Source organism: Marinobacter shunpengi (assembly GCF_045449715.1).
In the GTDB taxonomy this organism is placed as follows: domain Bacteria; phylum Pseudomonadota; class Gammaproteobacteria; order Pseudomonadales; family Oleiphilaceae; genus Marinobacter.
Genome location: NZ_JBJJLA010000018.1, coordinates 1 through 227,792, shown reverse-complemented (window position 1 = coordinate 227,792; position 227,792 = coordinate 1). Strand labels below are relative to the sequence as shown.

The 227,792-nt window shown below is 60.5% G+C and carries 210 protein-coding genes, 6 tRNA genes and 1 other RNA gene (1 of these 217 running past the window's edge); 134 read left to right on the top strand and 83 right to left on the bottom strand.

All coding sequences use genetic code 11. The features are described 5' to 3' along the window. The 4 genes from ACJO3T_RS13485 to ACJO3T_RS13470 all read right to left on the bottom strand — a co-directional run. Positions 1-1,862, bottom strand: partial view of an adenosylcobalamin-dependent ribonucleoside-diphosphate reductase gene (locus tag ACJO3T_RS13485; RefSeq protein ID WP_406978774.1) — the 5' portion only. The gene continues 277 nt to the left of window position 1, outside the view; only the first 1,862 of its 2,139 coding nucleotides appear in the window; it begins with the start codon at positions 1,860-1,862; its stop codon lies off the left edge, out of view. Between the two features lie 342 nt (positions 1,863-2,204). Continuing rightward, complete coding sequence (locus tag ACJO3T_RS13480; protein WP_406978773.1) at positions 2,205-2,999, bottom strand: ABC transporter ATP-binding protein; 795 nt, start codon at positions 2,997-2,999, stop codon at positions 2,205-2,207. A 21-nt stretch (positions 3,000-3,020) separates the two neighbouring features. Beyond that, positions 3,021-3,929, bottom strand: a complete 909-nt coding sequence (locus tag ACJO3T_RS13475; protein WP_406978772.1) for an ABC transporter permease — start codon at positions 3,927-3,929, stop codon at positions 3,021-3,023. A 64-nt stretch (positions 3,930-3,993) separates the two neighbouring features. Continuing rightward, a complete protein-coding gene (locus ACJO3T_RS13470; RefSeq protein ID WP_406978771.1) occupies positions 3,994-4,977 on the bottom strand; it encodes an ABC transporter substrate-binding protein in 984 nt (327 codons plus the stop codon). Between the two features lie 339 nt (positions 4,978-5,316). Between ACJO3T_RS13470 and ACJO3T_RS13465 the strand changes: the two genes are divergently transcribed. Further along, positions 5,317-6,984, top strand: coding sequence for an AMP-binding protein (locus ACJO3T_RS13465; RefSeq protein WP_406978770.1), 1,668 nt, complete (start codon positions 5,317-5,319; stop codon positions 6,982-6,984). A 99-nt stretch (positions 6,985-7,083) separates the two neighbouring features. Then, positions 7,084-7,551, top strand: coding sequence for a thioesterase domain-containing protein (locus tag ACJO3T_RS13460; RefSeq protein ID WP_406962907.1), 468 nt, complete (start codon positions 7,084-7,086; stop codon positions 7,549-7,551). A 3-nt stretch (positions 7,552-7,554) separates the two neighbouring features. On the opposite strand, the gene ACJO3T_RS13455 is transcribed toward ACJO3T_RS13460, so the two are convergent. Beyond that, the gene (locus ACJO3T_RS13455) at positions 7,555-9,249 is read right to left on the bottom strand and encodes an ABC transporter permease (protein ID WP_406978769.1); all 1,695 of its coding nucleotides are present in this window, start codon (positions 9,247-9,249) and stop codon (positions 7,555-7,557) included. A 119-nt stretch (positions 9,250-9,368) separates the two neighbouring features. After that, a complete protein-coding gene (locus ACJO3T_RS13450) occupies positions 9,369-10,385 on the bottom strand; it encodes a Fe(3+) ABC transporter substrate-binding protein (protein ID WP_406978768.1) in 1,017 nt (338 codons plus the stop codon). A 196-nt stretch (positions 10,386-10,581) separates the two neighbouring features. Between ACJO3T_RS13450 and ACJO3T_RS13445 the strand changes: the two genes are divergently transcribed. The 5 genes from ACJO3T_RS13445 to queF all read left to right on the top strand — a co-directional run bounded on the left by ACJO3T_RS13445 (position 10,582) and on the right by queF (position 15,106). Next, positions 10,582-10,854 (top strand): PilZ domain-containing protein, encoded by a 273-nt coding sequence (locus tag ACJO3T_RS13445; RefSeq protein ID WP_406978784.1) that lies wholly within the window; start codon positions 10,582-10,584, stop codon positions 10,852-10,854. A gap of 202 nt (positions 10,855-11,056) precedes the next feature. Beyond that, a complete protein-coding gene (locus ACJO3T_RS13440) occupies positions 11,057-12,403 on the top strand; it encodes an HD-GYP domain-containing protein (RefSeq protein ID WP_406978767.1) in 1,347 nt (448 codons plus the stop codon). A 136-nt stretch (positions 12,404-12,539) separates the two neighbouring features. Beyond that, on the top strand, positions 12,540-13,508 hold the full coding sequence (locus ACJO3T_RS13435; RefSeq protein ID WP_406978765.1) for an ABC transporter ATP-binding protein: 969 nt from the start codon (positions 12,540-12,542) through the stop codon (positions 13,506-13,508). Continuing rightward, the gene (locus ACJO3T_RS13430; protein WP_406978764.1) at positions 13,505-14,278 is read left to right on the top strand and encodes an ABC transporter permease; all 774 of its coding nucleotides are present in this window, start codon (positions 13,505-13,507) and stop codon (positions 14,276-14,278) included. Before ACJO3T_RS13435 ends, ACJO3T_RS13430 begins: the two co-directional genes overlap by 4 nt. Positions 14,279-14,287: 9 nt before the next feature. After that, a complete protein-coding gene (queF, locus tag ACJO3T_RS13425) occupies positions 14,288-15,106 on the top strand; it encodes an NADPH-dependent 7-cyano-7-deazaguanine reductase QueF (protein WP_406978762.1) in 819 nt (272 codons plus the stop codon). Positions 15,107-15,142: 36 nt separating this feature from the next. Here the strand turns inward: queF and ACJO3T_RS13420 are convergent, their stop codons facing one another. Beyond that, positions 15,143-16,573 carry an adenylate/guanylate cyclase domain-containing protein gene (locus ACJO3T_RS13420; RefSeq protein ID WP_406978761.1) on the bottom strand — a complete coding sequence of 477 codons (1,431 nt, stop codon included), beginning with the start codon at positions 16,571-16,573 and terminating at the stop codon, positions 15,143-15,145. Positions 16,574-16,789: 216 nt separating this feature from the next. On the opposite strand from ACJO3T_RS13420, the gene ACJO3T_RS13415 reads away from it, so the two are divergent. The 19 genes from ACJO3T_RS13415 to secF all read left to right on the top strand — a co-directional run bounded on the left by ACJO3T_RS13415 (position 16,790) and on the right by secF (position 36,420). Then, positions 16,790-17,344, top strand: a complete 555-nt coding sequence (locus ACJO3T_RS13415) for a nitroreductase family protein (RefSeq protein WP_406978783.1) — start codon at positions 16,790-16,792, stop codon at positions 17,342-17,344. A 214-nt stretch (positions 17,345-17,558) separates the two neighbouring features. Then, positions 17,559-17,957, top strand: a complete 399-nt coding sequence (gene flgB / locus ACJO3T_RS13410) for a flagellar basal body rod protein FlgB (RefSeq protein WP_406978759.1) — start codon at positions 17,559-17,561, stop codon at positions 17,955-17,957. 29 nt (positions 17,958-17,986) lie between these two features. Next, the gene (gene flgC, locus ACJO3T_RS13405) at positions 17,987-18,436 is read left to right on the top strand and encodes a flagellar basal body rod protein FlgC (RefSeq protein ID WP_406978758.1); all 450 of its coding nucleotides are present in this window, start codon (positions 17,987-17,989) and stop codon (positions 18,434-18,436) included. A gap of 32 nt (positions 18,437-18,468) precedes the next feature. Next, entirely contained in the window at positions 18,469-19,149 is a 681-nt protein-coding gene (locus ACJO3T_RS13400) for a flagellar hook assembly protein FlgD (RefSeq protein WP_406978757.1), read from the top strand. A gap of 12 nt (positions 19,150-19,161) precedes the next feature. After that, a complete protein-coding gene (locus tag ACJO3T_RS13395) occupies positions 19,162-21,078 on the top strand; it encodes a flagellar hook protein FlgE (RefSeq protein ID WP_406978755.1) in 1,917 nt (638 codons plus the stop codon). A gap of 163 nt (positions 21,079-21,241) precedes the next feature. Beyond that, positions 21,242-21,994 (top strand): flagellar basal body rod protein FlgF, encoded by a 753-nt coding sequence (locus ACJO3T_RS13390; protein ID WP_406978754.1) that lies wholly within the window; start codon positions 21,242-21,244, stop codon positions 21,992-21,994. 80 nt (positions 21,995-22,074) lie between these two features. Continuing rightward, a complete protein-coding gene (flgG, locus tag ACJO3T_RS13385; RefSeq protein WP_406962938.1) occupies positions 22,075-22,863 on the top strand; it encodes a flagellar basal-body rod protein FlgG in 789 nt (262 codons plus the stop codon). A 24-nt stretch (positions 22,864-22,887) separates the two neighbouring features. Beyond that, the gene (gene flgH / locus ACJO3T_RS13380; RefSeq protein ID WP_406978782.1) at positions 22,888-23,595 is read left to right on the top strand and encodes a flagellar basal body L-ring protein FlgH; all 708 of its coding nucleotides are present in this window, start codon (positions 22,888-22,890) and stop codon (positions 23,593-23,595) included. 14 nt (positions 23,596-23,609) lie between these two features. Then, the gene (locus ACJO3T_RS13375) at positions 23,610-24,689 is read left to right on the top strand and encodes a flagellar basal body P-ring protein FlgI (RefSeq protein WP_406978781.1); all 1,080 of its coding nucleotides are present in this window, start codon (positions 23,610-23,612) and stop codon (positions 24,687-24,689) included. A gap of 8 nt (positions 24,690-24,697) precedes the next feature. After that, positions 24,698-25,735, top strand: a complete 1,038-nt coding sequence (flgJ, locus tag ACJO3T_RS13370) for a flagellar assembly peptidoglycan hydrolase FlgJ (RefSeq protein WP_406962942.1) — start codon at positions 24,698-24,700, stop codon at positions 25,733-25,735. A gap of 5 nt (positions 25,736-25,740) precedes the next feature. After that, positions 25,741-27,753 carry a flagellar hook-associated protein FlgK gene (gene flgK / locus ACJO3T_RS13365; protein WP_406978753.1) on the top strand — a complete coding sequence of 671 codons (2,013 nt, stop codon included), beginning with the start codon at positions 25,741-25,743 and terminating at the stop codon, positions 27,751-27,753. Positions 27,754-27,773: 20 nt separating this feature from the next. Continuing rightward, positions 27,774-29,336 (top strand): flagellar hook-associated protein FlgL, encoded by a 1,563-nt coding sequence (gene flgL, locus ACJO3T_RS13360; RefSeq protein ID WP_406978752.1) that lies wholly within the window; start codon positions 27,774-27,776, stop codon positions 29,334-29,336. 84 nt (positions 29,337-29,420) lie between these two features. Continuing rightward, positions 29,421-29,507: transfer RNA gene (locus tag ACJO3T_RS13355), tRNA-Leu, on the top strand. Between the two features lie 280 nt (positions 29,508-29,787). Next, on the top strand, positions 29,788-30,738 hold the full coding sequence (locus tag ACJO3T_RS13350) for a hypothetical protein (RefSeq protein ID WP_406978750.1): 951 nt from the start codon (positions 29,788-29,790) through the stop codon (positions 30,736-30,738). Positions 30,739-30,918: 180 nt separating this feature from the next. Further along, positions 30,919-31,989, top strand: coding sequence for a tRNA preQ1(34) S-adenosylmethionine ribosyltransferase-isomerase QueA (gene queA, locus ACJO3T_RS13345; protein ID WP_406962950.1), 1,071 nt, complete (start codon positions 30,919-30,921; stop codon positions 31,987-31,989). A 10-nt stretch (positions 31,990-31,999) separates the two neighbouring features. Beyond that, complete coding sequence (gene tgt, locus ACJO3T_RS13340) at positions 32,000-33,115, top strand: tRNA guanosine(34) transglycosylase Tgt (protein WP_406963010.1); 1,116 nt, start codon at positions 32,000-32,002, stop codon at positions 33,113-33,115. Positions 33,116-33,170: 55 nt separating this feature from the next. Continuing rightward, positions 33,171-33,533 (top strand): preprotein translocase subunit YajC, encoded by a 363-nt coding sequence (yajC, locus tag ACJO3T_RS13335; RefSeq protein WP_406962952.1) that lies wholly within the window; start codon positions 33,171-33,173, stop codon positions 33,531-33,533. 60 nt (positions 33,534-33,593) lie between these two features. Continuing rightward, positions 33,594-35,468, top strand: coding sequence for a protein translocase subunit SecD (secD, locus tag ACJO3T_RS13330; protein WP_406962954.1), 1,875 nt, complete (start codon positions 33,594-33,596; stop codon positions 35,466-35,468). Beyond that, positions 35,461-36,420 carry a protein translocase subunit SecF gene (secF, locus tag ACJO3T_RS13325; RefSeq protein WP_406962956.1) on the top strand — a complete coding sequence of 320 codons (960 nt, stop codon included), beginning with the start codon at positions 35,461-35,463 and terminating at the stop codon, positions 36,418-36,420. Before secD ends, secF begins: the two co-directional genes overlap by 8 nt. Positions 36,421-36,514: 94 nt before the next feature. Here secF and ACJO3T_RS13320 read toward each other — a convergent pair whose 3' ends face one another. Beyond that, a complete protein-coding gene (locus ACJO3T_RS13320; RefSeq protein ID WP_406978748.1) occupies positions 36,515-37,315 on the bottom strand; it encodes an inositol monophosphatase family protein in 801 nt (266 codons plus the stop codon). A gap of 217 nt (positions 37,316-37,532) precedes the next feature. Between ACJO3T_RS13320 and trmJ the strand changes: the two genes are divergently transcribed. From trmJ to der, 13 genes are all read left to right on the top strand, one after another. Beyond that, positions 37,533-38,378, top strand: coding sequence for a tRNA (cytosine(32)/uridine(32)-2'-O)-methyltransferase TrmJ (gene trmJ, locus ACJO3T_RS13315; RefSeq protein ID WP_406978747.1), 846 nt, complete (start codon positions 37,533-37,535; stop codon positions 38,376-38,378). Continuing rightward, positions 38,371-39,150, top strand: a complete 780-nt coding sequence (gene cysE / locus ACJO3T_RS13310; RefSeq protein ID WP_406962961.1) for a serine O-acetyltransferase — start codon at positions 38,371-38,373, stop codon at positions 39,148-39,150. Before trmJ ends, cysE begins: the two co-directional genes overlap by 8 nt. A 111-nt stretch (positions 39,151-39,261) precedes the next feature. Next, the gene (iscR, locus tag ACJO3T_RS13305) at positions 39,262-39,762 is read left to right on the top strand and encodes a Fe-S cluster assembly transcriptional regulator IscR (RefSeq protein WP_406962962.1); all 501 of its coding nucleotides are present in this window, start codon (positions 39,262-39,264) and stop codon (positions 39,760-39,762) included. Positions 39,763-39,775: 13 nt separating this feature from the next. Further along, entirely contained in the window at positions 39,776-40,948 is a 1,173-nt protein-coding gene (locus tag ACJO3T_RS13300) for an IscS subfamily cysteine desulfurase (RefSeq protein ID WP_406962963.1), read from the top strand. 120 nt (positions 40,949-41,068) lie between these two features. Then, positions 41,069-41,497, top strand: coding sequence for a nucleoside-diphosphate kinase (gene ndk / locus ACJO3T_RS13295; RefSeq protein ID WP_328186832.1), 429 nt, complete (start codon positions 41,069-41,071; stop codon positions 41,495-41,497). Between the two features lie 53 nt (positions 41,498-41,550). Continuing rightward, positions 41,551-42,663: a dual-specificity RNA methyltransferase RlmN gene (gene rlmN, locus ACJO3T_RS13290; protein ID WP_406962965.1), complete on the top strand. Its 1,113-nt coding sequence runs from the start codon at positions 41,551-41,553 to the stop codon at positions 42,661-42,663. A 27-nt stretch (positions 42,664-42,690) separates the two neighbouring features. Then, on the top strand, positions 42,691-43,521 hold the full coding sequence (gene pilW, locus ACJO3T_RS13285; protein WP_406962966.1) for a type IV pilus biogenesis/stability protein PilW: 831 nt from the start codon (positions 42,691-42,693) through the stop codon (positions 43,519-43,521). Beyond that, positions 43,508-44,605 carry a RodZ domain-containing protein gene (locus tag ACJO3T_RS13280; RefSeq protein WP_406978746.1) on the top strand — a complete coding sequence of 366 codons (1,098 nt, stop codon included), beginning with the start codon at positions 43,508-43,510 and terminating at the stop codon, positions 44,603-44,605. Before pilW ends, ACJO3T_RS13280 begins: the two co-directional genes overlap by 14 nt. An 80-nt stretch (positions 44,606-44,685) precedes the next feature. Beyond that, positions 44,686-45,804, top strand: coding sequence for a flavodoxin-dependent (E)-4-hydroxy-3-methylbut-2-enyl-diphosphate synthase (gene ispG, locus ACJO3T_RS13275; RefSeq protein WP_406962969.1), 1,119 nt, complete (start codon positions 44,686-44,688; stop codon positions 45,802-45,804). 42 nt (positions 45,805-45,846) lie between these two features. Further along, the gene (gene hisS, locus ACJO3T_RS13270; RefSeq protein ID WP_406962971.1) at positions 45,847-47,130 is read left to right on the top strand and encodes a histidine--tRNA ligase; all 1,284 of its coding nucleotides are present in this window, start codon (positions 45,847-45,849) and stop codon (positions 47,128-47,130) included. Positions 47,131-47,213: 83 nt separating this feature from the next. Then, the gene (locus ACJO3T_RS13265) at positions 47,214-47,873 is read left to right on the top strand and encodes a YfgM family protein (protein WP_406962973.1); all 660 of its coding nucleotides are present in this window, start codon (positions 47,214-47,216) and stop codon (positions 47,871-47,873) included. Further along, entirely contained in the window at positions 47,873-49,042 is a 1,170-nt protein-coding gene (gene bamB / locus ACJO3T_RS13260; protein WP_406962975.1) for an outer membrane protein assembly factor BamB, read from the top strand. Before ACJO3T_RS13265 ends, bamB begins: the two co-directional genes overlap by 1 nt. 28 nt (positions 49,043-49,070) lie before the next feature. Beyond that, a complete protein-coding gene (gene der / locus ACJO3T_RS13255) occupies positions 49,071-50,489 on the top strand; it encodes a ribosome biogenesis GTPase Der (protein ID WP_406962977.1) in 1,419 nt (472 codons plus the stop codon). Between the two features lie 73 nt (positions 50,490-50,562). Here the strand turns inward: der and pta are convergent, their stop codons facing one another. The 3 genes from pta to ACJO3T_RS13240 form a co-directional block, all read right to left on the bottom strand. Beyond that, positions 50,563-52,710: a phosphate acetyltransferase gene (gene pta, locus ACJO3T_RS13250; RefSeq protein WP_406978744.1), complete on the bottom strand. Its 2,148-nt coding sequence runs from the start codon at positions 52,708-52,710 to the stop codon at positions 50,563-50,565. 19 nt (positions 52,711-52,729) lie between these two features. Then, positions 52,730-53,941: an acetate/propionate family kinase gene (locus ACJO3T_RS13245; RefSeq protein ID WP_406978743.1), complete on the bottom strand. Its 1,212-nt coding sequence runs from the start codon at positions 53,939-53,941 to the stop codon at positions 52,730-52,732. Between the two features lie 104 nt (positions 53,942-54,045). Next, on the bottom strand, positions 54,046-56,451 hold the full coding sequence (locus ACJO3T_RS13240) for a bifunctional diguanylate cyclase/phosphodiesterase (RefSeq protein WP_406978742.1): 2,406 nt from the start codon (positions 56,449-56,451) through the stop codon (positions 54,046-54,048). A gap of 311 nt (positions 56,452-56,762) precedes the next feature. Between ACJO3T_RS13240 and ccoM the strand changes: the two genes are divergently transcribed. Beyond that, a complete protein-coding gene (gene ccoM / locus ACJO3T_RS13235; protein WP_406962985.1) occupies positions 56,763-56,900 on the top strand; it encodes a cytochrome c oxidase subunit CcoM in 138 nt (45 codons plus the stop codon). Between the two features lie 11 nt (positions 56,901-56,911). Here ccoM and ACJO3T_RS13230 read toward each other — a convergent pair. The 3 genes from ACJO3T_RS13230 to ACJO3T_RS13220 all read right to left on the bottom strand — a co-directional run bounded on the left by ACJO3T_RS13230 (position 56,912) and on the right by ACJO3T_RS13220 (position 58,380). Next, positions 56,912-56,987: transfer RNA gene (locus ACJO3T_RS13230), tRNA-Glu, on the bottom strand. 114 nt (positions 56,988-57,101) lie between these two features. Further along, positions 57,102-58,010 carry a TIGR01777 family oxidoreductase gene (locus tag ACJO3T_RS13225; protein ID WP_406962987.1) on the bottom strand — a complete coding sequence of 303 codons (909 nt, stop codon included), beginning with the start codon at positions 58,008-58,010 and terminating at the stop codon, positions 57,102-57,104. Next, entirely contained in the window at positions 58,003-58,380 is a 378-nt protein-coding gene (locus tag ACJO3T_RS13220; RefSeq protein WP_406962989.1) for a sirohydrochlorin chelatase, read from the bottom strand. Before ACJO3T_RS13220 ends, ACJO3T_RS13225 begins: the two co-directional genes overlap by 8 nt. Positions 58,381-58,466: 86 nt before the next feature. Here ACJO3T_RS13220 and ACJO3T_RS13215 point away from each other — a divergent pair, with 86 nt between their 5' ends. The 5 genes from ACJO3T_RS13215 (at position 58,467) to ACJO3T_RS13195 (ending at position 63,484) form a co-directional block, all read left to right on the top strand. Next, positions 58,467-59,075 (top strand): DUF924 family protein, encoded by a 609-nt coding sequence (locus ACJO3T_RS13215; protein ID WP_406962990.1) that lies wholly within the window; start codon positions 58,467-58,469, stop codon positions 59,073-59,075. A 136-nt stretch (positions 59,076-59,211) separates the two neighbouring features. Beyond that, positions 59,212-59,287 (top strand) — tRNA-Gly (locus tag ACJO3T_RS13210). 278 nt (positions 59,288-59,565) lie between these two features. Next, the gene (locus ACJO3T_RS13205) at positions 59,566-60,582 is read left to right on the top strand and encodes a class I fructose-bisphosphate aldolase (protein WP_406962992.1); all 1,017 of its coding nucleotides are present in this window, start codon (positions 59,566-59,568) and stop codon (positions 60,580-60,582) included. A gap of 146 nt (positions 60,583-60,728) precedes the next feature. Beyond that, the gene (locus ACJO3T_RS13200; RefSeq protein ID WP_406978741.1) at positions 60,729-61,553 is read left to right on the top strand and encodes an MOSC domain-containing protein; all 825 of its coding nucleotides are present in this window, start codon (positions 60,729-60,731) and stop codon (positions 61,551-61,553) included. After that, on the top strand, positions 61,541-63,484 hold the full coding sequence (locus ACJO3T_RS13195) for an ATP-binding cassette domain-containing protein (protein WP_406978740.1): 1,944 nt from the start codon (positions 61,541-61,543) through the stop codon (positions 63,482-63,484). Before ACJO3T_RS13200 ends, ACJO3T_RS13195 begins: the two co-directional genes overlap by 13 nt. 21 nt (positions 63,485-63,505) lie before the next feature. Here ACJO3T_RS13195 and ACJO3T_RS13190 read toward each other — a convergent pair whose 3' ends face one another. Both ACJO3T_RS13190 and ACJO3T_RS13185 read right to left on the bottom strand, forming a co-directional pair. Continuing rightward, a complete protein-coding gene (locus ACJO3T_RS13190) occupies positions 63,506-63,937 on the bottom strand; it encodes a universal stress protein (RefSeq protein WP_406962997.1) in 432 nt (143 codons plus the stop codon). Between the two features lie 166 nt (positions 63,938-64,103). Further along, a complete protein-coding gene (locus ACJO3T_RS13185; RefSeq protein WP_406962999.1) occupies positions 64,104-64,916 on the bottom strand; it encodes a hypothetical protein in 813 nt (270 codons plus the stop codon). A 424-nt stretch (positions 64,917-65,340) separates the two neighbouring features. Between ACJO3T_RS13185 and fadB the strand changes: the two genes are divergently transcribed. The 3 genes from fadB to topA all read left to right on the top strand — a co-directional run bounded on the left by fadB (position 65,341) and on the right by topA (position 71,723). Beyond that, positions 65,341-67,488 carry a fatty acid oxidation complex subunit alpha FadB gene (gene fadB / locus ACJO3T_RS13180; protein WP_406978739.1) on the top strand — a complete coding sequence of 716 codons (2,148 nt, stop codon included), beginning with the start codon at positions 65,341-65,343 and terminating at the stop codon, positions 67,486-67,488. Between the two features lie 84 nt (positions 67,489-67,572). After that, complete coding sequence (gene fadA / locus ACJO3T_RS13175; protein WP_406963003.1) at positions 67,573-68,748, top strand: acetyl-CoA C-acyltransferase FadA; 1,176 nt, start codon at positions 67,573-67,575, stop codon at positions 68,746-68,748. A 341-nt stretch (positions 68,749-69,089) separates the two neighbouring features. Then, the gene (gene topA, locus ACJO3T_RS13170) at positions 69,090-71,723 is read left to right on the top strand and encodes a type I DNA topoisomerase (protein WP_406963005.1); all 2,634 of its coding nucleotides are present in this window, start codon (positions 69,090-69,092) and stop codon (positions 71,721-71,723) included. Positions 71,724-71,782: 59 nt separating this feature from the next. Here topA and ACJO3T_RS13165 read toward each other — a convergent pair whose 3' ends face one another. Together ACJO3T_RS13165 and gltA are read right to left on the bottom strand one after the other, a co-directional pair. After that, on the bottom strand, positions 71,783-72,652 hold the full coding sequence (locus tag ACJO3T_RS13165) for an NAD(P)-dependent oxidoreductase (RefSeq protein ID WP_406963006.1): 870 nt from the start codon (positions 72,650-72,652) through the stop codon (positions 71,783-71,785). Positions 72,653-73,097: 445 nt separating this feature from the next. Next, positions 73,098-74,372 (bottom strand): citrate synthase, encoded by a 1,275-nt coding sequence (gene gltA, locus ACJO3T_RS13160; RefSeq protein WP_406963011.1) that lies wholly within the window; start codon positions 74,370-74,372, stop codon positions 73,098-73,100. 509 nt (positions 74,373-74,881) lie between these two features. Here gltA and sdhC point away from each other — a divergent pair. From sdhC to rluB, 13 genes are all read left to right on the top strand, one after another. Continuing rightward, on the top strand, positions 74,882-75,259 hold the full coding sequence (gene sdhC / locus ACJO3T_RS13155; protein WP_406963013.1) for a succinate dehydrogenase, cytochrome b556 subunit: 378 nt from the start codon (positions 74,882-74,884) through the stop codon (positions 75,257-75,259). Next, positions 75,244-75,597 (top strand): succinate dehydrogenase, hydrophobic membrane anchor protein, encoded by a 354-nt coding sequence (gene sdhD, locus ACJO3T_RS13150; RefSeq protein WP_406978737.1) that lies wholly within the window; start codon positions 75,244-75,246, stop codon positions 75,595-75,597. Before sdhC ends, sdhD begins: the two co-directional genes overlap by 16 nt. A gap of 3 nt (positions 75,598-75,600) precedes the next feature. Beyond that, on the top strand, positions 75,601-77,373 hold the full coding sequence (gene sdhA, locus ACJO3T_RS13145; protein ID WP_406963015.1) for a succinate dehydrogenase flavoprotein subunit: 1,773 nt from the start codon (positions 75,601-75,603) through the stop codon (positions 77,371-77,373). A gap of 14 nt (positions 77,374-77,387) precedes the next feature. Next, entirely contained in the window at positions 77,388-78,092 is a 705-nt protein-coding gene (locus ACJO3T_RS13140) for a succinate dehydrogenase iron-sulfur subunit (RefSeq protein ID WP_406963017.1), read from the top strand. A 316-nt stretch (positions 78,093-78,408) separates the two neighbouring features. Beyond that, a complete protein-coding gene (locus ACJO3T_RS13135; RefSeq protein WP_406963019.1) occupies positions 78,409-81,243 on the top strand; it encodes a 2-oxoglutarate dehydrogenase E1 component in 2,835 nt (944 codons plus the stop codon). Between the two features lie 26 nt (positions 81,244-81,269). Next, positions 81,270-82,514, top strand: a complete 1,245-nt coding sequence (gene odhB, locus ACJO3T_RS13130) for a 2-oxoglutarate dehydrogenase complex dihydrolipoyllysine-residue succinyltransferase (RefSeq protein ID WP_406978736.1) — start codon at positions 81,270-81,272, stop codon at positions 82,512-82,514. A 72-nt stretch (positions 82,515-82,586) separates the two neighbouring features. Beyond that, positions 82,587-84,029: a dihydrolipoyl dehydrogenase gene (gene lpdA, locus ACJO3T_RS13125; protein ID WP_406963023.1), complete on the top strand. Its 1,443-nt coding sequence runs from the start codon at positions 82,587-82,589 to the stop codon at positions 84,027-84,029. 233 nt (positions 84,030-84,262) lie between these two features. Further along, a complete protein-coding gene (sucC, locus tag ACJO3T_RS13120) occupies positions 84,263-85,429 on the top strand; it encodes an ADP-forming succinate--CoA ligase subunit beta (RefSeq protein WP_328189845.1) in 1,167 nt (388 codons plus the stop codon). Then, the gene (gene sucD / locus ACJO3T_RS13115) at positions 85,429-86,301 is read left to right on the top strand and encodes a succinate--CoA ligase subunit alpha (protein WP_406978735.1); all 873 of its coding nucleotides are present in this window, start codon (positions 85,429-85,431) and stop codon (positions 86,299-86,301) included. The genes sucC and sucD overlap by 1 nt, the downstream gene beginning before the upstream one ends. 159 nt (positions 86,302-86,460) lie before the next feature. Then, positions 86,461-87,675, top strand: a complete 1,215-nt coding sequence (locus tag ACJO3T_RS13110; protein WP_406978734.1) for a tryptophan--tRNA ligase — start codon at positions 86,461-86,463, stop codon at positions 87,673-87,675. Between the two features lie 19 nt (positions 87,676-87,694). Continuing rightward, positions 87,695-88,537, top strand: a complete 843-nt coding sequence (locus ACJO3T_RS13105; RefSeq protein ID WP_406963027.1) for a segregation and condensation protein A — start codon at positions 87,695-87,697, stop codon at positions 88,535-88,537. An 11-nt stretch (positions 88,538-88,548) separates the two neighbouring features. Continuing rightward, positions 88,549-89,238, top strand: a complete 690-nt coding sequence (scpB, locus tag ACJO3T_RS13100) for an SMC-Scp complex subunit ScpB (RefSeq protein ID WP_406963029.1) — start codon at positions 88,549-88,551, stop codon at positions 89,236-89,238. A gap of 18 nt (positions 89,239-89,256) precedes the next feature. Beyond that, positions 89,257-90,252, top strand: a complete 996-nt coding sequence (gene rluB / locus ACJO3T_RS13095; protein ID WP_406978733.1) for a 23S rRNA pseudouridine(2605) synthase RluB — start codon at positions 89,257-89,259, stop codon at positions 90,250-90,252. Between the two features lie 16 nt (positions 90,253-90,268). Here rluB and ACJO3T_RS13090 read toward each other — a convergent pair whose 3' ends face one another. After that, on the bottom strand, positions 90,269-91,222 hold the full coding sequence (locus ACJO3T_RS13090; protein ID WP_406978732.1) for a GGDEF domain-containing protein: 954 nt from the start codon (positions 91,220-91,222) through the stop codon (positions 90,269-90,271). 265 nt (positions 91,223-91,487) lie between these two features. On the opposite strand from ACJO3T_RS13090, the gene smc reads away from it, so the two are divergent. The 3 genes from smc to ligA all read left to right on the top strand — a co-directional run bounded on the left by smc (position 91,488) and on the right by ligA (position 98,262). Next, positions 91,488-94,985: a chromosome segregation protein SMC gene (gene smc / locus ACJO3T_RS13085; RefSeq protein WP_406978731.1), complete on the top strand. Its 3,498-nt coding sequence runs from the start codon at positions 91,488-91,490 to the stop codon at positions 94,983-94,985. 176 nt (positions 94,986-95,161) lie between these two features. After that, on the top strand, positions 95,162-96,193 hold the full coding sequence (gene zipA / locus ACJO3T_RS13080; protein ID WP_406978730.1) for a cell division protein ZipA: 1,032 nt from the start codon (positions 95,162-95,164) through the stop codon (positions 96,191-96,193). Positions 96,194-96,231: 38 nt separating this feature from the next. Beyond that, positions 96,232-98,262, top strand: a complete 2,031-nt coding sequence (ligA, locus tag ACJO3T_RS13075; protein ID WP_406978729.1) for an NAD-dependent DNA ligase LigA — start codon at positions 96,232-96,234, stop codon at positions 98,260-98,262. 24 nt (positions 98,263-98,286) lie between these two features. Here the strand turns inward: ligA and ACJO3T_RS13070 are convergent, their stop codons facing one another. The 6 genes from ACJO3T_RS13070 to flgA all read right to left on the bottom strand — a co-directional run bounded on the left by ACJO3T_RS13070 (position 98,287) and on the right by flgA (position 103,379). Continuing rightward, positions 98,287-98,919 (bottom strand): CBS domain-containing protein, encoded by a 633-nt coding sequence (locus ACJO3T_RS13070; RefSeq protein WP_406963041.1) that lies wholly within the window; start codon positions 98,917-98,919, stop codon positions 98,287-98,289. An 83-nt stretch (positions 98,920-99,002) separates the two neighbouring features. Next, positions 99,003-100,892: a bifunctional tRNA (5-methylaminomethyl-2-thiouridine)(34)-methyltransferase MnmC2/FAD-dependent 5-carboxymethylaminomethyl-2-thiouridine(34) oxidoreductase MnmC1 gene (mnmC, locus tag ACJO3T_RS13065; protein ID WP_406978728.1), complete on the bottom strand. Its 1,890-nt coding sequence runs from the start codon at positions 100,890-100,892 to the stop codon at positions 99,003-99,005. Positions 100,893-100,895: 3 nt separating this feature from the next. Continuing rightward, a complete protein-coding gene (locus tag ACJO3T_RS13060; protein ID WP_406963045.1) occupies positions 100,896-101,528 on the bottom strand; it encodes a peptidylprolyl isomerase in 633 nt (210 codons plus the stop codon). A 123-nt stretch (positions 101,529-101,651) separates the two neighbouring features. Then, a complete protein-coding gene (locus tag ACJO3T_RS13055) occupies positions 101,652-102,122 on the bottom strand; it encodes a flagella synthesis protein FlgN (RefSeq protein WP_406978727.1) in 471 nt (156 codons plus the stop codon). Positions 102,123-102,130: 8 nt separating this feature from the next. Then, positions 102,131-102,460 carry a flagellar biosynthesis anti-sigma factor FlgM gene (gene flgM, locus ACJO3T_RS13050; RefSeq protein WP_406963049.1) on the bottom strand — a complete coding sequence of 110 codons (330 nt, stop codon included), beginning with the start codon at positions 102,458-102,460 and terminating at the stop codon, positions 102,131-102,133. Positions 102,461-102,674: 214 nt separating this feature from the next. Next, the gene (gene flgA, locus ACJO3T_RS13045) at positions 102,675-103,379 is read right to left on the bottom strand and encodes a flagellar basal body P-ring formation chaperone FlgA (RefSeq protein ID WP_406963051.1); all 705 of its coding nucleotides are present in this window, start codon (positions 103,377-103,379) and stop codon (positions 102,675-102,677) included. A gap of 293 nt (positions 103,380-103,672) precedes the next feature. Between flgA and ACJO3T_RS13040 the strand changes: the two genes are divergently transcribed. The 8 genes from ACJO3T_RS13040 to ACJO3T_RS13005 all read left to right on the top strand — a co-directional run bounded on the left by ACJO3T_RS13040 (position 103,673) and on the right by ACJO3T_RS13005 (position 110,440). Then, positions 103,673-104,602 carry a chemotaxis protein CheV gene (locus ACJO3T_RS13040; protein ID WP_406978726.1) on the top strand — a complete coding sequence of 310 codons (930 nt, stop codon included), beginning with the start codon at positions 103,673-103,675 and terminating at the stop codon, positions 104,600-104,602. A gap of 56 nt (positions 104,603-104,658) precedes the next feature. Further along, positions 104,659-105,492 carry a CheR family methyltransferase gene (locus tag ACJO3T_RS13035; RefSeq protein ID WP_406978725.1) on the top strand — a complete coding sequence of 278 codons (834 nt, stop codon included), beginning with the start codon at positions 104,659-104,661 and terminating at the stop codon, positions 105,490-105,492. Positions 105,493-105,573: 81 nt separating this feature from the next. After that, on the top strand, positions 105,574-106,506 hold the full coding sequence (locus ACJO3T_RS13030) for a LysR family transcriptional regulator (RefSeq protein WP_406978724.1): 933 nt from the start codon (positions 105,574-105,576) through the stop codon (positions 106,504-106,506). Between the two features lie 58 nt (positions 106,507-106,564). Then, the gene (locus ACJO3T_RS13025; protein ID WP_406963059.1) at positions 106,565-106,936 is read left to right on the top strand and encodes a DUF7352 domain-containing protein; all 372 of its coding nucleotides are present in this window, start codon (positions 106,565-106,567) and stop codon (positions 106,934-106,936) included. A gap of 108 nt (positions 106,937-107,044) precedes the next feature. After that, on the top strand, positions 107,045-107,989 hold the full coding sequence (locus ACJO3T_RS13020) for a sodium-dependent bicarbonate transport family permease (RefSeq protein WP_406963061.1): 945 nt from the start codon (positions 107,045-107,047) through the stop codon (positions 107,987-107,989). 163 nt (positions 107,990-108,152) lie between these two features. Then, positions 108,153-109,214 (top strand): endonuclease/exonuclease/phosphatase family protein, encoded by a 1,062-nt coding sequence (locus tag ACJO3T_RS13015; RefSeq protein ID WP_406978723.1) that lies wholly within the window; start codon positions 108,153-108,155, stop codon positions 109,212-109,214. 92 nt (positions 109,215-109,306) lie between these two features. Further along, complete coding sequence (locus ACJO3T_RS13010) at positions 109,307-109,513, top strand: DUF2905 domain-containing protein (protein WP_406978722.1); 207 nt, start codon at positions 109,307-109,309, stop codon at positions 109,511-109,513. A gap of 9 nt (positions 109,514-109,522) precedes the next feature. Beyond that, a complete protein-coding gene (locus ACJO3T_RS13005) occupies positions 109,523-110,440 on the top strand; it encodes an ROK family protein (RefSeq protein WP_406978721.1) in 918 nt (305 codons plus the stop codon). Positions 110,441-110,447: 7 nt separating this feature from the next. On the opposite strand, the gene ACJO3T_RS13000 is transcribed toward ACJO3T_RS13005, so the two are convergent. The 3 genes from ACJO3T_RS13000 to ACJO3T_RS12990 are packed head-to-tail and all read right to left on the bottom strand — an operon-like array spanning position 110,448 to position 115,758. Further along, on the bottom strand, positions 110,448-111,395 hold the full coding sequence (locus ACJO3T_RS13000) for an AEC family transporter (protein ID WP_406963069.1): 948 nt from the start codon (positions 111,393-111,395) through the stop codon (positions 110,448-110,450). A 55-nt stretch (positions 111,396-111,450) separates the two neighbouring features. Beyond that, positions 111,451-114,570 carry an AAA domain-containing protein gene (locus ACJO3T_RS12995; RefSeq protein WP_406978720.1) on the bottom strand — a complete coding sequence of 1,040 codons (3,120 nt, stop codon included), beginning with the start codon at positions 114,568-114,570 and terminating at the stop codon, positions 111,451-111,453. Positions 114,571-114,579: 9 nt separating this feature from the next. After that, complete coding sequence (locus tag ACJO3T_RS12990) at positions 114,580-115,758, bottom strand: toxic anion resistance protein (RefSeq protein ID WP_406978719.1); 1,179 nt, start codon at positions 115,756-115,758, stop codon at positions 114,580-114,582. 254 nt (positions 115,759-116,012) lie between these two features. Here ACJO3T_RS12990 and ACJO3T_RS12985 point away from each other — a divergent pair, with 254 nt between their 5' ends. Next, positions 116,013-116,801 (top strand): fructosamine kinase family protein, encoded by a 789-nt coding sequence (locus ACJO3T_RS12985; protein ID WP_406978718.1) that lies wholly within the window; start codon positions 116,013-116,015, stop codon positions 116,799-116,801. Positions 116,802-116,824: 23 nt separating this feature from the next. Here the strand turns inward: ACJO3T_RS12985 and ACJO3T_RS12980 are convergent, their stop codons facing one another. From ACJO3T_RS12980 to ACJO3T_RS12950, 7 genes are all read right to left on the bottom strand, one after another. Then, positions 116,825-117,391, bottom strand: coding sequence for a DUF6843 domain-containing protein (locus tag ACJO3T_RS12980; RefSeq protein WP_406978780.1), 567 nt, complete (start codon positions 117,389-117,391; stop codon positions 116,825-116,827). Positions 117,392-117,470: 79 nt separating this feature from the next. Further along, entirely contained in the window at positions 117,471-117,716 is a 246-nt protein-coding gene (locus ACJO3T_RS12975; RefSeq protein ID WP_406978717.1) for a hypothetical protein, read from the bottom strand. 68 nt (positions 117,717-117,784) lie between these two features. Then, positions 117,785-118,456, bottom strand: a complete 672-nt coding sequence (locus ACJO3T_RS12970) for an alpha/beta fold hydrolase (protein ID WP_406978716.1) — start codon at positions 118,454-118,456, stop codon at positions 117,785-117,787. Positions 118,457-118,546: 90 nt separating this feature from the next. Continuing rightward, positions 118,547-118,690: non-coding RNA, RtT sRNA (locus tag ACJO3T_RS12965), on the bottom strand. 31 nt (positions 118,691-118,721) lie between these two features. Beyond that, positions 118,722-118,812 (bottom strand) — tRNA-Ser (locus tag ACJO3T_RS12960). Positions 118,813-119,101: 289 nt separating this feature from the next. Next, positions 119,102-119,440: a branched-chain amino acid transporter permease gene (locus ACJO3T_RS12955; protein WP_406978715.1), complete on the bottom strand. Its 339-nt coding sequence runs from the start codon at positions 119,438-119,440 to the stop codon at positions 119,102-119,104. After that, positions 119,433-120,131, bottom strand: coding sequence for an AzlC family ABC transporter permease (locus tag ACJO3T_RS12950; RefSeq protein ID WP_406978714.1), 699 nt, complete (start codon positions 120,129-120,131; stop codon positions 119,433-119,435). Before ACJO3T_RS12950 ends, ACJO3T_RS12955 begins: the two co-directional genes overlap by 8 nt. Before the next feature lie 195 nt (positions 120,132-120,326). On the opposite strand from ACJO3T_RS12950, the gene ACJO3T_RS12945 reads away from it, so the two are divergent. The 5 genes from ACJO3T_RS12945 (at position 120,327) to pgsA (ending at position 125,749) form a co-directional block, all read left to right on the top strand. Beyond that, positions 120,327-121,940, top strand: coding sequence for a methyl-accepting chemotaxis protein (locus ACJO3T_RS12945; protein WP_406978713.1), 1,614 nt, complete (start codon positions 120,327-120,329; stop codon positions 121,938-121,940). A gap of 55 nt (positions 121,941-121,995) precedes the next feature. Further along, positions 121,996-122,259, top strand: coding sequence for a hypothetical protein (locus ACJO3T_RS12940; protein ID WP_406963086.1), 264 nt, complete (start codon positions 121,996-121,998; stop codon positions 122,257-122,259). Positions 122,260-122,669: 410 nt separating this feature from the next. After that, entirely contained in the window at positions 122,670-123,326 is a 657-nt protein-coding gene (uvrY, locus tag ACJO3T_RS12935; RefSeq protein WP_406978712.1) for a UvrY/SirA/GacA family response regulator transcription factor, read from the top strand. After that, positions 123,310-125,181, top strand: a complete 1,872-nt coding sequence (uvrC, locus tag ACJO3T_RS12930) for an excinuclease ABC subunit UvrC (protein WP_406978711.1) — start codon at positions 123,310-123,312, stop codon at positions 125,179-125,181. The genes uvrY and uvrC overlap by 17 nt, the downstream gene beginning before the upstream one ends. Before the next feature lie 7 nt (positions 125,182-125,188). Then, on the top strand, positions 125,189-125,749 hold the full coding sequence (gene pgsA, locus ACJO3T_RS12925) for a CDP-diacylglycerol--glycerol-3-phosphate 3-phosphatidyltransferase (protein ID WP_406963092.1): 561 nt from the start codon (positions 125,189-125,191) through the stop codon (positions 125,747-125,749). On the opposite strand, the gene ACJO3T_RS12920 is transcribed toward pgsA, so the two are convergent. The 4 genes from ACJO3T_RS12920 to ACJO3T_RS12905 are packed head-to-tail and all read right to left on the bottom strand — an operon-like array spanning position 125,743 to position 129,224. Then, the gene (locus ACJO3T_RS12920; RefSeq protein ID WP_406978710.1) at positions 125,743-126,378 is read right to left on the bottom strand and encodes an ABC-type transport auxiliary lipoprotein family protein; all 636 of its coding nucleotides are present in this window, start codon (positions 126,376-126,378) and stop codon (positions 125,743-125,745) included. The two genes, pgsA and ACJO3T_RS12920, sit on opposite strands and share 7 nt — an antisense overlap. After that, the gene (locus ACJO3T_RS12915; protein ID WP_406978709.1) at positions 126,375-127,313 is read right to left on the bottom strand and encodes an MlaD family protein; all 939 of its coding nucleotides are present in this window, start codon (positions 127,311-127,313) and stop codon (positions 126,375-126,377) included. The genes ACJO3T_RS12920 and ACJO3T_RS12915 overlap by 4 nt, the downstream gene beginning before the upstream one ends. Before the next feature lies 1 nt (position 127,314). Further along, positions 127,315-128,106, bottom strand: coding sequence for an ABC transporter ATP-binding protein (locus ACJO3T_RS12910; RefSeq protein WP_406978708.1), 792 nt, complete (start codon positions 128,104-128,106; stop codon positions 127,315-127,317). Further along, positions 128,100-129,224 carry an MlaE family ABC transporter permease gene (locus ACJO3T_RS12905; protein WP_406978707.1) on the bottom strand — a complete coding sequence of 375 codons (1,125 nt, stop codon included), beginning with the start codon at positions 129,222-129,224 and terminating at the stop codon, positions 128,100-128,102. The genes ACJO3T_RS12910 and ACJO3T_RS12905 overlap by 7 nt, the downstream gene beginning before the upstream one ends. 441 nt (positions 129,225-129,665) lie before the next feature. Between ACJO3T_RS12905 and ACJO3T_RS12900 the strand changes: the two genes are divergently transcribed. Then, a tRNA-Gly gene (locus ACJO3T_RS12900) sits at positions 129,666-129,741 on the top strand. A gap of 87 nt (positions 129,742-129,828) precedes the next feature. Next, a tRNA-Cys gene (locus ACJO3T_RS12895) sits at positions 129,829-129,902 on the top strand. Between the two features lie 128 nt (positions 129,903-130,030). On the opposite strand, the gene ACJO3T_RS12890 is transcribed toward ACJO3T_RS12895, so the two are convergent. The 6 genes from ACJO3T_RS12890 to ACJO3T_RS12865 form a co-directional block, all read right to left on the bottom strand. Beyond that, positions 130,031-131,149 (bottom strand): ABC transporter permease, encoded by a 1,119-nt coding sequence (locus tag ACJO3T_RS12890; RefSeq protein ID WP_406963101.1) that lies wholly within the window; start codon positions 131,147-131,149, stop codon positions 130,031-130,033. A 2-nt stretch (positions 131,150-131,151) separates the two neighbouring features. Further along, positions 131,152-133,890 carry a ribosome-associated ATPase/putative transporter RbbA gene (rbbA, locus tag ACJO3T_RS12885; protein ID WP_406978706.1) on the bottom strand — a complete coding sequence of 913 codons (2,739 nt, stop codon included), beginning with the start codon at positions 133,888-133,890 and terminating at the stop codon, positions 131,152-131,154. Next, entirely contained in the window at positions 133,883-134,884 is a 1,002-nt protein-coding gene (locus tag ACJO3T_RS12880; protein WP_406963105.1) for an HlyD family secretion protein, read from the bottom strand. The genes rbbA and ACJO3T_RS12880 overlap by 8 nt, the downstream gene beginning before the upstream one ends. A gap of 344 nt (positions 134,885-135,228) precedes the next feature. Further along, entirely contained in the window at positions 135,229-136,785 is a 1,557-nt protein-coding gene (locus tag ACJO3T_RS12875; protein WP_406978705.1) for an FGGY-family carbohydrate kinase, read from the bottom strand. Beyond that, on the bottom strand, positions 136,782-138,332 hold the full coding sequence (locus ACJO3T_RS12870; protein ID WP_406978704.1) for a glycerol-3-phosphate dehydrogenase/oxidase: 1,551 nt from the start codon (positions 138,330-138,332) through the stop codon (positions 136,782-136,784). Before ACJO3T_RS12870 ends, ACJO3T_RS12875 begins: the two co-directional genes overlap by 4 nt. Further along, positions 138,329-139,954 (bottom strand): FAD-binding oxidoreductase, encoded by a 1,626-nt coding sequence (locus ACJO3T_RS12865; RefSeq protein WP_406963111.1) that lies wholly within the window; start codon positions 139,952-139,954, stop codon positions 138,329-138,331. Before ACJO3T_RS12865 ends, ACJO3T_RS12870 begins: the two co-directional genes overlap by 4 nt. Before the next feature lie 370 nt (positions 139,955-140,324). Between ACJO3T_RS12865 and ACJO3T_RS12860 the strand changes: the two genes are divergently transcribed. Continuing rightward, positions 140,325-140,738, top strand: coding sequence for a TA system antitoxin ParD family protein (locus tag ACJO3T_RS12860; RefSeq protein WP_406963113.1), 414 nt, complete (start codon positions 140,325-140,327; stop codon positions 140,736-140,738). Beyond that, positions 140,728-141,297: an ATPase gene (locus ACJO3T_RS12855; RefSeq protein ID WP_406978703.1), complete on the top strand. Its 570-nt coding sequence runs from the start codon at positions 140,728-140,730 to the stop codon at positions 141,295-141,297. Before ACJO3T_RS12860 ends, ACJO3T_RS12855 begins: the two co-directional genes overlap by 11 nt. A gap of 20 nt (positions 141,298-141,317) precedes the next feature. On the opposite strand, the gene ACJO3T_RS12850 is transcribed toward ACJO3T_RS12855, so the two are convergent. The 8 genes from ACJO3T_RS12850 to ACJO3T_RS12815 all read right to left on the bottom strand — a co-directional run bounded on the left by ACJO3T_RS12850 (position 141,318) and on the right by ACJO3T_RS12815 (position 149,626). Then, a complete protein-coding gene (locus ACJO3T_RS12850; protein WP_406963117.1) occupies positions 141,318-142,211 on the bottom strand; it encodes a hydroxymethylglutaryl-CoA lyase in 894 nt (297 codons plus the stop codon). A 3-nt stretch (positions 142,212-142,214) separates the two neighbouring features. Next, entirely contained in the window at positions 142,215-144,221 is a 2,007-nt protein-coding gene (locus ACJO3T_RS12845; RefSeq protein WP_406978702.1) for an acetyl/propionyl/methylcrotonyl-CoA carboxylase subunit alpha, read from the bottom strand. Further along, complete coding sequence (locus tag ACJO3T_RS12840; RefSeq protein WP_406963121.1) at positions 144,218-145,012, bottom strand: enoyl-CoA hydratase-related protein; 795 nt, start codon at positions 145,010-145,012, stop codon at positions 144,218-144,220. The genes ACJO3T_RS12845 and ACJO3T_RS12840 overlap by 4 nt, the downstream gene beginning before the upstream one ends. A gap of 10 nt (positions 145,013-145,022) precedes the next feature. After that, the gene (locus ACJO3T_RS12835; protein WP_406978701.1) at positions 145,023-146,630 is read right to left on the bottom strand and encodes a carboxyl transferase domain-containing protein; all 1,608 of its coding nucleotides are present in this window, start codon (positions 146,628-146,630) and stop codon (positions 145,023-145,025) included. A gap of 7 nt (positions 146,631-146,637) precedes the next feature. Further along, positions 146,638-147,804, bottom strand: a complete 1,167-nt coding sequence (locus ACJO3T_RS12830; RefSeq protein ID WP_406978700.1) for an isovaleryl-CoA dehydrogenase — start codon at positions 147,802-147,804, stop codon at positions 146,638-146,640. 29 nt (positions 147,805-147,833) lie between these two features. Then, positions 147,834-148,223, bottom strand: a complete 390-nt coding sequence (locus tag ACJO3T_RS12825) for a MerR family transcriptional regulator (RefSeq protein ID WP_406978699.1) — start codon at positions 148,221-148,223, stop codon at positions 147,834-147,836. 77 nt (positions 148,224-148,300) lie between these two features. Next, positions 148,301-148,951, bottom strand: a complete 651-nt coding sequence (locus tag ACJO3T_RS12820) for a transglutaminase-like cysteine peptidase (protein WP_406963129.1) — start codon at positions 148,949-148,951, stop codon at positions 148,301-148,303. A gap of 15 nt (positions 148,952-148,966) precedes the next feature. Beyond that, positions 148,967-149,626 (bottom strand): type II secretion system protein N, encoded by a 660-nt coding sequence (locus ACJO3T_RS12815; RefSeq protein ID WP_406978698.1) that lies wholly within the window; start codon positions 149,624-149,626, stop codon positions 148,967-148,969. A gap of 280 nt (positions 149,627-149,906) precedes the next feature. Here ACJO3T_RS12815 and gspE point away from each other — a divergent pair, with 280 nt between their 5' ends. The 11 genes from gspE to gorA all read left to right on the top strand — a co-directional run bounded on the left by gspE (position 149,907) and on the right by gorA (position 159,885). Further along, the gene (gene gspE / locus ACJO3T_RS12810) at positions 149,907-151,421 is read left to right on the top strand and encodes a type II secretion system ATPase GspE (protein ID WP_406963133.1); all 1,515 of its coding nucleotides are present in this window, start codon (positions 149,907-149,909) and stop codon (positions 151,419-151,421) included. Continuing rightward, positions 151,421-152,632, top strand: a complete 1,212-nt coding sequence (gspF, locus tag ACJO3T_RS12805; protein WP_406963134.1) for a type II secretion system inner membrane protein GspF — start codon at positions 151,421-151,423, stop codon at positions 152,630-152,632. Before gspE ends, gspF begins: the two co-directional genes overlap by 1 nt. 94 nt (positions 152,633-152,726) lie before the next feature. Then, entirely contained in the window at positions 152,727-153,161 is a 435-nt protein-coding gene (gene gspG, locus ACJO3T_RS12800; RefSeq protein WP_406963586.1) for a type II secretion system major pseudopilin GspG, read from the top strand. Positions 153,162-153,171: 10 nt separating this feature from the next. Next, positions 153,172-153,723, top strand: a complete 552-nt coding sequence (gene gspH, locus ACJO3T_RS12795) for a type II secretion system minor pseudopilin GspH (RefSeq protein ID WP_406978697.1) — start codon at positions 153,172-153,174, stop codon at positions 153,721-153,723. Beyond that, complete coding sequence (gspI, locus tag ACJO3T_RS12790; RefSeq protein WP_406978696.1) at positions 153,723-154,103, top strand: type II secretion system minor pseudopilin GspI; 381 nt, start codon at positions 153,723-153,725, stop codon at positions 154,101-154,103. Before gspH ends, gspI begins: the two co-directional genes overlap by 1 nt. 17 nt (positions 154,104-154,120) lie before the next feature. Next, a complete protein-coding gene (gspJ, locus tag ACJO3T_RS12785; protein WP_406963139.1) occupies positions 154,121-154,885 on the top strand; it encodes a type II secretion system minor pseudopilin GspJ in 765 nt (254 codons plus the stop codon). Beyond that, a complete protein-coding gene (gene gspK / locus ACJO3T_RS12780; protein ID WP_406978695.1) occupies positions 154,882-155,901 on the top strand; it encodes a type II secretion system minor pseudopilin GspK in 1,020 nt (339 codons plus the stop codon). The genes gspJ and gspK overlap by 4 nt, the downstream gene beginning before the upstream one ends. A gap of 18 nt (positions 155,902-155,919) precedes the next feature. Beyond that, a complete protein-coding gene (gene gspL, locus ACJO3T_RS12775) occupies positions 155,920-157,224 on the top strand; it encodes a type II secretion system protein GspL (RefSeq protein WP_406963143.1) in 1,305 nt (434 codons plus the stop codon). A gap of 2 nt (positions 157,225-157,226) precedes the next feature. After that, on the top strand, positions 157,227-157,754 hold the full coding sequence (locus ACJO3T_RS12770; protein WP_406963145.1) for a type II secretion system protein M: 528 nt from the start codon (positions 157,227-157,229) through the stop codon (positions 157,752-157,754). 74 nt (positions 157,755-157,828) lie between these two features. After that, positions 157,829-158,494, top strand: coding sequence for a GNAT family N-acetyltransferase (locus ACJO3T_RS12765; protein WP_406963147.1), 666 nt, complete (start codon positions 157,829-157,831; stop codon positions 158,492-158,494). Between the two features lie 29 nt (positions 158,495-158,523). After that, positions 158,524-159,885 carry a glutathione-disulfide reductase gene (gene gorA / locus ACJO3T_RS12760; RefSeq protein ID WP_406978694.1) on the top strand — a complete coding sequence of 454 codons (1,362 nt, stop codon included), beginning with the start codon at positions 158,524-158,526 and terminating at the stop codon, positions 159,883-159,885. Positions 159,886-159,915: 30 nt separating this feature from the next. On the opposite strand, the gene ACJO3T_RS12755 is transcribed toward gorA, so the two are convergent. The 3 genes from ACJO3T_RS12755 to ACJO3T_RS12745 all read right to left on the bottom strand — a co-directional run bounded on the left by ACJO3T_RS12755 (position 159,916) and on the right by ACJO3T_RS12745 (position 165,038). Further along, on the bottom strand, positions 159,916-161,892 hold the full coding sequence (locus ACJO3T_RS12755; RefSeq protein WP_406978693.1) for a hybrid sensor histidine kinase/response regulator: 1,977 nt from the start codon (positions 161,890-161,892) through the stop codon (positions 159,916-159,918). Next, on the bottom strand, positions 161,889-162,629 hold the full coding sequence (locus tag ACJO3T_RS12750) for an ABC transporter substrate-binding protein (protein WP_406978692.1): 741 nt from the start codon (positions 162,627-162,629) through the stop codon (positions 161,889-161,891). The genes ACJO3T_RS12755 and ACJO3T_RS12750 overlap by 4 nt, the downstream gene beginning before the upstream one ends. A gap of 264 nt (positions 162,630-162,893) precedes the next feature. Further along, positions 162,894-165,038, bottom strand: coding sequence for a TonB-dependent receptor plug domain-containing protein (locus ACJO3T_RS12745; protein WP_406963155.1), 2,145 nt, complete (start codon positions 165,036-165,038; stop codon positions 162,894-162,896). A 278-nt stretch (positions 165,039-165,316) separates the two neighbouring features. Between ACJO3T_RS12745 and ACJO3T_RS12740 the strand changes: the two genes are divergently transcribed. Beyond that, the gene (locus ACJO3T_RS12740; protein ID WP_406963157.1) at positions 165,317-166,045 is read left to right on the top strand and encodes a J domain-containing protein; all 729 of its coding nucleotides are present in this window, start codon (positions 165,317-165,319) and stop codon (positions 166,043-166,045) included. A 10-nt stretch (positions 166,046-166,055) separates the two neighbouring features. Here ACJO3T_RS12740 and ACJO3T_RS12735 read toward each other — a convergent pair whose 3' ends face one another. After that, on the bottom strand, positions 166,056-167,042 hold the full coding sequence (locus ACJO3T_RS12735) for a bile acid:sodium symporter family protein (RefSeq protein WP_406963159.1): 987 nt from the start codon (positions 167,040-167,042) through the stop codon (positions 166,056-166,058). Then, the gene (locus ACJO3T_RS12730) at positions 167,039-167,725 is read right to left on the bottom strand and encodes a FadR/GntR family transcriptional regulator (RefSeq protein ID WP_406963161.1); all 687 of its coding nucleotides are present in this window, start codon (positions 167,723-167,725) and stop codon (positions 167,039-167,041) included. The genes ACJO3T_RS12735 and ACJO3T_RS12730 overlap by 4 nt, the downstream gene beginning before the upstream one ends. Before the next feature lie 153 nt (positions 167,726-167,878). On the opposite strand from ACJO3T_RS12730, the gene ACJO3T_RS12725 reads away from it, so the two are divergent. Beyond that, entirely contained in the window at positions 167,879-168,109 is a 231-nt protein-coding gene (locus ACJO3T_RS12725) for a DUF2789 domain-containing protein (RefSeq protein WP_406963163.1), read from the top strand. A gap of 31 nt (positions 168,110-168,140) precedes the next feature. On the opposite strand, the gene ACJO3T_RS12720 is transcribed toward ACJO3T_RS12725, so the two are convergent. Next, complete coding sequence (locus ACJO3T_RS12720) at positions 168,141-168,449, bottom strand: Mpo1-like protein (RefSeq protein WP_406963164.1); 309 nt, start codon at positions 168,447-168,449, stop codon at positions 168,141-168,143. Between the two features lie 139 nt (positions 168,450-168,588). Further along, on the bottom strand, positions 168,589-169,557 hold the full coding sequence (locus tag ACJO3T_RS12715; protein ID WP_406963166.1) for a beta-ketoacyl-ACP synthase III: 969 nt from the start codon (positions 169,555-169,557) through the stop codon (positions 168,589-168,591). Positions 169,558-169,806: 249 nt separating this feature from the next. Between ACJO3T_RS12715 and thpD the strand changes: the two genes are divergently transcribed. The 3 genes from thpD to ACJO3T_RS12700 all read left to right on the top strand — a co-directional run bounded on the left by thpD (position 169,807) and on the right by ACJO3T_RS12700 (position 172,624). Continuing rightward, a complete protein-coding gene (gene thpD, locus ACJO3T_RS12710; RefSeq protein ID WP_406963168.1) occupies positions 169,807-170,775 on the top strand; it encodes an ectoine hydroxylase in 969 nt (322 codons plus the stop codon). A 105-nt stretch (positions 170,776-170,880) separates the two neighbouring features. Continuing rightward, entirely contained in the window at positions 170,881-172,038 is a 1,158-nt protein-coding gene (locus ACJO3T_RS12705; RefSeq protein ID WP_406978691.1) for an alcohol dehydrogenase catalytic domain-containing protein, read from the top strand. A 37-nt stretch (positions 172,039-172,075) separates the two neighbouring features. Continuing rightward, positions 172,076-172,624, top strand: coding sequence for a YdeI/OmpD-associated family protein (locus ACJO3T_RS12700; protein ID WP_406978690.1), 549 nt, complete (start codon positions 172,076-172,078; stop codon positions 172,622-172,624). Between the two features lie 37 nt (positions 172,625-172,661). On the opposite strand, the gene ACJO3T_RS12695 is transcribed toward ACJO3T_RS12700, so the two are convergent. After that, complete coding sequence (locus ACJO3T_RS12695) at positions 172,662-173,141, bottom strand: 2-thiouracil desulfurase family protein (RefSeq protein WP_406963174.1); 480 nt, start codon at positions 173,139-173,141, stop codon at positions 172,662-172,664. Positions 173,142-173,397: 256 nt separating this feature from the next. Here ACJO3T_RS12695 and ACJO3T_RS12690 point away from each other — a divergent pair, with 256 nt between their 5' ends. Then, complete coding sequence (locus tag ACJO3T_RS12690) at positions 173,398-174,855, top strand: malate:quinone oxidoreductase (RefSeq protein ID WP_406978689.1); 1,458 nt, start codon at positions 173,398-173,400, stop codon at positions 174,853-174,855. A gap of 115 nt (positions 174,856-174,970) precedes the next feature. On the opposite strand, the gene ACJO3T_RS12685 is transcribed toward ACJO3T_RS12690, so the two are convergent. Then, complete coding sequence (locus ACJO3T_RS12685; protein ID WP_406963178.1) at positions 174,971-175,783, bottom strand: aminotransferase class IV family protein; 813 nt, start codon at positions 175,781-175,783, stop codon at positions 174,971-174,973. A gap of 83 nt (positions 175,784-175,866) precedes the next feature. On the opposite strand from ACJO3T_RS12685, the gene ACJO3T_RS12680 reads away from it, so the two are divergent. From ACJO3T_RS12680 to ACJO3T_RS12670, 3 genes are all read left to right on the top strand, one after another. After that, positions 175,867-176,232, top strand: coding sequence for a MerR family transcriptional regulator (locus ACJO3T_RS12680; protein ID WP_406963180.1), 366 nt, complete (start codon positions 175,867-175,869; stop codon positions 176,230-176,232). Positions 176,233-176,642: 410 nt separating this feature from the next. Beyond that, complete coding sequence (locus ACJO3T_RS12675) at positions 176,643-177,971, top strand: PilZ domain-containing protein (protein WP_406963182.1); 1,329 nt, start codon at positions 176,643-176,645, stop codon at positions 177,969-177,971. 19 nt (positions 177,972-177,990) lie between these two features. After that, a complete protein-coding gene (locus ACJO3T_RS12670) occupies positions 177,991-180,552 on the top strand; it encodes an EAL domain-containing protein (protein WP_406978688.1) in 2,562 nt (853 codons plus the stop codon). A gap of 180 nt (positions 180,553-180,732) precedes the next feature. Here ACJO3T_RS12670 and ACJO3T_RS12665 read toward each other — a convergent pair whose 3' ends face one another. The 3 genes from ACJO3T_RS12665 to ACJO3T_RS12655 all read right to left on the bottom strand — a co-directional run bounded on the left by ACJO3T_RS12665 (position 180,733) and on the right by ACJO3T_RS12655 (position 182,972). Further along, complete coding sequence (locus ACJO3T_RS12665) at positions 180,733-181,320, bottom strand: antibiotic biosynthesis monooxygenase (protein WP_406978687.1); 588 nt, start codon at positions 181,318-181,320, stop codon at positions 180,733-180,735. A 77-nt stretch (positions 181,321-181,397) separates the two neighbouring features. Continuing rightward, a complete protein-coding gene (ycaC, locus tag ACJO3T_RS12660) occupies positions 181,398-182,021 on the bottom strand; it encodes an isochorismate family cysteine hydrolase YcaC (RefSeq protein WP_406963188.1) in 624 nt (207 codons plus the stop codon). A gap of 81 nt (positions 182,022-182,102) precedes the next feature. Beyond that, entirely contained in the window at positions 182,103-182,972 is an 870-nt protein-coding gene (locus ACJO3T_RS12655; protein ID WP_406978686.1) for a pirin family protein, read from the bottom strand. 113 nt (positions 182,973-183,085) lie between these two features. On the opposite strand from ACJO3T_RS12655, the gene ACJO3T_RS12650 reads away from it, so the two are divergent. Beyond that, a complete protein-coding gene (locus ACJO3T_RS12650) occupies positions 183,086-184,009 on the top strand; it encodes a LysR substrate-binding domain-containing protein (protein ID WP_406978685.1) in 924 nt (307 codons plus the stop codon). A 31-nt stretch (positions 184,010-184,040) separates the two neighbouring features. On the opposite strand, the gene ACJO3T_RS12645 is transcribed toward ACJO3T_RS12650, so the two are convergent. Continuing rightward, positions 184,041-184,499 carry an SRPBCC family protein gene (locus tag ACJO3T_RS12645; protein ID WP_406963193.1) on the bottom strand — a complete coding sequence of 153 codons (459 nt, stop codon included), beginning with the start codon at positions 184,497-184,499 and terminating at the stop codon, positions 184,041-184,043. Between the two features lie 256 nt (positions 184,500-184,755). Here ACJO3T_RS12645 and ACJO3T_RS12640 point away from each other — a divergent pair, with 256 nt between their 5' ends. From ACJO3T_RS12640 to ACJO3T_RS12630, 3 genes are all read left to right on the top strand, one after another. Next, the gene (locus ACJO3T_RS12640) at positions 184,756-186,117 is read left to right on the top strand and encodes a glycine cleavage T C-terminal barrel domain-containing protein (protein ID WP_406978684.1); all 1,362 of its coding nucleotides are present in this window, start codon (positions 184,756-184,758) and stop codon (positions 186,115-186,117) included. 74 nt (positions 186,118-186,191) lie between these two features. Continuing rightward, entirely contained in the window at positions 186,192-187,121 is a 930-nt protein-coding gene (locus ACJO3T_RS12635) for a methylenetetrahydrofolate reductase (RefSeq protein ID WP_406978683.1), read from the top strand. Continuing rightward, positions 187,102-188,838, top strand: coding sequence for a formate--tetrahydrofolate ligase (locus ACJO3T_RS12630; protein ID WP_406963196.1), 1,737 nt, complete (start codon positions 187,102-187,104; stop codon positions 188,836-188,838). The genes ACJO3T_RS12635 and ACJO3T_RS12630 overlap by 20 nt, the downstream gene beginning before the upstream one ends. Here the strand turns inward: ACJO3T_RS12630 and gbdR are convergent. Continuing rightward, complete coding sequence (gbdR, locus tag ACJO3T_RS12625) at positions 188,830-189,960, bottom strand: choline metabolism transcriptional regulator GbdR (protein ID WP_406978682.1); 1,131 nt, start codon at positions 189,958-189,960, stop codon at positions 188,830-188,832. The genes ACJO3T_RS12630 and gbdR overlap by 9 nt on opposite strands. Positions 189,961-190,269: 309 nt before the next feature. Here gbdR and ACJO3T_RS12620 point away from each other — a divergent pair, with 309 nt between their 5' ends. Beyond that, the gene (locus ACJO3T_RS12620) at positions 190,270-191,652 is read left to right on the top strand and encodes an L-serine ammonia-lyase (protein ID WP_406978681.1); all 1,383 of its coding nucleotides are present in this window, start codon (positions 190,270-190,272) and stop codon (positions 191,650-191,652) included. A 27-nt stretch (positions 191,653-191,679) separates the two neighbouring features. On the opposite strand, the gene ACJO3T_RS12615 is transcribed toward ACJO3T_RS12620, so the two are convergent. From ACJO3T_RS12615 to ACJO3T_RS12590, 6 genes are all read right to left on the bottom strand, one after another. Continuing rightward, a complete protein-coding gene (locus ACJO3T_RS12615; protein WP_406978680.1) occupies positions 191,680-194,250 on the bottom strand; it encodes a GcvT family protein in 2,571 nt (856 codons plus the stop codon). A 132-nt stretch (positions 194,251-194,382) separates the two neighbouring features. Then, positions 194,383-194,616, bottom strand: a complete 234-nt coding sequence (locus ACJO3T_RS12610; protein WP_406963200.1) for a formate dehydrogenase subunit delta — start codon at positions 194,614-194,616, stop codon at positions 194,383-194,385. Next, positions 194,609-195,460, bottom strand: coding sequence for a formate dehydrogenase accessory sulfurtransferase FdhD (gene fdhD, locus ACJO3T_RS12605; protein ID WP_406978679.1), 852 nt, complete (start codon positions 195,458-195,460; stop codon positions 194,609-194,611). Before fdhD ends, ACJO3T_RS12610 begins: the two co-directional genes overlap by 8 nt. 16 nt (positions 195,461-195,476) lie before the next feature. Continuing rightward, positions 195,477-198,392, bottom strand: coding sequence for a formate dehydrogenase subunit alpha (gene fdhF / locus ACJO3T_RS12600; RefSeq protein ID WP_406978678.1), 2,916 nt, complete (start codon positions 198,390-198,392; stop codon positions 195,477-195,479). A gap of 24 nt (positions 198,393-198,416) precedes the next feature. After that, entirely contained in the window at positions 198,417-199,955 is a 1,539-nt protein-coding gene (locus tag ACJO3T_RS12595; RefSeq protein WP_406963203.1) for a formate dehydrogenase beta subunit, read from the bottom strand. Positions 199,956-199,971: 16 nt separating this feature from the next. Next, on the bottom strand, positions 199,972-200,463 hold the full coding sequence (locus tag ACJO3T_RS12590; RefSeq protein WP_406963587.1) for a formate dehydrogenase subunit gamma: 492 nt from the start codon (positions 200,461-200,463) through the stop codon (positions 199,972-199,974). A 138-nt stretch (positions 200,464-200,601) separates the two neighbouring features. On the opposite strand from ACJO3T_RS12590, the gene ACJO3T_RS12585 reads away from it, so the two are divergent. After that, entirely contained in the window at positions 200,602-201,678 is a 1,077-nt protein-coding gene (locus ACJO3T_RS12585) for a substrate-binding domain-containing protein (RefSeq protein WP_406963204.1), read from the top strand. 130 nt (positions 201,679-201,808) lie between these two features. On the opposite strand, the gene ACJO3T_RS12580 is transcribed toward ACJO3T_RS12585, so the two are convergent. Beyond that, on the bottom strand, positions 201,809-202,411 hold the full coding sequence (locus ACJO3T_RS12580) for a TetR/AcrR family transcriptional regulator (RefSeq protein ID WP_406978677.1): 603 nt from the start codon (positions 202,409-202,411) through the stop codon (positions 201,809-201,811). A gap of 102 nt (positions 202,412-202,513) precedes the next feature. On the opposite strand from ACJO3T_RS12580, the gene ACJO3T_RS12575 reads away from it, so the two are divergent. Together ACJO3T_RS12575 and ACJO3T_RS12570 are read left to right on the top strand one after the other, a co-directional pair. After that, positions 202,514-203,254: an SDR family NAD(P)-dependent oxidoreductase gene (locus ACJO3T_RS12575; RefSeq protein WP_406978676.1), complete on the top strand. Its 741-nt coding sequence runs from the start codon at positions 202,514-202,516 to the stop codon at positions 203,252-203,254. Between the two features lie 36 nt (positions 203,255-203,290). Continuing rightward, positions 203,291-204,277: an oxidoreductase gene (locus ACJO3T_RS12570; RefSeq protein ID WP_406978675.1), complete on the top strand. Its 987-nt coding sequence runs from the start codon at positions 203,291-203,293 to the stop codon at positions 204,275-204,277. A gap of 23 nt (positions 204,278-204,300) precedes the next feature. Here ACJO3T_RS12570 and ACJO3T_RS12565 read toward each other — a convergent pair whose 3' ends face one another. The 3 genes from ACJO3T_RS12565 to ACJO3T_RS12555 form a co-directional block, all read right to left on the bottom strand. After that, positions 204,301-205,557: an aspartate aminotransferase family protein gene (locus ACJO3T_RS12565; RefSeq protein WP_406978674.1), complete on the bottom strand. Its 1,257-nt coding sequence runs from the start codon at positions 205,555-205,557 to the stop codon at positions 204,301-204,303. A 76-nt stretch (positions 205,558-205,633) separates the two neighbouring features. Beyond that, positions 205,634-205,741 carry a hypothetical protein gene (locus tag ACJO3T_RS12560; protein ID WP_406963209.1) on the bottom strand — a complete coding sequence of 36 codons (108 nt, stop codon included), beginning with the start codon at positions 205,739-205,741 and terminating at the stop codon, positions 205,634-205,636. Beyond that, positions 205,728-206,471, bottom strand: coding sequence for a glutamine amidotransferase (locus tag ACJO3T_RS12555; RefSeq protein WP_406978673.1), 744 nt, complete (start codon positions 206,469-206,471; stop codon positions 205,728-205,730). Before ACJO3T_RS12555 ends, ACJO3T_RS12560 begins: the two co-directional genes overlap by 14 nt. A 35-nt stretch (positions 206,472-206,506) precedes the next feature. On the opposite strand from ACJO3T_RS12555, the gene ACJO3T_RS12550 reads away from it, so the two are divergent. Then, complete coding sequence (locus ACJO3T_RS12550; RefSeq protein ID WP_406963211.1) at positions 206,507-207,823, top strand: aminotransferase class I/II-fold pyridoxal phosphate-dependent enzyme; 1,317 nt, start codon at positions 206,507-206,509, stop codon at positions 207,821-207,823. 103 nt (positions 207,824-207,926) lie between these two features. Here the strand turns inward: ACJO3T_RS12550 and ACJO3T_RS12545 are convergent, their stop codons facing one another. After that, complete coding sequence (locus tag ACJO3T_RS12545; RefSeq protein WP_406978672.1) at positions 207,927-208,163, bottom strand: thioredoxin family protein; 237 nt, start codon at positions 208,161-208,163, stop codon at positions 207,927-207,929. A gap of 142 nt (positions 208,164-208,305) precedes the next feature. Between ACJO3T_RS12545 and ACJO3T_RS12540 the strand changes: the two genes are divergently transcribed. The 3 genes from ACJO3T_RS12540 to ACJO3T_RS12530 all read left to right on the top strand — a co-directional run bounded on the left by ACJO3T_RS12540 (position 208,306) and on the right by ACJO3T_RS12530 (position 211,438). Further along, complete coding sequence (locus tag ACJO3T_RS12540) at positions 208,306-208,644, top strand: winged helix-turn-helix transcriptional regulator (RefSeq protein WP_406978671.1); 339 nt, start codon at positions 208,306-208,308, stop codon at positions 208,642-208,644. A 74-nt stretch (positions 208,645-208,718) separates the two neighbouring features. After that, the gene (locus tag ACJO3T_RS12535) at positions 208,719-209,669 is read left to right on the top strand and encodes a 2-hydroxyacid dehydrogenase (RefSeq protein ID WP_406978670.1); all 951 of its coding nucleotides are present in this window, start codon (positions 208,719-208,721) and stop codon (positions 209,667-209,669) included. 53 nt (positions 209,670-209,722) lie between these two features. Continuing rightward, the gene (locus ACJO3T_RS12530; RefSeq protein ID WP_406978669.1) at positions 209,723-211,438 is read left to right on the top strand and encodes a protein adenylyltransferase SelO; all 1,716 of its coding nucleotides are present in this window, start codon (positions 209,723-209,725) and stop codon (positions 211,436-211,438) included. Positions 211,439-211,591: 153 nt separating this feature from the next. On the opposite strand, the gene ACJO3T_RS12525 is transcribed toward ACJO3T_RS12530, so the two are convergent. Further along, positions 211,592-211,930: a helix-turn-helix domain-containing protein gene (locus ACJO3T_RS12525; RefSeq protein WP_406978668.1), complete on the bottom strand. Its 339-nt coding sequence runs from the start codon at positions 211,928-211,930 to the stop codon at positions 211,592-211,594. Between the two features lie 179 nt (positions 211,931-212,109). Here ACJO3T_RS12525 and ACJO3T_RS12520 point away from each other — a divergent pair, with 179 nt between their 5' ends. The 20 genes from ACJO3T_RS12520 (at position 212,110) to ACJO3T_RS12425 (ending at position 222,934) form a co-directional block, all read left to right on the top strand. Beyond that, complete coding sequence (locus ACJO3T_RS12520) at positions 212,110-212,457, top strand: hypothetical protein (RefSeq protein ID WP_406978667.1); 348 nt, start codon at positions 212,110-212,112, stop codon at positions 212,455-212,457. Further along, entirely contained in the window at positions 212,454-213,008 is a 555-nt protein-coding gene (locus tag ACJO3T_RS12515; protein WP_406978666.1) for a hypothetical protein, read from the top strand. Before ACJO3T_RS12520 ends, ACJO3T_RS12515 begins: the two co-directional genes overlap by 4 nt. 275 nt (positions 213,009-213,283) lie before the next feature. Continuing rightward, a complete protein-coding gene (locus ACJO3T_RS12510) occupies positions 213,284-215,029 on the top strand; it encodes a hypothetical protein (RefSeq protein WP_406978665.1) in 1,746 nt (581 codons plus the stop codon). 286 nt (positions 215,030-215,315) lie between these two features. Further along, a complete protein-coding gene (locus ACJO3T_RS12505; protein WP_406978664.1) occupies positions 215,316-215,696 on the top strand; it encodes a hypothetical protein in 381 nt (126 codons plus the stop codon). Between the two features lie 23 nt (positions 215,697-215,719). After that, complete coding sequence (locus ACJO3T_RS12500) at positions 215,720-216,202, top strand: hypothetical protein (protein ID WP_406978663.1); 483 nt, start codon at positions 215,720-215,722, stop codon at positions 216,200-216,202. Beyond that, positions 216,168-216,803 carry a hypothetical protein gene (locus ACJO3T_RS12495; protein ID WP_406978662.1) on the top strand — a complete coding sequence of 212 codons (636 nt, stop codon included), beginning with the start codon at positions 216,168-216,170 and terminating at the stop codon, positions 216,801-216,803. The genes ACJO3T_RS12500 and ACJO3T_RS12495 overlap by 35 nt, the downstream gene beginning before the upstream one ends. A gap of 126 nt (positions 216,804-216,929) precedes the next feature. Next, positions 216,930-217,079: a hypothetical protein gene (locus ACJO3T_RS12490; protein ID WP_406978661.1), complete on the top strand. Its 150-nt coding sequence runs from the start codon at positions 216,930-216,932 to the stop codon at positions 217,077-217,079. 3 nt (positions 217,080-217,082) lie between these two features. Beyond that, entirely contained in the window at positions 217,083-217,910 is an 828-nt protein-coding gene (locus ACJO3T_RS12485) for a major capsid protein P2 (RefSeq protein ID WP_406978660.1), read from the top strand. A 13-nt stretch (positions 217,911-217,923) separates the two neighbouring features. After that, on the top strand, positions 217,924-218,211 hold the full coding sequence (locus ACJO3T_RS12480; RefSeq protein WP_406978659.1) for a hypothetical protein: 288 nt from the start codon (positions 217,924-217,926) through the stop codon (positions 218,209-218,211). Then, a complete protein-coding gene (locus ACJO3T_RS12475) occupies positions 218,211-218,426 on the top strand; it encodes a hypothetical protein (RefSeq protein ID WP_406978658.1) in 216 nt (71 codons plus the stop codon). Before ACJO3T_RS12480 ends, ACJO3T_RS12475 begins: the two co-directional genes overlap by 1 nt. Next, entirely contained in the window at positions 218,402-218,788 is a 387-nt protein-coding gene (locus ACJO3T_RS12470; protein ID WP_406978657.1) for a hypothetical protein, read from the top strand. The genes ACJO3T_RS12475 and ACJO3T_RS12470 overlap by 25 nt, the downstream gene beginning before the upstream one ends. Then, a complete protein-coding gene (locus ACJO3T_RS12465; protein WP_406978656.1) occupies positions 218,778-219,272 on the top strand; it encodes a hypothetical protein in 495 nt (164 codons plus the stop codon). Before ACJO3T_RS12470 ends, ACJO3T_RS12465 begins: the two co-directional genes overlap by 11 nt. Positions 219,273-219,275: 3 nt before the next feature. After that, a complete protein-coding gene (locus ACJO3T_RS12460) occupies positions 219,276-220,700 on the top strand; it encodes a hypothetical protein (RefSeq protein WP_406978655.1) in 1,425 nt (474 codons plus the stop codon). Then, the gene (locus tag ACJO3T_RS12455; RefSeq protein WP_406978654.1) at positions 220,700-221,116 is read left to right on the top strand and encodes a hypothetical protein; all 417 of its coding nucleotides are present in this window, start codon (positions 220,700-220,702) and stop codon (positions 221,114-221,116) included. Before ACJO3T_RS12460 ends, ACJO3T_RS12455 begins: the two co-directional genes overlap by 1 nt. Next, the gene (locus ACJO3T_RS12450) at positions 221,116-221,697 is read left to right on the top strand and encodes a hypothetical protein (RefSeq protein ID WP_406978653.1); all 582 of its coding nucleotides are present in this window, start codon (positions 221,116-221,118) and stop codon (positions 221,695-221,697) included. The genes ACJO3T_RS12455 and ACJO3T_RS12450 overlap by 1 nt, the downstream gene beginning before the upstream one ends. Next, positions 221,694-221,819, top strand: a complete 126-nt coding sequence (locus tag ACJO3T_RS12445) for a hypothetical protein (RefSeq protein WP_406978652.1) — start codon at positions 221,694-221,696, stop codon at positions 221,817-221,819. Before ACJO3T_RS12450 ends, ACJO3T_RS12445 begins: the two co-directional genes overlap by 4 nt. Continuing rightward, the gene (locus ACJO3T_RS12440; RefSeq protein WP_406978651.1) at positions 221,819-222,118 is read left to right on the top strand and encodes a hypothetical protein; all 300 of its coding nucleotides are present in this window, start codon (positions 221,819-221,821) and stop codon (positions 222,116-222,118) included. The genes ACJO3T_RS12445 and ACJO3T_RS12440 overlap by 1 nt, the downstream gene beginning before the upstream one ends. Then, a complete protein-coding gene (locus ACJO3T_RS12435) occupies positions 222,115-222,327 on the top strand; it encodes a hypothetical protein (protein WP_406978650.1) in 213 nt (70 codons plus the stop codon). Before ACJO3T_RS12440 ends, ACJO3T_RS12435 begins: the two co-directional genes overlap by 4 nt. Further along, on the top strand, positions 222,327-222,524 hold the full coding sequence (locus ACJO3T_RS12430; RefSeq protein WP_406978649.1) for a hypothetical protein: 198 nt from the start codon (positions 222,327-222,329) through the stop codon (positions 222,522-222,524). The genes ACJO3T_RS12435 and ACJO3T_RS12430 overlap by 1 nt, the downstream gene beginning before the upstream one ends. Beyond that, positions 222,521-222,934 carry a 3TM-type holin gene (locus ACJO3T_RS12425; RefSeq protein WP_406978648.1) on the top strand — a complete coding sequence of 138 codons (414 nt, stop codon included), beginning with the start codon at positions 222,521-222,523 and terminating at the stop codon, positions 222,932-222,934. The genes ACJO3T_RS12430 and ACJO3T_RS12425 overlap by 4 nt, the downstream gene beginning before the upstream one ends. 10 nt (positions 222,935-222,944) lie before the next feature. Here the strand turns inward: ACJO3T_RS12425 and ACJO3T_RS12420 are convergent, their stop codons facing one another. The 4 genes from ACJO3T_RS12420 to ACJO3T_RS12405 all read right to left on the bottom strand — a co-directional run bounded on the left by ACJO3T_RS12420 (position 222,945) and on the right by ACJO3T_RS12405 (position 227,718). Further along, entirely contained in the window at positions 222,945-223,412 is a 468-nt protein-coding gene (locus ACJO3T_RS12420; protein ID WP_406978647.1) for a DUF3653 domain-containing protein, read from the bottom strand. A 338-nt stretch (positions 223,413-223,750) separates the two neighbouring features. Further along, positions 223,751-225,097, bottom strand: coding sequence for an anti-phage END nuclease (locus ACJO3T_RS12415; RefSeq protein ID WP_406978646.1), 1,347 nt, complete (start codon positions 225,095-225,097; stop codon positions 223,751-223,753). A 216-nt stretch (positions 225,098-225,313) separates the two neighbouring features. Continuing rightward, on the bottom strand, positions 225,314-226,561 hold the full coding sequence (locus tag ACJO3T_RS12410) for a hypothetical protein (protein ID WP_406978645.1): 1,248 nt from the start codon (positions 226,559-226,561) through the stop codon (positions 225,314-225,316). Between the two features lie 45 nt (positions 226,562-226,606). Beyond that, a protein-coding gene (locus ACJO3T_RS12405; protein WP_406977608.1) for an IS3 family transposase occupies positions 226,607-227,718 on the bottom strand; the annotation gives its coding sequence in 2 pieces (ribosomal slippage) (positions 226,607-227,457 and positions 227,457-227,718; 1,113 coding nt in all). Positions 227,719-227,792: the final 74 nt, after the last annotated feature.

The window sequence follows — 227,792 nt, the reverse complement described above, 5'->3', positions numbered from 1 at the left end:
ACGTTGGCGGTCTTGGAGATGGACGAGTCCACCCACTTCTGGGCCGCGGCCTGGATGTCCACGTGCTGCTTCGGGCTCACGTCGTCGGACGTGGTGAAGTACTCCGGCAGCTTCTTGTCGGCGTCTTCGGAGAAGGGCATGGCGCCGCTGTTGATCAGGTGGCGGTAGGCCAGCAGCTCGAAACTGAACACATCCACCTTCTCCTTGGTCTTGCGACCCTCCCGGATGATGTTGCGGGAGTAGTGATGCGAGAAGCTCGGCTCGATGCCGTTACTGGCGTTGTTGGCCAGTGACAGGCTGATGGTGCCGGTGGGCGCGATGGAGGTGTGGTGGGTGAAACGGCCACCTTTCTCGGCCAGCTTCTCAACCAGTTCCGGCTCTACCTCGGCAATGCGCTTCATGTAGTTGCTGTACTTGGCGTGCAGGAGGCGGCCCTTCACCTTGTCGCCCAGCTTGTAGCCGTCCTCGGCCAGTTCCGGGCGCCAGGCCAGCATCTTCGGGGTGATCTCGAACTCTTCGTCCATGATCGGCGCGGCGCCTTTTTCCTCGGCCAGGGCCAGGGACTGGCGCCAGCCTTCCACAGCCATCTCGCGGACCACGTCTTCGGTGAACTGCACGGATTCCTCGGAACCATAGGGCATGCGCAGCATGGCCAGGGTGGAGCCCAGGCCGAGGATGCCCATGCCGTGGCGGCGTTTGTTCATGATCTCGTGGCGCTGTTCCTTCAGGGGCAGGCCGTTGATTTCCACCACGTTGTCCAGCATGCGGGTGAAGATGGCCACCACCTGGCGGTACTTCTCGTAGTTGAAGCTGGCCTTGTCGGTGAAGGGGTTCTCCACGAACTTGGTCAGGTTCACCGAACCCAGCAGGCAGCTACCGTAGGGGGGCAGGGGCTGCTCGCCGCAGGGGTTGGTGGCACGGATTTCCTCGCAGAACCAGTTGTTGTTCATCTGGTTCACCTTGTCGATGAGGATGAAGCCGGGCTCCGCGTAGTCGTAGGTGGACGTCATGATGGTGTCCCAGATCAACTGGGCCTTCAGGGTCCGGTAGATACGACAGGCGACCTTGCCTTCGTCGTTGACCACGTAGCCTTCCTGCACCGGGAAATCACGGTAGACGAACTGGCTGGTGTCGTTCAGGTCCAGGCCTTCGTCCTCGGCTTCCTTCTGGGTGACCGGGAAGGACAGGTGCCAGTCGTCGCCGTTGCGCACCGCTTCGATGAAGTCTTCGGTGATCAGCAGTGACAGGTTGAACTGGCGCAGGCGGGCGTCTTCACGCTTGGCCTGGATGAACTCCAGTACGTCCGGGTGGTGCACGTCGAAGGTGGCCATCTGGGCACCGCGACGACCACCGGCAGAGGACACGGTGAAGCACATGCGGTCGAAGATATCCATGAACGACAGCGGGCCGGAGGTGGTGGCGCCGGCGCCGGCCACGTATGCACCGCGGGGGCGCAGGGTGGAGAACTCGTAGCCGATACCGCAACCGGCCTTCAGGGTCAGGCCCGCCTCGTGGTTCTTCTCCAGGATGTCGTTCATGGAATCCTGGATGGTGCCGGACACGGTGCAGTTGATGGTGGAGGTGGCCGGCTTGTGGGCCTCGGCACCGGCGTTGGAGGTAATCCGGCCCGCCGGGATGGCACCGTGCTGCAGGGCCCAGACGAACTCCTTCATGTACTTGTCGCGCTTGGCCTTGGGCTCGACCTCAGACAGGGCCTTGGCCACCCGCTGGTAGGTCTCCTGGATGTCGCGGTCTACAGGTTCACCGGTCTTGGTCTTCAACTGGTACTTGCTGTTCCAGATGTCCAGAGAGGCATCCTGCATCGGAATATCAGTGGTTACTACCTGTAGTTTTGCGCTCATCTCCACCCTCGATTTGCATGATTTCTTATGGTCAGAACACCGCGACTGCGGCGCTCACGGCGGGTTTGACGGTCCTGTCGGGGTTTGCGTCAAACACTATATCTAGTTGGGATAGGTGCGAGTATAGACACTATATAGTGTTGTGTGAAGAAAGGAGGAGCTATTAAACGGGGGTAAGTGGTGCAAAAAAATTATCAGGAAAACCTTGCAACGCCGGGAAGCCAGAAGCCACAAGGCCTGGGACAAAACCGGCCAGAATCGATACGGGTTTCAGGTGTGTGAAACAGGGCGCTGATGCTGGTCAGGCCCTGTTCACATTGGTGACTTTATCGCCGCGAAGGGTCAGCTCAGCAATAAAGCGTCGTCTTCCACCGCCAGGCCGCGCTGTTTCTCGAACAGGTCCAACAGGTCTTTCACTTCCAGTCCCTGGCGTTCCTCGCCGGCGATGTCGAACACCACCTGGCCCTGGTGGAGCATCACCGTGCGGTCGCCCACTTCCAGCGCCTGTTTCATGCTGTGGGTGACCATCAGCGCCGTGAGCTTCTGCTCGGCGATGATCTCCTGGGTCAGTTCCAGCACGAAGGCGGCGGTTTTCGGGTCCAGGGCGGCGGTGTGCTCGTCCAGTAGCAGGATGGCGGAGGGTGTCAGGCTGGCCATCAGCAGGCTCACGGCCTGGCGCTGGCCACCGGACAGCAGCCCCATCTTGTCCCCCAGGCGGTTCTCCAGGCCCAGGTTGAGCTTGGCCAGGGCCGTGCGGAAGCGGTCCATGTAGCTGCGTTTGACGGCGGCACTCAGCCACCGGCGCTGGCCCCGCTTGATGGCCAGGGCCAGGTTCTCCTCGATGGTCAGGCCCTCGCAGGTGCCGGCCAGCGGGTCCTGGAATACCCGGGCCACGCGGTGGGCGCGCTTGTGGGTGGGCAGCCGGGTGACGTCCTGGCCATCCACTTCGATGCGGCCGGAATCCACCATCACCTCGCCGGCGAGGGCATTGAGGAAGGTGGACTTGCCCGCGCCGTTGCTGCCGATCACGGTGACGAACTCGCCCTGGTGCACGGTCAGGCTCATGCCCCGCAGGGCCGGGTTTTCCAGGGGCGTGCCCTGGCCGAAGGTGAGCTTGAGGTTGTCTGCACTGATCATGTATCGCTCCTTTCTCCAGCTCTAGGCCTTATTGCGGGTCATTCTGGCCTGCAGCTTCGTGCGGAAGCCGGGCAGGACAATGGCCAGGGTGACCAGGATGGCGGTGATCAGGTTCAGGTCCTGGGCTTGCAAGCCAAGCACATCCGCGTTCAGGGCGAAGGCGATGGCCAGGCGGTAGACAATGGCGCCCACCACGGCGGCGATCAGTGCCCGTACCACGGTGCGGGGTGTCACCAGGGCCTCACCACCAATCAGCGAGGCCAGGCCGATGACGATCACGCCCACGCCCATGGTGACATCCGCCGCGCCCTGGCTCTGGGCGAACAGGGCGCCGGCCATGCCTACCAGTCCGTTGGACAGGGCTACGCCCAGCACGATCATGGCGCCGGTGGCGATGCCCTGGGCCCGGGCCATGCGGGGGTTGGCGCCGGTGGCCCGCATGGACAGGCCAACCTCGGACTTCATGAAACGCCACAGCAGTACCAGCACCACCAGGGCGACCACGGCGAAGAGGGCGACCGGGGCCATGTAGTAGTTCTGTGGGGAGAACAGGCTTTCCCACCAGGTAACCACGGTGGTCTCGCCCAGCAGCGCCAGGTTGGGGCTGCCCATGATGCGCAGGTTCACGGAGTAGAGCGCGATCATGGTGAGGATCGAGGCCAGCAGGTTGAGGATGCCCAGCTTGACGTTCAGCAGCGCGGTGACGGCCCCGGCGGCCATGCCGGCAACAATGGCCATCAGGGTGGCCAGCCAGGGGTTCCAGCCACCGAGGATCAGCACGGCAGCAACGGCGGCACCCAGGGGGAAGCTGCCATCGACGGTCAGGTCCGGAAAGTCCAGCACCCGGAAAGAGATGTAGATACCGAAGGCCACCAGACCATAGATCAGGCCGGTCTCCAGGGCACCAAAAAAGGCAATTTCACTTAGCATGAGCAGGCTATCGCTGAGGCTTGGCGCGGGGACCCGGCGCTACCGGCCGGGCCCGCAAAGGAGTTTAGTCGTTGCCGATAACTTTGGTGGCTTCGGAGATCAGGTCGTCATCCAGGGTGACTCCCATTTTCTCGGCGGCACCCGGGTTCACGAACAGGTCCAGCTTGTCCACGGTCTCAACCGGAATGTCCGCCGGGGTTGCACCTTCCAGGATACGGGCCACCATGGCGCCGGTCTGGCGGCCAAGGTCGTAGTAGTCGAAGCCCATGGCGGCCACGGCGCCGCGCTCGACGGTGGCGGTGTCGGCGGCGAAGACCGGGATCTGTGCGCGTTCACCCACGGACACCACGGCCTCGGCGGCACTGATCACGGTGTTGTCGGTGGTCAGATAGATGGCGTCCGCCTTGCCGGCCAGGGAACGGGCGGCCCCCAGCACTTCCGAGGTCTTGGTGGCGGCGGCCTTCTCCAGGGTCAGGCCCCGGGCTTCCAGTCTTTCTTCCAGCAGTTCTACCAGGGCAACGGCGTTGGCCTCGCCGGGGTTGTAGACGGTGCCGATGCGTTTGGCATCCGGTACCACCCGCTGCACCATGTCCAGGTGCCGGTCGATGGGCAGCATGTCGCTGACACCGGTGATGTTGCCGCCCGGGGCTTCCAGGCTGTTCACCAGTTTGGCGCCCACCGGGTCGGTGACGGCGGAGAAGACCACCGGCAGGTTACGGGTGGCGGCGGCCATGGTCTGGGCGGACGGTGTGGCAATCGCCACGATCACGTCCGGCTGCTCGCCGGCGAACTTGCGGGCAATCTGGGCGGCGATGGCGGTGTTGCCCTGGGCACTTTCGTGCATCAGGCTGAGGTTGGAACCCTCTTCGTAGCCCCGTGCCGCCAGTTCATCCTTGACGCCTTCGTGGACCGCATCCAGCGCGGGATGCTCTACAATCTGGGTAATGGCAACCGTCTTGCCGTCCTCTTTACCGTCCTCTGCCTGGGCCAGGCCGAAGCCGGTCATCAGCAGGGCGCTTGCCAGAATTCGCAGAAAAATCTTGGCCATTAGCCGTTTCTCCAGAATAGTGGGATTGTGATGAGGCCCCATAACGCCGCGCGACCTTAGGGTGCCCCTGAAAAAGAGGCGGGAGTTTATCACATGGTTGGCCAGTTTGCGCGGGCCCGGGTATACCGGGTTATCCCGTATAATGGTTCGCAAATCGCCACTCCGGAATGACGGGGCTACATAAATTTTATATGGATCACACTTTGACGGCTGTGGCCATGTTGCAATAGTCTTCAGTTCATCCGGCGGGAATTGCTGGAAATCTCAACGATAACAACAAACAGGCGCTGTCCTTCGATGGCATGGGCGCCTCTCAGCCAGAGGTCTTAGGGAAGACGCATGAGTAAACAACAAAAACTACCACTGGATATGATTTACCACTGGGAAACGGCCAGGGCCGAAAAGGTCTACATGACCCAACCCGTGGGCAACGGCAAGACCGTGGATTTCACCTGGCGCCGGGCGGTGGGGGAGGCTCGTCGTATGGCCACCTACCTGAAGTCCCTGGACCTGCCGGAGAAGAGCCGCATCGGCATCGTGTCCAAGAACTGCGCCCACTGGATCATGTCCGACTGGGCCATCTGGATGGCCGGGCATATTTCGGTCCCCCTGTATCCCACCCTGAACGCCGATACCGTCAGCTACATCATCGAACACGCGGAGATCCCCGTGCTGTTCGTGGGCAAGCTGGATGACTGGGAAAGCATGAAACCCGGCGTGCCGGACTCGGTGGAATGCATTACCTATCCCCTGAGCCCGTCCACCAGCTTCAAGACCTGGGACGACATTGTGGCGGAGCATCCGCCCATGACCGAAAACACCGAGCGGGATCCGGAGGAACTGGCGACCATCGTGTACACCTCCGGCAGTACTGGCCGACCGAAGGGGGTAATGCTCAGCTTTGCCAACCTGTCTTACGCGGCCACCGGCGCCGCGGACCGGCTGGAAGTCACCCACGAGGACCGTTACCTGTCCTACCTGCCGCTGGCGCATGTGTTTGAGCGTTATGTGGGTGAGCTGACCTCCATGAACAAGGGGTTCCACCTGTTCTTCGCCGACACCCTGGATTCCTTTGTGGAGGACCTGCAGCGGTGCGAACCGACCCTGTTCATTGCGGTGCCGCGTATCTGGACCAAGTTCCAGCACGGCGTGTTCGAGAAGATGCCCCGTGAAAAACTTGAAAAACTGCTGAAGATTCCCCTGCTAAACCGTTTGATCAAGAAGAAGATTCTCACCAATCTTGGGCTTCAGCATGTGCGTTACGCCGGCTCCGGTTCCGCCCCCTTGTCCCACGATATCCTGGAGTGGTATCGCAACCTGGGGCTCGAACTGCTGGAAGGTTACGGCATGTCGGAGAACATCGCCTATTCCCATACCACCCAGCCGGGTCGTGCCCGGACCGGTTACGTAGGGGAGGCTCTGCCGGGTGTGGAGTGCCGGATTGGCGAGCATGGCGAGGTCCAGGTGAAGAGCCCCGCCACCATGATGGGCTACTACAAGGACCCGGAGCGCACGAAGGAGGCCTTTACCGAGGACGGCTTCCTGAAGACCGGCGATGTGGGTGAGATCGACGAACTGGGACGCCTGAAGCTCACCGGTCGCCTGAAAGAGATCTTCAAGACCAGCAAGGGCAAGTATGTGGCCCCGGCGCCCATCGAGAACAAGCTGATGAGCGACGACCACATCGAGGCGGTGTGCGTGTCCGGTGAGAACCAGGTATCGCCGTTCTGCCTGGTGATGCTCTCGGAGGCGGCCCAGGAGAAGCGTGACGATCCGGCCTTCCGGGAGGAACTGGAAAAGGACTTCGTGGAACTGCTGAAGGACGTCAACCAGACCCTGGACCCCCACGAGCACCTGCGGTTCCTGGTGGTGGTGCGGGAGCCCTGGACCATTGAGAACAACTTCCTGACGCCCACCATGAAGCTCAAGCGCAACGTGGTGGAGGATGCCTACCGCGAGAAGGTGGACGACTGGTATGCTCAGGAAAAGACCGTGATCTGGGAATAATCTCCGTTGCAGGCCGCCGGTATTGTCGGCGGCCTGTTTGGGTAAACCTTATGGCACCGGCCTCTACTGGCCGGTTTTCTGTTTGTGCAGGACCCTTTCATGAGCCGACTGGACGACTTTCAGCAACGTATCCACGACGTTATACCCCTGACCCGCGCCATGGATGCCGGGCTGGAACACTACGACGGACGGCAACTGCTGGTCCGGGCCCCGCTGGCACCCAACAGTAACCACCAGGGCACCGGATTTGGCGGCTCCATCTATTCCGTGGCAGTGCTGGCGGCCTGGGGGTTGATCGAACTGGCGGTGGAGGATGCGGGTGTGAAGGGTACCGTGGTTATCCAGAGTGGCAGCATGGATTATGGCCAGCCGGTGGATGGTGACTTCTTCGCCCTGTGCCAGTTGCCGGAGGCCGGGGAGTGGGATCGCTTCCTGACCATGCTGCGTCGCCGTGGCCGGGGCAGGGTGACGCTGAAATCCGGGCTCTACAGTGGTGAGCCGTCGCTGGAGCCGGAGCAACCCGCCGCTGCCTTTTTCGAGGGGCGTTTCGTCGTTATTGCAGCCTGAATCTTATTGCGGGTTGTAAGCCTGGGCCGACCCGATGGACCGGCTCATCAGGATAATAGGCACGATACCGGCCAGCACGATGATCAGCGCGGGCAGAGCGCTGATGCCCAGCAGTTCGTCCGAGGCGTACTGGTAGACGTGGGTGGCCAGGGTGTCGAAGTTGAACGGCCGCAGTATCAGCGTGGCGGGCAGCTCCTTCATGCAATCCACGAAAACCACCAGCGCCGCCGTCAGCATGGTGCCCCGCAACATCGGCAGGTGAACCCGTAGCAGGGTGGCGGTGGTGCTCTTGCCCAGTGAGCGGGCAGCCATGTCCATGCTCGGGGTGATCTTCTGCAGGCCGCTCTCGAGGCTGCCGGCGGAGACCGCCAGGAACCGCACGGTGTAGGCGAACACCAGGGCGAAGGCCGTGCCGCTGAGCAGCAGCCCGGTACTCACACCGAACCACTCCCGCATCCACGCATCCACCTGATTGTCGAAGGCCGCCATGGGCACGATGACGCCCACCGCCAGCACCGCTCCGGGCATGGCATAACCCAGGCTGGACAGACGCATCAACACCTGCATGGGGCGGGTGTCATGGAGCCTTCGGCTGTAGGCCAGTATGAGACCGATCACCAGGGTGGCGATGGCGGCTGCCGTGGACAGGAACAGGCTGTTGAAGGCGTTCTCCAGGAAGTCCGTGGTCCAGCTCTGGTCGAAATAGATCACCGCGTAGCGAGCCAGTACAAGGGCCGGTATGGCAAACCCCAGCAGGATGGGGGTGGCGCAGGTAATCACACAGACCCACTGGCGCGGGCGGTTCAGGACGAAGCGGTGGATCGGGGCGCGGTTGTCGCGGGCGGCGTACTGTTTCTGACGGCGGCGGGAGTAGCGTTCCAGGGTCACCAGGATCACCACGAAGGTGAGCATGATCATGGCAATCTGCGCTGCCCCACCCAGATTGCCCAGGTTCATCCAGGTATCGAACAGGCCGGCGGTTAGGGTCTGCACTGCGAAGAAATCCACCGTGCCGAAGTCATTGAGGGTTTCCATCAACACCAGTGAGAGCCCCACGGCGATGGCGGGGCGCGCGATGGGCAGAACCACCCGGAAAAAGGTGCTGATCGCCGAATGACCGAGGCTGCGGCTGACCGAGAACAGCGACGGCGACTGCTCCAGGAAGGCAGCCCGGGCCAACAGGTATACATAGGGGTAGAGCACCAGGCCCAGCATCAGGGTGGCACCCCACAGGCTGCGAATCTCTGGAAACCAGTAGTCCCGGGCGCTCTGCCAGCCGAACCAGTCCCGCAGGGCGCCCTGGAGCGGCCCGGCATACTGGAGGAGATCGGTATAGACGTAGGCAATGACATAGGCCGGCACCGCAAAGGGTAGCAGCAAGGCCCACTCGAACACCCGGCGCCCGGGAAACTCGCACATGGTGACCGCCCAGGCGGTGGCCAGGCCGATAAACAGGGTGAGGGCAGACACGCCGGCCATCAGGACCAGGGTGGTGCTGATATAGCGGGGCAGGGTGGTGCTGATCAGGTGGGGCCAGATGTTCTCGTCCGGAAACAGCGCCAGCCAGGCCACGGAGAATACCGGCAGGGCCACGATGGCGGTGATCACGATGGCGGAAATCAGCCATCGGCTGGAGGTACGGCGGGGTGTCAGCGGTGATGGGGTGACCGGGTGCTCGACAGCGTCCGCCTGGTTCATGGCAATCCTGTTCAGTTGGAAAAGGACGGAAGTGTAGCCATCAGCCGATCCCGCTTCAATTCATCCTGTCATTCCGGAGCCCCATTGCAGGGCTCCGGAACCGGTTTCAGGCAAGGCGATCAGTTGTCATAGTCGACCCGGTCCACCATGCGCACGGCCTTGTCGGCGTTCTCGGCAATGGTTTGCAGGGACAGGGTGTCGGCGTTCAGCTCGCCCCATTCCGCAACGATACCGGTGGCCGGTACCTCTGGGTTGGCCGGGAACTCGGAATTGGCCTCGGCGTAGATCTGCTGAGCCTCGTCGCCGGACAGGAACTCCATCAGCTTGATGGCGTTGTCACGGTTGGGGGCGCTTTGGGTCAATGCAATACCACTGATGTTGACGTGGGTGCCGCGGTCTTCCGCGTTGGGGAACACGATGCGAACCTGCTCGGCAATCGGGCGTTGCTCCTCATCCTGCAGCATTACGCCGTAGTAGTAGCTGTTGCCCACGGCCACGTCGCAGACACCCTCGGTGACGGCGCGGATCTGGTCACGGTCGCCCCCCTGGGGTTTGCGGGCCAGGTTGTTCTTCAGGCCCTGCAGCCACTCCTCGGCCTGTTCCTCGCCATGGTGGGCGATCATCGAGGAGAACAGCGCAATATTGTAGGGGTGCTTGCCGCTGCGGGTGCAGATACGGCCTTCCCATTCCGGCTCCGCCAGTTCTTCGTAGGTGGTGATCTCACCTTCTTCCACCCGGTCCAGGGAGGTGAAGATCATCCGGCCCCGGGTGGTCAGGGCAAACCATTTGCCTTCCGGGTGGCGCAGGTTCTCCGGAATGTTCTGCTCCAGGGTGTCATTGTCCACCGGCGCGGTCAGGTCCCGCTCCACCAGTTCGGAGATGCGGGAAATGTCCACCGTCATCACCACGTCCGCCGGGCTGTTACGGCCCTCCCTTTCCAGGCGTTCCGCCAGGCCCTTCTTGGCGAACACCACGTTGGTCTCGATACCGGTTTCCTCGGTAAAGGCATCCAGCAGCGGCTTCAGCAGGAACTCCTGGCGGTAGGAGTAGATGTTGACCTCGCCACTGGCGGCGGCGGGCAGGGGGGCGAATATCAGGGTGGAGGCCGCAGCGAGCGCGGAAAGTTTCTTTTTCATCATGTTATTCCTGAATATTAAGTTGAGAAACACATGCATTCTCGTTTGCAAACACAAGACTGTCAACGACTGTAAAAAGAAGCGCTCCACTTCAAGTTTTCAGCGACAGGGCTCTGTCCTTCGGAAGCTTTTCCGGTTAGCTTGCCGACTGTAAGGCCTACTTACTGACTGGAATCAAGCAGCGACCATGACCACGATGAAGCAGAGCGACCGACGCGAACACATCAGAACAGCCCTGAACGCCAAAGTGAAAGTGTCCCACGACTCTCTGGGGGAAGGGGTGTTCTCCACCCGTGATATCTCCGATGGTGGTATTTTTGTAGTGGTTGAGGACAGCGGCTTCGCGCCTGAGATTGGGGATGTGGTGACGGTCCAGGTCCAGGGGCTTCCGGTTCCCGCCCCGGAGCTCACCATGGTCGTCGTACGCAAGAGCAATGACGGGTTTGGTCTTCAGTTCGCCGGAGATTGATCCGCCGCTAATGGCCGATTAGGTATCCTTTCTACCCCTTTCTTCACATTTTTCTGCAAACCTGACAGGTTGCTTGGCATTTTGTGAATTGTGTCACAGTATTACGTTATGTTGCGGAACGACAATATACGTAACAGTGTGTGGCAATTGGTTACTCTTCAATATCCATTTGTAATGGATTAAAGACAGGGAGGTGGCGACAATGGAAGTTGTCAGAGATCGTCCAGGACAGAGGTGGAAGGTGGGAGTATCCCAGAAAAAGGTCTACACACAGGACCTGGAGGTTGGCATGTTCGTGTCTGACCTTGATAAGCCGTGGCATCGCACTCCCTTTCCCATTCAGGGTTTTCATATCCGGTCGCAGGATGATATCCGTGCCCTGATCTCCCATTGCCGCTGGGTAATGATCGACGTGGCCGAGGGCCGCGACAGTCTGGAATACGACCAGGCCGGCGCCCCCAGCTTTGCCCGCCGTGCCAGCCGCAAGATCAAGCCCCAGGATCTGATCAAGCTGCCACCGATCCAGGTGAAAAAGCCCGTACGGCACCAGGCCAAACGCTCGCTGAAGCGAGAGCTCCGGGCCAGTGGCCCGCTGCTGCGTTCCGCCGAGGATGCCATCCGCAAGGTGGCGGGCAGCCTGCGAAATGACATGGTTCCCGACCTGCGGCCGGTGGCCAGAGTTGCCCGCCGCATGACGTCCAGCGTGATCCGTAACCCGGACGCGTTGTTGTGGCTGGCCCGGGTTCGCCAGCAGGACGACTACACCTACCAGCACTCCCTGAAGACCGCGGTCTGGGCCCTGGTGCTGGGGCGACATCTTGGTCTGGATGAGTCGCTACTGAATACCCTGGCCACCGGATGCCTGCTGGCCCATGTGGGCAAGGCGGAGCTGCCCCGGGAGGTGGTATTCAACGAATACCAGCTTGATGCCGGGCAGTTTGAGGAATTTCGTACCTACGTGGACAGGGGTGTACGCCGGCTGGAAGAGGCGGGTGTGTCCCGGGGGGTGATTGCCGTGGTCCGGGGACACCGGGAGCGGCACAACGGTTCCGGTTTTCCCGCCGGGGTCCGTGGCGACCGTATTCCGTTGCTGGCCAAGATCGCCGGTCTGGTGGATTACTACGAGTCGCTGATCGCGCCCCGGGAAGGCTACCAGCCCCTGTCTCCGGCCCAGGCGGTCAGCCAGCTTTTCGAACTGCGTAACGTGGAGTTCCAGGAAGACCTGGTGGAACAGTTCATTCAGTCGGTGGGTATCTATCCCATCGGCACCCTGGTACAGCTTACCAATGGCCAGCGTGGGGTGGTGGTGTCCCATTCACCCAAGCGCCGGTTGATGCCCAAGGTCATGCTGATGACCGACATCGACCAGCAGCCCCTCAAGGCCGCCCGGATGGTTAACCTGGCGACCTGCAATGAAGGCCGGCTGGTCAGCGACTCCCTCCGGGTGGAGGGTTGTCTGCCCAATGACACTGATGGCCTGGATCCGTCACGGTACGATGTGACCGGTGCCGAATCCCGTTGGAATCTGCGTCGGCTGATAGGTGCCTGAGCGGCACCCGCATCCTTCCCTGGTTGTTATTGCCGGTCATATGTCTGCCGTTCAGGCAGCCACGCCCTTGAAATTCTCATAGGGCGGCTCAACATATAGCGCTTTCGCAATCGACATTCCCTGTCTGGAAGCCGCTATGACCAGCCAACCGTCCCCGTCCGACGCTCCCGTGCTGGCCCTGGAAATCGAAGGGCTCAGGAAACGCTATGGTAGTGGTTTCGAGGCCCTCAAGGGCATCGACCTGCACGTGCGTGAAGGGGACTTTTTTGCCCTGTTGGGGCCGAACGGCGCGGGCAAGTCCACCACCCTGGGTATTGTCTGTTCGCTGGTGAACAAGTCTTCCGGCACTGTCAGGGTGTTCGGCCACGATATCGATACCGACCTGGCGGCGGCCAAGCTCAATCTTGGCGTGGTGCCCCAGGAGTTCAACTTCAACCAGTTCGAGAAAGTGTTCGATATTGTCACCACCCAGGCCGGGTACTATGGCATTCCGCTGCGCAAGGCGCGGGTATCGGCGGAGCATTACCTGAGGAAACTGGGGCTCTGGGACAAGCGCGATGCGCCGGCGCGCCAGCTCTCAGGCGGCATGAAACGCCGTTTGATGATTGCCCGGGCGCTGGTGCATGAGCCGCGCCTGCTGATCCTGGACGAGCCCACCGCCGGTGTGGATATCGAGTTGCGCCGCTCCATGTGGACCTTCCTCGAGGAAATGAATCGCAACGGCACCACCATTATCCTCACCACCCACTACCTGGAAGAGGCGGAAGCCCTGTGCCGCAATATCGCCATTATCGACCATGGCGAGATTCTCCGGCACACCAGCAAGAAGGATCTGCTGGCCCAGCTTCATGTGGAGACCTTCGTGCTGGACACTGAGCAGGCGCTGACCCAGGCGCCGGAACTGGATGGGTTCACCACCCGCCTGGACGGTGAGGGCGCACTGGAGGTGGAAGTGGCCAAGAGCCAGGGCCTCAATGGTGTCTTTGCCCAGCTTGACCGACTGGGTATCCGGGTGCTGAGCATGAGGACCAAATCCAACCGCCTGGAGGAGCTGTTCCTGCATATGGTGGAAGAAAACGCCCGTCAGGTGGAGGTGACCAAATGAATCCGGCCGCCATCCTCACCGCCTTCATGACCATTGTTACCCGGGAGATCCGCCGTTTTACCCGGATATGGCCCCAGACCCTGCTGCCGCCGGCGGTCACCATGACCCTGTACTTCGTGATCTTCGGCAACCTGATCGGTTCGCGGATCGGCACCATGGGAGGCCTCGACTATATGGCCTTCATTGTGCCGGGGCTGATCATGATGGCGGTGATCACCAGTTCCTATGGCAATGTGGTTTCGTCTTTCTTCAGCATGAAGTTCCAGCACAGCATCGAGGAACTGCTGGTGTCGCCCACCCCCAACTGGGTGATCCTGGCCGGTTACGTGGCCGGTGGCATGGCCCGCGGCCTGGGGGTGGGGCTGATTGTGACGCTGCTGTCCCTGGGCTTTACCCGGCTGCAGGTCCATCACCTGCCAATGATGGTGCTGACGGTGATCCTGACCTCGGCGCTGTTTTCCCTGGGTGGGTTCATCAATGCCATGATGGCCACGAAGTTTGATGATATCTCCATCGTGCCGACCTTCGTGCTGACACCGCTGACCTACCTGGGCGGGGTGTTCTATTCCATCGACCTGCTGCCGGGGTTCTGGCAGGGGGTGTCCATGATCAACCCGATCCTGTATATGGTGAATGGCTTCCGGTATGGCATCCTCGGCGTGTCCGATGTGAATCCCTTCCTGTCGCTGGGCATGATCCTGGCGTTTATCGTTATCCTGTCCATGGTGTCCCTGCGCATGTTGCAGCGGGGCAAGGGCATTCGTCACTGAGGAACGGCCATGGCACTTGACCATGCTCCGCTGGGCAAGACCAGCGACTACCCTGAACACTACGCGCCGGAACTGCTGTTTCCGGTGCCACGGGACGACAACCGGCGCCGGATCGACCTGGAGGACGGTCGCTGGCCCTGGTTTGGCGAGGATCTGTGGCAGGCCTGGGAGTTGTCCTGGTTGCGCCCGTCCGGCGTGCCGGAGGTGGCCTGGGGAGAGTTCCGGTTGCCGGCGGCATCCCCCAGCCTGATCGAATCCAAGTCCCTGAAGCTGTACCTGAACTCCCTGAACCAGGAGGTGTTTTCCTCCCACGACCAGGTACGGGACACTATCCAGGGGGACCTGTCCAGCGCTTGTGGGGCACAGGTGACGGTGACCCTGTTCAGTATCGACCGGGGCATGGCGGCGGCGGGGCGTCCGGACGGCGCCATCCTGATCGACGACGAGCCGGTGGACTCGGTGGCCTACGACTATTGCCCGGACGTGCTCAGGGCGGATGGCGACACGGTAACCGAGAGCCTGTGTTCACACCTGCTCAAGAGCAACTGCCCGGTGACCGGCCAGCCGGACTGGGGCACGCTGCACATTGAGTACACCGGGCCGGCCATCGACCGTTCCGCGTTGCTGCGCTATGTGGTGGGGTTTCGCCAGAAGCAGGACTTCCACGAACATTGCGTGGAGACGGTATTCACCGATCTGATGGAAGCCTGCCGCCCCGAACACCTGACGGTCAGCGCCCGTTACACCCGCCGTGGCGGGCTGGATATCAATCCCTGGCGCAGCACCGGTCCGGGGGAGGCGCCCCGGCTGAGGCTGGTACGGCAGTAGTCACGCAGGTGGCTGGGGGAAGGGGAGGTGTGCGACCTACTGGTCGGTTTCCTCTTCCCGCAGCCGGTCCGCCGCTTCTTCCAGTGCGCTGAGGATGGACTTGCGGTCCCGTTCGCAGATCTTGCCGGAATCCAGGTACATGGCGAAGCCGGCGTGTTCATGCTCCACAAAGCTCCGGTTCGGCCCCAGGTCACGGCGGAAGTCGATCACCTCGTAGATGGCCACCGGGCGCCCGAATCCCTTCACCGTAATCTCCCCCTTGTCCCGGCACATGATCCGTTCCTTGATCAGCGAAAAGGTCTCATAGGACACCAGGATCTGCCCTGGCTCCGCCAGTTGTTCCAGGCGGCTGGCCAGGTTTACTTCCTTGCCGATAATGGTGTAGTCCATACGGTTTTCGGCGCCGAAGTTGCCTACCGTGACAAAGCCGGAGCTGATCCCCATGCGGATTTCCAGGGGTGTGCGGATGCCCTGGCTGCGCCAGCGCTGACGCATGATCTTCATGTGGTTGCGCATGTCCACGGCCATGGACACGCAGGCCAGGGCGTCCTCCTTCTGCCCCCGGGAGGACGGGTCGCCGAAGAAGATCATGATGGAATCGCCCACGAATTTGTCGATGGTGCCGCCGTATTTCAGGGCCACTTCCGACATTTCGTTGAAGTAGTTGTTCAGTAGCTCGGTGAGGGCCTCCGGTTCCATTTCCTCGGACAGGTCGGTGAAGCCCTTGATGTCGGAGAAGAACACGCTCAGCTTCTTGCGCCGGGTTTCCAGCCGCACATCCCTTTCACCGGTAAAGATGGACTGCCAGACCTGGGGCGACAGGTACTTGGAGAGCTTGTCGGAGAGGGCGATGGACTGCTCCCGCTGCTTCTGGATCTGGGCCTTGGCGGCAAGAAGGATGCGGGCCTGCTGGTGGGTGTAGTAGGCGGTCACGCAGATAAAGGTACCGGTGCCCAGCAGCGACACCAGGCTGGTGAGCAGCGGCGTGCTGAAATCGTCCGTAACCCCCATCAGGCCCACCACCAGGCCAGCGGCCGCGCACAGCAACAGTGACCCATAGAACCAGAGGTAGAGGCCGCCGACGATCAGGCAGGTGAACATCAGCATCAGCCCCATGGCCAGGGAGGGCACGACAGTCAGGCCGGTCAGACCGATCACGGCGCCGGATATAATGCACTCCACCAGCACCAGGTACTGGCGGATGCGCGGTTCCCGTCCGGCGCCGATATAGCGGCTCAGCAGCAGGACAGTGTGGGGCCACAGCAGTCCTCCGGCCAGCAGCCAGAGCATGTTCTGATGGAAGATGCCGTCCACCACGCCGGCCACGATGATGCCGCAGAATGCGGCGGATCCCAGCACCCGTCCGTTGAAATCCGGCAGCGGCGGGATGGCCCTAGGGGTATCCTCGAAGGGCTTTTCCGGGGCGGATTTACGAGTGGAATCCGGGGTGCTGACGTAGCCTGACATGCTCCATCCCTGTGGAAAACTGATAGGATCGGGAATCCGGTGTGCCGCCACATTGGGAGTGCGTCTCATTCACTCCCTTGTTATTCTGCCGTTCCGGCGGTCGGGTTTCCTGGAAGGAAACCATGGAATCCAACGCTTGAGATTAACAGTAAAGACCATGACGGACAACGCAGGGCACACAGGCTCCACACCTGAACGGGGAGATGTCACTTGACCATGAACACCATTACCCGGGCCATCCTTGATCGCAGTTCCGAGCCCAGGCTCAAGGCGCCCGCGCCCCCCCGGGACGTGCTGGACCTGGCCCTGGCCTGTGCAGCCCGGGCGCCGGACCACGCCCTCCTGCGCCCCTGGCGCTATCTGGTGGTGGAAGGGGAGGCCCTGAAGCAGCTCGGTCGGCTGTTCGAAAGCAGCGCCCCGGAAGACGCCAGCGATGCCCAGCGGCAGAAACTGCGCCAGTCGCCGCTGAGGGCGCCAATGGTATTGGTGGCCATTGCCTCGCCGGTGAGTCATCCGAAGGTTCCCGCCCATGAGCAGGCATATTCCTGCGCCGCCGGGGCCGCCTACCTGGTGCTGGCCCTGCAGGCGGAAGGATACGGTGCCATGTGGCGGACCGGGGCGGTGGCGGAGAGCCCCGTGGTGCGGGATGGGCTCGGCCTGAAGGACGGCGAGTCCATCGTCGGCTTTATCTACACGGGCACCGTGGATGGCGGGAAGCCCACGGTTCCCCGACCGGAGCTCTCTGACTTCGTTTCAGACTGGCCAGGCTGAAGCGGGCCGCCTGTACTGATGACGGCAAGCCAAGGGAAAAGGCTTGCCGCCCCTCATTCCGCCGTGTTTGTTGCTGTCCCTTCCGTAATTCACATCCTGTTGAAAAATAAAGAAATAACAGTTTTTTCGGACTCTGGCATCCTGATTGCTACAGTCATTGCAAACGATCCCTGACCGGCAAAAGCGGCAGGGTGATGCAGTTACTGGAGGCATTATGGCAATCACCTTCGACAAGGCATTGGGTATCCATGAGCAGGCGCTGACCGCCCGCAGCCGTCGCGCGGAAGTGCTGGCGAACAATCTGGCGAACGCCGATACCCCGGGTTTCAAGGCCCGGGATGTGGATTTCCAGGCCATGCTGAATCAGGCCACCGAGGCCAGTCAGGGGGTGTCGATGACCCGCACCCACGATTCCCATATGGATGTGTCCGGTTCCGGCATGTCCGCCGAGTTGCTCTACCGCATGCCCCACCAGCCGTCCATTGATGGCAATACCGTGGATGCACAGCAGGAGCAGACCCGGTACATGCGTAATGCCATGGACTTCCAGGCCAGTTTCCAGTTCCTGGACAGCAAGTTTTCAGGTCTGAAGAAAGCCATTACGAGCCAGTAAGCCGGCACAAGGTGTAGAGGAGAACAACCATGTCCCTGGGAAACATTTTTGATATCGCCGGCTCCGGCATGACCGCACAGCAACTGCGGCTGAACACCACCGCATCCAACATTGCCAATGCGGAGACCGCCAGTTCCAGCATCGACCAGACCTACCGGGCCCGTAAGCCGGTGTTTGCCGCCATGCAGCAGCAGATGCTCAACCCGGACCGGGCCAGCGGCCATTTCCCGTTCGGCGAGGAGGCCGGTGCCGGTGTCAACGTACAGGGCATTGTGGAAAGTGAGAAGGAATTGCAGATGCGCTATGAACCCCACCACCCGGCGGCGAATGAGGAAGGCTATGTCTTCTATCCCAACGTCAACGTGGTAGAGGAGATGGCGGACATGATGTCGTCTTCCCGCAGCTTCCAGATGAACGTGGACGTGATGAATGCCGCCAAATCGATGATGCAGAGGGTGCTGACCCTGGGGCAGCAGTAATCGCCAGTCATTCTTGTTCGGGGATTTGACCAATGAGCATAGTGAATACCACCAACGCGACCACCGACGTACTGGCGGAGTATCGGGCAAAGCAGGAAAGCAGTGCCAGCGGCAGTGAGGAACTCGGTAAGAATGAGTTCATGGAACTGATGATCGCCCAGTTGAAGAACCAGAACCCGCTGGAGCCAAAGGGCAATGGCGAGTTCATCGCCGATCTGGCCCAGTTCAGTTCGCTGGAGGAGATGCAGAACCTCAGCTCCACCGTCGACAGCGTGGTGGGAGAATTCCGTTCTACCCAGGCCCTGCAGGCATCCGCCATGGTGGGCAAGAGCGTGATGGCACCCGCCAATTTCGGCACCCTGGATGAGAGTGGGAAGATGGAAGGCATCGTGAACGTACCAGCCAGCACCGGCGGCCTGCGCATTACCGTCGAGAACGAGCAGGGCGAAATGGTGCGGCAACTGGACCTGGGTGAGGCCTCTGCCGGCCAGCAGAAGTTCAGTTGGGATGGTGAAGACGGCAACGGCAATACCATGCCGCCTGGACGCTATTACATTACCGCCCAGGGCAGCTACCCCAGCGGTACCGAGCAGTTGCAGACCCTGATGAGCGCCAATGTGGACAGCGTGTCCCTGGGCCAGGGCGGCAATATTACCCTGAATCTGGCAGGCATGGGATCGATCCCGCTGTCAGACGTACAGCATATCAACTGAGTGAGGTAAACCATGGCATTTAATATCGGACTCAGCGGGCTGCGTGCCTCACAGGTTGATCTGGATGTGACCGGCAATAACATTGCCAACGCCAGCACTGTGGGCTTCAAGGGCAGCCAGGCCCAGTTTGGCGACCTGTATTCCAGCGGCTTTCTCAGCTCCGGCAACATGGCAGTCGGCGGTGGTGTGAAGGTGCAGGATATCAAGCAGAGCTTTGGGCAGGGCAGCATCAGCGGCACCCAGAACGGCCTGGACATGGCCATCGACGGTGACGGCTTCTTTATCCTGAGCAATCAGGGGCAGGTGGAGTATTCCCGCGCTGGCCAGTTCAGCATCGACAAAGACGGGTTCGTGGTTAACAACCAGTCCATGCGGGTACAGGGCTACCAGGCGGATGACGAGGGGAATCTGAGCGGCGTGCGGGGCGACCTGCAGATCGACGCCGGTAACCTGGAGCCCCGCCGTACTACGCGGTTTGATTCCGAGTTGAACCTGGATTCCCGGGAGTCGGTGCTGGAGGTGATCCGGCAAACGTACCCAACCCCCTGGTCGGACCCCAATAATCCTCCCGCTGGCCTGGCGGCGGATGAGACCCTGACGTTCACTTACCCGGACGGTCGCACCATTGATGTGGACTTCCAGGCCGGTGATCGTGCCCAGACCATTGCCGAGCGGCTGAATGAACTGAGCGGTGTGAGTTCGTCTTCCCGCACACGGCTTGATATCGTCGACGGCGTGATCCAGCCCGGCACCAACTATGAGGTAATGGGAGAGACCTTTTCCGTTCCCGGTGCGGGCGGCGGCATCACCAATTCCGAGGAGGCCCGGGACTGGCTCCAGGATGCGATCAACGATTCGCCCCTGAATACCCTGAACGCCACGGCCCAGGGCACCTCCGGCATGCGGCTGATCGACAGTCGCGGCAACGAGGTGACGGTAACGGAAGTGGATGGTTCCGGCAACCCGGTGGGCGGTGGCTACAGCGATACCGGCGTGGAGGAGATCACCAACATCTCCCTGGAGCAGGGCATTGTCGCCACCACCGATGCCGGGGGCACGTCACCGATCCTGGGGTCGGACTCACCGGATATCACCCGTACCAACACCTTCGACCCGGAGGATCAGCGCACCTACAACCACGCTACCTCTTCGACGATCTATGACAGCCTGGGTAACCCCCACACCATGACCCAGTACTTCGTGAAGGAGCCGGTCAGCGGGGGTGACAGTGTGTGGGCCATGTACGTACAGATTGATGATGAGGATGTGGGGGACCCGCCCTTTACTACCGGCGAACCTACCCGGGCCCGGTACGAGCTGGAGTTCAATACCGATGGCAGCCTGGCTTCGGTTGATGGTGATCCGAATGGACAGATACTCATTTCCAACTGGACGCCCAAGGATGATTCCGGGCAGCCAAACGGGGCAGACGGCCCGTTGCCGATTGCCAGCGGCGGAGAGTTGCCCATTGCCGAGCCGCCCGTGTCGTCCAACTTCATGGTGGACATGAACGAGACCACGCAGTTCGGCTCGTCCTTCGGGGTGATTGACCAGCAGCAGAATGGCTACACCACCGGCAGGCTTTCCGGTCTGGACGTGTCCGACGAGGGGGTGGTCTTCGCCCGCTATTCCAACGGTCAGTCCCAGAACCTGGGGCAGGTGGCGCTGGCAAGCTTTGCCAACACCGACGGTTTGTCTCCGGTGGGTGATACCAACTGGGTGGAAACCTTCGAGTCCGGCCAGCCGATCTTCGGCCAGCCGGGTACCGGCACGCTGGGGGGGATTTCCGCCAGTTCGGTGGAAGAGTCCAACGTGGACCTGTCCCAGGAGCTGGTCAACCTGATCATCGCCCAGCGGAACTACCAGGCGAACGCCAAGACCATTGAGACCTCGGATGCGGTGACTCAGACGATCATCAACCTGCGTTGACGCTGGGTTGGGATAGTCTGGAAGTTGTGGAGTGGGGCCCCGGCTCCAGCCCCCACAACCAGAATGCCTATCTGAAGTACAGCCGGTCCGACCTTCTGGCATGACTCCTGCAGGAACCCTGAAAACGGCGTAAAAACGTCAGATATCCGGCAGGAGTTTTCCCATGGACAAGTCCCTCTACATCGGTATGTCCGGTGCCAAGCAGAACATGCTGGCCCAGCAGGCACACGCCAACAACCTTGCCAACGTCAATACCACCGGCTTCAAGAAAGACTTTGCCCAGGCTCGCAGCATGCCCGTGTTCGGCGAACACCATCCGACGCGGGCCTACGCCATGACTGAAAGGCCCGGCACCGATTTTACCCCGGGGTCACTGCAGCAAACCGGCCGCGACCTCGATGTGGCCGTTGAGGGTGATGGCTGGCTTGCCGTCCAGAACCAGCAGGGCGAGGAAGTACTGACCCGTTCCGGCAGCCTCCAGGTGGACGTGAACGGCATCGTTCGTCTCACCTCCGGTGAAGCGGTCCTCGGCAACGGCGGTCCCGTGGCGCTGCCGCCGTACGAGCGGTTGCTGGTCGGGGCCGATGGCACCATCTCCATCAAGCCTGTTGGCGGCCCGGCGGACCAGTTGGTGGAAGTGGACCGGTTGAAGCTGGTCAATCCTCCCCAGGACGCTCTTATGAAAGGCGATGACGGTTTTATCCGTCGCAAGCCCGGCGAGGCGCTGGATGGCCCGGAAGCCCCCGATGCCGACGCCCGGGTGGTGTCCGGCTATCTGGAGAGCTCCAATGTCAACGCCGTCGAGGAAATGATTGCCAACCTGGAGCTGTCGCGGCAGTTCGAAATGCAGGTGAAGGTTATGCAGCGCGCCGACCAGAACGCCGAGTCAACGGCACGACTGTTGCAAAACCTCTGATAACGACACGATTACCGGTCTGACCACCCGGAAAGCGGCAAAACCTGGCCGCCGGGTGGCAGCCATAGAGGAGTCCAGACATGCATCCAGCACTTTGGGTCAGTAAGACCGGCCTCAGCGCCCAGGACACGAAGATGACCACCATCTCCAACAACCTGGCGAACGTGAATACCACCGGTTTCAAGAAAGACCGGGCGGTGTTCCAGGACCTGCTGTACCAGATTGAACGCCAGCCCGGTGGTCTCAACACCCAGAACGCCGAACTACCGTCCGGCCTGCAACTGGGTACGGGGGTCCGTGTGGTGGGCACCACCAAGCAGTTTACCCAGGGTAACCTGCAGGTGACCGAGCAGCCGCTGGATGTCGCCGTCAACGGCCGCGGCTTCTTTCAGATCCAGATGCCCGACGGTGAGGTTGCCTATACCCGGGATGGCCAGTTCCAGCTCAACTCCGATGGGGACATGGTGACACCGGACGGCTACCTGCTTGAGCCCAACATCAACATTCCCGAGAACGCCACCAGCGTCACCATCGGCAAGGACGGCACTGTATCAGCGATGGTTGAGAACCAGGCTGACCCGGTGAATCTGGGCGAGATCCCGCTGGTGGACTTCATCAATCCCCAGGGGCTGCAGGCGATGGGGAATAACCTGTTCCGGGAAACCGCCGCCAGTGGTGATCCCCAGGAAGGTGAGGCCGGCATAGGCGGCTTCGGCACCATCGAGCAAGGCTCGACAGAGGCCTCCAACGTCGAGGTGGTCGAGGAAATGGTGAACATGATCACCACCCAGCGCGCCTACGAGATGAATTCCAAGGTGGTGTCCGCATCCGACCAGATGCTTCAGTTCATCACCAACAACATCGGTTAAACGGTCAGCAAGGTGACTGCCATGATGCGCCTCAACCCCACACGTCCTGCCAGGCTCCACCGCCGGGGATTCACCCTGGCGCTGGTGTGCGGCCTGGCACTGCTGCAGGGCTGCCAGTCCATGACGAGGGAGCGTCCGAAACCCAATGATCCGGCCTATGCGCCCGTTCGTGCGCCATCGATGACCGCGCAGGATGAGCACACCGGAGGCATCTATCGCAAGTCCCGGAACTATAGCCTCTACGGTGACAGCACCGCCCTGAATGTGGGGGACATACTGACCGTGACGCTGCAGGAGTCCACCACCGCCAGCAAGAGCGCCGAGAGCAGCATCTCCAAGAACAATGAGATTGGAATGGGGACACCGAGCTTCTTTGGCCGCACCTTCGACAAACTGGGGGGCAGTGCCAACATGGAGCGGGACTTTGAAGGCGAGGCGGAAGCGGACCAGAGCAACAGCCTGGCCGGCAGCATCACCGTAACCGTGGTCGAAGTACTGCCCAATGGCGTCCTCCATATCCGTGGTGAGAAATGGCTGTCGCTGACCAATGGCGACGAGTATATCCGCCTGACTGGCCTGGTGCGCCCGGAGGATATCTCCCCGGACAACACGGTGTCGTCCCAGCGTATAGCCGATGCCCGTTTCGCCTACGGCGGCACCGGCGACTTTGACCAGGCTAACCAGCCCGGATGGCTGACCCGATTCTTCAACAGTGAATGGTGGCCGCTGTGACTGTCGCAAGAGCAATGGTATTCGGACTGGGCCTGCTGATGGTCGCCGGCCCGGTGATGGCTGACCGCCTGAAGGACCTGACCCGGGTGCAGGGTGTAAGGGATAACCAGTTGGTGGGCTATGGTTTGGTGGTCGGCCTCGATGGCACCGGTGACTCGAGTCCGGCCACCGACCAGACCTATCGCAACATGATGAACCGCTTCGGCATCACCATCCCCGAGGGGGTTAACCCCAGTGCCGACAATGTGGCTGCGGTCAGCGTGCACGCCACCCTGCCACCGTTCGCCAAGAACGGCCAGGAGCTGGATATCACGGTGTCCTCACTGGGTAACGCGGACAGCCTGAGGGGCGGCACGCTCCTGATGACGCCGCTCAAAGGCGTGGACGATCAGGTCTACGCCATGGCCCAGGGCAGCCTGGTGGTGGGCGGCTTTGGCGCCCAGGGGCAGGATGGTTCCCGTATCACCGTCAACGTGCCCAGTGTGGGGCGGATTCCTAACGGTGCGACCATTGAGCGTGAGGTGAACAGTCCGTTCACCGAGGGCGATACCATCACCCTGAACCTGCTGCGGGCGGATTTCACTACCGCCCGCCGGGTAGTGGAAACCATCAATGGCGAGCTGGGTGAGGGCATGGCCTATGCCCATGATGCCACGTCTGTCTCCGTGAAGGCGCCGCGGGATCCCTCACAGCGGGTGAGTTTCCTGTCGATCCTGGAGAACATGGAGGTGGATCCGGCGGAGGAGGCCGCCAAGGTGGTCATCAATAGCCGTACCGGCACCATTGTGGTGGGGCAGAACGTACAGGTCAGCCCGGCGGCGGTTACCCATGGCAACCTGACCGTCACCATCCAGGAGAACCCGGAGGTGGACCAGCCCAACCCGTTTGCCCGGGGTGAAACCGTGGTCACCCAGAACTCCCAGATTGCCGTGACCGAGGATCCGGCGCGGATGTTCCAGTTTGGACCCGCCACCACCCTCAACGAGATCGTGCAGGCGGTCAACCAGGTGGGCGCCGCCCCCGGTGATGTGATGGCAGTACTGGAAGCCCTCAAGCAGGCTGGCGCCCTCCGGGCCGAGCTGATTGTTATCTAGGTGACGCCATGCAGAGTTCCGGAATGGACCAGGCACAGTACTACACCGAATTCGACGGCCTGAACGCCCTCAAGGCCCAGGCGAAGACCGACCGCAAGGCCGCCCTTGAGGAAGTCGCACGTCAGTTCGAAAGCCTGTTCCTGTCCGAGATGCTCAAGAGCATGCGCTCGGTGAATGATGTACTGGCCGAGGGTAACTACCTGAACAGCAACGAGTCCGACTTCTACCAGGATATGTTCGACAGCCAGCTCAGCCTTTCCATGAGTCGAGGTCAGGGGATGGGGCTGAGCGAGGCGCTGGTGCGCCAACTGAGCCGCCAGATTCCCGGTATGGACGGGGAGGGCGATGCCCTGGCCGGTGCCCGCCGGACCCTGGCGGATTACGACCGCAGCATGCCGCCGCTGTCGCCGAAACTGCCTGAACGGGTGGACGAGGTGAAGGCGCTGGCGGAGTCCGGGGAATCCGGTGACAACGAGGCACCGACGGCAGGTGTCACCGGTACTGCTCCGGTGGAAGACACCGCTGCCATGCCGGAACGGTTCGACAGCCCGGAACACTTCGTTCGTACCCTGCTGCCGCTGGCGGAGGATGTGGCGGAAGAGTCCGGCATTGATCCCCGCCTGATGGTGGCCCAGGCCGCTCTGGAAACCGGCTGGGGCCGGCACATGATCCGCGGCAATGACGGCAGCCACAGCTTCAACCTGTTCGGTATCAAGGCGGACAGCCGCTGGCAGGGTGAGTCGGTGAATATCGCCACCACCGAGTTCCGCGAGGGCGTGGCCATGAAGGAGCGGGCGGATTTCCGTCGCTATCCGGACTACCGCGAGAGCTTCCGGGATTACGTGACCTTCCTGCAGGACAATCCCCGTTACCGGGATGTGTGGGAAGTGGCTGACCAGCCGGAGGTCTTCGCCGAGCGACTGCAGGAAGCCGGTTACGCCACCGACCCGGCCTACGGACGCAAGATTCGTAACATCATGGAGGGGGAGCCGTTCGAGGCTGCCCTGGACCGTTTCCAAACCCTGTCCCGGGTTTCTGAGGAGTAATCGCCATGGCAGGTCTGATCAACATTGGCCTGAGTGGGGTGCTGGGGCACCAGAATGCCCTCAACACCACCGGTAACAATATTAGCAATGCCAATACGCCGGGTTACAGCCGCCAGGAAGTCCAGTTCGAATCCAGCAGCAGCCGCTACACCACCAACGGATATGTGGGGACCGGGGTCGACATCGCCAATATCCGCCGGCTGGCGGACAAGTACCTGGTGGACCAGGTGCGCTCCGACACATCCTTGTACAACGAACAGGAAACCCTGCGTAGTGAGATGTCCCGCCTGGACGACCTGCTCGGCGGCGAGGACACGGGGTTATCCCAGTCCCTGAACAACTTCTTCGCGGCCCTGCAGAATGCGGCGGAAGATCCAGGCTCGCTGCCCCAGCGCCAGCTGGTGCTCAGCGAGGCCCAGAGCGTGGTGAACCGCTTCCAGGCCCTGCAGCAGGAATTTATCCAGCAGCGGGAACTGGTCAAGACCCAGATGACCGAGAACGTGGCGGATGCCAACACCCTGATCAAGAACATTGCCGAGCTGAACCTGGCGATTTCGGAGTCGCCGGGACTGGCACAGGGTAACCCGCCCAATGATCTGCTCGACAAACGGGACGAGGCGATCCGGAAACTGTCCGAAATCGTCAATGTACGGGTGTCGGACTCCGGCGCTGGTCAGGTGAACGTCTCCCTGGCCAATGGCCAGGCCCTGGTGGTGGGCTCGGATGCCGTCCAGTTGGGCACTCGCCGTAACGCGGATGATCCCTCACGGCTCGAATTCACCCTCTCCGACGGCAATCGTACCCAGGTCATCGACGAACAGATTACCGGTGGCAAGCTGGGCGGGTTGAGGCGTTTCGAGAGCGAAGCCCTGATGCCGGCGTTCGACGAGCTGGGCCGGGTGGCCGTTGCCCTGCAGGACACCATGAACCACCAGCACCAGATCGGTATGGACCTGGAGGGCGACCTTGGCGGGTTGTTCTTCAGCGAGATCAATTCCCGAGAAAAGCAGCTGGCCCGGGTCGTGGCCAGCGGTAATAACGCGCCGCCCGGGGACGGTGTGGTGGCGGTGGATATTACCGATACCTCCAGTCTGCCGGCAGGCTCCTGGGCGTTGAACATTACCAGTGAAGACGGTCGCAGCTACGAACTGGTGGATGAGGAAACCGGCAAGGTGGTCAACCAGGGACGACTGCCGGCGGACCTGCCTGCGGAAATCAACATGCCGGGCTTCAATGTCCGTTTGGAAGACGGCACCTTCAGCGAGGGCGACCGGTTCCTGATCCAGCCCACCCGTATGGAAGCCGCCAATATTTCCCTGGAAGTGGAACGGGAAGAGGATCTGGCCTTTGCCAGCCCGGTGCGTGCCGAGGCCGACAGTGGTAACAGTGGCGACGCCACCATCAACCAGGGCGTCATGTTCGATGTCCGCAACCCGAATACCAATGCGCCGCTATCGGAGTTCTCCGTCAAGGGTGAGCTGAATCCGCCCCTGGAGGTGTACTTCACCGCAGACGATCAGTACGAGATCCGGGACCCGGACGGCAATGTGCTCGAGACCGGCACCTACCAGTCCGGCATCAGCAACAAGCTGTTTACCGAGGATCCCTCGGACCCGAACTACCGGGGATTCCAGTTCGAGATCAGCGGCAACCCCCAGGCCGGAGACAGTTTCTCCATTGGCTACAACACCGACGGTTCGTCAGACAACCGTAACGCCGAGATCATGGCCGGGCTGGCCACCAAGAACACCATGAATGGTGGCTCCCAGAGCTTTACCGAGGGCTATGCCGGCCTGGTGGAGCAGGTGGGGGTGAAAACCCGGCAGGCGCAGCTCGACAGCGAGTCCGGCAAGATCCTGCTGGAGCAATCCACCAACCAGCGGGAATCCGTGTCCGGCGTCAACCTGGACGAAGAGGCGGGGCGCCTGATCCAGTACCAGGCTGCCTACAATGCGTCTGCCAAGGTGATGGGGGTGGCCCAGGAGCTGTTTGCCACCCTGCTTACCACCTTCCGATAGGCCGGTTGAGGTGATTTGAGATGATCAGAATATCTTCACAGCAGATCTTTTCCGGTGGCGTCAGCCGCCTGCAGGACCTGAATGTCAACCTGAATCAGACCCAGGAGCAGATCTCCACCGGCAAGCGGGTCAACAACCCGTCCGACGACCCGGTGGCCGCTGCCCGTATCCTGAAGCTGGACCAGGAAGTGGGGCGCATCGAGACCTACCAGCGCAATGTGGGCCTGGCGGAGAACCGGCTGCAGCAGGAAGAGAGCTCCCTGAGCAGCATGATTGATATTATCCAGCGGGTGCGGGAGTTGACTGTCCAGGCGGGTAACGGCTCGCTGTCGGCCCAGGACCGCCAGTCCCTCTCCGCTGAACTGGAACAGCGCCTGGAAGAACTGGCCGCCCAGGCAAACACCCAGGACAGTTCCGGTTCATACATCTTCAGCGGTTTCCAGGGGGAGTCTCCGGCCTTCGCCAAGAGCGTTGACGGCAAGTGGGTCTACCAGGGGGACGAGGGGCAACGTAACCTGGAAATCGATGACGGTGTGAACGTGGCCATCAGTGACCACGGCAAGGATCTCTTCGTCAATATTCCCAGTGCGGGTCCAACCTTCTTCACAGAATCCCATCCGGACAATTCCTCCGGTGCCCGTATCAGCACCGGGGCAGTCCTTGACCCGGAACTGGTGTCCTCGTTCTCACCTACGGATATTGTCGTGGGCATCCGGGCCGGGACGCCGGACGAGTACGTGATCCAGGACAAGGACGGTTACGACTTTTCCGACACCTCCAAGGACCTGGCCACCGGCACCTACACCAGCGGCGAGAGTATCCAGTTCGAGGGCATGCAGTTTGAAATCACCGGTGCCTCGGCGGGAGACCAGTTCGAGGTCAATACCAGCGATAAACAGTCCGTATTCGGTTCCATCGAGAAACTGATCTATGGCCTCAACAACCTGAACAAGCAACCTGAAGCCGCCACTGTCTCCAGCTTCTCTCCGGCGGCGGTGGCTCCCGCCACCGATACCCTGACGGTCAACGGCGTGGCCCTGGATTTCAGCGCCGGGGATACCCTCGATGACCTGGCGAACGCCATCAACAACAGCGGTGACGAAGCGTTGGCGGGGGTGGAAGCCAGGGTCGAGGGTGGGGAACTGAAGATCCTGTCGTCGTCAGACGAAGTCAGCATTGATGCCTCCGGCTGGAGCGGTGACCTGCAGATAGCCGGTGCACGTTTCGATGATGTTGGCATTACTGCTGGTGCCGTGGATGCTGGCGCCTCCAATACGGCCCGCTTCCTCAGTTCCCAGGCCGCCTACGACCAGATGGTGGCCGACTCGCTGACCAACCTGGATAGTGCCCAGGACAACATCCTGAAAACCCAGACAGAGATTGGCGGTCGGCTTAACCAGCTCGAGTCTACCGGCGAGTTCCTGGACAATGCCTCACTGTACGCCAAGGATATCCGTTCCCAGCTACAGGATGTTGACTACGCCGAGGCGATCAGCAACCTGTCGTTCCAGAGCTTTGTGCTACAGGCGGCCCAGCAGTCCTTTGCACAGACCTCGCAGCTATCGCTGTTTGACCGCCTGTAAGGAAACCGGCGGCCACGGCGGTTGCTTTCAGGCGGCTCGTCATTATAATCCCTGGCTCCTCCCGGCCTCGGGAGGCATTCTTTTGGCGGCGTGGTGAAATTGGTAGACACGACGGATTCAAAATCCGTTGGGGTAAAACCCGTGGCGGTTCGAGTCCGCCCGCCGCTACCACCTCCCTTGAATCCTGTTATTGCCCTCTCTGGTTCGTTTCCTATTGAAGTGACCTGGCTCCCATTCTTGCTTTCAGTCACCGATGCAGTCTTGCATTCCGCTGTCGATCCAATACTTTATCATCGGGTTACAAGTTGTTAAGGATGCTCCGCTAACAGGGAATCGTGTACTCGACCCGACTAGTGGAAATCTGCAAGACCACACCGGGTCTTGCTTGGTGGGAGTATTTTCCCACGGAAAAGTCGCCGGATGGCGGATGTAATCAAACAGGGAGAAGACCATGGAAAAGCAGTTTTCGAAGTCGGGTCTGGCAGCCGTCGTTGCCACCACGGTATTGCTTGGCGCCTGTGGGGGCGGCGGTGGAGGTGGCAGTAGTGATAGTGGCGGTGGCGACAGCTCATCACAGCTACAGCTCGATCCGGACGGTTATGGAAAGCGCCAGGCCCAGATCCGCACCCAGACAGACTATGAGGCGGCGGCCCAGGCCTACGAGGACACCGGGAAGATCGATCAACTGGTGAGTGAGGTCGAGAGTACGCTGGGTGTGGCCGGGACTTTGTCCGTTGGTGATCCGGTGGTGCGGGAAGCCGCGACAGAATCGTGCGAAAACGAGGGGGGTACGGTTGATGTTACCACCAGCGACAGCAGTACCCGGGTGGTCTTCGATAACTGCGAGCTGAGCACCACCAGTATTCCCAATCTCCTGCTGGATGGAAGCTATTCACAGGATGTCAGTGGCAACGACACCGACCAGACGATAGTGATCCAGTACAGCATTCGTGGTGAGAACCTTGATACCGGGGGGCCCGTTAGCATTCAGGGCCAGGAAACAGCGCGTATGGTACAGACGGGGAGCGATGCGGGTTCGTTGACGGTCGCCACCGATCGACTGGAATACCTGCTCGAGGACGACTACGTCGCCCTGGAGGATACCAGGATTGCGGTAAGCGTGGACGGAGACAGTTTCGTCATGGAAATGGCGGCTACTCTGGTCAGCTCTGCTATCGATGGTTATCTGACGGTGTCGACACCGGTAGCGGTGGCGGGGAATATCAATACGACCTGTCCTGCTGAAGGCGCCGTGAGACTGGAGGCCGATGGCTCTGTGGAAGTCAGGTTCGGCCTGAGCACCGGCACCGGCGATGCGGTACTGGTGACCTTGAACGACAGTGACTCACAGGGTTTTGATACCTGTGACGCGGGGAGTGTCTGGGTCCCGGAGAACGGTTGATTCCGGGTATTCCTGTCCTATCCCGGGACCGGCATCGTTGGATGTCGGTCCTTTTTTTGTACACGTCCTACCATCTCAGCGCCCCATGAATTGGACCCCTGATCCCGAGACTGTATAATCCGCGCTTTCCACAACGCTTTCCGACGATCGCCCCCAAGGGGCCATGACGCAGTCCTGTCCATGAACGTTTCCGATTTCCATTTCGACCTGCCCGACGAGCTGATCGCCCGGTATCCCATGGCCGAGCGCAGTGCCTCGCGAATGCTGTCGCTGGACGGCGTGTCCGGGGCGGTGGCGCATCGGCAGTTCCGGGAGCTGCCGGAGCTGCTGGAACCCGACGACCTGCTGGTGTTCAACGACACCCGGGTGATTCCCGCCCGCCTGTTTGGCACCAAGGAAACCGGCGGCAAGCTGGAAGTGCTGGTGGAACGGGTGGTGGCCGATGACACGGTGCTGGCCCATGTGCGGGCTTCAAAGGCCCTTAAACCCGGTCAGGCGGTGCTTCTGGAGGACGGCTCACAACTGGTTATGCTGGACCGGGAAGAGGCGCTGTTCCGCCTGAAAACAGCGAATGGCGGGCCGATTCTCGAGCTTCTGGAAAGGGCTGGTCACATGCCGCTGCCCCCTTATGTTGACCGACCGGACGAAGGTGCGGACCGGGAGCGCTACCAGACCGTCTACGCCCGCGAGGCCGGTGCAGTTGCGGCACCCACCGCCGGACTTCATTTTGACCAGCCGGTCTTTGATCGTCTTGCCGAGCGGGGTGTGGAAACCGCCTTTGTCACCCTCCATGTGGGCGCCGGCACCTTCCAGCCGGTACGGGTGGATCGGGTGGAAGACCATGTCATGCACAGTGAAGTGGCCACGGTACCCGAGGCCACGGTGGATGCCATCCGCCGGACCCGGGCCAGGGGAGGACGTGTAATTGCCGTAGGAACCACATCGGTACGGTCCCTGGAGTCCGCCAGCCGCGGCGGTGTGGTCCGGCCCATGCGGGGGGAGACGGATATCTTTATCACGCCGGGGTACCGATTCCAGACGGTGGACGCCATGATCACCAATTTCCACCTGCCGGAATCCACCCTGATCATGCTGGTGAGCGCCTTTGCCGGCTACCACAACACCATGGCCGCCTACCGGGAGGCGGTGGCCGAGCGCTACCGTTTCTTCAGCTATGGCGATGCCATGTTCATTACCGGTCAGGAGCCCAGCCTGGGCGCGTTGGCCGACCCAGGAGCCAGTCATGTCTGATCACTGTTTCATGTCTTTCGAGAAGCTGGGAGAGGACGGCAAGGCCCGCCGTGGTCGCCTGACCTTCCCCCGCGGGGTGGTGGAAACCCCGGCCTTCATGCCCGTGGGTACCTATGGCACGGTCAAGGGTATGACGCCCCGGGATATCGAGGCCACCGGCGCCCAGATCATCCTGGGCAACACCTTTCACCTGATGCTGCGCCCGGGTACCGAAGTGATCCGCGCCCACGGTGACCTGCATGATTTCACCCAGTGGCAGGGCCCGATCCTGACGGACTCCGGTGGTTTCCAGGTGTTCAGTCTCGGGGAAATGCGCAAGATCACCGAGGAAGGGGTCAGCTTCCGCTCGCCGGTGGACGGATCGGTGGTGGAACTGAATCCCGAGATTGCGATGCGGGTGCAGCGGGACCTGGGCTCGGATATCGTGATGATCTTTGACGAGTGCACGCCGTATCCCGCCACTGAGAAGCAGGCCCGGGAGTCCATGGAGATGTCCCTGCGCTGGGCTGCCCGCAGCAAAATCGCCCACGGTGACAGTCCGTCGGCCCTGTTTGGTATTATCCAGGGGGGCATGTACAACGATCTGCGCCAGCAGTCCCTGGACGGCCTGATGGATATCGGTTTCGACGGCTATGCCATTGGCGGCCTGTCCGTTGGCGAGCCCAAGGAGGACATGCTGGCGGTACTGGATTACCTGCCCGTACGGATGCCGGAAAACCGGCCCCGCTACCTGATGGGGGTAGGGCGCCCGGAGGATATCGTCGAGGCGGTGCGCCGTGGTGTGGACATGTTCGATTGCGTCATGCCCACCCGCAACGCCCGTAATGGCTACCTGTTCACATCCACTGGTATCGTCAAGATCCGTAACGCCGGCAACCGTCATGACACCGGCCCCCTGGATGCGGAATGTGATTGCTACACCTGTTCACACTTTTCGAGAAGTTATCTACATCATCTTGATAAGTGTGGTGAAATGCTTGGCTCTCAGTTGAATACCATCCACAACCTTCATCACTACCAGAAGCTGATGGCTGGATTGCGTGGGGCTATTGAAGCAGGTACATTGTCCGACTTTGTGGAATCCTTCTACGCCAAGAGGGGCCAGCCGGTACCGCCTCTGGCATGAACCGGGTCCCGGCGACCGTTTTTCCTGAACAACACTTTATTGACGGAGACATCCTATGAAAGCAGTAAAAGCCATGTTGGCCACCCTTCTGGCCGCCGCCACACCTGGCGTCGCCCTTGCCCAGGACGCCGGTCAGGGCATGGGTGTGATGGGCCAGGTCATCTTCTTTGGCGGTTTCATCCTTATTTTCTACCTGCTGATCTGGCGCCCCCAGTCCAAGCGTGCCAAGGAGCACAAGGCGCTGATGTCCGGCCTTAACAAGGGCGACGAAATTGTGACCTCCGGTGGCATGGCCGGTCGCATCTCCCGCGTGACTGATGACTTTATCGTGCTGGAAGTTGCCGACAATGTGGAAGTGAAAATCCAGAAGGTTGCCGTTGGCGCGGCCCTGCCCAAAGGCACTCTGAAAGACATCTGAACTTACTGACCAGGGAGGCCGCCGTGCAGGCGGCCCGAAGGCGGTCAAGAAAGGGCTCCTATGCTGAACAAGTATCCGCTTTGGAAAAATCTGCTGATCCTGGTCGTGCTGGCGATCGGGTTTGTCTACGCCTTGCCGAACGTTTTCCCCGATGACTACGCGATCCAGATTACCGGCGCCCGCAGTGGCACCGAGATCAGTCAGGCCACCGTGGAGCGGGCAACCGGCGCCCTTGAGGAGGCAGGAATTGCCATCAAGGGGGTTGATCGGGAAGAGCGCAGTGCGCTGATTCGCGTCAACAGTTCCGATGACCAGCTTCAGGCGCGGCCGATTGTTCAGCAGGCCCTGGGTGATGACTACCTGGTTGCCCTCAATATGGCCGAGTCCACGCCGGACTGGCTCAAGGCCGTGGGGGCAGGGCCGATGAAACTGGGTCTGGACCTCCGTGGCGGTGTTCACTTCCTGTTGGAGGTGGATATGGAGACGGCGGTTACCCAGCGACTGGAGGCCACGGCAAGCCAGATCAAGCGGGAGCTGCGCGAGGAGCGTATCCGTTATCGCGGCGGCGAGGTGTCCGACGACAACCGTATCCAGCTCTCCTTCCGAAATGAAGCGGATCGGGAGGAGGCCTTTGATCTGGTCCGGGGTAACTATAACGAGTTCCTGCTGGATGAGCGTACCGAAGGCGATGAGTACCTGCTGGACCTGAGCCTCTCCGAGCAGGAGGTCCAGCAGATTCAGGACTATGCCATCGAGCAGAACCTGACCACCATCCGCAACCGGGTCAACGAGCTGGGTGTGGCGGAGCCGCTGGTCCAGCGCCAGGGCGCCGACCGTATTATCGTGGAGCTGCCCGGGGTTCAGGATACCGCCCAGGCCAAACGGGTGCTGGGTGCCACCGCCAACCTGGAATTCCGGCTGGCGGCGCGGCAGGACGCACCGGCGTCCGCCACCGAAACCTATCCCTTCCGTGACGAGCCGGGCCGGACCGCCCGCCTGGAACGTGATGTGATCGTCACCGGTGAGAATGTGGCCAATGCCAGTCAGGGTTTTGACGAGAACGGTATGCCCCAGGTCAACATCACCCTAGACGGTGTTGGTGGAGACCTGATGACACGTACCACCCGCAATGCCGTCCAGCGCAGCATGGCGGTGCTGTTCATTGAGTTCCGTACTGAAACCGAGCAGGAGGTTGTGGGCGGCGAGGTGGTCACCACGGAAGAGCGTGTGGAAGAGCGCAGCATCATCTCCCTGGCGACCATCCAGTCCACGCTGGGGGCCAGCTTCCGTATCACTGGCCTGGATTCCATCCATGAGGCCTCGGAGCTGGCCCTGTTGCTGAGGGCCGGTGCCCTGGCGGCGCCCATGTACTTCGTGCAGGAACGCACAATCGGCCCCAGCCTGGGGCAGCAGAACATCGACGCCGGGTTCATGTCGGTGGTGGTCGGCTTTATCCTGGTGCTGGTGTTCATGGCGGTGTTCTACCGCCTGTTCGGGCTGGTGGCGAATGTGGCGCTGACCCTGAACCTGATGCTGCTGCTGGCATGCATGTCGATCATCTCGGCCACCCTGACACTGCCCGGCATCGCCGGTATCGTGCTGACCGTGGGTATGGCGGTGGACGCCAATGTGCTGATCTTCGAGCGAATACGGGAAGAGCTGAGGGAGGGCGTCGCGCCCCAGTTGGCCATCAATGCCGGCTACTCCCGCGCGTTCGTGTCCATCGTGGATGCCAACATCACCACCTTCCTGGTAGCCATTATCCTGTTCGCCATGGGCTCCGGCCCGGTCAAGGGCTTCGCGGTGACCCTGAGCATCGGCATCGTCACCTCGCTGTTTACCGCGCTGGTGGTGAGCCGGGCGATGATCAATGTACTTCACGGAGGCCGGAAGGTCGAAAAGCTCTCGATCGGAGGCAAACTGGCCAATGTCTGATACCCGTACCGATAAGTTCGATTTCATGAGCCTGCGCAAGGTATTTGCGACAGTCTCCATACTGCTGGTTATCGCGTCTGCAGTGCTGCTGGGTGTGCGGGGCCTGAACTTCGGCCTGGATTTCACCGGCGGTACCTCGGTGGAGCTGGAATACGCCCAGGCGCCGGAGCTGGATGATGTCCGCTCCGCCCTGTCCGATGCCGGTTACACCGACTACGTGGTGCAGAATTTTGGTTCCGACACCCTGGTGCTGATCCGGATGCAGGAGGCAGGGGACGACGAGCTCGGTCTGCGTATCCTGGCGGACATCCAGGAGCGGACCGACAGCAACGTCACACTGGTCAGTTCGGAATTCGTTGGCTCCCAGGTGGGGGACGAACTGAAGGAGAACAGTGGCCTGGGTATGTTACTGGCCCTGGCGGTGGTGCTCATCTACGTGGGTATGCGCTTCCAGTTCAAATTCGGTATTGCCTCGGTGATTCCGCTGGCCCACGACGTGATTATCGTGCTGGGCCTGTTCGCGCTGTTCCAGTGGACCTTCGACCTGACGGTGCTGGCTGCGTTGCTGGCGGTTATCGGTTACTCCCTGAACGATACCATCGTGATCATGGACCGTATCCGGGAGAATTTCCGTAAGCTGCGGATTGATGACCCCGAGGAAACCGTGAACCGGTCAATCCACGAAACCATCAACCGGACCATCAATACCTCGTTGACCACCTTGCTGGTGCTCATGGCCCTGTATTTCCTGGGCGGGGCAGCCATCAACAACTTTGCCATCACCCTGGCGATCGGTGTCATTGTGGGTACCTACTCGTCCATCTACGTGTCGGCGAACCTGCTGGTAGCCCTTGGCGTTACCCGCACGGATATGGTCGTGCCGCCGAAGGAGGGGGTTGCTGGTGAGCAGCCGGAGGAAGAGGAGCCCCCCGAGTGGCTTAACCGGATGTGACATGTCGCTGCTTATGGGCACAAAAAAGCCGGGTCTGGTAACATCAGCCCGGCTTTTTTCATGTTTGCGGAATCAATCTGTCGTGATCCCCGTTTCAGCGGGGCAGTCGCGCCTGGAAGGGGTGAAGGGTGCGCAGCACTTCCCGCATCAGCTTGGGGTTGGCAATAGCCAGCTGGCGGGAGTCGGTGCTGGCGGGGTTGCCGGAAAAGTCGCTGCTGAGTACGCCAGCCTCATTGGCCAGGGCCAGGCCGATGTCCCGGTCTTCCGGGGTGGGGCGGAACAGCACCACGGCATCCAGGTGGCCCGCCGCCACCCGTGCGATGTCCAGGACGCTGCAGCCGGCGCTGCGGAGCTGGCCTGACTGGCTGGCCAGCGTGGCCGACAGTTCGCCCCAGATCAGCGGGTCCTCGGCGCCACGGGCCTGATCCAGCAGGTTCGAGGTAACCACCGCCTCGCTGAGGTGCTTGATCTCGCTGGCGCGCATGCGACGGCTGTTGAGAGCTGCACCACGACCGCGACTGGCGGAGTATTCCTCGCCGGTGACGGGGTTGATCAGCAACAGATTCTCGGTCCGGTTGTCCTTCTTCTGGACCAGTGCCACCACGAACTCCGGAATGCCCCGCAGCAGGTTCTCCGCACCCAGCACCGGGAAGATATGCCAGCTCAGCGTGTGACCATCGGCGCTGCCGTCGTCTGCGGGGGCGATGTAATGGTCCTTGTAGGCCTTCTGGAGCTGCTCGGCGAAGTTCTCGTAGATCTTGCCGGTCACCCGATCCAGCTGGCGCTGGCGATCACCGGGGTCGTTGCCGGCGATGTCCTGGCGTTCGAAGTGGGCTTTCAGGTAATCGGCACCCTGGCGCGCAACGCGCAGGGCCATTTTAATGGCTGGTTGCATCGGACTCTTCAGTATCTGGAGTGATCAAAGGCGCGATCATAGCAAATCGCGGGGGGGCCTTAAACGTTTTTCGGCTCCGTAAAGACCCGCATGGCGGGCATTTTCGCTGGCCTGGCGGGGCTTTATCCGTAGAAACCGGGGCCCAAATATCAGCGTGTTCTGGTAACATATGTGGCCTTTCCACTATTCGCGATGTTAATGCCGGACACAGATAGCCATGCACAAGCCCGCCCTCCCAAGTACCTTTGACCTGCTGGCCCGGGACTATGTCCGTGTGGTTATGGTGGAAACCTCCCACTCCGGGAATATCGGCGCGGTGGCCCGGGCCATGAAGAATATGGGGCTGGGCAACCTGTGGCTGGTCAATCCCACCTCCTTCCCGGACGAGACATCCTACGCCCGTTCCGCTGGTGCGTCCGATGTGCTGGATCACGCCCGGGTGGTTCCCTCGCTGGATGAGGCCATTGAGGACTGCGTCCTTGTGATGGGCACCAGTGCCCGTGGGCGCAAGGTGCCCTGGCCGGTGATGTCACCAACGGATGCCGCCCGCCAGGTGGGTGAATACCACGGCAGGGGAGAGGTGGCCCTGGTGTTCGGACGGGAGAATAATGGCCTCAGCAATGAGGAGTTACAACGTTGCCATGTGCACATACACATTCCCACGAACCCGGACTACAGTTCCCTGAATGTCGCCATGGCGGTGCAGGTGATGTGCTACGAAATTCGCATGGAATGCCTGCGGGGTCTTGAAAACAGCGAGAATAATCCACAACTCAAGGCTATTAACTCACCGGAGGATCCGGGCTGGGATGTACCGCCGGCCACCGTGGCAGAGCTCGAAGGCTTCTTTGATCATCTGGAGTCCACCCTGGCGGAGATCGAGTTCCATCGACGGGATAATCCCCGTCAACTGATGACCCGGCTGCGTCGCCTTTACCAGCGCGCACGGCCGGATCAGATGGAAATCAATATCCTCCGGGGCATCCTGACCGCGGTACAGAAATCGGCATCCGGCCAGTCGGTGGGTGCCGGCTCACGACAACAGGACCAGACAGATGTTTGAGCGAATCAAAGAAGATGTTGGCAGTGTATTCGGCCGTGATCCCGCCGCCAGGAATACCTTCGAGGTTCTGACCAACTATCCGGGGCTGCATGCACTTCTGTTCCACCGGCTGGCGCACCGCATCTGGAAAGCGGATTTCAAGTGGCTGGCACGAAGTATTTCCACCTTTTCCCGCTGGCTGACCGGTATTGAGATTCATCCCGGCGCCACCATCGGGCGCCGGTTTTTCATTGATCACGGCATGGGAGTCGTCATCGGGGAAACCACCGTGATTGGCGATGATGTCACCCTCTACCAGGGCGTCACCCTGGGTGGTACCAGTTGGAACAAGGGTAAGCGTCATCCCACCATCGGCAATGGCGTTGTGGTAGGTGCCGGTGCCAAGATCCTGGGCCCATTCGAGGTGGGGGAAGGCGCCAAGGTGGGCTCCAATTCGGTGGTGACCAAGGCGGTGCCGGCTGGCGCCACTGTGGTCGGCATTCCCGGCCGTGTGGTGGTCAAGAGCAAGGATGATGGTCGCCGCAAGCAGATGGAGGAACGCATGGGATTCGATGCCTACGGTGTGACCGAGGAAATGCCGGATCCGGTGGCCCGGGCCATGCGCAGCCTGCTGGATCACATGCATGCCGTCGACGAGCGTATCGAGAAGATGTGCACGGCCATCCAGAAGGTCAACCAGGATTATGTGGACAACGGTCGCTTGCCGCCACTGGACGCGGAGGAATTCGATTGTGTCCGGGATGATTCCGACGAGCCGGCGGAGAGCCGCTGAGCCGACGCGGGTGCCGGGGAGTGCACTGCGACGAATACTTGACCAAAACAGTAGGTCAATTCATACTCATCTAGTGTTATCTCCTGAATATTCTCAGCCGGGGCTGCCGTTATGCGACTGACAACCAAGGGCCGCTACGCCGTAACCGCCATGCTGGATCTTGCTCTGCATGGTGACGAGGGCCCGGTCAGCCTGGCGGACATCTCGCGGCGCCAGGGCATTTCCCTGTCATACCTGGAACAGCTCTTTGCCCGCCTGCGTCGGGAAAAGCTGGTCATCAGCGTGCGTGGTCCCGGAGGCGGTTACCGCCTGAGCAGGACCAACGACCAGGTATTCATTGCCGATGTGGTGGATGCGGTCAATGAGTCGCTGGACACCACCCGCTGCAACCACAAGGGCGACTGCCAGAACGGCGAGATGTGCCTGACCCACCATCTGTGGTCGGATCTCAGTGAGCAGATCCACCAGTTCCTTAGCCGGATCAGCCTCGCGGACCTGATGAACAAGCGCGAGATCCAGGCCGTCGCCAGCCGCCAGGATGGCAAACCGGAGCCAGAGAGCGCGGCGGATACCATCAATACCGAGCGCCTGGAAAACAGGGCGCCCGCCTGACACCGACAGGACCATGAAGACACCCATCTACCTTGATTACGCAGCGACGACGCCTGTGGACCCTGCTGTTGCAGAGGTTATGGCCGGCCACCTGACACTGGACGGCGTATTCGGTAATCCCGCCAGCCGTTCCCATGGTTTTGGCTGGCAGGCGGAGGCTGCCGTGGAGAATGCCCGCCGTCAGGTAGCCCAGCTTATCGGCGCCGATCCCCGTGAGATTGTCTGGACATCCGGTGCCACCGAGTCGGACAACCTGGCTATCAAGGGCGCGGTATCCGCCAACCGGAAGGAAGGTGTGCGGCCCCATATCATCACCTCCGTTATTGAGCACAAGGCGGTACTGGATACCTGCTCCTGGCTGGAAGGGCAGGGTTGTGATGTCACTCGCCTGACGCCGGATGCCACGGGTGTCATTTCGTCCGGCCAGGTGGAAGCGGCGCTGCGACCCGAGACCCTGCTGGTCAGCCTGATGCTGGTCAACAATGAGCTGGGAACGATCAATGACCTGGCGCCCATCGGTGCCATGCTGCGGGAGCGGGGTGTCCTGTTCCATGTGGACGCGGCCCAGGCGGCCGGCAAAATGCCGGTGGATGTGGTTGAACTGGGAGCGGACCTGGTCGCCCTGTCCGGTCATAAAGTCTATGCGCCCAAGGGTATCGGTGCGTTGTATGTTCGCCGCTCACCGGACGTGCGCATCGACGCGCAGATCCATGGCGGCGGCCATGAGCGCGGCATGCGCTCCGGAACCCTGCCCACCCACCAGGTTGCCGGTATGGGCAAGGCCTTTGAGCTGGCCGGCGCTGGGCTGGAAGAGGAGGCGGCCCATCTGGAGTCTCTGCGCACCCGCTTCCTGGAAGGTGTCGAGCCGCTGCCGGGCGTACGGTTGCACGGACACCGCGACAGGCGGGTGCCCGGCATACTGAACCTGGGATTCGAGGGTGTCGAGGCGGAGTCGCTGATGCTGGGGCTTCGTGAACTTGCCGTGTCCTCCGGCTCCGCCTGCGCTTCCGCCACCATGGAACCGTCCTACGTGCTGACCGGTATCGGGCTCAGCGATGGGGAGGCGCACGCCGGCCTGCGGTTCTCCATGGGCCGGTTCACCACGGCGGAGGAGGTGGACTATGCCCTCGAGCAGATCAACACCGTGGTCAGCCGTTTGAGGGAGCGCCGCCGCGCCTCTGCCTGATCACGGGTGCAGGTGTATCCAGTATTCTGTCAGGGGCCCGCTGTCGGTAGGCAGCCGGCCCCTTACTGCGTATAATCTCAGGCCGGAATTTTGTCCTGAAACCCAACTGGAGCAAACATTATGTCCAATGAGCGCACGCTCTCTATCGTCAAGCCGGATGCGGTTGCCAAGAACGTCATCGGCGAGATCTATACCCGCTTCGAGAAAGCCGGCCTGAAAATTGTCGCAGCCAAGATGATGCACCTGTCCCAGGAGCAGGCCGAAGGCTTCTATGCGGAACACAAGGAGCGCCCGTTCTTCCCGGATCTGGTGGCCTTCATGACCTCTGGTCCGGTTGTGGTTCAGGTACTGGAAGGCGACGGCGCCATCGCCAAGAACCGTGATCTCATGGGTGCCACCAACCCGAAGGAAGCGGAAGCCGGCACCATCCGTGCGGATTTTGCGGAGTCCATCGACGCCAACGCGGTTCACGGCTCTGATTCCGCGGCCTCTGCCGAGCGCGAGATTGCCTATTTCTTCAACGACAGCGAGATCTGCCCGCGCGGCTGATGCTGTCCGGGGCGACTCCGGTCGCCCCGCCTGTTATCCGATCGAGACTGACCATGACTGCTGCTGTAGAAAAGACCAACCTGTTGGGAATGCCCAAGGCCAAGCTGGAGGCATTCTTCGAGTCCATGGGGGAGAAGCGTTTCCGCGCCACCCAGGTACTGCAGTGGATTCATCAGCGTGGTGCGGATGACTTCGATCAGATGACCAATATGAGCAAGGCCCTGCGGGAAAAGCTCAAGGTCGTGGCGGAGATTCGTGGGCCGGAAGTGGTCTACGACGAAACCTCGAAGGACGGTACCCGTAAATGGGTCATGCGCATGGATTCCGGCAACAGCGTGGAGACGGTGCTGATTCCCGATGGTGAACGGGGCACCCTTTGCGTCTCGTCCCAGATTGGCTGCAGCCTGGATTGCACCTTCTGTTCCACCGGCAAGCGGGGCTTCAACCGCAACCTGACCGCCGCTGAGATCATCGGCCAGGTATGGGTGGCGCGCAAGGCCTTCATGCCCTTTGATCCCAACGCTGACCGGCCCATTACCAACGTGGTCATGATGGGCATGGGAGAACCGCTGCTCAATTTCGACAATGTGGTTGATGCGATGAACCTGATGATGGAGGACCTGGCCTATGGTATCTCCAAGCGTAGGGTGACGGTGAGTACGTCAGGCGTTATCCCGGCACTGGACCGCCTGGGCGAGGTCAGTGATGTATCCCTGGCTATTTCGCTGCACGCCCCCAACGATGAGCTGCGCAACCAACTGGTGCCGCTCAACAAGAAATATCCGATTGCCGATCTCCTGGCGGCTACCCGCCGGTATCTGAGCGGTTTGCCCGACAAGCGCAAGGCCACTATCGAGTATACGGTGATCGAGAATATGAACGACCAGCCCGAGCATGCCCGGGAGCTGGCCAAGGTACTGCGCGGCCTGCCGTGCAAGATCAACCTGATTCCCTTCAACCCGTTCCCGGAGAGCGATTTCCGTCGCCCGAGCATGAATGCCACCCGTCGTTTCCAGAAAATTCTCAACGAAGCGGGCTACATCACAACCATTCGCACCACAAGAGGCGATGATATTGACGCCGCCTGCGGCCAGCTTGTTGGTCGCGTGGAAGATCGGACCCGGCGCAGTCAGCGCTATATTCCGGTTCAGCAGATGACTCCCTAATACTTGTTCAGGTTTCAGGAAAACACCATGCCCACAGAGTTGTTGTCCCAAGGATTATCCGGTCGATTCCGAACGTTCCCGTCTGTGTGCGTGTTGGTGCTGATCAGCCTGCTTGCCGGCTGTGTTACGGTATCCGACAGTCGGTTTGCCCGTGAAGAGGACGAAGACAAGGCGGTGGACAGCTATGTGCAGCTGGCAACGGCCTACCTGTCCCGGGGCAACTACGACCGATCGCGCCGGCACCTGGAGCGTGCCCTCGAACTGCAGCCGGACAATGCAGCGGCACTGGCCACCCAGGGGCTGCTTTACCAGACCGAAGGTGAACCGGAACTGGCGGAAGAAGCCTACAGGAAGGCCTTGCGAAGTGATTCCGGCTATACTCGCGGACGCGTCTTCTACGGGGCCTTCCTGTATGGCAATGACCGTTTTGAGGAAGCCCAGGAGCAGTTCCAACTGGCCAGCCGGGATACCGGCTATGATGATCGCGCCTCGGTGTTCTACAACCTGGGCCGGGCCAGTGAACAGATGGGTGATACAGACAGTGCCGTTGAGGCCTATCGCCGCGCTCTGGAACTGGGCCGAGGGGATCCACGCTGGACGCTGGCGTTGTCCCGTTCCCTGGTGGCCAATGGCGACTACGCGGCGGCATCCCGTTACTACGGCCGCCTGCTGAGCATGATGGAGCGCAACCCCAGGCTTGAGCATACTCCGGAAAGCCTGCTGGTAGGGATCCGGATTGCCCGGCACTCCGGCAACTATGACCAGGAATCCAGCCTGGCGCTGTTGCTGCGAAACCGTTTCCCGGATTCAGAGCAATACAGACAATACAAGGTACTAACGGCCGATGACAACGGATAACGCCAGCCAGGATGCCCGGCAGCCAACGGTAGGCGAGCGACTCCGGCAAGCTCGGGAAGTCGCCGGGCTGTCCGTGGCTGAAGTGGCGAACAAACAACATCTCAGGCCCGCTATTATCAGTGCTATCGAAAGTGGCGACTATGGCCGGATCGATAGCGAACTGTTCCTCAAGGGCTATGTGCGTGCCTACGCGACCCATGTGGGCATTGACCCGGAGAGTGTGATTCGGCAACTGGACAAGGAGCTGGAACCCCTGAGGCAGGAGCAGAAGGCCCGGGTTGAAGCCAGCCCCCTGGTCGATATCGAGCGGCGTAAGCGCCGCAAGCGCCGGATCGCCAAGGTGGTGCTTCTGCTGGTGGCGGCGGTAGTGGTGTTCTACGCTGGCTCCCTGTACCTGGCGGACGGTGATATGGCCGGTCCTGCGACAGTGGACGAGGCGGATGAGTCCATGGCCGGATCCGACAATGACGTCTCAGAGTCAGCGGCGTTGTCCGGTGACACCAGTGAAGAGACGGCTGTGCCGTCGACGAATGATGTGGATTCGGAAACCTCATCCATCGGGGCAGGCAGTGACGACAGCCTCAGCAATGGTAACGCCATAAGCCGGGAGGAAATCCCGGAGGGCGATGAACCGTCCGCCGCCGACGCCTTAGATGGTACCGGGTCGGAGTCCTCATTGGCTGGCGAAACGATAGGCCGGGCTCCGGGTACGGAACCCCCGTCGACGGTATCGGCTGAGTCGGCCAGCGACCCTGAAGTGGCAGAGGATACCGGTTCGGCACCGCTCGTAACCTCGGCACCCCTGCCCGAGACGGACCCCGCCCCCCCTGTCGACAGTGAGGGGCGACTGGTGATGGAATTTTCGGGGGATTGCTGGGTCGAAGTCCAGGATAGCACCGGGCGTACCCTGGTCGCCGAGTTGCGCAGGGCCGGTGAAACCCTTGACGTTAACGGTGAGTCGCCGTTAAGGGTGGTGATCGGGGCGGTCAGTGCCGTGTCCGACCTCCGTTACAGCGGCGAAACCGTGGACCTGGCCAGTCAGCGGCCCCGGAACGACCGGCTGGTGCTGAACCTGTCGGACTGACCGTCATACAGGTGACCCCGTAACCGGGTAGCCTGGAGCATGGCGACTCTTTCATTACTTTCACATCGGTTTGACCGTTTATGAAGCTCGAATCTCCCATTAAAAGACGCAAGTCACGGCAGATCATGGTGGGTAATGTGCCCGTGGGTGGCGATGCCCCCATCGCGGTACAGAGCATGACCAATACGGAAACCTGCGACGTTGATGCCACCGTGGCCCAGATCGAAGCCCTGCAACTGGCTGGTGCCGACATTGTACGGGTGTCGGTGCCCTCCATGGACGCTGCTGAGGCGTTCGGAAAAATCCGGCAGCGGGTGTCGCTTCCGCTGGTCGCCGATATCCACTTTGACCACAAGATCGCCCTGCGGGTGGCGGAGCTCGGCGTTGACTGCCTGCGCATCAACCCGGGCAATATCGGCCGTGAGGACAGGGTCAGTGCCGTTATCCAGGCGTGCCGTGACCGTGGCATTCCCATGCGCATAGGCGTCAACGCCGGCTCCCTGGGCAAAGACCTGCAGCGTAAGTATGGTGAGCCGACGGCGGATGCGCTGGTGGAATCGGCCATGCGCCATGTCGATATCCTGGACAGGTATGACTTCCAGGATTTCAAGGTGAGCCTGAAGGCGTCAGAAGTCTTTATGACGGTGGATGCCTACCGCAAGATTGCCGGTCAGATTGAACAGCCCCTGCATCTGGGTATTACCGAGGCAGGCGGCTTCCGGTCCGGTACGGTCAAATCGTCGGTGGGCCTGGGGATGCTGCTGATGGACGGTATCGGCGATACCATCCGGGTATCCCTGGCGGCAGACCCGGTTCAGGAAATCAAGGTCGGTTTCGACATCCTCAAGAGTCTGCGCCTGCGTAGCCATGGCATCAATTTCGTGGCCTGCCCGAGTTGTTCCCGCCAGAACTTCGATGTGATCCAGACCATGAACGATCTGGAAGCTCGCCTTGAGGACGTCAACGAGTCCCTGGACGTGGCTATTATTGGCTGCATTGTCAATGGACCGGGCGAAGCCAAGGTGGCGGACCTGGGCCTGACCGGTGGCTCACCGAAAAACCTGTTCTATGCCGCTGGTAAACCCAACCAGAAACTGGACAATGCCACCCTGACCGACGACCTGGAACGGCTGATCCGCGAAGAGGTGGCGCGCCGCAAGGAACAGGAAGACTCGATTATCGCGAAATCCGGCCAGTAGCCAGGGCCTGGCCGGCGTCATAAACACGAATAAGGTTTTACTTTGGCTAAGATTCAGGCAATTCGCGGGATGAACGATATCCTGCCCGAGCAGACCCCGGTGTGGCAGTTTCTCGAATCCAGGGTGAGGGACGTACTCGGTTCCTATGGCTACCAGGAAATCCGTATGCCGGTGGTGGAACACACCGAGCTTTTCCGGCGTTCCATTGGCGAGGTGACGGACATCGTCGAGAAGGAAATGTATACCTTCGACGATCGCAACGGGGACAGCCTGACGCTTCGGCCCGAGGGCACCGCTGGCTGCGTGCGCGCCGCGGAGGAGCATGGCCTGCTGTTCAACCAGAGCCGGCGCCTTTGGTACACCGGTCCCATGTTCCGTCATGAACGCCCGCAGAAGGGCCGCTACCGCCAGTTCCACCAGGTTGGCGTGGAATGCTTTGGTATGGATGGTCCGGATATCGATGCGGAACTGCTGATCCTCACCGCACGACTGTGGCAGTCCCTGGGACTGGCGGATCATGCCCGTCTGGAGATCAACAGCATCGGCACGTCCGAGGCCCGGGCCGAGTACCGCCAGGCACTGGTGGATTACCTGGGAGACTATCGTTCCGACCTGGATCCGGACAGCCAGCGCCGGTTACTGGTCAATCCTCTGCGCATCCTGGATTCCAAGAACACGGAAACCCAGCGGATCCTGGAGAATGCACCGGTACTGGACGATTACCTGGACGATGAATCCCGTGAGCACTTTGAACAGCTGACCGCGCTACTGGACGCGGCCGGCGTGCCCTATACGGTAAACAACCGGCTGGTCCGGGGGCTCGACTATTACGGCAAGACCGTGTTCGAGTGGGTGACCGACAGTCTTGGGTCCCAGGGCACCATCTGCGCCGGGGGGCGCTACGACGGCCTGGTGGAGCAACTGGGTGGTCGGCCTACGGCTGCCGTCGGTTTTGCCATGGGCATCGAGCGCCTGATCCTGTTGCTGGAGACCCTTGAACTGGTGCCGGAGGAGGTCAATGCCGACGCCGATATCTATGTGACCGCCATGGGAGACGTTGCAACTACTGAGGCCTTCCGGGTCAGCGAGATGCTGCGCTCCGAACTGCCGGGGCGCACCGTGGTGACCCATTGTGGCGGCGGCAGTTTCAAGAGCCAGATGAAGAAGGCCGATCGCAGCGGCGCCCGGGTGGCGGTCATTATTGGCGAGAATGAGATCAACGAGGGTATCGTCGGCCTCAAGTACCTCAGGGAGGAAGGCGAACAGGAGCAGGTACCCCGTGACCAGGCCGCCAGCCACCTGGCCAGCCGGCTGGGATTGGCCTGAAAGCCGTCATAACCGACGGGCCAGGATCATAAGCGCTCTCAAGATCATAAGCACAACAGGAAAGGACACTCATAGGAGTCACCATGGCCGAAATGCGGACCGAAGAAGAACAGATTGAAGCCATCAAGCAATGGTGGAAGAAGAATGGCAGTTCGCTGCTGATCGGGGTCGGCCTGGCCCTGGCCATCGTGTTTGGCTGGCAGGCGTGGCAGAACCACCAGGCCAACGTGCAGGCCGAGGCTGCCGCCGATTTTGCCGAGCTTATGCGGCAGGCCCAGCAGGGCGGCGACACTGAGGAGGACCGGGAATCCATTGCCTATCTGGCCAACCAGGTTCGCGAGGAACACGATGGCACCACCTACGCGGTCTACGCCATGCTGATCCTGGCGAACCAGCAGATGATGGCGGACGGTGACCCGGCCGCGGCGGCGGAGACCCTGCAATGGGCACTGGATCAGACCGGTAATGGTGAAGCCCTGTCACTGGTGGTGCGGACACGGCTGGCCCGGGCACAGTATGGCGCCGGCCAGTACGACGAAGCCCTGGCAACGGTGCGCGGCGCTGACGATACCGGCGCATTCGAAGGCATTCTGGCGGAGCTGGAAGGGGATATCCTGATTGCCAGTGGCAATACCGATGCCGCCAGGGACGCCTATATCCGGGCCCGTGATGCCGGTGGCGAGGCCGGTATTGGACTGTTGCAGCGCAAGCTGGACAGCCTGGGTATAGGGAGCGACGCCTGATGCCCATGAAGTTCCTGAATCCTGTGATGAATCCGCTGCTGGTACTGACCGTTGTGGCATCGCTGCTGGTGGGGTGCAGTTCCACGGAGAATTTCGAGGAGCCGGACCCGGTGCCCGAAGTGGTGTCGACGGTGACTCTCGAAACCAAGTGGTCACTGACGGTTGGTGATGGGCATGACGGGCAGTACCTCCACCTGGAGCCAACCATCATCGGGGGCAGTCTCTATGCGGTGTCCTCCGATGGCGAACTGCTTGCCGTCGGACCGGCCACCGGCGACGTACGCTGGCGCCGTGAGCTGGAGCGGACCATCATGGCGGGCGTGGGTGGCGACAGTCGCCATCTCTACCTGGTCACCGGTGATGCGGAACTGCTGGCCCTGGACCGTGACAGCGGCGATGAGGTCTGGCGGCTGCGTATGCCCAACGAGGTTCTGGCGCCGCCCCAGTCCAACGGTAACCTGGTGCTGACACAGACCATCGACGGCAAGGTGGTGGCGGCGGACGCCGCCAGCGGCAAGCGTCTCTGGCAATATGACTCCCCGGCGCCGGCACTGTCGGTCCGGGATACCGGAGCACCGGTGGTTGGCGGGGAACTGGCCCTTGTCACGCTCGCCAATGGCCATGTGGTGGCCCTGTCCACCGCCAATGGCCAGCCCATCTGGCAGTATACGGTGGGCGAGCCGAGCGGGCGTACCGAGCTTGAACGACTGGTGGATGTCACCGCCAAGCCGGTGATCGTCGAGGGTGCCGCACTGCTGGCCGGCTACCAGGGCAAGCTGGCACTGGTGGAGATTCGCAACGGCCAGGAAATCTGGAGCCGTGCCACCTCCACCTTCCACAGTCCTGCTCTGGGGCCCCAGAAGGTCTTTATCGCCAAGGCCAATGGCGATGTGGTGGGCCTGGATGCCAGCACCCTGGAAGAGGTCTGGGTGCAGGATGCCCTGTCCTGGCGGCGGTTGTCGGAGCCGGCCACGATTGGCGACATGCTGGTGGTGGGAGACTTCGAGGGTTACCTGCACATCCTGTCCCAGGACAATGGCCAGTTGCAGGGCCAGCTCGAGTTTGATGACGAAGGCATCCGCTCACCCATGCTGCGCTGGGAGGACCGCCTGATTGTCTATGGCAATGGCGGTCGACTGGCGGTGTTCACCCTTGAGGATCGGGACTGAGTCCCCTCACTATCCAGGCAGGCACTGAATGACACCGGTAATCGCTCTGGTGGGCCGCCCCAATGTGGGCAAGTCCACCCTGTTCAACCAGATGACCCGATCCCGCGATGCGCTGGTGGCGGATTTCCCGGGCCTGACCCGTGACCGCAAGTACGGCGACGGCAACTACGAGGGTCATCGCTTCATTGTCATTGATACCGGCGGCCTTACCGGCGACGAGGCAGGCCTGGACGCGGAGATGGCCCGCCAGTCCATGCAGGCGGTGGAAGAGGCCGACATCGTGCTCTTCCTTGTGGATGGACGTGCCGGACTGACCGCCGGTGATGAAATGATCGCCGAGCATCTGCGCCGCACCGGCAAGCCGGCCCACCTGGTGGTGAACAAGACCGACGGCCAGGACCCGGATGTGGCCGCGTCCGACTTCTACACCCTGGGATTCGAATCCGTCTATCTGATTGCGGCGGCCCACAACCGGGGCATCCGCTCCATGCTGGAGCTGTTGCTGGGTGAGCTGGATGAGGCCGAGGAAGACAGTGCCGACAAGTATCCGGGCATTCGCATCGGTGTCGTGGGCCGGCCCAACGTGGGCAAGTCCACCCTGGTAAACCGCCTCTTGGGGGAGGAACGGGTGGTGGTCTACGACATGCCTGGCACCACCCGGGACAGCATCTACATTCCCTACGAACGCCAGGGCGAGGAATACACCCTGATCGACACCGCCGGTGTGAGGCGGCGCAAGAACGTCCGCGAGGTGGTGGAGAAGTTCTCCATCATCAAGACCCTCAAGGCGATCGAGGATGCCCATGTGGTGATCCTGGTGATCGATGCCCGGGAAGGGCTGGTGGACCAGGACCTGCACCTGATCGGCTTCGTGCTGGACGCGGGCCGCTCGCTGGTAATTGCCGTCAACAAGTGGGATGGCATGGAGCCCGACGAGCGCAGCCGGGTAAAGGAGCAGGTAAGACGTCGCCTTGATTTCCTCGATTATGCCGACAAGCATTACATCTCGGCCCTGCACGGCTCCGGCGTGGGCCTGCTGTACGACTCCATTGGCGACTGCTACGAGTCAGCCATGGCCAAGTGGCCCACCAACCGCCTGACCGAGATCCTGCAGGACGCCGTGTCACAACACCAGCCTCCGATGGTCCAGGGACGCCGGATCAAGCTGCGTTATGCGCACCAGGGTGGCTCCAATCCACCGGTGGTGGTGGTCCACGGCAACCAGACCGATGCCTTGCCGGGGTCCTACAAGCGCTACCTGGAGAATACCTTCCGCAAGGTGCTCAAGGTGAATGGCTCGCCCATCCGTTTCGAGTTCCGTTCCGGCGAGAATCCCTATGCCAACAAGGTGGATCGCCTGACTCCGAGGCAGAAGGTGAAGCGGGACAACGACCTCAAGCAGGGGCGGCGGGTCAAGAAGCCAAGGATGAAAAGCAAGAAGAAGTAAGCGGCGTCAGAAGCAGCCGGAGCAAAAAGGCCAGGCACCCTCAATGAATGGGCCTGGCCTTTTTCGTGGGGGCTCAGCTGTCGGCGGCGGCTTCCGCCTGGGCGGCCTGCACACCGGTCAGGGCGATGGTGAACACGATATCGTCCACCAGGGCACCCCGGGACAGGTCGTTCACCGGCTTCCTGAGGCCCTGGAGCATGGGGCCGATACTCACCACGTTAGCGCTGCGCTGAACCGCCTTGTAGGTGGTGTTGCCGGTGTTCAGGTCCGGGAAGATGAAGACGGTAGCCTTGCCCGCGACGGGGCTGTCCGGCGCCTTGCTCCTGCCCACGTCGGCAATGGCCGCCGCGTCGTACTGGAGCGGTCCGTCGATCACCAGGTCCGGGCGCCGCTTCCGGGCGATTTCCGTGGCTTCCCGAACCTTGTCCACATCCGCACCACTGCCGGAGCTACCGGTGCTGTAGCTGATCATGGCGACCACCGGTTGCACACCAAAGGCCTTGGCGGAATCCGCGCTCTGGATGGCGATATCCGCCAGTTCCTCGGCATTCGGGTCCGGGTTGATGGCACAGTCGCCGTAAACCAGTACCTGTTCGGGCAGCAGCATGAAGAAGACGGAGGACACCACCTCGGCATTGTCCGCCGTCTTGATCAGTTGCAGGGCAGGGCGAACGGTATTGGCGGTGGTGTGTACGGCACCGGACACCAGGCCGTCGGCCTCGTTCTGGGCCACCATCATGGTACCCAGCACCACATTGTCCTCCAGCATGGCTTCCGCCATATCCGGTGCCAAGCCCTTGTGCTTGCGGAGCTGCACCATGGGCTTCACATACCGGTGACGTACCTCGGCGGGGTTGATGATCTCCAGGTCCTCCGGCAACGGCAGGCCCTGGGATTCCGCCACCGCCTCGATGTCTTCCCTTTCGCCCAGCAGGATACAGTGGGCCAGCCCCCGCTGGGTACAGATAATGGCGGCCTGCACGGTCCTCGGTTCGTTGCCTTCCGGCAATACAATACGTTTGCCGGCCTGTCGGGCCAACTGGGAGAGCTGGTGGCGGAAGGCCGGCGGCGACAGCCGGCGTAACCTCTCAACCTTCAGGTGCTGCTGCAGCCAGTCGGCGTCCAGCCGCGATGCTACAGCCTCCATGACTTTTTCGATCCGGTCCGGATCGTCTGCCGGAACCACGCCGGGCAGGTTGGCAAGCTGGTGGGCGGTTTCATAGGTATTGGTGTCCGTCCTGAGGACGGGCAGGCCGGTGGCCAGCCCGCGACGGCAGAGGTCGATGGTCCGCTGGTCCGGCATCAGTCCGCCTGTGAGCAGCAGACCCGCCAGGGGCACCCCGTTAAGGGCGGCCACGGCGGTGGCCAGCAGGATGTCCTCCCGGTCGCCCGGGGTAACGATCAAGGCGCCCGGCCGCAGGGTGTCCACCATGTTCGGAATGGTGCGGGCACATACCGATACCTTCTGTACCCGGCGGGTGCCCATTTCCCCTTCGTGGAGGATGTCAGCGCCAAGGTCCCTGGCGATGTCCGACATGCGCGGTGCCAGTAGCTCCGGCTGCCAGGGGATGCCGGCCAGCAGTCGCAGGCGACCGGAACGGAAGATTTCGCAGTCATTGCCGTAATCCGGCGTCTCCACCGGCTCCCGGCGGTTGAAGGAAGGGAGCATGCCGGTCTGTTCGGGTTTGCCCAGTTTGTTGAGGACCACGCCAATCACATCCGGATCTCCGGGATCGGCGAACAGCCGCGCGGAGAAATCCAGCCATTCGTCGAGTTCCCGGCAGTCCCGGCCATCGGGAGAGCAGACCAGGATCACCTCGGAGCCAAGATTGCGCGCCATCTCCACATTCATGCGGGCAGTGTAGGCCTCGCTGCGGTCGGGCACGAGTCCCTCCACGATAACTACGTCCACATCCCTGGCCACGTTCTGGAACCGCCCGACCATGCCCTCCATGAACTCATCGGCCTTGCCCCGGTTCAACAGGTTCTGGGCCTCCTTGAGGGAAATCGGGTTGGGGGGATCCAGGTCGGAGCGGGCCCTGACGAAGGGAACGGAGAAATCCTCCCCTGACTGGTCGCCGGTGGACCGGGCCGGCTGGCTCACCGGCTTGTAGAACCCGACCCGGACCCCGACCCGGTCCAGGGCCCGGAGCAGGCCCAGACACACGGAGGTGAGGCCGCTGTTAAGTTCCGTGGGGGCGATAAACAGACTTTTTGCCATGGCAGCGGTGTTCCTTCAGTCAGTGGTTTGGGGCGGTCGTGGGCTGGTGCTCGTCGGACGCCAGGGCGAGGGCTTCCCGGGCAATCATGGCTTCTTCCCGGGTGGGAATGACCAGTACCGGGAAGCGGCTGTCATCGGCGGATATCCGACCGTTCCGGGCCCGGCCATGGTCTCGGTTGCTGTCGGCATCCAGCCGGAAACCGGCCAGGGTAAGGTGCTCTACGGTCCGGGCACGCACCTCGGCGCTGTTCTCGCCGATGCCTCCGGTAAACACCAGGGCGTCCAGACGGTCAAGGGACACAATCATGGCACCGATGTAGCGGGCCAGCCGGAAACAGAACACCTCGAAGGCATCCCGGCAATGGTCATCGCCCTCGTTGGCTGCCTTCAGGAGGTTGCGCATGTCGCTGGTGCTGCCGGAGAGCCCCAGCAGTCCGCTCTCCCGGTTGAGGATACGGTGGGTTTCCTCCGGCTCGATCCCCTTGTCGGCCAGGAAATCAAACAGGCCAGGATCCACATCGCCACTGCGGGTGCCCATGACCAGGCCTTCCAGGGGCGTCAGCCCCATGCTGGTGTCCACGCTGCGGCCGTCACGGATGGCCGTGATACTGCAGCCGTTACCCAGGTGGGCGGAAATAATGGACGTGCTGTCGGCAGGTTTGCCTAGTCGCCGGGCGGATTCCTCGGCCATGTACTGGTGGCTGGTGCCGTGAAAGCCATAGCGGCGTACGCCCCAGTCCTCGTAGAAGCGCCGCGGAACCGGGTAGAGCCAGGCGTGGCGCGGCAGGGTCTGGTGAAAGGCGGTATCGAACACGGCGACCTGCGGCACCCGGGGGAAAAGCTCCCGGGCCGCTTCGATGCCGGCGAGATTCACCGGGTTATGGAGCGGGGCCAAGCTGGCGCAATCCTCGATGGCCCTGATGACATCGTCATCCAGCAGTGCGGCACGGTGGAATGCCTCGCCGCCATGGACCACGCGATGGCCGATGGCCAGCGGTGCCTTGCCCAGGTGCCCCTGCTGCTGTAACCAGCGGATGCTGTCGGTGAGGGCTTGCCGGTGGTCCGCGCCCTCAGGCAGGTGGATGGGGTCGTGCCCCTCCGGCACCAGCCGGGCCCCTTGCTGGCCGATCCGTTCCGCCAGGGCGGACACCCGGAGTTCGCCGTCGCGGTTGAACAGGGCAATCTTGACGGAGGAACTGCCGCAGTTTATGACCAGAACCTGATCATCCATGCTGTCGATATCCTTGATTTGATTCATGTATACACGATGACTGGAGCCAGGATAGCTTACCGGCGCCGGATCGACTTGAACAGCGTTGGCAGGAAGGGCAGGCGCTATCGGGTACGCATCCAGGCCAGGAATTCGGCCTCGGGCAGGGGCCGGCTGTAGAAGTACCCCTGGGCAAAGTCACAGTTGTGGGTCTTCAGGAAATCGGTCTGTGCCTCTTCCTCCACGCCCTCGGCCACCACGGTGAGGCTGAGGCTGTGGGCCATGGTGATGATGGCCCGCACCAGGGCGGAATTGTCACCGGATACCAGCACGTCGCCAATAAAGGACTTGTCGATCTTCAGGATGTCGAACGGGTAGCTCTTGAGGTAGCTTAACGCCGAAAAGCCGGTGCCGAAATCGTCCACCGACAGCCGGAGCCCTGCCTTGTCCAGTTCGTGGAGAATGGCCGCCGTCTCAATGCTGTTGTCCAGCAGCAGGCGCTCGGTGATCTCCAGTGCCACCCGTTCCGGCGGCATCTTGCTGTCGTTCAGAGCCTGCAGCGTGCAGCTGACGAATTCCGGGTCCCGGAACTGGCGTGGAGAGACGTTCACAGCAATGGTCAGTTCCTTACCGGTAGCCTCCTGCCAGCGCCGATTGGCAGCGCAGGCCTGCTCCAGCACCCAGCGACCAATGGGGATGATCATGCCGGTCTCCTCGGCAAGGGGGATAAAACGGTCGGGCATGACCATGCCCATCACAGGATTGTTCCAGCGCAGCAGCGCCTCGGCACCGGTCACCTCGCCGGAGACCGTATCGACAATCGGCTGGAACCAGAGTTCGAATTCATCCAGTTCCAGTGCCCGCCGCATTCGCGACTCCATCTGCAGGCGTTCGTGGGACAGTTCCTTCATTTCCGGGGCGAAGCGTTCCCAGGCGCTCTTGCCCTTGTGCTTGGCCTCGTACATGGCGGCATCGGCATTCTGGAGCAGGGTGCCGGTGTTATCGGAATCCGATGGGTAGATGGCGATGCCGATGCTGGTGGTGACGAACACTTCCTGTCCCCCCAGCACAAAGGGTGAGCCGAATCCGCCGAGGATACGCTCCGCCACCTGCTCGGCGCCGTTGGCGTCCTTCAGCCCCGGCAGTAGCACCAGGAACTCGTCTCCGCCGAGACGAGCCACGGTACTGGTGCCCCGCAGGCAGGAGGAAATCCGTCGTGACGCCTCCACCAGCAGGTTGTCGCCAGCGTCGTGCCCCATGGTGTCGTTGATGTGCTTGAAGTTGTCCAGATCCAGGAACATGATCCCGACCAGGCTATATTCACGCTGGGCCTGGGCCACGGCGAGTTTGAGGCGGTCCAGGGCCAGCATCCGGTTGGGCAGCCCGGTGAGGATGTCGTAGTTGGCCTGCCGCAGCAATTGCTGTTCATAGCGCTTGCGAATGCTGATGTCCTCGCCAATCACCAGGAAGTGGCTGATGCGCCCGCCGTCGTCCTTGATCGGTGATACCACGATTTGTTCCCAGTAGCGGTCACCGTTGCGGCGGACACTGTTGACTTCCCCCTGCCAGACGCCGACCCGCTGGACCTGGACGCGGATGGTCTGCCATAGGCTCTGGCTGTCCCGATGGGCATGAGCACCCAGGGAAAGCTCACCGGGGCGATGTCCGAGCACCTGGTCGGCCGGGTAGCCGGTGAGCTGGGTGAACTTGTGGTTAACGAACTCGATACGCCACTGCCGATCACAGATCATCACCGAAGACGGGCTCTGCTCCACGGCCATGGACAGCTTGCGTATTTCTGTCTCGTCCCTTTTTCGTCGATCCAGGTCTTCCCCCAGACGTTCCCGCATCTGGTTGAAAGCATCGGTGACCTGGGCCAGTTCATCGGTGCGGTGCCGTTTTCGGTCGGAGCGCTCCAGGCGCAGTGGCTGGTCCAGGTTGTCCAGCGAGAAATTCCGGGCGTACCGGGCCATATGACTGAGGTGGCGGGTCACCATCTGGCGGAAGATCCACACGATCAGGATGGCTGTCAGGAACGTCTTGATGAACTGGGTGGCCAGAGTGATCCAGATCTTCTGTTCCAGTTCCCGGTAGGTGCGCTCCAGGGACGCGGTGACGGTCAGTTCGCCCAGCTCGGTCTGCAGGGCGCCGTTATGGGAGATGATGAAGCGGTGTTCCCGGGTGGAGGCCTCGCGGTCCGGGCTTTCTCCCATGACGAGTTCCGAGTCCGGATAGATGCGAAGGCGCAGGTGGATGATATCGGGCAGGGAGAGAATGCCTTCCATCTGTACCTCCAGCAGGTTGCGGTCCAGGGCCCACAGGCTGCGGGAAAGGCTGGAGCGATAGCCGCTTTCCACCACCTCGAAGCGTTCCTCGATAGCAGCCACATCCTTCTTGAAGTCACTGTAGATCTGTAAACCGGAGGCAATCAGCGTGAATGCGGAACTGAACAGCAGGATATAGGCCAGCAGACGGAACGACAGGGGCGAGCCGCGGCGGAACTGCTGAAGGCGCGAAATAAGTCTGAGCATCCCGTTTGTCTGAATGTCTTCCCGTATGCGATGTGGCAGGCCAGGGCTCTGACTCCTTGACGACCCCTTATTGTGGGCCAGGCGTCAGTTCCGGCCACGGCAGGTTATTATTATGTAACCTCTGGAAAATATAGCAGTCGGGCATCGGCCTTGTCCCGTCCATCGGGAAAATGTGCCGGGAACAGCGCGAAAAGGCGTTTTATCCCGGTTGATACAGGTCAATACCGGACTATCCAGGCCAGCGTAACCTGAACTCGTAACAGGATCCTGCAGGTATCGGGGATTATGGCGGGCTACAGAGGAGTAATACGATGTATTGGGATGCCGTGGTTATTGCCGGAATGGGAACGGTACTTCTGATGGTCGGCTTTATGGCGGCCGTGGGGTGGTTTGTGGTGCGGGATGCGAGGATAAAAGCCGGGGTAAAGCACAAGTCTCGCGATCGTTAGCAGGAAATGAGTGGCGTCCCCTAGGGGGTTCGAACCCCTGTTGCCGCCGTGAAAGGGCGGAGTCCTGGGCCACTAGACGAAGGGGACGCATTCCTCAAAAACCTTGCCTCGTCGAGGTGGCGCGTATATTAAGAATGCGCCCTGCGGCTGTCAACGGTTGGCCCCGAAAAAATGCCAGTTTTTTTTGACCTGCCACGGCTATTACTTACCCAGGGCATGCTTCAGGGCGGGCTCCAGTTCCGGGTAGGTGAACCGGAAGCCCGATTGTTCCAGACGTTCGGGAACGGCTCTCTGGCCGGTAAGCAACAGCCGTGACATCTCTCCCAGGGCCAGCTTCAGCACCACCGACGGCACCGGGAATACCGCCGGGCGGGAGAGCACCTTCGCCAGGGTCCTGGTGAAGCCGCTGTTGGTCACCGGATTCGGGCTGACCACATTATAGGCACCACTGGCGCTTTCCGTGGCCAGCATCCACAGGATGGCGTTGACCACGTCACAGCGGTGAACCCAGGGCATATACTGCTGTCCATCACCGATGCGTCCGCCCAGACCGAGCCTGAATGGCAATACCATCCGCTCCAGAAAACCGCCATCGGGGCCGACCACAAGCCCGGTCCGCGAATAGCACATCCGTACTCCCTTATCGGCCAGCACTGCTGCGGCTTTCTCCCAGTCGGCGCACAGCCGGTGGCTGAACTCGTCATTGGGGACGGCGTCCTCGTTCACCGTGGTATCGCCCTGGGCGCCGTAGTACCCCACGGCCGAGCCGGATACCATGACCTCAGGCAGCCGGTCGCAGCGTAGCAGGGCGGAAACCAGTTCCCGGGTCAGGGCGATCCGGCTGTCCCGCAGCACCTGTTTGCGATGCTCGGTCCAGCGTTTTTCGGCAATGCCCTCGCCCGCCAGGTTGACGACGGCGTCATAGCCGGATCCTTCGCCAATATCCGTCAGGTTCCCTATCGGGGTTACCTGGCCGCAGATCGCTCGCACGTTCTCCGGCGACTGTCGGCTCAGTACATCCACCTGGTAGCCGGCATTGAGCAGTTCGGGGCAGAGCACACGACCGATAAAGCCTGTGCCGCCGGTGACCAGTATGTGTCTGTCAGGCATTGGCTTCCTCCAGGGTCCCCTGGACGATGTCCCTCAGGGCAAGGCCGAGGCGGGGATCTTCTCCGATGGGGGGGAGCAGGGTGACGTCCACGCCGTAACGCTGGCGGTAGTCCTCCAGCATGGCGGGCACATCCTTGCGCAGATGACGACCGGCCGCCAGGAACAGGGGAACCACCCGGACGCTGGTGACGCCGTCGGCCACGGCCTCTCGGATTTCGGTCTCCAGCGATGGCTCCGCCAGTTCCATATAGGCCACGCGGGCCTCGGGCAGGGACGCCAGGGTGGGGGCGGCCAGGGCTTCAAATGTCTCGCACCAGCGCTGGTCGCTGCTGCCATGGGCCAGTAACAGGATCCGTGTGGGTGCCGTCATAGGTGATCTGCTCCTTTGGATACGACCTCAACCAGTGTATAACTGCGGGATTACGACTGCGAATTTCAACAGTAACCGGAGGAGTTATGTTCGCATGGCATGAACTTCTGGATTTCTGGTTTGGCCCATTGGATGAACATGGGCTGCCGGACCGGGAGCATCGGGAGCGCTGGTTCCGTTCGTCACGGGCCTTTGATCAGGAAATCCGCCGGCGTTTCCTGTCCATGGTCCTGTTTGCCTCCGAGAATGGCCTGGAACAGTGGCGGACCGAGCCCGGGGGACGGCTGGCGGAGATCATCCTGCTGGATCAGTTTACCCGGAACATCCACCGTGGCGGCGCCATGGCGTTCTCCAACGATGCTCAGGCCATTCGCCTGTGTCTGGAAGGGCTGGAGGCAGGGGCCGATGTCCGGCTGGTACCCATCCAGCGGGCGTTCCTGTACATGCCGTTACAGCATTCCGAAAAGCTGACCCACCAGGATCGCTCGGTGGCGCTGTATGACCAGTTGGCCGCTTCCACGGATGGACCGCTGGGTACGTTCCTCGGCAGCTTCCTGGAGTCCGCCCGAGAGCATCGCGCTGTGATCGAGCGGTTTGGTCGCTTTCCCCATCGAAATGGGGCACTAAAGCGGCCATCGACACCGGAGGAGCGGGATTACCTGGGGGCCGGAGCCAGTACCTATGGGCAGGCATGAGCGACACATCGCATGGCTTGGCAGGCGACGTATTCGGTTGTTGGCCATGCAAAGAAAATTTCATAAAAACGGTTGACGGCGTCGGCCCTATCGGTAGAATACGCAGCCGTTGAAGGGCAACGCCCCTCAGCAACCAGCGGGAATAGCTCAGTTGGTAGAGCACAACCTTGCCAAGGTTGGGGTCGCGAGTTCGAATCTCGTTTCCCGCTCCAGATTCCAGAAAACCCGGCCCGAAAGGCCGGGTTTTTTCGTTTTTGCTCCCCTGGTTTCCGCCGCCGGTGTCCTCACCCGGCTCTGCTTTCCCATTTGTTCTCCCATGTCCAGCCTGACCCCGGGGGATGTCCTATTATTCCGGGAGTGCCACTACATCTATTGCCCATGACCGAGGGGGCACCACGCTGGACTGCTTCAGGGACCTTTGGCGGCATGTTGTAGGGTTATCGGTAAATGCTAAGGTCACTAGATCAGGGAAGCGCAGGAGGAGGAGACAATGTCTGTCATCACAGAGATGCAAGATACCATTGACCAGCTCATCGATTACCGCCGTGGCATCCTGGCGGCTGATGAGAGCACGGGTACGATCGCCAAGCGTTTTGCCGACGCTGGCATTGAGTCCACGGAGGAGAATCGCCGGGCCTATCGGACGCTGTTGCTGTCAGCGGAAGGGGCCGGCGACGCCATTGCCGGGGTCATCCTCTATGAGGAAACCCTCGGCCAGGCCACGGATGATGGCACCCCGCTGCCGGAACTGGCCGCGGCCCGGGGCATTATACCTGGCATCAAGGTCGACAAGGGGAAAGGGCCTTTACCGGGCGCACCCGGCGACATGATCACCTATGGGCTGGACGGGCTTGCGGAACGGCTGGAGACCTACAAGGCCCGGGGCGCGCGCTTCACCAAGTGGCGGGAAGTCTATCCGATTACCGACCACAACCCGACCCGGCTCGGTCTGGACGCCAATGCCGAGATGCTGGCCCGGTATGCGGCGGTGTGCCAGTCCGTGGGGGTGGTGCCCATTGTCGAGCCTGAGGTACTGATTGATGGCGACCACAGCATGGAGCGCAGTGCCACGGTCAATGAACAGGTCTGGCACTCGGTGTTCCATGCGCTCCATCAGCACGGTGTCCTGCTTGAGCACATGATCCTCAAGCCGAGCATGGTGACTCCGGGGAAGTCGGCCGCCAGGGCGACACCGGCGCAGGTGGCGGAAATGACCCTGAAGACCCTTCGGCGGACGGTCCCCGCTGCGGTTCCCGGCATTAACTTCCTGTCCGGGGGGCAGAGCCCCGAAGAGGCCACCGCCAACCTCAACGCCCTCAACCAGGTCCGCGACAAGGCGCCCTGGCAGTTGGGGTTCTCCTTCGCCCGTGCGCTTCAGGAGCCCGCCATGTCGGCCTGGCGTGGTGATCCGGCCATGGTGCCGGTGGCCCAGGGGGCATTCCTGGAACGGGCGAGGCTCAACTGCGTGGCCATGCAGGGAGAGTACCAGGCGTCCATGGAGACCTGAGCCGGGCGGTATCCAGTCACAGCCCCCCGGCAGGGAGGGGATGATCCAAACCAGCCCAAGGGCTGGTTTTTTTCGTCTCCGGGGCCTCAGGATCCTTGAACTTCAGTATACTGGCGCGGTTCCCATGCAAAGGCCCGGGATGTGCCATGAAGATCAAATCGCTCTACTACTATCCGGTCAAGTCCCTGGCCGGTGTCGCCCTGGATGAACTGCGTCTGGACCGCTTCGGCCCCGCCGGAGACCGTCGCTGGATGCTGGTGGATGGGGGCGGTCGGTTCGTTACCCAGCGGAAACATCCGGCATTGGCCAGGATTCAGCCGCACCTGGTTGATGGCGGGCTGTTCCTGGATATTCCCGGCCAGGACAGGATTCAGGTCGATGTCAGTGACCAGTCCAGACGGGTCAGCGTCTGGAGGGATGAGATCGAGGGTGTCCTCAATGCCACCCCGGAGGCCTCCGAGGCCCTGTCCGGATTCCTCGGGAAACGGGTTTCCCTGGTCCATATGCCGGAGTCGGTCACCCGCCCGGCACGTCATGAGAACCTGGCCTCGGTTTACCCTGTCAGTTTTGCCGATGGCTTCCCGTTCCTGGTCACCAGCCAGGCCTCCCTGGATGACCTGAATCGGCGGATGCCCTGGGACGCCGAGATGCGGCGGTTCCGCCCCAATGTGGTGGTGGAGGGGGCGGCACAGCCCTGGGAAGAAGACCTGTGGGAACAGGTCATGCTTGGCGCCGTGCCGGTACGGCTGGTCAAGCCCTGCAGCCGTTGCATCATGACGACTGTGGATCCGGACACCGGCGAGCGTTCGTCAGATGGTAATCCGCTGAAAACCCTGGCCACCTTCCGCCGTACTGACAAAGGCGTCATCTTCGGCGCCAACGGCGTACATCTTGAGGCCGGAACCCTGCGCGTCGGGGATCCGGTAACTGTTGAGAAGACAAAGGAGTCGTTTCCTACATGCCACTGCTGACCCTTGAAGAGATTTCCCTGGCCTATGGTATGCAGCCCTTGCTGGACCATGCCTCCCTCGTGGTGGAACCAGGTGAGAGGGTATGCCTGCTGGGTCGCAACGGCGAGGGCAAGTCGACATTGCTGAAGATCATTGCGGGGGAAGTGGTTCCCGACGGCGGAATCGTCCGGCTGGATTCCGGGGCGAAGCTGGCCGTGCTGCCACAGATGCTTCCCTCCGATGATGCCCGTACCGCCTACGAGGTGGTTTCCGGTGCCTTCCCGGAGACCGGGCAGTTGCTGGCGGAGTTCCACCGCCTGTCCCATCAGGCCGACGAGGCCAGTCTTGATCGTATGATGAAGGTGCAGGAGCGCCTGGAAGCCCTGGATGGCTGGCGTCTGGACCAGCGGGTGAATGCCATCCTGGAACAGTACCGGATCGACCCGGATCAGACCCTGAATACCCTGTCCGGCGGCTGGCAGCGCCGCGTCCTGCTCGCCAGGGCCCTGGTGGCGGACCCCGATATCCTGTTGCTGGATGAGCCCACCAACCACCTGGATGTGCCGGCCATCGCCTGGCTGGAGGACGCCCTGGCCCAGTTCCGTGGAGCCATTATCTTCGTCTCCCATGACCGGGCATTCATCCGCCGTATGGCGACCCGGGTGGTGGAGCTGGACCGCGGGCACCTGGTGAGCTTCGCTGCCACCTACGACCGCTATCTGGAGCTCAAGGAAAAGGCGCTGGAAGAGGAAGAGCGTCAGAACGCCCTGTTCGACAAGAGATTGAAGCAGGAAGAGGCCTGGATACGACAGGGTATCAAGGCCCGGCGTACCCGTAACATGGGCCGGGTCAGAGCGCTCAAGGCCATGAGGGAAGAGCACCGGCAGCGGCGGGAGCGGGTCGGAACCGCCAGCTTCTCGGTGGAGGATGCGTCACGGTCCGGCAAGCTGGTGGTGGATGCGCTGGACGCCGGCTTCCACTATCCCGACGGCAAAGAAGTGATCCGGGACCTCACGCTGACGGTTCTCCGCGGCGACAAGATTGGTCTGGTGGGGGAGAACGGCACCGGCAAGACCACCCTGGTGCGCCTGCTCCTGGGCGACCTGGAGCCCTCCGATGGTCGCATCCGCCTGGGCACCAACCGGCAGGTGGCCTATTTCGACCAGCTCAGGGGCGAACTGGACCTGGAGCGGAACGCCCTGGATAACCTGTCCGAAGGCCGTGAGTTCATCGAGATCAACGGCCAGCAGAAGCATGTCCTGGGGTACCTGCAGGAATTCCTGTTCACCCCGGAACGGGCCCGGTCTCCGGTCCGGGTGTTTTCCGGCGGTGAACGGGCGCGGCTGTTGCTGGCCAAACTGTTCAGCAAGCCCGCGAATATCCTGGTTCTGGACGAACCCACCAACGACCTGGATGTGGAAACCCTGGAGCTGCTGGAGGCCCGGCTGGTGGAGTTCGCCGGTACCGTGATCGTGATCAGTCACGACCGGGAGTTCCTGGACAACATCGCGACGGATACCCTGTTCCTGGATGGTTCCGGCCAGGTCAGGCAGTACGTGGGCGGCTATTCCGACTGGCGTCGCCAGGGTGGCCGGTTCCCCTCGGAGCTGGATGCGGAACGCCCCCGGGGAGGCAGCAGGAAGCAGGTAGCGGACATTGCCAGGTCCAGTCCGGCTGATACGGGGACGAAGGCTGACAAGGCCAGTCCGGACCGTCCGGTCAAACTGAGCTACAAGCTGAAGCGGGAACTGGAACAGCTTCCCGGGCAGATCGAGGAGCTGGAGACAGAGGTGGCGGCACTGAATGAACAGGTGTCGGCACCGGATTTCTATCAGCAGGATACGGAAACGGTTAATCGTGTCCTGCAGGAACTGTCGCAAACCGAAGGTCGTCTGGAGTCCGCCATGGACCGGTGGCTGGAGCTGGAGGAGCAGGCGGGAGGCCAGGGCTGAGGCCCCCCGGTCCTGCCCCGATTAGTGGATTCTGACCGCCAGCACATCACACTTGGAGCCATGGAGTACGCCGTTGGCGGTGGAGCCCAGCAGGAGCTGGATACCGCTACGGCCATGGCTGCCGACCACCACCAGGTCAACGGCCTTGTCTTCGCAGAGGTGGTGGATTTCCGATTCCGGCCGCCCCACGGTCACGATCTGGTCTTCCTCCGGAATATCGTATTCCTTGCCATAGGCCGTCAGTTGCTCCCGGGCGGCCTTGTCCAGCTGGTCCTGGAGTTCGCTCAGGTCCATGGGGATGTCACCTCCGTAGGCGTAGCCCACGGGCTCCACCACATGGGCCAGCAGCACCCGGGCATTGTGTTGCCGACCAATATCGATTGCTTTCTTGAGAACTTGCGGGGCTTCTTCCGTAAGATCGATAGCCACCAGAATCTTGTTGTATACAGACATGGATACGCCACTCCTTTCCAAAGTGGGACAGGGCATCAAGGAGTTATTCAGAGGCTCCTTAATCCTTACTTTAGGTCAATTCGCAGTGCTGTAAACTGACGGTGGTCAAATAAACGGAAAAGGGCCACCAGGAGGTGGCCCTTAAAAAGGTCGGACGCCCGGAAAATCAGGCATTCTGGAGGGAGTCTACCGCCAGGTTCAGCTCCTCAAGGATAGCGCGGGAGTAGCGTTCGATCACAAAGACCACGTTCTGCTTGTTATAGTTGATGTAAGAGTCCCGGATGAAGCCCCACTTGGTCTGGATTTCAACCGCAGTGTCCTGCAGTGAGCCATCGCCGGCAGCGGTTACGAATTCGGTGATCAGGGCATCCAGCTCCCTGGCCTGCTCATCCAGCGGTGCAAGGCCTGAGGCGCCCTGGAAGGTCTGGGTAACCGGGCTGTAGGAGCGGGCAGCATAGCGGGACAGCATCTGGGCCATCAGCACCGAGGCAGAGCGTGCGGTTTCCACTTGCGGCTTGATGGCGGTCTGGGAGCTTTCCCGTGCCTGGGTGTAGAGTTCCTGGGCGACGTTGCTCAGCTTGACCGCCTGGTTAGCCATTTCGCCCACCAGGCGCAGGTCCGGGTAGCCGATTTCGGTAACGTCGCTGACGTTCTGGGCCATCAGTTGGCTGAAGGTGTTGAACTCGGTGCGCAGGGAGGCAAGCTGGTCACTGGTAAGGACGTTGGCGCCGCTCTCGGAAACCGCCTGCAGGTTACGGGTGGCTTCACCCATCAACTCCTTGATACTACCTTCCGCGGCGGTGTCGCTGGTGGCGCTATATCGATAATAGGTAGAGAGCGCCATGAAGTTGTTGAGACGGAACTCATGAAGTTCACGCAGGAATGCAGCCCCTTCATCAGCCCGGGCCGAGAGAGAGCTGACCAGCAACAGAGCCATCGCTGCCAGTACAGTATGGATTCGGAGGCGAGAGTCATTCATTGGGGCGGTACTCCATAAGCGATGCGCTTTCTTATTCGAATGGACGGGACTCGGTTCACAAAGCTAAATTAAGCGCTACAGCCAATCAAGCGCTTTGTTACAGATTGCGACCCGGTTCCGAGATTTTACCCGATTTTGCAGTTCCGCCGTGAGCTTAGGCGGCCATTTTAACGCGCAGTTTGCAGTCGTTATTAACCTGATGTCACAAATTCGTTGACAAGATCGATGTTTTTTCACAAGGTGTGCCCCTCTGGATTCAAACGACCGTATGAATTTTGATCCGAGCGCAAGGGCATCGTCACGCAGTCGGTCAGCGAGCGAGCCAGACGGTGCGCTTGAGGCAGTGACCGAGAATCCGCTGTAATGCCGGCCCCGGCGTCGTCGGAGCAGGGCACAGCAATCAACACAGACTGGAGATCAGTTGATGATTTACGAAGGTAAAGCCATCACGGTAAAAGAGATCGAAGGCGGAATTGCCCAGTTGAACTTTGACTTGCAGGGCGAGTCAGTGAACAAGTTCAACCGCCTCACCATCGAGGAACTGAGGGCCGCCACCGACAAACTGAAGGCACAGACCAACCTCAGGGGGCTGGTGGTAACCAGCGGCAAGGACAGTTTTATTGTCGGCGCGGACATCACTGAGTTTACCGACCTGTTTGCCGGGCCTGAGGAAGACCTGATCAACAACAACCTCACTGCCAACGCTGTATTCAACGATATTGAAGACCTGCCTTTCCCGACCGTGACCTGCATTAACGGCATGGCCCTGGGTGGCGGCTTTGAAATGGGCCTGGCCACCGATTACCGGGTAATGGACAGCAAGGCGAAAGTTGGCCTGCCGGAAGTCAAACTGGGTATCTTTCCGGGCTTTGGCGGTACGGTTCGCCTGTCACGCCTGATCGGTGTTGACTACGCCATCGAATGGATCTGCATGGGCTCCGAGAACCGTGCGGACAAGGCCCTGAAGACCGGCGCGGTGGATGCCGTAGTGGAAGCCGACAGGCTGATGGATGCCGCCCTGGCCATTATCGAGCAGTGCAACGACGGCAAGCTCGACTACCAGGCCCGTCGTGAAGAGAAGAAGGGCAAGATCCAGCTCAACAACATGGAAAGCATGATGGCCTTCGAAACCTCCAAGGGTTTCGTCGCCGGCCAGGCGGGCAAGAACTATCCGGCCCCGGTGGAAGCCATCAAGGTCATGCAGAAACACGCCAGCCTGACCCGCGACAAGGCGATCGAAGTGGAGGCCAAAGGCTTCGCCAAGATGGCCAAGACCAACGTGGCGGCCTGCCTGGTGGGACTGTTCCTGAACGACCAGAAGCTCAAGGCCAAGGCCAAACAGTGGGAGAAGGAAGCCGCTGACGTCAAACAGGCCGCGGTTCTCGGTGCCGGGATCATGGGCGGCGGTATTGCCTACCAGTCCGCGTACAAGGGCACCCCGATCCTGATGAAGGACATCAACGAGGATGGCATTGCCCTGGGTCTGAAAGAGGCCAAGAAGCTGCTGAGCAAGCGTGTCGCCAAGGGCAAGATGAAGCCCGAGCAGATGGCCGACGCCCTCAACAATATCCGTCCGACCCTGACCTATGGCGACTTCGGCAACGTGGATATCGTGGTTGAAGCCGTGGTCGAAAACGTGAAGGTGAAGGACTCCGTGCTGCGGGAAGTGGAAGATCAGGTCTCCGAAGACACGATCATCACTTCCAACACCTCCACGATTTCCATTGACACCCTGGCGACCAACCTCAAGCGTGCCGAGAACTTCTGCGGCATGCACTTCTTCAACCCGGTACCGATGATGCCGCTGGTTGAGGTGATCCGTGGTGAAAAGACCAGCGACCGCGCCATCGCCACCACCGTGGCCTACGCCAAGGCCATGGGCAAGACCCCGATCGTGGTCAACAATTGCCCGGGCTTCCTGGTGAACCGTGTGCTGTTCCCGTACTTTGGCGGCTTTGCCGGCCTGGTGCGCGACGGTGCCGATTTCCAGCGCGTGGACAAGGTGATGGAGAGCTTCGGCTGGCCCATGGGTCCGGCCTACCTGCTGGACGTGGTTGGCATGGACACCGGCAAGCACGCCAATGAAGTTATGGCGGATGGTTTCCCGGATCGCATGAAGACCGACTGGAAGTCCGGCATTGATGTGATGTACGAGAACGACCGCTACGGCCAGAAGAACGGCAAGGGCTTTTATGCCTACGAGGAAGACAAGAAAGGCAAGCAGAAGAAGGTGGTAGACGAAGAAACCTATAAACTGCTTGAACCTGTGGTCAAGGACAAGAAAGACCTGACCGACGAGGACATCATCGCCCGCATGATGATTCCCCTGTGCATGGAAACCGTTCGCTGCCTGGAAGATGGCATTGTCGAGGAGCCGGCGGATGCCGATATGGGCCTGATCTACGGTATCGGCTTCCCTCCGTTCCGCGGTGGCGCACTGCGCTACATCGATGACATGGGCGTCGACAAGTTCGTCGAGCTGGCAGACAAGTATGCAGACCTGGGTCCGTTGTACCACCCGACCGACAAGCTGCGTGAAATGGCGAAGAACGGCGAGACGTTCTTCGGCTGAACCCATGGAGGCCTCTGAGCGCCAGTCTTTGGCTGGCGCGGTTTCAGGGGTATCTGAACGAGATTTCCGAACGGAGAAAGATCTATGAGCCTTAATCCGAGAGACGTTGTCGTAGTGGATTGCGTGCGGACTCCGATGGGTCGTGCCAAGAACGGCTGCTTCCGCAACGTTCGCGCAGAGAACCTGTCCGCCGCGTTGATTGATGCGCTGCTGGACCGCAACCCCAAGCTGAATCCGAAAGACGTGGAAGACGTCATCTGGGGCGCGGTGAACCAGACCAAGGAGCAGGGTTTTAACGTGGCACGCCACATCTCCCTGCTGACCCGGGTGCCTCACGAGGCGGGCGCGCAGACCGTGAACCGCCTCTGCGGCTCATCCATGACCGCCATCCATACCGCGGCCCAGGCGATCCAGACTGGCAATGGCGACGTGTTTGTGATCGGCGGGGTGGAGCACATGGGGCATGTACCCATGACTGAGGGCTTCGACCATAACCCGGCCTCCTCCAAGTATTCTGCCAAGGCGTCCAACATGATGGGCCTGACCGCGGAAATGCTGGCCAAGATGCACGGTATCAGCCGTGAGCAGCAGGACGAGTTCGGGGCCCGGTCCCACCGTCTGGCCCACGAGGCGACCCTGGAAGGCCGTTTCAGGAACGAGATCGTGCCCATCGAAGGTCATGACGAGAACGGCTTCGTGAAGCTGATCGAGGAAGACGAGACCATCCGTCCCGAGACCACGGCTGAGTCACTGGGCCAGCTCAAGCCGGCCTTTGACCCGAAGCAGGGTACGGTAACTGCTGGTACGTCCTCACAGCTGACCGACGGCGCTTCCGCCATGCTGATGATGTCCGCCGAGAAGGCCGAGGAGCTGGGCCTGACGCCGATCGCCAAAATCCGTGGTATGGCGGTCGCCGGTGTGGATCCTGCCATCATGGGCTATGGCCCGGTTCCGGCCACCAAGAAGGCGCTGAAGCGCGCCGGTCTGACCATCGACGACATCGACTTCTGGGAGCTGAACGAAGCCTTCGCCGGGCAGTCCCTGCCGGTACTGAAGGATCTGAAACTGCTGGACGTGATGGACAAGAAGGTCAACCTCAATGGTGGCGCCATTGCCCTGGGGCATCCCCTGGGCTGCTCCGGCGCCCGGATTTCCACCACCCTGCTGAACATCATGCAGGCTCGTGGTGGAGATCTGGGAGTATCCACCATGTGTATCGGACTCGGCCAGGGCATTGCAACGGTCTGGGAACGGGTCTGATGCCCACCTGACAGACCGATACCCTGATGGCCGGCGGATTCTTCTGCCGGCCGGGGAGTCCAGGTGATCAGGCCCGGCCTTGTGCCGGGCCTTTTCATTGCCGTCACGGGAATCCACGAATGCTGAACATGGATAGGTAATAAAAGATTGCCTTGTCCTGTTGACGGTTGTGCTATAGCTATACCAAAAATCAAAGAATGGGTTGTCTTGAAATAGCTGACACTGTAAAACAGTGCACCTATGCGATCCGGCCTGCCCCCGTACTGTTCCAGTTGGCTGATTTTTCTTGCGGTTTGGGGAAGGCTGTTTATTGAACTGTTTCCAGGGGTAATGTCTCTGATATGGGTAAAAGTCTCGTTATCGTCGAGTCGCCAGCCAAAGCGAAGACCATCAACAAGTATCTGGGTAACGACTACATCGTAAAATCCAGTGTTGGTCATATTCGCGATCTTCCCGTCAGTGGCAGTGGTTCTACCTCCGACCCCAAGGAGCGTGCCCGGCAGGCGGCCCAGACCCGGAAGATGAATCCGGAGGAAAAGGCCGCCTACAAGAAGCGCAAGGCCCGGGATCAGCTGATTGCCCGGATGGGCGTGGATCCGGACCAGGACTGGCAGGCCCGCTATGAGATCCTGCCCGGCAAGGAAAAGGTGGTCAGTGAACTCAAGCGCCTGGCCAAGTCCGCCGACCATGTCTATCTCGCGACGGATCTGGACCGTGAAGGGGAGGCCATCGCCTGGCACCTGCGGGAAACCATTGGCGGCGAGTCCGACAAGTATCGCCGTGTGGTGTTCAACGAAATCACCAAGCGCGCTATCCAGGCGGCCTTCGAGGATCCGGGTAGTGTGGATACCAATCGGGTCAACGCCCAGCAGGCCCGTCGTTTCCTGGACCGGGTGGTCGGCTATATGGTGTCGCCGCTGCTGTGGTCCAAGATCGCCCGGGGGCTCTCCGCCGGCCGTGTGCAGTCGGTAGCGGTCCGTCTGATCGTCGAGCGGGAGAAGGAAATCCGCCGCTTCGTGCCGGAGGAATACTGGCAGCTCCATGCAGACCTCAAGCAACAGGCCTCTCCGGTCCGCTTCGAGGTGACCCGCTACCAGGACAAGGCCTACCGCCCGGTCAACGAGAAACAGAGCACCGAACATGTTGAGCGCCTGAAGCAGGGCGAGTTCCGCGTCGCCAAGCGGGAAGACAAGCCCACCCGCTCCCGTCCGTCGGCGCCGTTCATCACCTCCACGCTCCAGCAGGCAGCCAGCAACCGCATGGGCTTCAGCGTCAAGAAGACCATGATGCTGGCCCAGCGCCTCTATGAGGCGGGCTTCATCACCTATATGCGGACGGATTCCACTAACCTGAGCCAGGACGCCGTCACCAGTGTACGGGGTTACATTGGCAAACAGTTCGGTGACCGCTACCTGCCGGAGAAGCCCCGTGTCTATGGAAGCAAAGAGGGGGCGCAGGAAGCCCACGAGGCGATCCGCCCAACTGAGGTGACCAGGAAAGCCTCTGATATCAGTGGATTGGAAAAGGATGCTGAGAAACTGTATGAGCTGATCTGGCGCCAGTTTATCGCCTGCCAGATGGCCGATGCGGAGTTTCTCAGCACCTCCATCCTGGTGGCCAATGGCGACTACGAGCTACGCACCCGTGGCCGTATCATCAAGTTTGACGGTTTCCTGAAGGCCGCGCCCCAGTCCGCCAAGAAAGACGAGGATGTGGCCCTGCCGGACATCCAGGTGGACGAGGTGCTGGACCTGGTCAAGCTCGACCCGAGCCAGCACTTCACCAAGCCGGCGCCCCGGTACACAGAGGCCAGCCTGGTCAAGGAGCTGGAGAAACAGGGCATCGGCCGGCCCTCCACCTACGCCTCCATCATCTCCACCATCCAGGACCGGGGTTATGTCCGTCTGCAGAACCGCCGGTTCTACGCGGAGAAGATGGGTGATATCGTCACCGAACGCCTGTCGGAGTCCTTCCCGAACCTGATGGACTATGATTTCACCGCCCGCATGGAAGACGAGCTGGACGAGATTGCCGAGGGTGATGAGGACTGGAAGAAGGTTCTGAACGACTTCTACGCCCGTTTCCGCCACCAGCTCGAGGAGGCGGAGAAGCCCGAGGGCGGCATGCGCAGCAACACGCCCACGGAGACGGACATTCCATGCCCCTCCTGCGGTCGCAATATGCAGATCCGCGTGGCCAGTACCGGTGTCTTCCTGGGGTGCTCCGGCTATTCACTGCCGCCCAAGGAGCGCTGCAAGACCACCATGAACCTGGTTTCCGGTGACGAGGTGGTCAGCGCCGAAGATGACGTGGAAGGCGAGGGCGAGAGCCTGCTGCTCCGCAAGAAGCGCCGCTGCTCCAAGTGTGGCACCGCCATGGACAGCTACCTGATCGACGAGAAGCGCAAACTTCACATCTGCGGTAACAATCCGGACTGCCCCGGGTTTGAAGTGGAGGAGGGCACCTTCCGCATCAAGGGCTATGACGGTCCGACCCTGGAGTGCGACAAGTGTGGCTCTGAAATGCAGCTCAAGACCGGGCGTTTCGGCAAGTATTTCGGCTGCACCAACACCGAGTGCAAGAACACCCGCAAGCTGCTGAAGAACGGCGAGCCGGCACCGCCCAAGATGGACCCGGTGCCCATGCCAGAGCTTCCGTGCCAGAAGGTGGACGACACCTACGTCCTGCGGGATGGCGCCTCCGGCCTGTTCCTGGCGGCCAGCAAGTTCCCCAAGAACCGGGAAACCCGGCCGCCGCTGGTCATGGAGATCAAGCCGCATCGCAAGGAAATCGATCCCAAGTACGATTATCTGATGGAGGCGCCTGAGAAGGACCCAGAGGGCAATCCCACGGTGATCCGCTACAGCCGCAAGTCCAAGGAGCAGTACGTCATGTCCGAGAAGGATGGCAAGGCGACGGGCTGGTCCGCCTGGTACGAGAACGGGCGCTGGGTGCCGCGGGACAAGAAGAAGTAGTTAAAGGCCCCTCTCTCAGGGGGAGAGGGGCTGTTTGCCGCAGACTCGGCGGCAGACTTTCACCGTTTCCTCAGCCGCTGTACCAGCGATGACGTATCCCAGCGTCGTCCGCCCATCTCCTGCACATCCCCATAGAACTGATCCACCAGGGCGGCTACAGGTAGTTTGGAGCCGTTTCTGCGCGCCTCCTCCAGGCAGATCGCCAGATCCTTGCGCATCCAATCCACCGCAAAGCCATGGTCGAACTCGCCTGCGATCATGGTGGCTGAGCGGTTCTCCATCTGCCAGGACTGGGCGGCGCCCTTGGAGATAACATCAATCACCCGGCTGACATCCAGATCCGCCTGCTCCGCGAAATGGATGGCCTCCGACAGTCCCTGTACCAGGCCTGCTATGGCGATCTGGTTGACCATTTTCGTCTTCTGGCCACTGCCGGCCGGGCCCATCAGGTTCAGGGCTTTCGAGTAGAGGCTCAGAGTTTCCCTGACGCTGTTAAAGGCCTGTTCATCACCGCCGCACATAATCGTGAGTTGGCCGTTCTCGGCCCCTTGCTGGCCGCCGGAGACAGGCGCATCGATGAATTGCTGTCCTGCCGCAGCGGCTGCTTCATACAGCTCTTCGGCAACGCCCGCGGATGCGGTGGTGTGATCCACCAGTACGGCGCCCCGGGGCGCGTTTTCAGTAATGCCCCCGGGTCCGTAATAAACCTCCCTCAGATCCGGGTCAGCGCCCACACAGGTCAGTACCAGGTCCGCCTGTCCAACCGCTTCCGCTATGGTGGTGCAGGCCTCGCCATCATAGTCGCTGGCCCACTGCCCCGCCTTTCCCGGGCTGCGATTCCAGACTTTCACGGCCAGTCCGGCCTTTGCCAGGTGGCCGGCCATCGGATAGCCCATGATGCCAAGGCCGATAAATGCGATGTTCTTCATCCGGATGACTCCCGTTACCAGGTCAGTGTGCGTTAAGTGGTTGATGATTGCAGAACCAATCAGGATGTTAAAGCCGTCTGCGGGACTTCTGTTCCTTCAGTTTCAGGGTAGGGCTGAGGCAGCTCCCTCACACTCGTAGGGGTGAGGGGAGGTCCGCCAGTGACTCTATGTAGCCCCCTCTCCCTTGACGGGAGAGGGTTGGGGAGAGGGTGAAGAGGCCGGGTTCCGGTGTTAACACCATTGCGCCCTGCGGGTGCTCCCCCTCTCCCTGGCCCTCTCCCGCACTGGGGAGAGGGAATGTATGGCGAGGGATTGGGGGGGTGGAGAGGGGAAGTTTGATGAAAGCGCCTGGGCAGGCGTCTTACACCCAGCTTCCAGGTCAAAAAAGGCCGCTGAGCGAACCCAGCGGCCTTTCAATAGCATCTGCCTTAAGGGGGCAGGGCACTTACTTCTTCGGATAGTCCCGCTTCTCGGGGCCGGTGTACAGCTGACGCGGACGACCGATCCGGTAGTTGCCGGAGACCATCTCGTTCCAGTGGCTGTACCAGCCGATGGTGCGGGACATGGCAAAGATGACCGTGAACATGGAGGTCGGTATGCCGATGGCCTTGAGGATGATGCCGGAGTAGAAGTCCACGTTCGGGTACAGCTTGCGCTCCACGAAGTACTCGTCTTCCAGGGCGATCTTCTCCAGGCGCTGGGCGATCTTCAGCAGCGGATCGTCTTCCAGACCCAGTTCTTCCAGCACCTCATGGGCGGTTTCACGCATGACCTTGGCGCGGGGGTCGAAGTTCTTGTAGACCCGGTGACCAAAGCCCATCAGACGGAAGGGGTCGTCCTTGTCCTTGGCCTTGGCAATGAACTTCTCGATGTTGGCTTCGTCGCCGATCTCGGCCAGCATGTCCAGTACCGCCTCGTTGGCGCCACCGTGTGCCGGGCCCCACAGGGCAGCGATGCCGGAGGCGATACAGGCGTAGGGGTTGGCGCCGGTAGAGCCGGCCAGGCGAACGGTGGAGGTGGACGCGTTCTGCTCGTGGTCCGCATGCAGCAGGAAGATCTTGTCCATGGCCTTGGCCAGGGTCGGGCTGGGCTTGTATTCCTCGCAGGGCACGCCGAACATCATCTGCAGGAAGTTCTCGGCGTAGTCCAGGTCATTGCGCGGGTACATGAACGGCTGACCAATGGAATACTTGTAGCACCAGGCCGCAATGGTGGGCATCTTGGCAATCAGGCGGTGGGCGGTGATTTCCCGCTGACGCGGATCAGTCACGTCCATCTGGTCATGGTAGAAGGCGGACAGCGCGCCAACCACGCCACACATGATGGCCATGGGATGCGCATCACGGCGGAAACCGTGGAAGAAATTGCGCATCTGGTCGTGGAGCATGGTGTGGTTCTTGATGGTGTTGTGGAATTGCTTGTTCTCTTCCGCGGTAGGCAGTTCGCCGTTCAGGAGCAGGTAGCACACTTCCAGGTAATCGGAGGACTCGGCAAGCTGGTCAATGGGGTAGCCCCGATGCAGCAGGACACCCTTGGCGCCATCAATGTAGGTGATGGCGGAATCGCAGGCCGCTGTGGATACGAAGCCCGGGTCATAGGTGAAAACGCCTTCCTGGACAAGGCCGCGAACGTCAATGACGTCTGGCCCGACGGTACCCGAGTAAACCGGAAGCTCAATGGACTTGTCACCCACCGAGAGCGTGGCTTTCCTGTCGGTCATGGTGCTCTCCTGTTTTCAGCGTTAGTAGCGCGGGAAGGCGCGTATTATTGGTAAACCGGCGGCAAAATATAGGGTGTTGGCTTTTTTTGTCAATGCGCGGCGAGATAAAAGATACGGATTCGATCCGGGCATGATACCTCATTGTGATCTAAAATGGAGGCGCCCGGCTGGTAAATTCAAGTATCAAAGCGGGCCGGGTGGCGTTGAGACGGGCGGTAATTGCGTCTCGAATTGATTTTGTCAATTACCACAATAGCTGAGTGGATGGCCTGATCTGACAGGGTTTTCCGGCGTTGCCGGTTTGTAATTCCCGGGGGCACTCCTTATAATCCCTAGCCCGGAAACGGGGACATACCTTATGGAACGCCTGCAACGACGTCTGCGGTGATGTTCTCCCTCCCGACCAATCTGTGCGGACACAACGGCGTGCCGACACGGTCATCCTTCATACCAACCATCCGCCCCGGCCAGTCCGGCAACGCGGAGTAAAGAGAGAGTGTGAGAGCGCTGTGAATAGCAAACGACCAGTTAATCTCGATCTCGGCAAGTTTCATTTTCCGCTACCTGCCATTACTTCCATTATCCACCGTATCAGCGGCGTCATCCTGTTTGTGGGTGTCGCCTTCCTGCTGTACGGGCTGGACGTATCGCTGTCCGGGGAAGCTGGCTTCAATCGCGTCAATGAATTGCTGGACAGCTTCCTGGCGAAGCTGATCATCTGGGGCATCCTGTCGGCCCTGCTGTACCACCTTGTAGCGGGCATCAAGCACCTGCTGATGGACATGGGCATCGGCGAGGAACTCCACAGCGGTCGTCTCGCGGCCAAGCTTACAGTGGTGATTTCGGTAATCCTGATCATTCTCGCGGGGGTATGGGTATGGCAGTAAACAGCATCACGAATCCAGGTCGCAGCGGCGTCTACGACTGGATGATCCAGCGCGTAAGCGCCTACGTATTGGCCCTCTATACCATCTTCCTGCTCGGATTCATGTTGACGACCGATGTCAATTACGAAGCCTGGGCCGGTCTGTTCAGCCAGACCTGGTTCCGCATTTTCAGTCTGGGCACCCTGATCGCTCTCGGTGGTCATGCATGGGTCGGTCTGTGGACCGTTTCTACCGACTACATCAAGGCGACTCTGCCGCGGTTCCTGTTCCAGGCCGTCTGCGGCACGGTAATGTTTGTCTATGTTGTCTGGGGCATTCAGATTCTTTGGGGGCTTTAATAGATGGCTAATATCAAGACCATTTCCTACGACGCGATCGTTATTGGTGGCGGTGGTTCCGGCATGCGGGCTGCCCTGCAGCTGACCGAGTCCGGTCTTAACACCGCCTGTATTACCAAGGTGTTCCCGACACGCTCCCACACCGTGTCTGCCCAGGGCGGCATCACCTGCGCCATTGCCAGTGCCGATCCCAACGACGACTGGCGCTGGCACATGTATGACACCGTCAAGGGTTCCGATTACATCGGTGACCAGGACGCCATCGAATACATGTGTTCCGTTGGCCCTCAGGCCGTGTTCGAGCTTGAGCACATGGGGCTGCCGTTCTCCCGTACAGAACAGGGCCGTATCTACCAGCGTCCGTTCGGCGGCCAGTCCAAGGACTACGGCAAGGGTGGCCAGGCGGCCCGTACCTGTGCCGCTGCCGACCGTACCGGTCACGCCCTGCTTCACACCCTGTATCAGGCCAACCTCAAGGGCGGCACCACCTTCCTTAACGAGTGGTATGCCGTTGACCTGGTGAAGAACAGCAAGAACCAGGTGGTTGGCGTTGTCGCCATTGAGATCGAGACCGGTGAGGTTGCCTACATCAAGGCCAAGGCCACCGTGCTGGCTACCGGCGGCGCTGGCCGTATCTACTCCTCCACTACCAACGCCCTGATCAATACCGGCGATGGTATCGGCATGGCGCTCCGCGCCGGTTTCCCGGTGCAGGATATTGAGATGTGGCAGTTCCATCCCACCGGCATCCACGGTGCCGGGGTTCTGGTGACCGAAGGTTGCCGGGGTGAGGGCGGCTACCTGATCAACGCCGAGGGCGAGCGGTTCATGGAACGTTATGCACCGAACGCGAAGGACCTGGCCGGTCGTGATGTGGTGGCCCGCTCCATGGTTCTGGAGATCCTGGAAGGCCGTGGCTGCGGCCCCGACAAGGATCACGTGCTGCTGAAGCTGGATCACCTGGGTGAGGAAACCCTGAACCTGCGTCTGCCGGGCATCTGTGAACTGTCACGGACCTTTGCCCACGTGGATCCGGTGAAGGAGCCGATTCCGGTTGTCCCCACCTGCCACTATATGATGGGTGGGATTCCCACCAACGTCGGCGGTCAGGCCCTGACCCAGGACGAGAACGGCAACGACGCGCCCATTGACGGCCTGTTTGCCTGTGGTGAGGCAGCCTGCGTATCCGTGCACGGCGCCAACCGTCTGGGTGGCAACTCGCTGCTGGACCTGGTGGTATTTGGCCGTGCTGCCGGTCTGCACATCGAGAAGATGATCCGCGATGGTTTCGAGACCGACGGTGCCACCGACGAGGAAATCCAGAAGGCGATGGCCCGCATCGACCGCCTCAACAATACCTCAGAAGGTGAGGATGTGGCGGCTGTGCGCAAGGACCTGCAGGACTGCATGCAACTGTACTTCGGTGTATTCCGTGACGGTGAGAGCATGGAGAAAGGGCTCAAGCGACTGGATGAAATCGGCGAGCGGGTGCGTCGCACCAAGCTGACCGACCGCAGCAACGCCTTCAACACGGCGCGGATCGAAGCGCTTGAACTGGATAACCTGTACGAAGTGGCCTACGCCACCGCCGTTGCCGCCAATGAGCGTAAAGAGAGCCGTGGTGCCCATGCCCGTAACGACTTCACCGAGCGTGATGACGAAAACTGGCTGAAGCACTCCCTGTACTTCCCGCTGGACAAGCGGGTTGGCAAGCGCGATGTGAACTTCGCTCCGAAAACGGTTCCGACGTTCGAGCCGAAGATTCGGACCTATTAAGGGGGACATGAATAATGTTGGTAAGCCTTTACCGTTACAATCCGGAAACTGACAACGCCCCTTACATGCAGGATGTTGAGATCGAGATTCCGGAAGGCAAGGATCTGATGGTGCTGGACATCCTGGCCATCGCCAAGGAACAGGATGAGACTCTGGCCTATCGTCGTTCCTGTCGTGAGGGGGTTTGTGGCTCCGATGGCATGAACATGAATGGCAAGAACGGCCTGGCCTGTATCACACCGGTGTCGGAAGTGGTCAAGAATGGCAAGCTGGTGCTGCGCCCACTGCCGGGGCTGCCGGTGATCCGTGACCTGGTGGTGGACATGAACCTGTTCTACCAGCAGTACGAGAAGGTGCAGCCGTACCTGATCAACGACAATCCGGAGCCGGCCATCGAACGCCTGCAGTCACCTGAAGACCGCGAGAAGCTGGATGGCCTGTACGAGTGTATTCTCTGTGCCTGCTGCTCCACTTCCTGTCCGTCGTTCTGGTGGAACCCGGAGAAGTTCGTTGGCCCTGCGGGCCTGCTGCAGGCCTACCGCTTCCTGGCGGATAGTCGGGATACCGCCCAGGCGGAACGACTTGCTGACCTGGATGATCCGTTCAGCGTGTTCCGCTGCCGCGGCATCATGAACTGTGTCAGTGTTTGTCCCAAGGGTCTGAACCCGACCCGGGCGATTGGCCATATTCGTAACCTGCTGCTTCAGCGGGCGACGTAACCAGCGGTTTCCAGGAGTACCGCTATACTGTTCGGGAAGTGCCAGACCTCCCGGCTTGCATTCCACCTGACCGGATAGCCTTCTACCAAAGGCGGATTGGCAGGTGAGGGCCGGTAGGGCAAGCTATCGGGCCGCAGGCGGCGCCCAAAAAGTGCTGCCGCGGCGCGATTCAGTATAAAAACCACCGGGGAACGGAAAACATCCGTGAGCGTTGTGGTGGCTGTTGTCGATCCGGTAAAAACCCGTATTGACTGAGAAATATCCCTGGCCGACCATAAAAAGCTCCCCCGCACCAGTCCAAGGTGAGCTATTCAAAATGCATGAAAGCATAATGGAGCAGTTATGGCAGACGTCCCATCTACAGGGTGGGAATCTTGCCTATGTTGAGCAGCTTTTTGAAACCTACCTGACCGATCCCAACGCCATTCCCGAAGAGTGGCGAAGCTATTTCGACAAGCTGCCGGGCGTCGACGGTAATACCCGTGACATTGCCCACTCCACCATCCGCGAACAGTTCGAACACATATCCCGCAACCAGCGCTTCTACAATGGCGCCGGTGTTCCCGCCTCCGCCACCACCGACGCCGACCGCAAGCAGATCCGCGTTCTCCAGATGATCAATGCTTACCGGTTCCGTGGTCACCAGGAAGCGAAGCTTGACCCGCTGGGTGTCTGGCAGCGTCCCGGGGCGGAGGATCTGGACCCGTCGTTCCACGAACTGACGGAAGCGGACCGTGATCTCGAGTTCCAGACCGGGTCCCTGAACTTCGGCTCCGAGCGGATGAAACTCGGCGATATCATTGATGAACTGCGCCAGACCTATTGCGGCAGCATCGGTGCCGAGTACATGCATGTGGTAGACACCCGGATCAAGCGCTGGTTCCAGCAGCGGATGGAACCGGTGCGGTCCAGTCCCACCTATGAGGCCAAGACCCGCAAGCATCTTCTTGAGAGGCTGACGGCTGCCGAGGGCCTGGAAAAATACCTGGGTTCCCGATACCCGGGTGTGAAGCGCTTTGGCCTTGAGGGTGGTGAAAGCCTGATCCCCTGTCTGGACGAGCTGATCCAGCGTGCCGGTAGCTACGGTGCCAAGGAAATTGTCCTGGGCATGGCTCACCGTGGACGCCTGAACGTGCTGGTCAACACCCTGGGCAAGAACCCCAAGGATCTGTTTGACGAGTTTGAAGGCAAGAAGATGGCCGATTCCGGCTCCGGTGACGTCAAGTACCACCAGGGCTTCTCCTCCAACGTCATGACCGAGGGCGGCGAGATACACCTGGCGCTGGCGTTCAACCCCTCACACCTGGAGATTGTCTCTCCGGTGGTGGAAGGCTCCGTTCGCGCCCGCCAGACCCGCCGCAACGACACCGACGGCTCCCAGGTGGTGCCGATCATCATGCACGGTGACGCCGCGTTTGCCGGTCAGGGCGTGGTGATGGAAACCTTCCAGATGTCCCAGACCCGGGGCTTTGGTATCGGTGGCACTATCCACATCGTCATCAACAACCAGGTGGGCTTCACCACCAGCAAGCAGGAAGACGCCCGCTCCACCGAGTACTGCACCGATGTGGCCAAGATGGTCCAGGCGCCGATCCTGCACGTGAATGCCGATGATCCGGAAGCGGTGATGTTCGTCACCCAGATGGCCATGGACTACCGCAACGAATTCAAGCGTGACGTGGTCATCGACCTGGTCTGTTACCGTCGCCGTGGCCACAACGAGGCGGATGAGCCCTCGTCCACCCAGCCGGTCATGTACGACAAGATCCGCAAGCTCAAGAGCACGCGCCACCTGTATGCCAGCAAGCTGGTGGAGGAGGGCGTGCTGTCCGAAGACGACGCCAAGCAGATGGAGACCGATTATCGGGATGCCCTCGATAATGGTGAGCACGTGGTGAAATCCCTGGTCAAGGAGCCCAATACCGAGCTCTACGTGGACTGGACGCCGTACCTGGGCCATGAGTGGACCGCGAAGTGCAAGACCAGCGTCACCCTCAAGAACATTCAGCGCCTGGGTAAGAAGCTGACTCACGTGCCCGAGGGCTTTTCGGTCCAGCGCCAGGTGCAGAAGATCGTTGAAGACCGCAAGAAGATGACTGCCGGTGCCCTCGGTCTCAACTGGGGTTATGGTGAGATGATGGCGTACGCGTCCCTGCTGGACGAGGGTCACCCGATTCGTATCACCGGCCAGGACGTTGGTCGCGGCACCTTCTCCCACCGCCACGCCATCCTTCATAACCAGAAGGACGGCGATACCTATACGTCGCTGGCGAACCTGTCTGACAATCAGCCGCGTTTCGAGATCTACGACTCCCTGCTGTCGGAAGAAGCGGTGATGGCATTCGAGTACGGTTACGCCACCACGACACCCGATGCGCTTATCGTATGGGAAGCCCAGTTCGGGGATTTCTCGAACGGCGCCCAGGTGGTCATCGATCAGTTCCTGACCAGTGGCGAGCACAAATGGGGCCGCCTGTGTGGTCTGACACTGTTGCTGCCCCACGGTTATGAAGGGCAGGGGCCGGAGCACTCTTCCGCACGGCTTGAACGCTTCCTGCAGCTGGCTGCGGAGCACAACATTCAGGTATGTGTTCCGACCACGCCGTCCCAGGTGTTCCATATGCTGCGCCGCCAGGTGAAACGCCCCCTGCGCAAGCCCCTGGTAGCCATTACGCCCAAGAGCCTGCTGCGTCACAAAGAAGCCACGTCGGATCTGGATGACCTGACCTCGGGCACGTTCCAGACCATACTGCCCGAGAAGGAGCCTTCCGATCCCAAGAAGGTGACTCGTCTGATCCTCTGTAGCGGCAAGGTGTACTACGATCTGCTGGAGAAGAAGAAAACCGAGGGTCGCGATGATGTGGTGATCTTCCGGATCGAGCAACTGTATCCGTTCCCGGGTGACGACCTGGACGAGCTGCTGGCACCGTACACCAAGCTCAAGAATGCGGTGTGGTGCCAGGAAGAGCCTATGAACCAGGGGGCCTGGTATTGCAGTCAGCACCACATGCGGGCTGCACTCTCTCGGCTGAACCCGAAGCTGTACCTGGAATACGCCGGCCGTGATGCCTCTGCCGCCCCTGCTGCAGGTTACATGTCGGTCCACGTCGAGCAGCAGAAAAAGCTGGTAGATGACGCCTTTGAACTGTGACCAGATACCAAACGTAAGGATTTGAAATGTCAACAGAAATTAAAGCCCCCGTTTTCCCGGAATCGGTCGCTGAGGGTACCGTTGCGACCTGGCACAAGAAACCCGGTGAAGCCTGCGAACGTGACGAACTGATTGTCGACATCGAAACCGACAAGGTGGTTCTGGAAGTGGTTGCGCCCGCGGATGGTGTCATCGAAGAGATCGTCAAGGACGAGGGCGATACCGTTGAGAGCGGTGAGGTCATCGGTAAGTTCAAGGCAGGTGCCGCCGGCGAAAGCAAGCCTGCGGACAAGGGCGACTCCGGCAAGGAAGAGACATCCGCGGCCAAGCAGGAGGCGCCAGCGTCTTCCGGCGACAGCGCCCCGGCTACGTCCGGCGAGGCGATCCTGAGCCCGGCGGCCCGCAAGCTGGCCGAGGAGAACAATGTAGACCCCGACAGCATCAAGGGTTCCGGAAAGGGTGGCCGCGTCACCAAGGAAGACGTCCAGGCCCATATCGACAGCGGCAAGTCCTCCGGTGGTGCTCCTGCCGCGGCCCAGCCGACTCCGGCCGCCGAGCTGCCCGCCGGCGAGCGTCCGGAGAAACGTGTTCCCATGACCCGTCTGCGAGCCAGCATCGCCAAGCGCCTGGTGCAGGCTCAGACCGATGCAGCCATGCTCACCACCTTCAACGAGGTGAACATGAAGCCGGTCATGGAGCTGCGCAAGGAATACAAGGAAGCGTTTGAAAAGCGCCACGGTATCAAGCTGGGCTTCATGTCCTTCTTTGCCAGGGCTGCGACGGAAGCCCTCAAGCGCTTCCCGGCGGTGAATGCCTCCATCGACGGCAATGACATGGTTTACCATGGTTACCAGGATATCGGCGTGGCCGTATCCACGGATCGTGGTCTGGTGGTTCCGGTTCTCCGTGATGTGGATGGCATGGGCCTGGCGGATATCGAGAAGAAGATCGTCGAATACGGCCAGAAGGCGAAAGGTGGCAAGCTGGGCATTGACGAGATGACCGGCGGTACTTTCACCATCACCAACGGCGGTATCTTCGGGTCGCTGATCTCCACCCCGATCCTGAATCCGCCGCAGACTGCCATCCTGGGCATGCACAAGATCCAGGAGCGTCCGATGGCGGTGAACGGCCAGGTCGAGATCCTGCCGATGATGTACCTGGCACTGTCTTACGACCACCGTATGATCGACGGCAAGGAAGCGGTGCAGTTCCTTGTGGCCATCAAGGAAATGATCGAGGATCCGACCCGCATCCTGCTGGACGTCTGAACACCACAAACCCATTCCGGAGCCCCGGGAGGCGACAGCCCCCGGGGCTTCCACCAGATAACGGGATAGAACATGTCTGACAAGTACGATGTCATTGTCATTGGCGCGGGCCCTGGTGGTTACGTGGCCGCCATCAAAGCGGCCCAGCAGGGGCTGAAAACGGCCTGTGTGGAGTCCTGGACTTCCGAGGACGGCAAGCAGCAGGTACTGGGTGGTACCTGCCTGAATGTAGGCTGCATTCCTTCCAAGGCCCTGCTGGAAATCTCCCATAAATACGAGGAGGCCCAGCACGGCTATGCGGATCAGGGCATTGAGCTGAACGATCTCAAGATCAATATCGGCAAGATGATGGAGCGCAAGGGCGGTATCGTCCAGCAGTTTACCGGCGGTATTGCCGGCCTGTTCAAGTCCAACGGTGTCACCTCCATCCATGGCCACGGCAAGCTGCTGGCCAACCGTCAGGTGGAAGTCACCGACAAGGATGGCAACACCAAGGTCTACGATGCCGACAACGTGATCCTCGCCAGCGGTTCCAAACCCATCGAGATTCCGCCGGCGCCGTTCGACGGTGACTACATCGTGGACTCCGAGGGTGCGCTGGAATTCGATGAAGTGCCCAAGCGCTTGGGCGTGATCGGGGCCGGGGTTATCGGTCTTGAGCTGGGCAGCGTATGGGCCCGCCTGGGTTCCCAGGTGACCATGCTGGAGGCCATGGATACCTTCCTGCCGGCGGTGGACCAGCAGGTGGCGAAGGATGCCCTCAAGCAGTTCAAGAAGCAGGGCCTGGACATCAAGCTGGGCGCCCGCATGACCAAGGCCGAGGTGAAGCGCAAGCTGGTCTACGTGGACTACGAAGATGGCAAGAACAAGGAGCAGCTCAAATTCGACAAGCTGATCGTTGCCGTTGGCCGTCGCCCCAATACCGAGAACCTGCTGGCGGCCGATGCCGGCATCAACATGGATGAGCGTGGCTTTATCTATGTGGATGAACACTGCAAGACCGATGTGCCCGGAGTCTGGGCCGTAGGCGATGTGGTGCGCGGCCCCATGCTGGCCCACAAGGCCTCGGAAGAGGGTGCCATGGTCGCCGAGCGGATTGCCGGCCACAAGCCTGCGGTCAACTATGACTGCATCCCGAACATCATCTATACCTCTCCCGAGGTGGCCTGGGTCGGTAAGACCGAGGAAGAGCTGAAGTCCGAAGGTGAGGCCTACAAGGTGGGTACCTTCCCGTTTTCTGCCAATGGCCGTGCCATGGCCGCAAACGCTCCGTTCGGCATGGTCAAGATCATTGCCGACGAGAAGACCGACCGGATTCTGGGCTTCCACGTGGTGGGTCCCCAGGCATCCGAGCTCGTGGCCCAGGGTGTGATTGCCATGGAATTCGGCTCCAGCGCCGAAGACCTGGCGCTGACCTGCTTCGCACACCCGACCCTGTCGGAATCCGTGCACGAAGCGGCCCTGGCGGTCGACGGTGGCGCTATTCACAAGGCCAACCGTCGCAAGAAGAAATAGCGCTCACGTTCCGGGCTGGGCGGGCAATGGTGTCGGCCCGATACGGTGAGAATACACCGTGCCCGGAGCGGCGTTTAGGCCCGCTGAGGCGATCCCCGGCGGGCCGAAGCGAATTCGCATGACGGAGCGCATCGAAGTCAGACCGTGCCTGGTGCCCGGGCTGGTTTCAATGGGTTCCAGCGGGTTCATTTCCGTATGTGGTTATCCTCCATCAAAAAGCGGGACACTTGACTATGAATTTGCACGAATATCAGGCCAAGCAGCTGTTTGCTGAATACGGCCTGCCTGTATCCAAGGGCTATGCCTGTGATACTCCTGACGAGGCAGCTGCGGCTGCTGACAAGATCGGCGGTGACGGCTGGGTGGTAAAGGCCCAGGTTCACGCCGGTGGTCGCGGCAAGGCTGGCGGCGTCAAGCTGGTGAAGAACAAGGACGACATCAAGGCTTTTGCCGAGCAGTGGCTGGGCAAGAACCTGGTGACCTTCCAGACCGACGAGAAAGGCCAGCCGGTCAGCAAGATTCTGGTCGAGTCCCTGACCGATATCGATCAGGAGCTGTATCTGGGAGCCGTGGTTGACCGTGCCACCCGCCGCATTGTCTTCATGGCATCCACCGAGGGTGGCGTCGAAATTGAAACCGTGGCCGAGGAAACTCCCGAGAAGATCCTCAAGGCCGAGATCGACCCGCTGGTTGGCGCGCAGCCGTACCAGGGCCGTGAGCTGGCCTTCAAGCTGGGTCTGAAAGGCCCGCAGATCGGCCAGTTTGCCAAGATCTTCGTGGGCCTGGCCAAGCTGTTCGAAGACAAGGATCTGGCGCTGCTGGAAATCAACCCCCTGGTTATCACCAGCGAAGGCAACCTGCACTGCCTGGATGCCAAGATCAACGTGGACGGCAACGCGCTGTACCGCCAGAAGCAGATCCAGGAGATGCACGACCCCTCCCAGGAAGATGCCCGCGAAGCGGAAGCCGCCAACTGGGAACTCAACTACGTGGCCCTCGATGGCAACATCGGCTGCATGGTTAACGGTGCCGGCCTGGCCATGGGCACCATGGACATCATCAAGCTGTCCGGCGGCCAGCCCGCCAACTTCCTGGACGTGGGTGGCGGTGCCACCAAGGAGCGGGTCTCCGAAGCGTTCAAGATCATCCTGTCCGACGACAACGTCCAGGCGGTACTGGTCAACATCTTCGGTGGCATTGTCCGTTGTGACATGATCGCCGAGGGTATCATTGGTGCCGTGAAGGAAGTGGGTGTCAAGGTTCCTGTGGTGGTACGCCTGGAAGGCAACAACGCTGAACTGGGTACCAAGGTCCTCGAAGAGAGCGGCCTCAACATCATTGCCGCAACCAGCCTGTCCAATGCTGCAGAGCAGGTCGTTAAAGCCGCAGGGGGTAAATAATGAGCATCCTGATCAACAAAGACACCAAGGTTATCTGTCAGGGCTTTACCGGTGCCCAGGGTACCTTCCACTCCGAGCAGGCGCTTGAGTACGGCACCAAACTGGTTGGCGGCGTCAGCCCGGGCAAGGGCGGTACCGAGCACCTGGGCCTGCCGGTGTTCAATACCGTGCGCGAAGCCGTAGAGAAGACCGGTGCGGAAGCCACCGTGATCTACGTACCGGCGCCGTTCTGCAAGGACGCCATCATTGAAGCCGCCGACGCTGGCATCCAGCTGATCGTGTGCATCACCGAGGGCATCCCTACCATCGACATGCTGTACGCCAAGGAGTATGTCGACAAGAAGGGCGCTCGCATGATTGGACCGAACTGCCCCGGTGTGATCACCCCCGACGAGTGCAAGATCGGCATCATGCCCGGTCATATCCACCAGAAGGGCAAGGTCGGCATCGTATCCCGTTCCGGTACCCTGACCTACGAAGCGGTCAAGCAGACCACCGACTTCGGCTACGGCCAGTCCACCTGTGTGGGCATTGGTGGTGACCCGATCCCTGGCTCCAGCTTCATCGATATCCTGAAGCTGCTGCAGGAAGATCCGGAAACCGAGGCCATCGTCATGATCGGTGAAATCGGTGGTACCGCCGAGGAAGAGGCCGCCGCCTACATCAAGGAGAATGTGACCAAGCCGGTGGTGTCCTATATCGCTGGTGTCACCGCGCCTCCCGGCAAGCGGATGGGTCACGCCGGCGCCATCATTTCCGGTGGTAAGGGCACCGCGGACGAGAAGTTTGCCGCCCTGCAGGACGCCGGTGTGAAGACCGTGCGCAGCCTGGCCGAGATCGGCAAGGCCCTGAAGGAAGCCACTGGCTGGTAAGCCCACGGGCGCCAACCGATGGAAGACAGAACCCCCGCCCGGTGTGACCGGAGCGGGGGTTTTTCATTCCGGGGCGCCGAAGGGCGTCGTGATCTCTGTCATCGCCGGGCGGACTGATTTATCATGACCGGTCAATTGTGACCATAAGGAGTTCGTGCATTGGGTTCTGTTGATTCCCAGCAACGGGTGCTGTCCGGTATGCGGCCCACCGGTCGCCTGCATCTCGGGCATTATCACGGTGTACTCAGGAACTGGGTGAAGCTGCAGCACGAATTCGAATGCTTCTTCTTCGTGGCTGACTGGCATGCGTTGACCACCAGCTATGATGATCCGTCCCATATTCGCGAGAACGTGTGGGAAATGGTTATCGACTGGCTGGCGGCCGGGATAAACCCGGGATCCTCCACGCTGTTTGTGCAATCGTCAGTGCCCGAGCATGCAGAGCTCCACCTCCTGTTGTCCATGATCACCCCGTTGGGCTGGCTTGAACGGGCCCCCAGCTACAAGGATCAACAGGAGAAATTACGTGAAAAAGATCTCGCAACTCACGGATTTTTAGGGTATCCACTTCTGCAGAGCGCGGATATCCTGCTTTACCGGGCGGGCAAGGTTCCGGTGGGCGCGGACCAGGTGTCCCACGTGGAAATCGCCCGGGAAATCGCCCGCCGGTTCAATCACCTGTACGGCCGGGAACCGGGCTTCGAGGAACAGGCGGAAGCCGCCATCGTCAAGATGGGCAAGAAGAACGCCCGCCTGTACCGGTCCCTCAAACGCCGATACCAGGAAGAGGGTGACCTGGAGGCGCTGGAGACCGCCAGGGCACTGCTGCGGGAACAGCAGAACATCTCCCTGGGGGATCGTGAACGCCTCTACGGTTACATCGAAGGCGGCGGTAAGGTGCTGCTGCCGGAACCCCAGCCGCTGCTGACCGAATACTCCAGGATGCCGGGCCTGGACGGGCAGAAGATGTCCAAGTCCTACGGCAATGACATCGGCCTGCGGGAGGCCCCGGACACGGTGGCACAGAAAATCCGGACCATGCCAACGGATCCGCAGCGGGTACGCCGGACCGATCCGGGGGAGCCGGAGAAATGCCCAGTGTGGGAATTCCACAAGGTCTATTCCGACGACAGCACCCGCGAGTGGGTGCAGACCGGTTGTCGCAGCGCCGGTATTGGCTGCCTGGACTGCAAGAAACCGGTGATTGACGCCATTGTCGAGGAACAGCGGCCCCTGCATGAGCGGGCCATGGAATACGAGTCCAATCCGGACCTGATCCATGCGATCATCATGGAGGGGGCCGACCAGGCCCGGGACGCCGCCAGGGATACCCTGGAGGAAGTCCGTGAAGCCATGGGTGTGGTATACCGGTGACCGGACCAGGGGGTGACAGTTGACTGAGCGTGTGACCGGCTCTGACGATATCCCGGAGGCGCCTGCGGCGGACGCCCCACCGGAGCAACCCCCTGTGGCCAGGGTGGATGGCAAGCCCCTGTCCGATATCCCCCAGGATCTCTACATTCCGCCGGACGCCCTGGCGGTCTTCCTGGAGGCCTTCGAGGGTCCCCTTGACCTGCTGCTGTACCTGATCCGACGCCAGAACATGAACATCCTCGATATCGACGTCAGCGAGATCACCCGCCAGTACATGGAATACATCAGCGCCGTCGAAGCCATGCGGTTCGAACTGGCGGCGGAATACCTCGTGATGGCGGCCACCCTGGCGGAGATCAAGTCACGGATGCTGCTGCCGCGCCAGGAAGCGGAAGACGACGAGGAGGAAGACCCCAGGGCGGAACTGATCCGGCGCCTCCAGCAGTACGAGCGTTTCAAGAAGGCCGCCGAGGATGTGGACAACCTGCCGCGGATGGAGCGGGATACCTTCCCCAACTCCGCCACGCTGCCCGAGCTGCCCCGGAGTGATGTGCACCCGCCGGTGGAGCTACGGGACATGCTGCTGGCCCTGCAGGGGGTGCTGCAGCGCGCGGATCTGTTCACCAGCCACCATGTGGAGCGGGAACGGCTGTCCACCCGTGAGCGCATGTCATCGATCCTGGCAATGCTGCCGGCGGACCGGTTCATGGCCTTCGAGAGCCTGTTCACCCGGGAAGAAGGCCGGCTTGGCGTGGTGGTGACCTTCCTGGCCATGCTGGAGCTGGTGAAGGAAGAACTGATCGAGATCGTGCAGGCGGAAACCCTGGGGGCCATCCATGTCCGTGCGCGAACCAGTAACTGAGGCCGCAGTCCATGAATGAAGAAAACCTCAAGCGAGTGCAGAATATCGTCGAAGCCGCACTGCTGTCAGCGGGACGGCCCCTGAACATTGACCAGTTGCGGGACCTGTTCGAGGAGCATGAAAGGCCGGCACGCCAGATCATGGAACACGTGCTCATGCTGCTGGATGAGTCCTGTGCCAACCGCGGTTTCGAACTGCGCAGAGTGGCCAGCGGCTATCGCTTCCAGGTCCGCCAGGACTATGCCCCGTGGGTAGGGCGCCTGTTTGAGGAGAAGCCCCAGCGCTATTCCCGGGCACTGCTGGAGACCCTGGCCCTGATCGCCTATCGCCAACCCATCACCCGGGGCGAGATCGAGGATATCCGGGGTGTTACGGTAAGCAGCAATATCATCCGCACGCTGCAGGAACGAGAATGGGTCCGGGTGGTGGGCCACAAGGATGTTCCCGGGCGTCCGGCCATGTATGCCACTACCCGCCAGTTCCTGGACTATTTCAACCTGACCAGCCTTGAGGAGTTGCCTCCCCTGGCGGAGATCCGGGACCTGGAGGAAATCGGCCGCGAGATCGAGCAGGAAATGCAGGCCGAGATCCAGTTCGAAGCCACGGACGCCGCCCCGACGGACGGGGATGACGAAACCCCGGCGCCGGCCGGGAGTCAGGGTTCCGGTGACGAATCGGACAGCAACACAACACTTCACTAATCCAGTAAGGATCGTTCCATGGCGTCGCAACGCCCCCCCAGGCCGTCCAGAACGGCAACCCCGGCCACGGGCGACCAGCCCGAACGGCTACAGAAACTCCTGTCCCGGGCCGGTGTTGGCTCCCGCCGGGAAGTCGATGCCTGGATCCAGGACGGTCGGGTGACGGTCAACGGACAGGTGGCCCAGCCCGGCGAAAGGGCATTGTCCAGCGACCGTATCGCCGTCGACGGCAAACCGGTGGAGAGCCGGTCCGCCGATGCGGTGGTGCGGCGTGTACTGGTCTACAACAAGCCCGAGGGTGAGGTGACCACCCGCAATGACCCGGAGGGCCGCCCGACCGTGTTCGACAGCCTGCCCAGGCTCAAGGACCAGCGCTGGATCGGTGTCGGCCGTCTGGATATCAATACCACCGGGTTGATGCTCTTCACCACCGACGGTGAACTGGCCAACCGGCTGATGCACCCGTCCAGCGAGATAGACCGGGAATACGCCGTCCGCATTTTCGGTGCGGTGGACGATGCCATGATCCAGCGGCTTCTGGACGGCGTGCTGCTGGAGGATGGCGTGGCAGCCTTCTCGGATATTTCCCCGGCAGGCGGCAAGGGCCAGAACCAGTGGTTTCACGTGACCCTGATGGAGGGGCGCAACCGGGAGGTCAGGCGCCTGTGGGAGTCACAGGGCGTTCGGGTCAGTCGCCTCAAGCGTGTGCGTTACGGACCGGTATTCCTGCCCAGCCGGCTGACCGTTGGGCGCTGGGAAGAGTTGGACCAGAAGGGGGTCAATGACCTGAGCCGGTCGGTTGACCTGCCCCTGTCTGACGTGCCCACCAAGACTCCCGGGGAGCAGGCCGAGCAGGAGCGGCGCCGCCGCAAGGCGCCCTCGAGAGGAAACAAGAAACCGGGGGGTGCCCGTCGCTGGCAGGTGGATGACAGTGGCGGGCAGCGTCACAAACCGGCACGTTCCCCGGCCCCGGGAAAACCTTTCAGACATCGCAACGGTCCCGGCAACGCCTGACCCGCAAGCCGTCTCTTCAGACCGTTTCTGTGCCGGTGCTGCCCACCACATGAGCGATACGGGTGCAGTTCCGGCCGGCATCCTTGGCGCGGTACAGGGCGTCATCCGCCCGCGCCACCCATTGGTTGGGGGTCTCGCCGTGACGGTGGGAAGCAACACCGGCGCTGGCGGTCACCTGTACCTGACGATCACCACAGGGTATACGGACGTTGTTGATGGCGGCACGAATCCTGTCGGCCACGTCCTCGCCATCCCGGCAATCGGTGTGGGGCAGGAGTATGGCGAATTCCTCCCCGCCAAAGCGGAAAATACTGTCACCGTCCCGGGTGGCCTCCCTCAGGGCATCGGCGGACGCCTGCAATAGCAGGTCGCCAATCACATGACCGTAGGTGTCGTTGACCTCCTTGAAATGGTCAAGATCACAGAGAATCAGTGTAAAGCGGTCCCCGTGGCGATCATCGATACTGCAGTCCCGTGCCAGGGCCATATCCAGCGCCCGCTTGTTGGGGATGCCGGTGAGGGCGTCGGTCAGCGCCGCCTGTTCCACCAGCGCGTACTGGCAGGCATTGCGTAACGGGCAGATGACGATACCCAGCAGGTATTCGATGATTTCCAGTTCATCCTCATGGAACCGCTGCCGACGGGTCAGCGCAAGGGAACCATAGTTGGCGCCCTCCAGGTTCAACTGGTAATCGCAGCGATGGGATCCCCCCATGCCGGTGCTGTAGACGAAATCCTGACATCCCAGCCGGTGGCGGTACACGAGCTGCCCATAGGGAATCGCCCTTGCCAGTTCCTCCGCGAAGATGCCCAACAGGTGTTCCAGGGACAGGGTGGTGCTGCTCCGTCGATAGAGCCTGGCCACCGGGTCCTCGGCCTGGGTCCAGGCCTGCCTCGCCTGGCGTAGTTCGGCCAGACGGCCATGGTGGGTTTGCGGGGCATGGGGGTAGGGGCGGTTATTGCCTGCCATTGCTAGTGCCTTTACGAGAATTTTCCTGCATTAAGCAGATAACATGCCACTAGTCTTATATCCGGAAGAAACAGTGTGTTGGCACTCTGAAGCCAGCTCAATTTCAGTACCGTAGTCTTGAGCGGCAAATTTTTGTCGGGGCCGTCGCCTGCCGGAGGGAAATGCGATACGGTCGGACTGGGCATACCACATCCCTGTGGTAAACTGCACCGTTTGTAACGCGCGCCAGACAGCCACCAAGCCGTTAGGGAAGATCCGGAACAACATGCGCCTGAAGTCCATAAAACTCGCGGGTTTCAAGTCCTTCGTCGACCCCACCACGGTCCCGTTTCCGTCCAACATGACGGCTGTGGTCGGCCCGAACGGTTGTGGCAAATCCAATATTATCGATGCGGTCCGCTGGGTCATGGGGGAGAGCTCCGCCAAGTACCTTCGTGGCGAATCCATGGCGGACGTCATCTTCAATGGTTCCAGCGCCCGCAAGCCTGTGGGCCAGGCATCCATCGAACTGATCTTCGACAACTCCGACGGCTCCGCCCCCGGTGAGTTCGCCCGCTTCAACGAGATTTCCGTACGCCGTCGTGTCTCCCGGGAAGGCCAGTCCGACTATTTCATGAACGGTGCCAAGTGTCGCCGCCGGGATATCACGGACCTGTTCCTGGGCACCGGCCTGGGCCCGCGCAGTTACGCCATTATCGAACAGGGCATGATCTCCCGGCTGATCGAGGCCAAGCCGGAGGAACTGCGGGTCTACATCGAGGAAGCGGCGGGCATTTCAAAGTACAAGGAACGCCGTCGGGAAACCGAGAACCGCATCCGCCGTACCCAGGAAAACCTCGAGCGTCTGACGGACCTTCGGGATGAACTTGAACGCCAGCTCCAGCATCTGCAACGTCAGGCGCAGGCTGCGGAGCGCTACAAGGAGCTCAAGGGCACCGAGCGCCGGTACAAGGCCGAACTGACCGTGTTGCGATGGCAGGGTCTGGACGACGACCTGAAGCAGCGCCGGGAGCAGTTGCAGGAAACGGAGCTGGAACTGGAGAAACACCTCACTGAACGGGTGAACCTTGAAAGTTCCCTCGAAAAGCTGCGGGACGAGCACCAGCAGCGCACCGACGAGTTCAACCGCAACCAGGCCCGATACTACGAGGCCGGGGCCGATATCGCCCGGGTGGAACAGAGCCTTGAACACCAGCGTGAACGCAGCCGTCAGGTGGCCACGGAACTTGACCAGGCACTGGCCAGCCGCAGCGAGATCGCCCGGGAACTGGCCCAGGATGACGATAAGCTCACCGCCATCCGCGACGAGCTGACCGGCCTGGAACCGGAACAGGAAACCCTCGCCGCCCAGGCGGAGGAGTCCGCCATGCAGCTACAGTCCGCCGAAGAGGCCATGAGTGACTGGCAGCACCAGTGGGAAGCCTTCAGCGCCCGCTCCTCGGACACCAAGCGGGAAGCCGAGCTGTCCCAGAACCGCATCCGCACCCTGGAGCAGGAAATCGAGAACCTGTTGACCCGCCAGCGGCGGCTCGAGGACGAAAAGGCCCTTTTGGATGATCAGCTCGATCGCACCGAACTGGACGAACTGCTGGAGCAGGAAACCGAGCTGAATCTCCGCCGGGAGGAAGCCGCGGACACCATCGAGGAAACAACCGACCGCCTGCAGGACCTCAAGGCCCGCCTGCGGGACCAGGAACAGCAGGTCAGCGAACTGAGCCAGCGGGACCAATCCCTGCGGGCGTCCCTGGAATCCCAGCAGGCCCTGCTGGACGAACAACTGGGTGCGGACGACGATACCCTGCAGCAATGGCTCTCCGGCGCCGGGCTAGCCAATGCCCCGCGTATTGCCCGCCAGTTGCAGACCGACACGGGCTGGGAATTTGCCGTGGAGGAAGTCCTGGGGAATCTCCTGCAGGGGGTCGAGGTGGACAGCCTCGACGCGCTGGCCCAACAGCTGGATGACGCCCCCCGTGGCGTGGCCCTGGTGGAAAAGGGCCCGGCAACCGGGGAGATGGCACCGGATTCCCTGGCTGCCAGGGTCCGCAACGGCAGCAGCCTTGCCCCCTGGCTGGGGCAGGTGAAGACCGTGGACACCCTTCGTGAAGCGCTGGAGCGACAGCCGGGGCTTGGTGACCATGAAACCCTGATTACCCCCGAAGGCATCTGGCTTGGTCGTGGATGGCTGCGCATGCCGGAGTCCGACCGTTCCCGCACCGGCGTTATCGAACGTCAGCAGAAGGTGGAGGAACTGGCCTCTGCCCTGGACGAGGCGGAAACCCGGCTGGCGGAGGCCCGGGAACGTCTCGACGACCTGCAGGAGCGAACCTCGGATGCGGAGTTGCAGCGGGACCAGGCCCAGCAGACCGCCAACGATATCCAGGGCGAGCTGTCGTCGCTGACCTCCCGGGTCAGCGGCCTGAAGGCGCGGGCCGAGCAGATCAACGACCGTTTGCAGCGGATTGATGAGGACGTGGCGGATATCCGCGAGCAGCGGGCGGTGAAGCAGGAGGAACTGGAAGAGGCCCGGCTCACCTGGGACCAGTCCCTGGCGGCCAACGAGGACACGGAGGCGGAAAAGGAGCGCCTGCTGGAGCAGCGGGACGACCTGCGTGAACGGCTGGACCACCTGCGCCATCAGGCCCGTAGCGACCGCGACCACGCCCACCAGCTACAGCTCCAGATCCAGTCACTGACCAGCCAGCAGGATGGCCTGCAACAAACCCTGGAAAGGACCAGGCTCCAGGACCAGCGCCTTGAGGAACGGCTGGAGATCCTGCGTGAGAACCGGGAGAGCGCGGAAGCACCCATCGAGGACCTGGAGATGCAGCTTGAAGGACTGTTGGATCGCCGGCTGGCGGAGGAAGAGAAGCTGTCGGTGGCCCGGGACGCCCTGGAGGAAATCGACCGGGATGTGCGTGAGAAAGAGCAGTTCCGCAGTCAGGCGGAACACCGGGCACAGGATATCCGTGGCCAGCTTGAGAAGCTGCGCATGGAATCCCAGGCCCTGGAGATTCGCGCCACCAATCACCTGGAGCAATTGCAGGAGCTGGACGTCAAGCTCGCGGATATCCTGGAACAGTTGCCGGAAGAGGCCACCGAGCAGGCCTGGGGCGAGGAGCTGGACAAGATCGGCAACCGCATCCAGCGCCTGGGCGCCATCAACCTGGCGGCCATCGAGGAATATCAGGTACAGAGCGAGCGCAAGACCTATCTGGACAGCCAGCACGAAGACCTGATGGAGGCGCTGGAAACCCTCGACAACGCCATCCGCCGGATCGACCGGGAAACCCGGCAGCGCTTCAAGGAGACCTTCGACAAAGTCAACGGCGGCCTCCAGGCGCTGTTCCCCAAGGTGTTCGGGGGCGGTAACGCCTACCTGGAACTGACCGGGGAAGACCTGCTGGAAACCGGTGTTGCCATCATGGCCAGGCCGCCGGGCAAGAAGAACAGCACCATCCACCTGCTGTCCGGCGGCGAGAAGGCGCTGACCGCCATTGCCCTGGTATTCTCCATCTTCCAGCTCAACCCGGCGCCGTTCTGTATGCTGGATGAGGTGGACGCGCCGCTGGACGATGCCAATGTGAGCCGTTACGCCAATATGGTGAAGGAAATGTCGTCCCAGGTGCAGTTCATCTATATTACCCACAACAAGATTGCCATGGAGATGGGGGACCAGTTGATGGGGGTCACCATGCATGAGCCGGGTTGCTCCCGCCTGGTATCCGTGGACGTGGACGAGGCCGCCGCGCTGGCCGAAGCCTGATCAATATTTGGCCCATGTCCGGCGGCGACATGAAAAAACCGCCACTTGACAGCCTATCGCGTTGTATTCGCGGTGGTCTTTTCTTAGAGTTACGGGTTTGAGGGCCACTGAACAGTCGCCGCTGTCCGGAAATCGTTCAGGGCTTTGTCAAGGACCACAGACAGGATCGGGTAGTTATGTCGCTTCGGGAATGGTTAATTGCCATTGGTGCCCTGATTATCATCGCCATCGTACTGGATGGCCTGCGCCGTATGCGGCGTGCCCGCAAGGACGCCATCGCCATTTCCAGCGGCATGGGCGCGGATGATATCGAGAATTCTCCCCTGGATGATGACTACAACCCGGAGCTGCCCCACGGGGGCGCCCGCCCGGTGTCCCGGGACACTCTGGAGGAGCGTGGCTACGTGACCGCCGCGGTGCCCTCTGATACCGACCTTTCCGAGCCCCCGGGGCCGGAGACAGCGGAGCCGGAGCCCGAGCCAGAATCCGATGTTCCTTCCTTTACCGCCTCCGAGCCGGAGCCGGAACCCGAGCAGGCAGCCGGTCTGGCGGAAGAACCGGTCACCGCCCAGCAGGACGACCCGGCAGGCGATGAGGAAGTGGCTGGCGAAATGCGCACTGTGCGCAAGCCACGCCGTCCCGAGCCCCGCAGGATGGGCCGCCGGAAGGACCCGGAACCACCCACCGTCACTGATGTGGAGGAGGACACCGCCAGTCGTGGCGGGGCGGCAACGGAGCCCCGCGAGGGCCAGCCCAAGGCCGGTGCCAACCGACCGCCGGCGGAGGAAGTGCTGGTGATCAACGTACTGGCAAGGGAACAGGATGATTTTTCCGGCAAGGCCCTGAAAAAGCTGTTCGAAGCCTGCGGACTGGAACACGGCGACCTGGACATCTACCACCGTCACGAAACGCCGGAAACCACCAGCCCCGTTCAGTTCAGCGTTGCCAACGCGGTGGAGCCCGGCACCTTCATTCCCGATGAGATGGAGGAGATGTCCACCCCCGGCATCAGTTTCTTCATGAGCGTGCCTGGTCCGACCAACTCCATGCAGGCCTTTGACTTCATGCTGGAGACCGCTCAGGCTGTGGTACGCAACCTGGGAGGCGAGCTGAAGGACGAACGCCGCAGCGTGATGACCGCCCAGACCATTGAGCACTGCCGTCAGCGGATCCGCGAATACGAACGCAAGCGCCGCTCCAGGCACTGACCTACCGCGACCAGGGCCCATCCCGGAATAGAAGAGACATGAGCCAGACCTCGTCTGTTGAACGCCGTATCCAGGAACTCCGTCAGGTCATTGACGACCACAATTACCGTTACTACGTGCTGGATGAACCGGCGGTCCCGGATGCGGAATACGACCGCCTGATGCGCGAACTCCAGTCACTGGAGGCGGACCACCCGGAGCTGGTGACCGCGGATTCGCCGACCCAGCGGGTGGGTGCCACCGGCGATAACACTTTCGCCGAAGTGGTCCATCGCCTGCCCATGCTGTCCCTGGACAACGCTTTTTCCGACGATGAACTGCGCGATTTCGATCGACGGGTCCGTGACCGTCTGCCGACGGACGACCCGGTGGAGTATGTCTGCGAGCCCAAGCTCGACGGGCTGGCGGTCAGCCTCCACTACGAGAAGGGGCTGCTGACCCAGGCCGCCACCCGGGGCGATGGCTACACCGGCGAGGACATCACCGCCAATATCCGCACCATTGAGTCCGTGCCGCTCCGCCTGCGGGGGAAAGACCTGCCGGACGTGGTGGAGGTGCGCGGCGAAGTTTACATGCCCCGGGCAGGGTTTGAGGAGCTGAACCGCAGGCTCGCCGACCAGGGAGAAAAGACCTTCGTCAATCCCCGCAATGCCGCTGCCGGCAGCCTTCGCCAGAAGAATCCGAAGATCACCGCCCGCCGCCCTCTGGAGATTTGCGCCTACAGCGTGGCAGTGCCCGATGAAGGGATTCTGCCGGATACTCACTATGCCTGCCTGAGAATGGTTCGCGACTGGGGCTTTCGCATTAATCCGGAGATGAGTCTGGCCACCGGCCCCGATGAATGCCTGGAGGCTTACGAATCCCTGCTCGAAAAGCGCGACAGTCTGGCCTACGAAATCGACGGCATTGTCTTCAAGGTCAACAGTCTGGACTTTCAACAACAGCTGGGCTTCGTCTCCCGGGCGCCGCGCTGGGCCATCGCCCAGAAATTCCCGGCCCAGGAGGAACTGACGGTACTGGAGGCCGTGGAATGGCAGGTGGGCCGAACAGGTGCTGTCACCCCGGTGGCCCGGCTGAAGCCGGTGTTTGTGGGCGGTGTCACGGTGAGCAATGCCACCCTCCACAACATGGATGAGATACGGCGGCTGGACGTACGCATCGGCGATACGGTCTTTGTACGGCGCGCCGGTGACGTCATTCCCCAGGTGGTCAAGGTGGTCGCTGAGAAACGTCCGGGCAACGCCAGGGAGATTGAGCTACCTGAGCAATGCCCGGTCTGCGGCTCCGAAGTCGTTCAGATTGAGGACGAGGCGGTGGCCCGTTGCAGCGGCGGCCTTTACTGCCCCGCCCAGCGCAAGGAGGCGATCCGCCACTATGCGTCCCGCAAGGCGTTGGATATTGAGGGGTTGGGGGAGAAGTGGATCGACATGCTGGTGGAGAAGGAGATGGTCAACACCGTCGCCGATCTTTACCAGCTCCGCAAGGCCGACTTGGTGCGGCTGGACCGGATGGGTGATAAATCCGCCGACAACCTGCTCAAGGCGATTGATGACTCCCGCACTCCGGAGCTCTGGCGTTTCCTCTATGCCGTGGGTATCCGGGAAGTGGGGGAGGCCACGGCCAAGGGCCTGGCCATGCATTTCGGTACCCTGGAGAAGATTGCCGCGGCCTCCGAGGAGGATCTGGAGGAAGTGCCGGACGTGGGGCCGATCGTGGCCGGACATATCCACAGCTTTTTCCGGCAGCCCCATAACCAGGAGACCATTGATGAGTTACGGGAGCGCGGCGTGCAGTGGCAGTCCGTTGAAGTAGCCGAACCTGCTGCTTTGCCCCTGAAAGGCGAGACCTGGGTTCTGACGGGAACCCTCTCTGAAATGACCCGGGACGAGGCGAAGGGGAAGCTGGAGAGCCTGGGGGCCAAGGTGGCCGGCAGTGTCTCGAAGAAGACCAGTTGTGTGGTGGCTGGCGAGGCGGCGGGGTCCAAGCTGGCCAAGGCGGAGTCGCTGGGTGTGAAGGTCATGGATGAACAGGAGTTTGGTGAGTTCCTGGCAGGCTACAAACTGACCTAGAAGCTATAGCCAACTAAAAAGAAGCTAAACCTCACCCTCCTGCTGACTCAAACTTGCGTAAAGCCGCAGATAATCCGTGCTGGTGATAATGCCGGTGGGGCTGCCATCGGCGCCGACCACCAGGGCGGCGTCCAGTTGGTGGGCCAGCATCAGGCGGGCGAGCTGATGGGCATCGGTCTCCGGGGAGGCAGTCAGGAACGCCGGCAACTCAATGTTCTGGAAGCTCTGAGAAATGTCGTGATGATGGTTCTCATGGAGCCAGGCCAGTATCCAGCGGGTATCCACCAGGCCACCGACCGCACCGTCGGCGGTGATCACTATATGGTGTATGGCGTGCTGTTCCATCTCATCGAGGGCATCGGCCAGGGTGGATTCCGCCGGTAGCGAGTGAATCCAGGGGCTGCAGACCCGGCTGACCGGCAGATAGGCGCGTTCCGGTTCCGGCTCGGCATCCTCCGCCTGGCTGTAGTGGGCTACGGCACGCCGGGCATGGACTTCCCGGGCCTGCTGGAAGGCCCCATCGGAGATCTCTTCACTGCTTTCCCGCAGCGCATGGGATGCACTGGTTTCCTCCAGGCTGCCCACGCGCCTGCTGCGGAAAATTTCGGGCAGACGGGTTCCCGTTGGTCGTCCGGGTTCGCTGACGTGAATGGCCATTACTGCTCCTGATGGTCCGGGTAGCCGGATATGACTACGTTATACCCCTTTATCGGCCAACAGGGAAAAAACTGGAACGCAAATCAGGCAATGCGGCTGGTTGCCACCGGCTCGGCGAGACAGCGCTTGGGATCAACCCTCGCAGCCAGGGACCGGGGCAGGGCAACCGGCTGGTCACAGAGGCAGTCCGCCAGGTATTCCGCCAGTAGCGGGGCCCACATCAGCCCCTTGCTACCCAGGCCGGTGAACAGCCAGGCGCCGTCCAGTACCTGCGCCTCACCATTGACCAGGGGGCCGGCGATTGGCTGGTAGTCATGGGTGGTGCAGCGGAAGGAGACCCGTCCGGAAGCTGAGGACGCCGGGTTTTCTTCACTGAGTACACCCGGCAACATGTCGGCCAGTGCATCGATGTTTTCCTGGTGGCTGCTGAGCCGTTCCTGTGGGTCGGAATCATGCAGGTCGAAGGTGGCGCCAGTGATTACCTGACCATCCATTGGCGGATTCAGGTAGCGGGTTCCGGTGACCACGGCCCGGGGTTGGGCCGTGAGGGAGGCAACCGGCAGCGCCGTCACCTGGCCGCGTATGGCTTTCATGCGGTAGTCGCCCAGTACCGGCATCAGTGAACGTGTCTGATGGCCGGCGGCAATGACCACTGCATCGGCCAGCAGGTCCTGCCGACCTTCTCCGGAGAGGCACCAGCGGCTGTTGCAGGGCAGCAGGCGGGTGGCCCGGAAGCCGAACTCGGCCTGGATATTCGGGTGCTCCAGCAGGGTACGGCACAGGCGTGCCGGCTCCAGCCAGCCGGATTGCCCGAACCAGAGCCCGCCTTCGGGGCAGGGCGCGCCGGTGAGCGTGGCGGCCTGTTCGGCGGAAACCGGGCGCAGGACGCTCTCGGGATACTGGTTCTGTTGCAGGAACTTCTGTTGACGCTGCTGCTCTTGCTCCGACCCGGCCATCATCAACAGGCCGGTGTGGTGCCAGACGTCAGGAGTATTCAGCGGGTAGTAGCGCTGTGCGTGGAGCAGGGCCGCCAGGCTGAGTTGTGTCTGGGCATTGAACTGCACGCCCAGCTTGGCATACAGGGCGCCCTGGGCATTGCCGGACGCCCCGGCGCCGGGTCCTTCGGCCTGATCGGCGACGGTCACCCGCACACCCCGTTCCGCCAGGTTGCGGGCCAGCAGGCTGCCGGCCAGTCCTGCGCCCACCACCAGGACAGACCTGGGGGCTTCACAGGTCTGGCGACCATTATCGGGCAGTTCACCCCGAATCATGTCCCGTTTGTGGCCGAATCCGGCGACCTTCTCCATCCGGAATCCGGCCTCGGCAAACCCCCGGCGGATACGGCCAACGGAGGTGAAGGTGGCCAAGGTGGCTCCGGGGCGGCTGTGGCCGTGAACCAGCTCAATAATCCGTTGTTCCCAGAGGTCCGGGTTGCAGGCCGGGGCGAAGCCGTCCAGGAACCAGGCATCGGCCCGGAACGAAAGATCTTCCAGGGCGTCCACTGCATCGCCCAGATAGAGGGTCAGGCGGACCCGGCCACTGTCCAGTACCAGCCTGTGACAGCCCGTGACCAGCGGCGGATACTGCTGCTGAAGCGTCTCGGCCAATGGCGACAGTTCTGGCCAGAGGGCAAGGGCCTGACGAAGGTCGTCGGCCTTCAGGGGGTAGCGTTCAACGGAGACAAAATGCAGGCTGGCACCGGACGGGGCATGGTCCCGGAAGGCCTGCCAGGCCGCCAGGAAGTTCAGTCCGGTGCCGAATCCTGTCTCCCCGATCACAAAGGTGTCGCCCTCGTTCAGGCTGGCGAAACGGTCGGGCAGGCGGTTCTGACCCAGGAACACATAGCGGGTTTCCTCCAGTCCGTTCTCCCGGCTGAAATACACGTCACCGAAGCGGGCGGACACAGGCTGGCCGTCGCGCCACTCCAGGGTTGCCGGTTCAATGGAAGGCAGGGATGGGGCGAGTGGTTCCATGGGCTACTGCTCGTTGTCGATAAGTCGGATCGACTGGATGACGACCGGTTCCACCGGTACATCGGCCATGCCGTTGGCGCGGGTGGTCTGTACGTTGGCGATGGCGTCCACCGCCCCCATTCCCTGGGTCACGGAGCCAAACACGGCATAGCCGGGTCGTGAGCGGGTGGCGTTCAGGTGCGGATTGTCCGCCAGGTTAATAAAGAACTGGGAGGTGGCGGAGTCCGGATTCTGGGTCCGGGCCATGGCAATGGTGCCACGGAGGTTCTTGGCGGTCTGCCGGGACTCGTTCCTGATGGGGTCGTCGGTGGCTTTCCTGCGGAGGTCGCTGTCGAAGCCGCCGCCCTGGATCATAAAGCCGGGAATCACCCGGTGGAAGGTGGTGCCGTCGTAGAAGCCCTGCTCCACGTAATCAAGGAAATTGGCCACGGTGTCGGGGGCGATGTCCGGCCGGAGGCGAATGTCGAAGGCGCCTTCGGTGGTGGATACCCGCACCTGGGGCAGATCGTCATTGTCAGCGGATGCGTCCTGGGCCTGGGCGGAAAGGGTCCATCCAAGCATGGCCAGCAGCAGCGTGATGATCGCCGCGAAGTGGTTCAGGCTGGCGGCAGGGGTGTGAATGCGCAGGCGGTCCATGACGAGCTCCGTTCGGTGAATGACCGCCCGAAGTTTACCAGAAACCGTGGGGCCAGTGACCCCCGGTTGCCGGGCAAATTACCAATTCGTCTGGATTCTTGTGCGCCTGATTGCCGTCGGACACTAGGCGCTGGCGAGGATGTTTCTCTGGCCAACGGAGGTTTGCTGGCCGCTGGCACCGTACAGTTTCTGCTGCCCGGAACTGCCGCGGAAGATATCCGTCAGCTTTGCAAGCCGTGCCTGGAGGTGGCTGACCACCTTGCTGTTCTGCTGGTTCAGGGTATGGCAGTCGGCGAGGGCGGCCTGGGCCTGTTCCCAGCTCCGGTAGAGATCGCTGAGTCCGGCGCTGCGGATAAAGCGGGAGGGGTGCCCCTGATCCGGCCGGAATCCCATTTCGACCAGCAGGTGCACCTTTTGGCGGGCACGTTCCCGGATACTGGTCAGGAGCGTGTTCTTCTGTTCCGTCAGCGGCTCGATGGCGCGGACATCCGCATTGGCCAACAGGGCCTTCTCTTCCTCCAGCAGCGTTGCGAGTTGCCGGAGCTGGTCCAGGTCCTGGTCAAGGAGTGCCTGGAGTCTGTCTACGGTGGCCATGGTTTACCTCACCCGAAAATGCTTTTATCCATCTCAAGCATTTTCTGGGCCACTTTCTCCGCATCCACCTTGTAGGAACCGTCCGCCAGTGCAGCGCGAATCGCTTCCACGCGGCTGTCGTCCACTTCCGGATAACTGTCCAGTTTCTCTCCCATCTGCCTGAGCTCCTTGGCCTGTTTGCTCAGGTTGACGTTCTCGCCACGGGCGGACTGGGCCTGCTTGCCGGCCTGTTCGGCGGGCGCCGGCTGGTTGCCGGTTTTGGCGTCAGGGGCCTTGTCCGTGGTGGTTTTGGGGGAGTTAACCTGATTGTTGCCAATGCCGTTAAAGTTAACTGCCATGACGATACCTTCTCTAGCTGCTTGCCGCTCCGTGGCGGTCGAAATTTGGGTCTTGCCCGTTTATCGACGGGTTTGGCCCTTTCTTGAGTAAAACTTTGTTCATCTTTTGTCGGGGTGTGAACCGGTTACCCTCTATCCCCTTAGCAGCGGCTTGCTGCCGGCAATCCGATGCCTGTTCCGGCAGGTTCTTGCCGCGTACTGTTCATGCCGCCTACTACATGGCCACCTCAACCTGACCCGGTGCCACTACCCGGGCCCGCAACGTCCGGGACGACGACAGGTTCTCCACCAGCACCTGCTCGCCGATCCGGGCGTTGGCCAGTGCCTTGCCCCGGGTGCTCACGGCGAACCCCTGGTTGCGGGCAGTAATCATAACATGGTCTCCCCGTGCCACGGCATCCGGCGTCATCACCAGGTGCGGCGTGAAGGGCGTACCGGCCCTGACGGAGCGCTTCATTTCCAGTCCGACCAGGTTATCCAGCCGGGTGATGGTTCCTTGCCGCACTGAGTTCACCTGAACCCGCTCTGTGGTTACCATGGCGCGGGTAATCCGGTCACCCCGGTTCAGGGGTCTGGCTGCTACCAGGGCATCGCCGTGAATTTCAAGGGATACCGACAGGTACATCCGCCAGGGCCGCTCACCCTGACAGGAAACCAGCAGGGATGGCTGGGTGGATTCCATTGGGTCGCTACTGAACTCAACGTCAATCCGCCCGTCCGCGCAGGGGGCCAGCTTGAGGCGCGGATCCAGACTGCCGAGGGTGAAACTTGCCTCGAGTCCTTCGTCCTCCTGTTGGCGGACGAAATCCTCCATGAAGGCCCGACCGGCGGCCAGAATGTCATCCGGACCCGTCGAGTCAGCCGCCAGGGCGGTACTGGCGCTGATGGCGATAAGGATGATGGCAATTAAACTGCGCATTTGGCCGGCTTTGTCCTATGCTGTCTCAAAAGGCGCCAGAAAACGTGGTTGTCGGTGGAGCCGGGCTCTTGCAGAGGCTCTAAACTTTCCCGGATACCAGCCGTTACATACCTCAGCCCCGGGCGACGCTACAATGCGACGACTGAGGCATTAAGGAAGCTGGATCGTCGGGTTCTTGTCGCTCCGTCCACTTTCCTGGCCATATATCTATAACTAAGCAACTACTGTGCCCGGTCTGCCCTTGAGGATTCTCCGGGGCGGTGAGCTGCCAGCACAGTTTCCGGGAGTTTCGAATGGCAGGCGTCCTTGACAGTGTTAACCAACGCACCCAGCTGGTGGGGGAGAATCGCCTTGAGTTGTTGCTGTTCCGCCTCCGGGGGCGTCAGCTTTATGGCATTAACGTCTTCAAGGTCAAGGAAGTGCTGCAGTGTCCCAGGCTGACCTCCATTCCCAACAGCCGCTCGGTGGTGCGGGGCGTGGCTCATATCCGTGGAGAGACCATTCCCATCATCGATCTGTCCATGGCAATCGGCGGGCCGGCGCTGCCGCACGACCAGGTGTCCACCAGCTTCGTGATCATCACCGAATATAACCGGCGCACCCAGGGATTCCTAGTATCCGGAGTCGACCGGATCGTGAACATGAACTGGGAGGACATCATGCCACCCCCCAAGGGTGCCGGAAAGGAAGTCTACCTGACGGCGGTGACCCGTCTGGACGATGCCCTGGTTGAGGTAATCGATGTTGAAAAGGTGCTGTCCGAGGTGTCCCCCCTCAAGGAAGATGTGGGTGAGGAAGTTCTCTCCCGCAATACCCGGGACCGCAGTGCTTCCCGTCCGATTCTGGTCGTGGATGACTCATCGGTAGCCCGGCGCCAGATGGTCCGCTGCCTGACCGCCATTGGTCTGGAGGTGGAGTCCCGCAATGATGGCAAGCAGGCGCTGGAGTACCTGAAAGAGATCATCGCCGACGGCAGTCGGATCACGGACCACGTCTCCATGGTGATCTCCGATGTAGAGATGCCCGAAATGGACGGCTACACTCTGGTCGCAAGATGCAAAAATGACCCGGCACTCAAAGACCTGTACATTATGCTCCATACGTCGTTGAGCGGTATTTTCAATCGGGCAATGGTGCAGAAGGTAGGGGCTGACGATTTCATGGCGAAGTTCAGCCCCGACGAGCTTGCTGAGCGGGTGATGGAAATACTCGACCGTGAATAACGGGCCTGCCGGCATCGGCACTCCCGTCTGACATTTCAATCGACCGCAGAGATCTGATGAAAGCAGACATCACTCCCCAGGAATATGATGCCTTCAAGAAATTCCTGCAGGATGCGTCTGGCATCCTGTTGGGTGATAACAAACAGTACCTGGTGAAAAGCCGTTTACGCCGGCTTCTTGAGGACAATGCTCTGGAGTCCCTGGGCGACCTGTTGCAACGTCTGCAGCGCCCCGGATCCACGCAACTGAAGGAAACGGTCATCGATGCGATGACCACCAATGAAACCCTCTGGTTCCGGGATACCCATCCGTTCCGTATCCTCTCCGAAAAACTGCTGCCGGAGCTGGCGGCAAGGGGCAGCACCCAGCCCCTGAGGATCTGGTCTGCTGCCTGCTCCACCGGACAGGAACCTTATTCCATTGCCATGGCCATCGAGGAATACAAGCGGTTCCAGCCCGGTCGGCTGAAGAACGAGGTGAGGATCACCGCCACTGACATCTCCCGCTCGGTGCTGGATACGGCCAAGCGGGGAGAATATGAGATGCTGGCCCTGGGCCGTGGTCTCTCCCAGGAACGGCTTCGGCATTTCTTCACCGCCCTGCCCAGTGGCGGCTGGAAGGTTAAGCCCCAGGTTCAGCGTATGGTGGAATTCCGGGAGCTGAACCTGATGGACCGTTACGTGCTGGGGCGGTTCGACCTGATCTTCTGTCGCAACGTACTGATCTACTTTTCCGGGGAACATAAACGGGACATCCTCACCAGGATGCACAGTTGCCTGAATCCAGGGGGCTACCTCATACTGGGGGCTTCGGAATCGCTCAACGGCTTGTCCCACCTGTACGAAATGGTCCAGTGTCATCCCGGTATTATTTACCGCCGTAAACAGTAACGACTGGCAACAGCCACCGGATTCCCCGCGATCACTGAACCGGAATCCGGCTGACATCAGCGTGGCCATGGAACAATCCGGATGAACCCGATCAATTTCCGTCATCTCTATTATTTCTGGGTGATTGCCCGGGAGGGGGGCATCCAGCGCGCCAGTGAGATACTCGATCTTACCCCTCAGACCCTTAGCGGCCAGCTCGCAACCCTGGAGAACGAACTGGGTGGTCCGCTGTTCCTGCGCAGGAACCGATCCCTGAAGCTGACAGATTTTGGCAACGCGGTGTATGGCTATGCGGATGATATGTTCAGGGTTGCTGAATCCCTGACTGAAATGGTCCGTCGGCCTCCCGAGAACCGTCCGCTCTCGCTGACCGTCGGGTTGTCGGCATCGATTCACAAGCTAATCGCCTACCACCTGCTGGGGCCGGCCCTGGGGCTGAGTCGCGAAGTGCGCCTGCACTGCCGGACCGGTGACAACAACAGCTTGTTGGAGCGGTTGGCAAGAAAAGAGCTGGAAGTGGTGCTTACCGACCGGCAACCCGGCCCCGGTCAGGCTGGTTCGTTCCTGGCCCACCGCCTTGCGAGTTCATCCATCTCCCTGTTTGCCTCCGCACCACTGTCAACATCCCTGCGAGAGGGATTTCCAGGAAGCCTCGACGGTGCGCCGTTTCTGGCCACTTCGGTGGACGCTCCCTACTTTACGGAACTGATGAACTGGTTTGCCCGCAAACAGGTGAAGGTGCGGGTGGTGGCGGAAGTGGATGATAGCGCTCTTATCAAGGTTTTCGGACGGGAAGGGCTGGGCTATTTTGCTGCCCCCACGGCGATTGCCGATGAGGTCTGCCGGCAATACAAGGTGGAAACCGTAGCCCGTATTGATGATGTGCAGGATATACTCTATGCGGTGACTCGCGCTGGCCGCATCCATCACCCAGCAGTGGAGGCCATCGTCCAGCCACGGCCGGACCTGCAGAGTGGTTCGAAAAAAGCGAACAATACTGCTCAGAAAAGTTGATTCATTGCGAGCTTCCCGCAATGCAGTATTGGCCTGTCGATGACACAGGAGACCGCCCATGAAAACCATTCACAAATTCCGTATCAATGCAGGCAAGGAAACTACCCGTCTCACCCTGAAGAACGGATTCCGAGTGGTACGGTGCGAATATCTGGTATCGGAGAAGGGGGTTTATCTCTGGATCGAACAGCCTTTGAAAGTGACGACTCCAACCGTGGAGCGACGGTTCCGGGTCGCGTTCTCCGGTGAGCCGGTGCCCGAAAACTATCAATACCTCGGCACGGCACTTGACCCTTTCGGCCCGGAGGCCTACCACGTATTTGAGGTGCCCGCCGGGGCAGTTTCGTCCACGGTGGAGGCGTCCGAACGACACACTGCAGATCCTGCATTGATAGGTCAGACGCGTTATCGGCCCATTGCAGCGAACTGAGTGACCGACACACTGAACCTTTGAGGGCCCACCGCGGGCCCTTTTTTTCGCACGTTACCAGGCAGAGCCTGAATGGCTCTTCTGAGCCACCTGCCTCAGAGATTTCAAATGCCGGATATTGTTGTAATGTTCTTCCTGCTGGGCCTGGTTGCCGGGGCCCTGCGATCAGACCTGGAAATTCCCAAGGCCGCCTACGACGTGCTCAGTCTGTTGCTGATGCTCACCATCGGATTGAAAGGTGGCATGGCGCTGCACGGCAACCTCAGTGTCGAACTTTTTGCTGAACTGGCGGTGGTCGCGGCGCTCGGCTTTGTGTTGCCATTCGTGCTGTTTCCGGTGTTGCGATACGTGGTTGGTCTGAATGTGGCCAATGCCGCCAGCCTGTGCTGCCATTATGGCTCCGTCAGCGCGGGAACCTTTGCAGTGGCTATGGCCTGGGTCGAGGCACGCTCATTGCCAACGGGCGGAGAGGTCACCCTGTACCTGGTATTGCTCGAACTGCCCGCTATTCTGATGGGGCTCTGGTTCTACCGCCGTTTCTCCGGTGAAAGGCCCCGTGATACAGGTTCGATCCCGTTATGGCAGGAAACCCTCACCAACCGCAGCGTGGTTCTTCTGGTTGGGGGTGTCATTATCGGCATGCTCTATGGTTACGCCGACGGCGACAAGGTGACTGCCCCACTCACTGAGGCCTTTTCACTGATCCTGGCTCTGTTCCTCCTCGAGATGGGACTGGTGGCCTCTGAAACCCTTCGTCGCCTGCGGCTGGGGGACTGGAAACTGCTGGTTTTTGCGGTAGCCGCGCCGCCGCTAATGGCATTGCCGGGGCTTCTGGCAGGGGCGTGGATCGGTCTTGAAACGGGCAACCTGGTGATCCTGGCAACCCTGACCGCCAGTGCGTCCTATATTGCGGCACCCGTGGCAGTGCGACACGCCATTCCTGATGCCGATATCGGCATGGCGATGCTGGCGTCTCTTGGTATGACATTTCCGTTCAATGTCATGCTGGGTATTCCGCTGTATGGGTTGTTTGCTGGCTGGCTCACGGCCTGAGACAGTAGTTCCGGCGGGCTGGGGGCTCCCGGAGAGCACGCTGAAAAAGTCATAATTTGCTATGGTGATGGATGAACGCAGGGAAGACGTCAGGGTGTATGGCGGTCTTCAGTGCCGGGGATGACAAAGGCAGTTGCTGAACCCACTGTAGTCGGGAGACCAGATGACAGGACCTATTCTTCTCAGTGCCGCCCTGGTACTGCTCGCGGTCACGGTACTGGGAAGGGTGCCAGTACATGACTGGTGGGCCAGGGCCTGTGAATTTCCCCGCCTCCAGATAGCAACCCTGGCGCTGGCCGTGATGGTGCTGTCGCCCCTTGCCGACACGCCCTGGCGCTGGTGGGTGTTGGGGGTGGGGCTGTTCGTGCTTACCGTACAGCTTTTTCGTATCCTTCCCTGGACCCGCCTTTGGCCGTTGCAGGTCCAGCCTGCCGAGCCAGGGCAGGAAGACCGGTGTTTCACCCTGATGGTCGCCAACGTGCTGACCTCCAATCGGAACAGCGACGACCTGATACGCCAGGTCCGGGACCGGGAGCCGGACGTGCTACTGACCCTGGAATCGGACCAGTGGTGGGGCGACCGGTTGGACGAGGCCTTTGGTGACTGGCCCTGTATCATCCGTATTCCCCTGGACAACCTCTACGGCATGCACCTGTATTCCCGGTTGCACCTGGAAGAATCGGAAGTGAAGTATCTGATCCAGGACGATATTCCCTCCATCCACGGCTGGCTGAAATTGCCTGCTGGCTACAGGATCCGTTTCCATGCGGTCCACCCCAGACCACCGGCGCCCAGTGAGAGCAAGGAATCCCTGTGGCGGGATGCGGAGCTGTTGCTGATAGGGCGGGAGATCCGCGAGGCGGGGCACCCCTCGGTGGTGGCCGGCGACCTGAACGATGTGGCCTGGTCACGTACCACACGGTTGTTCTGTAAGGTAAGCAGCATGCTGGACCCCCGGCGCGGGCGGGGCATGTTCAGTACTTTCCACGCCGGGCACTGGTTCCTGCGTTGGCCCCTGGACCACGTCTTCACCAGCGAGCATTTCACCGTCGGTCACATCGAGCGACTGGATTATTTTGGCTCGGATCACTTCCCGATCCTGGTAACCCTGTGCTACCGCCCCTCCCGGGCCGACGAACACGAGGCTCCCGAGGCTGACGGCGAGGATCGACAGGAAGCCCGGGAAACCATCCGGGAAGGAAAAGCCCGGGAGCAGGGATCCTGACCATGCCGGGGCGTTTTGCGTCAGGGTGGTCCTTCCTGCATTCTGTAAACCGTAATGCGAGCACTACGAGCTGGAACGGGAGGCCTTCATCCATGGCACGCTGGTTCATCGTCGCCGGAGTGGTTCTGGTGGTGATCGGGTTGATTCTCCATTTTGCGCCCGGTCTGGTGCAGTGGTTCGGCAAGTTGCCGGGGGATCTCCACTGGCGGTCGGACCGTACGCAGGTGTTCATTCCCATCACCTCCATGATCGTGATCAGCGTGGTGCTGACCATCCTGCTAAACCTGTTCAACCGGTGAATAGTGCCCATGAAGGAAGACTGGCTGATCGGCATTGACCTGGGCGGCTCCAAGACCGAGGTGATCCTGTTGGATCACCACAGCAACGAGCACTTCCGCCAACGCCTGCCCACACCCCGCAATGACTATCCAGGCACCCTGGAAACCATCGCGGAGCTGGTTTCTGAGGCGGAACGTCACGCCGGCTACCAGGGGCTATCGGTGGGGGTGGGTATTCCCGGTTCCGTCTCCCGGCTGACCGGTCGGGTCAAGAACGGCAACTCCACCTGGCTCAATGGCCAACCCATGGCGGATGACCTGGCCAGGTTGCTGGACCGACCTGTGACTCTCACCAATGATGCCAACTGCCTGGCCCTGTCGGAAGCCACCGATGGCGCCGGCGTCGGCCATGAGGTGGTGTTCGCTGCCATCCTGGGAACCGGCTGTGGTGCCGGTATCAGTGTCAACCGCAGGCCGCTGACCGGCCCCAATGGCGTTGCCGGGGAGTGGGGCCATAACCCCTTGCCCTGGACACCGGATGAAGAACTCCACGCGCGTCCCTGTTTCTGCGGGCGTAATGGATGTAACGAAACCTTCCTTTCCGGCACTGGCATGGCCCTGACCCACCGGCTGCTTTGGGGTGAGACCGCCACCACTCACGCCATCGTTACCGCCGCCCGGGAGGGTCAGAAACAGGCACGGGAAACCCTGAACCAATATCTGGATCAACTGGCCCGGGGGCTGGCAGCGGTGATCAATGTGGTGGACCCGGACATCATCGTACTGGGGGGTGGTATGTCCAATGTGGCGGCGATCTACGAGGCATTGCCGCAACGGCTGCGACACCATGTGTTCGGGGGAGAGTGCGATACCCCGGTGGTCCGGGCGACCCATGGCGATTCCAGTGGCGTGCGTGGTGCCGCCTGGCTTGGCGGGACAGGAAGCTGAATGGCGGTCAGATAGCTCCCGCACTCTCCAGGACAAACACTCCGAGGGTGATGGTGACACTGGCCAGAAGTGTAGTCATGGCGACAATATTGGCGGCCATGCGGGCATTTCCACCCAGGGCTTTTACCATCACAAAGCTGGCGGCGGCAGTGGGACTGGCGAAGTACAGGAACATCAGGCCCAGCTCCCGCCCCTCGAATCCCAGTAGATAGGCAGCGCCGGTGCAGAGGGCTGGCAGGGTCAGCATCTTGAAACCGGCGGCCCCGAAGGCCGGGCCACTGTCGCTGCGAATAGCGTTGACGGAGATGGTGGCGCCGATGCAGAGCAGAGCCAGGGGCAGGGTGAGGGAGGCAAAGTAGTCGCCACTGGTCATGACCCATTGCGGCAATACGATATCCCACCAGGCGAAGGGCACGGCTATGACGACCGCCAGGATGAGTGGATTGCGTGCGATATCACCCAGGATGTGCCCCCAGCGGAGCTTCTGTTCTGACTGGTAGGTCAGCAGGACCACGACCGAGAGGATGTTGTAGGAGATAATCACCAGCCCCAGCAGGATACCCCCGGCAGACAGGCCGTAGTCGCCATACATGCTGGCGGCCAGGGCCAGCCCCACAATGCCGCAGTTGCCACGGAAGCAGCCCTGGACGTAGACGCCCCGGTCCGGCCTCGGCACCCGCCACAGCGCCCACAGCCAGGCCAGTGCGAAACTGCCCAGGGTGGCCAGCAGGAAAAAGCCGAGCAGACCGGGGTTTAGGGCCGTGTCCAGATCCGCCCGCAGGATGCTGAGGAAGATCAGCGTTGGCAGCGTGGCACGGAAGACCAGGGCTGATGCGGTGTTTACAAAGTCGGAGTCGATCCAGCGGAGCTTACGCAGACCTAGACCAATAAAGACCATGGCAAAAACGGGCAGGGTGGTCTCAAGGGTCCTGAGGAAGATCTCGGCAAGGGTCATGGTGGCACCGGGTGGTTGTGGAGCCTGCTAACGTTAAGGACTGCACTCAACTCTGTCAATTGAGCCGATAGTCGGAGACTCTGTCCGTGAGACGCTGCAGCTCATCCATGGTAGAGGCCATGTCAGTGGTTCCCAGCTCGGCCAGTTCCCGGGCCAGGTTCACCAGCGAGCTCACCGCCTGATCGCATTCCGCGATCCGGCTGGTGATCGCTTCCTGCAAATCCTCGGGCGCGCCGAGCTCCCGGAAACTCTCCAGGATCAGGCAGATGCCCTCGAGTTTGCGCTCGGCCTGGCGGAGCAGGGAGATCCGGGTCTGATTATAGCGCTGGTAGGTCAGTTCATCGGGGGCGAAGTGCTGTTTCAACCAGAACTCCACCAGGTTTCCCGCCTTGTGGAGGCGGTCGAAGAGTTCAGCGGGTGACGGCCCGCCGGAACCGTTCACTGGGCCCAGCTCCTTCAGTCGACGATAGAGCGGCGATTTCAGGGGCTGGTTCAGCGGAGCACCGTGTTTGTCAATGGAAAGCCGGTGTTCCAGGTCCGCCAGTACCTCATCACGCCGCTTCAGCCAGTGCTGGCGGGCGATGGGAGCCAGTATCAGTCCCGCCCGTTCCAGCAGCCGGTAGCGGGCGGCGTCCCAGGCCTTGCCGACTTCACAGCCGGCGTCCCGGCGACCCACAAGGTCAATGGCCACAAGCTGTTCCTCCGTTTCCACGGCCAGTTCCACTACCTGGCCGGCAAACGGCAGGTTGGGGCGGGCCCTCAGCCCCCGGTTGGCAAACCAGGTGGACAGCGTCTCAAGAATGGGATCACTGGCTGTTGCCGTTGATTCGTGGTGAGCATGATCCTTGCGGAACTGCTGCCCGTGGCGAACGTACCGGCTCGCCAGCCGTTCGGGCTCCGCCTCGATAAGCCCCTCACCATGGAAGAACACCTGACGCTGGCGGGCCCGGGTGATCGCCACATTGAAGACGTCATCCCGTTCCAGGTAACGCTGTGTGCCGTGGACCTGACCTGGCCATGCGCAGGAAGCCACCAGCATGATATCCCGCTCATCCCCCTGGAAGGCGTAGGGCGTGCCGACCCGTAACTGGTGGCGGCTGATGTCCTCCAGGGAGATCTCCCTGGTAATGCGGTCTTCAAGCATCATCGCCGTGGCCCTGACCATTCCAAGCACCCCGATACCGGGCGGGCTCGACGAGTCCCGGTACTGGTTGATCAGGGTGTGGAGCGTTTCCATCACCCGTTCCACCTCCGCCAGGTTGACGTTGTCCTTCTCCTCCACCGGGCACGCCATGGTCTGCAGCGGCTGGTCCGGTTGGTTCTGGCGATGGGTGGTCAGTATCTTTATGCGTTGCTGGTAGAAACGGTCATTGCTGAAGTCGATCAGCATCGGGTTGCTACGGAAGTGCTCATCCAGGAACGACAACGCGTTGCGGTGAGGCAGGGCGTCTATCGCGTAGTCGAGCAGAGACCGGGAACGGTAGTCGAGATCCAGTGTGGCGTTCTTAAGGTCATGCCTGAGAACCGCTTCCTCCTGAACCTTGCGGGCCAGGAAGGAGTAATGCCGGAGTTGCCGGGGATCGCCAACGATCACGGCCCGCTTGCCCCGTTGCAGGGCCGGCAGCGCCTGGGGCAGATTGCACTGGGTAGACTCATCCACAATGACCAGGTCGAAGAGCTCGGTGGTCATGGGGACCGAGTCGCTCAGGTCGCCCGCGGACACGATCCAGACCGGGAAGACCCGGGTTAGGGTTGACCAGTCCAGAGCCTCAAAGCGCTCATTGCGCCGATGGCTCGCCCTGGAGCGCAGGGCCATGGAAAGGGTGGCCAGGGCATCGCGGTGATTGGCCAGCAGCCCGGAGAGCCGGGCATCAAGCTGTTGCAGGAGATAATCGTGCATGCAGGCCTGGTGATCGGAAATCGACATCTGCAGTTCCTGCCAGCGCTGGGTGAGCAAGGGCGAACGCCAGGTGCGAAGGGCTGACCACCAACGCCTCAGCCAGGCACTGGGCCCGACGCCGGACTCGGTAGACCGCTCGGCGTCTGCAACAGCCCGGAAGAACGACCCTTCGGCATGGCGAAAGCGCCGGGAAGTGTTCTCCAGCCGTTGGGCGGTCCTTGCAAGGACGGCCTCATCCGCCGGTGGCTCCTGCTCGCCCTCAAGCCACTGGTTGATCTGGTCCACCAGATCCTGCTGATAGTTGCCGCGGCCGGGGCGAAGGATAATAGGTTCCGCCCCCTCCAGCATGGTGGCAATCTTGTTGCGGACGACATCCGCAGACTGGTCATTGCTACAGACGACGAGGGTGCTGCACTGGTTGATAACAGCGTCCAACACCTGACAGGCAATGGTGTGGGTCTTGCCGGTTCCGGGTGGGCCGTTGATGACACTCAGGGGGTGGCGCCCGCCGTTGAGGACCGCCTGCTCCTGGGCTTTGGTCAGGCTGGTGGGGAGCAGTTCGGGGGTGCTGCTGGCCTCGTCCTGGTCAGTCGGTGGACCCAGTCCGATAATCTGTGCCGCTGGCCCTGACAATGGAACCGCACGCTTCGACATTTCGGAAAGCTCATGCAGGACGCTGCTTGAAAGTTGCGACCGGCGACGGAGCAGCAGCTCCAGGGGGACCACCTCATCGTTCGCCTTCACTTCAAGCCCGTACCGGCTGAAGAGTTCTGCGGACAGATTTTGCCAGCGTACCGGACTGTCCGGGAGAGGAAGATCTTCCAGTGCCGGATAACGCGATACCAGGTCGGGGTTTACCACCAGGTTACCGATCTCCAGCACCGTCAGTTCTGCAAAACGGGTCGGCAGGTCGTCGATACTCCCGATAAACAGGGGATCGCTACGAACAAGGCTCCTTCCCAGGCTCTCGTAGTAGGACTTATAGGTGCCGAGGCAGGCGACCAATTGATAGTCCTGTCGGAGCATCTGGTAACGGTTGGCGATTTCTTCCATCTCGTCTGAAGTGGTGAAATCCCCGATGCACAGCCGACAGGGCTGAGCGTTCGTCTTCGGAAACTGGTGGTAACCATTGCCGGGGTCCAGGGACGCGGTCAGCAGGTGGCGGCTTCCCCGGCGAAAGTTATCGACCGTATCGTGGTGGGCAAACTCCCCCTCCAGGCAGTCATGGAAATAGGCGATCAACCGCCCGGACAGGTCGTTGGAAGGTACTGCCACAACCGGCCCTCAGTTCAGGTCGGGTTCAAGCCGGAGTTTTGACCCCCGGGATTCCGACAGGGTATCGATGCGACTGGCGGCCTTGTCGGTCAACCGGGTCATTTCCGACACTGCCTGCCCCATGGCGGGCAGGGCCTGCTGCCGGAAACCGGCGATATCGTCCAGGGCGGTGTTGATATCCTGGAACGAACGCTTCAGCGTTTCCAGATCCAGTTGCGATGAGGCCGCCCGGGCCTGGATGTCGGCGCCCTGTGCCCGGAGCTGGCTGGCCGTGCCCGCGATCAGTTCATCGGTGGTCCGGTTGACTGCGTCGATTTTGTCCAGGACCACCTTCTGGTGGGCCAGGGACAGTGCCAGGGTCACGGCGATCTGGAGGGCACTGACGGTCACCTGGGTGGCCCGGTCCACGCCACGGATCAGTTCCCGATTATTCTGCAGGATCACCTCAATGGTAAGGATACCCTGCTGGTTGACCGCCAACTGCTGCTGGAGATCCATGATGCGCTGGCGTAGCGGAAACAGGAGGTTCTCCTGGATAAAGGCGCACAGGTCCTCATCCTCGGCGTGGTCCCGCTCCATCGAGCGCTCCAGTTGGGCGTCCACCTGTTTGCCCACCTCAATGGCGCGGGCAAGCTTGTCGGTGAGCTGGCGCATATCACTCTGATCCGCCTTCAGGGTGATGTTGTCCCGCTCCAGTTGCTTCCTGCCGGCGTCCAGTGAGTTGACAATGGCGGCAATCACGGTGGAGGCAGATTCATAGCGACTGAAATACCGCTTCAGGGGCGTGCCGATAAAAGGCAGCCGACCTGCCAGCCGGCTCCACCAGCCGGGACTCAGGTCGAATCCGGCCGGATCCAGTGATTCCACCTGAACCTTCAGATCAATCAGGGCGTTGGCCACTTCACCGCCGTCTTCCGCACGGCCTGCGAGCTGCTGTACCGGGGCCTGCAGGAGCTGGCTCTGCCTGGCGGACTCCTTCTGTAGCGCATGCCCCAGGGAATCCACGGTGGCCCGGGCCTGGGCACGGTCCTTATCGGTGGACCGTGATAGCGACAACAGGTCCGTAAAAAGGGCGTCGGCCCGGGACTGGACCGTCGGATCGTTCTCAATGGATTGCAGTGGATGAGGGTTCTCGACAACTGAATCGGTGGAACAGGGGGAAAGGGGCGCCGGGGAGGTCATGTCCATATTTGAATAATCCTTAACTACCGTTTTTATCGATTATAGCGGTTACAATGGAACAATTATCGGTTGTCAGGCCAGTCATGTCGACCACCATTACAGTCTGTGATTTGGATCATATCCCTGATTATCCGGGCCTTCCGATCCGCAAGGCGGCTCAACTGACAACCTGGTTATTGACCATCGTCATGCACTGCCAGCGCGGATTCTCATAGGCTACCCGGGGTTCCCGGTATCCATCATTCAAAAGCAGACAGGGAGTGGCAGCATGGACGCCATTGGTTTCAGGGGGGCGTACAGTGCATACCAAAAAGAATGAAACCGGTTTTGCCGATGCCCTGTTCAGGGAAGCGGAAGGTCTGGAGCTATTGGGTGATGCCATCACCATGGCTGATGTTACCGGGGTGCGGGTGCCGGAGATCTATTCCGTCAGCGAAGAACGGCTGGAAATGACCGGAATCGTGCCACTGCGACAGACCGGCGACGTGCTTCGTCAGCTTGGCCACGGCCTGGCCCGGATCCATGCGCTTCCCCAGGCGGGCTATGGCTTTCACCGGGACAACTATATCGGCCTCAATCCCCAGAAGAACCGTGAGAGTGACTGCTGGGGTGAGTTCTTTGTGGAGTGTCGTCTAGGCTTCCAGGTAGGCCTGATCAAGGACCAGCGCGTTCGCGACAGGTTTGCCCAGTTGCTCGAATCAAAGGGCAGCCTGCTGGCGGAATGGCTAAATGAACGGGTCGCCGGCCCAAGCCTGCTGCACGGTGACCTCTGGTCCGGCAACGCCCTGTTCGACGACGCCACGGCGTGGCTGATCGATCCGGCGGTCTACTACGGTGATTCGGAGGCCGATATCGCCATGACCGAGATGTTTGGTGGCTTCGGCCCGGAATTCTATGAAGCCTACAACGAAATCCGGCCACTTCATGACGATTACGCCCGCAAGCGGGAGATCTACAACCTCTATCACTTCCTGAATCACTACAACCTGTTTGGGGGGTGGTATCTTGGGCCCTGTGAGAAGGGGATGGGGGTTATCAGCAAGCTTTAGGGTTCAGAACAACAGCCCCGATGTTACTGGGAGGAGCTGGCCTCGCATGCCTCCTGGACAACTGCCGGATCAACACCTTCTATGCCTCGTTCGCTGTATAGATCATAGTTGTCGGTCTGATTAAGAAGATCCTGCAAGGTGCCGACGTACAGATTGGTCTGTACGAGATCACAGTCCGAGGTTCCGATCTGAAACGTACCGATCCCACCATCGAAAATTCGCAGTTGGGTATCTGAGCGGTTTTGCTCTGTATCATGTACAGCGCCGCTCCATCGCCCGAGAATCTCAGTACGCTTACCGTCCTCATCGACGTAGAAGTATCGGAGCCGGTCTGACTCAATCCATCCTTCGTTGGGATCTGTCTGGGACAACAGGAAACCGTCATCCGGAATGCGATAAACGCGGTTCCCATTCTCATGCTCAGGAGGTTGCCCCCCGGGCACGTCGTGCACAACAAATATCCGGCCAACGTACCCCTGGGGTATTAAATACACTTCGCCGTCACGATCCAGCGTGTTTTCGGAGTCGGTGCAACCTGATGGCAGCGTTGCAGTCAGGCACAGCAAAACCAGCAAATGAACCCTTGTCATCACAAGTGTGGTAACTCCCTGACACATTCCATGGTTGGCGAATCCCTGAAGAACTCTTCCCACTGCTGAATGCAGAGCTTCAAGACAGGTTCGGCGCCTGAAACCATACCGGGTAGAACAGGAAAATCGGTAACGGTGCGAGACAGATAAGCCAGTACAGAACGGCCAGCACCTTGTTTCTGTAGAGCCAGAACGAGATTGACCAGACCACGCCAGTGATCATCAAGGCGAAGATAAAGAACACCACGCTGAACACGCCAGCACCATTGCCGGATACGATAAAGGGCCAGTTTACCCAGAGAACAAAAGCGTTGGTCAGCCCCATCCCCGTTACCGCGAGCCAACCCAGGAGGAGGCCGACAAACAGGGTTTTTGACTCCGTTCTCTGCGATGTCATCTCAACCCCTGATCGTAGAGATAGCTGGCTAGTTCCCCATGCCTCCGCTTACCGGTTTCGCCATCCACGGAATAGTAAAAGTGGCCTTCCTGCCGGGCCATCTGATATCCCAGTAGCGGAGAGGATGAGGCAACTTCGTGGTAGGGAATACCGGCGTATATGGGGTCGCCGTGTTCGTCGAGGTCCATCACAATGATTTTCTTGATGGCCGGGGTTTTCCTCAGAAGGTTCAGGAAGGTCTGGCTGATAGGTGCGCCGATCAGGACCAGATGGTGAACAGTCGTACCTTTCAGCCCGTATTTGGCTGCGACCTGTGCGGCCAGCAGGGAGCCATAGGAGTAACCGACCAGATTGAACTGTTCGCCAGGCCGGGAGTTGGCCCGTAGCATTAGAGGGAAATTGGGGTCGTATTCCCGGGCAAAGCGGACACCCACCAGCGCATCCAGCACTGTGCCACCAGACCACTTGTCCCGGTCTACGAACACGGCACTCGAAATGCCAGCATCATGCATTTCCGAAACGATGCTCTGGATGTAACTACCATCGATGCCTGCACCGCCAAAAAACAGAGTGCCGGAAATAGAATCTCCCGGCATGACGCAGCATTTGCCCTGGAGGGGGCCAAACTGCCGCGTCTCCGGGGAGCGGGATAGCTCTACGGTGCGCATATGACATCACATCCTTGTAACTTTGACGTTGTGGTTGTCCTGATAAGGCAAAGTACTTGGTAGGTCCGTTAAGATCAAGAATTGGTGCGCTTGAAGAGAGGGAGGGATTATTCGGCACTTCGTGCCTCACCCCTTCGGGGCCGTCGTCGCGTTGCTCCGACGTTCCTCCGGCTGCGTTGCAGCCTCCGGTCGAACCCGCGAGGGTTCTTCCTACCCACCCAATCAGCCAATAAAAAACCCCAGCATTGCTGCTGGGGTTTTGTATTGGCGGAGAGGGAGGGATTCGAACCCTCGATACGCTATTAACGTATACACACTTTCCAGGCGTGCGCCTTCAGCCACTCGGCCACCTCTCCAATAACCTGTAATCTGGCCTGTCTTCTTTCGCGCGGCGCTTGCGTTGCAAGCGAACTTTCCAGGCGTGCGCGTTATTCGGCACTTCGTGCCTCACCCCTTCGGGGCCGTCGTCGCGTTGCTCCGACGTTCAGTCGGCCTGGCGGCCTTTGTGTCAGCCACTCGGCCAGCTTTTCGGCTGGCGGCCAATAAACTGTTCCAAATCAGCGACCTCGTCGCTCATTTGAGGGCGCAAACTGTAATGGTTTTTTCGGGGTTTGGCAACCGTTGGCCCGAAAAAATCCTCGTTGGTCAGGATGTGAACAAACCGGCCTGCTGGATGACCATGTACACGGCGGTACCGGCCACGATGGACAGCAGGGCGTTCCGACGCCATAGGTGCAGGGCAATCACAACGGCACAGGGTAGCAGGGCGTCGATGCCGAATGCCGGGGCTTTCCAACTGGCCGACTGGATCAGGAAGACAACCACCAGCAGCGCCATGACGGCGGCGGGCAGGTAGCGGCCTATATGCAGCAGTAGCGGATGCTCGTGATGCCGGGACAGGAAAAGGAACGGTATCACCCGCGTGGCAAAGGTGGCTGCGGTGGCTACCGCGATGAAGGTCAGGATATAGGTTGTGTTATCCATGGCTCTGCTCCGGGCTGGGGGATTTTCTGCGCTGGTACTGAATCAGCAGGGCGCCGGTGGCCAGTACCACTGCACCAATCAACTGGTGGGCATCGGGCAGCAGGGCGACCGCCACTGCCGCCGCCAGGGCGCCAGTCCATAGGGGAAACGCTTCCCCAAGGGCTTTGTATTGCTCAATGGTCAGCACGATAAACAGGGCCACCAACGCGAACTCAATGCCGGTACTGTCAAAGCTGATGTTATCGCCAAGCAGGGCGCCGATGGCGCAGCCGGCCACCCAGTAGCACTGGTTCAGCAGGGTGATCATGAAATCGTTGCGCTGTTCCTGCTGCCGGGAACCGGGCCGGGGGCGGCTGGTAAGGAGGGAGTAGGTTTCGTCCGTCAGGCCAAAGATCAGGTAGGCCTTGCGCCAGCCCGCTCCCCGGAACTGGCCAAGCAGAGACAGCCCATAGAACAGGTGGCGGGCGTTGAGCACGAACATGGCCAGGAACACCTCCAGCAGTCCTGCCTGGGCGGCGATCAGGCTGACCGAGAGGATCTGGCCGGCGCCGGCAAAGATGGTGATGCCCATCAGTGGCGCGTACCACCAGGCGTAATCCAGTTGGGTGGTGAACAATACCCCGAAGGCCATGCCCAGGGGCAGATACCCGAACAGGATCGGCAGGGTCTGTCGGAACAGCGTCGGATTCATGGCGTTTCCGTAAACAGCGGTGACGGGAAACCGCACATCTTAACCCGGTCGCCATTGCTTTGCCCACATCCGCTGCGCGCGCCATTGATTTTACAATTTTTCACCAGAAATCCGGGACTTGCTCCGGCACCTGAAACAGAACTGTCATTTAAGTGCCATAGGGTGCCGACATCAGGTTTCTACCCGGAGTGATCCATGCTTGCCACCGTCCGTGCCCGTATCTTCTTCTTTGCGTTTCTGGCTGTAACGGCATTGGCGGCGCTGGCCGCCATTTCCTGGTCCATCATCGGTCAGGCCAGCAATGCCACGGACGCCCTGGTTAACCGGGAGCTCCACCAGTCGTGGCAGTTGACCGACCTTGAGGAGGACCTGCGTCAGATCCAGGACTTGGCCTACAAGATCAAGGCTCAGCTACTGCTGTGGGACGAGATCAACGGGGAATTCGATGATGTCCGGGGAAGCCTGCCGGACCATTGGCAGGCGATCGCTGACAACCCTGACCTGGCCCCCTGGGCTGAATCCCATCAGCAAGCCTATGGCGAAGTGGAAGCCCTGCTGGACGCCATGGCCGAGGGCATACAGGCCAAATCCTACTACCAGGTGGGGCAGGTCGTGGACTTCGAGCTGATGCCCGCGGTGGATCCGATGCTCACGGCGATCCGGGAGCAGCAACTGCAGCGCCGTCAGGCCATCGAGTCCAGCGCCGACAGCCTGCTGGCCTTTATGGAGCGCCAGGGTGGCTACCTGGTGGCCGGTTCGCTGGTGTTTCTGGGTACGGTGTTACTGATGACCCTGTGGCTGCGGCATACCGTGATCCTCAGGTTGCGCCGCACGGAAGCCGCCCTGCGGTATATGGAAGCCAACTCGGACCTGCGGGAGCCCCCGGTGGTGTCCGGCCGTGACGAAGTGGCCGGTGTCAGCACCGCCATTGGTGGCCTGGTGGCCCGCCTTGAAAGGTTCATACAGGATACTCGCAAGGCAGCGTTATCCCTTGATGAACGGGCCCGTGTTCTGGAGGAGGAAGCGGAAACCGTTCAGCAGGCCTCGCGGCAGACCCGGGACCAGGTGTCCGACGTGTCCGCCTCCATGGACGAGATTACCGCCCAGGCAGACAACGTGGAAATCGCCGCCCGGGATTCCCGCTCCACCATTGCCACTGCGGCGGAGGGCAACCGTGGCATCCAGCAGGGGCTGGCGCGCTCAGAGGAGGCCGCCGACCACACTGTCCGGGTGATTGGTGAGGTGTCGGATGCCATCCGGGGCCTGTCGTCGTCCACCGGCAAGGTGGAGCAGGTGGTGGGCGTGATCGCCGACATCGCCGAACAGACCAACCTTCTGGCGCTGAATGCCGCCATTGAGGCGGCCCGTGCCGGTGAACACGGCCGTGGTTTTGCAGTGGTTGCCGATGAAGTGCGTACCCTGTCCCGCCGTACGTCGGACTCCACCGGGGAAATCCGCCAGTGGGTGGGCGACCTGGTGGGCAATGTTGAGGGCATCGAGCAGCGGCTGCATGAAATGCGCAGCGCAGGGGATGAAAACCGCAACGAACTCAATAATCTGAGAGTGCATCTTGAGAGTCTTAATGAGCACTTCTCCCGGCTGGAGTCCCTGAGCCAGGATATCGATGGTGCGATACATGCCCAGCGGAACAACATCGACCGGGTAGGGCGTCGCTCCCAGAGCCTGACCCAGAGCGCGGAACGGCTGGTGGGATCGGTATCCCAGACCCGGGAAGTCAGTGATGCCCTGCGCCTGGAGTCCGGCTCCATCCGTGAGATCGTCGCCCGTTTCAGCGTCCGGGAATTCTAGGAGCCTGCTGAGTGGGTTATGATAGGTCCTCATTTTCCCGGATAGAGGCGCCGTCATGGACCACACCGAAAAAGTCTCCCAGGCGGATCCCCGCCAGGAATCCTTTGTGGTGGATACCAGCCTGCTGACGGACGATCAGCTGGAAGGCCTGGTCCAGGAATACTGCACCCGTTACCACGGCCTCAACGACCAGGAAAGCCCCCTGCAGGAACAGGACCGGGTGATGGCCGCCGTCCGGCGTGGAGACCTGGTGGTCTGGTTTGACCCCGTGGAGAACACCGCGGGACTGGGGCGGCCCCATACCCATAAACAGGATTAATAAGAGGATATAACCCGAATCCAGTTCTGTTTATAGCCGTTCCACCGTATCATGACGTTTCCGGTTTAGGCGTGGTGGAGAACAAGTCCCGAGTGATCTCTGTCGCAAAGAAGTACCTGTCATACATGCAAGGAAATCTGCCAAAATCGGACGCTGTGGACCAGCGTCCGATTTGTCGCCCGATTCCGGATAACCGGCCCAGAGTTTATGAAACCCGCCGGGTTATCGATACAATAGTCGGGGAGGGTTCGATTATTGATGCTTGGCAACCACAGGTTTTGATTACGCGAATAAAAAAGCTACAGTTTTCCAAAGGTGTTAATTCGTAGGCTATTCGTCCGTTTCGACTGGCGGTACAATCGGTGTATTCCACCGCGCATCGCAGCATTGATCCAGGCAAGAGGTGAACATTGATCAGCGTACTGGTTGTAGACGACCACGAACTGGTTCGTTCCGGGATTACCCGGATGCTGGCCGACAACCCGGATATCCAGGTGCTCGGCGAAGCCTCGTCCGGTGAAGAGGCCGTAGAGGCGGTACGCAATAACCGCCCGGACATTGTGCTGATGGATATCCGCATGCCCGGTATCGGGGGCCTGGAGGCAACCCGCAAGATCCTGCGGCTGGACGATTCCATACGGGTGATCGTGGTAACGGCTTGTGCCGACGATCCCTATCCCACCCGGGTCATGCAGGCAGGCGCCACTGCCTATATCACCAAGGGGGCCGATATTGACGAGATGGTGCGGGCCATCCGCAAGGCCAACTCCGGCCAGCGCTATATCAGCCCTGAGATCGCCCAGAAGATGGCTCTCAAACAGTTGGGTGGTGATGCCGAGGATCAGGATGAATCCCTGTTCGATCGCCTGTCTGAGCGGGAGCTCCAGATTGCGATGATGGTGGTGGATTGCCAGAAGGTGCAGGACATTTCCGACAAACTGTGCCTGAGTCCGAAAACGGTGAACAGCTACCGCTACCGGATCTTCGAGAAGCTGGAGATTTCCAGCGATGTGGAACTGGCCCTGATGGCGGTAAGGTTCGGGTTGCTGGATGCCGACAAGGTCTGACCCGGCTACCAAGCCACAGCCAGAGGGCCAGGAATTCGACAGCAAGGCATTCCTCAAGCGGCTAACGGAACGGCCCGGCGTCTATCGGATGTACGATGGCGAGGGCAGGCTGCTGTATGTGGGCAAGGCCCGTAACCTCAAGAAGCGTGTTGGCAGCTATTTCCGCAAGACCGGGCTGGCTCCCAAGACCGCGGCCCTGGTGTCCCGCATCCACCATATCGAAGTTACGGTCACCGGCAGCGAAACCGAGGCTCTGCTGCTTGAACAGAACCTGATCAAGTCGGAGCGCCCGCCCTATAACATCCTGATGCGGGACGACAAGTCCTACCCGTATATCTACCTTTCGCACCATTCCGACTATCCGTCGCTGACGTTCCGGCGGGGGCGCAGTCGCAAGGGGCAGGGGACTTGGTTTGGTCCCTATCCCAGCTCTGGCGCGGTCAAGGAAAGTCTTAATATCCTGCAGAAGATTTTCCGCATAAGAGACTGTTCTGAAAGTTATTTCAGAAACCGGACAAGGCCCTGTCTGCAGTACCAGATCAACCGTTGTACGGCTCCGTGTGTCGGCTATGTGACGCCGGAGGAATACCAGGAAGACGTTCGACACGCCACCATGTTCCTGGAGGGAAAGAATCCTGCCATCATCCGGGACCTGATGGACACCATGGAGAAGGCCTCGGCCAACCTGGAATTCGAGAAGGCCGCCGCCTGCCGGGACCAGATCAACCACCTGCGTCACGTTCAGGAACAGCAGGCCATCGACAGCGAAGGCGGCGACGCCGATGTGGTGGCCATGGCCCAGGATGCCGGAATTGTCTGCCTGGTGGTCATTATTGTCCGGGGTGGACGGGTACTGGGCACCAAGGACTATTTTCCCCGCTTCTCCATTGAACAGAGCGATGAGGAACTGCTGAGTGCGTTCCTTGGTCAGTTCTACTTCGGTGGTGCCACCCGCCGGGAGATCCCCCGGGATATCCTGGTCACCACCCTGCCGGAAGAGCATGAGCTGCTGTCCCGGGCCCTGTCGGAGCAGGCCGGTCGCGAGACGAGGATCCGCGGCAATGTCCGGGGAGAGCGGCGCAAGTGGCTGGAACTGGCCCAGACCAATGCCCGCCAGACCCTGATGACCCACCTGGCCAGCAAGGAGACAGTCTATCGTCGCCTGCTGGCGCTGCGTGACCTGCTGGACTTGCCGGAGACGCCGTCGCGGATGGAATGCTTCGATATCAGCCATAGCTCCGGCGAAAACACGGTCGCATCCTGTGTGGTTTTCGACGAGAATGGGCCCCTCAAGAGCGACTACCGGCTCTACAATATCGAAGGGGTGACCGCTGGCGACGACTATGCCGCCATGCGGCAGGTGCTGACCCGCCGCTACCGGAGAATGGTGAACGGTGAGGGCAAGCGTCCGGACCTGGTGCTGATTGATGGCGGCAAGGGCCAGCTGCGGATGGCCCGGGAAGTCTTCGAGGAACTGGAGATCCGTGATATACCATTGATCGGGGTCGCCAAGGGCGTCACCCGCAAGGCCGGTATGGAGCAGTTGATCGACGCCCTGACGGACCGGGTCTTCCGGGTGCCGCCGGACTCGCCGGCGCTGCACCTGATCCAGCATATCCGGGACGAGAGTCATCGCTTTGCGATTTCCGGACACCGGGCCCGCCGGGACAAGAAGCGGCGCCAGTCCACGCTGGAAGGCATCGAAGGGGTGGGGCCCAAGCGTCGCCGGGACCTGATACGCTACTTCGGGAGTGTGCGGGGCCTGCGGGACGCCGGCATCGACGAAATTGCCAAGGTGCAGGGCATCAGCAAGGCCCTGGCTGAAACCATCTACGCCGCACTACACGACGAGTAAGGGATTCATGAATCTGCCGAATGTATTGACGCTCTCACGCATCGTGATGATTCCGGTCTTCGTGATGGTGTTCTACCTTCCCGTGGATTGGCGCTATGTGGCCAGTGCGGCGCTTTTCGCCATTGCCGGTGCCACCGACTGGCTTGACGGTTACCTGGCCCGCAAGCTCGACCAGTCCACACCATTCGGTGCCTTCCTGGACCCGGTGGCGGATAAGCTGATGGTGGCAGTGGCCCTCACGGTCCTGATCGAGGAACATGCCAATTACATCCTGACCATACCGGCCATGGTCATTATCGGCCGGGAGATCGTGATCTCGGCGTTGCGGGAATGGATGGCGGAGATTGGCAGCCGCGCCAGTGTGGCCGTCTCCTACATCGGCAAGATCAAGACCACGGCGCAGATGGTGGCCATCGTCCTGTTGCTGGCTGTGCCGCCGGGCGTAATGATTTCGTACGTTGGTACGGCATTGCTGTACCTGGCGGCCATACTGACCTTCTGGTCCATGGTGCTCTACCTGCAGGCAGCCTGGCCTGACCTCTTTCCGAAGGACAACGGGTCTCAGTAGTCGGCAAGCGCCGCGACCACCCAGTCGGCCAGCTCCCTCGATAGATGATCCGAAGCCTGCCCGAACGCGCTGATCGCTGCTTCGATATCGTCGCCGTCCACCGGCACCCGGATATGGAAATCCCGGGTTGCCAGCGTACGGCGGCTACCGTTCTTCACCAGCTGTGCCTGCAGGTACAGACGGACCGCTTTGTCGCTAGCATCGATTCGATCTTCCTGGAAGGCCTTCAGCTCGGAGGTCAGCGTGATGTCGCTGCCAGAGCCACTGGTGTCCGATACCACGGTGGCAATTCGTGGATCATCCCGCAGGGCCCGTACTACATGGTCACGCAACAGCAGCGGCACGTCGGTCATCCAGCGGACAGTGCTGTACGCCGCCAGCTCGTCGGGGCGTGGCTCGATCACAATGCGCTCTCCACTAAGGACACCGTTGGCCTGGGGGCGCACCACCTTCAGCGCCGGTAATGCCTCCTGGCCAACGTCTGAAACGGCTGGAGGCCGGTAGTCGTAGGGCAGGGTGAATATCCGCAGTGGGTGTTTTTCCGGGAACAGGGCGACGCTGCATCCCGCCAGGACCACCATCAGGCCCAGGACTGCTGTCCGGTACAACCACGAAACACAGAGACTCATGGCGACACCTCCTGGATGGAGTCCTGACCCAGCAGGGCGCGCCCAGGGTCTTCCTCCAACCGCCGGGTGAGCAGACTCAGATTGCGCAGGGTGGCCTGGAGTTCCTGCATGACCGGCGCCAGCTCTCCCAGGCTGTGCAGGCCCTGGCTGACGGAGCCCTCGTTCTCCGCCACCAGGGTATCGATCCTGACGGCGGCCCGGTTCAGGGCCTGGGCGGCCTCCCGGGTGGCGTTCAGGGTGGGGTCCCCCTGGTTCTCCAGCAGTTCGCCCAGGTAATCCCCCAGGCCCTGGTAACGCTCAAAGGTGGTCCTGGCCCGTTCAGCGGCATCATAGACACTCACCAGGGCCCGGTTCAGGTTGTCCTGCTCCGCCACCAGTGTATCGGTGGCCGTCCTGAAGTTTTTCAGGGTCACAGTGAGGTTTTCCGCATTCTCCTCTGACAGGAAACGATTCGCATTGGTGATGAACCGGTCTGCCTTCTCAATGATGTGTTCGCTGTTACTGAGCAGGGAGCTGAACTGTGAGGGCTCGGCTTCAATGTAGGGCGGGTTATCGCGATCGCCCTCCAGCCTGGCGCTGTTCGGGTCGCCACCCCGGAGCTGTATGGTCATGGCACCGGTAATGTTGGCCAGGCTCAGTGAGGCCTGGGTGTCCTCCCGCACCGGAATATCGCTGTACACCCGAATCAGGGCGCGGACGTGTCGGGGGTCCTCAGAATCCAGGCTCAGATCGACCACATTGCCCACCTCAATGCCACTGTACTGGACCGGGCTGCCCTCGGAAAGACCGCTGACACCATAGTGAAAATCAACCATATAGTGCCTGTAGTCACGGTTGTTGTCCGTATCGGCAAGCCAGAGTGCAAACAGCAGGATGGCGGCGAGGGTGGTCAGGGTAAAGATACCGATCACTACGTGGTGGGCTTTGGGTTCCACGTCAGCGGTCCTCCTCTACGGGTTTGCGATGGGCTCCGGCAACGGCGCGGCCTCTGGGCCCATGGAAGTAGTCCTGAATCCATGGGTCTGGATGTCGTTCTACCACATCCAGGGAATCGGCGACCAGCACCTTGCCCCGGGCCAGCACCGCCACACGGTCACAGGTGGCGTAAAGGGTGTCCAGGTCGTGGGTGACCATGAACACGCTGAAGCCCAGGGCATTGCAAAGGGTTCGCAGCAGTTCATCAAAGCTGGCTGCGCCGATAGGGTCCAGGCCGGCGGTGGGTTCGTCCAGGAACAACACCTCCGGGTCCAGGGCCAGGGCACGGGCCAGGGCGGCTCGCTTGACCATGCCGCCGGACAGCTCGGCCGGGTAGTTGAGGGCGGCCTCAGGGGGCAAACCCACCAAGGCCAGTTTCATGCGGGCCAGGTGTTCCGCATTCCGGCGGCTCAGGCCTGCGTGCTCGATCAGCGTCAGGGCAATGTTCTCCTGCAATGTCAGGGAGGTAAACAGCGCGCCCCCCTGGAACAGCACACCGAAACGACGCTCGGTACGGGATCGCTGTTCCGGTGGCAGAGTCATCAGATCGTTACCGAACACCCGGATGGTGCCGCTATTGGCCCGACGGAGTCCGATGATGCTTCGCAACAACACCGACTTGCCGGTACCGGAGCCGCCCACCACACCCAGGATCTCACCGGGGAACAGGTCCAGATCCAGGTTCTCGTGGACCTTGTGGTCGCCGAAGCGGTTCTCCAGCCCCCTGACTGCAATCAACGGTTCCGTCACCATCCCATCTCCATGAAGAACAGGGCCGCGATGGCGTCCAGCAGGATCACCATGAATATCGACTGGACCACGCTGGACGTGGTGTGTTGGCCGACGGATTCGGCACTGCCGCTGACCTTGAGGCCTTCCAGGCAGCCGATCACGGCCACCACGAAGGCAAAGACCGGTGCCTTGCCAAGCCCCACCAGGAAGTGGTTCAGGGGGACCTCCCGTTCGATGATCGACAGGAACTGGGTGATCGAGATGTCGAGGCTGTACAGGCAGACCATGGCACCGCCGACAATCCCGCTGATCATGCCCACGAAGGTAAGAAAGGGCAGGCTGATCACCATGGCCAGCACCCTGGGTACCACCAGCATCTCTATGGGGTCCAGGCCGGACGCCCGCAATGCATCGATCTCCTGATTGGCCTTCATGGACCCGAGCTGAGCGGTGTAGGCACTGGCGGTACGACCGGCCAGCAGGATGGCCGCGAGAATCACGCCAAATTCCCGCAGGAACGCGAACGTGACCAGATGGACGGTATAGATGGTAGCGCCAAACCGTTCCAGCACTGTGGCCCCCAGGAAGGCAACCACTGCCCCCACCAGGAAGGTGAGCAGGGCGACAATAGGCAGGGCATTGAGGCCGGTACGCTGGATATGGGCCACCAGGGAGGTGAGCCGCCAGCGAGCGGGATGGGGCAGCATGGCCAGTATTGTGGTGAGGGTCTGGCCGATAAACCCAGTCAACAGCTTCTGGTCCCTGGCGAAACCGCTGATCCAGCGCCCGACCACCGCCAGTAAATGGAGCAGTCCGGAGGGTGGCACCGGTGGGCTGCTTTCGGTGGATGTTGCATGGGCCACCGTCAGCAGCAGGCCCTTGCGCTCGGTCGCCAGTTCCGGGTCAGATTCCGCCAGTTGTGCCAGGCGTTCGCTGCCCAGCAGTTCGGCAATCAGGCTGGCGCCGGCGCTGTCCAGTTGCCGCAGGTCCGACCAGTCGACCCGTTCCACGGTCTGGGCGGTGTCGGAGAGGGCCGAGCGGACCTCCCGCCTGAGTTCCGTGAAACGGGACAACACCCAGTCATCATGGAGGATGACTGTACCGTCCTTGATTGTCAGGCTGTTGCCGGCTGTCGGCATTCAACGTTCCTGTACAGACAAATGACTTAAGGAGCCTCTGAATAACTCGTTGCCTGCTCAGCGTGACCTGAAAGGTTCAGCTGTTGTGTTTTGTCGCGACGGTCAGGGTGGTTCCCTTTCCTAGCGGCAAAGCGCAGCAGATGGGCCTTTCAGGCCGCGCCCTCCGGGGCTTTCAGGCTGGCCCACACTCGTCGTTGCAATTTCTCGATGGGTGGACACACACCTTCGAAATCGCGCCTAGATTGTGGGCCAGCCTGAAAGCCTGAGCAGGCAACGAGTTATTCAGAGGCTCCTTCACTGAATGATAGCGGATTCGTCGCGATAGGAAGTGTCTATCCGGTAATGAAAGCCTCACTAAAACATAAACTTGATAAAAAGTGTTGACGGCCCCGGCGTAATCCGTAGAATACCCAGCCGTTGACGAGGCAACGCCTCTGAAGAGCGGGAATAGCTCAGTTGGTAGAGCACAACCTTGCCAAGGTTGGGGTCGCGAGTTCGAATCTCGTTTCCCGCTCCAATTTCTCTCCGGTACCGCCGGCTGGAAATCACAATCCAAGTCTCTCAATGCCCACCTGAGAGCAAAAGCCCTTTAAACGGCTTTCCCGGCGCGGTGGCAGAGTGGTTATGCAGCGGACTGCAACTCCGTGTACGCCGGTTCGATTCCGACCCGCGCCTCCATTTTTTTCTATATAAATCAACACCAAACGCCGTCCTGCTGTGGTTGAGTTTCTCACCCGAAAGATACCCACATTAAGCCCAGAACATTATCCGCACATGTGATAAGGGGCGGCCTGGACAAGGTGCCTTTACGCAGACATATGACGCCGGAACAGCACCATAGCTGCCCCAAAAAATGCGGCTCCGATAGACGTCAGAGCCAGGAACTGGGGCCAGACTACGTCAATACCGGCACCACGGTATAGAATGCCCTGTGCCAGACTCACAAAGTGGGTCGTCGGGGCCAGCAGCATAATGTCCTGAACCAGTTCCGGCATACTCTCCCGGGGTGTAATACCGCCTGAGAGTAGCTGTAGTGGCAGTATGATCAGTATCAGCAAAAGGCCAAACTGGGGCATGGTTCGGGCAACCGTGCCAATCAGAATGCCAATGGCCGTCGTGGAAAACAGATGAATCAACGCTCCGAAGAGAAACAACAGAACGGATCCGGCTATAGGCACCCCTAGCCAGCCCTGAATAACCACGGTTATCGATAGCGTGGCCGCAATCATTACCACCAGTGCATTGGCCCATACTTTGGCCGCCATGATCTCGTAGGAGCGCAGCGGCATCACCATCAGGTGCTCGATCGTGCCGTGTTCTCGTTCCCGGATCAGGGCGGCACCGGTCAGAATGATGCTGATCAGGGTAACCTCGGTAATCAGCTCCATCACTCCACCAAACCAGGAACCTTCGAGGTTAGGGTTAAAACTCACCCGACTCACCAGGTTAATCGGGAGTTCCGTTGAGCCGCTACCCGCTTGGATAAATTCCGCCACTTCGGTCGTGACAAACGATTGAATGTAATTGGCCCCGATAAAGGCCTGGCTCATTCGGGTTGCGTCGATATTCAGTTGTACACTGACAATGTGACCTTTTCGCACATCCCGTTCAAATCCTTCGGGTATGACCAGGGCGAACGTATGTGACCCCCTGTCGAGCATGGTATCAATCTGGTCGTATCGGATCAGGTCTGGCTCGAGGAACCAGGGTTGCTGGAGCGACTGGATGACGCGCCCGGAAAGCGCGGACTGGTCCTCATCCACCACGGCAACCGGGGCATTGTGCAGCTCCATGGATCCGGCCGAGCCCGCCGTATAGATGATCAGGGTGAACGCCAGCAGAACAAATAATAGCAGCACCTTATCGCCCCAAAGGCTGCGCAACTCCTTGAGTCCCATATTCCAGATATTCGCCAGTGATTTCACGACTAGCGCCCCTGTTTCTTAAGCAGAATGACCGATATCAATATCAGCACCGGGATGAAGGCCGCAAGACTCAGTAGTTCCTGTTGAAGGTCGCTGAAGAAAAGCCCCTTGGTAAAAACCCCACGGCTGATCTGAAGGAACCAGGTTGCTGGCCAGAACTGGCCAATGAGGGCGCCGACCCCCTCCTGGGAGGACACTGGCTCCGTCAGACCCGAAAACTGGACGGTGGGCAAGAGGGTAATGATCGCCGTCGCCGCCAGTGCGGCAATCTGGGTGGACGCAAAGGCCGAAATCACCTGACCAATCCCCGTCGTCACCATCACATACAACAGGGCCCCTAGAGAAAGTGCCCACAATCCACCCTTCAGTGGCACCTCGAATACCCACACCGCCAGCATGACCAGGCTGACATAACTGATCATACTGAAAGCAATGTACGGGAGTTGTTTGCCCAGCAGGAATTCAAGACGTGTTACCGGGGTAACATAAAGGTTGGTGATCGACCCCAGCTCCTTTTCACGAACGATTCCCAGAGCCATCAGGATGGATGGAATAAAAATGAGCAGGATGGGAATGACCGCCGGCACCATCGCGTCCAGACTCCGGAAATCCTGATTGTACCGGTACCGGCCTTCTATAGAGACCAGGTTTGATGAGGGGACCAATCCATAGGTTCGTTGTGCCAGTTCCACCAGGTAGCTGTAGTGAATACCCTCAACATAGCCAGCAATAGTCTCTCCCCGAAATGGCATGGCGCCATCAATCCAAACGCCGATTTCCGTATCCTGCCCACGCTTCAGGTCCTTGCCATAGCCAGGTGGAATCACGAGTGCCAGGCTCAGTTCACCAACCTGCATCCTCTGTTCCAGTTCGGCCATGTCCACGATGGGAGGTCGCTCGATAAAATATCGCGATCCTGAGAAGGCCGTGACGTAATCCCGGCTTTGGGGAGACTGATCCTGATCCAGTACCGCAAAAGACAAATCTTCTACATCCAGGGTGATGCCGTAACCCAGAATCAGCATCAGCAGGGCGGAGCCGATAAAGGCAAATGCCATACGGATCGGATCCCGGATCAGCTCCCGAGCCTCACGGTGCCCATAGGCCCACAGTCTCCGGATACTGAACTGTCGGTAGTCAGGCTCGTCCTTTTGCTCACTGGTGAGCACAGCCCCACTGCCGATGTCCTCGGCTCCAGTGGCCTCCTCGAGGGTTCTCATGAACGCCCCTTCCAGGGTCTGTTCGCCAGCCTGCTGAATCAGAGCCTCTGGCTTGTCGGACGCCAGCACCTCACCAGCATGCATAAGGGAAATCCGGTCACACCACTCACCCTCATTCATGAAATGGGTAGAGATAAAAATGGTGACCCCATCTTCGCGGGACAGGCGGAACAGCAATGACCAGAACTGGTTCCGGGCGGCAGGGTCCACCCCCGAAGTCGGTTCGTCGAGGATCAGCAGTTCGGGCCCGTGTACAACAGCCACGGCCAGTGAGAGCCGCTGTCGAACCCCCAGGGGCAGATGGCTCGCCAATTGATCCATTTCATCGGCAAGTCCGAATTCCGCCGCCAGCTCATCTACCCGGGCACCGATCTGCTTTTTCGGCACGTGAAACAAGCGTGCGTGCAGTTCCAGGTTCTGCCTGACTGTCAGTTCGCCATACAGGGAAAACCCCTGGGACATATAACCAACACGCCGCCTTGTGCTCAGGTCCCTGGCATCCAGAGGCTTGCCAAAGAGTGAAACGTCGCCTTCGGAAGGAGGTAATAGCCCGGTCAACATCTTCATGGTTGTGGTCTTGCCGCAGCCATTAGAACCAAGGAAGCCGAATATCTCGCCTCTGGAAATCGAAAAACTGACGTCGTTTACGGCAGTAAAATCACCAAACCGGGCTGTCAGATGGTTTGCTTCGATTGCCGGGACGGTCTCGGTCGCCTGCGTGTCGGACGCAGTGGCGGGAGGTTCCGCCTCCTTTTCGTTTCCGGCGGTCTCGGGGGCTATTCCTGAAGACAGGGCGATGAATGCTTCATCCAGCGTCCGGGTGCTGGTCTGCTCGCGCAACTCCACCGGCGAGCCGGTCGCCAGAATGGCGCCGTCATTCATGGCCGCCAACCAGTCATATCTTTCGGCTTCTTCCATGTAGGCGGTGGCAACCAGGACACTCATCCCGGGTTGTTGAGCGCGGATTCGATCAATCAGGTCCCAAAAACGGGCACGGGACAGAGGGTCGACACCGGTGGTGGGTTCATCCAGAATCAGCAGCTCGGGGCTATGGATCAGGGAGCAGCAAAGGCCAAGCTTCTGCTTCATGCCTCCCGACAATTTGCCTGCCGGCCGATCCCTGAACGGAAGCAACCCGGTGGCCTCCAGTAGTCGGGGTATCTGTTGCTTTCGTTTTTCACCGGTCAGTCCGAAGAGATCAGCAAAGAAGCCAATGTTCTCGTCGACAGTCAGAGTATGGTAAAGATTACTGCCCAATCCCTGGGGCATGTAGGCAATGCGAGGCGCGAGCCGATTGCGAAATCGCAGATTCCTCATATCGCCGCCAAGCACTTCCACAGACCCGGATTGCAGTTTTCTGGCGCCGGCGATCAGCCCCATCAGCGTGGACTTTCCCGCGCCATCCGGCCCTATGAGGCCGATCATGCATCCGGCAGGCATCTCGATGCGGATATCGGTGAGTGCCTGACACTCACCATAAACGTGGCTTACGCCCTCCAGGCGGGCAACCATGTCAGTCATTGGGCAAGGTTACCTGTAAATGGGCGGGCCAATCCTGGCTTTCATCGAGCAGGACATAGGCGACACCAGGCACCCCGGTCTTCACCCGATCACGGTAGGCTTGCAGCAGCTCCGCATCAATGCGAATCCTGAGCCGAAACATCAACTTCTCACGCTCACTCCGGGTCTCAACAGATTTCGGCGTAAACTGCGCCTCTGCTGCAACAAAACTTACCCTCGCGGGGAGTACATAATCAGGAAGGGCGTCGAGTACAATCCGTGCCTCAGAGCCAACCCTGACTTTGCCCGCCTGCGATGTGGGCAGGAAAATGGTCATGTAGACGTCGGTCACATCCACCACTGTTGCAATCTTGCCCCCAGAGGCAAGGACCTCACCGGGCTCGGCTAACCGATACAGCACACGTCCACCTATCGGGCTCCCAAGGTGACTGTCATCAATGGTTGTCTGAATTTCACGAATACTGGCTCGTGCCGCCTCAATACCTGCATCGGCAGAAGCAACCTGCACCCTGGCAGCCTGCAACGCTGCGGCAGCTGTCTCGGCCGACGTTTGTGCCTGATCAAACTGTTCCCGGGAGACATGACCTTTCTTCATCAGGCTCTCGAAGCGAGCCAACTCAGCCCGCGCCAGGCGCAGTTCGCTTTCCCGTTGGTGTACAACAGCCTCCGCATAGCGTTTACTCTCGCCCGCCTGGTTCAGGGCAGCCTCGGCTGCAGCCAACCTGGCTTCCAGTTCATCGGTATCCATCTCCGCTACAGGATGGCCCGCCTCAATCAAGTCGCCTTCCGCAACGGAGAAGCTCTTCAGTCGACCGGCGAGACGAGTGGCAATGTCGACCTCCGTGGCTTCGATACGCCCATTGCCGGAGGCAATATGCTCGGACAGCGCGGCATCGTCGGTCATGACCCGCCAGAAAATGGCGGCAAGGATGATTATCACAAGACTCAACGCTACAAGGAGTTTCAGGCCAAAGCGGGCTTTTGAATCAGACATGGATCTTCCCTGGTCATAAAGGTTTCAGGATACGGAGTCTGCTACAAGCTGAAATGGGGGAATCTGGATACATCTTCCATTTAGCTTAGTCCTTTCACAGCCAGGTTTCTAATGGAAACCAAGAAAGAATGACCACCAGCATGCGTTGCAACAGGCCCGTTCCAGGCTCATGGTTATGACGAACCGTCTGACCTGTCTTCTGTTCTGGCAAATATAGCTCACTATTTTCTATCTGCACCACCTGATAAGCGCTGAACAGGACTGTTGGTTAAACTCGCGTTCCAACGTCAGGGTCAAGGGCTCTTGGCTACAAAACCAGGCTCGGTATTGAGATGGGGGCAGCCCTATCGGGGGTAGCCGGTAATCCTGCGGATATTGCGGTACAGCGGTGCCAGTTGCCGGTACATCCGCAGGTATACGTCCCGGTATAGTTGGTTGTAGAGTCCGCAGGCCTGCTGATCCGGCTCGAATACATCGGCCACCCGGGTCATCCGGGTAGCGGCGACTTCCACCGATGGGTGCAGGCCCAGGCCGGCGGCCGCCACAATGGCTGCACCCAGCCCTGACGCTTCCCGGGTGTGGGGGCGTTCGGCGGGCATGCCGAAGATATCCGCCGTCAGTTGCATGGCTGCATTACTGCGAGAACCACCGCCGGCGACCCTCAGGGTTGTTATTTTCGTACCGCTACGCCGTTCGATGCGTTCCTTTCCTTCCCGCAGGGCGTAGGCCAGGCCTTCCAGGATGGCCCGATAAATATGGGCGCGGGTATGCACATCGCCGAAACCAATCATGGCTCCCTTGGCCTCAGGGCCCGGGTGCCGTACGCCCGGGGACCAGTAGGGCTGCAGCATCAGGCCCATGGAGCCCGGTGGCACCTGGTTGACCAGTTCGTCGAACAGGGCTTCCGGTTCGATACCCCTTTGCTCGGCAATGCGTTGCTCCCGCAGGCCGAACTCCCGCTTGAACCAGCTCACCATCCAGTACCCCCGGTAGATCATGACTTCGGTGGAATAGTGCCCGGGAATGGCCGAGGGGTAGGGTGGCATCAGCCGGGTGGGCTCCACGTAGCGTGGATTGCTGACATTGATGGTGGCGGTGGTGCCGTAGCTCAGGCAGGCGGTGTCCGGAGTCACGCCACCGCTGCCCAACACTTCGCAGGCCTTGTCCGACGCTGCGGCGATCACCGGTAACCCCGGCGCCAGCCCGAGGTGACTGGCGGCCTCGGGTGTCAGTTGGCCCAGCGGCTCCCCGGGGCGGACCAGGTCCGGTAACTGGTCTTTTCGCACCGGCATCAGTTGCCATTTGAAGTTCCGTTGGCTGGCCCATTGATGGCGGCGGAAATCGAAGGGGAGGTAGCCGACCTGGGCTGCCGTCGAATCCCGGAACTGGCCAGTGAGGCGATAGTTCAGGTAGCCGGACAGCAACAGGTAGTGTCGGGTCTTTCGCCAGGTGTCCGATTCATGCTGGCTCAACCAGTTGGCCTGGGCATTGCGGCGGAACTGGTCAATGGTGTCCTCAAGCCCCGTGGCCCGAAACAGCCAGCCCCAGGGGCCGGGCAGCGGACCTTCAATCGTGGCGTGTCGCTGGTCAAGCCAGAGGATGGCGGGGCGCAATGGCTGCCCCTGATCGTCCAGTGTCACTACGGTCCCGCGCTGAGTGGTGACGGTAACGCCAACCACCTGGTCGGGTGTCGCCTCCGTGCTTTCCCAGAGCGCCTGGCACGCCTGCCCGAGGTTGTCCCAGAAATACCCCGGACGCTGTTCCGCCCAGCCGGGATGGTTGGAGAAGTAGGCCTCGATGGGCTGGTAACCCCGCCCCACCAGCGCTCCGGTAACGTCAAACAGGAGCGCCCGTACGCTCTGGGTTCCCTGGTCGATGGCGAGGATCAGGGGCTGGGTCATGCCGTTTCCCGCTCCCCTGGCAGGTAATAGGATGTTCGCCACAGGTGCAAGTAGCGTTCGATTTCCGCCTGCCAGGTGTCGACCGACCAGCCCAGGTCGGCGGATAGTCGCTGGCGAAGGGTTGGCAGCAAGGCCCGGGCACCGTCCGGCAAGATCAGCCCCAGCCGGGTTCGCCGTAGCAACAGGTCATCCAGGTGCACCACGGACTCCTGCCGTGCGGTCCAGTGTAGTTCTGCCCACAGATAGCTGGTGCCGGGGACCTCTTCCAGCGGCCCTGCCACCAGCACATCCCCAAGCGATGGGCCGTAGTGGCCCTGTAACCGGCGCCAGGTGAGGTGCGGAATCGACCGCGGCCGCTCCGTGGACGGAGGGGGCCGGAAAATCGGCGCGTCCTCGTCCTGCAGTACCAGTTCCCGGAACCTTGGGGAGCCGATCAACAGTACGTCCCGGGCAATGCTGCGAAAGGTGGTGAGCTTGCCGCCGGCCACGGAGATCAGTCCGCCTTCGTCCCAGATCACGTGCTCGCGGCTCTCGGCGGAAGGAGATCGCCGGTTGTTCCGGGTAACCACCGGGCGAACGCCGGCCCAGGTGGACAGGATCTCGTCCCTGGTGATGCGGGCTGCGGGAAAGGCCCGTTCGATGGCCCTGAAGAGGTAGGCGATCTCCGGCTGGGTGATGCGGGGCTCCTGGGCCAGGTCGTCATCGTGGTCCAGGTCCGTGGTGCCGACCACGGTTCGGCCAAGCCAGGGGAAGATGAACACGGGGCGTTTGTCGTCCGGGTGCGGCAGGGTCAGTGAGACCGAGACCGGCAGGCGCTCGAAGGGCAACAGCAGGTGACTGCCCCGTAGCGGGCGGATATGTTCCCTGCCGTGGCCCTGACGCCAGAGGTCTTCCGCCCAGGCCCCGGTGGCGTTGACCACCAGCGAGGCGGACAGGGTACTCTCCCCGGCGTTATCGGCGATGGTGACGGACCAGGGGGCATCGTCGGGCTTCGTTACCCGGACGGCCCGGGTATAGTTGCGGGTGACAGCCCCCAGGGCCCGGGCCTCGTCCAGCACCCGCAGGACCAGCCTCGCATCGTCGGTGACGGCGTCGCTGAATCCGGATGCCGCCTTCAGGCCGTCAGTCGACAGGCCCGGAAGCCACTGGAGCATTTCGATGGGGTCGATTCGTTGACGGTGGTGTTCACCGGCAAGCAGGTCATACAGCCACAGCACCTTCTGGAACAGTCGGGGGCAGGGGAAGCCCTTACGGTAGTGGGGCATGACGTAGCGCATCCGGTCCACCAGCCCCGGTACCTGTGCCAGCAATCGCTGACGTTCCCGCACGGCATTACGGGCAAGGCCCAGGTGTCCTCCGGCGAGATAACGCAGTCCACCGTGGACCATCTTGGAGGACCGGCTGGAGGTGCCCCAGGCGTAGTCCCGCTGTTCCACCAGCAGGGTGTCCAGCCCTGCCGCGGCTGCTTCCCGGGCAATGCCGGCCCCGGTAATGCCGCCGCCAATCACGATGACGTCATGGTGGGGGGCGAGATTGGCCAGGCTCATGACCCGGACTGCTCGTCGGTATCGATGTCCTCACGGAGGAGGGTGCCGGGATTCAGGCAGCCCCCGGGGTCGAAGGTATGGACCAGGCTCCGCAGCGCCGCCATACCCAGCTCGCCTTTCTCCACCGGCAGCCAGGGAGCATGGTCCTTGCCGACACCATGCTGATGGGAGATGGTGCCCCGGTTATTGACGATCAGTGCGGAGGTGGTGTCTTTCAGATGTCGCCAGCGGGCCCGGGTGTTGCCGTAATTGTCGGCCACCGGAAACACATAGGTGGTATAGATGCTGCTGCCCTGGGGATAGACGTGGGACAGGTGGCTGAAGACGTGGACTGGCTGGCTTTCCTCCACCAGCCCCTGTCGCAGGTTGTCTTCCACCAGGGTCATCAGGGTATCCACGTTGTCCCAGTCGGTGGCGGTTTCGAGGGTGTCCACGGCATAGCCCTGTTGCCACAGGTTCTCCCGGAGGTAGGGCATGGCAAAGCGTTTCTCGGCCCACTTCCGCCCCATGCCGGTGCCCATGTAGACACAACGGAAGGGTTTGCAGAAACCTCGCACCTCTTCCAGGGCAAACCGGCATTGCCGGCGACTGCCGGTGATACCGAAAGTCATCATGCACTTGCCGGATCCGGCGCCGCGCAACCCCAGGTAACGCTCCAGCAGGCTAATCTGGAAGGGATGGCCGGAGAGGGCGAGCTGGGTTTCCGTTTCCTTCTCATTACTCAGGCGCAGCATGGACAGTGACAGCCTCGCCTGGATCATGCGCCGGGCCGCCTCCCGGGCCAGGTGCCAGCTCGGGAAAAACATGACGTGGAAGGATTCCCGCTCCGGCAGAGGGCTCACCCGGACCCTGGCTTCGGTGATGATGCCCAGACGTCCCTCGGAACCCAGGACCATCTCCCGGATATCCGGTCCGGCGGAGGAGGCAGGCAGGGTGGGTATTTCCAGTGTGCCGCACAGGGTTTCCACCGTGCCGCCGGCGAAGAGCTGTTCGATACGACCATAACGGAGGGATTGCTGGCCGCTGGAGCGGCTGGCGATCCAGCCGCCGAGGGTGGACAGCTCGAAGGACTGGGGAAAGTGGCCCAGAGTGTAGCCGCGGGCCCGCAGTTGGGACTCCACCAATGGGCCCGGGGTGCCGGCGCCGAAGGTGGCGATCTGGCTTTCGGTGTCCAGGTCCAGCAGGCGGTTCATTCGCGCCAGGCTGATGGTCAGTACGGGGGTGTCGCCGGCCATCGGGTTGATGTGGCCGGCAACGCTGGTGCCGCCGCCATAGGGGATGACATGGAAACCGTTGTCCAGGGCGAATGTCAGCAGTTCCCGGACCTGTGCCGTGTCTCCCGGGCGGGCAACGCCGTCGGGGTAGGTGTGGATGTGGCCGCTTCGCAGGGCCAGCCAGTCTGGCAGGCTCTGGCCCCGGGCATGGCGGATGCGGGTTTCGGGGTCTTTGGAGATCAGGGGGTGATCGGGGAGTCGTGAGGGCGGCACCTTGGCGATGACGTCTTCGAGGAGGGCTTCGGGCAGGCGGGCGGCTGTGCCGATGCGGTCCTGCAGGAAGGTGAGGCCGTTCTTGGGGAGTTGTGGCTGGATACTGTCGTCACCCCAGCCGTTCCATCTGCGCATCGGGTTGCTCTCTTGTTCTGGTTATCGCGCCTGATACTCCGTGCCAGAGGCTCTGGTTCGGTATACTTTTCCCGGACACGCCCAGCAAGTACATCCATGGCCGATTTTTGCTCCTGCAAAATCGGCATTCCCGCCTTCCATGGCGGTCATAGAGCTCTACGGGCGCCGTTCATGGCGCTCGACGATCCGGGAAAAGCAGATCCTCTTCGAGCAGCGAGAGTGCCTGATGTTCTATCGATCTTCGCAGTAATTCGGTGAATATAAAAGTCCTTGGTTCCATCCTCAGAACGTTCTGGCGCACAACGGCTGTTGCAAGTTGCTACAAACGTGGTAATCTGAAACAAACCGTCGACCATACCGTGGAGGTACCATGACTACGCCGGTAAGACTTGAAGACACCCTGGTTCGCCAGGCGGCTGCGGAAGCCCAGGTTCAGCGTCGGTCCACGCCCAAGCAGATTGAGTTCTGGGCCGAGATCGGGCGGGCCATTGCCGGGGAGGTGAGTGCGGAGGACCTGATTGCCATCAGCCAGGGTATTCGCAAGGTGAAGGTGGAGCCGGTGTTGCCGGAGTCGGTGACCAGTGACGATATCTGGGCCGATGTGGAGGTTGACCGGGCATCCGGTGAGCTGTCCCGCCATATCACCCGTGACCGGATTGTCTATCAGGCGTCCGACCGTCATCCGGGATACCTGGAGGCCATCTATCCGGACGGCCAGAAGATTACCGGGCAGTTCCGCAACGGTCGCTTCGAGCCCCTGAACGGCCAGGGCCATGCAGCCTGAACTCTGGCTTCTCGCCGGGGGCAATGGCGCAGGAAAATCAACTTTCTACGAGCGTTTCTTAAAGCGCTACAACATCCCGCTTATCAACGCGGACAATATAGCAAGGACGCTCTGGCCGGCCGAGCCGGAGGCCCACAGCTACGAAGCCGCCCTGATCGCCGAGAAAGAGCGCTTCCGTCTGCTGGAGGAAGGGCAGACGTTCTGTTTCGAGACCGTGTACTCCCACCCCTCCAAACTCGATTTCATTGCCAACGCGAAGGCAGCGGGCTTTCGTATCCATATCTTCTATTTCCACCTGGGAGATACCGGGCTGCACAACGCCCGGGTTGCCTCCCGCGTCACTGCCGGCGGCCATAGGGTGCCCGAGGACAAGGTCAACAGCCGGGTTCCCCGGACGTTTGCCAATATCCGCGATTCCGTCGGCCTGGCCGATGAGCTTCACCTGGTGGACAACTCAAGCACTGTCAAACCCTATGTTCGGGTGGCCTCCTGGAAGGATGGGGTATGGGAAGTATTTGTACCGACGGTTCCCGGGTGGGCCTCGCAGATTATGGGATAACGTGCTCCCAAGTAAGATAATCAGGACGTTAACGCCCTCCCAGCCCGCGATGGATTCTCCCGCTGCAGATCCCGACAGATCGACGCCCCCAACGCCGCGATTTTCCCCAGGTCCACCCCAGTTTCAAACCCCTCGCCCTCCAGCAGGTAGAGCACATCCTCCGTCGCCACATTCCCCGTCGCCCCCTTCGCATAGGGACACCCGCCCAGACCAGCCACGGCGGAATCAAATATACGGATGCCCCGCTCCAGACCGGCGGTAATGTTGGCGATGGCCTGGCCATAGGTGTCATGGCAATGCAGGGCCAGGTTTTCTGTGCCGGTATCCGGGATCACCGCATCCAGCAGGGCATGGATCTCCCGGGGGCGGGCGACGCCAATGGTGTCGCCCAGGGAAATCTCATCCACCCCCAGTGCCAGCAGGCGCTGGATGACATGGGCCACCTGTGACGGGGCAATGCGGCCCTCATAGGGGCAGCCCACCACACAGGACACATAACCGCGAACCCGTCGGCCCGCCGCCCGGGCACCTTCCACCACCGGCCGGAACCGCTCGATACTTTCATCGATGGAACAGTTGATGTTCTTCTGGTTGAAACTCTCCGAGGCAGCGGTGAACACCGCCACCACCTCAGCCGACGTCTTCAGGGCCGCTTCCAGCCCTTTCAGGTTGGGTACCAATACCTCGGCGGTGACATGATCCGGTTTGCGGATCAGTGACATCACCTTGTCCGTCCCCGCCATCTGCGGCACCCATCTGGGAGACACAAAGCTGCCGGCTTCGATCCGGCGGTGGCCGGCACCCACCAGCGCATCGAACCACTCAGCCCGCTGCTCCGGGGAGACCGGCGTCTTCTCGTTCTGCAGGCCATCCCGGAGGCCTACTTCCACCAGGGTTACCCGATCATCGCCCATGGTTCACTCCTCCGACTTTTCCAGGGTTACCAGCACCTGTGCGGCTTCCACACTATCACCGGTTTGACAGTGAATGGCCTCCACGGTGCCATCAAAACCCGCCTTCAGGGTATGTTCCATCTTCATGGCTTCCATGGTGAGCAGGGCCTGCCCTGCCTTCACAGCATCCCCGGGTTGGCAGGATACCCCCGTTACCCGGCCATGCATGGGGGCCATCAGCTCGGTTTCGGCGGCTGCCGTGCCTTCGACCACCTCCGGATGGTTGACCCGCACATGCCAGGTGGCGGCATCGGCAAACACCGACAGTTCATCACCCCTGGACACCGTATCCAGCCTGACGCGGCGACCGGAGAGTCGGACATCCAGCGTGCCATCGTCCATTCGCGACCAGCGGACCAGGGTTTCCTCGTCATTAAAGGTCGCTAACACACAGCCGCGGGAGTCGTGCCCATTCTCGATCCGGTAGTGGCCGTGAAGGCGGTTGCCCTCCAGGTCCAGTTCGAACGGCTGACCGCTGGTGCCGGACAAGCGGAAACTTTTCAGGTTGTTCCAGACATCCCGGTCATCGGTCACCGTTAACGCCCCGACGTTGTCCAGCCAACCCATCAGGCTGAGGTGACTCCGGGCCCACGGGGAGAACAGGGGGCTGGCCAGTGCCTCCCGGTGGACTTCCACGAAACGGGTGGTCAGTTCCCCCCGGGCAAAGGCGTCCTGCTGCAACACGCGACTGACGTACTCCGTATTCAGTACCACGCCGTCCACGTGGTATCGGTTCAGGGCATGGATCAGATTGAGGCGGGCTTCTTCCCGGTTTTTTCCACGGGCGATGACCTTGGCCAGCATGGGGTCGTACCAGGGGGTAATGGCCAGCCCTGTCGATACGCCGGAATCCACCCTGACGAAATCCGTGTCCACGGGTTCACGGAGAGTATGGAGTACCCCGGTCTGGGGCAGGAAGTCGTTGTCCGGGTCTTCCGCGTAGATGCGGGCTTCCATGGCGTGGCCGGTACAGGCCAGGTCCTGCTGGGCCCAGGGCAGGGCGTCACCATTGGCGATGCGGATCTGCCATTCCACCAGGTCCAGGCCCGTTACCATCTCGGTGACGGGATGTTCCACCTGCAGGCGGGTGTTCATCTCCATGAAGAAGAACTCATGGCTTTCCGGCTCATAGAGGAACTCCACCGTACCGGCGCCGACGTAGCCTATGGCCTCGCCGCAGCGCATGGCGGCCTCGCCCATGGCCTGGCGGACATCCTCAGGGATACCCGGCGCGGGGGCCTCCTCGATAATCTTCTGGTGCCGGCGCTGCACGGAGCAGTCGCGGTCGAACAGATAAAGGCCCTTGCCATGCTGGTCGAACAGTACCTGGACCTCCACATGACGAGGGGTTTCCAGGTAGCGCTCCAGCAATAGCCGGGGGTCACCAAAGGATGACCGGGCCTCCCGCTGGGCGGCTTCCACCTGGGAACGCAATTCGCTGGCGTCCCGCACCACCCGCATGCCCTTACCACCACCGCCGGCACTCGCCTTGATCAGCAGCGGAAAGCCGATACGTTTGGCTTCCTCCTCGAATACGGAGAGATCCTGATCGTCGCCATGATAGCCCGGCACCAGGGGCACGCTGGCTTCTGCCATCAGTGCCTTGGCCGCACTCTTGGAACCCATGGCGGCAATGGCTTCGGCAGGCGGCCCGATAAATCGGAGGTTGGCGCGCTCACAGGCGGCGGCCAGGTCGGTGTTCTCCGACAGGAAACCGTAGCCAGGGTGGATGGCGTCCGCTCCGCTGGTGCGGGCGGCGGTGATGATGCGGTCAATGTCCAGGTAGCTTCGGGTGGCTTCCGCCGGCCCGATGTGGAGGGCAATGTCCGCTTCATTGGCGAAGGGCGCGCCCGCGTCCGCGTCGGAATATACCGCCACGGTGGACAGGCCCATGGCTTCTGCGGTCCGGAAGATGCGCCGGGCGATCTCCCCCCGGTTGGCCACCAGCAGTGTTGTGATCGGGTGCGTCATGAGGTTACCGCCCAGTCCGGAGTACGTTTATCAAAGAAGGCCGCCAGACCTTCCTGCCCCTCGCCGCCGGTGCGCAGCCGGGCGATGAGTTCCGCGGTGTACTGGAGGGTGTCGTCGGAGACGGGGCCACCGGATACCTGAGTCACCAGTTCCTTGCCGGCGGCCATGGCCACGGGGCCGTTGCGGAGCAGGGCGGTGATCAGGTCTTCCGCCCGTGCCTCCAGTTGGTCATCCGGTACCCGTTCGTGGATCAGGCCCAGGGCCTGGGCCCGGTCGGACTCGATCACCTCCGCCGTCTGGAAATACCGCCGGGCATGGCGCTGGCCCAGGGTACGCACCACGTAGGGGCCGATGGCGGCCGGGGTAATGCCGAGGCGGGCTTCGCTGAGGCAGAAACGGCTGGACTCGGTGCCGATGGCGATATCCGAGGCGCAGATCAGCCCCAGGGCACCGCCATAGGCCGCCCCCTGGACCAGGCAAAGGGTGGGGCGGTCCAGGCGGTCGAGGGTCTGCATCAGGCCGGCCAGGCGACGGGCGTCGTCGATGTTCTCCTGTTGGCTCAGCTCGGCAGTCCGTTTCATGTAGTTGAGATCGGCACCGGCGGAGAAATGCTTGCCTTCCCCGGCCAGCACCACCACCCGGCAGTCGTCGTTCCCACCGGCGTCGCCAATGGCGTTGGTCAGCTCGGTGATAATGCGGTCATCAAAGGCGTTACGCTTGTCCGGACGATTCAGGGTAATGCGGGTGACGCCGCGTTGATCGGTATGGCTGGTAACAGCGGATTCGGTCATGGGAAGCTCCTTACATCCGGAACACGCCGAAGCGGGTGTCTTCGGCGGGGGCATTGAGGGAGGCGGTCAGGGCAAGGCCCAGTACCTGGCGGGTATCGGCGGGATCAATGACGCCGTCGTCCCACAGGCGGGCGGAGGCATAATAGGGACTGGATTGCTCCTCGAACTGGTCGATGACCGGCTGCTTGAAGGCCTGCTCCTCGTCATCGCTCCAGCTCAGGCCCTTGCGCTCCAGGCCGGCCCGCTTGACGTCGGCCAGCACTCCGGCGGCCTGCTCACCGCCCATGACGGCAATTCGGGCGTTGGGCCACATCCACAGGAATCGGGGGTTATAGGCCCGCCCGCACATGCCGTAATTACCGGCGCCGAAGCTGCCGCCGATGATGACCGTGAACTTCGGCACCCGGGCGCACGCCACGGCGGTGACCATCTTGGCGCCGTTCTTGGCAATGCCGCCATGTTCCGCCTGCTTGCCCACCATGAAGCCAGTGATGTTCTGCAGGAAGATCAACGGGATACCACGCTGACTGCACAGTTCGATGAAGTGGGCGCCCTTGAGGGCCGACTCGGAGAACAGGATGCCGTTGTTGGCAACGATACCCACGGGATGGCCATACAGGTGGGCAAAGCCACACACCAGGGTCGCGCCGTACCCGGCCTTGAACTCGTCAAACTCGGAACCGTCCACCAGTCGGGCGATAACGTCGTGGACATCGTAGGGCGTCCTCAGGTCCGCCGGCACCACCCCGTGAAGTTCCTCCGGCGGATAGAGCGGGTCCCGCACCGGCTGTGTGGTCAGGTGGTGTTTCGGCTCGTGGTTCAGGTTAGCGATGCAGCGGCGGGCCCGTTCCAGGGCTTCCTCTTCGGTATGGGTCAGGTGATCGGCAACGCCGGAGATGTTGCAGTGCACGTCGGCGCCGCCCAGTTCCTCGGCGGACACGGATTCACCGGTGGCGGCCTTCACCAGGGGCGGGCCGGCCAGGAAGATGGAACTCTGACCCTTCACCATGATGCTTTCGTCCGCCATGGCCGGCACATAGGCGCCGCCGGCGGTGCACAGGCCGAGGACCACGGCAATCTGCGGAATACCCTTGGCGGACATGTTGGCCTGGCGGTAGAAGATGTGGCCAAAATGTTCGGCGTCCGGGAACACCTCATCCTGCTGGGGCAGGTTGGCGCCGCCGGAGTCCACCAGGTAGATACAGGGCAGGTGGTTTTCCTCGGCGATGGTCAGGGCGCGGATATGCTTCTTCACCGTGAGCGGATAGTAGGTGCCGCCCTTGACGGTGGAATCGTTGGCCACGATCAGGCATTCCACGCCCTCGACCCGGCCGATGCCGGCAATGATGCCCGCGGCAGGCACATCGTCATCGTAGACGTTGTCCGCGGCCAGGGGGGCGATTTCCAGGAAGGGCGATCCCGGGTCCAGCAGGCGGTTGATGCGGTCCCGGGGCAGCAGCTTATTCCGGCTCAGGTGCCGTTCCTGGATGGCCTTGCCGCCACCCTCGGCCACTCGTTCGAGGCGGGTGTGCAGGTCGGCGACCAGCGCATCCATGGCTTCCCGCCTCTGACGGAATTCCTCGGACTGTGTGTTGATGGTGCTGTGGAGTATTGCCATGGCGACCTCAGTTGGATTCCCGGAACAGTTCCCGGCCGATCAGCATGCGGCGGACTTCCTGGGTACCGGCGCCGATTTCGTAGAGCTTGGCGTCCCGCAACAGGCGACCGGTGGGGTAGTCGTTGATGTAGCCGTTGCCACCGAGGATCTGGATGGCCTCCAGGGCCATTTTGGTGGCCCGCTCGGAGGTGTAGAGGATGGCGCCGGCGGCGTCCTTGCGAGTGGTTTCACCCCGGTCACAGGCCTGGGCTACGGCGTAGAGGTAAGCGCGGCTGGCGGCCAGTTCGGTGTACATGTCGGCCAGTTTGCCCTGGACCAGCTGGAACTCGCCGATGGGCTGGTCGAACTGTTTTCGTTCGTGCACGTAGGGCACCACCACGTCGAGGCAGGCCTGCATGATGCCGGTGGGGCCGCCAGACAGCACCACCCGCTCGTAGTCCAGGCCGGACATGAGTACCTTCACGCCTTCGCCTTCCTGGCCGAGGATGTTCTCTTCGGGTACTTCCACGTCCTCGAAGATCAGTTCGCAGGTGTTGGAGCCGCGCATGCCCAGTTTGTCGAGCTTGGGGCCCCGGCTGAAGCCTTTCCAGTCCTGTTCGACGATGAAGGCCGTGATGCCCCGGGGGCCGCCCTGGGGGTCGGTTTTGGCGTAGATGACGTAGGTATGGGCGTCCGGGCCGTTGGTGATCCACATCTTGCTGCCATTGAGGATGTAGCGGTCGCCTTTTTTGTCGGCCCGCAGCTTCATGCTGACGACGTCAGAGCCGGCGTTGGGTTCGCTCATGGCCAGGGCGCCGATGTGTTCGCCGCTGACGAGTCCAGGCAGGTAGGTCTGTTTCTGGGACTCGGTGCCGTTGCGGTGGATCTGGTTGACGCAGAGGTTGGAGTGGGCACCATAGCTGAGGCCGATGCTCGCGCTGGCACGGCTGATTTCTTCCATGGCGATGACGTGGGCGAGGTAGCCCATGTTGCTGCCGCCGTACTCTTCGCTGACGGTCATGCCCAGCAGGCCCATGTCGCCCAGTCTGGGCCAGAGGTCGTTGGGGAACTGGTTGTCACGGTCGGTCTTGTCCGCGATGGGGGTGATCTGGTCGCGGGCGAAGCGTTGGACCTGGTCCCTCAGGGTGTCCAGGGTTTCGCCGTGGTTGAAGTTGAGGGTGGTGTAGTGGCTCATTGTTGTTATGCCTCTTGTGTTAGTTAAGGTCAGGCCTCTTCACAATCCGATAAGGCCTCCAGGCACTTCGCCTCGGCCTCGTCCAGTTCGTCCTGCATAAGCCGGATATCGTGCAGCTGGGCTTCAAGCTGTTCACGTCGTTTCTGAATTTTATTAAGTAATGCATTGATCTGATGACGGTTATCGGAATCTGGATCATACATCTCAATGAGCTCCCGGGATTCGGACAGGCTGAAGCCCAGGCGCTTGCCCCGGAGAATGAGCTTTAGTTTGACCCGGTCGGCGTCGTTGTAGAGTCGGGTCTGTCCGTCCCGCAGCGGGGCGAGCATGCCGGATTCTTCATAGTAGCGAATGGTTCGGGTGGTGACGTCGAATTCCCGGGCCAGGTCGCTGATGGTGTACTGGGGTTTTGAGGTCATGGTTTCGTTTCTTGCAGACGTTTACGTTAACGTAAAGCAGAAGTGACTAATCTGCAAGCGCTGGAATGGGAATCGGACTACTTCATGACTTCAGTCAGCCTGTCCTGTAATGAGCGCCAGTGGCTGAGCTGTTCGGCGGTGCCGGAGCGTTTGGTGCGGCTGCCGCTGATGCGCCACAGGCCTTCGCCGTTGAAGCTGTAGACGGGTTCCAGGTCGGTCCGCCGGGATGCGGGTCTGATATCGTTGATCAGGTTGTCCAGCACCAGAGGGTCAGCGTCGGGCGAGGGATACCAGGCGAGGACCATGTGGGCCTGGTTGAGTTCCAGGGCCTTTACGTAGACGATCCGTAGCTGGTCGTCGGGGATACCCAGGGCGCGGAGGGTGAGGTACTTGGCAATGGAGAAGTCTTCGCAGTCAGCGCCGTTGGTAGCGAGCAGCTCCACCGGTGTCGCCCAGTAGTCCTCCTGGTTCCAGTGCTTCAGGTCGCTGACAAAGGGGGTGCGGTTAAAGAAAGAATTGACCAGTTCTACCTGCCGGCGGGGTGGGGCGGACTTGGCAATGGCGTGCAGGCGCTCCCAGTCTTCCAGCCGTGCACGGGCGTCGGTGCCGTATTCCTGTTCAATATACCGGAGCAGTTCGGGGCCCAGCTCGAAGGCGGTGACAAAAGCGGAGAACACAACGACCAGTAGCAGGGAGCTGCGTCTGGGCGCTGGCCGCTTTTGTCCCATGAAGCTACCTCATTGCTATTGGTCCCTGAGCCGTTGACGCAGCTCTTCCAGCCGCTGGCGTATCTGTCTGCGTCGCTCGTCGGTGGCCTCGGGTGTGGATGGTGCCCGGGACTGGCTGGTGGCCGGACCGGCTCCGTTCCGCTGGGCCTGGGCCGGGTCCGGTTGGACGCCATTGTCTATGGCTGCCAGCTCGACCCCCCGGGAATCGTCCGTTTCCGGGAAGTACAGGTTTTCCAGTTTGCCGCCGCGCTCGATGATGATCCGGTTGGCGTGAACCGAGCGCAACTTGGCATTTCCCGGAAGTTCATCACCAATGATATAGACCTCAGTACGGTTCCTGTCATCCTCGATCAGGGCGCTACCAGGCTGTTTCTCGTTGCCGGCAAGCACGCCACGCAGGAACAGGCGCAGGTTGGTTTCCGGGAGGTCTTCGGTGTTCTGGTCGGCAGTGGCGCCTTCGGCAGCAGCCTGGCCGAACATCTCGACGTTCTCGAGCTGCACCTGGGGCTGTTGCCGGGCAGGGCGGGTCACCTCAGCGGTCTGGGCCGTCGACTGGCCCTGCTGGGTCTGTTCCTGTTCCCAGAACCGGTATCCCTGCCACCCCAGCGAGCCAACCATGGCCACGGAGAGTAGCAATGCGGTTATCAGGGGCAGCCTGGCAGTTAAAGCAGACATGTCTATCCTTATCGTTGCTTGGCTGGAAGCGCCTGACGGGCCTCCTCGGCTGATGGGCAGTGCCGCACAATCCGGTGACCTTCATCAAAAAACGCCGCCGTTCTTCCTTAAAAAGACGCCCATCACAATGTAACAGGTTAGCGGACATTATAGTGTATTGAGTTATTCAGCGGGCGCTTAAACCTGTGGTAGCCTTCACAGCTACAGGGAATAATAATAGGAATGGCTGTCACTTGATCGGGGTTGCCCCCCGGGCGACCATTCGTACTGACACACGGGGATGATCTTGACTACTGAAACGCAAATCCAGCCGCAGGATGCTCCGCTGGGCCGTCTTCCTTTCACGTTCGCCAAACGCAACGGGGTGATCCTTACCCGCAACGATTCAGGCGATACGGTGATCCTGGTGCGCCCCGGTGCCCCGCACAGTGCCCTGGCCGAAGCCAACCGGATCAGCGGAGGGCGTGCCCGGTTCGAGTCCATTGACCCCGATCATTTCGATGCGGCCCTCAACAGCGCCTACCAGAACGATTCCGCCGAAGCCATGCAGATGGTGGAAGGCATTGGCGACGACATGGACCTGGCCTCCCTGGCCGAGTCAGTTCCTGAGACAGAGGATCTGCTGGAGCAGGAGGACGATGCTCCGATTATCCGCCTGATTAATGCCATCCTCACGGAGGCGGTGAAGTCCGGTGCCTCGGATGTTCATATCGAAACCTACGAGAAGCGGCTGGTGGTCCGGTTCCGGGTGGACGGGGTGCTGCGGGAAGTGGTGCAGCCGAAGCGGGCGCTGGCGCCCCTGCTGGTGTCCCGTATCAAGGTTATGGCCAAGATGGACATTGCCGAGAAGCGGATTCCCCAGGACGGTCGAATCGCCCTGCGGGTGGCCGGCCGCGAGGTGGATATCCGGGTGTCCACCATGCCGTCCGCCAGTGGCGAGCGGGTGGTACTGCGTCTGCTGGACAAGAATGCCGGCAATATCAAGCTGGAATCCCTGGGCATGAAGGGGCGCGACCTGGAATCCCTGCGCAAGATGGTCAAGCGCCCTTACGGCATCCTGCTGGTTACCGGCCCCACCGGTTCCGGTAAGTCCACCACACTCTACGCCGGTCTGCAGGAGATCAACGACCGCAGCCGCAATATCCTGACGGTGGAAGACCCCATTGAATACAACCTGCCGGGCATTGGCCAGACCCAGGTCAACACCAAGGTGGACATGACCTTCGCCCGGGGGCTGCGGGCCATCCTGCGCCAGGACCCGGATGTGGTGATGATCGGTGAGATCCGTGACCTGGAAACGGCGGAAATCGCCATACAGGCCAGTCTGACCGGTCACCTGGTACTGTCGACCCTGCATACCAACACCGCGGTGGGCGCCATTACCCGGATGATGGACATGGGCATCGAGCCATTCCTGATCTCCTCCAGTCTGGTGGGGCTGGTGGCCCAGCGGCTGGTTCGGGTGCTGTGCCAGGAATGCAAGGAGCCCTACGTGCCCTCGGCGGAGCAATGCGATTTCATCCAGGCCGATCCGGCCAATCCGCCCACCATCTACAAGTCCAAAGGCTGCGAGCACTGCAACAACCTGGGCTACAAAGGCCGTATCGGTATCTATGAGGTGGTGGAGATCACCGATGCCATGAGTTCGATGATTCACAAGCGTGCCGGCGAGCTGGACCTGGAAAAGGTGGCCCGTGAGTCCGGGCCCAGTATCCACGCGGACGGGGTCGACAAGATCCTCAGCGGCGTGACCACGGTGGAAGAGGTCCTCCGTGTAACCCACCGGAGCCGCTGATGCCAGCCTACGATTACAAGGCGCTGGACAAGCGCGGCAAGCAGGCCAGTGGAGTGATCGAGGCGGACAGCGCCCGTGCGGTTCGCCAGCAGTTGCGGGAAAAGGGCATGGCCCCCCTGGCGGTGGAGCCGGCCACGGAAAAACAGGGCAAGAGCGCGTCCTTCAGCCGCCGGGGCAGCCTCAGTGCCTCCGACCTGGCGCTGGTGACCCGGCAACTGTCCACCCTGATCCAGTCCGGCATTCCCATTGAGCAGGCCCTGTCAGCGGCGGCCCAGCAGTCCGAGAAGCCGGCCATGAAGAGCATGCTGATTGCCATCCGGGCCAAGGTCATGGAGGGCTATACCCTGGCGGACAGCCTGGGCGAGTTTCCCCGGGCCTTTCCCCGCCTGTATCGATCCACCGTGGCGGCGGGCGAGCACGCAGGCCACCTGGACCTGGTCCTGAACCGGCTGGCCGATTACACCGAGGCCCGGCAGGAGGCACGCCAGAAGATCCAGCTTGCGGCCATCTACCCCATCATCCTGACCGTGGTGGCCATCGCCATCGTGGTGTTCCTGCTGACCTACGTGGTGCCCGATATCATCGAGGTTTTCGTCAAACAGGGGCAGGACCTGCCAACGTTGACCCAGGCCATGCTCAATGTGTCGGACTTCCTGTCCAGCTACGGCATTTGGCTATTGCTGGCCATGATTATCGGGGGCGTGGCGTTCAGTATTTCCCTGCGTACGGAAGGCAACCGGCGCCGTTTCCACAAATCGCTGCTGGAAATCCCCCTGGCCAAGGGCATGGTCCGGGGCATCAATACTGCCCGCTATGCCAGCACCCTCAGTATCCTGACCACCAGCGGTGTACCTTTGGTGGAGGCCATGCGCATTGCCGGCGAGGTACTGGGTAACGATCACCTGCGGGCAAAGCTCCGGGACGCCGCACAAAAGGTGTCCGAAGGGGGCAGCCTTCACAAGGCACTGGAGCAGACCGGCTATTTCCCGCCCATGATGCTGCACATGATCGCCAGCGGCGAAGCCAGTGGCGAACTGGACAGTATGCTGGAGCGCACCGCCCGCATGCAGGAGAATACCCTCCAGTCGAAGATCGCGGCCATGGTCGGCCTGTTCGAGCCCCTCATGCTCCTGGTAATGGGCGTGGTGGTACTCATCATTGTGCTGGCCATCATGTTACCGATCCTGAACATGAGTAACCTTGTAGGGTGAACCATCCACCGGATCGTTTGCCTAAGGTCGAATAACAATAATCGATTCCAATCAAGCCAAGTCGAACCCTGAAACAGGAAAGAGAGCAATGACGATGAAACAACGGAACCAGCGAGGGTTCACCCTCATCGAGATCATGGTGGTCATGGTCATCCTCGGCCTTCTGGTCGCGGTGGTTGCCCCCAATATCATGGGGCGCAGTGACCAGGCGAAGGTTACCATCGCCAAGACCCAGATGAGCAATATTGCCAACGCCCTGGATCTCTACCGTCTCGATAACAGCCATTACCCAAGCACCCAGCAGGGGCTGGAGGCACTGGTCAACCGTCCCAGCGGCTCGCCGGAACCCAAGAACTGGAACCCGGACGGCTACCTCAAAAGTGTTCCGGAAGATCCATGGGGTAACCAGTACCAGTACATGAGCCCCGGTGCGGAAGGTGCCTACGACCTTTACTCTTACGGATCCGATGGCCAGGAAGGCGGTGATGGTGACGCAGCGGACATCAGTGTCCACGATCTGGACTCATAAAGGCCGCCCGTTGAGCCATCGCGAACCCCGCCAGTCCGGCTTCACCATGATCGAAATCCTGGTGGTGCTGGTACTGGTGGGACTGCTGGCCTCCCTGGCCATTGTCAATCTCGGCGGCGGCCGGGAACAGCGGGAGATGACCAGCAAGATCCGCGAACTCTATGTGCTCATGCAGACGGCCTCGGAGCAGGCCATTCTTAATAGCGAGGAGCTGGGGCTGGTCATTGATGAAGAGGGGTACCGGTTCGTGGTGTTTGACGAACTGGAGCGGGAATGGGCAAGCGAAAGTGCACGGCTGTTCCAGGGCAGGGGCTTTCCGGAATGGATGAGTGTCACCCTGTTTACCAACGGGGATATTCCCCGCCTGGCGAAGGGAGAGGACGACGAGGACGAGGAAAACCGGCTCCGCCCGGATATCGTGTTCTACTCCAGCGGTGAAACCACGCCATTTGAGCTGGAGTTCCTGGCAACCATGTCGCCGGATCAGATCTACCGCCTGGAATCCGATGGCCTCAACGAGATTGACATGAAAACCCCAGGTGATGACGGGGGCAATTTCTGATGCGACAGCGCGGTTTTACCCTGATAGAAGTGCTGGTGGCGTTGATGGTGTTTGGGCTGATTGCCACCGCAGCTTCGCAGGTGGGCAGCCAGTACATGGGAAGCTATGAGCGGGTACGGGACCTGACCCTGGCCTCCTGGCTGGCCGGGAATCGTATGAATGAACTTCGGCTGCAGGAGGAGTTCCCCTCCGTCTCGGAAAACAGCGAAGAAGTCGAGTACGCTGGTCGCCGCTGGCGCGTAGTAACGGTAGTGTCAGACACCGACGAACCCACGATGCGTCGGGTCGAAGTGAATATCGAAGCCTACCGGAGCCAGGGCGATCCCGCCCAGATCCAGAGCCTGTCCGGGTTCATCCGGGACTCGGAGCAGACGTTGTGATTCCCCCCCGGCCCACCATGACAGCCAGAACCTTTCCCGGGAAGGGGGCGCAACAGCGCGGCTTCACGCTGATGGAGGTGCTGATTGCCGTTTCCATCACTGCCGTCATCGGGATTGGTGTGTGGCAGGTGATGTCCAGTGTGGTGACCTCCCGTGACCGCGTGGATGCGGTGTCGGAAGAGTTCGAAGGCCTCCAGAAAACCTTCCTGTTGCTGGAAAGGGACCTGCGACAGGTGGTCAGTCGTCCGATTCGCAATATCTATGGCGACTACGAGCCGGCGATGACTTCCCAGGGGGAGGAGTTCGAACTGCTGGTGACGCACCAGGGGTGGCGCAATCCCCTGGGCAAGCAACGCAGCGAGCTTCAGCGCAGCGCCTGGGAGTACACCGGGGACGAGGTTCGCCGCCGCTACTGGGTGATGCTGGACCAGCCCCAGGAAGAGGAAAGCCGGGACCAGTTGCTACTTTCCAATGTCACCGCATTCACTGTTCGCTTCATGGACGAGAACCGCGACTGGCAGGATGCCTGGCCGCCCCCCAATCAGGGTATTCCCAGCGGCCCCGGTGCTCCCGTCATCCCCCTGCCCATGGCGGTGGAGGTGACACTAGAACATGACCGCTTCGGAGAGTTGTCACGACTGTTCCTGATGCCCGATTTCGATGTCACCAAGGCCCAGACCAACATCACCCAGGGCAACCAGCAGGGTGACGAGGAGGAGGCCGAAGACGGCGACGAGAACGGGGAGAACGCAGACAATGGGCAGACGGGGGGTGGAACGTGACCTCGCTTTCCCCGGTTCAGCAGCCGTCCATCCGTCGTCAGCAACAGGGTATGGCCCTGATCATGGTCCTGCTGGCCATGGCCCTGGTGGTCATGATGGCGGCGGGTATGGTCCAGCAGCAAAGTGTCAGGGTGTTCCGTGCCGGCCATTTCCTGGCCCAGAGCCAGGGCTATAACGTGGCGCTGGGGGCCGAGGCCTTCGCCAAACAGATCCTGTTCCAGGACCTGGAGACTGACCGGGAGAACAATGAACAGGTCGACAGCACCGATGAGCTGTGGTGGAAACACTCAGCCGTACTGCCCCTGGACGATGGTGGCGTGGCCGAGGTGCAGATCGACGACCTGTCCGGACGTATCAACCTGAACGACCTGGTCAGCCCCACCGGCGCCATTGACCAGACTACCCGGGAACGACTGCTGCGCCTGCTGATGGTGCTGGGCATTACCGATGTCCATGTGGATGCCTTTGTGGACTGGGTCGATCCGGATGAGGAGCCCATATCCGCCTATGGCGCGGAGGATGGCCAGTACCTGATGAAGGATCCGCCATACCGGGCCGGTAACCAGCCTTTTGCCAGTGTTACCGAGTTACGACTGATCGAAGGGATGACCGAGAAAATCTACCAGGCACTACGCCCACATGTTGCGGCACTTCCCGTTTCCGGTACCGGAATCAATGTTAACATGGCTTCAAAAGAGGTCATCCGCTCTCTCCACCAACAGATTACTGACGCCCAGGCCGAGGCGGTTATCGAGCGTCGGGAAGAGGAGCGGTTCCTGACGACCAGCGACTTTACCGCGCTGCCGGAATTCGCCGGGCTGGGTTTGAAACCCCAGGGGCTGAAGGTGAGTTCGGAGTTTTTCGATGTGGTATCCCGGATTACGTGGGATGAACGCGTGGTCAATCTGGTCAGTACGGTCTATCGCACCCGGGAAGGGGAGTTTTCGGTGGTCAGCCGCGACACCGGGCAAAAGCACAGAATCACCAAGGAGCCCTACGGGGTGACCGAGGAATAGAACACAAGGACGCACGATATGTCATATCACCTCTACGCCAGGCCTGTGCCCTACGCCGCAGACAATCCGGCGGCGGAGCCCCGCTTCGACTGGGTATTGCTGGACGCCAGTGGCGACCTGCAGAGCACCGGCGCAGGGGAACCCCGGGAGGCCATCGAGGATGCCCTGAGTCAGAACTCCCTGGACGGGGTGCGCCTGATCGGACTGATCCCCGGGGACGAAGCCCTGTTCTGCTTCGCCGACATCCCCGCCAAACAGGCGCGGTTTATCCGCCAGGCGCTTCCCTTCGCGGTGGAGGAACAGCTCGCCCAGGATGTGGATTCGGTGCACCTGGCCCTTGGTGGCCAGGACGAAGGCGGGGAGGGTTACCGGGTCGCTGCCATTGACCACCAGCGCATGGGCCTGTGGCTGAACGCCTTCCTCGACTGGGAAGGTGTGGAACTGGAGGCGATCTACCCGGATGCGGCACTGGTGCCACTGAAGGAGAACGACTGGGCCGTCTGTCTTGGCGAGGACCTGGTACTGGTGGCCTCCCGCCGTGGTGAATGGATGACCATGCGGGCCGAGAACCTGGCCGTCTTTGCCCAGACCCTGGCCATTCCCAAGGAAGACGAGGTGGCAGCCGAGGTACAGGTGGTGGTCTATGGCACCGATGATGCTTTCGCCGCCAATGAGGAACTGGTGTCGGCCCTGGTCGGTACGCCTCGGCTGAGTGTACACCGGGAGCCCATGGAGGGGGCCATTATCGAGCTTCTCGCCAGCGCCCACTACCATCATGCAGCGAATCCCATCAACCTCTGCCAGGGCCAATACGCCCCCGACAGCGGTGAGGGTGGTGCGCTTCGGCCCTGGAAGCCGGCCATCGCCATTGCCGCCACCTGGTTCGTGTTGCTGCTCGGCGGTCAGCTCGCCATGGGTTACTACTACAACCAGCAGGCCACCGCCGTGGAAGAGCAGGCCATGGCCATCTACCACGAGGCGTTTCCGGATGACCGCCGTGCCACCCCCCGTAATGTCCGACGCATGGTGGAGGCGCAGATGCGAGTGGCGGGTGAGCAGGGGGCCGATGCCGGCTTCCTGCCGCTGATGAAACATACCGGCCAGCAATACCGGCAACTGGCGGGCAACCAGACCATCGAGTTCAATTCCGTCAACTACACCAGCTCCCGCGGCCAGTTGGTGGTGGATGTCCGTGCCGACAGTTACGAGAAACTCAATGCGCTGCGCTCCAGTATTGCGGATCAGGGCCTTGAGGCCAGCGTCGGTTCGGTGGTCAACGATTCCGATGGCACCCGTGCCCGTCTGACGGTATCAGGAGGTTAACCGTGCTCAGCAAACTTATGGAAAGTCCGTCGGTCAAGCGACTGGTCACACGCTACGACCATCTTCCACGGCGTGACCAGCAAGCCCTCAAGCTGATGACCCTCGCCATCATGCTGGCATTGGTCTATTTCGCCATCTGGCGCCCCATCGACCAATACCATGACCAGGCTCTGACAGCCCGGGAGAATGCCGAGGAGTTGTTGGCGTGGATGCATGAGAACCGCCTTACCCTCCGGGAGCTGTCCGGAAAAACCGGCAACGCCACCAGTAGCGCGCAAAAGCCGGCGGATGGCCGTGAACTGATGGCGACCGTGACCTCCACCGCCCGGGAGGCCGGACTGGATCTGCAGCGGTTCGAACCCAGTGGTGACGATGCCATCCGGGTCTGGCTGGAGGATGTGCCTTTTACCCAGGTGGCGGCATGGCTTGAGGGCCTGAGCAGCAACCACGGCATCCTCATCGACCAGGCGGCCATGGATCGCCGGGACACTCCAGGCGTCGTGTCCGTTCGTCTCACACTGGCAATCTGAATGAATATGGGACAAAGTATCCGCAACGGCTGACCCTTGCGACCTCCAACGGAACCACGGTAATGGCAGAAGGCATGACAGCGACCGATAACGACAAAAAACCTGTTCGCGAACCTTCCCTCGTCCGGCTGGACGACAGCGCCTATAACGAGGCCAAGTCCATACTGTTTCAGGCCTATCGGCACGAACCCACCTTTCAGTACCTGTTCGACCACCGCAAACCCGGGTACGAGAAACGGGTCCGTGCCACCATCCGCGAACTGCTGAACCTGTACTTCGAACTGAACCAGGAAGCCATCGGCATCATGGCGGACAACACCCTGGTGGCGGTTGCCTTTATCGGCGCGCCTGAGTTACGGCTCAATCTGGCCGAGCAGTTGAGCTGGCGTCTGCGGATGGTGTTGACCGCGGGTTTCGCGTCCACAAGGCGGTATCTGGACTATCACGAAAAGATCCGTAGCATGCTGCCGGAGGGCGACACATTCCAGTTGCCCTTGATGGGAGTGCATCCGAAGTATCAGAATCGCGGCTTCGGCCGCATGCTGCTTGCCGCCGTCGAAAGGCTGTGTGCCCAGAATCCACGGGGCAATGGTCTGGTGCTGGATACCGGCAACAGTCGTTACCTGCCGTTCTACGAATCGGAAGGGTTTCGCAGCCTTGGCACCATCCGGTTAGGGGACTACGAGGATTTTGTACTGTTCAGGGATGCAGACGCTCCGCCGTTGGCTGCCAGCGAATAATATCCAGAAAAACTTGAACAGGAGTCCACGTGTCCGAATCCCGGGATTTTGATCTGATCGTCATTGGTGCCGGTTCCGGCGGCGTACGTCTGGCCCGCATGTCGGCTCAGAAGGGCGCCAGGGTTGCCATCGTTGAGTCCCGATATCTGGGAGGGACCTGCGTCAATGTGGGGTGTGTTCCCAAGAAGCTGTTTGTCTACGGGGCCCATGTCCGGGAAGACCTTGAGGACGCCGCCGGCTATGGCTGGCAGGTTCCCGGTGACGGGGTTCGGTTCGACTGGCCGACCCTGGTGGCCAACAAGAATGCGGAAATCGAGCGTCTGAATGGCATTTACCAGCAGCTCCTTGAAGGCGCCGGTGTCACCATTATCCAGGGCACCGCCACCCTGAAGGACGGTCATACCGTGGCCATCGGAGAGCGGGAACTGAGCGCGGACCACATTACCGTGGCCACCGGAAGCTGGCCCTCCACCCCCGATATCCCCGGTCGGGAGCTGATCCTGTCATCCAATGAGATGTTCTACCTGCCGCAGTTACCCCGGGAGGCCGTGGTCTGGGGCGGTGGCTATATCGCCGTGGAGTTTGCCGGCATTCTGGCCGGGCTGGGCGTGGAAACCACCCTGGTCTACCGGGGCGAGCTTTTCCTGAGGGGCTTCGATGACGATATCCGCCAGTTCATGGTGGGTGAGCTGGAGAAGAAAGGTATCCGGCTACGTTTCAACACGACCATCAATGCCGTGGAAGAGTCGGGGACCGGCTACGCCGTCAGTCTGTCCGACGGCAGTGTGATGCAGACCGGGCTGGTACTGGCGGCTACAGGCCGTCGTGCCCTGACGGACGGCCTGGGGCTGGAAGCCCTCGGGGTAGAGTTCACGGCCTCCGGCCATGTCCGGGTGGACGAAACCTTTCACACCGCCGCTCCTTCAATCAGCGCCCTGGGTGACGTCATCGGCACCCCCCAACTGACGCCGGTCGCCCTGGCACAGGGCATGGTCCTGTCGCGCCGGCTGTTTGGGGATGGTGAAGGGGAAATGGACTACCGCAACATTCCCACCGCCGTGTTCTGCCAGCCCAGCATTGGTACCGTCGGGCTTACCGAGGCGGAAGCGAGAGAGGCTGGCCACAAGGTGGTCATCTACCGGTCCGAGTTCCGCCCCATGAAGCATACCCTCAGCGGTCGCGATGAGCGCAGCCTGATGAAGCTGGTGGTGGATGGCGACACAGACCGGGTCCTGGGCGCCCACATGGTCGGACCGGATGCTGGCGAGATCATCCAGGGCATGGGTGTCGCCCTGAAGTGCGGTGCCACCAAGGCGGATTTCGACAGCACCCTGGGCATCCACCCCACCTCCGCGGAGGAGTTCGTCACCATGCGGACCCCGGTCGCCTGAATCGGGGCCGGTGTCACCGCCTGCCTTTACCTACAATGGCACCCAGCGGCTGAGTACGGTCCGCAGCTCATGCTTGCGGACCGGTTTGGACAGGTAGTCGTTCATCCCCGCTTCCCGACAGGCGTTCTCGGTACCGGGCAGCGCGTCGGCGGTCAGGGCGATGATCGGAGTCTGGCGACGGCGTTCACGGCTTTCCCAGTCACGTATCGCCTGAGTGGCGGAGAAGCCGTCCATCACCGGCATGTGGCAGTCCATCAGTATTACGGTGTATCGGCCTTCCTGATCGGTCACCGACTGCACCGCTTCGTGGCCGTTGCTTACTGCTTCGGCTTCAAACCCGAGACGGTCCAGCAAGGTCCTGGCGACCCGCTGATTGACGGGGTTGTCCTCCACCACAAGGGCCCGGGGAGCACGGCGGGATTTACGCTCCTCTGGTGAACGGGGGGCAGGGCCGGCTTCCGTCAGTGGATCGTCCGGCTGGATGGGGAAGGCCGGGGGGAGTTCGAACGGCACTTCGAAACGGAAGTTGGATCCCTCGCCTTTATGACTGCTCAGGCCGACGTGCCCGCCCATCAGTTCCACCAGTTTCTGGACCAGTGACAGCCCGATGCCGGTGCCTCCTGAATGCCTGGAGATCGACGTGTCCACCTGCTCAAAGCTGTTGAACACCATGGCCAGGTGCTCGGCGGGAATGCCATCACCACTGTCCTGGACTTCGCAACTGATAAACACACAATCATCCGCCTCCTGGTGCCAGTCCAGTGTCACCAGTACCTGACCGTCATTGGAAAACTTGATGGCGTTATCCAGCAGGCTAGCCAGTACCTGGCGGTAACGCACGGCATCGCCGGCGACCTCCGGGGAGTCCGGCCAGGGACCGGTCATTCGGAACGCCAGTGACAGCCCCCGTTCCTCGGCGGTATGGCGGAAGCTCGCCAGGCAGTTTTCGGCCAGCTCCCGGAGATTGAACGGCCGGTTCTCCAGTAGCAGTTTGCCCTGATCCAGCCGGGACACATCGAGGATGTCATTGATCAGTGTCAGCAGATCCTCCGTCGACCGCCGGGCGGTCTGCAGGTAGTCTGCCTGGCGTTCGGACATCGATTCCTCGGATACCAGGTCCACCATGGCCAGCACCCCATTGAGGGGAGTGCGCAGTTCATGGCTCATAACCGCCAGGAACTCGGACTTGGCCTGGCTCGCGGCTTCAGCCTTCTCCCGGGCACCTTCGGACAGGGCCAGGGTATGGTCACGGGATTCCTGCAGGTGTTCGAGATTACGGGCGAGCTGGTTCAGGTTTTCTTCCAGTTCGGCAATCTCCGCCACCTTGGCGCGAACGGGACGGGTTTCCCGGTATTCGCGCTGTGTCATGTTGAGCACACGCTCCGCCAGGGCTCTTATCGGGTCCAGCAGGGTTGCCGACATGCGGTTTACCAGTAGCAGTGTGAACACCAGCAGCGAGACTCCCACCACACCTGACGTCAGCAGGATATGGGTCCGGCGTTCCGCCAGTTGCTGTTCGCTGACCGCCACCTCTACGGAGCCGACCCGCACAGCGCCGCCGGACAGACGGAAGTCGGGTTCAAACCACTCGGCACCGCTGTCGCTACCGAGATCCACGGGATGCTGGAGGATATCAGCGCTGAAACGACGAACCCCCGGCCGTTCCTGGTCTTCCCCGGGCCATTGTTCGATGCCGTCACGGCCGACAAACCCCAGTTCCGTTCCCACAACATCGGTCACCCGGATCCATTCCAGGCTGGTCCCGCTTATGGATTCCACAAGGATCCTGTCGAGAACTTCCCGGTTGCCGGATACCACCGAATATTCCAGTGCCGGCGCCATGTTATCCGCCAGTTTCTGGGTGGAGTCGAACAGATCCTGGCGCGCGTCGGAAAGCCGGGCATTGGTGAAGAACACCATCAGCCCGACAAACATCAGGATGGCGGGAATGGCGCCCAGCAGTAACAGCTGGGTGCCCAGGCTGCGTTTCGTGGAGGACTCTTTCATGGTGCCCCCTCCGGCGACGATGTCTGTTCAAGCATTCGCTTAACGTCTTCAACGATATGCTGACGGTCCGGCAAGGGAATATTCAGCGACCGAGCCACCTGCCGATTGATTTCGATACTGAATGTCTCTGGATAGGCCGGGGAGGGCAGTGACCCTGTTCTCTGCCACTCACGGATGTAATCGGCGGCAGCCCCGGTATAGTCGGACAGTGGCACATAGGATGAGGCCAGCACACCAGCCCTGACGAAAGCATGGCCAGGCCCGATAACGAGGCGATTACGGCGATAGGTCGTCAGGAGTATGTGCTTGATGGTACGGGCGTTATAGATGGCCTCATCCGGAGTGGCCAGGAGGAAGTCGCCAAAGCTCAGGGCCCGGTTGAGGGCCGGTATCAGGGCATCCTCGCCGCTGACCATGAACACCCTGGCTTCAATGCCGTAATCGGCCAGTTGCCCGATCAGCGTATCGTACTGGTTGGCCTCTTCCCGGCGGGCCAGTAGTGCCATGCGTGACGCCTGGGGCAGGATAACCTTGCCGATCAGCGCCTGGCGCAGCAACGGGGGGTCGTAATAGATCGCCGAAAAAGATGTGGGCAGGTCCGATGACACGTCCTCGAGGAACGGCTTCCCCACAAGCAACGCCAGTATCGCCCGGTGGGTGCCCTGTTCCAGAACCTGGTTCAGGGCCTCCTGGCCCAGGGTAACAACGGGCCCGGGCGGGCCCTGGAAATTGCCCATGGAACCGAACGACCGGATTTCAGTGTCTTCTCCCAGTTGTTCCTGCAGGAGTTCTGTGAACCGAAGGTTAAACGTCGGGTTCGCGGATCCCTGGATGTAGACAACATCGGCGCGTAACGGCAAGCAGAAAAACAGCAACAGGGCAAGGAGGACACCTTTCGGCAACCGGTGCCGGCCTGACCCATGGCCTGTTCGTCTGAAACGGGAGAAACTACTGCCCATACCCACCCTGGTTATCGTCAGTTACCTGCCAGACAAGCGGTGTCAGAAATGCACACCTGCTTCCAGGAAGAACTGATTGCGATCCTTGTAATTGTTGTCGCGACTCAAGACAGGGTTGTCGTTGAGATAATGCTGCATAATCAAAGCGACATCGTAACTAAGGTTAGTTCCGTGGACGGTTTTTGCCAGCCGGAAATCCGCCCGTTGGTAGGGGCCGGAACGGAATTCGTCAGCCACATACCAAGCCACGGCCGTGTTCCAGTCTCCCGGATAACGCTGGATCCAGGACAGGCTGCCGGAGTGGCGGACAGACAATCGGCCTTCCAGAGCCACAATATCCTGCTGCTCATCCACCGGCACCCCATCGTTGGCGGTGTACTCACTGTCCTGGTCGAGGTAGCCATAACTCAGGCGCAGGCGGGTGTTGCCAAGGTCCAGGGCGGTTTCCAGCTCGATACCCTGCTGGTCAATGGCCACCCGGTTACCCAGGTCGAAATCGTCCACACTGATCACCCCGGCCACCAGGTCCCTCAGTTCGTCATAGAAATAGCGCACCTCGGTGGAGAGGATGCCCTGGCCAAGCCGGAACTGACCATAGTAGCTGATTTCCCGGCTGGTGATCCGTTCTTCCTCCAGATCTCCGCCGGCCCGGTTGTAGAAATCCGAGAAGTCCACGGGCCACTGTGCATCGAATTCCGCGTCAACCCGTTCGCCCTCAAGCCAGGTATAGGCCGCCGGACTGACATCCTGCGGGGTGTAGGCCCAGTCGGCCCGTTGTTCCAGGGCGTCAGGTGTACGTACCGCCCGGGAATAGACCAGGCGCACGGTCTGGTTTTCCGTCAGGTGGAAGTTCGCGGCCAGCCTGGGTGACAGGAAGTTGTCGTCCAGCAGCGACGTGTGTTCCCAGTTGGCGCCGGCGTTGAGGGTCAGCCAGTGGATGGGGGTGTACTCAAGGTTGCCGAAAATCCGGGACTGGTAGATGCTGCCACTCCCGTTGAAAAAGGTTTCAGACTCGTAGCCGTCGTCCCGGTAGCTAAGACCACTCACCAGGCGAAGATCCGGGTTCAGGGACCAGGTGTCCTGCAGCTCGAACTCCAGCCGCTGTTGCTGGAAATCCTCATTGAACCGGGCACAGACCGATGGTTGCCCCGCCACGATCGGAACGCAACTGACCCAGTTCTTGTGCCGGTCATAACTCTGGAAACTGGTCTGGAATTCCACCAGGTGACGCTCAAAACCGGTATAGTCGTAACTCGCCTGCAGATAATAGTCCCGGACGTCTTCGTCGGGCTCTGGATCGTCCTGGACAAAAAAGTCTTCTCCCATCTTCAGGGGATCATCCTGATCGACACCGTCGGTGACTCCCGCCCGCAGTTCCAGGGAATGGCCGGGCGATGGGTGAACAATGCCGTCGTAATAGAACTGATTGAACTCGAAACCGTCCCGGATCGGCACTTCCCGGAAGTTATCGGTGCTATCAAGCTGGTAGTCGAAACCGTCGGATTCACGATGCTGCCAGGCGACGCGCCAACTGTAGTCGTCGTGGTTGCGTCCATGGTAGGCGGTGTAGTTCCTTATACCCAGGTCGCCACCCAGGGCATGAAAGGCGGTACCCGCCGTATTCTCCGGCGACAGGGTGATGATGTTGATGGATGCCAGGAAGGCGTTGTTACCATAGGCTGCAGAATTCGGCCCACGGCTGACCTCGATGCGGTCGATCAGTTCCATGGGCACCGGCATGGCGTTCCAGTCCACATCCGCCAGGCTGGGCTGGTATGCAGTGCGACCGTCTATCAACACCTGCAGGCGCCGTTGTTCATAGGCGACGGTGCCGTGGTAGCTGACAACGGGCTGATTGCTGCCAACGGCCGCCACGGTCATCCCCGGTACCAGGCGAAAAACATCCGCCAGGGCCGTGAACCCCAGGTCGCGTATGGTTTCGCCGGAAATAACCGTGGTGGTGCCGGGCACCCGGGCCTTCGGCTGCCTCAGTCTCGCGGTGGTGAGCACTTCGGGTACGCTGTAGCTATCCTCGCTGGCGACCCCGGCATCATCCCCAAGGCCCAGCCAGGTAGCCGGTACGGACGGGGCATCGGCGTGGGAAACAGGTGGTAGGCAGAAAACCACCATCATGGTCGCTATCGACAGCCTGGGAACGGATACTTCTAAACCACGTATTGTTGTCATGTTGCCAAAGGCCTTCCCGTGTCGGACTGGAGCGAAGGGCAGGACAGGCGGCGTCCGCACTCAGGACGTTTATCCACGATATTGTTTTCAGATTAGTCCAGGAATTGGCATCATAACGAATACGGATGCCATTGACACGCACGAAACATGGCGCACCAATGGTGCGACTCTGCGATAACCAGCAACAGTTTTCAAGGTTAGCTGGCATACACTCTGGTAAAGTTATCAATGTTTTACAATGCAGGCCCTCACGCCTGACACCAGGAGACACCTGATACATGAATTGTTGGGAAATACTCGGTATCGAACCAACCCGGGACAGTACCCGGATTCGCGATGCCTATGAGCGGCAGAGCAAATTCGCCGAAGGCGACGAAGCCCAACAGCTTCGCCAGGCTTACCAACAGGCGATGGGGGAGGCCGGCCACGCCGACGCGCCGGAACCGGCCCGCGAGCCGGCGGAAACAGCCGTCCCCCGCGAACAGCCGTCAGCTAACCCTTCTTCCTGGCAGGCGGACGCCCATAGTGGCCCGCTGTCCGCAACCGACAGGCAGGTTGTGCGGGAGGTGGTGATTCAGGTGAATGCCATGCTCAACGACAGTGGCCGACTGAACGATGTGGCGATCTGGCGGGCCATACTGACCGAGCCACCCGCAGATCAGGATGCGATCCGTGCGGCCATAGGTGAGGAACTTGAGCCCCGCTTACGCCCCCTGGCCGAGGAGGCCAGGCTGGCAGCGCCCGTAGCCCGTTTCCTCGGTGACTGGTTCGGGTGGTACGGAATGACCGATGCCCTGGAACGCGAGGGCCAGGAGGATGAACTGACCCTGGACGATGCCGGTCGCTATCAGGGTATGAACTTCCCCGATTCCGATGATGCGAAAGGCGAGGGGGAACAACATCAGCGTCCCCAGATGACCAACTTCTGGCCGGCGGTGATCGGCTGGATTGTGGGCATCGTTATACTGACCAGCCTCTTTGGCGCCCTGACCGGCGGAGGCGGCTGATCCCGCCGCGCTATGTCTCCTGCCCGGCGTCGATCAGGCGCCGGTAACGCTGGGCCAGCATGGCCCCGACGATCACCTGAATCTGGTTGTAGCACATGATCGGCAGCACAATCATGCCGAATCCCGGATGGCCAGAGAACAGCACTTTGGCCATGGGCAGGCCCGATGCGAGACTCTTCTTCGACCCGCAGAACACCACGGCAGCCTCGTCCTCCAGGCTGAAGCCGAATCGCCTGACCAGCAGGTGAGCCACCACCATGAAGAAGGCCAGCAGGGCAAAGCACAGCACGACGGTCAGCACAATGGCGTTCAGCGGTAGCTGTACCCAGAGGCCGCTGACCACCGAGTGGGAAAACGCGGAGTAGACGATCAGCCAGATCACACACTGGTCATAACGGGATGCCAGGTTCTCGTGACGCGCCAGGAACCCGCCCAGCCAGGGCCTCAGGGCATGACCCACCGCAAATGGCAGCAGTAGCTGCAGCACGATATCCTTCAGTGCTTCCAATACCGAGAAGTCGCCACTGCCAGAGGTGCTCACCAGCAATATCAGCAGGAACGGCGTGAGCATCATGCCGAAAACGTTGGAGGCGGCGGCACTGCATATGGCTGCGGGCACATTGCCCCGCGCCATGGCGGTATAGGCAATGGACGACGATACCGCCGAGGGCAATACGCCAAGGTAGAGGAACCCCAGGCCCAGGTCCTCCGGCATCCATTGGGGCGCGACGCTGCTCAGCCCGTTGATGGGCAACACCATCAGGGGGAAGAACACGAAGGTGAGAGCGGTGATCACGATATGAAGCCGCCAGTGGGTGGCCCCGTCCAGGATCTGCTGACGGGAGAGGGCCGCACCGTGCAGGAAAAACAACAGCCCCACCGCGACGGTGCCCACCACGGACAGAACGTCCGCCAGATCGCCACGAACCGGCAGGAAGCTCGCCAGAACAATGGCACCCAGCAACAACAGGGTGAACGGGTCGAGCCTTAATCTCATGGGGAATTGCTCCCTTCCAGGGCCGCCAGGCTGGGAGCAAGCAGCGCCCTGGCCAGGGTCACCGCCCGCTCTGGGTTCTGTTGTCGGATGGCTGCCAGCAGCAGTTCATGGTCCTCCTGTGAGGGCTCCGGAAGGTCGGCATCCTGTTCCGTGCGTTCAATGGTTTCGGTCACCGACTGGGCAAAATAGCGGTACATCTCCAGCAGGGCAGGGTTGTGGGCCGCCTCCACCACTGCGTGGTGGAACTTCTCGTCATGGGTGACACGTTCAGCCAGATTGTTCCCGGCCCGGGCCCGCTGGTCCAGGGCGTCGGTCATTCGTTGCAGATCCCCGGAGGTACGCCTGCCAGCGGCAAGGCCGGCCGCTTCCGCCTCCAGCATGATGCGAACTTCCAGTTGATCCCTGAGCCGTGACCGGCCTGCCCGGCGCAGGGCCTCGCCAGGATCCCGGATCGACCGCACATAGGTCCCGTCCCCCTGGCGGGTTTCCAGCATGCCCACATGCACCAGGACCCGCACCGCTTCACGGACCGTATTCCTGCTCACGCCCAGGGCTTCCGACAGTGAAGCCTCCACCGGCAATCGCTCGCCGATTCGCCAGTGCTCTTTTTGTATTGCATCCCGGAGACTCTCGATAGCGGTGTCGACCAGGGAGCCGCGCCGGATACGGGTGAGTTCTGCCATGGCATTAACATCCTTAGGTTGGTCGTCCAATCATCCTATGTTTGCATGTTTCGTTCAAGTGAAATCCCGCCTCCGGCAGGTTCGATCCGTCGGAGAAGCGACTACACTGGAAAGAGAACAACGCCATCCATAGCAGCAAGATGAGAGGACTCCATGGAACAAGGCATCCATACCCTGTCGGAACTGTTCAAGCAGCTTGGTCTGCCGGACGACAGCAACTCAATCGAGGAATTTATTGCCACTCATCGCCCCATACCAGACAACACCCGCCTTTCGGATGCCGGCTTCTGGAATGAAGGCCAGCGACGCTTCCTGACCGAGGAACTGGAGGAGGATGCCGACTGGGCGGAGCTGGTGGATACCCTGAACAACCGACTTCGTTAGTCGGTAAAAATGTTGATGGATCACTACGTGTCTAGAAGGGAATTCGCCCGATCAGGATGTCCCGGAACATCACCCAGTCGCCCATCAGGCTGTATAGCGGGTACTTGAAGGTGGCGGGGCGATTCTTCTCAAAGAAGAAATGGCCCACCCAGGCGAAGCCGTAACCGATAACCGGAATGGCCAGCAGCCACCACCAGGCTCCGGTCAGCAGTACCGATGCAAGTACGGCCAGGACCAGCAGACTACCAACAAAATGCAGGCGCCGGCAGTTCCTGTCCCGGTGTTCGTCCAGGTAATAGGGGTAGAATTCAGAGAATGACTGGAATGGCTGATCGGACATGGCGACCTCCAACAGACGTTTTTTCTTGTGGTTCTGTCAATCAGTCTAATGGAGTCCCTTAATGGGGCTCAAGGAAAACCGCGCGGGAATACTGCCCCTCTGTTTGGCGCCTTGGGAGCATGCCGGTCGGATCAGAGGTTCAGTAACGCAGCAGGACCGAACCCCAGGTAAAGCCGCCCCCGAACGCTTCCAGCATCAGTACCTGATTCTTCCTTATCCGTCCGTCCCGGACCGCTACGTCCAGGGCCAGGGGGATAGAGGCGGCGGAGGTGTTGCCATGCCTGTCCACCGTGACCACCACCTGGTCCATGGGCAGGTTCAGCTTTTTGGCCGCTGCCGAGATAATGCGGAGATTGGCCTGGTGGGGCACCAGCCAGTCGATTTCGGACTTGTCCATACCGGTCTCGGCCAGGGTCTCGTCGACAATCCGCCCCAGGGTGTTGACCGCCATCTTGAACACTTCATTGCCCTTCATCTCAATGAAGGCATTGCCGGCCTTGACCTGCTCGTAGTTGGAAGAAATGCCGCAGGGAACATGCAGCAGGTCTTCATAGCGACCGTCTGCGTGGATCTTGGCGGAAATGATGCCGGTTTCCTCACTGGCTTCCAGGATCACCGCGCCGGCGCCATCGCCAAAGAGCACGCAGGTGCCCCGATCTTCCCAGTTGACGATCCTGGAGAAGACTTCTGACCCCACCACCAGCACCTTCTTGCTGGCACCGGTGCGGATGAACTTTTCCGCTGTGGACAGGGCATAGACAAAGCCACTGCACACTGCCTGGATATCGAAGGCCGGACAACCCTGGGCGCCGAGACGGGCCTGCAGGATACAGGCGGAACTGGGGAAGATCTTGTCCGGCGTGGACGTGGCAAAGACGATAAGGTCGATGTCGTCGGCGGCAACACCTGCCGCCTCCATGGCCCGCAGTGATGCCTGTTCAGCCAGATCCACCGCGGTCTGTCCTTCGGCGGCCACATGCCTTTGTGCAATCCCGGTCCGCTCCCGGATCCACTGGTCGGTGGTGTCGACCATGGATTCCATGTCCTTGTTGGTTAAGACCTTTTCCGGCAGATAGGATCCTGTACCGGTAATTCTGGCGTATGGCATGCGTTGTGTTTCCCGGGATTGCAAGATTATATGAACAAGGAAGTGTATGGCAGCATCCTACACTGTATCAACGACCCATGGTTATTAGCGATTTGTCAAAGAGCCCGAAAAGTCATCCCCATGTCATCAAACTGTGAGTCAGAACATGGACGACAGGCAACTTGACCGGCCCGGGGCCGCAGTCCTTTACTGGAAGCACCGCCGGCCTGAGGGCCCTCTCAGGATTCCATCTGAGGAGGAGTCGTTCCCATGAGCAGATACGATCCTTTCCCTTCACGTTTAAAAGATTCCGATGAACGGATCAATCCCTTCGTCCGTATCGATCCGGTCGTTCATGCCCGAAACGAGTTCCGCTGGCACGGCCCGTTGGATGAGGTCGCCCTGTCGCGGTACGAACGGGATGGTTTCCTCTGGTTCGAGGGATTCTTCAACCAGGAACGGATGGCGCCGTTCTTTACCGAACTGCGCGAAATGGCCCAGGACAGCGAATTAATGGCCTCGGACCAGGTGATCCAGGACCCGGCCAGTGGAGACATCCGTTCGGTCTTCGCCATGCACCAGCTCTCCGAACACTTCAGTCGCCTCACCAGGGACCCCCGTATCCTGGGCATGGTAAGGCAGTTGCTGGGTAGCGAGGTCTACATCCACCAGTCCAGGATCAACGACAAGTTCGGCTTCGAGGGCAGCGGTTTCAACTGGCACTCGGATTTCGAGACCTGGCACAGCGAGGATGGCATGCCCAGGATGCGGGCGGTCAGCGCTTCGCTGATGTTGACGGACAATAACGAATTCAACGGACCGCTGATGCTGATCCCGGGCTCCCATCACTACTTCGTTCCCTGTTTCGGGGAGACCCCGGACCTCAACTGGAAGGATTCCCTGAAGACGCAGCGGCTCGGGGTTCCGGACCAGGACGCGCTGGCGATGCTGGCCAATCGGGGCGGCATCCAGGCTCCCAAGGGGCCCGCAGGCTCGCTGTTGCTGTTCGAGTGCAACACCCTGCACGCCTCGAACAAGAACATGTCTCCCTGGCCCCGGTCCAACCTGTTCTTTGTCTACAACAGCGTCGACAACACCCTGGAATCGCCCTATGCCGCAAAATCCCAGCGCCCTGAGTTCCTGGCCACTCGGGAGAATACCGACCCGCTGACCATGTACGACGATTTTCCGGAACTGGCCAATCAGGGCGTGGAACCACTCCGGTTCCGGGGTAGCTGATCGACCTGGAAGGAGGCAAATCCGATAGGCGATCACTCCCGGCTTTGCTATCGTTTTCACTCAGGCTAACGACCGAACACCACCAGCGATCAGAGGTGCTTCAACATGAGCAAAATCGCGATTCCGGAAACCATGAAGGCGATGGTGCTAACGGGCCATGGTGATGTGGACAAGCTGGAGTATCGTGACGACATGCCAACGCCCGAGCCGGGTTCCGGCCAGGTCCTGGTAAAGGTAACGGCGACCGCCAAGAACAACACTGACCGCAAGGCCCGGGAGGGCCTGTACCCGACAAAGGAAAAGGGCGATGTCACCTCCTTCGCCATGGGCGGGGAACCCACGCTGACGTTTCCCCGCATTCAGGGCGCGGACATTGTCGGCCGGGTCGTCGCAGTGGGTGAGGGCGTGGATGAGACCCGTATTGGCGAACGGGGCCTGCTGGATTTCAACATCTACGCCGACGAACGCCGGGACATCAACCTGACACCGGACTACTACGGCCATGGCGCCGACGGCGGTTTCGCGGAATATGTAGCAGTGCCGTCCGATCAGTTCCACCACATACCCAACCCGGACCTGGCCGATGCCGAACTGGCGGCCATGGGCATGTGTTCCTATCAGACCGCCTATCACATGATGACCTCCGCCCGTATCAAGCCGGGGGAACGAATACTGGTCACCGGGGCCAGTGGTGGCGTGGGCACCGCGCTGATCCAGCTCTGCCGGATTGTCGGGGCCATTCCCTACGCCCTGAGCCAGCAGAGCAAGGCCGATGCCCTGAAAGCCCTGGGGGCCGAGGCCGTACTGGACCGCTCCGACATGGAGCGGTTCGAGGACCGGGTCAGGGCGGTTACCGGCGGCTCTCCCATTGACGCGGTTATGGATCTGGCCGGCGGTGAGATGACGGATCGTTTTATCGACACGATGATCTTCGACATGAACGCACGAAAGGACTACCCGAGACTCAGCATCGCGGGTGCCAGCGCCGGCAATCTCTCGGAGATCATGTGGACACGCATCTACCTGTACCAGGTGCAGATATTCGGCGTGTCCCATGGTACCCGGGAGGAGGCGGAGCAGTTGGTGGAGTGGATCCGGGGAGGCCAGCTCAAACCGGTGCTCCATGCAGCCTTCAAGCTATCGGAGCTGCACGAAGCGGAGCGTTACTTCGTCAATCGTGGCAGTGGTTACCTGGGTAAGATCGTGATCGTGCCAGACTCGGAGTGGGACGAGCATGGGCAGACGTTCGGACTCAACGCCTGAAATCATGCCCTGAGTGGACTACATGGCGGATACAGACATGACCTCAACTGACACAACGACATTCCAGGTAAAACTGCTCCGACCGGCCAAGCCCGGCGATGACGACTCCTGGGCGTTCGTCATCCTTCCCAAAGAGGCCAGTGATGGTCTCCCCAGGCGAGGCAGAACTACGGTTGCAGGTGCTCTCAACGGCCACCGGTTCCAGGAAACCCTGGAACCGGATGGCCAACTGAGCCACTGGCTCCGGGTCAGCCGGGAACTAAGGGACACGGCAGACGTGAACGTTGGCGATACGGTCACGCTGGAAATCCGCCCTGTGGAACAGGAGCCGGAGCCCGAGGTGCCACCGGATCTTGCGGAAGCACTCGCGGCTGCACCGGAGGCTCGCCAGGTATGGGATGGCACCACGACCATCGCTCGACTGGACTGGATTCACTGGGTTGTCTCTGCCAAGCAGGCCAAGACCCGGGCAAAGCGAATCCGCGATGCCTGTGACATGCTGGCTGAAGGCAAGAAGCGGGTATGCTGCTTCGATCCGTCCGGATTCTACAGCAAGGCCTTACGTGCGCCTGACGCGGCGGATTGATCCAAAGGCGTTCGCAGCATCAGCCAGGCGGGCCTTTTTAAGGTAATATAGCAACAAGATCATCTATGTCATTTTGACTGAACACTTTTATACCGTTCTCCCGGAGCAGGGCAGTTGTGCATCCAACCCCGGGAATTTGCGTACCGGTAAAGCTCCCGTCATAGATAACATTGCTGCCGCAGGAAGGGCTTTTTTCCGCCAGGATCGCAAATTCAATCTGCTCCGCCTGACAGTGTGCCAGCGCCAGTCGAGCGCCTGCCAGGAAATGCTCGGTCAGATCATGCCGATCGGTATCAATGATTCTGGCGTGGCCAGACAACACCGCCCGACCATCACCGTTAATGATCTCCGCTGGAGCTCGTGGGATGGGCAGGCCTGAGGCCACTTCGGGACAGAAAGGGATCAGTTGGTGGATATCCAGCAGCACCCGGAATCGCGGATCTCGGACCGCCAGATCACCACCGTCATAGCGGACTTCATGCCCAAGGAGGCAGGCACTTACCAGGATCTTTGCCATAACTGTCCCTCCAACCTTCGGGCCATAAACCAAGTAGAAAGTCTGCAGAGATGCGAGCCGGAATTCAACGATCCCGTGGCCAGAGACGCCCATTAACAGACCATAGTCGTCTGGCGCAAGGGCCAGACTTTTGCAGACCTACCATCTTTGCTTATGCTGACTGGTATCGTCTAGCGGTGACACCATGCAGCCTCATTAATAAACTCTGAAACGACATTGCCACTTCACTCCAAATCGAGAATGCCGAGATAACATTATGAAAGTAATCATCATTGGTGCTGGTATCATGGGAACCACCTTTGCCACTTTGGCGAAAGAGCTTGCGCCAGAGCTGGACATCACCATTCTGGAAAGACTGGATGGCCCCGGGGCGGGCAATTCCTGGGTTTTCAATAATGCCGGCACGGGTCACGAAGCAAACTGTGAGCTCAACTACACCCCCGTGGATGAAGAGGTCATTTCGGTAGAAAAGGCCCTGAAGATCCATGCCCAGTTCAATATTGCCAAGCAGTTCTGGGCGTATCTGGTCAGACAGGGCGCCATCAAGGATCCAAAGACATTCATCAATCAGACCAGGCACTGCACCATTGTGTCCGAACCGTCGATTGAGGAACTGAAGCTGCGCTTTAATGAAATGTCCGCTCACCATTTCTTCGAGCAGATGCGCTTCTCCGAGGATTTTGACGAAATCCAGAGCTGGATTCCGTTCCTGATGGAAGGCAGGCCACGTCACGAGAAAATGGCCGCAACCGTCATTGAAACAGGTACGGATGTGAATTTCGGCAAGCTTACCGGGCACCTGGCCACGTACGCCGAAAGTCTGGGCGTCAGCATAGAGTACGGCACCCATGTAAAACGTGTCCATCGCAGCCCGGCCGGAAGCTGGCTGATCGAAGCCGAGAAGAATGGAGAAGCTACCCGGCACAAGGCCGATAGCCTGTTCGTGGGTGCGGGCGGGGGCGCTTTTCCGCTCCTGAAAAAGAGCCATCTCCCGTTCAGCCGCCGGTTCACCGGATTCCCCGTGGGCGGTCGTTTCCTGAAGGCGGCCATTACGCCGGAGCAGGCGGCGCAGTATCGCGCCAAGACCTACGGCAAGGCAAAAGTGGGTGCTCCGCCCATGTCCGTACCCCACCTGGATCTACGTGTGTCGGACGGTCAGCATTATCTGCTGTTCGGACCCTTTGCATCGTTCAAACCGGTCCTTGAGAAAGGCCGCGGTTTCTTCGATTACCTCCGTGCCATGCGCCTGCATGATATTCCCGGGCTGCTCAATGTCACCCTCGAGCACTTTCCTCTGGTCAAGTACCTGGTGTCAGAGACATTCACGGGTGAAAAAAGCATGCTCAGGCAGTTGGACGAGTTCGCTCCGGGAATGAGCAGCAAGTTCAACTGGAAAGTCATGGACGCCGGGCAGCGCGTGCAGATCATCAGGGATGGGGATCTGCAGATGGGCACGGAAATCCTCGTGTCCGATGACAAAACCTACGGGACCCTGCTGGGGGCATCGCCGGGGGCGTCGGTTTCGCCGGAGGTGATGCTACGCGCCGTGGAGCAAATGCTCCCATCCCTATTCTCGAAAGAACACGCCCAGGAAAGGCTGAAGGAGATGTTTCCCGAGCATGATATCGAGACATTGAGCCACAACGCAGACCGGTATCGGGAGGTTCGGGATGCCGCTAATAGCACTCTTGGGATCAAGAAATCCATGGAGTAAAGGCTGTAAACCAGATTGTGTGACTGCCCAACTCTAGCAGCTGCGCCTGAAACCAGTTCAGCAGGAACATATCGGCGGTTTACGCCGCCCGTTACGACACATGAGCCCACAGGAATCAAATGCGTACCTCGGGCTCCATTTGGTAGGCCTGATGAAGCAAGTCATTGAATCTGGCTGAAATCGGTAATGTCACTTTACCAATCCCGCTGACAGGAACACCCGGGGTCCAGGAGTTCATAACGACTCCACCTGATAACCCCTGAACCGTTTCCAATGTCAGAGGTTCCCCCCTTTGAGGGATGTTAAGTGCTTCCAATTGCCGCTTGACGATCTGCATCGTGATCCCATCGAGCAGTTCGGCCTGGGGCCATATAACGGTCTGACCGTCCCAGAAAGCCAGATTCCAGATGGTTGCTTCGCTGACGTGGCCATGTCTGTCCAGATAGGCCGCATCATCAAAGCCTTTCTCGACGGCTTTCCGGAGATAGTAGGTTTTCGTCGCTTCGCCGACGTGCTTGATAGTTGGTAAAGGGCGCTCATGTGTAACAGCATCCAGCCACAGAGGTCCGACAGGACCATTGGCGGCCGGCGCAGTGCGAACAAGTATTGCTGGATCGTTTGATGCACCTACCGGAGTAAATTCACCACGACGTGAGAAAACGGTTGCAGTCAGCGATAGGTCGGTTGGCCCGCCCTCAACGGCTGAGCGAAGAAAGGCTCTTATGTCATCATCGGAATGTGCCTGCCCAAACATTTCTACCGACGCCGAACTCAGGCGTTGCAGATGAAGATCCAATCCCCGCACCGCACCGTTACGAACCTGCATAGCGGTAAAATGCGCAAACCCCGAAAAGGCGAGGGGAGGCAGGTCTGACATTAACGCTTCGCGCCCATCAATCATTGTCTTGAATGGTGTTGTCTTCGACATCTCTGTGCTCCTCATAGTTGACCTGGTGAAACCGGTACGAAGACCCTAAACTATGACAGCGGTGTCAGGGTCAAGAGGTATTCATGAAGATTGGAGCGTTAGCGCAGCAAACAGGTGTCAGTGTCCGCATGCTACGGTATTACGAAGCCGAGGGATTGCTGACACCTGCCAGGACAAGTAGCGGGTATCGGGACTATGGCTCGGCTGATCGGGACACGGTAGAGCGCATCAAAATGCTGGGGGCATCCGGAATGACATTGCCCGTGATCCAGCAATTTCTTCCCTGTGCGCTTGATACGCGGGGGGAGTTTGAACCCTGCGATGAATTGACTGACATTCTGGACCAGCAGATGGAGCTTGTGGCTGACAGAATCCAGCACCTTCGGGAAAGTCATGCTTTGCTTTGTGAATTGCGGGCGAAGGTCGATACCAGAGCCCGCAATTACTAGATCAGTCCCGCAACGAACCCGGTCCCGCGATCATCGCATCCACAGCACAGCGGCCCATTCGGAGGCTAAACCAGAGGTGGATTCACACGGGCAAAACCCTCCTGGGGAGGTTCGGGATGCCGCCAATAGCACTCTCGGGATAAAGAAGTCCATGGATGACATGAGTTGAAAAAGCTCCGCTTGCCGCCCCACATATCGCAATGGCGCACGTCGGTTCTGTTGTCCTTAACATCGAAAAAATGAAAGTGTGCGAATCGGTGCTAGATGGATAATCCAACCGGAATTTTCCGATAGAGACCCGTCTCTGCCTTATTGCGTCTATTTAGCTACGCCAATGGCGGCATGCCTAGGATTGGTCCAGACTGAAGACGACATGCCCGCGTCATACGCACCTATGGAGAGACCTGTCCATGAGTAAGTTGCATGGAGAATATCGCAGGCATATGCGGTCTGGGATCCGTATTCCGGTGGATCTCAGTTATGCGGATGAAACAGTCGTCACGAGCACGCTGGATATATCCTCCAGCGGATTGCGGTTAAAACGGCCCAATCACTTATTTATTCGCCCAGGCGAAGTGATCGACATTTCATTCCGGGGCAAACACCAGATGACCCTGCCGGCCGTGGTCGCGCACATGGGCAAGTCTCATATCGGCCTGCAGTTCTGCAGAAAACGCTTCTCGGATCAGGAACTCAAAGAACTCTATGACCAGGCGCCCGTCTGGCAGCAACTATGGGCACGCAATAAACGCGGGCTTTGGCGGGGCAGCCGCCGATTTGGCATATTCGCCGCGAACACTTTTCTGCGTTCGATAATCATTGCTCTCATACGACCGCATTTCGTGTTTGCCGTGTATGGCAATGAAAGAGATGCCGAAACCTATTTCACGCCCAGAATGGCGAAACGTATGCCGCCCAATCTGGTGCTGGGTTTCATCCGCAACCAGGAAACGCGAGGGTTAGTGGTGGCCTCACAAACCCTTGAACACGAATTGCAGGCCGACTCCGACAAAGTTCGACGTTATATCGGAGAACTGCAACAGGACTTCCCCCATGTGAAGCGCATTGCCCTGGTCGGCCGGTTACCCAACTTCGTCAAGAAGGCCGGCATCGACATTTCAGATCCGCTCGTCGAAGGCAGTCTTGGCACACGTTACATGATCTGGGATGTGGCCCGGCAAATGCGGTCCCGCCCGCAGTATTCCCAACAGGACAGTATCGTGGTGCTGGGCGGTGCCGGGCGTATAGGCAATGCGGTCTGCGACGACCTTACCCGCCTGTACTCCACGGTGATCGCGTTCGATCCTCGCTATGAACAGGATGAAGAGAGCCCCGTAGGCGAGGGGATGGTATTGCGCACCTCGAACGTAGCCCGGCTGCACGATCAGAAGCTATATATTGGTCTTACATCCCATGGCGATGTGGTGCTCGATCTTTACCAACACATGCCTACCGGTTCGTTGATCGCAGACGATACCCATCCCTGCATCAGCCTGCCGGTCCGGGAGAGCTTGCAGGAAAGGGAGATTGCCGTAGAAAAAGTGGTCCTCTCCCATACCGAGTTCCTGATGTGGCCGCGCCTGCCGGCGTGGAACAACCGCGACATACCTGGCTGCCTGGTGGAGGCCCTGGTGTTGCTACGGCAACCCCAGCTCGAAGGCGGTGACTTTCACTCGTTTTGTCTCCAGGCCGAGAAAATGGGCTTCACTGGCCGTCTGATCAGGCCCCTTGATGAGTAGGGGGGGCAGGGCATGAACTATGAAGCAATCAGTGCGTGCATATTGGATCCTCCTGGCGTTTTCCCTGGTCTTGTCCCCCGCCTTGGACGCGGAAGTGGTGATCCGGGGTGACCGTGATCATTATTCACTGAATGACCAGGTAACCTATTCGGTAGACGACAGTGGCGACGCGACCCTGCAGGACATCCTGGGGCAGGGGGAATGGACCGCCAACCCGGATGATGGTGTGCTGAACCTGGGCTTCACGAGTGCGCCTGTCTGGGTAAAAATGTCGGTTCAAATCCCGGCATCCACCCGTGGGCAGTGGTATCTGGTGATTCCCTATCCGTTGCTGGAAGAGGTGGAGCTGTTTGTCTTGCGGGAGGGCCGTTTACCCGTGCTCTACCAAAACAGCCGTCAGGATGTGCACGAGACCCACCGGCACCTGGCTGCCTACAGTGTGGGACTGCCTGTTCCGCAAGGGCTCACCGGAAATCTGGACCTGGTGCTTCGGGCCGCGTCATCCACATCGCTGCAGGTCCCGGTCGAACTATGGCGTGAAGATTACCTGTTTGATCGTTTCATGGCACATAGCCTCTATTGGGGCGGATACTTCGGGATACTTTTTGCGCTGGCGATTTACAACCTGGTCCTGTTTCTGTCCATTCGCGATGCGGCCTATGGTTACTATGTGCTGTATGTCGCTGCCCTTAGTGTTGTGATGCTCAGTATTTCAGGCGTGGGCAGCGCTTTTGTCTGGTACCAGGACCCGCTCCTCACGCGTTATGTATTGCCGATTGGAACCGGACTTACTTCTCTGTGTGCCGTGTTGTTTGCGCGCCAGTTCCTGAAGTGGCCCGGCTTTTCTCCACGCCTGGACGGCACCATGAAAGTGGCGGCCGGCCTGGCGTCGGTGCTTATCGTCTACACCCTGTTTGATCCCCTGAATGGGACGCGTCTGGCAGGACTCCTTGGGGCTCTGGTGCTGGTGGTTTTGATCAGCGTGGGCGTGGCCAGCTTGCTGGCAGGTGTCGCCATAGCCCGTTATTTTGTGCTGGCGTGGGCGGCTTTTGCCGGAGGAGGGCTTCTATACCTGCTGACGGTTTTCGATGTGTTTCCGGTGAACGCCATTACCAACCACGCCATGGCCGCCGGCTCTGCCGCAGAAGTGCTTTTGTTGTCCTTCGCGTTGGCACATCGCATCAAGGAAGAGAGGTCCCATAAGATGGCCGCACTGCGTCGGCAGCAGCAAGCGGAACAACAGGTGAGAAAGCTGCACCTGAAGGCCCTGGAGCAGGCCATGCACGATACGCTGACCCAGATGCCGAATGCGTCGCTCCTCAAACAGCGTTTGCAGGAAAGTGTTGACCGTAACACCCGGGTGGCGCTGGTCCTGGTGCACTATCCACAGGTGAAGGAGATTGCGTCGAGTATGGGCCATAGTCTGGCCGAGAAGATGTTTCTGCAGTTGGTGCATAAAGTCAATCAGGCCCTTGGTGGCCCTGGATCGGTTATTCGTCTGGAGAATACGGGGCCTGCCTACCTCGCTATCCCCGACTTTGGATCAATCGCCTTCCTGATAGATTTCGAAAAGCTGGATACTGAACTTGAGCTCTTTGTCGAACAAATGGCGGGGCATCACGAAGTGTCGGTGAACTCCGTTCGATTGCCCCTGTTCATGAACCTGTACTGCGGTGTGGCGATTCATGCCGAGCATGGTGACAAAGCTGAAGTGCTTTTCCAGCATGCCTCTGCCGCCAGGGATAGCAGTGCTCGGGACAAGGTGCCTGTGCAGGTGTATAACGAGGGTATCTCGGCATTTGCACGCCGCCGATTGGCCTTGTTGAGTGCCCTGCCTGCCGCCATCGAAGCGGGAGAGCTGGAGTTGTATCTGCAGCCGCAGATGAATGAGTCCGGCCAGCGACTGGTAGGGGCGGAAGTATTGCTGCGCTGGACGAGTTCACGCTTTGGCCCGGTCCCGACATGGGAATTGATCGAGATTGCCGAAAATGCCGGGTTGATGGATTTGCTGTCACGTTTTGTGATCAGGGAGTCATGGAAAACCATTAAACGACTGCAGCAGCAAAAACTGGACATCACCTGCAGCATCAACCTGTCGGTACAGAACCTGATCAACAGTGACTTCGTTGCTTTTTTGCTCGCCGGCGCAAAGGAACACGCTATTCCCATGGACCGTCTGATTTTGGAGGTAACCGAAACCTCCATGATGCACAACATGGACGCCGTGATCGGCTCGTTGCTGTTGATTGCGGATAAGGGCTGCAAGGTCGCCCTGGATGACTTTGGTACGGGTTATTCATCTCTGGCTTATCTGAGCCGCCTACCCATTCACGAGCTAAAAATTGACCGCTGCTTTGTCAGTCAGATGTGTTCCAGTCGCAATGATTTGTGGATTGTCGAGAACACCCTGAAACTGGCGCGCACTCTGAATCTGGAAACCGTGGCCGAAGGGGTAGAGGACGCCGAGACGGTATCGCTCCTGCACAAGTTGGGGTGTCATCGCCTGCAGGGGTACCACTTTGCCAAACCCATGCCGGTTGAAACCTTTTGTGATTGGGCGCTGCAACGGAAAGCCAGCTGAATCCATGAGTAAAACAACTTGTTGAATTGCGGGCAAAGGTCAATACCAGAGCCCGGAATGATTAGATCCGTCTCCCAATGATCTTGTTTCCGCGATCATTGCATCCGCAGCCTCCTCTGATGAAGCTGTGACTCATCGCGTGTGCCTATGGTCACAATGCGTGGTTCAGGGCCGGAAGCGTTAACGAAACAACCACCCCGCGACCATTCGAACGACCCTTGGCATGATCAGATACACCACCAGAGCCACGACGGTTGCGGCGATGATACCGTGACGGATTCCCCAGAGGGCCAGATCCGGGACGGTTTGGAAAAGCGGCCTGTACAGTTCCGGCACAATCATCGTCAGTGGCCAGATGACAGCCGTAGTGATGAGCCATTGCTTCCATCGCGTCGGTTGCTTCGCCGACGACGAGGGCGGTGTGAACCAGAAATCAATGCCGCTTTTGATGTCCACTTGCTCATCCGAGGCCAATGCCGGAGATATGTCGGAAACAAGCTCTCTTCGAATGTCCGAGTTCAACCAGGTTTCAGCGTCGTCTTTCGAGGAAAAACGTACTGATATTTCGAACGTGTCATTGCCCTCTGTTGGTCGGACAATATGGACACCCTGATGTCCGGGAAACTCAGCCGCCGCCTGGATTATCTGCCTTAGCCAGGTTTCGTACCGTTCCCTTTGTCCCTGACGCACGGTATGGCGAATGATGATGGACCGGCCTGAGTCATAGTGCACGGACGGAGCGGGACTATTCGTGTTTTCATCACTCATCGATAGTTACCTGGAGCTGGTGACTGGTGAAGCCAGTCCCTACTCACATCCCTGTGGGCAGGAAGCATGGCTCGGGTTTACTCGCCTTTCTGCGAAGCGTAGCTCTGCATCAGGTTGGAGTAGTGGGGCAGGTGGTTGGCCAGAATACCGCCGAAACCTTCGATATCGTTTCGCCAGTCACGGTGTAGCTCACAGCCAACGCTGAACCAGTTCATCAGTTGAGCGCCTGCCGCCTGCATACGGTTCCAGGCTGCATCCCGGGTCACCTGATTGAAGGTACCCGAGGCATCGGTGACCACGAACACGTCGTAACCTTCCTCAATCGCGGACAGGGTCGGGAAGGCCACGCACACGTCGGTGACCACACCGGCAATCAGGAGCTGCTTCTTGCCGGTTGCCTTGACGGCATTCACGAAGTCCTCGTTATCCCAGGCATTGATCTGGCCGGGGCGAGGGAAGTAGGGCGCGTCCGGAAACGCGTCCTTGAGTTCAGGGACCATCGGTCCATTCGGCCCATCCTCGAAACTGGTGGTGAGGATGGTGGGAATGTCGAAGAACTTTGCGATGTCCGCCAATGCCAGGACGTTGTTCTTGAAATCATCCGGGGAGAAATCCCTGACCAGGGAAAGCAGACCGGACTGATGGTCGACCAGCAGCAACGCGACATCGTCTTTATCCAATCGCTTGTATTGAAAAGCCATGATTGCATACTCCTTCATTTCACTCGGGTGGTTGTCGGCCGATCGTCCGGCCTTTTGTATCGCCAGTGCCGGCGTGGCGCACTAGCGGTGTAGCAGACCGAACTTCCCGTTCTGGAAATCCTCCATAGCCTGCCGGATTTCATCCTGTGTATTCATGACGAAAGGGCCATGCCCGACGACAGGTTCATTGATTGGCTCACCGGTCAGCAACAGCGCATGGGCATCGTTATTGGCATCGATCGTCAGCTCCGTCCCGTTACGGTCCAGCACCGCGAATTCTGCATCCCGCAGAACTTCCGTGCCGTTAACCTGCACGGTGCCCTTAAGCACGACCAGCAGGGTGGTGTGCCCCTCAGGGACGGACAGCGACAGCCTGGCTCCGGGCAGTAACCCCAGATCCCAGACATTCACCGGCGTATGGGTCCGGGCGGGGCCTTGCTGCCCCTGGTAAGTCCCCGCCACGACACGCAGCTGGCCTACATCGTCGCCCAGGGAGACCCTCGGAATGTCCTTGTCCAGCAGTGTCTGGTAGGCAGGCGGCGTGCGCTTCGCTGTGGCCGGCAGATTTACCCAGAGCTGAACCATCTCCAGTGGCCCGCCGTTCTCGGAGAAGGCCCGGGAGTGAAATTCCTCGTGAAGGATGCCTGCACCTGCGGTCATCCACTGGACATCACCGTCGCCGATCAACCCGCCCGCGCCCGACGTGTCCCGGTGCTCAAGCTCACCTTGATACACCAGAGTCACGGTTTCGAAGCCCCGATGGGGGTGTTGGCCAACTCCCCGTTTGCTCCGGGTAGGAGGAAAGACCGTTGGGCCGGCATAGTCCAGCAGGAGAAAGGGCGACAGGTTCTGCGGGCCCATGCGGTTATAGGAGAACAGCGAGCGCACGGGGAACCCGTTTCCCACCCAGTGGCCGACCGGAGGACTGTAGGTTGTCAGGATCTGTTTCATTGATTGCCTCCGTTTTCTGACCAGTGGATGATGTATTCACAATAGGTCAGGCCGGATGACCTGGAAAGACACCGAAAGTTATACTCTGCGTTCCATTTATAGGACGGCGTTACATGCAGGATTTGAACGATCTGTATTACTTCGTGAAGGTGGTGGACATGGGCGGCTTCGCGCCGGCGGGCAGGGCTCTGGGGCTGCCAAAATCCAAGCTCAGCCGCCGGATCGCCAGGTTGGAACACCGGCTGGACACCCGCCTGCTTAACCGTTCTACCCGGACATTTACCGTCACGGAGCTGGGTAAGGAGTATTACCGTCACTGTGTTGCCATGCTTGTTCAGGCAGAGGCGGCCCAGGAAGTCATCGATCGTTCCCTCGCGGAACCCAAGGGCACCATTCGCCTGAGTTGTCCGCCCGGGCTGATCTATTTTCTTATTGCCCCCCTGGTTGTCCGTTTCATGCAGAAGTATCCGGAGGTCAAGATCGAAATGGAGGCGACCAGTCGACGGGTGGATGTGATGAAGGAGGGCTTCGATATCGCCCTCAGAGTCCGCTTTCCGCCGCTGGAGGACAGTAGCCTGACCATGAAAGTGCTGTCCAAAAGTCCGCAGTGTCTTATGGCAGCGCCAGGCCTTCTTGAGTCGTTACCCAAACCCTCGACTCCCAATGACCTGACGGGGCTGCCGAGCATCGATTTCGAGCAATGGAATGGCCAGCATGTCTGGAACCTGGACGGCCCCGATGGCGCGTCGGTGCAGATACACCACCAGCCGAAACTGGTGACTGATGATGTGTTTACCCTAAGACAGGCAGCGCTTGGAGGTCTTGGAATCGTCAAAATGCCGTTGCTTGTCGGGGGGCGGGACCTGGTGGAAGGAAGACTGGTCAGTGTCTTGCCGGACTGGCGCCCGCGCGGGGGCATTTTCCACGCCGTTTTTCCATCCCGTCGTGGACTGTTACCCGCCGTCCGGGCGTTTCTGGATTTTATTGCCGAATCGATGGATGAGGTGGATTTCCGCTTACCGGAAGAGCAGGCCTAGGGTCCACTTTCTGGGGATAAGCCCGAAACGGCTAAGCAGATGCAACACGATTGCGGATCACCTGGATGGTATCGATGTCGGCGGCTATGTAGGCCTGTTGGACGAAAAGGTCATAGGGGAGTTCATCACCGAGACCTTCGGGGTAGTGGGTGCAATAGCTGAATCGGACCAGCAGGGCCTCGGGTTCCGGCTCCTCAATCGTCATGGTGAGGCTGCCGCCAGGTACCGTTTCCGTCGGTACAATTTCATAGTGCACGGATTGGCCCTCATCCAGGGTGACCACATCGTCCACCACAAGGCCCGGTAGCTGGAGGCTGCGCTTCAGGCGGTGGTTGCCCTGCCACTCAATCTCGTACTCGCCCAGCCCTATGATGAAATGGTGAGGGGAGGTGGCCCGTAGAACGAGACCTTCCCACAGGTCATCTCTCGTCATGTCCTTGATGGACTGATCGGTCAGGTCGTTTACCTGAACCAGGTGTTCGAATTGCATATTGCCCTCCAGGTTGTCGGGCCGCGCCCAGGCAGAGCCTTTGCCGACCGTTACCCGGAAACGGGCAGAAGTCGATATGGGTGAAGGCCTGTCCTCAATCTAGCTGATAATCACCCGCTATGCGAAAACCTACCCGGCATTGGTTGCAGGTTCTCCTCTGCCGTTTTTGGTTATGCCAGTGTCGTATTGGTTCAACCCGATAAACCCGAACAGGATCACATTAGGGCTATCAACAACCCGGTAGGGGGAGATAGCAATGGCCGTTAAGTTCGAACACGCACTTCAGGATTATCCGCGACAACGGGCTAGTGCTGCGCGCCAGCCTGAAAGCGTCGATCAGTCTGATCGTCGCGTTCCCATCAACCTGCGCCAGTCCGGCCCCACGCCGGTGGAAATGCTGATTTCCACAAGGGTCCGTAAGTCGCCGTACTGGCATCTGGCCTATGAGGCTGGCTGCTGGCGGGCTACCGTCTACAACCGCATGTACCACCCCCGGGGCTATGTCCGCCCGGAAGACGGCGGCGCCATGGTGGAATACGAGTCCCTGATAAACGATGTCACCATGTGGAACGTAGCGGTTGAGCGCCAGATCCAGGTCAAGGGCCCGGATGCGGAGCGCTTCGTCAACTACGTGATCACCCGTGACGCCACAAAAATAAAACCCATGCGCGGCAAGTACGTCATCCTGTGCAACGAGGACGGCGGTATTCTCAATGACCCGGTGCTGTTGCGGGTAGCAGAGGACGAGTTCTGGTTTTCCCTCTCCGACAGCGACCTGGAGTTCTGGCTGCGGGGCGTGAACGTTGGTATGGGCTTCGATGTCAGCATTGCGGAAATCGATGTGGCTCCGGTCCAGATCCAGGGTCCCAAATCTGAGGCACTTATGGTCGATCTGTTCGGCGAGGGGGTGAAGGAGATTCCCTACTACGGGCTGATGGAGGGCCAGGTTGCCGGCCATGACGTGGTCATTTCCCAGACCGGTTTCACCGGTGAAAAGGGGTACGAGATATACCTCAAGGAAGCCACCAAATACGCTGAGGATCTCTGGTACACCGTGCTTGCCGCCGGTGAACCACACAATCTGAGGGTGATTGCCCCGGCGCACCACCGTCGCATTGCCGCAGGCATTCTTTCCTGGGGCCAGGATGTGGACCAGGAAACCCTGCCATTCCAGTGCGCCCTGGCCTACCAGGTACCGCGCAACAAGGAGGCGGACTACATCGGCAAGCAGAAGCTTGAGAAGGTTCGCGAGCAGATCGATGCCGGTAGCCCTCCCTTCAGCCACATCATGGTGGGTATCCGCTTCGGTGGCGGCCAGGTGACCGACTATGCCAATGATTTCTGGTTGATCAGCAGGCCTGATGGCGGTGATCCGGAAGGCTATGTCACCTCGCCCTGGTACTCACCAGAACTGGAAACCAACATCGCGCTGGCCTATGTGCCGTTTGACATGCGCGCCATTGGTACACGCCTGACGGTTCACCTGCCGGCGGAGTACGCCGCAGCCAACGGCTCAACCGAGGTTGAGGCGGAGGTGGTGGAAGTGCCCTTCCGGCCATCGGTGAACCCCAACGCCCGTGAGCGAGCCCGGGCGAAGGGTATCGACTTCGCCGACTAGCAGAACCGGCAGGGCAGGTGATAGCAGCCGCCTGATCCCTGCTGGTGCACACGGGCAACAAGGGGGCGTGGTTTATGAAACTGGTGAGAGGAGAACAGACGTTTCATCCCGGTAATGAGGAGGCCGAAGCACGGTTCCGTGCCCTGGTGCGCTCGGCCTCTATCGAGGCGACGCCGCGCCAGATACTGACAACGGAGTATCTGCCGGATCTTCTGCCCGCGGGTACTTGCGTCTACGTGCCGTTCCTTCCAAAGGGCCAGTTCAGCGACACGCTTGAAGCCTGCCGGTATCTCCTGGATCTGGGTATGCAGCCGATACCTCACGTGCCAGTCCGAATGGCGGAGAGCAGCGGGCAACTATGGGACTGGCTGTCACAAATGGATGAAATCCGGGTTGACCGGCTGTTGCTGATTGCCGGCGACAGTGAGGCGGTCGCCGGCCCCTTTCCGGATACTCTCGCCGTTCTCGAATCAGGCCTTTTGGCCCAGTTCCGCTTTCACGGTATCGGTGTGGCCGCTCATCCGGATGGGCACCCCATGGCAGACCGGGCCACCCTGAGCCAGGCCCTCCGTATCAAGCGCGAATACGCCCGCACTACCTCGACACGGCTGTGGGTGGTGACCCAGTTCACATTTGGCGCTGATGTGGTGATCGACTGGCTGCAAAGCCTGGGCAATATCCTGGAAGAGGTGCCGGTGTACATTGGCATGGCCGGGCCGACGCGGGTGAAAACCCTCATCGCCTACGCTGCCCAGTGTGGGGTAGGCGCATCCGCCCGCCTGATGTTGCGGCGTCCGGGCAGCGCCAAAATGCTGCGTGCCTGGACACCGGATGACATGGTGCGTGCGCTGGTCCGGTATTGCCTGGACAACCCGGATACCCTGCTGCGGGGCATCCATCTTTTCCCATTCGGCGGTCTGCGCCAGTCGGCGCAATGGATTAAAGAGCACAGCGGGTCCATTGAGGACCAGAGAGGCCAGCTCCATGAGTCTTCAGTACAGTAAACTGACACCTACAACACCGGTGCCCGCGGAGTTTCCGCCGCCGGGCACTCCCGACATCGAGATCGCCCGCTCGGTCCAGCCTCTATCCATACTTCTGCTGGCCCAGCAGCGTTTCGGGCTGCCGGGGGAGAGTCTGGTGCCCTTTGGTCACTACAAAGCCAAACTGGATATGGCGTATGTGGATACTTCCGCTACCGCGCCCCGGGGCAAGCTGGTGCTCGTGACCGCCATTACCCCGACCCCGGCCGGCGAGGGCAAGACCACCACCAGCGTGGGATTGAACGACGGCTTCAACCGTTTGGGGGTGCGCTCTTCCGTCTGCCTGCGGGAGCCCTCTCTCGGCCCCTGTTTTGGCATGAAGGGCGGGGCCGCCGGCGGTGGCCGGGCCCAGGTGATTCCGATGGAGGATATCAACCTGCACTTCAATGGCGACTTCCACGCCATTACCTGTGCCCACAACCTGTTGGCATCGCTGATCGACAACCACATTCACTGGGGTAATGAAGCCGGCCTGGACCCGCGCCATGTCAGCTGGCGAAGAGTTCTGGACATCACCGATCGCTCCCTGCGCAATATGGTGTGCGGCCTTGGTGGTGCCGCCCATGGCGTGCCCCGTGAAACCGGGTTCGATATTACCGTCTCTTCCGAGATCATGGCGATCCTGTGCCTGGCCGATGGGCGTGCGGACCTGAAACAGCGATTGGGGAATATCATCGTTGGCCGGCGTTCCGACAGGACCCCGGTGACCGTTCGCGATCTGGGCATGGAAGGTTCGCTGTCCGTTCTGCTGAAAGAGGCCCTGCAGCCAAACCTGGTACAGAGCCTGGAGCACAATCCGGTGTTTATCCATGGTGGGCCGTTTGCCAATATCGCCCACGGCTGTAATTCCGTGACGGCCACTCGTGCGGCGCTGGCCCTGAACGACATCGTAGTGACCGAGGCTGGCTTTGGTGCCGACCTGGGTGCTGAAAAGTTCATTGATATCAAGTGTCGGCACACAGGTTTGCGCCCTGATGCCGCCGTGGTTGTCTGCACCATTCGGGCGCTCAAGATGCAAGGCGGTGTTGCCCACAGCAAACTGGCGATTCCCGACCTGGCTGCGCTGCGGGATGGCGCTGCCAATCTGGAGCGACACGTCCGCAACCTTCAGCAGTTCGGACTGACTCCGGTGGTGTGCATCAACCGTTTCCCGGACGACACCGAGGAGGAGATGGCACTGGTTCAATCAATCAGTGAAGAGCTGGGGGTAAAGGCCGTGCCCGCTGACCACTGGGCAACCGGTGGCGAGGGCGCCACGGACCTGGCTCAGGCTGTGCTCAACCAGATGGGCGAAGGCACACCGGAGGTAAAGTTCCTCTATGAGGACAGCCTGCCGCTGGCGGACAAAATCCGTACTATAGCCACCCGTATCTATCATGCGGGAAGTGTGGAATTTACAACGGTGGCCAAGCGGCAGCTGGAGGAGTACGAAAACCTGGGTTTCGGCCATCTGCCAGTGTGTATCGCCAAGACCCAGTACAGCTTCTCGGCGGATTCGTCGATAAAGGGCGCGCCGTCTGGTCACATGCTGCCGGTGCGGGAGGTGCGTCTGGCCGCCGGCGCGGGGTTTGTGGTGGCGGTTTGCGGCGACATCATGACCATGCCGGGCCTGCCGCGGCGCCCTGCGGCCCTGGACATTGCCCTGGATGAAAATGGCCTGGTGGTGGGGCTAACCTGAGCCGGTGTCCTCACCCGAGCCATGCCCCCGGCCCAGAAAGGTACCGTAGGTCGGCTCAGTGCGAGCGCGCCTGAGCGCCTGCAGAGAGGGGGATGAAAAACTGGCCTCTGCCAGGGCAGTATCGGTCGCTACTGGGGTATCGGCGTCCATCCGCTCATGTTTCGGAGCCCGCCCCATGACTTTACGATAGCACCGGCTGAAGTGGGTGGCGGAGATGAAGCCACACATGGAGGCAATTTCCACAATCGAACAGGAGGTCTGCTTCAGCAGCCGGCGTGCACGGTTCAGGCGTACCCGAAGGTAATAGCGTGAGGGAGTGCAGCCCATGTGCTTGAGGAACAGCCGTTCAAGCTGCCGGCGCGATATGCCCGCCAGTGTTGCCAGTTCCTGCAGTTCGATGGGTTCCTCGATGTTGGCCTCCATCAGTTGGGCAGCCTCTGCCAGCTTGGGTTGCGCACAGGCCAGTCGGGGATGCATCGGCATGGGCTGCTGTTCGCTATCTTCCCGTACCCGATCGCAGACAAACATGTGGGAAATCGCGTTGCTGAGCTCCTTGCCATGGCGCCGTGCCAGGAAACTGAGCATCATGTGCATGGGTACAGTGCCGCCGGTGCATGTCATGCGTTCCCGCTCGACGGTAAACAGTCGATTGTTGGTCTGGACCCGGGGGAAACCCTCCTGCATGGCTTCCAGGCATTCCCAGTGGGCACTGCAGGAGTGGCCGTCCAGCAGGCCGGCACTGGCCAGGACATAGGGACCGGTACAAACAGCCCCCAGCAGGACATGTCGCCGGGCCATCTGTTTCAGCCAACTGACTTCCGTGCGTGAAAAACTGTGCGGGACATCAATGCCGGCCACCACAATCACCAGGTCGAAACTGTGTTCTTCCTGAATGGAGCCGTCTGGCACCATGGTGATGCCATCACTGGCGCGGGCGTAGCCACCTCCGTCCGTGAGCAGTTTCCAGGAGTAGAGTTCGGAGCCGGCGAGCTGGTTGGCCATGCGGAGGGGCTCAACAGCGGTGGAAAGTGCAATCAGGGTGAAGTTTTCGATCAGCAGGAAGCCCACTCGGTAAGGTTGCTGGGCGGGTCTGTTTGCGTGCGAGTCTGTATCAGCGGCCATGATTAACCCCCTTGCCCCGCCTGGGCCTGTTGCGACAGCCCGTGCACGGAATGCCCGTTTTGACCACTTCAACCTGAACACTAGTTGTTGCACCTTGATCGTGCAATAAGTGATCAACTCCATTGTAACTCCATTCGAAGTCGGTGGTCAGGCTGGCAATGGTCCACATGCGACATCCCATGCCTGAGGATGCTCCCGACGCGATTTTCCAGATTGTCGTAAATCAACTTTTCAATGTCGTCGGCGAGCATGCGGCAGGCAATTGACGGCGTTACTGTTGGGACAGGTCCCCCGGCAGGAGTCAATGAATTGTCTGTCAGTCTGTTTGAGCTGTTCAAGGTAGGCATTGGTCCGTCGAGCTCCCATACGGTCGGGCCCATGGAAGCCGCGCGCCGGTTTGCCGAGGCCCTGGAACGGGAGCAGCTGTTGGCATCTGTGCACCGGCTCAAGGTGTCCCTGTATGGCTCTCTCGGTGCCACTGGCAAGGGCCATGGTACTGGTCCGGCTGTGATCGTGGGGTTGGAGGGAGAACGGCCCACCCAGGTCAACCCTGAGGAAATGCCGGCCCGTCTGGAGCAAATCAGACACACCGGCAGGTTGTCTCTGGCAGGACAACACCAGCTTCGCTTCCGGGAATCCAGCGACATTGTGTACTACCGCCGGAAATCATTGCCGGAGCATCCCAACGGCATGATCTGCCAGGCGTTTGACCAAGAGGGGCAGTGCCTGTGCGAAAGAACCTATTACTCGGTCGGGGGTGGATTCGTGGTGGATGCAACCGTCAACAACCCCTTGAGAATTCGAGAGGACGACACTTCGCAGCCGTACCCGTTCAGCAGCGGCAAGACGCTGTTGGCCCTTTGCCGGGAACATGACCTGACCATCGCCGACATCATGCTGGCCAATGAGCAGGCCTGGCGCACCCCTGCAGAAATTCGTAGTGGTATTATAGAGTTATGGCAAGTGATGCGGGCATGCGTGCAGAGCGGTATTCGTCACGAGGGGGAGTTACCCGGCGGCCTCAAGGTCCGGCGCAGGGCGGCGTCATTGTACCGGTCGCTGATGGACAAGCAGCGAGTGGATCTCATTTCACCGTCTTTGAGTGCACTGGACTGGGTCAATCTTTATGCCCTGGCGGTCAACGAGGAGAACGCTGCCGGGGGGCGGATTGTAACCGCCCCCACTAACGGCGCAGCGGGCATTATTCCGGCGGTGCTCCATTACTACTGGGAGTTCTGCCCACAGGCGAATGAAGACGGCATCGTGTGTTTCATGCTGAGCGCCGGGGCGATTGGCGTTCTGTTCAAGGAAAATGCGTCCATTTCCGGGGCCGAAGTGGGTTGCCAGGGAGAGGTTGGTTCGGCGTGCGCCATGGCGGCTGCCGGCCTGGCGGCGGCTACGGGCGGGTCACCGGAGCAGGTGGAGAATGCCGCCGAAATTGGTATGGAACATCACCTGGGCATGACCTGTGACCCCATCGGCGGGCTGGTGCAGATACCCTGCATCGAGCGTAACGCCATGGCCTCGGTGAAGGCCATCGACGCCGCCATTATGGCCTTGCGGGGTGACGGCAAGCATTATGTCTCCCTCGACAAGGCACTCCACACCATGAGGGAAACCGGTCGCGATATGATGGATAAATACAAGGAAACGGCGAGGGGCGGATTGGCGGTCAACATCATCGAATGTTGATCGCCAGCCGCGACAACGGACTACCGGTCAGGACCTGACCCGTTCGTTGTCCGGATCAAACAGCGCCCGGTATCCCACTGCCTCGATACGGATGGGGTAGTGCTCCTGGAAGTATTCCAGAAGCAGTTCCCTCCCTTCCTGGGCATACTCAACGGGGATGTAGCCCAGCAGGATGATCTTGCCCACCGAAGGTCCCCATGCCGCGCTGGTGTTATAGGAGCGCCTGCCATGGCTGTCCACCAGAACCTCGCCGGTCTGCGGGTCCAGAATGGGCCATTGGCCAACCGGATAGCGCAGCACGCCATTGGCGTCCCGGTGGTCGGTCATGGTCATGGTACACAGGTACGCCGCCTGACGGGTCCAATCCCGCTGTTCAAGGTAAGCGGCCTTGCCGTGGAAATCCGCGTCCTTGACTTTGGGCCGCTGTAGCCCGGCTTCGTACAGGTTGTATTCGGTTTCCAGGTCCACATTCTGCAGGCGCAGGCTCTTCTCCAGGCGCCGGGTATTGGCGTAGGTCTCGATGCCCACCGGGGTGACGCCGGCTTCGTAGAGCAGGTCCCAGACCCTCAGGCCGTAACTGAACGGGAAGTAGAGTTCCCATCCCTGCTCGCCGACATACGAGATCCGGAAGGCCCAGACCGGAACCCCCTGAACGTTCAGCTCTCGCGCAGTGGCAAAGGGGAAGTTCTCTGCCGACAGTTCGTCCGGGTCGGTGACAAATTGCGCCAGGGTTTCCCGGGCCTTCGGGCCCCAGAGCCCCAGGGTTGCCAGCTCGTCGGTACGATCCTGAATATGGATGTGGATCAGGTGTCTCTCCCGTGCAATGCGTTTGATCCAGCAATGGTCCCGGTGGCCGGTATCGCCGCCGCAGACCACCCGGTACTCGTTGTCGCCCCGGCGAATAATGGTCAGGTCAGAACGGACGCCACCACAGGCATCAAGGAAGTGGGTGTAGACGCCTTTACCATGGGGTGTGGTGCTGCCAACTTTGGCCACCGACAGGTATTCCAGAAGTGTTTCCGCGTCGCTTCCGGAGACGTCGAAGATGGCGAAGTGGGAGAGGTTGATCATGCCCACCGATTCGCTCATCTCCAGCTGCTCGGCGTTGGACACTTCCCAGAAATGCCGTGCGTCCCACTCATGTTCCCGTACCGGGATGCGGTCGCGGTATTTCGCCAGCAGGGTGGACTCATTGGCAGCGTAACCGTGAGCACGCTCCCAGCCGGCGGCCTCCATGAAATAGGCGCCCAGCTCAACTTCCCGCAGGTAGAACGGGCTGGTCCGCATTCTGCGGCCGGTCAGGTAGGGCTCCCGGGGATGAACCGCCGGTGTGTAGATCTTCTTGGCGGTTTCGTAGCAGCGGTTGTACACATAGTCCGGCGTTTTCTGCAGCGGGTAGTGGCGGGCAATATCAATGCTGTGAGGGTCCATGTCCGGCGAGCCATGGGTCATCCAGTCCGCCAGAACCTTGCCCGCGCCAGGACCATCCTTGACCCAGACCGCTTCGCAGAACCACAGGTTGCGCACTTCCGGGGATTCACCCATCAATGAGCCGCCATCGGGCGTCACCGACAGCAGGCCATTGAAGGAATGCTTTTCCTCCCAGCCCAGCTCGCCCAGGATCGGGGTCATTTCGATGGCTTTTTCGTAGGCGTCCATGACCTGTTCGAGGGATAGATCCCGCATGGACGGTGACATTCGCGCCTCGCCGGGCTCGGCGATGGCACCAGGGTAGACCAGTCGCGGGTTTTCCGCTTCGTAATAGCCCCACTCAACACGACCACCTTCGGTGGTAGCAGGGTCGCCGGTATCCCGCACGTAGGCAGAGTTGCCCTGGTCGCGGAACAGCGGATAGACAATGTGTTTGCCGGTGCCGGCCAGTTCCTCCCAGGGGCCGAAGAAGAGCAGGGGATGTTCCAGTGGCATCAGCGGCAGGGGCGCATTGGCGGTGCCTGCCATCAGTGGCCCCCATATGCCCATTGAGAGCACCACGTATTCAGTTTCAATGTAGCCCTTGTGGGTTTCAACGCCGCGTACCTGGCCGTCCTGGACATCAATGCGGATGGCCGGGGTGTAGGCAAAAGCCTGCAGCTTACCGGTGGCGACCGCTTCCTCCACCAGGTCGCCGGCGACTTTCTGGGAACGGGGCACTACCAACCCTGCGTCCGGGTCCCACATGGCGCCCTGGATCTGACTCTCATCCACCAGCGGAAACAGCTCTTTCGCCTGCCTGGGCGAGATCATGCTGACGTTGGTACCAAACGCTTTCCCGGAGCCTACCTTGCGGCGGAGTTCGTCCATGCGCTCGTCATCGTCGATGCGAGCCACCTCCATGCCGCCGCATTTCACATAATTGCCACGTTTTTCATAAAAGGCCTGGCTGTACCTGGTGGTGTAGATGTTCAGCTTGTCGTGGGAGGTGGTGAAGCAGAAGTCCGAGGCGTGGGAGGTGGAGCCGATGTCTGTGGGAATGGCGGATTTCTCCAGCCCTACGATGTCATCCCAACCTTGCTCAATCAGGTGGTGGGCTACCGATGCCCCGACGATACCGCCCTGGCCAATGATGACGACTTTCGCACGTTCTGGTAGCTGTGCCATCTTGTTCCCCTTTACCCACAATGAACGCCAGCGCCGCGCTTCGGCTTTGGTTCAATGTGACCCTGATTGGCCAGGGGAGATAAATCCAATACGACACCAAGTCGTCCAAAAACGGCAGAGGCCAGACCGGATTCAGGATGGCTGGGGCACCGTCAGTCGTTTGACCGCCAGCCTGGAAACCGTTGACAGTTCGATCCCGTCAGATTCCGCGTAATCGATAATGTCCTGCTTCATGCTTCGGGCCCAGAACTTCTTTATGTGGGTCGCGACCACCTCGGCGGCCTGATCTTCATCGCCATGGTGGAGGTTATTGTCGCTGATCTGGTTGATCATCCTGATCAGATTCTGCAGCTTCTGGTCACTCATCCTCGCATTCCTCAGAAGGTTGGTCATCGCCACGGTTGTAGATCACGTGCCGTCCGGGACGGGCAAAACCAACCAGCGTCATACCAGCCTTTCGCGCCTCTCCGACAGCCAGGGCCGTGGCCGCAGAGACCGCGACCAGGCAACCGATACCAACACTGGCGCTTTTCTGCACCATCTCGAAGCTGGCACGGCTGGAAATCAGCGCAAAGCCGTCATCAAAGGCTGTATCGCCGCGTTCCCGTATACGTGCACCAATCAGTTTGTCCAGTGCGTTGTGGCGACCGACATCTTCCCGGGCCAGCTCAATGCGGCCCTGGTTGTTGCACCAGGCGGCGCCGTGAGTGGCCCCGGTCTGTTTCTGCAGGGGCTGGTGGTTCCGAAGATTGCGCAGAGCCTGCTGTACCAGATTGTCATCCGGTACCGTTTGAACCGGTACCCGGGGTATCGCCCGGACGGCGTGGGCCAGGGACTCGGTGCCACACAGCCCGCAGCCGGTCCGTCCTGTCATGTTCCGTCTCTGTTCCCGCAACCGTGCAAAACACTCGCCCGCTATATGCATCTCGATGGAAATGCCGTCTTCCGCCATCACCACATCCAGTTGGAACAGTTGGTCCGAGCGGTCCAGGACGCCTTCAGTGAGGCTGAAGCCCAGCGCAAAGTCCTCCAGATCGCAGGGGGAGGCCATCATTACCGCGTGGGAGACGCCGTTGTACACCATCGCCACGGGCACTTCTTCGGCCACAAGGTCCTGCGCTGGTGCGCCCTCAATGCCACCACAAACCTCCACGGCAGTCTGACGGACCGCCGGGAAATCTTTGGGCGAATCGGGGCCTGTGGCTGCCATGGCAGCGAACTCCGGACTACTTGAGCGTCGGCGCATCTGACGGCTCCATGTGGCTGGCCGCAGGTTTCAGTAACTTGAGCTGACGCTGGTCGAACTGCTCGAAATGGCGCTGCCATTCCGACGGCTGGGACACCTTCTCCACCTGCACCGCCGTTACCTTGTATTCCGGGCAGTTGGTGGCCCAGTCAGAGCTGTCGGTGGTGATCACGTTGGCACCACTGCCCGGATGATGGAAAGTGGTGTAAACCACGCCCGGCAGCATCCGGTCGCTGATTCGCGCCCGCAGAACCGTCTGTCCCACGCGGCTGGTGATACCCAGCCAGTCGCCCTCGCGAATGCCCCGGAGTTCCGCGTCGCTGGGATGGATCTCCAGCACATCCTCATGGTGCCACTCACTGTTCCGGGTACGACGGGTCTGAGCGCCGACGTTGTACTGACTCAGGATACGGCCCGTGGTCAGCAGCAACGGGAACCTGCGGTTGGTTTTCTCCTCGCTGGCGACATACTCGGTCACCGCGAACCTGCCCTTGCCGATCGGGAAGTCGAGCATGTGCATGGTCGGCGTGCCGTCCGGGTGTTCCTCGTTACAGGGCCACTGGATACTGCCGAGCTCGTCGAGCTTCTCGTAACTGACGCCGGTGAACGTTGGCGTCAGCCGGGCGATCTCATCCATGATTTCGGAGGGGTGGTTGTAGTGCATGGGGTAGCCCAGGGCGTTGGACAGGGCCATGGTCACTTCCCAGTCTTCCAGGCCCGCCACCGGCGCCATTACCTTGCGTACCCGGTTGATGCGGCGCTCGGCGTTGGTAAAGGTGCCGTTCTTCTCCAGGAAGGTGGAGCCCGGCAGCAGCACGTGGGCGTACTTGGCGGTTTCGTTCAGGAAGATGTCCTGCACGATCAGGCAATCCAGCGATCTGAGAGCCGCTTCCACATGCTGGGTGTTGGGATCTGACTGGGCAATGTCCTCGCCCTGCACATACATGGCCTTGAAGCTGCCGGCAATGGCAGCATCGAACATATTGGGAATCCGCAGCCCCGGTTCGTCGTCGATGGCCACGCCCCAGTCGTCCTGGAACCTGGCCCGCACGGCCGGATCGCCTACATGCTGGTAACCGGGAAGTTCGTGGGGAAAGGAGCCCATATCACAAGAACCCTGAACATTGTTCTGGCCCCGTAGTGGGTTAACGCCGACACCTTCACGTCCAATATTGCCGGTGGCCATGGCCAGGTTGGCAATGCCCATTACCATGGTGGAGCCCTGGCTGTGCTCGGTGACGCCCAGGCCGTAATAGATGGCACCGTTGCCCGCCTCGCCGTAGGCGAGGGCGGCTTCGCGTACCCGTTCGGCGGGGACGCCGGTCACGGCCTCCAGGGCTTCCGGAGAGTTGCGCTCTTCAGCGATAAACTCACGCCACTGATTGTACGGCTTCGGATCACAGCGACTTTCGATAAATGCCTTGTCTTCCAGGCCTTCGGTCACAATCACATGGGCCAGGGAATTGATCATGGCCACATTGGTGCCCGGGCGTAGCGGCAGGTGAAGGCCCTCGGTGCCGTGGGGCGTTTTCAGCAGGTCGATACGGCGCGGGTCGATCACAATCAGCTTTGCCCCCTGGCGCAGGCGACGGCGCATCAGGGAGGCAAACACCGGGTGCGCATCGGTGGGGTTGGCACCAATTACAACGATGGTGTCCGCTTTCATCACCGAATCGAAGGTCTGGGTACCGGCGGACTCGCCCATAGTGGTCTTCAGGCCAAAGCCGGTAGGGGAGTGACACACCCGCGCGCAGGTATCGGTGTTGTTATTGCCAAACGCCGCCCGGATCAGTTTCTGCACCAGGTAGGTTTCCTCATTGGTGCAGCGGGAGGATGTGATGCCACCAATGCTTTCCCGGCCGTATTTGGCCTGGGTGTCCCTGAGCTTCTTCGCCGAGAACCCGATAGCCTCGTCCCAGGACACAACCTTCCAGGGATCGTTGATCGAGTCCCGGATCATCGGTTCCTTGATGCGATCCTTGTGGGTGGCATAGCCGAAGGCAAAGCGTCCTTTCACGCAGGAGTGGCCATGGTTGGCGGCGCCACCCTTGTAGGGCACCATGCGTACCAACTGGTCGCCTTTCATTTCCGCCTTGAACGAGCACCCCACACCGCAGTAGGCGCAGGTGGTCACCACACTGTGCTCGGGCTGGCCGGCGTCGATCACGCTCTTTTCCATCAGCGTGGAGGTGGGGCAGGCCTGTACGCAGGCACCGCAGGACACGCACTCGGAATCCATGAACGGATCGTTCTGGCTGGCAGCCACCTTGGAGTCGAAACCGCGGCCTTCGATGGTCAGGGCAAAGGTGCCTTGTACTTCCTCACAGGCACGCACACATCGGGAGCAGACGATGCACTTGCTGGGGTCGAAGCTGAAGTACGGGTTGGAGTCGTCCACGTCCGCATCCAGGTGGTTCTCACCCTCGAAGCCATAGCGCACCTCCCGCAGGCCCACGGCACCGGCCACATCCTGCAGCTCGCAATTGCCATTGGCCGGGCAGGTGAGGCAGTCCAGCGGGTGGTCGGAGATGTACAGCTCCATGATGTTACGCCGGAGCTTGGCCAGCTTGCCGTTCTGGGTGGTGACCGCCATGCCTTCGGAAACCGGCGTGGTACAGGACGCGGGATACCCCCGGCGACCCTCGATTTCCACCGCGCACAGGCGACAGGAGCCGAATGCTTCCAGATTATCCGACGCGCACAGTTTGGGGATATTGATGCCCGCCAGGGTTGCCGCCCGCAGCACCGAGGTGCCTTCGGGCACTGCAATGTCGGTGCCGTCGATGGACAGACTGACCAGGGTTTCAGAGGTACTCGGCGGCGTCCCATAGTCGATGTTCGGGTTCAGGCCGCTCCTGCCGGGATCGGTCTTACTCGGGTCGTAATAGTGCAACATTGTTGATGCCTCCACTCGAGTCGGTCAGGCTGACAGGTCGTCCGGAAAATGTTTCATCACACTCTGAACCGGGAACGGTGTCATACCGCCCATCGCACAAAGAGAGCCGTCAACCATGGTCTCGCACAGCTCTTCCAGCAGGACCAGGTTGGCCTCGCGGTTCTTGCCGGCGCGGAGTCGGTCGATCACCTCAACACCACGCACCGAGCCGATCCGACAGGGTGTGCACTTGCCGCAGGACTCCACGTTGCAGAACTCCATGGCGAAACGGGCCTGCTCGCCCATGTCCACGGTGTCGTCAAACACCACGACACCGCCGTGGCCGATACCCGCGCCGAGTTGGCCAAAGGCCTCGTAATCCATGGGCGTGTCCCACTGACTCTCGGGCATGTAAGCCATCAGCGGCCCGCCCACCTGGACGGCTTTCATGGGCCGACCGGTGAAGGTGCCACCGCCAAAGTCTTCCAGGATATCCTTCAGGCTGACGCCGAACGCCAGCTCGATCAGGCCACCCTGACGGATGTTGCCTGCCAGTTGGATCGGTAGCGTGCCCCGGGATTTACCCATACCGTAATCCGCATAGGCCTGACCGCCCTTGGCGAGAATGAAAGGTACTGCAGCGAAGGACAGCACGTTGTTCACCACGGTCGGCTGGCCGAACAGGCCCTTGATGGCCGGCAGGGGCGGTTTCGCCCGCACCATGCCACGCTTGCCTTCCAGGCTTTCCAGCAGGGCCGTTTCCTCGCCACAAATATAGGCGCCCGCCGCCAGCCGCACCTCCAGGTGGAAGGCACGGCCACTGTCCCGGACATCTTCGCCCAGGTAGCCCTCAGCCTCGGCACGCCGGATAGCTTCATCCAGGATGCGATGTGCCACGGGGTATTCCGAGCGCAGATAAACAAATCCGTGGGTTGCGCCCACCGCCAGCCCGGCAATGGCCATACCCTCGATCAGCATGTAGGGATCGCACTCCATCGCCAGCCGGTCGGCGAAGGTGCCGGAATCGCCCTCGTCGGCGTTACAGACAATGTACTTCTGCTGTTGCCAGGGCTCATCGTGCACCGTCTGCCACTTGATGCCGGTGGGAAAGGCCGCACCACCGCGGCCGCGCAGGCCAGAGGCTTTCACTTCATCCACAATCGCCTGGGGAGACAGCAACACGGCCTTGTCCAGCCCGTCGAAACCGCCATGGGCACGATAGTCGGCGATGGACAGCGGATCGGTGATGCCAATGCGGGAAAACGTCAGCCTCTGCTGGCGTTTGAGGTAGGGGATGTCCGCCACCGGGCCGAGAAACAGCGAGTGATCGGATTGGCCCTCGAACAGGCCTGCCTCGACCAGCCCCGGTACATCGTCCGGTTCGACCGGGCCGTAACCGATACGCCCGGTGGCCGTCTCGACTTCCACCAGGGGTTCCAGCCAGAACAGGCCACGGGAGCCGTTGCGCACCAGTTCGATATCCACGTCCCGGGTACCCGCGTAGTGCTCAATCAGCCCTGCCACCTCGTCCGCGCCCATGGACAGCGCGGTGGTGTCGCAGGGCACATAAACTCTTGTCGCCATGATAATGCTCCTGTCACTACCGGATATCCAGCGTGGCCGTGGTGAGCTTGTCCACAAGGCAATCAAACTTCTGCGGAGTGACCCGGCCGTGAACGTCATCGTTCACACGGATAGAGGGTGCGCAGGCGCAGTTACCCAGGCAGTACACCGGTTCCAGGGTGAATTCGTTATCGGCGGTGGTGCCGTGATAATCCACACCCAGACGGGCCTTGATGTGGGCTTCCAGGGCACGACCGCCCATGGACTGGCAGGCCTCGGCGCGGCAGACGTGAATCACCTTGCTACCAACCGGGTGCGTGCGGAAATAGTGGTAGAAGCTGATCACCCCGTGCACTTCGGCGCGGGTCTGTTGCAGCGCTTCGGCAATGATGGCCACTGCACCTTCGGGAATGTAGCCGACCCGGTTCTGGATGGCATGAAGGATGGGGAGCAGGGCGCCGGGCTTGTGCTTCAGGGCGTCCACTTCGTCCCGGATCATGTCAGGTGTCCAGTCGCCGATGCCGGGCATCGTGGCGCCACCCGGATGTTGGTTTATCTGCTCTGACATATGCATGATCATTCCTATCTGTTTTTATTCTGGTACAGTGCATAAACTGCAATATCTATACGCTAGCACTCCATTGCGCCCTACGGAATATGAACTCACATGCATAAAAAGAAGCTTTCCATCTCACCTGCCTGGGTTTTCCGTACCGATGAAGGGGATCTGTTTGAGCCGGTGCTGTTTCGATTGCTGGAAAGCATCCGCGATAGCGGGAAGCTCACCTCCGCATCCACCTCCGCCGGCATTTCCTACCGGCACGCCTGGAACCTCCTGAACCGGGCCGCCGACACTTTTGGCTTACCACTGGTTGTGATGCGCAAGGGTCACGGCACCGAACTGTCTGCCCTGGGTGAAAAGCTGCTCTGGGCCGACCAGCGGGTCAAGGCACGGCTGGGCCCCCAGATCGACAGCATGGCCTCCGAGTTCAACGACCAGATCCAGCAACTGCTGGCGGGGCAGCACCCGGTGCTTCGCCTGCACGCCAGCCACGGTTATGCCGTGGCCGTGCTGCCGGAATTTTCCGATCAGGTTGAAATCAACCTGCAATACCGCAACCCGGAGGAAGCACTGACCGCCCTCAACCGGGGCGAATGCGACCTGGCCAGCTTTCACTTTCCCACCTGCCCGGAACGCGCCCGGGAAATCATGGCCCACTACCAACACCAACTGGCCGGCAACCGGTTCCGGCTGATTCGTTTTGTCACCCGGCGCGAAGGCCTGATGGTGCGAAAGGACGCCCCGGTGAAAGTCAGCAGCCTGGCCGAGCTGGCCAACTCCGGGCTCCGCTTTATCGGTCGCGACCGACACTCCGGCACCCGTATCCTGTTCAACCTGCTGCTGCGCCAGGCCGGGCTTGCAGAGGACAGCATCAACCGCTCGCCCCAGCATGAGTTCACCCACACCGCCGTTGCTGCTTTCGTGGCGTCCGGAATGGCGGACGTGGGCTTCGGCGTGGAAGCGGCCGCCAGCCAGTTCAATCTCGATTTCGTGGAGATGGCCTGCGAACATTACCTGCTGCTATGCCGTGAAGACCGTCTGGAGCAGGGCGATCTGTCCCATCTGATCGAACTGATACGTTCACAAGCCTTCATCGACCGCATCCATGATCTCCCGGGCTATGAGCCGGACAACCCCGGAACCGTCACTACCTTCGAGCAGTTGCTCGCCGGTAATGGCTGAACCGGTGGATGTAGTGGTTCAATGATTCCGGGCACCCTCTGGATCGTAAATTTGCAGTAGAACGCCTTAACCAGGCCTGGTGTGATGACACCGCCTGCACGGGATCAGTTGACCACTACACAGGTGAGCTCTACCCCGTCATCGCCTCCCAACCCGCCATGGCGCAGTCTGCAATTGCCCTGAGGGTGTCGTAGTCAGCCCCGTCGGCGGCCTGAATCGACATACCATGCTGCACCGTTGCGAAATACCTGGCGATCGCCTGGGAGTCCAGACTGGAAGGCAGCTCTCCTTCAGCTTTGGCCCTCTGGATACGTTGATGTAGCTGATCAATATTGGTTTGACGACGGCCCCGAAGTTCCTTGCAAACGGCAAGGGGAGCGCCGTCGCTCTGCGGTGCCGCCATCACGATCATGCAACCTCTTCCGGGCTGGTGGTGGCTAAAGGCCTCTGCCGTGGCGTATAGAAAGTCGCGAATACCCTCCCGTGCGGTGGGTGCTTGCTCAAGATGAGCCCAGATCCCACTAGCCATGGTCTCTGCGTAGTGGTCGACTACTGCCCTGAACAACCCCTCCTTACTGCCAAACGCAGCATAGACACTGGGTGGTCTGAGCCCCATGGCCGTTGTCAGATCAGCCATGGAAGCGTGCTCATAGCCCTTGCTCCAGAATACTTCCATAGCGCGGTTGAGCGCTTCCTCCCGATTGAAGCCACGGGGTCTGCCACGTCCTGCCATCAGCTCACACCTTTAATGTAGCGATCATTAAAAAATAATTGACATCACCTGTGTCGGTCATTTTAATATGTATCGATTGTTAAATAAATAGAGGGATTGGGTATGACGAATTTACGTGGAAAAACTGCTCTTGTTACCGGTGGCGGACGTGGCATCGGTTCCGCCATCGTAAGGCAACTGGCCGCTGAGGGGGCCGCTGTAGCGCTTACCTATAACCGCTCCGCGGAGGCGGCCGAAGCACTTGTCGATTCAATACGAAAGCAGGGCGGCCATGCCCTGGCGATCCGCGCAGATAGTCGGGACCCAGAGGCGGTCGCCGTTGCGGTGTCCTCTGCTGCGAAGGAGCTCGGGCGACTGGACATACTGGTCAACAATGCCGGAGTGCTTGATGTGGCGCCGATTACTGATCTCACCCTGGAACAGTATGAGCGCACCATGGAGATCAATACCCGTTCCGTGTTTGTCGCCAGCAAGGCGGCTGTAGAGCAACTGACTGACGGCGGCCGCATCATCAATATTGGCAGTAACCTGGCCGCTCACGTACCCGGGCCTGGCATCAGTCTCTATGCAATGAGCAAGTCCGCTCTGGTAGGTCTGACCCGAGGCATGGCCAGAGATCTCGGCGATCGGGAGATTACCGTAAACCTGGTGCATCCGGGCGCTACCAACACCGATATGAATCCGGCGGATGGGAAAACCTCTGATCTGCAACGCAGTCTGCGTGCCATAAAAACCTACAACAATGCTGATGAGGTGGCATCCCTGGTGAGCTGGCTTGCCGGCCCCAGTGCACGATCCGTCACCGGGTCAGAGTTCGTGGTGGACGGTGGCGCCAACGCATAACACTACGTTCCCCTGAACATAAGGAAAGGTATTGACATGAATATGAATGTAAACCCCAAGCAGCTGGTCACTGCCGCCGCGAATCGGCACCGGTGGAACTCCAGTGACATTCCCGATCAGACGGGCCGCACTGTGCTGGTTACCGGAGCCAACAGCGGGCTCGGCTACCTCACCAGTCTGGAGTTGGCCAGGCACGGTGCCCATGTGATCATGACGGCCCGGGATATGGATAAGGGGCATCGGGCCCGTGCCAACATCCTGGCAACGCATCCCGGAGGCAGCGTCGAGCTGCATCACCTCGACTTGGCCGACCTGGATGAAGTGAAGGCATTTGCCGGCCAACTGCTCGATGGGAAAAAGCGCGTGGACGTACTGGTCAACAACGCTGGTGTCATGATGCCGCCTCACTCTTTGACCCGGCAAGGCCATGAACTGCAGTTTGGCGTAAACCATCTGGCGCATTTCGCGCTCACAGGACTCTTGCTCCCAATGTTGCGGGAGGGGCGCGACAGCCGGGTTGTAACCATCAGTTCCGATCTACACAAACGGGGCCGCATCCACTTCGACGACCTGACAGGTAGCCGCAACTACAGCCGTGTTGCCTACTACGCGCAGTCAAAGTTTGCCAATGTCCTGTTTGCACTGGAGCTCGACCGCCGTCTCGCCGCTACAGGACTGTCGATCAAGAGCGTGCTGGCACATCCCGGTTATTCAGCGACGAATCTGCAGATGAGTGGCCCAAGCGGCATCCTCAAAATGCTCTTGCGATTCGGCAACCGTTTTCTTGCGCAGACAGCCGAAATGGGCGTACTGCCTCAACTCTATGCTGCCACAGCGCCGGAATCGGGTAGCGGTCAGTTCATTGGCCCGGATGGTCGGAACGAGATGAAGGGCTATCCGACAGTGGTGCAACCTGTCGATGCCGCACGCGATAAAGATCTCGCCGAACGATTGTGGCAACTCTCTGAAGATCTCACGGGCGTGCGTCCGGATTTCTCTGGCATGGAAGACAGCGGTGTATGATGGGGAAGGGCAGCTTCAACTTCCTAGATCCGGTTGCAGGCACTCTGAAATATCTCAATCGCTTCATGGAGCTGCTGCCGGTTAACAATAAGAGGAGGAAGCCAGCGAACGATGTTGCCGTGCACGCCGCAACGCAGTAACAGCAGGCCTTCCTCCTCGCAGGCCTTGATAAGCGCTTCAGCACGTGAGGGGCTGGGCTGGCCATCGTGATCAACAATGTTGACCGCCTGCATCAAGCCGATGCCCCGAACATCATGAATAATGGGGCATAGCCCAGAGAGCGCTTCCAGTTGTTGCCTGAGAAAACGGCCGGTCTCGCGCGCGTTGTCCACGAGGCGCTCGGACTCAATCACATCGAGGGTGGCGAGGGCGGCCGCGCAGGCCACGACGTTGCCGCCGTAGGTCCCTCCCTGGGATCCGGGCCAGCCTTTTGCCATGAGTTCCCTGGAGGCACCCATAAAGGACAGGGGCATGCCGCTTGCCAGCCCTTTTGCGGACACGAGAATGTCGGGCACCACCCCGGAGGGCGTGTGGGCCCAGTAACTTCCGCTTCGGCCATTTCCACACTGGACTTCGTCAAAGATCAGCAGGATGCCATGTCTGTCACAGCGCTCACGCAAGCCTTGCAGGAAGGCAGCGGGTGCCGGGACAAACCCCGATTCTCCCTGAACGGGTTCGATAATGATGGCGGCGGTTTCCTCGGGCGTGCTCTGGGTTACCAGTATCCGATCAAGCTCACGGAGACAGAAATCGGTTGTTCGGCCCTCGCTCCATCCATACCAGTACTGGTCCGGGAAGGGGGCGATAACCGCGCCTCCCATCATGGGCTGGACGCCATGCCGAACCTTGGCGTTCGAGGAGGTCAGCGACAGGGCGCCCATGGTGCGGCCATGGAAGGCCCCCTGGAACGCAATGATATTGGTCTTGCCGCTGGCCTGCCGTGCCAGGCGCACTGAAGCTTCAACGGCTTCGGTGCCGGCGTTGGAAAAGAAGAATGAGTTGATACGGGACGGGGTCAGTCCATCGAGCCGTTCGGCGAGGTTCAACAGTGGAGAATGGCGTACAATGGCATACTGGGCGTGAATCAGCTTTTCCGCCTGGTCCTGAATGGCGTTTACCACGGTGGGATGGCAGTGGCCGGTACTCAGGACCCCAATACCGGAGGTGAGGTCAAGGTACCTTCGACCGGACTCATCCACCAGATAACAGCCTTCACCGCTGGCCGCTTCCAGCGTGCTGGATTGCTGCAGAAGAGGGGATAGGTTGCTGCTTTGATTCATGTTTTGTCTCCAATCCTTTGTTGTGGCTTCTGTTTTGACATCATCAATATGAAAACCGAGACGACGGTATAGGCCATCATTTCCGCTCCCCCAGACGATTGCTCCAGTCTTCGATCTGACCTGTTTCAAGGCGACGGGCTGCAAGACTTCGCCAGCTGTCACTGAGTCCTTCAGGTACTGACATCGCCTCCAGGGCCTGTCAGTCCTGTGTTTTGGTGGGCACATTGCGTCAACCACCTGTGAAAGACTTCCCTGGCAATGGGCTCAAGCCTGGGCAGGTACCTCTGCGACTCCGCCCGCATTGCCGCCACGTCAGTGTTGATGGATGCCAGCTCATGGCAGTGGCCAACAAGCCAGCGTTCGCAGCCCTGCAGAGGCACCTCCAGATGGAACTGCAAGCCCAGGATTTGCGAGCCGCACATGAAAGCCTGGTTCGTGCACGCGGGTGTGCTGGCCAGGGCGGGTAACTGCTCTTCTATCTGGCAGGCCTCGCCGTGCCAGTGCAGTACCGCCTCCGCGTCGGCCAGAGGAGCCAGAACGGATTGTTTGCCGGTGTCGGTCAGGGCCAGTGGTGCAAATCCAATTTCCTTGGAGGCCATGGGCTCGACGCTGGCGCCCATCACGCGTGCAATAATCTGGGCACCAAGGCATATGCCCAGCAGGGGCCGTCCGCTTGCGATCTGGCGCCTGACCAGGCGTTGCTCCATGGCCAGAAACGGATAGGCGTCGATATCGTTGACGGAAATGGGCCCCCCGAGGATGATCAGAAGATCCGGTGTCATCTGCTCCAGCTCGGTCAGGTCATCCACTCCGACATCCCAGTAGTGGTAGTGGTAACCGTGCTTGGCCAGAATTGGGGCTAGCAGGCCAAGGTCCTCGAAATGGATATGACGGATAACATGCGCGACTTTCATGTTGACAAATGTCCTATGCCAAATAAAATAATGTCATGAGTAAAGATTATCTGGAAGGAAAAACGGCTGTCAAGATTGCCGAAAGCATCGAGCATGCAATTCAAAGCGGACGATTGACCGAAGGTGATTCCCTACCGTCCGTCCGTGAGGCGGCAGTGATGCTGGACGTTAATCGAAATACCGTGGCGCAGGCATACTCCCGGCTGCGTGAACGCGGTTGGGTCTACGGGCGCGGCAGGGGGGGAACCCGGGTAATGCCGCTGCACGAGGAAGGAGAGACTCTCGGTGAGGCGCCCGCTTTCCCCGGTACCGTTGATCTCGCTTCCGGTAATATCGACCCCACGTTGCTGCCGTCCCTGAAGCGGGCCGCGGCGGAAGTGGACTGGCACCAGACCGGATACGACCGGTCCGGTGAGGACCCTGAACTGCTTGACCTGTTCCGGGACAGGTTGGCGCGTGAAGGAGTACCAGCGGACTCAATGATGCTTGGGCATAGCGCCCTGGATCTCATCGAACGGGCGTTGCGGGTTCGGGCACAGATCGGTGAAAAGGTCCTGGTCGAGGATCCTGTCTGGCCGCCACTGCTTGCATTGTTGCGATCTCTTGGCCTCGTGGTGGAGCCAGTGCCCCTTGACGATCAGGGGGTTATTCCGGAGGAGCTTGCCGCCAGGCTCGGTGCCGGTGTAGCCGCCGTTGTGCTGACGCCGCGTGCCCAGAATCCGACCGGTATTGATCTCCCCGCCGGGCGTCTTGAGCGGATTCAGGTCGCGTTGCGGGATCATCCGCGGACCCTCCTGATCCTGGACGATCACTGGGGCCCACTGTCCGAAGCGCCACCACCGGCGATTGATCCCGTCACACCCGCCTGGTTGCTGGTACGGTCCGTCTCCAAGTTCCTCGGTCCGGACCTGCGCCTGGCCGTTGCCACCGGCGATCCGGATACAGTCAACCGGATGGCCCGGCAGTTCGCCCTGGGGCCTCGCTGGGTCAGCCGTCTGGTACAACGGATTGCCGTGCAGCTCCTCCGCAGCGAACATACTGAAAGGCAGCTACAGACCGCCCGGGCCACCTATGCCTCGCGTCACAAGGCGCTGGTTGATGCTTTGCGTCGGCATGGGCTCCCGGTCAGTTCCGGTTCCGGTGTCAATCTGTGGCTTCCCGTGAAGAATGAAACGGCGATGGTCGAACGCATGACCGCGCGCGGCTACCGGATTCAGGCTGGCCAGCCTTTCCGGCTGCGGTCAGGGCCCGGTATCAGGATCAGTGTCGGGAATCTTCCTGTCGAAGACGCCGATGCCGTTGCCGGCGCCCTTGCGGACTGCACACTGGGTACCTCGACGCCAATGGTGTAGAGGGGCAGGGCACTCAAGACCAAAAGTGTGGGCCTGGTTGAGAGCATCAGGCAACAAAGTGCGACGCCCCACGAACGGGAGGCGCCGCGAGTACACGAGTGGACTACTTCAAATCTGAAATACTCGCGCCAAAGTTGATGTGGAAGGGTGTACCTTCAAGGACCAGGGCCGGGACCGACTTCACACCGACCGCCTCGGCCTCCGCGATCCTCCCCTTGTCCTTGCCAAGATGCACCACCTCGACATCGTATCGGGAGGGATCAATGGCCTTGGCAACATTGTCCTCGGCGGCGACGCATACCGGGCACCCTGCATGGTAGAAGATGGCTTTGCTACTCATCTCTGAACTCCTATGATTAATTGGCTGATTGGCGTGCGCACAACCAAAAGATAGAGTGGGCTGAGAGTGCTGACTAGCGGGCACAAATCGGTGGGCTGGGCACCTTTTGGTGTATTTTGTTGAAATTGAGGGAGAAAATTTCTTGAAGGCTCGCAGCTCGTATCGCAAGTTGGAGGACGTTGTAGGCTGCAAGTGGTCGGTTTCCGTCCTGCTTGCGGTCGAAAAGGGCATTAACCGACCGGGGGCTCTCGAACGGCATATCGAGGGAATCTCAACAAAGGTTCTGTCGGAGCGACTTCGTAAACTCACTGCGTACGGTCTGATGCATAAGGAGACCTTTCCTGAAGTTCCGCCACGCACCGAATATTCACTGACCAAGTCGGGTAAGAAGCTGATTAAAATTATTCAACAGATACAGGACCTTGATGTCGAACTAAACGGGACAGACGGAAAGTCTGCACACAAGGATACCGGTATCTGATCGTTAGCGGCTCCGAAAAGCCATAGCTCCGTTATGCTCGTGGTTTCATTCTCTGATAGAAAAGGACCTTGGCAATGGCCATCGATATCCTGGTAGCCGGACGTTTGCCCCCCAATGTTATCCCCCAGTTGGAAGACCGGTTTCGGTTTCATACGCTGCCGGGAGACAAGGATAAAGCCGATGCGATGTTGCAGGAAGTGGGAGGGGCCATCCGGGGTTTGCTGACAAATGCCGCCCAGGGGGCGCCGGCAGGCTTATTGGCGGCGCTGCCGAACCTGGAGATTATCTCCTCGTCCGGAGTGGGTACGGATGCTCTCAATGTGGAGATTGCGGAGGCCAGGGGGATCCGGGTTGAAACGACGCCGGGGGTACTGACCGACGATGTGGCGGACGGGGCCATTGCCCTGATGCTGGCAACGACCCGACGACTAATGCAGGCCGAGCGCAATGTTCGCGCCGGTCGCTGGCTTAAGGGCCTGCCCCTGGGTAACCGGATGACCGGCAAGCGTCTTGGAATCCTGGGCCTGGGCAAGATCGGGCAGGCGCTCGCGAAGCGGGCTGTCGCGTTTGATATGCCCATTGCCTACCATCAGCGGAACCGTAATCCCGAAGTTCCCTATACCTATCATGATTCGGTGGTGTCACTGGCTGAGGCCAGCGACTTTCTGGTGGTCATCGTTCCCGGTGGCCCGGCCACGGAAAACATGGTGAACGCGCAGGTGCTGGATGCCCTGGGACCGGAGGGCATCCTGGTCAACGTGGGCCGTGGCAGCGCCGTCGACCAGTCCGAACTGATCCGTGCCCTGCAACAGGGCCGCATCCGGGCGGCCGGGCTCGACGTTCTGGCGGATGAGCCCCGCGTGCCGGAAGCATTGCTGGAACTGGACAATGTTGTGCTGACTCCCCACTACGCCAGCGGCACCATTGAGACCCGGCTGGCCATGGGGCAGCGGGTGGCGGATAACCTTCTGGAGTATTTTCGGCTGAGTGATGGATGCGTTTGGACGCCTGAAGAATTGACTTAACCATGTACACTCAAACTATCACCCATAGTCAGACCAACGCATGAGGAATTCCTATGATAACGCGACGTCACCGGGAAACGCCCACAACGGTCGCGACCCTCGACGATCTCGCAACGTTGGCAGACTATTCGCTCATGGACACGCTCAACTGCGATCCTGAGGGGAAAGCAAACGGAGCTGACCACGCGCCACGGCAAGTCTTCTCGGGCCACTATGTCCCGGTCAATCCCACGCCCATCGAAAACCCCGAATACGTCGCACATGGGAAAAACCTGTTTCGCGAACTGGGTTTTGCCGACAGCATGGCGCAGTCCAACGACTTCGTCCGCATGTTCTCCGGCGACTTATCCCGGGTTCCGGAGCCTCTGCGCAATGTCGGCTGGGCGTGTGGCTACGCACTTTCCATCTACGGCACCGAATTCTACCAGCAATGCCCATTCCAGACCGGCAATGGCTACGGCGACGGTCGCGCTATTTCAGTGCTCGAGTCTGTCATCAATGGGCAGCGCTGGGAAATGCAGTTGAAAGGGGCAGGGCGCACACCCTACTGCCGCGGCGCGGACGGCCGGGCCGTTCTGCGGTCCAGTGTGCGGGAGTTCCTGGCCCAGGAGCATATGCATGCACTCGGTGTGCCCACGTCACGGTCTCTGAGTCTGTACGTGTCAAAGACCGAGCAAGTCAGGCGACCGTGGTATTCGGGGGGCTCACGCTCAATAGACCCTGATATCCTTATATCCGAGCCAGTTGCCATCTCTACGCGTGTTGCGCCGTCGTTCATTCGGGTAGGGCAGCTCGAGCTCTTTAGTCGTCGTGCCCGCAAGCAGGAACACCCGCAGGCGATGGAGGAGCTCGAGAAGATCATCCTGCACCTGATTGATCGTGAGTACGGTGACGTTATCGACCGGTCACTGGCCACCGCTGAAAAAGTGGTGTTGCTTGCACGTGAGTTCCGCGGCCGACTGACGTCGCTTGTGGCGAACTGGATCCGTGTTGGCTACTGCCAGGGTAACTTCAACAGCGACAACTGTGCGGTGGGTGGCTTCACGCTCGACTATGGACCATTCGGATTCTGCGATGTATTCGATCCGCAGTACCAACCATGGACCGGTGGCGGGCATCACTTCGCGTTCCTCAACCAACCAGCAGCGGCCGAACGCAACTTCCACTCGTTCTGTTCGGCGGTTCGGCCTTTGTTGGCAGGGCATCCGGAGTGTCTGCGGCAGCTGGAGGAGATTCAGAGTGAATTCCCGCAGGTGATGCAAGCGCAAATGGAGAAGATGTGGGCTGCCAAGCTCGGACTCGACGCTTTTGACGCGGATTTGTTCCGCGAGCTGGCAACGCTGATGATGCAAACGCCGGTCGATTACACCATGTTCTTCCGGGAACTCTCGGCGTTGCCAGATGACATTGAGCCACTCAAGAAGAGCTTCTACAGGGGCCCGGCCTATGCTGCAGACCCCGAAGGGATAGACAGGCGCTGGTCAGCGTGGCTCACAAACTGGCAATCGCTCACACGACCTGGCACTCGTGAGGAGCTTTCCAGTCAGATGAAGCTCGTCAACCCGAAGTACAGTTTGAGGGAGTGGTTCGTTGTGCCTGCTTATCAGCAAGCGGCAGCGGGGAATTACGCTTTGCTGCGAGAACTGCAGGACGTGATGACGCAGCCATACGCCGAGCAATCGGAGGACGTAGAGAAGAAATACTACAGGCTGAAGCCGCCGGAGCTCTTTGAGGTTGGTGGGTCGTCACACTATAGCTGCTCGTCGTGACGGGCATCCAAACTTATACCATACTGCGCATAATGTATAGGATGTAACCCCAACAACAACAGCAACTTACACCAACAAACCTCAATAACAACAAAGACTTAAATGAATGACTTAACGATGGTTATATGTCGCGTGACGCGAATACAGCCATGGTCAGATCATGGTGTTTATGTGATTCCCAATAAATAAGGAAATGATCGGTAAAATAAGTACCACCGATGCAGTCCGTTTTAAGACTTCTTCAAAGTAATGGCGGGTTGTTTCACTCGGGGAGCGCTCTATATAAATCTCGGTCAGAACCTCCACCGGATCGAGACCGCACAAGTCTGCAAGCCGCGCTGCGGGCTCGTCTCCGATGGTTCCGTTCCCCTTGCTCCAGCGGCTCACGCAAGAGCGTGATACGTCTAGAAGCTGAGCGATTCGATAGTCTGAGCACCCGCCGTATTGCTTGCGGATGATTTCCAGGTACTTTTTAGTGGCCGAAATTTCCATAGTCCCTCCTGTGTCGCGTCACGCGAAAGCCGTTCAAGGATAGCTCTATTGCCTAGCCGGTTAAACGTTATATAGCCTGTAACGGCGTTCTACGCTCTAGAGCGTTTAGCGTTAAACCTCCTGGCCCCGGGTAGCTCCCGGGGCAACTTTCGGGAGGCCAACAACAGGAGGCAGTACCTATGCAGACCGTCGAGATTAAAAACCACGATTACAGTGGACCTACCACGAACCCCCACCAGCAGGTCATGGACCGGTTGAACCAGCAGTTCGCCCATGTGCGCGGACCTGAAGGGTTGCGCCGTGCCCTGAAAACCTGGGGCCTGACCGATGACATCAGCCCCCGGCAAGCCCGCATGTGGGCCGACATGAACGAGGGCCAGCGCCGGACCCTGTGCCGGATGGCCAACACCCCCCAGGATTACGTGGGCCGCGAGTGGGCCAGCATTCCCCAGAAATTCCGCCCGAAAATCTGGCAGGCCATCGGTGATCTGGCCGCCTGGGGCGAACGACTCAAGGGCCGGTTTTGATCAACTGGAACGGCAATAGCGGCGGGGCCGTCGCGTTTATTACTTTGTTCCTCTGCGTGATGGCAGAGACGTGGATTTTGGGGGAAGACACCGTGGATATGCAGGCAATTATCGAAGCACAGAAAAGCGCCATCGAGTGGGACCGCACTATGGTCCGGCACTACGGCGAGAAGTACCGGGAACAAGTGGCAAACCCTGACAGTGACCCGGATTTTCAGGAAGTGTTGTTGGAAAGCGCCGAAAGGAACGCAAGGGAGCGCCGGGAAAGGGCGGAAGCGCTGGCGCAAGGGCTGGCCATTCTGGAGCGGAAAAGCGAGGTATACGAGGTATGCCAAGGGTGCGGGAATTGGGACTACCTATGGCTTACGCGGGGTAAGCGGCTTTGCCCTGAATGCGACCTGAAAGTGATGGAGGCCAACGACCGCCCCTCTGACGATTGGGACCACGACCACGTATCAGACGCCGATTACCCGGCGGTGGAGGAATACACGCGGACGGGGAAGCCCCTTCGGGTTGGCGGCGGCTGGATTCTTGGGGGTGAGGCGTCATGAATAACGGCCTGGAAGCGCTTGGAATTGTGTTTGTGGTGGTTTTGTTGGTCATCGCTGCTGTGTTCGGGGGTGGGGCATGATTTGCGAACACGGAAACGGCATAAAAATGCTGTGGAGTTCACAAGGCCGGGAAACAGTCGAGCATGTGTTGATCGCTTTCGAGGGCTGTGATCAGTGCATAGGCATTTGGGTTTCAAGTGAGGAAGACGGAACCGATGCAGTGCACCCCATAAACGGGGAGTGGGACAACCTCGAAAACGACCAGATACCTTTCCATGATTGAAAGTTACACCAGCAACGAAACCATCAACGGGGCGTCGGCAGCGGCGGCCCCGTTTTTTGATGCCCTGGCACCAGAGGGCGAGGGCGCCCGCGAGGCCGTGACCGCCATCAGGCGGGCATCGGCCCATAGGCTCGTCAAGGCGGCCAAAAGTCCGACAGAGGCAGATAGGGACCGGCGACTGGCCAAGTTCTGGGCAAGTGAGACGCTCGGAGCGCCACCCTGGCCGCGTTTGATCAATGATCCCCAGGTCTGGGCCAAGGACAACGAGACGCCGGGCACCTGGGCCGTTGTGGAGCGTCGGGACTGGTGCGGTGAGTACCGGCTACGCATGGAAACCCGGGCGGCCAATAGCGATTTGCCCCCGGAACAGAACGGGGACCGGGTAACCGACATGCTCACCGACCGGGGAGCCCGGAAAATCTCGGAATCCTGTTACTTCACCGCCTGCAGGAGAGGCGGATTCACCACGTTCCTGACCCTGACACTGAGCCAGGAGGCCCGCGAAAAGCTGGGCCGCCGGGTGCTGGTGGCCCACCCCCGCGTGAACAGCGGTCTGACCATGGCCCCGTCCATTGAGGCCGCCCGGGCGAAACCCGGCCCGTTCTGCCCGGATTACTCCCGCGTAGACCAGATCACCACCCAGAACCAGGAACAGGAAATAGCCGCGGAATACACCCCGCTCGACCGGGAAACCCTGCGGCCATACGTGCCGCTGGTGGAGGCCTGGGCATGGTCGGTCCAGAAGGAAGCATCCCGGTTTTTCGAGGCCATCGGCCAGATGTACCGGCGCGGCTGGCAGTACCAGAACGACCAGGGCGACACCGTGAAACTCAAGGGCTCCCGCGCCCTGTACTGCGTGGAAGGCGAGGACGAGGACAGGAAAACCGGTGCCCCCTTCACCCGGCTGAAGTGGTGGCGGGAGCCCCTGGATTACCTGTGGGTGGCGGAAAACCCGGACCGGATCGACGAGGAAACCGGCGAGGTCCTGGGCGAGAACCCGCACATCCACGTGATGATGCGGTGGCGCGTCCCATACCAGCACTTCCAGGCCTGGGCGGCCCGGCTGGAAAAGCTGTGGGGGCAGGGTATGGCCCACCTGGAAAAGATCAAGGAACCCAGCAAGGCCGGGGCCTACGTGGCGAAAGCGGCGGGGTATCTGTGCAAGGCCCAGGGCAAGGGCGACCAGGGCAGCATCCGGGGCAACCGGTACGGCATCAGCAAGCGGGCCAGGGCACCCGGGTGGATCGAGTGCGAGCGGCACCAGGTCGGCATGATGGGCTGGCTGTTGGCGGAAGCCAATGAGGCCTGGCAGCGGAAACACGGCGAGAAAATCCAGCGCCGGGAACGCCTGAAATCCCAGCTTGAACAGGCCACCACCGGCGCGGCCCGGCAGAAAATCGGCCGCATCCTGGAGGGCGTCCGAAAGGAGTTGGAACCCCTGCCGAAAGTCAGCAAGTACGGCGCGATATTCAAGAGCGAGACCCAGAAGGATCAGTTCATGACCTGGGCGCGGAAACAGGGCTGGAGCGAGAAACCCCAGTGTTCCCAATGGCTGCACCAGTGGCGGCGGGAGCAACTGAGGCGGCGGAACGGTGCCCGGCTGTTTGCGCGGGATATGGATTGGGCGGACTGGTTCGCCCTGGCCGATGCCGGGGCGGTGGCGTGCAACGACGAGGGGGCGAGCGATGCAGATTATAACGGAGTACACCTGCCGGGGTTGTCGGCGGCGAGTGCGTGAGCAGATATGCGGGTCCGGGTTGCGGTGCAGCAGGTGCAACAGCATCCGGATAGAAAACGGGACCTTTCATTCCGCGCCGACGAGGCCGGAAAACCCACGAATCAGACCTTATAGGGTGACCAATGACGATCAGGCGAATGGATAACCGGGAGCTATTGGCAAAAGGGCTGGCGTTGAAAGGCGCGGCGGCGGGGATCAGTCACCCGATGCTACCGGCCCGGCTGAAAAGCTACGTGGTGAACGCGGCGGAAATCGTCGCTGAATTGGCAATACGGGAGGCAGGAAGATGCCAGCAGCAAAAGACAACCGAAAGCCGGTAGGGCGGGCGGACTGTGCCGACTGTGGCACCGTGGCCGCCTTCTACCAGGTCACCAAGGGGAAGCGGGCCGGATACCTGTACAAGCGGTGCGGGTGCGGCTGCGACCAGTCCAGCGGCAAGGCCAAGCAACAGCGGTGGCTGTCCGAAATGGAACCCACCGGGGAACCTATGATTGACCACCCGCTGGACCTGGACGAACCCGCCCCGGAACCTGCCGGGGAACCTGGGTCAGACCCGGAGGAACCGGAGCCGGAACCCAGCCGGGAACCTACCGGCGAACCTAATAGGGCGGGCGTCCTGGGCCTTGTCGCCATGGCGGCGGCGGTGGGCTTCGCCCTGTTTTCGTAAACCACCAGTGATTGGGTGATCAGATGACCGATGACGTAGTAGAGGAACAGCAGGAAGGCGCGGGCCTGGACGACATGATCCAGGAGTACGAGGCCGAACAGGCGGAAGCCGAAGCCGAGGCGAAACAGCCGGACCCGGAGGAACAGGAACGGGCTCGCAAGCTGGCCGAGAAGATGAACAACGGCTTCCTCTGGGCGGTGAGGGCCACCCAGTGCCCCCATGTTGAAATTGACAAGGTGGTAGACCGCGAGGCCGGGAACGAGGCCTTTGTGCCGCTCGCGGAACGCTGGGGCGGTGAGGTGCCGGAGTGGATCCAGGCCTTGCTGGATCAGTACCAGCCGTACATCGCGGCGGGCTGGTACATGGGCAGCGCCATCTACAAGGCCCGGCAGGCCGAGGCGGAAGTGCTGGCCTATCTGGAGGCCCAGCGCCGTAAAGCACAACAGCACCAGCAGCAACAGGAGCCCGGCAATGGCACGGAACCCGAGCCCGGAACGGCAGAATGAGCACGTTTTCATCGCGGCCAAAACCGGGGGCGGGAAAAGTCAGTTGACCCGGAACAATGTGGTCCCGGGGCGCGGGATTCGCGCCCTGATCTGGGATGTCGACATGGACCACAAGTGTCAGCGGTTCACCGACCGGGGCGCGTTCATGCGGGCGGTGAACAAGGCGGACAAGTCGGGGAAGCCGTTCAAGATCGGGTGGAGTGGCGACGACAGCCAGGAAACCTTTATCTGGTTCTGCGAAGTGGCCTGGGCCATCCTCGACGGCCACCGGGAAACCTGGGTGATCTGCGAGGAAATGGCGGACCTGGAGCTGGGGCAACGGATGCCGCAATTCTTCGGGAAGCTCATGAAACGGGGCCGGAAGTACGGGGCCAAGCTGGTGATGACCACCCAGCGCTGCCAGGAAGTACCGAAGGCCATGATCACCCAGCCGCGAACCCGGTTTATCGGGCTCCATGAGGATCAGGACGCCCGCTATCTGGAGCGGGCCGTTGGCATATCAAAGGAGGAAATCGAGACCCTGAAGCCACTGCAATTCTGGCGAAAGGATGACCAGGGAAGGGCGCTTTTCGAGACGAAATACCGCGCTTTCAAACCGTGATTGGTCGGATTTTAACCTAATAGGTTAGGCCCCTTTCGCATAAAAACCAGCCCGCCTATAACCGAAAGCACAAGCACCGGTAAGGCGGGCTTTTTTTTGTGCGTGTAACGGCGGGGAGCCAGAGCAATGGATCGAATCAAGAGTTGGTGGAATACCAACGTCGACAAAAAGCAGTTGACCACCATCGTGGTGGCATCGGCGGTAATCGGCGGTGCGGCGTTCGCGGCCCAGCGGGCTGGGTTCGGTAAAGCGGCGAAAATCGTCAAGGGGGGCTGATCCATGGGACAGCGGATTTTCAAGAAAGTCCAGGCCCCGGAGGGGGTAGCCCCTGGCCAAACGGCGACCGTGCGCTTTGCCATTGGCAGCAAGTACCACGAAATCGCCATGGTCACCAACATGGCCCTGGCGGACATGACTGAAATTCGTCTGATCGCCAACAACAAGACGATTCACCGCTACAGCGCGACCGAGCGGGACACCATGAACCAGTATTACGGCCTTCCGGCCTTCGGTGCGGCGAAGATTCTGTATATCCCGCTGGACCGTAAGGCGCTGAAGACCCGGAGCATGGAAGAAGTCACCGGTATCAACACCGGCGTGACGGGCGAAAGCGGTGAGCGGATCAACGCCCTTTACCTGGAAGTGGACATTGCCAGCGGTGCCACCACACCGACCCTGGACGTGTACGCCACCACCAGTGCGGCGACCGGTGACGGTGTGGGCACGGTGATGCACATCACCAAGCACAACCGCAACGCGGCGGGGTCCGGCGAACTCCAGGTCAGCGACCTGCCGTTCAATCGTCCCACGGCGGCGGCCCTCAATGCGTCGTTCATCTTCCCCTCGGCCAACGACATTTCCAAGATCGTGGTCGAGCGCGGGCTCTACAAGGTGTTCGAGCGTTCCAAGGCGCTGAACGAGCGCATGCAGACCATCGGCGAGCGTGTGCCCCAGGGTAGCTGTCATGTGGTGGATTTCACCGAAAACGGCTACGGGGCCAACGCCCTGGACCTGCGGGGCTACCAGGACTTCCGCTACCTGCTGACCATGACCGGGGCGGCACAGGTGACTTTCCTGAGCGAGTACCTGGGCGTACTGGGCGACTGATCAGGGGGTAACCATGGCCAACTGGCTGGAAGAACTGGAGCAATTCGGGACTGGGATTCTGGGGGCCACCCAGGAGGGGTTGGCCGCCAGGATCAAACAGGAGTTGGGGGCTGCGGCCCCCGCGAATGCGGCGGACCGGCCCGAAACCCAGTATGACACCACGGTCCAGGAGCCCCTGGACGGCCCGGAGCAAAGTCAGGGCGTGAACCGGGCACTGGATGACCTGTGGGGTCGTTACAAGTGGTGGGTCGTCGGTGGCCTGGGCATCACCGCCTATCTGGCGTTCAAGGGGGCGCGGTAATGCTGAATCCGTTTGCAGTGAGTGGCGGCGCGGGTGGTGTTGACCTGTCCGGCGGGCCTGCAACGGCAGGTGTCGGCGACACCGGCGGCAGTGCGGGCGGGCAGGTGTTCAACTTCCTGCCGCCGCAATCCATTCAGCAGAAGGCCGTAAGCACCCCGGTGGTGCTGGGCGTGCTGGCCCTGGGGGCACTGTGGCTGTACACCCGTCGCAAGTGACCTGGAGCCCGGAGGCGGCGGCCAGTCTGGCGGCGGCACGGGCAACACCGGCGGACCTGGAGGCCTACCGGCGGGATGTCGAGCGAGACCTCGCCCATCTGTGGCGGGTGCCCGGTGAGCCGGTGTCCTACGTGCTGACCCGGGTGGAACAGGACAGCGCCGGGAGCCTGGAAATGGTCATCGTGGCCGGGGCCGGGCAGAACGCCCCGGACACCATCGAGTGGTTCACCGACCTGGCCAGACGCAACGGCATTCCCTCCATCCGGGCACACATCAACCGGCCCGGGCTGACCCGGATTTTTGAGCGCCAGGGCTACACCCTGGACGAGTGGATTATGAGGGCGCGGACCGATGGGCAGTAGCTCCAAAAGCAGCAGCAGTAGCGTCAACAAGGCGTACAACTTCAACAACATCGACTACTCCGGCGGGGGTGGCGGTGAGGGCGGTTCGCTGGCCAAGAACATCAATCTGGCCGAGTCGGAGTTGACCGTTGGCGACGTGTCCACCACCGACCACGGCGCGGTATCCGGGGCGCTGGATTTTGCGGCCACGGCCTCCAGTCAGAACGCCACCGCATTGATGGCGCTGGGAGACCGGGCCTTTGACGATGTGGAGGACAGCCGGGAGTTGACCGGCGACCTGTTCACCGGCGCGGTGGATTCCGTCAACGCGGCCAACCGGGAAACCCTCCAGTACATGAACCAGAACACCGACCGGGCGCTGGCCTTCGCCAATCAGTCCACCCGGAGCGAGGCGGGGCAGATCGCCGAAAACCTCACCAAATACATGATGGTCGGCGGGGCGGGGCTCGTCGTGCTGATCTTTATCGTGCGGAAAAAGGGCTGATCCATGGCAGGCCAGGACATCAAGAAACTACTCCCGGCGGGCGGTGCCCAGCCGGTCAACGTCTCCGGCGATTACATCTACCTGAAGTTCGCGGACCGACCCATTGATGTGATCATCGACGGCGGCAACTCCGGCCAGACCCGCGTCACCATGGAAGCGGGCGACAAGTACCGGCCCGGCGCGTTCGAGGCCTTCGAGATCGTCAACCCGGACACCGAGCGCCAGGCCCAGGTCATCTTTACCGTGGGCGAGGGCGACTATAACCGGCAGATTGTCCGGGGAGAGATCAGTATCGAGCCGGTACTGAGAAACGCGGACGGCACCACCAAACCGGACACCCGGGGCGAGATCCGGGTAAATCTCCAGCCGGTGAAACTGACCACCGAGGCCTACAGCGTCGGCGACCTGATTGACGCCTTTGAGCGCCCAGAGTTCCCGGACAGCGGATTCAGCGGGCGCAAGCTGTTCCACGGACCGGACGGCACCGTCGGATTGTCGGTGGCGAACAGTGCAGACGAAACCGGCATCATGCTATTCGACCCGAAAACCAATGCGCTGATCAGTACCGAGCAATGGGACACCAGTCCGTCCGGGTTCGTGCAGGACGTGTGCTACCTGCCAGGATTCGGTTACCTCTACCTGGATAACGGGGAAAACCTGCGGGATATGCAGGACAACATCCTGTTGGACCTGGAGGAAGCCGGGTATTCAGGCATGGAGAGCATGGACTACGAACCGGCAACCGACACGCTGTTGATTAAACAGGTTAATTCGACACTGCTGGTCAGGGTGAGTCGGGATTTTGAGATTGTCGGAGAGTTGCTGGTGGAGAGTATCGGTTCAACCTTGCTTGATGAGGTGAGGGTGGATCGATGGACCGGCAACATCATGCTCCACCGTAATTTTGATCTGGAAGAGTTCTCCGCCGATGGCCAGTACCTGGGCAACATCTATTTCGGTGGCGGCATGAATTTCGAGGACGGCTATATCCCGTTCCGTAACCAGATCACCACCCGGGATGGTCTGCAGATCGAAATCCATGCCATGCGTGACTTCACCACAATGCCGGAGTTCCGGGCGGTACGCCCCGGCTGTGATCTGATGAACGCGCTGACACGGCCCGACAGGCTGCCCCAGGTGAGCGCACAGATTGCTGTGGAGGACCTGGGCGATGGTATTCGGGTGTCCGGTGAAGTGATCAAGGCCGCGCTGGAATACTACTTCAAGCGAGCTGCGCCGGATGACTACCTGGATCATGTGTACCAGTTCGACATGGACCGAACTGGCAACGGGATGCCATTCAAGACCGTAAACAGCGGCAACCGTACCTTCGCGGCTGCCGCCATAAAGGACAGCTTTGACACCATCCTGCCCGGCCAACTGGTGCTGGTCGTGGATAATGAACTGGAAATGGGAGAGCCCATCTGATGAGTATTTTTGCCGGGAAACTGCATTTCCCATTTGAGCCGAAAATGGCGGTAGCACTGGATGCCACCGGCGAAACCCGGACGCCGGACATTCTGCGTCCGTCGCTGGGCAGCCTGGCGGTGCTCCAGTACAAGCCAGCCAAGCTGGCCTTCCATATGATCCTCAGTGACGAGCCGACCAGTGGCGCGGCAACGGTGAAGGTCTATGCCGGTGAAAGCGAACTGGCAACGGTCGCGGTGACCCTGGAGGGTAACAGTGTCATCAGTGGATCGACCGATATCGACCTCAGTACGGTGCGGGGGCAGACGGCGCTGTCCGTCTCGGTGGACGTGACCGGGGCGGCGGATGCGGGTATTACCGCGACCCTGGATGCGGTGCTGGGTGTCGATCTGCCGGTCGTGCAGTCCGGCTGCTGATGACTCCGGCCATCCTGGCAGCCCTCGCCATCGGGGGCGTGGTCGCCTTCGGGGCCATCCAGTCGGGTGTCCGGCTGGACCTGATCATGGGAAACGATGGAACAGCCAGCAGTAAGGGGAAGGGCGTGAACCTCCAGCATTTTTCACCATCCGAGTTTACCGACCGCTACGGCACCAACTGGTACAGCCAGATGCACCCGGAATTGCTGCGTAAGCTGGACGCCTTCCGCGAGCGCTGGGGGCATCCGGTCATGGTCAGCAACGCCAAGGGGGCCATGGGTCGCCACCAGGGGCCGTCCGGCACTAGTCAGCACAACGTGGACGCCTGGGGCGAGGTCCGCGCCATCGACGTGTTCCCTAAACTGCCTGCCGGGGCCAGCGGCTACCGCTACATCGAGAAGGCCAGCGAGCGGGCCAGGGCGTACCAGGTGGCGCGGGCGGTCGGCTTTACCGGCATCGGCCTGTACACCGACACCAGTCCCGGCGACATGCTGCATGTGGACGTGCGGCCCTCGTCGGGCGTCGCCACCTGGAGCCGGGTGGACGGCAACTACCTGGACATCGGGCAGGTGATCGCGTGAAGCCGAAGCATGTGTTGATCGTCGGGGCCATCCTGGGCGCGGCGTGGTGGTATCGCAGCCACCGGCAGCAACAGGAAGCGGCCTACAACAACCCCAGCAGCGTCATGGCGTCGAGGATGTAATGCTCAACCAATGGACACCGAAAACAACGTTGATCGTCGCGGGCGTGGCCGTGGTCGGCGTCTGGTGGCTGTCCGGGCGGGCCTGGGAGACCGCCAGGGATGTCGGGGAAGCCGTCAATCCAGTGAACCATGACAACGTGTTCAACCGGGGATTCGAGGGCCTGTATCAGGCCGTGACCGGCAGTGACGGCACACCGGGCACTGACCTGGCGGAATGGTCCGACGAACTGGACGAACAATACTACGAATACACACCCCTGGGCCTATACGGCAAGGTGAAAGCGTGGTGGTCGGAATGATGCGCCAGGCCATCCCCTGGGCGGCGGTCGGCTTCGTATTCGGGGCCATGGCCGGGTTCCAGTGGGGCAAAAAGGCAAAATCGAACATTGGCGAGTCGGTCAACACCGACTTCCAGGACGGGGTAGCCACCGTCCAGTTTGATGTGTACGGCGCGGCCCGCTCCGGGCTGGCCGATCCGATAAACGATCTGATTGACGGGATGTTCTAGTGGACGTATCCAACTTGTGGCCGCTGGTCGGCGTAGTCTCAGGAGTGGGCGGACTGGTCGGGTCCTGGCTGGGCAACAAGGTAGAAATTGCCTGGATCAAGGCCCGGCAGGAAAAGCACGAGCAACGCCTGGACGATCACAGCGCCAGGCTTCGGGCGCATGACATCGCGTTGGGCAATCGGGGTGACGTGTCATGAGTTGGTTCGGAAAGCTGGTCGGCGGCACGGCGGCGGAACCCATTGAAGCCATAGGCAACGTCTTTGACAAGCTGTTCACCAGTGACGACGAACGGGCGAAGGCCCAGCAGGTGTTGGAGAAAATCCGGCAGCATCCCCACATCCTCCAGGGCGAAATCACCAAGATGGAAGCGCAACACCGGAGCGTGTTTGTCGCCGGGTGGCGGCCCTTCATTGGCTGGACCTGTGGCAGTGCGCTGGCTTACAGCTATATCGTGCGCGATCTGGTGGCCTGGGGTATGACCCTATGGGTCCCGGGAGTGGAGCCGCCCCCGGAGCTGGCCATGGAACACCTGATGACGGTGTTGATTTCGTTGTTGGGCCTGGGCGGCCTGAGAACGGTTGAAAAGCTCAAGGGGCGGGCGAAGTGATGGGCTGGGCTCAGTGCCCGGCCTTCTTTACGGCCGTTCGCAACGGCACCACGTTCCCGGGCCAGCGATTGGCCTGGGCATAGTCCAGGGCCTCCCGAAGCATCCGATTATCCACCTCCAGCCGGGCCACTCGCGCCTGGAGTTCCGCGTTCAACTGCTTCTGATAGGTGAACGCCATCAATTCATCCGGGTGAAAGCTCCAGCCATTGGGCGCGGTCAGCCGGCCAGTCTCGTCAATGTGCCATTCCCGCCACCGGTGATCCGGCAGCAAACCGAGCGCCCGCGTGTACAGCACCAGCCGGGTGCGCCTGTCCATCGGGTGGGTACCGGCGATCCACTTGTAGACCGTCTGGAGACTCACGCCAGCCAGGTCGGCGGCCAGCGCGGGCGGCAGATAGCGCAGGTGCGGCCCGTATTCGACCCGCAACAGCTTGCGGTCCGGGTGGTGCTGGTAACTTTTCTTAGATGGATTGCGCATAAAGGGAAACCAGAGCAATGCGCCTTTGTTATTAAAATCGGCCATTTTTCGTCCTATCTTTGTTAGAGGTCTAAAGACTCCCGGAACGGCGCCGGGCGGACGATTAATCAAGCACTTACCGAGGTTCCAAAACGTCAAACCGGGTAAAAACTGGCCCGGTGTTGATTCCTGTCACTGCGCATAATGTATATTATGTTAAATGACGTGCATCGCGTCGTTTGACTCATAATCCTGGTAATTACACTTTGCAGTGGAATGATTCAATTTAGAGGGAGTTTCTGTAATTCCCTGTTCCTGCAAAGGATTTGGGATTTTACCGACCACACCCGGCACTTTGGCTAGTAAATCTTTACGTCGTATCCCAAAGCCCGGAGAGATTTGCTGGTTCGACCATTCCTTGGTGGAAACCAATCTGGCTGGGCCCACCCGGCAAGTTCTGCCAGTTGATTTATTCCGATGTGAGGGATCTTGAAAGCCGGGTCATGTTGGGCTTCGAATAAACGGACAGGCAGCTCTTTCCTCGGCCCTCCATATAGGACGTGCCTGACAAGCTCCCTAAAGCTCTGTCCTCTTCCGTTGCGCTGGTCATTCAACCAACCTGCGAAACGTTCAACCCGATCAGCTAGCTTCGCTACCGTCCCTCCTGGCAAACCAAGCATAGACGCAGGAAGTTTGGATACGTGGTCCTTCGTTGAGTGATTTGCCAAGATAATTTCAATGAGATCGTCTTCGTTTAGACTGTCTATTCTTTCAGGATCCAGCAGTGATCTGATAACGGGTGCACGGTCATAGAGGTTAACATCCTCCTCTGAAGGAGCTTTCCCTTGGGACTGCCACCAATAAAGCGCCCGTTCCAGCGCTGCTCTCGGATTAGCTCGGTGGTCCATATAATATTTTTCATAGGGGTGTCCGCCACTTCCAGTCACCTCATTGTAGTAGTAGGCATGAAGAAATTGATCTGCCTGCCAAGACGTGGGTGTGTTGGGACGCAGCCAATCTGGTTGATGGTCCTCTACTACCGATGCGATTTCGCGTAAAACGGTCAATCCGCTCTCCCATTCTTTTAGGAAATTTTGTTTTCTTTTTTCGACCGTTTTCTTTTTATCTATAAAGGCAGGTCCTTCCCAAATTGGCTTCCGTCTCTTCCGCTTTGCCTCGTCTTCGAGGCGTTTCAGAACCTTGCTTCGTTCTTGGTGCAGCTCTCTTTGCTCATCAATAATTTCCTGCGTCAATGGAAATGCTGCCTCTAACGATTCAAGGTAGTCGAAGAAATCAGAGACTTGCTGTAGACCACCAGCGTTTTCCAGCTCTTCCTCACTGAAAAACATCCCGGCTTCTAGGTTCGTCACCCAAGCCCTATCTGTAAGGTTTGCAGACCCAATATAGACGCCGTAACCTTTCCACCAAATGGTTTTTGCGTGGTGAACGTCAGGGATCAGGTAACAGAAGATATTCTGACTGGTGGCCCTCAATAGCTTATCAAGTAGGTTCGGGGATACGGGTACCGTATGATCGTATCGCATCCAAATATCCAGCCTACGTTGATGTTGAAGGCAATTTTTAATCAGGGTATCTGAGTCGCTTCCATAGGCAATTGCGGCCTTGACCCAGTCAACTTCATCCTCCGGGCCTGGTAACTCACTTCTTAAAAATCTGTTGTTCGCATGGTTTGCGATAAGCTTCATGTTTCTTCCCGCATGGCCTGGAATCGTGGGCAGCCGCCCTTTTAGTTAATGGCGATGCATTCCCGTGATTGTTATCCATCAATCTTGAGCGAATAGGCAATTTTCCACGGCACCACAGCTGGTGCAGCGCCCTACTTCTTGAATCAGCGACCTTGAAATCCGTCTATTCATTAAATGGAATTTAGGGCAAAAAAGGTTTAGGGTTCGAATGAAAGATTAGCTTGCTTCTCTTGGCCAGCCCGCTCCAAGGCCTAGAGTTTGACGAAGTTCGACGCGCTCTGACCTTACGAAATCCGAATTCTCGACTGTCGCATGAGTGAAACGTTCGAGGAACGACGGCGCAGGATTTGTAGCCCAAGGATGGAAATAAACCGTGCTTGAGGCTTCAGCGAGTGAAGAAACGCGAAGGTTATTGAAAATCCAGGCTGCGCTGCATCTCAGCCCCTGGACGCCAGAGTTGCCGAGCCACGCTCCTTCTGGCTTAACACGCTCCATTGTGATTGAACGAGCCCCACCAGAAACAACAAAGGCTTTTTTTCCTAATAAAGCCTCGTCCTCATTTATTTCTGATACCCCTCCCGCTAAAACGTTTACGGCGATCACCAAAGGAGCGTCTAAATCACCATACTTTCGGGCCTTTTTCTTGATATTTTTATGAATGGACTGAGTAGCATCTCCTTTAGGTGAGGGAATCGATCCACTACCTATGAGTGATGTAGATTTTCCTCGTGATTGCGGATTCAAGGGCCACGCCTTAATTTTTAACCTCCACCCCTGATCTGACCATTGAAAAGTGGGAAGTTTATAATTTGAACTAGTTATTTCGCTGCAAAGTTCTTCAACCGCTAAGGAGTCCAACCATGAGTGCACGTTACGACAAAGTTGATTTCCATTTGGTTGCCCAAGCGGCGACCCTGATTCCGTAACTAGAATGAGAAAATTTTCGTGCGGAGCACTATTTAGTGCATCTAAAACCCTTGCTCGCCTTCCATTTGCGCCATTCTCTTCTGAAGAGGTAACGCTAACCACTGTAGCTTCCAGATAGAATCTATCACCTGTGCTGGTAATGACCGAGAAATCAGGCCTCTTATCAGATCCATTGGGTAACTCAGGGTGCGGTGTAAGGATACAGCCCTCACGAACTAAGGCTTCATGAAGTATCAGTTCGAAGATGGAGGATTCGAAATCTATGTCATTAGGCGACCTTATTCTAGATCGAATAGCGTGCCGTTCTTCCTCTGGGAAATTTCTATAACAGTTTTCGATAAACGCTCTAACGTTGCCTATGACTGATCGAGCGGACCGATTGTAGAAATTAAATTGAGATTCCTCCATCTTTTTAGGCGAAGAATCGGTCCGTTCAATATTTTCGAAAAGACAATCGAGTTCGAGAGCCTGATTCGCCCTCGATGCCAAGAGTCTCTTTAAAGCAAAAGTTCTTCTCTTAGTTTTTATTCTTCCCATAAATATCTCTGTAGATTATGTTGGTGAACTGTAAACACCCCCGTTTCAGTTGCACCGCTGATTAGAGTTTTCCGCCCGTTGGTGTTTCGCCAGGTATTCCCATGGCGTCAGGTCTTCCAGTGAATCGTGGGGACGCTCATCGTTGTATTCCGTTATCCAGGACTCGGTCAGTTCTCGGACTTCGGTGAGGTTCCGGAAGACATACATGTTCAGGATCTCGTCCCGGTAAGTTCGGTTGAAGCGCTCCACGTAGGAGTTCTGAGTCGGCTTCCCTGGCTTAATAAACTCCAGCGATATGCCGTGCTGTTCCGCCCAATCTGCCAGGGCGATGGAGATGAACTCCGGGCCGTTATCCATTCGCAATCTGGCCGGGTAGCCTCGCCAGGCGATGATGCGCTCCAGAACCCGGATGATCCGTGGGGCCGGCAAATTAAGGTCGATCTCGATGGCCAGTACCTCCCGGTTAAAATCGTCCACCACGTTGAAAGTGCGGAACCGGCGACCACAGAACAGACTGTCGTTCATGAAATCCATCGACCAGCACCGATTAACGGTGACTGGTACGCTCAATGGCTCCGGGTTTCGGGTCGGGAGTCGTTTCTTACCCCGTCGTCGTTTATTCAGGTTGAGTGCACAATACAGCCGGTGTACCCGCTTGTGATTCCATCCGTGACCCCAGCGTCGCAGCACCTTGAACAGTTTGCTGAAGCCGTAGGCGGGATAGCGTTCAGTCGCGCTCTGAAGCGCTGCAATCACTGGTTCATCCCGGGAAGTATCCGGCCGATACCGGTACACAGAGTCACTGATGCCAGCGATTCGACAGGCTCTGCGAATGCTGACGCCGTGAGCCTGCTTGAGGTAATCCACCAGTTCTCGTCGAACGGCTGGCTTTACAGCTTTTTTTCGATCACATCCTTGAGCAGTTTGTGATCCAGGCTCAGCTCCGCGTACATCTGCTTCAGCCGGCGGTTTTCCTCTTCAAGCTCCTTGAGGCGCTTCACATCAGAGGCTTCCATGCCGCCGTACTTGGATTTCCAGTTGTAGTAGGTCGCATCGGAGATGCCGTACTCCCGGCAGACTTCCTTGACCAGGCGACCGCCCTCGACCTCCTTCAGGATCTTGACGATCTGGGACTCGCTGTACCGTGATTTCTTCATGTCGTTCTCCGTTTGCCTCATTGTAGGCCGGAGAACTCTAATTACGCATGCACCGATTTTAGGGGATGGTTACA

Coding starts and splice junctions, on each gene's coding strand:
- ACJO3T_RS13480 (WP_406978773.1), bottom strand. CDS start 2,999: ATGATCAGTGCAGACAACCTCAAGCTCACCTTCGGCCAGGGCACGCCC.
- ACJO3T_RS13475 (WP_406978772.1), bottom strand. CDS start 3,929: ATGCTAAGTGAAATTGCCTTTTTTGGTGCCCTGGAGACCGGCCTGATC.
- ACJO3T_RS13470 (WP_406978771.1), bottom strand. CDS start 4,977: ATGGCCAAGATTTTTCTGCGAATTCTGGCAAGCGCCCTGCTGATGACC.
- ACJO3T_RS13465 (WP_406978770.1), top strand. CDS start 5,317: ATGAGTAAACAACAAAAACTACCACTGGATATGATTTACCACTGGGAA.
- ACJO3T_RS13460 (WP_406962907.1), top strand. CDS start 7,084: ATGAGCCGACTGGACGACTTTCAGCAACGTATCCACGACGTTATACCC.
- ACJO3T_RS13455 (WP_406978769.1), bottom strand. CDS start 9,249: ATGAACCAGGCGGACGCTGTCGAGCACCCGGTCACCCCATCACCGCTG.
- ACJO3T_RS13450 (WP_406978768.1), bottom strand. CDS start 10,385: ATGAAAAAGAAACTTTCCGCGCTCGCTGCGGCCTCCACCCTGATATTC.
- ACJO3T_RS13445 (WP_406978784.1), top strand. CDS start 10,582: ATGAAGCAGAGCGACCGACGCGAACACATCAGAACAGCCCTGAACGCC.
- ACJO3T_RS13440 (WP_406978767.1), top strand. CDS start 11,057: ATGGAAGTTGTCAGAGATCGTCCAGGACAGAGGTGGAAGGTGGGAGTA.
- ACJO3T_RS13435 (WP_406978765.1), top strand. CDS start 12,540: ATGACCAGCCAACCGTCCCCGTCCGACGCTCCCGTGCTGGCCCTGGAA.
- ACJO3T_RS13430 (WP_406978764.1), top strand. CDS start 13,505: ATGAATCCGGCCGCCATCCTCACCGCCTTCATGACCATTGTTACCCGG.
- queF (WP_406978762.1), top strand. CDS start 14,288: ATGGCACTTGACCATGCTCCGCTGGGCAAGACCAGCGACTACCCTGAA.
- ACJO3T_RS13420 (WP_406978761.1), bottom strand. CDS start 16,573: ATGTCAGGCTACGTCAGCACCCCGGATTCCACTCGTAAATCCGCCCCG.
- ACJO3T_RS13415 (WP_406978783.1), top strand. CDS start 16,790: ATGAACACCATTACCCGGGCCATCCTTGATCGCAGTTCCGAGCCCAGG.
- flgB (WP_406978759.1), top strand. CDS start 17,559: ATGGCAATCACCTTCGACAAGGCATTGGGTATCCATGAGCAGGCGCTG.
- flgC (WP_406978758.1), top strand. CDS start 17,987: ATGTCCCTGGGAAACATTTTTGATATCGCCGGCTCCGGCATGACCGCA.
- ACJO3T_RS13400 (WP_406978757.1), top strand. CDS start 18,469: ATGAGCATAGTGAATACCACCAACGCGACCACCGACGTACTGGCGGAG.
- ACJO3T_RS13395 (WP_406978755.1), top strand. CDS start 19,162: ATGGCATTTAATATCGGACTCAGCGGGCTGCGTGCCTCACAGGTTGAT.
- ACJO3T_RS13390 (WP_406978754.1), top strand. CDS start 21,242: ATGGACAAGTCCCTCTACATCGGTATGTCCGGTGCCAAGCAGAACATG.
- flgG (WP_406962938.1), top strand. CDS start 22,075: ATGCATCCAGCACTTTGGGTCAGTAAGACCGGCCTCAGCGCCCAGGAC.
- flgH (WP_406978782.1), top strand. CDS start 22,888: ATGCGCCTCAACCCCACACGTCCTGCCAGGCTCCACCGCCGGGGATTC.
- ACJO3T_RS13375 (WP_406978781.1), top strand. CDS start 23,610: ATGGTATTCGGACTGGGCCTGCTGATGGTCGCCGGCCCGGTGATGGCT.
- flgJ (WP_406962942.1), top strand. CDS start 24,698: ATGCAGAGTTCCGGAATGGACCAGGCACAGTACTACACCGAATTCGAC.
- flgK (WP_406978753.1), top strand. CDS start 25,741: ATGGCAGGTCTGATCAACATTGGCCTGAGTGGGGTGCTGGGGCACCAG.
- flgL (WP_406978752.1), top strand. CDS start 27,774: ATGATCAGAATATCTTCACAGCAGATCTTTTCCGGTGGCGTCAGCCGC.
- ACJO3T_RS13350 (WP_406978750.1), top strand. CDS start 29,788: ATGGAAAAGCAGTTTTCGAAGTCGGGTCTGGCAGCCGTCGTTGCCACC.
- queA (WP_406962950.1), top strand. CDS start 30,919: ATGAACGTTTCCGATTTCCATTTCGACCTGCCCGACGAGCTGATCGCC.
- tgt (WP_406963010.1), top strand. CDS start 32,000: ATGTCTTTCGAGAAGCTGGGAGAGGACGGCAAGGCCCGCCGTGGTCGC.
- yajC (WP_406962952.1), top strand. CDS start 33,171: ATGAAAGCAGTAAAAGCCATGTTGGCCACCCTTCTGGCCGCCGCCACA.
- secD (WP_406962954.1), top strand. CDS start 33,594: ATGCTGAACAAGTATCCGCTTTGGAAAAATCTGCTGATCCTGGTCGTG.
- secF (WP_406962956.1), top strand. CDS start 35,461: ATGTCTGATACCCGTACCGATAAGTTCGATTTCATGAGCCTGCGCAAG.
- ACJO3T_RS13320 (WP_406978748.1), bottom strand. CDS start 37,315: ATGCAACCAGCCATTAAAATGGCCCTGCGCGTTGCGCGCCAGGGTGCC.
- trmJ (WP_406978747.1), top strand. CDS start 37,533: ATGCACAAGCCCGCCCTCCCAAGTACCTTTGACCTGCTGGCCCGGGAC.
- cysE (WP_406962961.1), top strand. CDS start 38,371: ATGTTTGAGCGAATCAAAGAAGATGTTGGCAGTGTATTCGGCCGTGAT.
- iscR (WP_406962962.1), top strand. CDS start 39,262: ATGCGACTGACAACCAAGGGCCGCTACGCCGTAACCGCCATGCTGGAT.
- ACJO3T_RS13300 (WP_406962963.1), top strand. CDS start 39,776: ATGAAGACACCCATCTACCTTGATTACGCAGCGACGACGCCTGTGGAC.
- ndk (WP_328186832.1), top strand. CDS start 41,069: ATGTCCAATGAGCGCACGCTCTCTATCGTCAAGCCGGATGCGGTTGCC.
- rlmN (WP_406962965.1), top strand. CDS start 41,551: ATGACTGCTGCTGTAGAAAAGACCAACCTGTTGGGAATGCCCAAGGCC.
- pilW (WP_406962966.1), top strand. CDS start 42,691: ATGCCCACAGAGTTGTTGTCCCAAGGATTATCCGGTCGATTCCGAACG.
- ACJO3T_RS13280 (WP_406978746.1), top strand. CDS start 43,508: ATGACAACGGATAACGCCAGCCAGGATGCCCGGCAGCCAACGGTAGGC.
- ispG (WP_406962969.1), top strand. CDS start 44,686: ATGAAGCTCGAATCTCCCATTAAAAGACGCAAGTCACGGCAGATCATG.
- ACJO3T_RS13265 (WP_406962973.1), top strand. CDS start 47,214: ATGGCCGAAATGCGGACCGAAGAAGAACAGATTGAAGCCATCAAGCAA.
- bamB (WP_406962975.1), top strand. CDS start 47,873: ATGCCCATGAAGTTCCTGAATCCTGTGATGAATCCGCTGCTGGTACTG.
- der (WP_406962977.1), top strand. CDS start 49,071: ATGACACCGGTAATCGCTCTGGTGGGCCGCCCCAATGTGGGCAAGTCC.
- pta (WP_406978744.1), bottom strand. CDS start 52,710: ATGGCAAAAAGTCTGTTTATCGCCCCCACGGAACTTAACAGCGGCCTC.
- ACJO3T_RS13245 (WP_406978743.1), bottom strand. CDS start 53,941: ATGGATGATCAGGTTCTGGTCATAAACTGCGGCAGTTCCTCCGTCAAG.
- ACJO3T_RS13240 (WP_406978742.1), bottom strand. CDS start 56,451: ATGCTCAGACTTATTTCGCGCCTTCAGCAGTTCCGCCGCGGCTCGCCC.
- ccoM (WP_406962985.1), top strand. CDS start 56,763: ATGTATTGGGATGCCGTGGTTATTGCCGGAATGGGAACGGTACTTCTG.
- ACJO3T_RS13225 (WP_406962987.1), bottom strand. CDS start 58,010: ATGCCTGACAGACACATACTGGTCACCGGCGGCACAGGCTTTATCGGT.
- ACJO3T_RS13220 (WP_406962989.1), bottom strand. CDS start 58,380: ATGACGGCACCCACACGGATCCTGTTACTGGCCCATGGCAGCAGCGAC.
- ACJO3T_RS13215 (WP_406962990.1), top strand. CDS start 58,467: ATGTTCGCATGGCATGAACTTCTGGATTTCTGGTTTGGCCCATTGGAT.
- ACJO3T_RS13205 (WP_406962992.1), top strand. CDS start 59,566: ATGTCTGTCATCACAGAGATGCAAGATACCATTGACCAGCTCATCGAT.
- ACJO3T_RS13200 (WP_406978741.1), top strand. CDS start 60,729: ATGAAGATCAAATCGCTCTACTACTATCCGGTCAAGTCCCTGGCCGGT.
- ACJO3T_RS13195 (WP_406978740.1), top strand. CDS start 61,541: ATGCCACTGCTGACCCTTGAAGAGATTTCCCTGGCCTATGGTATGCAG.
- ACJO3T_RS13190 (WP_406962997.1), bottom strand. CDS start 63,937: ATGTCTGTATACAACAAGATTCTGGTGGCTATCGATCTTACGGAAGAA.
- ACJO3T_RS13185 (WP_406962999.1), bottom strand. CDS start 64,916: ATGAATGACTCTCGCCTCCGAATCCATACTGTACTGGCAGCGATGGCT.
- fadB (WP_406978739.1), top strand. CDS start 65,341: ATGATTTACGAAGGTAAAGCCATCACGGTAAAAGAGATCGAAGGCGGA.
- fadA (WP_406963003.1), top strand. CDS start 67,573: ATGAGCCTTAATCCGAGAGACGTTGTCGTAGTGGATTGCGTGCGGACT.
- topA (WP_406963005.1), top strand. CDS start 69,090: ATGGGTAAAAGTCTCGTTATCGTCGAGTCGCCAGCCAAAGCGAAGACC.
- ACJO3T_RS13165 (WP_406963006.1), bottom strand. CDS start 72,652: ATGAAGAACATCGCATTTATCGGCCTTGGCATCATGGGCTATCCGATG.
- gltA (WP_406963011.1), bottom strand. CDS start 74,372: ATGACCGACAGGAAAGCCACGCTCTCGGTGGGTGACAAGTCCATTGAG.
- sdhD (WP_406978737.1), top strand. CDS start 75,244: ATGGGTATGGCAGTAAACAGCATCACGAATCCAGGTCGCAGCGGCGTC.
- sdhA (WP_406963015.1), top strand. CDS start 75,601: ATGGCTAATATCAAGACCATTTCCTACGACGCGATCGTTATTGGTGGC.
- ACJO3T_RS13140 (WP_406963017.1), top strand. CDS start 77,388: ATGTTGGTAAGCCTTTACCGTTACAATCCGGAAACTGACAACGCCCCT.
- ACJO3T_RS13135 (WP_406963019.1), top strand. CDS start 78,409: ATGCATGAAAGCATAATGGAGCAGTTATGGCAGACGTCCCATCTACAG.
- odhB (WP_406978736.1), top strand. CDS start 81,270: ATGTCAACAGAAATTAAAGCCCCCGTTTTCCCGGAATCGGTCGCTGAG.
- lpdA (WP_406963023.1), top strand. CDS start 82,587: ATGTCTGACAAGTACGATGTCATTGTCATTGGCGCGGGCCCTGGTGGT.
- sucC (WP_328189845.1), top strand. CDS start 84,263: ATGAATTTGCACGAATATCAGGCCAAGCAGCTGTTTGCTGAATACGGC.
- sucD (WP_406978735.1), top strand. CDS start 85,429: ATGAGCATCCTGATCAACAAAGACACCAAGGTTATCTGTCAGGGCTTT.
- scpB (WP_406963029.1), top strand. CDS start 88,549: ATGAATGAAGAAAACCTCAAGCGAGTGCAGAATATCGTCGAAGCCGCA.
- rluB (WP_406978733.1), top strand. CDS start 89,257: ATGGCGTCGCAACGCCCCCCCAGGCCGTCCAGAACGGCAACCCCGGCC.
- ACJO3T_RS13090 (WP_406978732.1), bottom strand. CDS start 91,222: ATGGCAGGCAATAACCGCCCCTACCCCCATGCCCCGCAAACCCACCAT.
- smc (WP_406978731.1), top strand. CDS start 91,488: ATGCGCCTGAAGTCCATAAAACTCGCGGGTTTCAAGTCCTTCGTCGAC.
- zipA (WP_406978730.1), top strand. CDS start 95,162: ATGTCGCTTCGGGAATGGTTAATTGCCATTGGTGCCCTGATTATCATC.
- ligA (WP_406978729.1), top strand. CDS start 96,232: ATGAGCCAGACCTCGTCTGTTGAACGCCGTATCCAGGAACTCCGTCAG.
- ACJO3T_RS13070 (WP_406963041.1), bottom strand. CDS start 98,919: ATGGCCATTCACGTCAGCGAACCCGGACGACCAACGGGAACCCGTCTG.
- mnmC (WP_406978728.1), bottom strand. CDS start 100,892: ATGGAACCACTCGCCCCATCCCTGCCTTCCATTGAACCGGCAACCCTG.
- ACJO3T_RS13060 (WP_406963045.1), bottom strand. CDS start 101,528: ATGGACCGCCTGCGCATTCACACCCCTGCCGCCAGCCTGAACCACTTC.
- ACJO3T_RS13055 (WP_406978727.1), bottom strand. CDS start 102,122: ATGGCCACCGTAGACAGACTCCAGGCACTCCTTGACCAGGACCTGGAC.
- flgM (WP_406963049.1), bottom strand. CDS start 102,460: ATGGCAGTTAACTTTAACGGCATTGGCAACAATCAGGTTAACTCCCCC.
- flgA (WP_406963051.1), bottom strand. CDS start 103,379: ATGCGCAGTTTAATTGCCATCATCCTTATCGCCATCAGCGCCAGTACC.
- ACJO3T_RS13040 (WP_406978726.1), top strand. CDS start 103,673: ATGGCAGGCGTCCTTGACAGTGTTAACCAACGCACCCAGCTGGTGGGG.
- ACJO3T_RS13035 (WP_406978725.1), top strand. CDS start 104,659: ATGAAAGCAGACATCACTCCCCAGGAATATGATGCCTTCAAGAAATTC.
- ACJO3T_RS13030 (WP_406978724.1), top strand. CDS start 105,574: ATGAACCCGATCAATTTCCGTCATCTCTATTATTTCTGGGTGATTGCC.
- ACJO3T_RS13025 (WP_406963059.1), top strand. CDS start 106,565: ATGAAAACCATTCACAAATTCCGTATCAATGCAGGCAAGGAAACTACC.
- ACJO3T_RS13020 (WP_406963061.1), top strand. CDS start 107,045: ATGCCGGATATTGTTGTAATGTTCTTCCTGCTGGGCCTGGTTGCCGGG.
- ACJO3T_RS13015 (WP_406978723.1), top strand. CDS start 108,153: ATGACAGGACCTATTCTTCTCAGTGCCGCCCTGGTACTGCTCGCGGTC.
- ACJO3T_RS13010 (WP_406978722.1), top strand. CDS start 109,307: ATGGCACGCTGGTTCATCGTCGCCGGAGTGGTTCTGGTGGTGATCGGG.
- ACJO3T_RS13005 (WP_406978721.1), top strand. CDS start 109,523: ATGAAGGAAGACTGGCTGATCGGCATTGACCTGGGCGGCTCCAAGACC.
- ACJO3T_RS13000 (WP_406963069.1), bottom strand. CDS start 111,395: ATGACCCTTGCCGAGATCTTCCTCAGGACCCTTGAGACCACCCTGCCC.
- ACJO3T_RS12990 (WP_406978719.1), bottom strand. CDS start 115,758: ATGGACATGACCTCCCCGGCGCCCCTTTCCCCCTGTTCCACCGATTCA.
- ACJO3T_RS12980 (WP_406978780.1), bottom strand. CDS start 117,391: ATGACAAGGGTTCATTTGCTGGTTTTGCTGTGCCTGACTGCAACGCTG.
- ACJO3T_RS12975 (WP_406978717.1), bottom strand. CDS start 117,716: ATGGGGCTGACCAACGCTTTTGTTCTCTGGGTAAACTGGCCCTTTATC.
- ACJO3T_RS12970 (WP_406978716.1), bottom strand. CDS start 118,456: ATGCGCACCGTAGAGCTATCCCGCTCCCCGGAGACGCGGCAGTTTGGC.
- ACJO3T_RS12955 (WP_406978715.1), bottom strand. CDS start 119,440: ATGGATAACACAACCTATATCCTGACCTTCATCGCGGTAGCCACCGCA.
- ACJO3T_RS12950 (WP_406978714.1), bottom strand. CDS start 120,131: ATGAATCCGACGCTGTTCCGACAGACCCTGCCGATCCTGTTCGGGTAT.
- ACJO3T_RS12945 (WP_406978713.1), top strand. CDS start 120,327: ATGCTTGCCACCGTCCGTGCCCGTATCTTCTTCTTTGCGTTTCTGGCT.
- ACJO3T_RS12940 (WP_406963086.1), top strand. CDS start 121,996: ATGGACCACACCGAAAAAGTCTCCCAGGCGGATCCCCGCCAGGAATCC.
- uvrC (WP_406978711.1), top strand. CDS start 123,310: ATGCCGACAAGGTCTGACCCGGCTACCAAGCCACAGCCAGAGGGCCAG.
- pgsA (WP_406963092.1), top strand. CDS start 125,189: ATGAATCTGCCGAATGTATTGACGCTCTCACGCATCGTGATGATTCCG.
- ACJO3T_RS12920 (WP_406978710.1), bottom strand. CDS start 126,378: ATGAGTCTCTGTGTTTCGTGGTTGTACCGGACAGCAGTCCTGGGCCTG.
- ACJO3T_RS12910 (WP_406978708.1), bottom strand. CDS start 128,106: ATGGTGACGGAACCGTTGATTGCAGTCAGGGGGCTGGAGAACCGCTTC.
- ACJO3T_RS12905 (WP_406978707.1), bottom strand. CDS start 129,224: ATGCCGACAGCCGGCAACAGCCTGACAATCAAGGACGGTACAGTCATC.
- rbbA (WP_406978706.1), bottom strand. CDS start 133,890: ATGACTGACATGGTTGCCCGCCTGGAGGGCGTAAGCCACGTTTATGGT.
- ACJO3T_RS12880 (WP_406963105.1), bottom strand. CDS start 134,884: ATGTCTGATTCAAAAGCCCGCTTTGGCCTGAAACTCCTTGTAGCGTTG.
- ACJO3T_RS12875 (WP_406978705.1), bottom strand. CDS start 136,785: ATGACCCAGCCCCTGATCCTCGCCATCGACCAGGGAACCCAGAGCGTA.
- ACJO3T_RS12870 (WP_406978704.1), bottom strand. CDS start 138,332: ATGAGCCTGGCCAATCTCGCCCCCCACCATGACGTCATCGTGATTGGC.
- ACJO3T_RS12865 (WP_406963111.1), bottom strand. CDS start 139,954: ATGCGCAGATGGAACGGCTGGGGTGACGACAGTATCCAGCCACAACTC.
- ACJO3T_RS12860 (WP_406963113.1), top strand. CDS start 140,325: ATGACTACGCCGGTAAGACTTGAAGACACCCTGGTTCGCCAGGCGGCT.
- ACJO3T_RS12855 (WP_406978703.1), top strand. CDS start 140,728: ATGCAGCCTGAACTCTGGCTTCTCGCCGGGGGCAATGGCGCAGGAAAA.
- ACJO3T_RS12850 (WP_406963117.1), bottom strand. CDS start 142,211: ATGGGCGATGATCGGGTAACCCTGGTGGAAGTAGGCCTCCGGGATGGC.
- ACJO3T_RS12845 (WP_406978702.1), bottom strand. CDS start 144,221: ATGACGCACCCGATCACAACACTGCTGGTGGCCAACCGGGGGGAGATC.
- ACJO3T_RS12840 (WP_406963121.1), bottom strand. CDS start 145,012: ATGACCGAATCCGCTGTTACCAGCCATACCGATCAACGCGGCGTCACC.
- ACJO3T_RS12835 (WP_406978701.1), bottom strand. CDS start 146,630: ATGGCAATACTCCACAGCACCATCAACACACAGTCCGAGGAATTCCGT.
- ACJO3T_RS12830 (WP_406978700.1), bottom strand. CDS start 147,804: ATGAGCCACTACACCACCCTCAACTTCAACCACGGCGAAACCCTGGAC.
- ACJO3T_RS12825 (WP_406978699.1), bottom strand. CDS start 148,223: ATGACCTCAAAACCCCAGTACACCATCAGCGACCTGGCCCGGGAATTC.
- ACJO3T_RS12820 (WP_406963129.1), bottom strand. CDS start 148,951: ATGGGACAAAAGCGGCCAGCGCCCAGACGCAGCTCCCTGCTACTGGTC.
- ACJO3T_RS12815 (WP_406978698.1), bottom strand. CDS start 149,626: ATGTCTGCTTTAACTGCCAGGCTGCCCCTGATAACCGCATTGCTACTC.
- gspE (WP_406963133.1), top strand. CDS start 149,907: ATGATCTTGACTACTGAAACGCAAATCCAGCCGCAGGATGCTCCGCTG.
- gspF (WP_406963134.1), top strand. CDS start 151,421: ATGCCAGCCTACGATTACAAGGCGCTGGACAAGCGCGGCAAGCAGGCC.
- gspG (WP_406963586.1), top strand. CDS start 152,727: ATGAAACAACGGAACCAGCGAGGGTTCACCCTCATCGAGATCATGGTG.
- gspI (WP_406978696.1), top strand. CDS start 153,723: ATGCGACAGCGCGGTTTTACCCTGATAGAAGTGCTGGTGGCGTTGATG.
- gspJ (WP_406963139.1), top strand. CDS start 154,121: ATGACAGCCAGAACCTTTCCCGGGAAGGGGGCGCAACAGCGCGGCTTC.
- gspL (WP_406963143.1), top strand. CDS start 155,920: ATGTCATATCACCTCTACGCCAGGCCTGTGCCCTACGCCGCAGACAAT.
- ACJO3T_RS12765 (WP_406963147.1), top strand. CDS start 157,829: ATGACAGCGACCGATAACGACAAAAAACCTGTTCGCGAACCTTCCCTC.
- ACJO3T_RS12755 (WP_406978693.1), bottom strand. CDS start 161,892: ATGAAAGAGTCCTCCACGAAACGCAGCCTGGGCACCCAGCTGTTACTG.
- ACJO3T_RS12750 (WP_406978692.1), bottom strand. CDS start 162,629: ATGGGCAATTTCCAGGGCCCGCCCGGGCCCGTTGTTACCCTGGGCCAG.
- ACJO3T_RS12745 (WP_406963155.1), bottom strand. CDS start 165,038: ATGACAACAATACGTGGTTTAGAAGTATCCGTTCCCAGGCTGTCGATA.
- ACJO3T_RS12740 (WP_406963157.1), top strand. CDS start 165,317: ATGAATTGTTGGGAAATACTCGGTATCGAACCAACCCGGGACAGTACC.
- ACJO3T_RS12735 (WP_406963159.1), bottom strand. CDS start 167,042: ATGAGATTAAGGCTCGACCCGTTCACCCTGTTGTTGCTGGGTGCCATT.
- ACJO3T_RS12730 (WP_406963161.1), bottom strand. CDS start 167,725: ATGGCAGAACTCACCCGTATCCGGCGCGGCTCCCTGGTCGACACCGCT.
- ACJO3T_RS12725 (WP_406963163.1), top strand. CDS start 167,879: ATGGAACAAGGCATCCATACCCTGTCGGAACTGTTCAAGCAGCTTGGT.
- ACJO3T_RS12720 (WP_406963164.1), bottom strand. CDS start 168,449: ATGTCCGATCAGCCATTCCAGTCATTCTCTGAATTCTACCCCTATTAC.
- ACJO3T_RS12715 (WP_406963166.1), bottom strand. CDS start 169,557: ATGCCATACGCCAGAATTACCGGTACAGGATCCTATCTGCCGGAAAAG.
- thpD (WP_406963168.1), top strand. CDS start 169,807: ATGAGCAGATACGATCCTTTCCCTTCACGTTTAAAAGATTCCGATGAA.
- ACJO3T_RS12705 (WP_406978691.1), top strand. CDS start 170,881: ATGAGCAAAATCGCGATTCCGGAAACCATGAAGGCGATGGTGCTAACG.
- ACJO3T_RS12700 (WP_406978690.1), top strand. CDS start 172,076: ATGACCTCAACTGACACAACGACATTCCAGGTAAAACTGCTCCGACCG.
- ACJO3T_RS12695 (WP_406963174.1), bottom strand. CDS start 173,141: ATGGCAAAGATCCTGGTAAGTGCCTGCCTCCTTGGGCATGAAGTCCGC.
- ACJO3T_RS12690 (WP_406978689.1), top strand. CDS start 173,398: ATGAAAGTAATCATCATTGGTGCTGGTATCATGGGAACCACCTTTGCC.
- ACJO3T_RS12685 (WP_406963178.1), bottom strand. CDS start 175,783: ATGTCGAAGACAACACCATTCAAGACAATGATTGATGGGCGCGAAGCG.
- ACJO3T_RS12680 (WP_406963180.1), top strand. CDS start 175,867: ATGAAGATTGGAGCGTTAGCGCAGCAAACAGGTGTCAGTGTCCGCATG.
- ACJO3T_RS12675 (WP_406963182.1), top strand. CDS start 176,643: ATGAGTAAGTTGCATGGAGAATATCGCAGGCATATGCGGTCTGGGATC.
- ACJO3T_RS12670 (WP_406978688.1), top strand. CDS start 177,991: ATGAAGCAATCAGTGCGTGCATATTGGATCCTCCTGGCGTTTTCCCTG.
- ACJO3T_RS12665 (WP_406978687.1), bottom strand. CDS start 181,320: ATGAGTGATGAAAACACGAATAGTCCCGCTCCGTCCGTGCACTATGAC.
- ycaC (WP_406963188.1), bottom strand. CDS start 182,021: ATGGCTTTTCAATACAAGCGATTGGATAAAGACGATGTCGCGTTGCTG.
- ACJO3T_RS12655 (WP_406978686.1), bottom strand. CDS start 182,972: ATGAAACAGATCCTGACAACCTACAGTCCTCCGGTCGGCCACTGGGTG.
- ACJO3T_RS12650 (WP_406978685.1), top strand. CDS start 183,086: ATGCAGGATTTGAACGATCTGTATTACTTCGTGAAGGTGGTGGACATG.
- ACJO3T_RS12645 (WP_406963193.1), bottom strand. CDS start 184,499: ATGCAATTCGAACACCTGGTTCAGGTAAACGACCTGACCGATCAGTCC.
- ACJO3T_RS12640 (WP_406978684.1), top strand. CDS start 184,756: ATGGCCGTTAAGTTCGAACACGCACTTCAGGATTATCCGCGACAACGG.
- ACJO3T_RS12635 (WP_406978683.1), top strand. CDS start 186,192: ATGAAACTGGTGAGAGGAGAACAGACGTTTCATCCCGGTAATGAGGAG.
- ACJO3T_RS12630 (WP_406963196.1), top strand. CDS start 187,102: ATGAGTCTTCAGTACAGTAAACTGACACCTACAACACCGGTGCCCGCG.
- gbdR (WP_406978682.1), bottom strand. CDS start 189,960: ATGGCCGCTGATACAGACTCGCACGCAAACAGACCCGCCCAGCAACCT.
- ACJO3T_RS12615 (WP_406978680.1), bottom strand. CDS start 194,250: ATGGCACAGCTACCAGAACGTGCGAAAGTCGTCATCATTGGCCAGGGC.
- ACJO3T_RS12610 (WP_406963200.1), bottom strand. CDS start 194,616: ATGAGTGACCAGAAGCTGCAGAATCTGATCAGGATGATCAACCAGATC.
- fdhD (WP_406978679.1), bottom strand. CDS start 195,460: ATGGCAGCCACAGGCCCCGATTCGCCCAAAGATTTCCCGGCGGTCCGT.
- fdhF (WP_406978678.1), bottom strand. CDS start 198,392: ATGTTGCACTATTACGACCCGAGTAAGACCGATCCCGGCAGGAGCGGC.
- ACJO3T_RS12595 (WP_406963203.1), bottom strand. CDS start 199,955: ATGGCGACAAGAGTTTATGTGCCCTGCGACACCACCGCGCTGTCCATG.
- ACJO3T_RS12590 (WP_406963587.1), bottom strand. CDS start 200,463: ATGCCCGGCATCGGCGACTGGACACCTGACATGATCCGGGACGAAGTG.
- ACJO3T_RS12585 (WP_406963204.1), top strand. CDS start 200,602: ATGCATAAAAAGAAGCTTTCCATCTCACCTGCCTGGGTTTTCCGTACC.
- ACJO3T_RS12580 (WP_406978677.1), bottom strand. CDS start 202,411: ATGGCAGGACGTGGCAGACCCCGTGGCTTCAATCGGGAGGAAGCGCTC.
- ACJO3T_RS12575 (WP_406978676.1), top strand. CDS start 202,514: ATGACGAATTTACGTGGAAAAACTGCTCTTGTTACCGGTGGCGGACGT.
- ACJO3T_RS12570 (WP_406978675.1), top strand. CDS start 203,291: ATGAATATGAATGTAAACCCCAAGCAGCTGGTCACTGCCGCCGCGAAT.
- ACJO3T_RS12565 (WP_406978674.1), bottom strand. CDS start 205,557: ATGAATCAAAGCAGCAACCTATCCCCTCTTCTGCAGCAATCCAGCACG.
- ACJO3T_RS12560 (WP_406963209.1), bottom strand. CDS start 205,741: ATGTCAGTACCTGAAGGACTCAGTGACAGCTGGCGAAGTCTTGCAGCC.
- ACJO3T_RS12555 (WP_406978673.1), bottom strand. CDS start 206,471: ATGAAAGTCGCGCATGTTATCCGTCATATCCATTTCGAGGACCTTGGC.
- ACJO3T_RS12550 (WP_406963211.1), top strand. CDS start 206,507: ATGAGTAAAGATTATCTGGAAGGAAAAACGGCTGTCAAGATTGCCGAA.
- ACJO3T_RS12545 (WP_406978672.1), bottom strand. CDS start 208,163: ATGAGTAGCAAAGCCATCTTCTACCATGCAGGGTGCCCGGTATGCGTC.
- ACJO3T_RS12535 (WP_406978670.1), top strand. CDS start 208,719: ATGGCCATCGATATCCTGGTAGCCGGACGTTTGCCCCCCAATGTTATC.
- ACJO3T_RS12530 (WP_406978669.1), top strand. CDS start 209,723: ATGATAACGCGACGTCACCGGGAAACGCCCACAACGGTCGCGACCCTC.
- ACJO3T_RS12525 (WP_406978668.1), bottom strand. CDS start 211,930: ATGGAAATTTCGGCCACTAAAAAGTACCTGGAAATCATCCGCAAGCAA.
- ACJO3T_RS12520 (WP_406978667.1), top strand. CDS start 212,110: ATGCAGACCGTCGAGATTAAAAACCACGATTACAGTGGACCTACCACG.
- ACJO3T_RS12510 (WP_406978665.1), top strand. CDS start 213,284: ATGATTGAAAGTTACACCAGCAACGAAACCATCAACGGGGCGTCGGCA.
- ACJO3T_RS12505 (WP_406978664.1), top strand. CDS start 215,316: ATGCCAGCAGCAAAAGACAACCGAAAGCCGGTAGGGCGGGCGGACTGT.
- ACJO3T_RS12500 (WP_406978663.1), top strand. CDS start 215,720: ATGACCGATGACGTAGTAGAGGAACAGCAGGAAGGCGCGGGCCTGGAC.
- ACJO3T_RS12495 (WP_406978662.1), top strand. CDS start 216,168: ATGGCACGGAACCCGAGCCCGGAACGGCAGAATGAGCACGTTTTCATC.
- ACJO3T_RS12490 (WP_406978661.1), top strand. CDS start 216,930: ATGGATCGAATCAAGAGTTGGTGGAATACCAACGTCGACAAAAAGCAG.
- ACJO3T_RS12485 (WP_406978660.1), top strand. CDS start 217,083: ATGGGACAGCGGATTTTCAAGAAAGTCCAGGCCCCGGAGGGGGTAGCC.
- ACJO3T_RS12480 (WP_406978659.1), top strand. CDS start 217,924: ATGGCCAACTGGCTGGAAGAACTGGAGCAATTCGGGACTGGGATTCTG.
- ACJO3T_RS12475 (WP_406978658.1), top strand. CDS start 218,211: ATGCTGAATCCGTTTGCAGTGAGTGGCGGCGCGGGTGGTGTTGACCTG.
- ACJO3T_RS12465 (WP_406978656.1), top strand. CDS start 218,778: ATGGGCAGTAGCTCCAAAAGCAGCAGCAGTAGCGTCAACAAGGCGTAC.
- ACJO3T_RS12460 (WP_406978655.1), top strand. CDS start 219,276: ATGGCAGGCCAGGACATCAAGAAACTACTCCCGGCGGGCGGTGCCCAG.
- ACJO3T_RS12455 (WP_406978654.1), top strand. CDS start 220,700: ATGAGTATTTTTGCCGGGAAACTGCATTTCCCATTTGAGCCGAAAATG.
- ACJO3T_RS12450 (WP_406978653.1), top strand. CDS start 221,116: ATGACTCCGGCCATCCTGGCAGCCCTCGCCATCGGGGGCGTGGTCGCC.
- ACJO3T_RS12440 (WP_406978651.1), top strand. CDS start 221,819: ATGCTCAACCAATGGACACCGAAAACAACGTTGATCGTCGCGGGCGTG.
- ACJO3T_RS12435 (WP_406978650.1), top strand. CDS start 222,115: ATGATGCGCCAGGCCATCCCCTGGGCGGCGGTCGGCTTCGTATTCGGG.
- ACJO3T_RS12425 (WP_406978648.1), top strand. CDS start 222,521: ATGAGTTGGTTCGGAAAGCTGGTCGGCGGCACGGCGGCGGAACCCATT.
- ACJO3T_RS12420 (WP_406978647.1), bottom strand. CDS start 223,412: ATGCGCAATCCATCTAAGAAAAGTTACCAGCACCACCCGGACCGCAAG.
- ACJO3T_RS12415 (WP_406978646.1), bottom strand. CDS start 225,097: ATGAAGCTTATCGCAAACCATGCGAACAACAGATTTTTAAGAAGTGAG.
- ACJO3T_RS12410 (WP_406978645.1), bottom strand. CDS start 226,561: ATGGGAAGAATAAAAACTAAGAGAAGAACTTTTGCTTTAAAGAGACTC.